The sequence below is a fragment of the Streptomyces sp. NPDC048419 genome (genome assembly GCF_043200415.1).
Lineage (GTDB): Bacteria > Actinomycetota > Actinomycetes > Streptomycetales > Streptomycetaceae > Streptomyces.
This window is the reverse complement of record NZ_JBICXT010000008.1, coordinates 108,001-314,905: the sequence shown is the minus strand read 5'-3', so window position 1 is coordinate 314,905 and position 206,905 is coordinate 108,001. Positions and strand designations below refer to the sequence as shown.

The window sequence follows — 206,905 nt, the reverse complement described above, 5'->3', positions numbered from 1 at the left end:
GCGGTGGTTCTCTCGGTGGACGAGAAGTCGCAGATCCAGGCGCTGGACCGGTCCCAGCCGGTGCTGCCGATAATGCCGGGCATGCCCGAGCGGCGCACCCACGACTACGTCCGCAACGGGCTGACCACCTTGTTCGCCGCGTTCGACGTCGCCACCGGTGAGGTCATCACGGCCCTGCACCGCCGGCACCGGGCCGCGGAGTTCAAGAAGTTCCTGGTCCGGATCGACAAGGAGGTGCCCGCCCACCTGCAGGTCCATCTGATCGTGGACAACTACGGCACCCACAAGACCCCGGCGATCAAGGCCTGGCTGGCCAAACACCCCCGGTTCGAGCTCCACTTCACCCCGACCGGCTCCTCCTGGATCAACCAGGTCGAGCGGTGGTTCGGCTACCTCGCCCACCAGATGATCCGCCGCGGCGCACACAAGAACATCCAGGCACTCGAAGCCGACATCCGGGCCTGGGTCAACGACTGGAACGACGACCCCAAGCCGTTCATCTGGACCAAGACAGCCGAAGAGATCCTCGACTCCCTCGCCCGCCTCTGCCGACGGATCTCTGGCGCAGGACACTAGCTCTGTGCGGTGAGTTGGAAGCTCTGTGCGGCCGAGCCGTCGCAGGTGCGCTGGGTGAGTTGGACGCCGTCGCTCGCCGACGCGGCGGCGTTCAGGCACCTGCCGCTGTGCCGGGCGACGAAGTGATAGCGGCCTGCCGACTCCCGCACGGGCTGCCACTGCTGGTTCTGGCCGCCCGAGTACGACCACAGCTGCACCGGCGCGTTGTCCGCCGTGGAGCGGTCGGTGACGTCGAGGACCTGCTGCGGATTGCCGCGGGCGGAGATGCGGACGTAGCCGCTGTCCGTGGTGCGGAACTGGTACTGCTGCGCGGTGGTGCCGTTGCAGCCGTACTGCTGGATCGCCGTGCCGTTGGCGGTGGCCGCCGCCTTGGCGTCGACGCAGGTGCCGTTCCCGGTGTTGCGCACCGTGTACCAGGCGGTCTCGGAGATCGAGTCGGCCGGCGGCTGGGTGGAGTCCGCTCCGCCCAGCCACTTCAGTCCGTCCAGCAGGAAGCGGTTCTGGGTCGCGCTGGCGAACGTCGACGACAGCGTGGTGTTGGTGGCGTAGTCCATCGCGTTGTGGCCGAAGTTGGCATACAGCATGCGGTACTTCGTGTTGGTCCACAGGATCGGGTAGTAGCCGCTGTACCAGGTCTGGTTCGGGTCGGTGCCGAGCGGGAAGCTGCTCGGGTCGACGGAGGCGAGGATCTTGATGTCAGGGTTCTTGCGCAGGTCGTTCGACCAGCTGTACCACTCGCTGACGGACGAGGTGAACGTGTCCGGCAGGTTCTTGGTCGCGGGGTTGGTGTGGTCCTCGACCTTCAGGACCGCGGTGGTCGGACCCCAGGTGTTGGACACGAAGTTGCCGCTGCCGAGGAACTGGTTGTGGTACCAGTTCCAGCTCTGCGCGTCCGTCGTGAAGGCGGAGACATGGAAGCCCATCCAGGCGCCGCCGCCGCGCATGTAGTTCTCGAATCCGGTGCGTTGGGCGGCGGTCTGCGGCAAGTCGTCGAGGAACAGGACGACTTGGTAGCCGTTGACCCCGCCGTTGGCGAGCAGGTCCCAGTTGTTGCTGGCCGTGTAGGTGAAGCCGTTCTGCGCGGCCTGCTTGGGGAACCAGTCGTTGGCCTCGTGGACGAAGCTGATGTGCGCCGCGTCGTAGGTTCCGTTGTAGAGGGCGAGCACCTTGAACGGCTGGGCCGCCGCATGGGCGCGGGGCACCGACAGCGCCGTCAGCAGGATCGCCAGCAGTGCGAGGATGCGGAGAGTGCCGGATCTTATGGCGTGCATCGCGGGATGCCTCCTCTTGGGCCAGGTCCGGGTCGGGTCCGGTCAGGGGTAACGGACGAGGTTCGCCACGTTGGTGGACGAATTGGACGGTCCACCGCGGTCGTTGACGACGTGGCGGATGGTGCCCGTGCCGCCGAGGGAGACGGTCACCATGTCGGTGAAGCGGACGCCCGAGGTGTCGGGCGCCTCGATGGCGTGCTCGGCCGTCACGCCCGGGTTCGCGCTGAAGTAGCAGTAGCTGCCGAAGCCGTAGACCTGGTGGCTGGTCACGGAGCCGGCGACCTTGTAGGCGGCGTAGCCCTGCGTGGGGCCGTTCATCCAGGCCGCCTGGTTCGGCGGGTCGTAGGGCATCTCGTTCTGGTAGAAGTACGTGCGCCCGCCGTTGCCGTTCCAGATGGTCTGGTGCTTCTGGAAGTGCTCGACGAACAGGCCGTACATCGTCACGTCGTCGCCGTTGACGACGAGCCCGGTGTCCGCCGTGTTGCTGGTCCAGCCGACGCCGCTGCCGTGGTCGGCGCGCCAGATCCACAGGTGGTCGCCGATGACGGCGTCGCTGTTGACGGTCAGGCTTGTGGTGGCCTTGCCGACGCCCGCGCCGCCGACGCGGAAGAACACGTCGTGCAGCGAGCTGGGGTCGGCGGTGTGGTCCGCCGACGAACCGCTCGGGCCCATCTCCAGCAGCTGCTTGGAGTTGGTGGTGCCGGCATCGATGAGCAGGCCGGCGAGTTGGACGCCGCTCACGTCGGCGACCGACATGGCGGTGACGCCGTTGTCGGGGACGAGCGTGGCGAGGCCCAGGCCGAGGACGACGGTGTCGGGCTCGGTGACCTTCAGGGTCTGGTCGAGGTGGTACACGCCCGGGGTGATCAGCAGGTGCTTGCCCGCCGCGAGCGCGTCGTTCATCTCGGGGGCCGTCGCGCCCGGCTTCACGACGTAGAAGTCCGACAGCGGCAGCGAGGTACCCGCAGGCGTGCCCGAACTCCAGCTGACGCCGGAGGAGTTGGTCCGGGCCGAGGGCACGAACACCTTCCAGGCGCCGTCGGCGTCCACATACAGGAACGGCTTCTCTCGGGTGACGGGGCTCTTGTCGACCGTCGTGTACGGCGGCTTGGGGAAGCTGGTGGCGGGCACGCCCTTGCTGCCGACGAAGACCATGTTCCAGTTGGAGCCGGTCCAGCTGCCGAGTTGCGAGTTGCGGGTCAGCCACTGCTGCTGCGAGCCCGAGCGGACCTGGCCGTCGACCTTGGTGTCGGCCATGTACCCGCCGCTGGACCAACCGCCGTCGTCAAGTGCGAGGTTGCCGCGCAGATGCATCCGCCGGTACGGCGCCGCCTGCGAGACCGCCCAGCGGTCCGTGCCGGCGGACGGGGTGACCGAGAGGTTCTCCGCCGAACGCCAGAAGTTCTGCGTGGCGTTGCCCTGGAACCAGTCCGCCTCCGCGTGTACCGCGCCCTTGATGTTCACGTCGTCGGGGGACAGGCCGAGTCCCGCGACCTGCGTGTAGAAGCCCACGTTGGCGTCGGCGGCGTAGGTGCCCGGCTTGAAGAGGAACGCCTTGCGGGCGCTGCCGAACTGGTTCTTCTCCTGCTGCTTGAACGTGCTGTTGAGACTGTTCTGGATGGTGCCGGCGGGGGTCGACGGGTCGAAGACGGTGACGTTCGGGCCCAGGTCGGGGTCGGTTGCCGCCGCTTGGGCGCCCTGCGTGAGGTGCGGCAGGGCGACGGCGGCACCGGTTCCGGTGGCGGCGAGGACGAAGGCGGCCAGCAGAATCCGCAGACGGCGGCCGCCGGTGGGTTTTCCGGTACTGAACACGGCTGACTCTCTTGGGTGTGGGGGGTGGCGTCCGGGGGGCGTCCCTCATGGCAACTCGGGACGCCCGTGGGCGAATTCAGCCCGTGTACTGCGAGAAGACGCGGGTGTAGTCCCAGTTGGACTGGCCGACGCCGGAGCAGCTGTCGGCGGGGCCACCGCTGCAGGGACGGTCGCGGTTGGCGGACCAGAACGTCAGTCGGGCCAGGTGGTGCTGCTGGGCGTAGGCGAGGATGGTCTTGAAGTCGTTGACGGTGACGGTCTCGTTGTTGTCGGTGATGCCGTTCATCGACGAGATGCCCATGTCCCGGTAGGCCTGGTCGTCGCTGTACCCGTAGGCGCTCTTCAGGGCGTTCTTGAGGCCTTCCGCCGCCTGCTTGGTGAGGTTGCCCATGTTCTGGCCGCCGCCGCCGAAGTCGAACGGCATGATCGCCCACGCGTCGACGGTCAGCCCGGAGGAGGCGGCCCGCTTGATCAGGCTGGTGTCCGGGCCGGTCTTGTCGGTGCCGATGGTGATGTAGGTCTTGAGGCCCGGGTTCTTCGACTTGACGGTCTTCAGCGCGTCGACGGTGCGCTGCTGGACGGTGGGGTTGCTGTAGGCGTCGGCCTCGATGTCGATGTCGATGGCCTTCAGCTTGTACGCGTCGATGACCTTCTGGTAGGCGCCGGCGAGTGCGCTCGCGCTGGAGCAGGAGCTCTCCAGCTTGTTGCCGCTGTAGCCGCCGAAGGACGGGATGACGTCACCGCCGTTGCCGCGCACGGTGTTGACCGTCTTCTGGTCGACGCCGCCGGTCAGGGGGCGGCTGCCGTCCCACTGCGGGTTGCAGTTCCCCTTGCTCAGGACGAAGGCCAGGGTGAACCACTTGACGCCGGTGGCGTTGGTGATCGTCGTGGGGTCCGGCGGGTTGCCCCAGCCGTTGTAGAGATACGGCGCCACGGCCATCGGCGCGGACGCGGCGGCTCCGGCGGGGGAGGCGGTCATGGTCGCGGCGGACACGGCGATCAGGGCTATGGCGAGGCCACCGCCCAACGCGGCGGCACGGGTGCGGGGTCGAGTGCTCATGAGTGGGGGCACAGCCTTTCGGCAGCAGCGGATGGTGGGGGGTGCAGCCCAAAGTCGTTCATATTCGTGAACCTTGGGCGTGCCTGTGAAGCTGCGTGTCCGGGAACCTAAAGGTCTGAACCAGACACGTCAAGAGATGAAGCAGGCATCCGATGTGCGGAGTTGAGGCATGCATGTCTTGAAGCCGCCGGTGCGCCGTGCGTTACACGTGTCGTGTCGGGCGGGCGGAAGGCGCCGGGGGAGTTCAAGAAGTGGCGGAGACGTGCGGGCGGCCTCGATATCCGAAGGCTCACCGCACGCCCGACTGACAGGATGAGCAAGTGACTTCACTGACCTTCGACGACTACTGTCACGCGATCGTCGACCAGACCGACCTGCTCAGGCAGCAGATCCGAGGGGCGGACACGGCTGCTGCGGTGCCCACCTGCCCGGGCTGGAACGTCGCCCGGCTGCTGCGGCACGTGGGAGGGGATCACCGGTGGGCGGAGGAGATCGTACGGAAGCGGGCCGCTGAACCCGTCCCCGGCGATCCCGTCGACGACCCGTCCGTCTACGCCCACTTGGACGGGGACGCGCTGGTCGACTGGCTCGGTGAGGGTGCCGGGGAGCTCGGCGCCACCCTGCGCGCCGCCGGACCCGGCACGCGGGTCTGGACGCCGGCCCACGAGCGCTCCACGGCGCTGTTCTGGGCCCGCAGGATGACCCACGAGACCGCGGTCCACCGCGCCGACGCGGCCCTCGCGACCGGTGCACCCTTCACCCTCGACACCGGTCTCGCGCTCGACGCGATGGAGGAGTGGCTGGACTTCTCCACCGTCCCCGAGGCGTACGAGCCGGACCCGGAATCCCCCGCCCTCCTCGGCCCGGGCCGCACCCTGCGCCTCGAAGCCCCCGGCACCGGCCGGTGGTTCGTCGACCTCACCGCCGCCCGACCGGTCTGGCGCACAGGACCGGGCGAGGCTGCGGTGACGGTGCGGGGGCCGGTGACGGACCTGCTGCTGTTCCTCTACCGGCGACCCGCGCCGGGCGTCGAGACGCACGGTGACGAGGACCTGCTCGAACTGTGGCTCAACCGGACCGGGTTCTGGCTGGAGGCGTGACGCCCCGGCAGCCGGCGCGACGGCGAGGCGCGAGGGCACGCGCTTACTGAGACGTTCCTATGAATTCGTGAGAGGTCTCTATGAATTCGTGGGGCGGTTGAACACGCGCGGGCCGCCGTCCGTATGGAGCGAGGGATTTTCATGCCTGACCACCGTGATCCGTAGGAGAGTTCTCGTGGGACGCAATACGCGCAGACGCCCGACAGGCCCACGCCGCGCGACATTCGCCGCATTCGCGCTGATGCTGGGTGGAGGCGGCCTCGTCGCGGCGAACGTCTACGCCTCCGCGACGGAGGACGGCACGGAGACGGCACAGACGCGCAGCGCCGCGGCCGCCACGATCAACTGCCCCGACGTCGGCAGCAAGTTGACGCAGGTCCCCGACCAGGCCCGGGGAGACGTCGACAAGGATCTGGCCGCGATGGACCAGCAGATAGCCGAGGCGTACCAGAAACTCCAGTCGGCGACGCCGGAGCAGCGCCAGGACAGCGGCTACACCGATGACCAGGTGATGAACCCGCTGAAGCAGAAGCGGACGGAGACGCTCGACCGCATCGGCGACACCATGGAACAGGCCGGTCAGCGTTCCGACGGGCTCGACGACATGGCCGGCTGTTCGATGGGCACATGGAACGACCAGAACGGCGGCCAGGACGCGGGCGCCTCCCAGAGCGGCCAGCCGCAGGACCAGGGCGGGCAGCAGAACGGCGGGCAGCAGAACGGCGGCCAGCAGCAGGGCAACGGCGGTCAGGCCGGCAATGGTCCGGTCGCGGCCGACTTCGTGGACATCACGAAGGTGGCCCCGAACGTCCAGGCCAAGCCGCAGCAGTCCGGCAGCGCCTCGACCGGATCGTTCAGTACGCAGTGCGGGGTCAACGCCAACAAGAACTTCAACAGCGACAACGTCATCGCGGCGCCCGGTGTGACCAACGGCGCGCACCACACGCACGACTACGTCGGCAACCAGAAGATCAACGCGTTCTCCTCCAACGACAACTTCCTGCAGGGCGGGACCAGTTGTCAGAACAAGAACGACCTGTCGGCCTACTACTGGCCCGTGGTCCGTCTGCAGGACGGCACACAGGAGTTCGACCAGAACAATGACGGCGGCGGCAAGGAGGGCAACGCCGGCAAGATCCTTACCCCCGTGCAGGCCGAGATCAAGTACGTCGGCAACCCGCAGAGCAAGGTCGTCGCGATGCCGCAGTTCCTGCGCATCATCACCGGTGACGCCAAGACCACCACCAACGGTCTGGCGAACGCCAACGCGCACTGGAGCTGCACCGGCTTCGAGGACAAGGTCCAGCTCACGGAGCAGTACCCGCTCTGCCCGCAGGGCAGCAAGGTGGTCCGCACGTTCGCCTTCCAGAGCTGCTGGGACGGCAGGAACATCGACAGCGCCAACCACCGTACGCACGACGCGTTCGCCGACCCCAAGAGCGGTGCCTGCCCGAACGGCTTCGAGGCGATCCCGCAGCTGACGATGCGCCTGGTGTACGACATTCCCACGCCGACCATCGAGAACGGCCAGGTCAAGAATCCGTACGCGGTCGACAGCTTCCCCGAGCAGCTGCACAAGGCGGCCACCGACCACAACGACTTCATCAGCATCACGACCGGCGGCCTGGCCGACGAGATCGCGAACTGCATCAACAGCGGCCGTGAGTGCGGCGCGGGTGGCGGCGGGGACCAGGGCTCGGACGGCGGCGCGACCCAGCAGCCCACCGAGAAGCCGACCGACCAGCCCACCGAGCAGCCCACGGACCAGCCCACCCAGGAGCCGACGGCCCAGCCGACCGAGAACCCCACCACGCCGCCGGCCGGCGACGACAAGGGCAACTCGGGCGACGACGGCTCCGGCAAGGGCAACGGAGGCAGCGGTTCCGGCCAGCACAACTCCGGCGGCGGCTCCGACGACCAGACGGCGCAGCCCGCGACCTCCGCGCCCGAGACGCAGCAGCCGGGCAACGACGACTCGCCCACCGCGGCGAGCACGACGAACCCCCGGGTCTACGCCTCGGCCAAGGCCTCCAAGAGTGCCGCGGCGGCCGCCGGCCAGGGTGGTTCGGGCAGCGACGACAACTCGGGCGACACCTCCGTCCAGGCCCAGGGCACGGGCGGCAACGGCTCCGTGGTCGGCAACCAGACCGAACCGCAGGCCTCCCAGGGAGGCGGTCTCGCGGAGACCGGCGCCAACCTGTGGCCCGCCGCGGCCGGCACGCTGCTGCTGATCGCGGGCCTGTTCCTGCTGACCCGCACGCGACGGCGTTACGTGCGCTGACGCCCTGGGGCGCCCGGACCGACCTCGGTCCGGGCGCCCTTCGCCGTCCGGGCACCTCCGCTGCTCACCGGGGACCCGCTGCTCACCGGCGAGCAGCTACCGCCCGGACCCGCTGACCGTCTGCTGGACGTCCGCCTCGATCTCGTTGCGTGACTTGCCGGACTCCTTCGCGTACTCGGTGACCGAGGACTGCGCCTCGCGGGCCAGATCCCGCCAGGCGCGCCACGCGGTCTCGTACGTACTCGTCTGCTGTCCGGTCCAGCCGCCCTGCTGGGTCGGCGGGCCGTACGAGTGGCGCAGCTCCTCGACCCGGCTGTGCGCCTGGTCGGCCGCGCGCTGCTTCTCCACCAGCTCGTCGAATATATGGGTCACGCAAATGGAGCATAGGTGCCCATATCGAAAAATGCGCGCCGAGCCGATGCCGCCCCGGTCCCGGCGGCTCAACCCCGCCGGACCAGGCCCTCCCCGATCAGTTCCCGCACGGCCTCCAGAGCCCCTGCGCGATCCGCCGGGACCACTCCGATCCGGGTACGGCGATCGAGTACGTCGGCCTCGTCGAGCGCGCCCTCGTGGCGCACCGCCCACAGCAGTTCGGCCCCGGTGACGGGGTGCCCGGGCAGCACCCGCTCGCCGAGCCGGGCGTCGCGTTCGGCGAGCGCGAGGACGGCCGGCGCCTCGGTGCCGTAGCGCCGCACCAGATGACGCGGCGCCTCCAGCGCGTCGAGGACCTTGGGGGACGCGGCGCCGACCAGCGGGAGGGACGCCGTCGGGGAAGGGCCGGCGCCGAGGCCCCGGCGGGCGACGGCGGCGTCCACCGCGTCCTCGGCCATCCGCCGGTACGTGGTGAGCTTGCCGCCGACCACCGTGATCACGCCCTCGGACGAGGTGAGCACGGCGTGCCGCCGGGAGATGTCGGAGGTCCTGGCCGCGGCGCCCTGGTGGCCCTCGGGCGAGGTGTCCAGCAGTGGTCGCAGCCCCGCGAAGGCCCCGACGACGTCCTCCCGCCGCACCGGGAGGTTCAGCACCGAGCCGAGGACGTCGAGCAGGAAGCCGATGTCCGTCTCGGGCACCTCGGGGACATCGGGGATGTCGCCCTCGACGGGTTCGTCGGTGAGGCCGACGTAGACGCGGCCGTCCCCCTGGGGCAGGACGAGCACGAAGCGGTTGGTCTCGCCGGGGATGGGGATGTGCATGCCGGCCGGCAGCGGGCCGAGGTCTTCCTCACGCAGGATCAGGTGGGTGCCGCGGGAGGGGCGGATACGGATGCCGTCCACCAGGCCGCCCGCCCAGACGCCGGAGGCGTTGATCACGGCGCGGGCCCTGATCTCGCCTTCCTCGCCGGTGAGTTCGTCACGGACGCGGGCGCCGGAGCCGGTGAGTTCCAGCGCCCGTACCCGGGTCAGGACGCGCGCGCCGTGCGCGGCCGCGGTGCGGGCCACGGCGGTCACCAGACGCGCGTCGTCGACCAGCCGGCCGTCCCAGGACAGCAGGCCGCCGCGGAGGCCGTCGGCGCGCAGGGCCGGGGCGAGCCGGCGGGTCTCCACCGCGGACAGCCGGCGCGGCGGGGGCAGCGTGGCCCGGGCGGTGCGGGCCGTCACGCGCAGGGCGTCACCGGCGTGGAATCCGGCCCAGGCCAGTGCCGCCTGGCCCCGGGAGACGAGCGGGGCGAGCGGCAGGACGAACGGCTGCGCCCGGACCAGGTGAGGCGCCGTGCGCTCCATCAGCACGCCCCGCTCGACCGCGCTCTCGTGCGCGACGTCGAACTGGCCGGACGCGAGATATCGCAGCCCGCCGTGGATCAGCTTGCTGCTCCAGCGGGAGGTGCCGAAGGCCAGGTCGTGGGCGTCGACGGCGGCGACGCTCAGGCCGCGGGCGGCCGCGTCCAGGGCGGCTCCGGCGCCGGTGGCGCCCAGCCCGACGACGAGGACGTCCACCGCGGGGCCGCCGACGGTCCCGGTCAGTTCGCGCGAGCGCCTGGCGGCGGACAGGGACGAGTCGGGGGCGGGGCGCAGGCTCATGGCGTGAGGGTCCTCTCGAGGATGGAGCGCAGCTCCGTGAGGAAGGCCGCGGAGGACAGGTCCGCGTCCTCCTCGTCGGTCATGGTCCGCAGGGACAGGGTGAAGGACTGGACGACCAGGAGCAGCGAGCGCGCCTGGCGCTCGAGGTGGTCGGCGCGGATCGACCCGTCGGCGTGTCCTTCCTTGAGGCCGTCGGACAGCAGGTCCAGAAGGGCGTTCTGGCTGGCGCCGCGCCGGTCCAGCACATAGGGCAGCAGCAGTTCGGGGTCGACGTCGACGATCTTGCGGAAGAGGGGATGGGCGCGGAAGGACTCCACACCGGCCACGAGCCCGTCCACGAGCAGTCTGCGCGCGTGCGCGTCCGGCCTGCGCTCGGGGATCGCCCGGGTGGCCACGTCGACCCACTCGCGGGTCATCAGGTCGCCGACCAGCGTGCGCACATCGGGCCAGCGCCGGTACAGCGTCATCCGGGAGACGCCCGCACGGCGGGCCACGTCGGTGAGCGTCGTGCGACGGACCCCGACGGCCAGGACGCAGTCCCGCACCGCGTCGAGCACCGCGTCGTTGTCCGAACTGTTGTGACGAATAGGCGTCATGTGTCACAGTGTAACGCCTCGGCGCCCCCGGGCGTCGAGAGGAGTACGGAAGCGCTCGTATCGACCGGTGAGGACGACAGTCATGGACATGCTGTGGAGCGGCTGGGGCGACCCGGCCAAGGCGGCACCGCTGCCGGACACGGTGATCGGGCTGTTGCGCGATCTGCTCGGTGTCAAGCCGCGCAGCGCCGAGCCGGTCGGCCTCGCGGACATCGCCGTACCGCAGGGGCAGTTGGAGCCCGCCGCGCACCAGGCCCTCGTGGCCGCCCTCGGCGGCGAGGAGTACGTGCGCACCGACGCGGAGACGCGGGTCCGGCACACGCGCGGCAAGTCCACGCCCGACCTGCTGCGCATCCGGGAGGGCGACACCGACGACACCCCGGCCGCCGTACTGCTGCCGGCCGGCCACGACGAGGTCCTCGCCGTGCTGCGCGTCTGCGCCCGGCACCGGCTCACCCTGGTCCCGTTCGGCGGTGGCACCTCCGTGGTCGGCGGACTCGCCCCGGGGCGGCGCGGCCCGTTCGTCGCCCTGGACCTGCGGCGCCTGGACGCCCTGCTCGCCCTCGACCCGGTCTCCCGCACCGCCACCCTCCAGCCGGGCCTACGCGCCCCGCAGGCCGAGGCGCTGCTCGCCGAACAGGGCTTCACGCTCGGCCACTTCCCGCAGTCGTACGAGTGGGCCACCATCGGCGGATTCGCCGCCACCCGCTCCAGCGGTCAGGCATCCGCCGGCTACGGCCGCTTCGACGAGATGGTGCTCGGCCTCACCCTCGCCACCCCCGAGGGCACCCTCGACACGGGCCGCGCCCCGCGCTCGGCCGCCGGCCCCGACCTGCGGCAGCTCGTTCTCGGCTCGGAGGGCGCGTTCGGCGTCATCACCTCCGTCACCGTCCGCATCCGCCCCATCCCCAGGACGCGGATCTACGAGGGCTGGAAGTTCGCCTCCTTCGAGGAGGGTTCCGCCGCGCTGCGCCGGCTCACGCAGGACGGGCCGCGCCCGACGGTGCTGCGTCTGTCCGACGAGACCGAGACGCTGATCGGCCTCGCCCAGCCCGACGCCATCGGGGCCTCCGACGCCCCGACTGCCGCCGCCTGCACGGCCATCGCGGGCTACGAGGGCACGGAGGAGGACACCGCCCACCGCCGGGAGCACGCGGCGGCCGTGCTGCGCGAGTGCGGCGGCACGCCGCTCGGCGTGGAGCCCGGCGAGCGCTGGGCGCACGGCCGCTACTCGGCCCCCTACCTGCGCGACGCCCTGCTCGACGCGGGCGCCTTCGCCGAGACCCTGGAGACAGCGGCCTTCTGGTCCCGCGTCCCCGGGCTCTACGCGGCCGTACGCGACGCGCTCACCACCACCCTCACCGAGGCCGGCACCCCGCCCCTGGTCATGTGCCACATCTCGCACGTCTACGAGAACGGCGCCTCGCTCTACTTCACCGTGGTCTCGGCACAGGGCGAGGACCCCGTCGCACACTGGACCCGGGCCAAGCACGCCGCCAACGAGGCGATCCTCGCCGCGGGCGGCACCATCACCCACCACCACGCCGTGGGCACCGACCACCGGGACTGGTACGTCCGCGAGGTCGGCCCGCTGGCCGTCGACGCGCTGCGCGCCGTGAAGCGCACCCTGGACCCGGACCAGCTGCTCAACCCCGGCGTCCTGCTGCCCCTCGACGACTGACGGGCACCCCGTCCGGCCAACCGATCGACCCCGCACCCCCGTCCCGCAGAACCGGCACGTCCGCCCCGGAGGCACACCGATGCGACAGTTCACCGCCGTCGTCAACCCCACCGCGGGCGGGTCGAGTTCGGCCGCCGCGCTGCTCGCCGTGGCCCGGCTGCTGCGCGAGGCGGGCGCCGAGCTCCAGACCGAGTACAGCCGCAGCCTGGCCCACGCCCAGGAACTGGCCCGGCACGCCGGAGAGCAGGGCCGGGTGGTGCTCGCCGTCGGCGGGGACGGCATCGCGGGCGGGATCGGCGGCGCCCTCAGCGGCACCGGCACCGTACTCGGCCTGGTCCCCGCCGGGCGGGGCAACGACTTCGCCCGCGCCCTCGAACTCCCCACCGAGCCCGAGGCGTTGGCCGAGGTGTTGCTCCACCACGAACCCCGCGCGGTCGACACCATCGAGGTCGAGTCGGCCACCCACGACCGCACCGTCGTCCTCGGCAGCGTCTACGCCGGCGTCGACGCCCTCGCCAACCGCCACGCCAACCACGCGAAACTGCTGCGCGGCGCGGCCTCCTACTACGCCGGCGGGCTGCGCGCCGTCACCACCTGGCGGCCGGCCCGCTACCGGGTGACGATCGACGGCGAGGAGCACCAGCACACCGGCTACACGGTGGTGGCCGCCAACTCCGGCTACTACGGCTCCGGCCGGCTCATCGCCCCCGGCGCCCGCGTGGACGACGGCCTGCTGGACGTCGTGCTGATCAGCGAGGCGCCCCGGCGGCTCTTCTTCGCCATGATGAACGAACTGAGGACCGGCACCCACCTCGACCGGCCGCAGGTGCGCGTCCTGCACGGCAGGGAGATCCACATCTCCGCCGACCGTGACGTGCCCTACGGCGCCGACGGAGAGGTCGACGCCGTCCTGCCCGTCACGGCCAGAGTCCTGCCGGGAGCGCTGCGCGTGCTGTGCTGAGCGCTCGGCGTCAGGGTCGGCTTCAGCCGAGGTTGCCCAGCCGGGCGTCCCGCCACAGGTCGACACCGCCGTCGGCCGCGTACTTGTCGATCTCGGCCAGCTCCTCGGCGCTGAAGTCGAGGTTCTCCAGCGCGGCGACGTTCTGCTCGAGCTGCTCCGTGCGCGAGGCGCCGATGACCAGCGACGTGACCCGCTCGTCCCGCAGCGCCCAGGCCAGCGCCATCTGGGCGAGGCTCTGTCCGCGCCGGGCGGCGAGGTCGTTCAGCGCGCGCAGCCTGACCAGCATGTCCTGCGACAGCCAGGACGTGTCGAACGAGGTGCCCGCCGCGGCCCGCGAGCCCTCGGGCACGCCGTTCAGGTAGCGCCCGGTCAGCAGTCCCTGCGCGAGCGCCGTGAAGCCGATGACCCCGAAGCCCTCCTCCCGCGCCGCGTCCAGCAGCCCCTCCGTCTCGATCCAGCGGTTGAGCATGCTGTACGACGGCTGGTGGATCAGGAGCGGGGTGCCGAGGTCGCGCAGGATCGCCACCGCCTCACGGGTGCGCTCGGCGTCGTAGGAGGAGATGCCGACGTAGAGGGCCTTGCCCTGGCGTACCGCCGTGTCGAGCGCGCCCATCGTCTCCTCCAGCGGAGTCGTCGCGTCGAGACGGTGGGAGTAGAAGATGTCGACGTAGTCCAGGCCCATGCGCTCGAGCGACTGGTCCAGGGAGGCGAGCACGTACTTGCGCGAACCGCCGCCCTGGCCGTACGGGCCGGGCCACATGTCCCAGCCGGCCTTCGTGGAGATCACCAGCTCGTCGCGGTACGGCCCGAGGTCCTGCTTCATCAGCCGGCCGAAGTTGATCTCGGCGGAGCCGTACGGCGGGCCGTAGTTGTTCGCCAGGTCGTGATGGGTGATCCCGAGGTCGAAGGCGCGCAGAGCGATCTCGCGCTGCGTCTCGAACGGCTTGTCGTCCCCGAAGTTGTGCCAGTAGCCGAGGGAGAGAAGGGGAAGGTCCAGGCCGGAGCGCCCGGTCCGCCGGTAGCGCATGGTGCCGTTGTAGCGCTCGGGATCTGCGAGGTGGGTCATGCGCCTTACTGTGCGCGCGCATGATTCTGAAGTCCAACAAGTCCTTTTCATCGGATTCAGCGGTGTCGCTTCTGAATCGGCCTGCGATCGGCGGGCTGGTGACATCCGGCGGCTGAACTAGGGTGCCAGGTGTGCCCACCCTGCTGATCGTGCATCACACGCCCTCGCCGAACTGCCAGGCCATGCTGGAGGCCGTCGTCGCCGGCGCGACCGCTCCCGAGATCGAGGGCGTCGAGGTCGTGCGCCGGCCGGCCCTCGCGGCCACGGCGTCGGACGTGCTCGCCGCCGACGCATTTCTGCTCGGCACCCCGGCCAACATCGGCTACATGTCCGGGGCACTGAAGCACTTCTTCGACCAGATCTACTACCCGTGCCTGGACGCGACCGCGGCCAGGCCCTTCGGCTACTACGTGCACGGCGGGAGCGACGTCACGGGCGCGGTGCGGGGGATCGGGACGATCACGACCGGCCTCGGCTGGAAGGCCGCGGCCCAGCCCGTCACGGTGACGGGGGAGCCGGCCAAGGCCGACCTGGAGGCCTGCTGGGAACTGGGCGCGACGCTCGCCGCCGGCCTGATGGAGTGAGCCTGAACCCTCCTGCGCCAGGCGCCACTTGAGCCCCACGACCCATCCACGACAGTGGCTCTCGGGGAACTGGTGCGCTCATTTGAGGTGCAGGTCACAGGTGATGTGCACCCGTGGAGAGCGGGGAGGTTCTCGTTGACCCCGGCACAGCTACGGGCCTACTCAGCCACCGTGCGCCTCGGTTCGGTGAAAGCGGCCGCGGCCGACCTCGCCGTGACGGAAGCCGCCGTCTCGATGCACATCGCGCACCTGCGCCGGGAACTCGGCGACAAGCTGTTCACCCGGACCGCGCACGGTCTGGCGTTCACGCCCGGAGGGCTCCGGCTCGCCAGCCGCGCGACCGAGATGCTGGGCCTGCAGGACCGCACCATCCTCGAGGTGCGGCGGGCCGGTTCCCGCCGGCGGCTGTTGCGCCTGGCCGCCTCCAGCCTGTTCGCCGAGCACGCGGCGTCCGGCCTCATCGAGCTGTTCGCCCAGCGCGCTCCCGACCTGGACGTGGAACTGAGCGTGCACGATCCGGAGCAGTTCGGCGCCCTGCTCGTCAACCGCGCCGTCGACGTGGCCGTCGGACCACGCCCGGGCCACCCTCGACGACACCATGATCTGCACCCACTTCCTCAACTACCAGGTGATCGCGGTAGTCGGGCCCGACCATCCGCTCGCCGCCGGCGGCGCCGGTGTCGCGGAACTGCGTGAGCAGACGTGGCTGCTCGGACCGTCTGCCGTGGGCCGCGCCGGCATGGTCCCCTCGGTGCTGCGCCGCCTGAGCGTCCCCGAGCACAACCAGCGCATCTTCCAGAGCCACGCCGCCGCCGTGGACGAGGCCAAACGCGGCAAGGGGATCGCCCTCGCGGTGTCCTTCGCCGTGGCGCGGGATCTGTCCGACGGGCATCTGCGGCGGCTCGAAGGCCCCCACCTACCGGCCCGCGGCTCCTGGAACCTGTTCTGCCTTCCCGACCGCGAGGCGCCCCCGGTCGCCGCGGAACTGCGCCGCTTCGTCACCACGCCCCGGGCCACCCAGGCCATGCTGCGGGGCACGGGAGTGACCGCGGGCCGCTTCAGGCCGGCCGTCCACGTCACCTTGTGGAGCTGGACACCCCTAGGAGACGCAGGTCACACCGGTGCGTGTCACATCCCGCCGGGCCGTGCCGTCAACGAGGTGTACCCACCGGACAACGGCACACAGGAGCGCACCATGGAAGCTCGCATGAGCCTCTTCGACAACGCGATCGCAGGGAAGCTGCTCAAGCACATCAACGCGGCGGGCAAGGTCGTCTCGGACTCGACGCTGCCGGCCGCGACCGGGGAGCTGGTGAAGCTGCGCGCCAGTCAGATCAACGGCTGCGGGTTCTGCACCGACATGCACACCAAGGACGCCCTGGCCGCGGGCGAGGACCCGCAGCGTCTGCACATGGTCGCCGCCTGGCGCGAGGCCAAGGTGTTCACCGACGCCGAGCGCGCCGCGCTGGAGCTGGCGGAGCAGGGCACCCGCATCGCGGACGCGGCCGGCGGCGTACCGGACGAGGTCTGGGCGAACGCCGCCAAGCACTTCGACGAGGAGCAGCTCGCCGCCCTCGTGGCCACCATCGCCCTGATCAACCTCTACAACCGCTTCAACGTCATCGTCCAGCAGCCTGCCGGCGACTACCAGCCCGGCATGTTCGGCTGACGCCCGCCACCTCACGCCGGCCATGACAGACGGCCCGGGCAGCCTCCCCGCCCGGGCCGTTCAGCCGCGCCGAGCGTGCCGCGCCACCTCGCCCGGCACCCGCAGCAGATCCGCGAAGCTGTCCGCCGGCAGCAGCAGGTCCACGTACGTAAGTGCCGCGGTCATCGTCGCCGTACGCGGGACGAAGCCCGGGGTCGCGGCCCGCGGGTTCAGCCAGATCACAGGTACGCACGGCGGCGCAGCCGGGCCATGGCCGCGGCCAGCCGCTCCGGCGGATCACCGTCCCAGCCGTCCGACCCGATCAGGACCACCGCGCCCCGCACCGTGCCGCCGTGGTGCGAGGCGAGCAGCGTCGACAGACATTGTGCGATCCGCGATCCGCGTTCCGCCGAACCGGTCCGCGACCCGCTCCGTCGCCTCCTCCAGCGCCGCCTCGGTGGACCGGTCGCCCAGCGTCGTGATCAGGCGGGTCAGCGAGGTCGCGAAGGCGAAGACCTCGGCGTGCGTGGTCAGCGCCAGCGCCCGCATCAGATGCAGATACGCCCTCGCCTGTGCCTGCATCGACCGGCTCACGTCGCACAGCCCCACCACCCGGCGGGGCCGCCGCACGGGTCCGGTGCGCACCAGGTGGACCGGGTCCCAGCCGGTGCGGCGCGCCCGGGCGGCCGTCTCGCGGATCGCCACCCGGGGGCCGCCCGGCCGCACCGCGTACCGGCGCGACTGGCGCACGGGCCACTCCCGAAGCGCCCGCTCCAGCCACCGGCCGAGCAACTGTGCCTGTATGGCGTCGAGTTGCTCGAACGGCGTGTCCAGGACCCCGGCGAGATCGCTGGGCAGACGCTGCGGCACGGACAGCTCCACGTCGTCACGGTGATCGGCGTCGCGACGACGGGCGGCAGCGTCAGCCACGGCAGACCGCGCCTTGCGCCGTCCCGTCCGAGACGTCGTACGGCTCGCCGGGCGCCGGTGAACGGACGTCGCTGCCTGGGGCAGAACGCGCGCAGCTGCGCCGGGCGTTCGGGTCGAGGGACAGCAGCGCCTCGCCGAAGACGGCCTCGAAGACCTCGTCGAACCGCGTCAGGTCCGGCCTGCGGCGGACGAGCGTGACACGGGCCGACCAGTACAGCGACGTCCGGGACACGGGCGGAACGGCGACGAGTGCCCGTACGAAGTCCTGCGTGGCCGTCAGTTCCACCGTCACCCCGTGCTGCCTGAGCCGGTCGGCGAGCGCGACGGCGAAGGCGGCCCGGTCGACGGCCGGCAGGAGGCTCATGATCTCCTCGCCTGTTCGGGAGGACCGAGGTGGTCGAGTGCCTCGGTGATGGCGATGCGGTCGTCGGGGCTCTTGGCGACCGTGCTGAGCGTGCAGCGCCATGCCGACGCCGTCGGTGAGACCGCCGTGCACCTGCCCCTCGATGATCATCGGGTTGATACGGGTGCCGCAGTCGTCGACCGCGACGAAGCGGCGGACGGTGACCTTCGCGGTGAGCCGGACGGCGGCGCCGGCCGATACGACGGCCCAGTCACCGGCCCGCCGCTCGACCTTCTCGTAGGTGCTCGACCCGCCCGGACGCACCGGGAAGCGCACCTCGGTGAGCATCTCCGCGTCGCCGACCGCCGTCTCGTAGGGGCCCTGGTGGAAGTCCTCCATCGGCACGACCCGCTCGCCGCCGAGCCCCTGGATGACACAGGACGCGTCCAGTGTCGTGCACACGGCGGACAGGTCCTCGGACGGGTCGGCCCGGCACAGCGAGCCGCCGAGGGTGCCGCGGTTGCGGACCACGGGGTCGGCGATGACGCGCTCGGCGTCGCGGAAGATCGGGAAGGCCGCGGCCAGTTCGGCGGACTCCAGCAGTTCCCGGTGCCGGGTCATCGCCCCGATCCGGATCAGGCCGGTTCGACCCGGATGTAGCCGAGCTCGTCGTGCAGCTCGTTGATGTCGATCAGGTACTCGAAGTTGGCCAGCCTGAGCTTCATCATCGAGATCAGGCTGTGGCCGCCTGCCACCAGCCGTGCCGTGTCGCCGAGCCGGTCCAGGAGCCCGATCGCCTCGCCGACGCTGCGCACGCGCTGGTATTCGAACGGAGCGGGAACCTGCATGTCACACCCCCCGTGTCAGGGCCCATTGCGCCCTCGGTTCCCAGGGGTGTCAACGGTTGGTTAACCGTTCACTTAAGTTGCCGCCCCGCCCGGTGGGCGGAGCCGGGCCGGCGTCCGGAAGCGTTGTATTCGAGACAGCCCGCCGAGGATAAACCGTTCGGAATTTCACTCATCCGTGCGCTTGATAGTTCAAAGGGCGCGCTGCAATACTCCGGCTCCCGGATTCACCCCCCGCCTCATCAGACCCCGAAGGAATCCGGAAACCGGCAATTCCAGATTCACCAACCCCCCACAATTCCGCACGGTAGAGGGTGTGCCCGCGTGAATGCCGAGCAGGCGAAGAACGAGATATCAGGCAGCTCCGAATTCCAGGCGCTGCGCCGTGCCCACCGCCGATCCGGGGTCCGGATGACGGCGGCCGCCGTCGGCGGGTTCCTGCTGTACGTCCTTCTGTCGAGTTTCACCCCCGGCCTCATGAACACCTCGCTGAGCGGTCACTTCACGCTCGGCCTGGCCCTCGGTCTCGGCCAGTTCGTGGTGATGGCCCTGATCGCGCGGCGCCGGCTCGTGCAGATGCGCACAAATGCCGACCCGGTGTCCCGCGGCCTGCGCACCCGTCCGCTGCGCCGGGAGCCCGGCCGGCCGGACGGTCCCGCCCGGCACCCCGCCCCGCACCGCGCCGGGGGGTCCCGCACATCCGGGGGGTCCCGCACATGGTGACGACTGCGGCCGTCTTCGCGGACCGCTTCAGCCTCCGGCTGACGTTCCTGCTGTTCCTCGCCGTGGTCGTCGTCACCCTCTTCAGCGTGCTGCTGACCGCACCCCACCGCGACGAGATCGGCGAGTTCTACCTCGGCGACCGCACCATGACACCCCTGCGCAACGGGCTGGCGATGTGCGGCGACTACCTCTCCGCCGCCACCCTCCTGGGCAGCACCGGCCTGGTCGCCCTCACCGGCTACGACGGGCTCCTCTACCTCGGCGGCACCGCCGTGGCCTGGATGATGGTCCTGCTGCTCATCGCCGAACCCCTGCGCAACGCGGGCCGGTTCACCCTCGGCGACACCGTCGCCCTGCGCATGCCGGCCCGGCAGCGCTCCGTGCGGCTCGCCGTGTGCCTGTGCACCCTGGTCGTCACCACCCTCTACCTCGTGGCCCAACTGGTCGGCAGCGTCGCGCTGTTTACCCAGTTCACCGGCGAACCCAGCGCGGCCACCCGCGCCTTGTGCGTCGTCGTCATCGGCACGGTCGTCATCGTGTACGCCGCGCTCGGTGGCATGCCCGGCGCCACCTTCATCCAGTCGTCAAGGCCGTCATGCTCATCTCCGGCGTCACGGTGACCGCCGTGATGGTGCTGCACCACTACCACTGGAACGTCGACGCCCTGCTCGCCGCGGCCGCCGGCCACAGCGGCCTGGGCGCGCGCTTCCTCGAACCCGGCCTGCGCTACGGCGCCGGCACCACCAGCAAACTGGACTTCTTCAGCCTGGAACTGGCGATCGTGCTGGGCCTCGCCGCGCTTCCGCACGTCATGATGCGGCTGCTCGCGCCGCGCTCCAGCAGCGTCCTGCGTGCCTCGGTGGTCTGGGCGTCGGGTCTGGTGGGCCTCGTCTGCCTGGCGGCAGGCGTGCTCGGCCTCGGCGCCACCGCCATCGTGGGCCGCGACACGATCGCCCGTACGGACCGCAAGGGGGACGCGGCCGTCCTGCTCCTCGCGCACGCACTCGGCGGCGGCGTCCTGACGGCCCTGCTGTCCTGCCTGGCCTTCGTCACGCTGCTCGCCGTCGCCGCAGGACTCACCCTCGCCGCGGCCTCCTCGCTCGCCCACGACCTCTATGGCGAGGTCGTCCGCAAAGGACGGGCCGAGCAGACCGAGGAACTCCTCGTCGCCCGGCTCGCCGCCGCCGTCATCGGCGTCCTCGCCATGCTGCTCGCACTGGTGGCATGGGGCGCCAACAGCGCCACGCTGGCCTTCCTCGCCTTCGCCATCGCCGCCTCCGCCCTTCTGCCCACCCTCGTCTTCACCCTGTTCTGGCGCCGCTTCACCGCGACGGGCGCCCTGCTCAGCCTCTACGGCGGCCTGCTGTGCTCCGTCCTCCTCGTCGTGTTCTCACCCGTCGTCTCCTCCACCCCCGACTCGCTCCACCCGTCCGCCGACTTCGCCTGGTTCCCGCTCCAGAACCCAGGCATCGTCTCGATTCCGGCCGGCTTCCTCCTCGGCTGGCTCGGCACGGTCCTGGGCCGGCCCGAAGTGCCGGACGCCTACGACGAGTTCGAGGTACGCGCATTGGTCGGGGCGGAGTGACGAGCCGTTCGGCGCGTTCCCGGAGGCCGCCCGGAGATGCGATCCGGATGGAGCAAGGGACCTGACGGAGGCGGCCGAAACGCCGCGGTGATCCTTTTCGCGGACACGTGAAGCGGCGAGTATGCCGGGTCATGGACATCTTGCTCGTCGTCAGTGCGTTCAACAGCCTGTCCCAGCGTGTGTACGCGGAACTGTCGGATCTGGAACACCGGGTGGACGTCGTTCTCGCCTCCCACGGCGCCGACTCCGTGCGCGCAGCCGTGACCGAGGTGCAGCCGGAACTGATCGTCGCGCCGATGCTGAAGACGGCACTGCCCGAGGACGTGTGGCAGGAGCACACCTGCCTCATCGTGCATCCGGGGCCACCCGGCGACCGCGGCCCCGCCTCCCTGGACTGGGCGATCGACGAGGAGGCGCCGCGCTGGGGAGTGACGGTCCTCCAGGCCGAGGCCGCGATGGACGCGGGGGACGTCTGGGCGGCGGAGTCCTTCACCGTCTCGCCTGTGGGCAAGAGCGACCTGTACCGCAACGAGGTGTCCGACGCCGCGTCGGCCGCCGTCCTGCAGGCCGTGCAGCGGTACGCCGAGGGCTCGTACAAGCCGCGTTCGCAGAGCGATCCCGGGACCGCCGTGGTGTGGCGCGACTTCTTCCGCCAGGAGCGGCGCTGGATCGACTGGGAGAAGGACAGCACCCGCACGGTGCTGCGCAAACTCCGCGGCGCCGACTCGCAGCCCGGAGTCCTGGACGAACTCCTCGGCCACGAGGTGTTCCTGCACGGCGGGCACCCCGAGGACAGGCTCCGCGGCCGCCCCGGCGAACTGCTGGCCACACGCGCGGGAGCGATCTGCCGGGCCACCGTGGACGGTGCGGTGTGGATCCCGGAGCTGCGCCCCCGCAAGTCGTCCGGCGACCCGGCGCCCTTCCGCCGCCCCGCGGCCTCCGTGCTCGACGGCCTCCCGTCCCCGTCCGGCGCCGCACCGGCGCGCGCGGGCTCGGGCGACCCCGCGCTCCGGCTGCCGGAGATGCCCGTGGCCCTGGAACTGCCCGCCGCACGACAGACCTGGACCGACATCCGCTACCGGCAGCACGGCGACGTCGGCTTCCTGTCCTTCTCCTTCCCCGGCGGCGCGATGAGCACGGACCACTGCCGCCGGCTGCTCGCCACCTACCGGTACGCCCTCACCCGCTCCACCTCGGTGCTGGTCCTCGACGGCGGACGGGACTTCTTCTCCAACGGCATTCATCTGAACGTCATCGAGGCCGCCGCCGACCCGGCCGGCGAGTCCTGGGCGAACCTCAACGCCATGGACGACCTGGTCGAGGCGGTCCTGCGCACGACCGACCGGCTGGTGGTCGCGGCGGTCGGGGGCAACGCGGCGGCCGGCGGCCTCATGCTCGCCCTCGCCGCCGACGAGGTGTGGTGCCGTACGGGTGCCGTCCTCAATCCGCACTACCGGCGGATGGGCCTGTACGGCTCCGAGTTCTGGACGTACACGCTGCCGCGCCGCGTCGGGGCCCGCACGGCCCAGAAGCTCACCGAGGAGGCGCTGCCGTTGAGCGCCGCGCACGCCGCCCGCATCGGGCTCGTGGACCGTCTTGTCCCGGTCGCCGCGCAGGAGTTCGGCGCCGAGACCCAGCGCCTCGCGACCGAACTGGGCGACGCCCCGGACCTCTTGCAGCGCATCACCGCGAAGGCCGCGGCACGGCGGACGGACGAGAACGAACGGCCTCTCGCGGAGTACCGGCGTGACGAACTCGCCCGTATGCGGGCCATCTTCTTCGACCCCCGGGCCGAGTACCACGCCCTCCGGTCCGCCTTCGTCCGCAAGCTGCCCGGGTCCTCGGCCCGACCGCTCTCCCTGCCCGCCGGGGACGCCCGGTGAACGCGCGGGTGCTCGTGGCGGGCGTAGGCAACATCTTCCTCGCGGACGACTCCTTCGGGCCCGAGGTGATCCGTGCCCTGGAGCACCGCCCGCTGCCGTCCGGGGTGCGGGTGCGGGACTTCGGCATCCGCGGCCTGGACCTCGCCTACGAGCTGCTCGACGGCTACGACCTCGCCGTCCTGGTCGACGCGGCCGAACGGGGCCACCCGCCCGGCACGCTGTCCCTGATCGAGGCGGAGGTCCCCGACGGCACCCGCGCCGCCGCCCCGCCCGAGGCGCACGGCATGGACCCGGCCAAGGTGCTGGCCCTGGCGGCGCACCTGGGTGAAGGGCCGCTGCCGCGCGTCCTCGTGCTCGCCTGCGAGCCCCAGGACCGTCCGGACCCGGACGAGGACATCGTCCCCGGCCTGAGCGCTCCGGTGCGCGACGCGGTCGGCCGGGCCGCCGAGGCCCTGCACCGGCTGGTACCCGTGCTGCTCGCCGACCCCGCGGCAACTCCGTCGTTGAGCCGCCCGGAGGAATCTGCGGACCCGTCCGCGGCCGGGCTCGCCTCCCCGGTGGCAGGCGGCGCTGAGGATCGGTGACGGACCGGATCACTCCGGTCCCTCCGACACCGGCCCGAGGAGCAGCGCATGTGCGATTCCGTGGACGTCACCCAGGCCGTCCTCGCGAAGAACGACGGCCTGGCGGCGAGCCTGCGCAGCGACCTGGCCAGGCGCGGAGTGACCGTCGTCAACCTGCTGTCCAGCCCAGGCAGCGGCAAGACGGAACTGCTCGGGCGGATCCTCGCCCGTGCCGTGCAGCGGGGCATCCCGGTGGCCGCGCTCACCGCCGACCTGGCGACCGAGAACGACGCCCGCCGGCTGGCCCGTTCGGGAGCACCGGTGAAACAGCTGCTGACCGACGGGCTCTGCCACCTGGAGGCCCGGCAGATGCGCGGCCATGTGGAGAACTGGCTGCCGGAGGACACCGCGCTGCTCTTCGTGGAGAACGTCGGCAACCTCGTCTGCCCCGCCTCCTACGACCTCGGCGAGAGCCTGCGGATCGTGCTGATGTCCGTGACGGAGGGCGAGGACAAACCGCTGAAGTACCCCACCGCCTTCGCCTCCGCCCATCTGGTGGTGCTCACCAAGACCGATCTCGCGGAGCCGGCCGGTTTCGACGGGGCGGCCTTCGACGCCCATGTGGGGCAGGTCAACCCGGGAGTGGAGATCGTCCGGTCGTGCGCCCGCAGCGGCGACGGTGTCGACACCGTCCTTGAGCGGGTGCTCGCCGTACGCGACGGGGCCCCGGTCCACCGGCCACCTCTCGCGCCGCACACGGACGTCCACGAGCACGCGCACGGGGACGCGGGCCTCCCGGCCGGCCGCCTCTCGTGACAGCGCCCGCCGTCCAGGCCGTCCGCCGCCGCGTCACGGTGCGCGGCACGGTGCAGGGCGTGGGCTTCCGCCCGTACGTGCACCGCCTGGCCGCCGGCCTGAGGCTCACCGGGTTCGTGAGCAACACCGCGTACGGCGTGCTCATCGAGGTCGAGGGCGCTCCGGACGGCGTCACCCGCTTCTGCGACCACCTGACCGCCGAATCTCCGCCGCTGGCCGTCGTCGCCGGCATCGACGTCGAGGACCTGACCGTCACCGGCGCCGACGACGCCTTCGCCATCCGCTCCACCGAGCAGACCCCGGGCCGCACCCACCTCCCGCCCGACACGGCGACCTGTGCCGACTGCCTGCGCGACCTGACCGACCCGGCGGACCGCAGGCACCGCCACCCCTTCGTCACCTGCACCCACTGCGGACCCCGTTTCACCATCGCCACCGGGATGCCGTACGACCGTGCGGTCACGACCATGACCGGCTTCCCGATGTGCCCCGCCTGCGCCCGGGAGTACGGCGACCCCGCCGACCGCCGCTTCCACGCCCAGCCCGTGGCCTGCCCCGACTGCGGTCCCCGGCTGCGTCTGGTGCCCGCGTTCGGCAGCGGCATCCACCCCGCGCGGGACGCCGACGCCCTGACGGCGGCGCGGGCGCTGCTGGCCGGCGGCCGGATCGTCGCCGTGAAGGGCCTCGGCGGCTACCACCTGGCCTGCGACGCCACCGACGCCCGCGCCGTCGACACATTGCGCGGCCGCAAGGAACGGGGCGGCAAGCCCTTCGCCGTGATGTGCGCGGACCTCGCCGACGTGGAGCGCATCGCCGAGGTCTCCGCAGCCGAGCGAGAGGCCATCACCGGCCCCCGTCGCCCCATCGTCCTGCTGCGCCGGCGTACGTCGGGCGCGACCCTTCACCTCGCGTCCGGTGTGTGCCCGGGCAGCCCGCACGTCGGCGTGATGCTGCCCTACACCCCCGTGCACACCCTGCTGTTCGGGCTGCCGGGTGACCCGCCGGGTCCACGCGCGCTGGTCATGACGAGCGGCAACCGCTCGGGGGAGCCGATCGTCACGGACGACGACGAGGCACTGACCCGGCTGGCCGGACTGGCCGACGCCTGGCTCGCCCATGACCGGGTCGTCGCCTCCCCGTGCGACGACTCGCTGCTGCGGGTGCGCGAGGACGGCACCGAGCAGGTGCTGCGCCGCTCCCGCGGATACGTGCCCCGCCCCCTGCGCCTCCCGCTGGAGCTGCGCCCGGCCCTCGCGGTGGGCGGCGACCTGAAGAACGCGCTGTGCGTCGGAGAGGGCGACCATGCCTGGTTCGGACCGCACATCGGCGACATGGGTGACCTGACCACCCTGGAGGCGGCACGCGGGGCGGAGCTGCACATGCGGCGCCTGACCGGCGTCAAGCCCGTGCTCTTCGCCGCGGACCGGCACCCGGCGTACCACTCGACCCGCTGGGCCCGGCAGCGGGCGCTCCAACTGCCCAAGCCCACACCGGTGTTCGTGCAGCACCACCACGCGCACACCGCCTCGGCGATGGCGGAGCACGGCGTCACGACCCCCGTGATCGGCGTCGCCTTCGACGGCACCGGCTACGGCGACGACGGCACCGTCTGGGGCGGCGAGTTCCTGCTCGCCGACTACACCGACTACCGGCGCTTCGCCCACCTCACGACCGCCCCCCTCCCCGGCGGAGACGCGGGCGTGGTCAACCCGTGCCGTCTGGCGCTGGCCCGGCTGTGGGCCGCCGGCCTGCCATGGGACCCGGACCTGCCCTGCGTCACCGCCTGCGCCCCAGACGAACTGGCCGTGCTTCAGCGGCAGTTGACGCGCAACGTGGCCTGCGTTCCGACCTCCAGCATGGGACGCCTCTTCGACGCCGTGTCCTCGCTCGTGGGCGTGTGCCACCGTGCGGGCTACGAGGCCCAGGCCGCACTGGAGCTGGAGGCGGCGGCCGCGTCGGCCTGGGGCGCCGGCACCGAGGCGTACGCCTTCGGCATCACCACGGACCCCGTACGGGCGGACCCGGCGCCCGTGCTGAGCGCGGTCGTCGCCGACCTGAGGCGCGGCACCCCGCCAGGGGTGATCGCCGCGCGCTTCCACCGCGGTGTCGCACGGGCCGTCCTGGAGATCTGCCGGCACGCACGCCGCGCCACCGATCTGGCCGTCGTCGTCCTCACCGGCGGCGTCTTCGCCAACGCGCTGCTGGAGCAGGAGTGCACGGTCCTGCTGTCCGGCGACGGCTTCACCGTGCTCCGCCACGGCGAAGTCCCGCCGGGCGACGGCGGGTTGGCACTGGGCCAGCTGGTGATCGCGGCACACGGACGACAGAAGGAGTGACCCATGTGTTTGGCAGTGCCCGGCAAGGTCGTGTCCATCGACGACAGCGCCGATCCCCGCACCGGTCTCATCGACTTCGGCGGAGTGCAGAAACAGGCGTGCCTGGAGTACGTCCCCGACGTGCGGGTCGGTGAGTACGTCATCGTGCACGTCGGCTTCGCGCTGCAGCGTCTGGACGAGGAGTCGGCGCAGGCCTCGCTGAAGCTCTTCGAGGAACTGGGCCTGCTGGAGGAGGAGTTCGGCGACGCCTGGGAGCAAGCGGCCAGGGACGCGGGGGTCGCCGCCGTGACCGAGGAAACCCGAGAGAGCGAGGCCCGGTGAAGTACATCGACGAGTTCAACGACCCCGAGCTGGCACGGCGGCTGCTGGACGACATCCGCGCCACCGCCACCCGGCCGTGGGCGCTGATGGAGGTGTGCGGCGGGCAGACCCACTCCATCATCCGGCACGGCATCGACCAACTGCTTCCCGAGCACGTCGAGTTGATCCACGGCCCCGGCTGCCCCGTCTGCGTCACCCCGCTGGAGGTCATCGACAAGGCACTGGAGATCGCCTCGCGCCCCGGCGTGATCTTCTGCTCCTTCGGCGACATGCTCCGCGTGCCCGGCACCGACCGCGACCTGTTCCGGGTCAAGGGCGAGGGCGGCGACGTACGCGTGGTGTACTCGCCGCTCGACGCCCTGGAGCTGGCCCGCCGGAACCCGGACCGGGAGGTGGTCTTCTTCGCCATCGGGTTCGAGACCACGGCCCCCGCCAACGCGATGGCCGTGCACCAGGCCCGCCGCCTGGGCCTGGACAACTTCAGCCTGCTCGTCTCCCATGTGCGGGTCCCTCCCGCGATCGAGGCCATCATGACGGCCCCGGCCTGCCGGGTGCAGGGCTTCCTGGCCGCCGGGCACGTGTGCAGCGTGATGGGCACGGCCGAGTACCCGCGGCTCGCCGAACGGTTCGGGGTGCCGATGGTGGTCACCGGCTTCGAACCGCTGGACATCCTCGAAGGCATCCGCCGCGCCGTCCTCCAACTGGAGCGCGGCGAGCACCGGGTGGAGAACGCCTACGCGCGTGCCGTGCGCGAGGACGGCAACCCGGCCGCCGTCCGCATGATCGAGGAGGTATTCGAGGTCACCGACCGCAACTGGCGCGGTATCGGGCCCATCCCGTCGAGCGGCTGGCGGCTGACCGAGGCGTTTCGCGCGTACGACGCCGAGCACCGCTTCGACGTCGGCGGCATCCGCACCGAGGAGCCCGCGGAGTGCCGGGCCGGCGAAGTGCTCCAGGGGCTGATCAAGCCGACCGAGTGCGCGGCGTTCGGCACCACCTGCACCCCGCGCACCCCGCTCGGCGCGACGATGGTCTCCAGCGAGGGCGCCTGCGCGGCCTACTACCTGTACCGCCGGATGAACGGCCAGGCGCCGCAGGCCGAACGCGCCGCCGCGCGCGAGGAGATGAACCCCGTTGCCTGAGCTCTCCGAGACCACCGTCGACCCGGCCAACTGGTCGTGTCCCGCCCCGCTGCGTGACCAGCCCGTGGTGGTCATGGGGCACGGCGGAGGCGGCGCCCTGTCCGCCGAGCTGATGGAGCAGGTGTTCGCGCCCGCCTACGGCAACCCCACCCTCGCCGGGCTCGCCGACTCCGCCGTTCTTCAACTGGGCGGCGCCAGGCTCGCGTTCTCCACCGACTCCTACGTGGTCAGGCCACTGTTCTTCCCCGGGGGCAGCCTGGGCGACCTCGCGGTCAACGGCACCGTCAACGACCTCGCGATGAGCGGCGCAAGGCCCGCCTACCTGTCCGCGGCCTTCGTCCTCGAAGAGGGCGTGGAGCTGGCCGTGGTCGAGCGCATCGCACGCGCCATGGGCACGGCGGCCGAGGCGGCCGGCGTCGTCGTGGCCACCGGCGACACCAAGGTGGTGGAGTCCGGGCACGGCGACGGCGTCTACGTCACCACCGCCGGGGTCGGCCTCGTTCCCGACGGAGTGGACATCCGGCCCCAGCGGGCGCGGCCCGGCGACGCCGTCATCGTCAGCGGCCCGATCGGACTGCACGGCGTGGCGATCATGAGCGTGCGGGAGGGCCTGGAGTTCGGTGTGGAGATCGCCAGCGACACCGCACCGCTCGCCGACCTGGTGGCGGGGATGCTGGCGGTCACCCCGGACCTGCACGTCCTGCGCGACCCGACGCGCGGCGGCCTGGCCGCGTCGCTCAACGAGATCGCGCGTGCCTCGGGCACCGGCGTCCGCCTCCGGGAGCGGGCCGTACCCGTGCCGGACGCGGTCGCCAACGCCTGCGGTTTCCTGGGCCTCGACCCCTTGTACGTCGCCAACGAGGGCCGGCTGGTCGCCTTCGTACCCCCCGAGAAGGCGGAGGAGGTCCTCGCGGCGATGCGCGCGCACCCACAGGGCACCGGCGCCACCGTGATCGGTGAGTGCGTCGCCGAACACCCCGGCATGGTCGTGGTCGCGACCGGCCTCGGCGGCACCCGGGTGGTGGACCTGCCGCTCGGCGAGCAGCTGCCGCGCATCTGCTGAAGCGCATGCGACGAGGCCCCGCCGGAGCACGGACTCCGACGGGGCCTCGTCGCATGTCATTCGATCCCGGTGATCTGCAGCTCCCGGCCGCAGCGCAGCTCGGTGGAGGGCCGGTCGCAGCGCGGGCACCAGAAGAACGGCGGCATGCCCACCGCGAACTCCTCGGCGCACGGGCCGCAGTAGGCCTGTGCGGGGACGTGCTCGACCACGAGCCGCGCCGCCGCGAGGGCGGTGCCGTCCCGGGCCACCTCGAAGGCGAAACTCAGGGCGTCGGGAACGACGCCGGCCAGCTCGCCGACCCGGACGGTCACCGCAGAGACGGCGTCCGTCCCGTCCGCCCGGGCGAGTTCGTCGGCCCGCTCGATGATCGCGGTCGCGATCGACAGCTCGTGCACGGCGGGCTCACGGGTAGCGGTGGCCGGCGCGCAGACCGCCGGCCATCCGCCAGATCCGCAGCTCGCGCCGCAGGCTGGGCAACTCCCGGACGAACAGCGCCAGGATCAGAGCGCCGACCACCGTGGCCTCGGCCACCAGCAGCCGCTGACTCGTGCTCGCGGCCGGCTTGCTTCCCGCTCGTTGGACCGTCATTTCCGGCGACTCCCTACTGTCTGTTCCTCATCCCGGAGGGATGTTCGGCATGACGTCCAGGAGAGCGTCGTGCCGCTTCCAATGGATCCCGGTGGAGCGGCGCGCGTCGGCGGTGCCGTCCTTGTGATGGCCGACCTGCTGGTCGTACGGCCCCTTGTTGCCCTGATGCATACCGGGCACATGCCCGGTCAGGTCGGGCTTGGCCTCGGCGCGGCCGACCCTGATGCTGCCCATGAGTGCGCTCCTTCCTCGCCTCCGCCTCGCGGAGTGCGTCCTCACGACCGCTCGGTGAGGTCCTCGAAGAACCTCTCGACGGCCGTCCAGACCTCGCCGCCCCCGGACAGGCCCTGCCATGCGTGGCGTACGACGGCGACCATGCGGAAGCAGTCGTCGACCGGCACGAGCCAGTGGTGGTCGAGGCCGTGGACCGTGTTGACGAGCAGGGCCTCGACGTCGGGCTCCATGGAGGCGAGCTGCGGATGCGCCGCGGCGAGGCGCTGCCAGTCCGCCGCGTCCACCTCCCACCGCATGGCCCCGGCCGGGCTCGGACCCTCGGCGGTGACCGTGCCGTCGGCCCGGGGCACGAAGAAGACCAGTCCGACGGGCACGCCCAGGACCTCAGTGTCCACCCGGGGCAGTCTGATCCGCCTGCGGGGAACGAGCCGGTAGCGCCCCTCGCCCGCCCCGTCCCCCGCGAACAGCACCGAGCAGGGGCCGCAGGCGCAGCAGATCCGGTGCTCGCCGGTGTCGTAGAGATGAGCGTGCTCGTCGGCCACCGGCGCGGCGCACAGGTCGCACCGCTCGCCGGCTTCCACCGGTGTGCGGATGAGCCGGGCCAGGGCTCCGTCCGTGGTCACCGTGCACCCCGGTGCGTGAGGGAGGTCAGCGGTACGAAGGCGGCGGGAGCGGCCGCCTGCACCGGTTCCACGGCCGTCAGCTCGGGCGCGGCGGCGAGCACGGCTTCACGGACCACGGCCGAGACGTCGGCCGACCCGCCGCCGCACCCGGAACCGCAGCCGCCGCCCGACGTCAGCCGGACCCGGCCCACTCCCTCCTCCACGCCTGCCCACTCCACGTCCCCGCCGCGTTCGCGCACCGCGGGCCGCAGGCGTTCGACCGCGCGGGCGGCCCGCCGCTCCACGGGTTCCGGGTGGACGTCGTGCAGGACCAGCAGGTGCCCGACCAGCTCGTCCTCGGCGAGACGCTCGGCCAGCCGCCCGTCCGCATGGTCCATGACGCGGGCCAGCGCCTCACCGTAGACCTCGGTCAGCAGCCGTACCGCCTCGATCGCGGAGCGGGTGGTGGCGCCGGGCGCGGACTCGAGTCCGGCCAGGAGTTCGTCGAGCCGGGCGAGCCGCGCCTCGACCGCCGGGTCCGCGAGCCGCTCGGCCGGGGCCTCGGCCTCAGCCATGGTCGGCTCCGTACGTCGGCGAGTGCAGGGTCGTGAGCGTCTTGCCGTTGCCGACGTACATGTGCACACCGCACGGCAGACACGGGTCGAAACTGCGCACGGTGCGCATGATGTCGACGCCCTTGAAGTCGTCCGGCCCGTTCTCCTCGAAGATGGGCTGTCCCTGGACGGCGTCCTCGTACGGCCCGGGGGTGCCGAACTTGTCGCGCGGACTGGCGTTCCACGGAGTGGGCGGATAGGGATGGTAGTTGGCGATCTTCTTGTCCTTGATCACCAGATGGTGGGAGAGGACGCCGCGCACCGCCTCGTGGAAGCCGCAGCCGATCGCCTCGTCGGGCACCTCGAAGTTCTCGAACACCTTGGTGTCGCCGGCCCGCACCAGGCCCATGGCCTCTTCCACGAACTGCAGGGCCATCGCGGCGGCGTAGGCGACGAAGTACGGCCTGGCGCGATCCCGTTCGAGGGTGTTGCTCCACTTCGGGACCCGCCACTCCAGGGTCGTCTCCGGCAGCTTCTCGCCCTTGGGCAGCGAGATGCGCACGCTGTTGCCGGTGGCCTTGACGTACGGGGTGTCGACCAGGCCGCTGAGCGCGGTCGACCAGAGCCGGGCCAGTGCGCCGCCGCCCGTGTCCAGGGCGAGGTGGTCGCCGGTGCGCCCGTCGAGCCAGCGCGGGCTCATCACCCAGCTGTACTTGTCGTCGAAGTCCCGTTTCTGCGGCACCGGGACGGTGGTCTGGTTCCAGGGGTGGCGCATGTCGACGGGGTTGCCGAGCGGGTCGTGGGTGACGAACGGCTGCTCGTTGACCCAGTCCTCGTAGTAGGAGCTGCCGAGCATGATGCGCAGGCCGAGGTTGATGTCGACGAGGTTGTTGGTGACCAGTTCGCCGTCGACGATGATGCCCGGGGTCACGTACATCGCCTTGCCCCAGGCGTTCATGTTCTCGTAGCGGTAGTCGACGACGTCGGGGTTCTGCCAGGCGCCCCAGCAGCCGAGCAGGGTGCGGCGGCGGCCGACCTCCTCGTAGCCGGGAAGTGCCTCGTAGAAGAAGTCGAAGACGTCGTCGTTCATCGCGACGGCCTTCTTGACGAAGTCGATGACGCGCATGAGCCGGCTGAGGTAGTCGGTGAAGACGGTCGGCTGCGGCAGCGTGCCGACGCCGCCCGGATACAGCGTGGAGGGGTGCACGTGCCGCCCCTCCATCAGGCAGAACATCTCCCGCGTGATCCGGCTGACCTTCAGGGCCTCCTTGTAGACCTCGCCCTCGAAGGGGTTGAACGCCTTCATGATGTCGGCGATGGTCCGGTAGCCGTGGATGTCCCCGTGGGGGGCGTCGGTGCGCTCGGCGCGGGCCAGCACTCCGGGGTTGGTGGCCTTGACCATCGCCTCGCAGAAGTCCACGAAGACCAGGTTGTCCTGGAAGATCGTGTGGTCGAAGATGTACTCGGCCGCCTCGCCCAGGTTGACGATGTGCTCGGCCAGCCGGGGCGGCTTCACGCCGTACGCCATCTGCTGGGCGTAGCCGGAGCAGGTGGTGTGGTTGTCGCCGCAGATGCCGCAGATGCGCGAGGTGATGAAGCCCGCGTCGCGCGGGTCCTTGCCCTTCATGAACACCGAGTAGCCGCGGAACAGGGACGAAGTGCTGTGGCACTCCACGACTTCCTGGTTGGCGAAGTCGATCTTCGTGTAGATGCCCAGGTTGCCGATGATGCGCGTGATCGGGTCCCAGGACATGTCCACGATCTGTGGCGGCTTGCGTCCGGTGGGCCGTGCCTCGGTGGTGGTCATGGCTGTTACTGCCCCTAGCTGTCGTTGTTCCTCGGGTCCGTGGGTGGGGTGCGGGCGCCGCGCGTGTCAGGGCCGCCAGTGCGGGTCGTAACCGCTGGTCAGCTTCTCCTTGTTGTGGCGCCATCTGGGCTCGTGGTTGACGAGTTCGTTGGTGAAGCCGCGCAGGCGGCGGATGACGGCGCCGTACGGCTTGATGACGAGCGACGACAGGGTTCCGCCGGGCGGCTCGTCCATGAACGGCATGAAGGCGTCCGGGAAGCCGGGCATGGTGCAGCCGATGCAGATGCCGCCCACGTTCGGGCAGCCGCCGATGCCGGCCATCCAGCCGCGCTTGGGCACGTTGCAGTTGACGACCGGGCCCCAGCAGCCGGTCTTCACCAGGCACTTGGGGGAGTTGTAGTCACTCGCGAAGGTGGCCTGCTCGTAGTACGAGCCGCGGTCGCAGCCCTCGTGGACCGTCTTCCCGAACAGCCACTGCGGGCGCAGCATGTGATCCAGCGGGGGCGGGGGAGCGTCACCGGCCGCGTGCTGGAGGACCCAGATCAGGGTCTCCATGAAGTTCTCGGGCTGGATCGGGCAGCCGGGCACGTTCACCACGGGCAGCCCGGCCTGCGACTTGAAGTCCCAGCCGAGGTAGTCCGCGAGACCCATGCATCCGGTGGGGTTGCCGGCCATCGCGTGGATGCCGCCGAAGGTCGCGCAGGTACCGGCGGCGACCACCGCCCAGGCTTTCGGGGCGAGTTGGTCGATCCACCAGTTGAGGGTCTGGGGCTCGCCGGTCTCCGGGTCGTTGCCGAAGGACGTCCAGTAGCCGTCGCCCTCGATGATGTTCTGGTTGGGGATCGAGCCCTCGATGACGAGGATGAAGGGCGTCAGGTCGCCGCGCGCCGCGGCCCGGTAGGGAACGAGGAAGTCCTCGCCGCCCAGGCTCGGGGAGAGCACCTTGTTGACCAGGTTCACCTTCGGCAGGCCCGGGATCAGGCCGAGCACGACGTCCTCGATGGAGGGCTGGTCGGCGGCAGTGAGGGAGACGGTGTCGCCGTCGCAGCTCATGCCCTCGGAGATCCAGAGGATGTGGATCTCGTCGATGCCCTTCCGGTCCTCGGCGCGGTCGCCTTCGGTGGTGTGCGCTGTCATGTCATCGGCCTCCGCTGCAGGGGGTGTCGGAGTCGGTCGGGAGCTCGGCCGGTGCCGCGGCGGGAGCCGGTGCCGGCGCCTTGTCCGGTGCGCCGGCGGCCTCGAGCGGTTCGAGTTCGTCGGGCCGGAAGTAGTGGAAGCGGCCGTACCAGCTGTTCAGTTCGGCCGCGGGGTCGTCGTCGAGGGTGACGGTCAGGTGCGTGCTGCCGTCCACGTCGCGGAGCACGGCGGCCACCCGCGCGCTCCGCCCGGCCAGGAACATGTCCTGGGCGTCGGCACCACGGCCCCGCGGACGCAGCCGCACCCGGCTGCCTCCCCGCAGGGCGACGCCGTCGACGAGCACGGTGTCGGTGGCCGGGGACAGCCCGGCTTCGGCGTCCGCACGCCACCAGGCGGGCCGCTCGGGGGCGGGCGCGGCCGGTGTCAGCGAGCGGACGGCGCCGTGCAGACGCGCGAAGACCTCCGGCGGCATGGTGTCCACCCGGTCGAGGATCGCGGCGGCCCGCGGATCGGTGGCGCGCGCCTCCAGCTTCTCCTCGTCCGTCAGCAGCATGGTGCGCAGGGTGAGGATCTCGTCGATCTCCGCGGCGTCGTGCAGATCGCCGGGGCTCTCCGGCGCCACCTGGGGATGGTCGGGCAGGATGATCGGCGAGGAGAGCACGAGATGTCCGGTGCCGGTCTCCTGGGCGGGTGGATCGCCGCCAAGTACCGGAAAAGTGAAGTGATTTCGGCAGGCGCGGGCGTGCTCGCGCAGCTCCGCGGGCGGATCGATGAGCGAGGCGAACTCCACGCCGTCGCCGGTGATGAGCGTGTGCGTGGCGATGAGGGCATGGCACAACGCCTTGTCGCGCGGGGCCCGCGGATCGGGCGTCGGCCCGCCGTTCACCGTACGCACCCGGAGCCGGAAGACGTCCCCGCCGAGCTGCTCGGCCACGAGTGAGGCGTCGGCCCGGACCTCCTCGCGCCGCCGGACCACCCTCCCGGCGAGCCCGGGCAGCGGCTCGACGTCCGTGGCACCGGGGGCTCCGACGGCGAGGGTGCGTTCGCCCCGCAGCAACTCGCCGAGGGGGACGGAGAGTTCGGCCTCCTGCGGCACGGCCTCGTCGAAGGTCAGATGAGTCGTGCCGTCGGCGGTGCGCAGCGACGCGACCGCACGATGGCCGCCGTTCGGGTCGGCCTCCTCGACCTGCTTGTGCTGGGTCTGCAGGTACCGCACCCGCACCCGTACGACGGCGTCGGTCCGCCGGGCGCGCAGCAGGCACTCGGTCTGCTGGTACCACGAGTCCGCCGCGCCGGACAGCCCCGGGACGACCGGCCCGGACGCCTGTGCCCAGTCGCGGGGGAAGAGCACGCCGAACTGCCATCTGACGCGGTTCTTGGCCGACGAACGACGGTACGGGTAGAGCAGATAGCCTTCGTACAGGACGGCGTCGGCGACGGCACTCAGCTCCTCGAAGCCGCGTCGGACCCGGTCGGGTGCCCGGTGCTCGCCGCCGTGGGGACGCACCGCCTCGGCCTCGGTCAGGCCCTCTGTCATCCCGCCTCCTCGGATCCGGATGCGCGCCCATGCCTTCCACCACGGTCACCCCGCAAACCGGGCCCCGCCTCTTCCGACGGAGCTGTCTGAGCCGTTCAGGTGACGAGGAGTGGGCGAGGCGGGGCGGATCCTTCACGGCAGCGGAGGGCGTCCAGCCGTCCTGCGGCCGGCAGCCGGTGATGACTAGGCGCTGAGCGATATGCCGTGCTCGTCGGCGAAGATGCGTCGGCACTGGCCGTTGCAGAACCCGTGGACGGTGCCGTCGACCTCGAGGGTGAGGTCGGTCGTGCCGAGGTCGACGGTCATGCCGCACACCGGGTCGATGACGGTGCCGGGCGGCAAATCGTCCGTGGCCAGGTGCGCCAAGGCGTCACGGTGCGGGGCGGTCATGTGCCGGATGAGGTCGAGGCTGCCCATGGGACGGCCGTACATGCCGAGGCTGCCCTCGGCGACGCCGACGACGTGGATGAGGGCGTGCGGCTGGTCGCGGAGCCGGTCGGGGTCACGTCCGGCCACCGCCTCGGTCTCGGCCAGAGCCTGGGTGAGGCGGTCGACGGCGTGGCCGCTCATCTCCTTGCGCCACGCGGCCGGTGCGCCGACGCGGACGAGGTAACGGGGCGGGTCGGCGGGGTCGGCCGGATGGCGGTCACCCGTGATTCAGGCGGCGGGCTCGTGGACGACGACCTGGGTGAGGGCGCGCGCGGAGTCCATCACCGCCTCGGCATGGGTCCCCCCGGTGCCCATCAGCGCGTCGATGAGGCGCCGGCCGGCCTCTTCCCGCTGTGCCTGGTCCAGGACGCCGGCGGGTGCGAAGAGTTCGATGAGAATCATGCCCTCATGCTCGGCCGACGGGCCGGGGCGGTCGTCCTACGGGGGAAGCGGGTTGTGGCTACTCCGAGCGCAGCGGCGGACTACCGCGGCGGGAGTAAGGCAGGCTCCGGTTGTCGTGTGGGTGCGGGGGGCGTCGGGTACCCGGACCCGACAGCTCCTGTCGACGGAAGGGACGCGGACCCATGCGGCAGCAAGAGTCCCGGCGGGCACAGCGGGAACGGCCGCTGCTTGGGACATGGTGACCGGCGCCGGCCGGCTCGGCTGCGTTCTCGTCGGGGTCGACGACACGCCGGACGCCCGGCTCGCGGCCGACTGGGCGGCCACCGAGGCGGAGCGGCGCGGCGGCACGCTCCAGATCACGCACGCCGTCGGTCGCGGCACGGGCAGGGCGTACGGCGAGACGGGGGTGGGCCTCACCGACCAGGCCCTCGTTGCGGCCCTCACCGTGCTGGACGACACCCGGGCGCGGGTCGGGGCCGCCACGACCGGAGTGCCGGTCGACACGCACCTGGCCCGCGACGATCCCTCCTCCGCGCTGCTGGCCGCGGCTGCGGACGCCGATCTGGTCGTGGTGGGGACCCGGGGGCGGGGCGGGTTCGCCGGGCTGCTGCTGGGCTCGGTGAGTCTGAAGGTGGCCGCGCACGCGGACCGGCCGGTGGTGGTCGTCCGCGGCGGCACAGAGAAGCCCGCCGGGCAGGACATCGTGGTGGGCGTACGCGACGAGCGGGACGAGGAGGCCGTACGGTTCGCCCTCCTCGAGGCGGAGCTGCACCAGGTGGACGTGCGTGTGGTCCACGCCTGGACGCCGCTCGGGGGCACCGGCCTGATGGTGCCCCGGATCAGTCACGTGGAGGAGGAGCGGGACGCGCACGCCCAGCTGCTCAACCACGTCGCGCGCCCGGTCGCCGAGCATCCGACGGTCGGGCTGGAGACCGAGCTGACCGTCGACTCGCCCGCCGCCGCCCTGGTGGAGGCGTCCGCCCGGGCCTGTCTGCTGGTCCTCCCGCGCCATCCGGTCGAGGGCCGGCTGGGGCTGCCGCTCGGGACGGTGGTGCACGCCGTCCTGCACCACGCGAAGTGTCCCGTCGCTGTGGTTCCGGTGAGCTGAGAGGTTCGCATGCGGACGGAAGACGGAGGGGTCCGGTACGTCTCGTTCAGGTACGGCGGATGCCGAGGTGGCGCGGGGCGGTGCGATGTGGCGGTGGAGGGCGGCCGGGCCGTTGGTCCGGATGCAGCAGCGGGAGCGCCCGGCGCCGGGAGCGGGGAAAGGCTGGGCCGCAACATCGGTCCGCCCAGGGAGCCTTGATGCCCCTCCGCCCGTCCCGACCGTCCTTCCACGCGGCGTTCCCGCCTGCGGGCGGGCTGCGTCGTCGGCGTGTGCCTGGCCACCCTCGGCCGGACGGCTGTCGCGGACCCCGCCACGGCCGGGGGCCCGACCGTCGCCGACCACATGCCCATCGCCGGCACCGCGAAGGCCTTCAGCGGGGCGGTGGCACTGAGCCTGGTCGACCGGGACGCGCTGCGTCTGGACGAGACGCTCGGCGAACGGCTGCCGCAGCTGCCCGCGGCCTGGCACCGCGTGACGCTGAGGCAACTGCTCAACCACACCGGCGGTCTGCCGGACTACTCGCAGGCCCCCGCGTTCCGGGCCATCGTCTCCGCCGACCCGCGCCACCACTTCGACAACCGCCGCCTTCTGGACTTCGTCGCCGACCAGCCGCTCAACTTCCCACCGGGCAGCCAGTACCGCCGCTCCAACTCCGACAACACCGCCGTCGCGCTGATGGCGGAGGCCGCGACCGGCACCCCGTACGAACAACTCCTGCGCACGCTCGTGTACCGGCCGCTCGACCCTGCGGGCCACAAGCCTTCCCCAGGGTTATCGGATGCCCGCGCCCCGTCTGCACGGCTACGACACGACCCCGCCGCCGGAGGACGTCAGCGAGGTCCTCGGCGCCTCCGGCCCCTGGGGCGTCGGGAGGGATCATCTCCACGCCGGCCGACATGACGCGCTTCGTCAGCGGGTACGTCGGCGGCGCGCTCCACGGTCGAAACCTCGTGCGCGAGCAGCGGCGCTGGATCCCCGGCGCGTCCGAACCCGGGGGCCCCGGCGAGAACATGGCCGGTCTCGCCCTCTTCCGGTACGCCACCCGGTGCGGCGTGGTGCTGGGGCACACCGGCAACACCCTGGGCTACACCCAGCTGATCGCCGGCACCGCCGACGGCCGTCGTTCGCTCACCTTCTCCGTCACCACGCAGATCAACGCGTCGCAGAACCCGGACCTGTTGAGCCGCCTGCGTGCCGTTCAGGAGAACTTCGTCTGCGCGCTGCTCAACGCGTTCCGGGCGCTGACCCGCTCTCGCTGTCCGCCCCATGACGAGCGAAGATGGGGCGGCAAGCGTTTTGGTCAACCCATGTGGAGGAGCGGGCACATGCAGCACGAGCGAGCGGGCAAGCCGGCCGCCCCCGAGGACCTCGTCGACGTCGCCCGGCTGGTCACGGCGTACTACGCGCTGCACCCGGACCCGGCCGACCCGGGGCAGCGGGTGGCGTTCGGCACGTCGGGGCACCGCGGATCGTCCCTGGCGACCGCGTTCAACGAGGACCACATCGCCGCCACCAGCCAGGCGATCTGCGAGTACCGGGACCAGCAGGGCACCGACGGCCCGCTCTTCCTCGGTGCCGACACCCACGCCCTGTCCGAGCCCGCGCGGGTCACGGCGTTGGAGGTGTTCGCGGCCAATGGCGTGACCGTGCTCATCGACAGCGCGGACGGCTACACGCCCACGCCCGCGGTCTCGCACGCCATCCTCACCCACAACCGAGGCCGCACGTCCGGCCTCGCCGACGGCGTGGTGGTCACCCCCTCGCACAACCCGCCCGCCGACGGGGGCTTCAAGTACAACCCGCCGAGCGGCGGACCGGCCGCCTCGGACGCCACCTCCTGGATCCAGGACCGCGCCAACGAGATCATCACCAGCGGCATGAAGGACGTCCGGCGCGTCCCGTACACCCGCGCCCTCGCCGCCGAGACCACCCGCCGCCACGACTACCTCGGGGCCTACGTCGCCGACCTGCCGAACGTGCTGGACCTGGACGCCGTCCGCGCCGCAGGCGTCCGCATCGGCGCCGACCCGCTGGGCGGGGCCTCGGTCGCCTACTGGGGCCGTATCGCCGAACAGCACCGGCTCGACCTGACCGTGGTCAACCCGCTCGCCGACCCCACCTGGCGCTTCATGACCCTCGACTGGGACGGCAAGATCCGGATGGACTGCTCCTCGCCCTACGCGATGGCCTCCCTCATCGAGCAGCGCGACCGCTTCCAGGTCGCCACCGGCAACGACGCCGACGCCGACCGGCACGGCATCGTCACACCGGACGCGGGGCTGATGAACCCCAACCACTACCTGGCCACGGCCATCTCCTACCTGTACGCGCACCGCAAGGAGTGGCCCGCCGACGCCAGCATCGGCAAGACCCTGGTGTCCTCCGGCATGATCGACCGCGTCGCCGCCGACCTCGGGCGCCGGCTGGTCGAGGTGCCCGTGGGGTTCAAGTGGTTCGTGGACGGACTGGTCGGCGGCTCCATCGGCTTCGGCGGCGAGGAGTCCGCCGGGGCGTCCTTCCTGCGCCGGGACGGCTCGGTGTGGACCACGGACAAGGACGGCATCATCCTGGCGCTGCTCGCCTCCGAGATCATCGCGGTCACCGGGAAGACGCCGTCGGAGCACTACGCCGCCATGACCGCCCGCTTCGGCGAGCCCGCCTACGCCCGTATCGATGCCCCCGCGACGCGTGAGGAGAAGGCACTGCTCGCCAAGCTCTCACCCGCACAGGTCACCGCGGACACGCTGGCCGGCGAGGCCGTCACCGGGGTGCTCACCGAGGCGCCGGGCAACGGCGCGCCCATCGGGGGCATCAAGGTGAGCACCGAGAACGCCTGGTTCGCCGCCCGGCCCTCGGGCACCGAGGACGTGTACAAGATCTACGCCGAGTCCTTCCGCGGCGCCGACCATCTGCGGCAGGTGCAGGAGGAGGCAAGGGGTGTGGTGACGGCGGCGCTCGGCGGCTGAGCCGCCGGCCGGTAGGAGACGGGCCGCGGCGAGGTGACCGGCGGAGCCTCGCCGCGGCCTGTTCCAGCCGTCATGTCGCTATCATCCCTTTAAACGCCCAATTACGCCGTTTTACCCTGAAGGGGCCTTGGCCCACGGCCCCGCCGGAGTGATCGATGTCCCTCGAGCGCGCAGAGCACGGCGACGAACTGCTCGCCAGACTCGGGTCGCTGACCGCCCAGGCACGCGAGCTCGCCGAGCTGCAGCGCTCCCAGGTGGAGCTGGCCCTCGCCCTCCAGCGCGGCATGCTGCCCCGGGACCTGCCGCTGGCCAACGGCTTCCGCCTCGCCGTCCGCTACGTGCCGGCCTGCCACGGCCTCAACGTGGGCGGCGACTGGTACGACGCCTTCGCCATGCCGGACGGCCGTATCGGACTGTCCATCGGCGACGTCCAGGGCCACAACATCGAGGCTGCCGCCTTCATGGGCCAGGTCCGGGTCGGCCTGCGCGCGCTCGCCTCCGTCACCAGCGAGCCCGGCGAACTCCTCTCCCAGACCAACGACCTGCTCCTGACCCTCGGCAGCGACCTCTTCGCCACCTGCACCTTCATAAGGCTCGACCCGTCCACCGGGGTGCTGGAGAGTGCGCGGGCCGGGCACATCCCGCACATCTGGGCCACGGCCGACGGTAAGTCCGGCATCGCCGAGGACGAGGGCGGCCCGCCGCTCGGCATCGAGCACGGAACGCAGTACCCGGTGACCCGCTACCAGCTCACCACGGGCGGTGTGTTCGTCATGCTCACCGACGGCGTCGTCGAAGGGCCTTCGCTGTCCGTCGAGGACGGTCTCCGGCAGGTCGTACGGCTCGCCGGCATCGCCGCGGTGGCCGGCATGGAGGCCGACGCGCTCGCCGAGGGCGTGATGAAGATGGCCGAAAGCGTCGGTCACGAGGACGACGCGGCCGTGCTGGTCGTCGGCCACGACGGGCCGGTCGTTCAGCGGTAGGGCCGCGTCCGGCGACGGGCCGGTCGTTCAGCCGTAGGGCCGGGCCCGGCCGGGTTCGCCTCGCCGTCGGGGCGGCCTCGGTGTCTGATGGCAGCTGTGGTGGCTTTCCAGGACATGCGACGGCCGGCCGTCTTCGCCCTCCAGACGCTTGCCGTCGCCGCCTGCTACTACGCCGCCGGCCGGCTCGGGCTGCTGCGGCAACTCGTCGTCGAGCACGCCGTCGTCACCCCCATCTGGCCGCCCACGGGCGTCGCGGTCGCCTGTCTGCTCCTGTTCGGGCTGCGCACCTGGCCCGGGATCGCGCTCGGCGCCCTCTTCGTCGTCATGTCCATCACCTCCATCCAGCCCGCCGTGGTCGGCACCCTGGTGGGCAACACCGCGGCCCCCGTCTGCGCCTACTACCTGCTGCGCAGGGTGGGTTTCCGCACCGACCTCGCCCGGCTGCGCGACGGCTTCGCCCTCGTGTTCCTGGGGGCCTTCACGGCCACGCTGATCAGCGCGACCGCCGGTGCCGGCCTGCTGGTCCTGACCGGCAAGCTCGCCTCGGACGGCTTCTGGGTCGTCTGGTCGGCCTGGTGGGCCGGCGACGCGATGGGCGTCCTGATCATCACGCCGGTCCTCCTGGTGCTGTACGAGGCGCGCGGGCGTCTGCGCGCACCCCGCTGGAAGGAGGCGGTGGGCCTGGCCGTTGCCGCCCTCGTCGTCGTGCCCTTCGCCAGCCACAGCGACGTGAGCATGCTGTTCCTCGTCTACCCGCTGCTGATCTGGGCGGCCCTGCGCTTCCAGCTCGCGGGCAGCATGCTGTGCGCGCTCTTCGCCTCGGTCATGGCCACCATCGCGGCGACGGACCAGGTCGGGCCGTTCGCGCGGATGACCCGCATCGAAGTGATGATCAAGCTCCAGGCCTTCAACGGCGCGATGGCCCTGACCGCCCTGCTGCTCTCCGCCGTGATCATCGAGCAGCTCAACACCCGACGCTCGGTGGAACAGGCCTGCCAGGAACTGGTCGAGGTCCTGGAACACCTCACCGCGGGGGAGAAGCCGCAGGTCCGACCGCCCGACGATGCGGACGAACGCCTGTGACGGCACCCGTCGGCGGGCTCAGTCCCACAAGGGATACGTGACCGTCTTCGGGAAGTGCGCGGGCGTACGGCCCTCGTACGTCAGGGTCATCCGGCCGTAGTGCGGCAGCCGAGGGTGTTTCTTCCAGGGCTTGACGTGATCGAGCCGGACGGCCACCCGGTAGGAGTGGAAGCGGCCCGCCGCGCAGTAGGGCTTGCAGTCGTTGACGAGGTTGACGCCCTGGGCCCGCGCCGCGTGCGGACCCCACTGGGACCAGTGCAGCGAGACCAGACGGCTGTTGCCGTCACCGCAGGCGAGGATGAAGGAGGCGGGGCGCACCTTCGCGTGCCACAGACAATCGACGAGCACGGGCGAACGGGGCTGCTGCCGGGCCTCGTGCGCGGCAGGCGCCGCCGTCGGCCGGGCGGACGAGGGCGCTCCCGCCGCCGCCGTGAGCGAGGCGGCGAACAGGACGGTCACCGCGGTCCTCAGTGCATAGCTGCGCATGGTGCTTCCCCCAGTCGTCACGTACCGACGCTACGACGCTACGGCCGCCCGCGCGGATCCACCACTCGGACGGAGCAACTGATTCAAGACCGGCAAAAAGGGCACGCGTCGCCGTGTAGGCTGCACGTCGAGGGACGAAGAGCGATGACCGAATACGAACGTTCCCGCGCCATGCCCGCGCTGCCCGAGCACGTCTTCGACCAGGCCGCGAACCTCGGCCAACTGGAGGGCTGGCTGCCGGACGAACTGCATGTGCACTCCGAGAACGCGCCCGCCGTCACCGTCCACGAGGACCGGACCGACCAGGACACGCCCGCCCTGCTGCGCCCCCGCCCGGACCAGATGCGGCTGGAATGGGGCACCCGCCACGACGGCGGCTACACCGGCTACCTCCAGGTCGCCGGCCTCGACAGCGGCGCCAGCGAGGTCACCGTGCACCTGTCCTTCCTGGACGACGAGCACGACCCCGGAGAGAAGGCGGCGCTCCAGGCCCTGGACAGGAGCCTGGAGCGCCTGGAGGAACAGGTGCGGCTACGGGTGGAGAACGCGGGCGGCTGACGCGGCGCCGAACCGCGGCAGCGTCGTCAGGGCCTGACGGCGAAGGTCGTCAGGACCGCCGCGTGGTCCGACGGCCAGTCGTTGCCCGCCACGTCCGGCCAGTCGTGCGGGGTGCCGGTGACGACGGTCCGGGAGTCGACGACCTCCAGGCCGTGGCCGTTGTGCAGGACGTAGTCGATACGGTCCTGCGGCTCCCGGCGGGAGCGGTCGTCCTCGTTCCATGTGTGCACCGGCGACCAGGTGTGGCCCGGCGCGCGGTCCGGATCGGGGTGGGCCTGCCGGTAGGAGTCGCGCAGCCCGGCCTCCTCGGCCGCCCGCGTCACGGACCATGCCACGTCGGGCCGGTCCAGGTGGGACGGGCAGTTGAAGTCACCGGTCAGGATCACCGGTGTGGCCCCGTCCGCGGACTCCGCGATCCGCCGCAAGGCCTCCCGCATCTGCTCCAGCCGTACGTCTTCATGGGCGATCAGCTCGTCCGGCCCGAGCCCGTCGAAGGCCGCCTCGTAGGGTCCGTACGGCGTGTAGTGGAGATGGGCCGTCCATACGTCCACCTCCCGCGTGGCGTCGATGCGGATACGGGCGCCTGCCGCTCCGTAGAAGCCGACGTCCGGGTCGCCGAGCCGGGCCGTGATGGGGTGGCGGCTGATGATGCCGAGGTTCTCGCCGGCCTGGTGGTGGTACCAGCCGAGCGCCTCGGCGAGTTCCGCGGCGGAGGTGGCGGCGGTCTCCTGGAGGCCCACGACGTCGGCCTCCGTGTCCAGGATGACCTTGACCTGTTTGGCGCGGTGGTCGTCGACCTTCGTGCCGCCGTACCAGAGGTTCCAGCTCATGACGCGCAGCCGGGGCCGCCCGACCAGGGAGCGCAACCGCTCAGGGGTCACCTCCTCGAGGCTCTCCACGACCGTCCGGCCCGGTGCCGGGTCGATCGGGGCCAGCGACGGCACGGCGAGCACCGTGCAGCCGGCGGCCTCGGCGGAGCTGACGCCGGTGGGGGTGTCCTCGACGGCCACGCAGTGCGCCGGGTCGACGTCGAGGGCCCGGCAGGCGGCGAGATAGGGGTCGGGCGCCGGTTTGGTGTGCGCCGTGTCGTCCGCGGTGACACAGACCCGGAAGCGGTCGGTGCCCAGCACGGCCAGGACGTCGTCGGTGACCGTGCGCGGCGAGGCGGTGACCAGCGCGGTGGGGACGCCTTCGCGGGCGAGCGCGTCGAGCAGGGCGATCGCGCCGGGGCGCGGCTCGATGCCGGTGCGGACGCGGTCGGTGAACTCCTGGTGCAGCCGGTCCGTCAGCCGCGCGGCCGGCTCGGCCGTGAGCCGGCTCAGCCAGGCCGCGGTGTGCTCGACCGGACGGCCGAGCACCTCCGGCCGGTCGGCGTCGGTCAGCGGCCGCCCGAGATGCGCCGCGACGTGGTCCACCGCCTCCCACCACAGGCGCTCGGTGTCGACGAGCGTGCCGTCCATGTCGAACAGGACGGCCTGGAGCGGGGGTCGGGTCACGGTCTCTTCTTTCGCGTGGGGCGTGTGGGGGGAGTGTCCGGCGTGGATTCTCGGGCGCGTCATGCCACGCGTGCGGCGACCAGCACCGGCCGTTCCGGCAGCGACACCCGTACGGCCGCACCGGCGCTCAGCGGGGCGGCCTCGTGCGTGGGCAGGTCGGCCTTCACCTCCGTGCCGTCGGTCAGGCGCACGGTGAGCCGGGTGGCCGCGCCGAGGAACGCGGTGGCGATCACCCGGGCGTCGCCGGTGTCGTCCGCGGTGACCTGCACGGCCTCGGGCCGCACCAGCACGTCCACCTCGGCAGCCGAGGGGAGGGTGCCCTCGGCGGGCAGCCGCAGGCCCAGGACCTCCACGGTGGAACCGGACAGCAGACCCGGAATCCGGCTCATCGTGCCGACGAACTCCGCGACGAAGGCGGTGGCGGGACGACCGTACAACTCGGCCGGTTGGGCGCACTGTTCGAGCCGGCCGTCCCGCATCACTGCGACGCGGTCGGCGACCGACAGCGCCTCCTCCTGATCGTGCGTCACGAACAGCGTGGTGATACCGAGTTCCTGCTGGAGGCGGCGGATCTCCTCGCGCAGGGTGAGCCGTACCTTGGCGTCCAGCGCGGACAGCGGCTCGTCCAGCAGCAGGACGCGGGGGCGCAGCGCGAGGGCACGGGCGAGCGCGATGCGCTGCTGCTGGCCGCCGGAGAGCTGGTGCGGGAAGCGATCGCCCTTGTCGGCGAGACCGACGAGCTCGAGCAACCCGGCCGCCCGGGACCGGCGTTCGGCCGTGCCCACCTTCCGCATCCGCAGCCCGAAGGCGACGTTGTCGAGCGCGTTCAGATGCGGGAAGAGGCTGTACGACTGGAACACCATCCCGGCGTCACGGCGGTGGGCCGGCACCCGGGTGACGTCCTCGCCGTCGACCAGCACCTCGCCGGAGTCGGGGTGTTCGAAGCCGGCGAGCATGCGCAGTGCGGTGGTCTTCCCGCAGCCGGACGGGCCGAGCAGTGCCAGGAACTCACCGGGCTGCACCGTCAGGTCCAGCCCGTCGAGGGCGACGGTCGCCCCGAACTCCCGGCGCAGTCCGCGGAATTCGACCCTGGCGGCCTTGTCGACGGACGTCTTCTCAAGCGTGGTGGCGGTCATGGTTCATCCCCGGGACGAAGCGGTACGGTTGCGCCCGCCGACACCGGCGAGCGCGAGGAGCAGGGCCCATGTGACGAGCAGGCTCAGCACGGACACGGCGACGGACAGCTGGGCCTGTGAGCCGCCGACGCTGTAGATCCACACCGCGAACGGCTGGAAGCCGAGCAGCTGGGCCACGGTGAACTCGCCGAGGACCAGCGCGAGCGTGAGGAAGGCGGCGTTGAGCAGCGCCCCGCGCAGATTGGGCAGCACGGCCCGCAGCAGCGCCTGCGGCCAGGGGGCACCGCAGCTGCGGGCGGCCTCGACCAGGGTGCGCACGTCGATGGCGCGCAGCCCCGAGTCCAGCGCCCGGTAGACGAACGGCAGCGCCATCACGACGTACGCGAGGACGAGCACGAACGGGAATCCCGGGTTCTGCACGGCCACGAAGGTCTCGAACAGCGGGGTGCGCGAGAGGTATTCGGGCCCCCACTTCAGGACGGTGGAGATACCGGCGACGAAGGCGATCGGCGGCACGACCAGGGGCAGCGAGCACACCACCTCCACCACGGGCCGCAGCCGGGGCGCGCCGAGCCGGAGCGCGACCATGGCGGGCACCATCAGCAGCAGGACCAACGCGATGGTGGCGAGGGCGAGTTCGATCGACAGCAGCAGGCTGGAGCCGAAGCCGGCGGTGGAGACGATCTCGCGGTAGGCGTCGAAGGTGACACCCTGCCCCGGCACGTCGACGGTGAAGACCACGGACGCGGCGAGCGGGACGAGGAAGTACAGGGCGGCGAGTCCGAGGACGACCCACCGCCACGGGTTCATGCGTCGAGCCATCGCGCGCTCCGTCGTTGCAGGGGCAGGTACATGGCCATGACCAGGCCCGCGACCAGGACCATGTCGAGGCTGAGGGCGAGCGCCACGTTCTCCTGGCCGACCAGCACGTTGCCGGAGATGGCATCGGCGATCTGCAGCGTGACCAGCGGGACCGAACTGCCCACCATGGCCGCGGCGGTGGCGTACGCGGCGAACGCGCTGCCGAAGAGCAGCACCAGCCCGCCGAGCAGGGACGGCAGCAGGACGGGCAGGGCGACGTGCCGCCAGTACTGCACGGCGGTGGCCCCGTTGTTCTGCGCCGCCTCACGCCATTGGGTGCGCAGGCCCTCCAGGGCCGGCGTGATGGTGAGCACCATCAGCGGGATGAGAAAGTACAGGTAGACGATGACCAGGCCCCAGAAGCTGTAGAGGCTCCAGCCCTTGTCGGTGAGGCCCAGGTGGCGGGTCAGGACACCGGCGTTGCCGAGCGTCGCCACGAACGCGAAGGCCAGCGGGACACCGCCGAAGTTGGCGAGCACCCCGGACGCGGTGAGCACGGCCTCTCGCAGGGCACGGAACCGCGAGGTGACCACGACCTGCGCGAGCGGCAGCCCGAGCACGGCGGCGATGCCTGCGGAGACCGCGGACAGCTTGACGCTGCCGAGCAGCGCGGTCAGATACGCGCCGCGCAGCGAGGTGGTCAGGTTCGCCGCGCTGTACGAACCGGCGCCCGTGGTCTGGTCCTTGACCGTGAAGGCGCCGTTGAGCATGGCGATCGCCGGGACCCCGAAGGCGATCGCGGTGAACAGCAGCAGCGGGACGACGGCGAGCCAGCCGCCGGCGTGGCGCCGCCGCTTCGGGGAAGCGGCGGTCACCACGTCGGCCCGCGTGAGCGTGGCCGTCATCCGGAGACGGCCTTCGCCCAGCCCTGCGCGATGACCGTCTTCGCCTTGCTCTGCTGGGCCTCGGTCGGGAAGGAGGGCGTGCCGGAGACCTTCGGGAGCTTGGCGGCCGCGGTCTTGTCGAGCGTGCCGGCCTTGTCCATGGCCGTCATCAGGGCCGGACGGGCGTAGCCCTTGAGCCAGAGGTTCTGGCCCTCGGTGCTGTACAGGTACTCCTGCCACAGGCGGGCGGCCGCCGGGTGCGGGGCGTCCTTGGCGACCGCCTGCGAGTAGTACTGCGAGAACTTGCCGTCGGAGGGCACCGACACCTTCCAGTCGACACCCTTGGACTTGAACTCGTCGGCGTAACCGGCGTTCAGGTAGTCCCAGTCGATGCTGATCGGCGTCTCGCCCTTCTCGACCGTCGCCGGAGTCGACTCGACGGGCGTGTAGTTGCCGTTCTTCTTCAGCTTGGCGAAGAAGTCGAGGCCGGGCTGGATGTCGTCGAAGGAGCCGCCGTTCGCGAGCGCCGCCGCGTACACGCCGCCGAAGGCCGAACCCGACTTGGTGGGGTTGCCGTTGAGCGCGACCTGGCCCTTGTACTGCGGCTTGAGCAGATCGGCGAAGGTGGTCGGGCAGGTCTTGACGCGCTTGGCGTCGCAGCCGATGGAGATGTAGCCGCCGTAGTCGTTGTACCAGCGTGCCTGCGGGTCCTTCTGCGCGGCGGGGATGTCGGCGAAGGAGGCCACCTTGTACGGCGCGAGCAGGTCCTGCTGGGCGGCGCTGAGCGCGAAGGAGCTGCCGAGGTCCAGGACGTCGGGGGCGCGGTCCTGGCCCTTGCGCGAGGTCACGGCGTTGATCTCGTCCTGGCTGGAGCCGTCGGGGTTCTCCACCTGGATCTTGATGCCGTACTTCTTGGTGAAGCCGTCGATGAGGGCGCCGTAGTCGGCCCAGTCGCGGGGCAGCGCGATGGCGTGCAGCGTGCCTTCCTTCTTGGCGGCCTTCACCAGGGCGTCGAGCCCGCCGAAGTCGGCCGCGGAGGTGGCCGTTGCGGCGCTCTGGCCGTCGGCGGTGGTCGAGGCGTTGTCGGGAGCGGCGCCGCAGGCGCTCAGGGCGAGCGCGGCGACGACGGCGAGCGCGCCGCTCAGTGCGACGGTTCTCGGCTGGGACACGGTGACTCCAGAAAGGGGGCGCAGGTGACGCACGAGGGTGAGAACTTGTCTGAACAAGTTGGCCTCAGTAAGGCGGTCCGCGGTATCGCTTCCGTAAACTGTGGCGAAATCTTTACCCCCGATTCCCTGCACAATCAGAGGAAAGCGCGATCACTGCGGACTCTCGTCTACGCTGATCACGCTGTGCACAGATGCCGACTCGGAGGGGAACGGTGGGGACGCGACACGAGGAGATCGCCGACGAACTGCGGCGGGCGATCGACCGCGAGGAGTACGTGGTCGGCAGCAGGCTGCCCTCCGAGACCGAGCTCGCCGGCCACTACGGCGTCTCGCGCGGCACCGTCCGCCAGGCCGTCGCCGCGCTCACGGCCGAGGGCCTGATCGGCTCCCGGCAGGGCGCCCGCCGGGTCGTCCTGGCCAGCCGCCGCAGCCAGAGCTTCGCCGAGCTGCGAAGCTTCGCCCAGTGGGCGCGGGCGATGGGCCGGGAGGCGACCGGGCACGTGGTGGCGCAGGAGTACCTGCCGGCCACCGCGCAGGACGCCACGCGGCTCCAACTGCGCGAGGGAGCGCCGGTGTTGCACGTCCTGCGGGTCCGCGGCCTGGACGGCGAACCGGTCCTGCTCGAGCGCACCGTCTACGCCGACTGGATCTCACCCGCCGTCGAGAAGCTGGACCCGGACGCCGCGTCCGTCACCCAACTGCTGTACGACAGCACGGGTTTGGTCTTCGCGTACGGCGAGCACGTCATCGACGCGGTCGCGGCCGGCGCGCAGGACGCCGAGCTGCTCGGCATCCGCCGCACCAGCCCCCTGCTCCGCGTCCGCCGCGTCACCACTACCCGCGAAGGACGCCCGGTGGAGTGGTCGGACGACCGCTACCGCTCGGACGCGGTGAGCTTCAGCGTCCACAACTCGATGGACAACAACGCCCTGGCGCGCAAGACGGCGGAGTGAGCGGCGGACGCCGACCCCATTGGCCGGGAAGCCTGTTCATCGCTCCGGGGGCCGGCCGACCGGGCGGCTCAGCAGCTCGATGACGTGATCGCGCACGACCTGCCATGCCGCGGAGTGGAGCGTGCCGACGGAGGTGGCGCCCAGGGCGCCGATCGCCTCGTCGCTCCCCGTGCCGCAGGGCACGTCGTCCCAGAGCACGTCGTAACCGTCGCGGACGGCGACGTGCAGGCGGCCGAGCCCCTCCTCGTCCGTGTGCACCGCGGCCGCGGCGACGAACGGCGGCGGACCGCCCGCCTCGGCGGGCAGCTTGCGGTAGCCGCTGACGACCGGCTCACGCCAGTGAAGGCTGAGCAGAAGGTGGTGCTTGGCGAGCAGCTCGGCGAGGTCGGTCTCGAAGACCCGGTCGCGGTCGAGGACCGTCGCCCGGGCGTCCAGTACCAGCGCGGCCGGCAGCAGACAGCGCAGCGTACTGCCCACGATGTTGCCGCCGACGGTGGCCGTCCGGCGCACGGCGCCCGTGCCCACCGTGGCCGCCGCCCGGTGCAGGACCTCGGGCACACGCTCGTCGATACGGCCCAGCACCACGGCGGCGCCCAGCGTCCCGGGGGTGATCACATTGGCCTCGGGCAGGTTGCGCAGCGACATGGCCCGCTCGGGGAACCCGTCGCGTTGCCAGCCGGCCCAGATCAGCGTCGCCCCGCCGATGGGGACGGCTCCCTCGGCGATGCACTCCTGCGCTTCGGACACGGACTCGGGCAGATGTAGCAGCACGGGAGCGGACCTGCTTTCTCGACGAGGTGGAGCTGAGGTGCGCGTGTCCGGGGCGCGAGCCCGCGGACACGGCGCATCTTCCTCATCAGCGTGGAGGCGCGTACAGGGCTCACTGATCTGTACTGTGCGCCCCCTCGGTGCTCGCCGCGCGGGATCTTCGGGGGAGGATGGAGAGTCCGGATGAGAGGGGTGCCGTACCGGTGGGACGCGCTGGAGCAGTGCAGGGAACCGAGTCCGCGCTGATTGTGCGGCACGCGCCGCCTGGAGCGGCGTCCGCGGCGATCATCACCCTGCACGGTGGTTCGGAACTGAGCCGCCGGGTGGCGCGCCCCTGGCAACTGGCCGCGCTCCGCATGCACCCGGTCCTGCGGGCCGCGGCGGTGGCCGCACCCCGGGACGTCCTGCTCGGCCGGGTCCGCTACCGGCACCGCGGATGGAACGACGGCGATCCCGCCGACGACGCGCTGCGGGCGCTCGACGAACTCCAGCGGCGGGTGGGAGACGCGCCCGCGATCCTCGTAGGGCACTCGATGGGAGGCAGGGCGGCGCTGCGCTGTGCGTCGCACCCGCTCGTGCGGGGCGTGCTGGCGCTGGCGCCGTGGTGTCCGCCCCAGGACTCGGCCCGCCACCTCGACGGCGTGCGCCTGGTGGTTCTGCACGGTGACCAGGACCGTGTCACCCCTCCGGCCGAATCGGCGGACTACGTGCGCAGGGCCCGGGAGGCCGGGGTCGAGGCCGGCATGGTGGTGGTCGGGGGCGGCGACCACGCGATGCTCCACCGCATCGAGGACTGGCATCGCGCCACCACCGAGATCGTCGGCCAGATGCTCCAAGTGGACGCGGACGCCGAGGGGTTGATGGCGGAGGCCTGTGCTGCCGAAGGTGCCGTCCACCTATGAGGGCGAACGGCACCGCAGGCCCGTCGGTCAGGCGTCAGCACGCCCCCTCGTCCTGCCAGGGGCCCAGTCGGAGGCGGCCGGCGCCTCGTTCTGGGTCCACCACTTGGCCTTCCAGTTGTGCTTGTTGTACGAGACCTCGTCACCGGCGGTGTAGACGGAGCCCGAACTCCACGCGGTCTTGCACGAGGTGGGCGTCGGCGTGGGGGTCGGAGTGGGGGTCGGGGTCGACTCCGGCGGCGTGGCGCCCGCGAACTTCACCGAGTACTTCGCGAAGTCCCAGGAGTTCTGCGCCACGCTGGAGCAAGTGCCGGACGTGCGGCCGCCGTTGTCCGGCGGGCTGCACTGGCGGTCCCGGTTCAGCGACCAGAAGGTGAAGCGGTCCATGTTGTGGCTGGTGGCGTAGTCGAGCACGGTCTGGAAGTCCGCCTGGGAGAACATCTCGCCCGTGTCGCTGCGCCCGTTCATGCCGGAGAAGCCCTCGTGGGCGTAGGCCGTGGCCTGGTCCCAGCCGAACGTCGACTGCAGGATCGAGTTGAAGTTGGTGAGCGCACTCGTCTGCGAGGCCGCGCCGTTGAAGCCTCCGTCGAACGGCATGATGGAGAAGTTGTTGGGCGTGAAGCCCTGCGACTTGGCCTCCAGCAGCATCTGCTTGCCGAACCAGCCGGTGCCGTCGGCGGTGCCGGCCGTGGTGACGGAGACGTACAGGCCGGGGTTGTTCTGCTGGAGGATCTTCGCGGCGCCGATCTCGTTCTTGATGGCCGCGGTGTTCTCGTACTCCGGCTCCTCCAGGTCGAAGTCGATGGCGTGCAGGCCGTACTTGGTGATGACCTGCTGGTACGCCGCCGCCGTGGCCGTCGCGTCCGAGCAGGCCTGACCGAGCTTCGTGCCTCCGTAGCCGCCGATGGACACGGACACGTCGCCGCCCTTGCCGCGGATGGTGTTGATGACGGACTGCACGGCGGTGTCCGACGAGACGGGTGCGGTGCCGCCCCAAGTGGGCGAGCAGCCACCGCCGTTGGGGGCGAGGACGAAGGCGAGCTGGAAGGCCTTGAGACCGGTGGCGTCCATGATCGCGCCCGGGTCCGGCGGGTCGTTGTCCAGCGGCATCAGGTACGGAGCCGCCGCGTACCAGCGGTTGTCGAGCGCGCTGGTCGCGCCCGACGCATGTCCTGCGATCAGTGCTGTGGTGCCCGCTGCGGTGAGTCCAACTGCCGCTGCCGCGCCCAGACATGCGCGAAGACGTCTCACGGTGTGCCTCCGGTGGGGTGGGGGAGTGCCTCAGCTTCCTGCCGCCCCGCGACCACGTCCATGGGTTGGACTAGACCAAATACCGTTTTGGTCTGGACCATAGAATTCTTTTACCTTCGCACCCGTGCGTCTTGTGCCTTACGGCCGATGTGCGGTATTTCGTGACGGGTGACCTCTTACGACCTCGGCAGCCACGGCCGGCGTGTGACGACCTCCTCCGCCGAGGCGCAGACGTGCTTCGACAGCGGACTCAACTGGACCTACGCCTTCAACCACGAAGAATCCGTCCGCTGCTTCGAGGCCGCCGCAGCGGCGGACCCCGGCTGCGCCATGGCCGAGTGGGGCATCGCCTACGCGCTTGGGCCCAACTACAACAAGCCGTGGGAGTTCTTCGACGAGAAGGATCTGGCCCTGACGGTGGAGCGCACCCCTGCCGCGGTCCAGCGCGCGCACGCCAAGTCCGCCGCGGCCACCCCCGTGGAACAGGCCCTGATCGGAGCCCTGCGGACCCGCTATCCGCAGCCGCGGGCACCCGCGGTCGAGGTCTGTTCCGTATGGAACGCCGCCTACGCCGAGAGCATGCGTGAGGTCCACCTGCTGGCCCCCGACGACCTCGACGTGGCCACCCTGTACGCCGACGCCCTGATGAACCTCACCCCCTGGCAGCTGTGGGACCTCCGCACGGGCACACCGGCGCCCGGCGCGCGGACCGCGGAGGCCAGGGCGGTGCTGGAGCCGGCGCTCGCCACCGAGGCGGGCGCCCGGCACCCCGGCCTGCTGCACATGTACATCCACCTGATGGAGATGTCCCCGACGCCCGAGGCCGCCCTGTTCGCCGGTGACCGGCTGCGCGGTCTGGTGCCGGACGCGGGACACCTCCAGCACATGCCGTCCCATCTGGAAGTGCTCTGCGGCGACTACCGCAGGGTCGTCTCCGACAACACCACGGCGACCGAGGCCGACGAGAAGTTCCTGGCCGAGGCCGGGGCGATGAACTTCTACACCCTCTACCGGTGCCACAACCTCCACTTCAAGATCTACGGCGCGATGTTCCTCGGCCGCCACCAGGACGCGATCGAGACGGTGCGCCGGCTCGAAGCGTCCGTACCCGAGGACCTGTTGCGCGTGGACAGCCCGCCCATGGCCGACTGGCTGGAGGGCTTCCTCGCGATGCGGGTGCACGTGCTCATCCGCTTCGGCCGCTGGGACGACATCCTCGGCCTCCCGCTGCCCGCCGACGCGCAGCTGTACAGCACGACCACGGCGATGCGGCACTACGCGCGCGGCGTCGCCCTCTCGGCCACGGGCCGTATCGACGAGGCGGACGCCGAGCGCGACCTGTTCCGCGCCGCCGCCGCCCGAGTCCCGGAGAGCCGGATGCTGTTCAACAACACCTGCGCGGACCTCCTGGAGATCGCCGCGGCGATGCTGGAGGGCGAGCTGGAGTACCGCAAGGGGAACCACGACGCGGCCTTCGCCGCGCTGCGCCGCTCGATCGAGCTCGACGACGGACTGCCCTACGACGAACCGTGGGGCTGGATGCAGCCCACCCGGCACGCCTATGGGGCACTGCTCCTCGAACAGGGCCTGGTCGCCGAGGCCGAGGCCGTCTACCGGGCCGACCTGGGCCTGGACGAGACCGTGCCGCGGGCGCGGCAGCACCCGGCCAACGTCTGGTCCCTGCACGGCTTCCACGAGTGCCTCGTGCGACTCGGCAAGCACGGCGAGGCCGGCATCGTGGCCCAGCAGCTGAAGGTCGCGGCCGCGACCGCGGACGTACCGATCGAAGCGTCCTGCTTCTGCCGTCTGGAGAGCGCGCCAGGGCCCGGCGCCTGCTGCGACGAGGAGAACTGAGCCTTCGGCACGTGCCCGACCCGGCCGCCCGACCCGCGTGGTGCACACAACCCTGGTCTTTGTCAGGATTTGTACGTGCTGGGTGTCGTACGAGTGATCCGCTCGATCCGCGGTCCCGCGGCGGGCGGCGTGGCCGGGCAGGTGGGCGACGCGTCGGTCCCGGCCGGCGTGCTGCGAAGGCTGCTGGCCGGAATCGGGACGACCCTCGACGAGCCCACCACCTGCGCCGAACTGGCCCGGGCCGTCACCGGCCACTTCCACTGCTCGGCGGCGGTGATGCGGGTCGAGGGAGCGGCCGTCACGGGCTACGAGGCGGTCACCGGGGACCCGGGCGGACTGCCGGACGCCCGCTGGGCCACGGCCGTCGCCCACGACATGACGCGGCCCACGCTCGACGGATGGACGCAACTGCGCATCGCCTACCCGTCCGTCGGCCGCGCCCGGCCCGCGCTCTGCGTACTGCTGGCCACCGTCGAGCACCGTTCCTGTGGGACGTGGCGATCTGACGAACAGCCAGTGGGCCCGGCTGGAGCCGTTGTTGCCGCAGGCATCAAGCCAGGCCGTCCGCAGGTGTGGACGCGGCGGCAGCTCATAGACGGCATACGGTGGCGGACCCTAGCCGATCTGAAGGTCGGGGTGCCCCTCATCAGGCCGAGGCGAGGTGAGGAGCGCCCTCACGACGTGCGCCGCCCGGCTCCCTCAGGTTGAGTTCATCACCGGGCCCGCGCCAGACATCCCCGTCACCGTCCCGTCAGCTACGGCCGCGCGGCAGCATGAGGGCCGCGGCCGTGGTGGCTATCAGCATCACAACCGCGACGCACAAGGCGACCCGCAGACCCACAATGAACTCACCCCGGTCCGCGACCAAGGCTCCGCAGACGGCCACGGCCAGCGCGCCGCCCGTCTGCCGGAAGGAGTTCAGGATCCCGGCGGCCATTCCGGCCCGATCTGCGGCGATGTCGTTCAGCAGGATGGCGGTCAGGGAAGGTACGAAGAAACCTAGGCCGAGGCCGACCGGGATGAGCATCGCCGCGATCACTGGCCTGCTGGTGCCCTCGTCGATCCAGAGCAGGCCGAACATCGCCAGCGCGAAGATCGCTTGTCCCGTGGTGATCGGCATCCGCGGCCCAAAGCGTGCCGCAGCCCTGGCCGAGGCCAGGTTGGCTCCGGCGATCACGGCCATCATCGGTAGGAACATCAGCCCCGCGGCCATGCCGGACAGGTTCAGAACGTCCTGAAAGAACAGGCTCAGCACGAACACCAGCCCGTAGAACGCGGCATTGACGACGAAGCCGATCACGACCGAAACCGTCACCGTGCGCGAACGGAAGAGGCCGAGCGGGACCAACGGCGCGGCGGTACGTGCCTCGATCATGATGAACGCGGCCGTCGCCACTGCGGAGAGCCCCAGGCAGCCCAGCACCACGGGCTCGCCGAAGCTGTTCTCCCCTCCGTCGATCACCGCGAAGGTGAGCGCCGCGAGCGCGACGATCGCCGTGAGCTGGCCGTACGGATCGAGCGGCGCGGCACGGCGCGGCGAGCGCTCCGCGCGGGTCAGCACCGCGAGGGTGGCGATGCCGACGGGCAGGTTGACGACGAAGATCGCCCGCCAGCTCAGAGTGCTGGACAGCACCCCGCCGGCCACCGGGCCGGCCGCAACCGCGACGGCTCCGCCAACGGTCCACAGCGCGATGGCCCGTGCCCGTTCGGCCGCGTCCGGGAATGTCTGCCGGACGAGGGCCAGCGAGGAGGGCAGCATGATCGCCGCCGCGCTCCCCTGGATCAGGCGGGCGGCGATCAGCTCGCCCAGCCCCGGCGCCAGTCCGCAGGCCGCCGAGGCGAGCGTGAAGACCACGACGCCGGCGCCGAACGCGCGGCTCGCCCCGATACGGTCGGAGAGCGTGCCCGCGGAAAGCAGGAGTGCGGCGAACATCAGCGTGTAGGCGTCCACGATCCATTGCAGTCCCGCCGTGCTGCCGCCGAAGGTCCGCCCGATCGCGGGCAGCGCCACGTTCATCGCCATGGTGTTGAGGTTGAGCAGAAAGATGCCCATGAACGTGGTCGCCAGGATCAGCTTCGGTGCGGCCGTGCGTTGCCGGGCATCCTGTGACGCGCGGGCTGGTTCAAGCGTGGTCATCCGTCCAGACTGGTGAGGCGCGCGAGGGCGAGGCAGACCGTGATCTTCAGGGGTGCGCCATAGGGGGGTGTAACAGGGCCAGGCTTCGGGCTGGACCGCTGATCACACGCTGGCAGAATGACGGCATGACCGAGTTCGGGAAGTTTCTGCGGGCTCGCCGTGGCGACGTACGCCCGGCAGACGTCGGGCTGCCCGCCGGAACCGGAACGCGCCGTACGCCGGGGCTGCGCCGGGAGGAGGTGGCGGCGCTGGCCGGTGTGAGCATCGACTACTACATACGTCTGGAACGCGGCAAGGAGACCCATCCGAGCCCCTCCGTGGTCGAGGCGCTGGCCGACGCCCTCCGCCTCAACCAGGAGGAGAGCGGCTTCCTGCACGAGCTGGCGGCGCGGGCGGCGCGGCGTGCACCCGAGCCCCGTCCCCTGCCGTCACGGCGGGTGCGTCCGACCGTCACGCAGCTTCTGGAGACGCTCCGGCCCAACCCGGCGTACGTCGTGAGCCGCACCAACGACCTGCTGGCGGCCAATCCCAGCGGGCTGCGGCTGCTCCACGGCATCGCCGACTGGCCGCAGCGGCAGCGGAACACCGTCCGGTACATCTTCCTGCACCCAGCTGCCCGCGAGCTGTGGGCGGACTGGGAACAGAAGGCCAAGGGGTGCGTCGCCCAGTTGCGGGCGATCGCCGGCACCGATCCGGATGCCCCGGATCTCGCCGCACTCGTAGGTGAGCTGATCGTCAAGAGCCCCGACTTCAACCGGCTCTGGGAGCGGTACGAGGTGCACACGATCGGCGACGGCGAGAAGACGCTCCGACACCCGGAGGTCGGCACGATGACGCTCTCGCACGAAGGGCTGTCCCTCAACCGCGCACAAGGCCAGCGCCTCGTCATCTACATGGCGCCGCCCGGCAGCCCGGACCACGACAAGATGACGCTCCTCGACCTCGCCGCCTCCGGCCCGTCCGTCGGTTCCGGCGACACGGCGCCCGTCTCACCCTCTCGGAGACAGGGCTAGGGTCTATTGCGAAAGTGGATCTTGTTCGTTGATGATCACTTCCTGTGGAGCGTGGAGATCTGACGAACGGCCAGTGGGCGGCCCGGCTGGCGCCGTTGTTGCCGCAGGCATCAAGCCAGGCCGTCCGCAGGTGTGGACGCGGCAGCGGCTCATAGACGGCATACGGTGGCGGACCCGGACCGGCGCCCGCCGGCGCGACGTGCCGGAACGCTATGGGCCGTGGGACCGGGTCTGCGACCTGTTCCGGCGCTGGCAGCGGGACGGGACCTGGGCGAGGATCCTCACCCAGCTGCAGGCCGAGGCGGACGCCAAGGGCCTGATCACCTGGAGCGTGAACGTTGACTCCACCGTCTGCCGGGCCCACCGGCATGCCGCCGGAGCAGCGAAAACGGGGACCTTCAGAAGGAACCGCCCGGCGGCGTCTTCGTCGAGCCGGCCGACCACGCACTCGGACGATCCCGAGGCGGACTGACCAGCAAGATCCACCTCGCGGTCGAGGAGGGGCAAAAGCCCTTGTCCGTCGTGATCACGGCTGGGCAGCGGGGCGATTCCCCGCAGTTCGAAGCGGTCCTGGAAGCCATCCGGGTCCCGAGGCCAGGGCTCGGCAGGCCGCGCAAGCGTCCGGACCGGGTCCGGGCCGACAAGGCGCACGACTCCCGCAGCAACCGCTCCTACCCACGCAGACGCGGGATCAAGGCCACCATCCCGGTCCCGGCGGACCGTGTCCGCAACCGCCTCAAGCGCGGATCGCACGGTGGGCGGCCGCCGACGTTCGACAAGGACGACTACAAGCAGCGGCACGCTGTCGAGTGCGGGATCAACCGCCTCGAGCGCCACCGGGCCGTCGCCGCTCGTTACGACAGACTCGCCGTCCGTTTCGACGCGACCGTGCTGGTCGCAGCCATTAACGAGTGGCTGTGACCAGCATTTTCACAACAGGCCCTAGCCGCCGGAGACGGCCCGTCGGGCGCCTCAGCCCGCCTGCCGCACCGTCACCGGACGGGGCACCGGCCGCTTCGCCGTGAAGCCGTCGCCGGGGACATGGCCGCGCAGCCGCCGCCACGCCCAGGGTCCGACATGGTCGACGGCCCAACGGGCGTCGGCGCCAAGGGCTTTGAGGAAGGGGACGGGGACACGTGCGGCCAGGGGCTCGGGCCAGTCCTCGTGCCCCGGGACGCCGAAGGTGTGCGCCATGCCGGCGGAGATACGGGCATGGCCGATCGGGCTCGCGTGCAGCCGGTCGTCGCTCCACAGACGGGGGTCGGCGGTGAACGGATGCGGGAAGAGGTCCAGTACGTCGACGCCGTGGCGGGCCGCCACGACGCGCAGCCGGGCGTTGAGATCGAGGATGCGGGGCCGCACCCGGCGGGCGACCGGTGAGATCTTGCCCAGGTCCGGGAAGGTCATCGTGGCGACGTGCGCGCCCGCCGCGGTGAGGCGGGTGAACATCTCCTCGATGTTCGCGGCGACGGCCTCCGGGTCGTAGCGCCGCCGTACCACGTCGTTCATGCCCGCCGTCACCGTCACCAGGTCGGGCCGCAGTTCGAGGGCGGGCCCGAGTTGGTCCGCCTCGATCTGCCCGCTGGTCTTGCCGCGCACGGCGAGGTTGGCGTACGTGAGACCCGGTTGCGACCGCGCCAGGATCTCGGCGAACCGGTCGGCCCAGCCGCGGTGCCCGCCCGCCGGACCGGGATCGCCGATGCCCTCGGTCAGACTGTCGCCGATCGCGACGTAGCGCATGAACGGGTGTGAGACGGTCATGCCGCAAAAGTCTATCTTCGGTTCATTCGGAGTTCAGGCGCGGACGGTGGAGCCGCGCTCGCGCATCCGCGGTGCGCACAGCACCCGTTTCTTGCGCACCCGCTTGCCCTCGATGGCCGCGACGGTCAGCCGCGCGGCCTCCGCCGCGATCTCGCTCAGTCCCCAGTCCACCGTGGTGAGCGGCGGTGTCAGCACCCGCGACACGGGGTGGTCGTCGAAGCCCACCACGGACACGTCCCGGCCCACCTCCAGCGAGTCCTCCGCGGCGGCCGCGTACACGCCGTACGCGAGGGAGTCGGAGAAGCAGAACACGGCGGTCGGTGAGTGCGAGCTCTGCAGCACACCGCGCGCCACCGCTGTGGCCTCGCTCAACTCCTGCGGGCAGGGGACCAGTTCGGCCCGCAGCCCGAGCCGGTCGGCCGCCTCGCCCACGTACACGTCGGCAGGCCGGTCCGGTGTGCTCGGGCGGGTCGGGGTCAGCACGGTCACCCGGCGGTGCCCGAGGGCGTGCAGATACTCCAGTACGGCGTCGATGCCGGCGCGGTTGTCGAAGATGACCTGGCCCGCCGTGCGGGCCCGGCTCAGCGAGTCGCCGACGGCGACCACGGGCAGTGCGTCGGCGATTGCGGACCAGCCCTCCGCCGAGGGGTTGACCGGGGAGACCAGGAGCGCGTCGACGCGCTGGTCGCGCAGCTGCTTGGCGAGGGCGAGTTCACGGTCGGGGTCGCCGCCCGCGTCCAGGATCAGCGCGTACCGGTCGCCCGCCAGCAGTTCGCGGCCGATGGCCGCCATCAGCTGCTGGAGCCACAGGTCCTGAAGGTCGCCCGCGAGGACGCCGACCATGCTGGTGCGGCCGCTGGCGAGGGCGCGGGCGATGGGGTCGACCTCGTAGCCGAGTTCGGCCGCGGCCTTGCGCACCCGCTCCTCGGTCTCCTTGGAGACGTGCTTGCCGCGCAGCGCGTAGGAGACGGCTGCGGTGGAGAGGCCCGTGGCCTCGGCCACCTCCCGGAGGGTGGTGCGCTTGTTGGGCCTGGCCATGCCGGGAAGCCTACCTGGATGAATGCCCGCCGGGGGCGCAAGGCCCGCCGAACGACCCTCGGCAGTGGGGCTCGTGTGGCGCCCGTATCACTGCCGGATGCCGGCCCGATCCCCGCAGCCCCCTTGACACTCTCGCTTGTTAAGCGGTTAAGTTAACCGCATAAGTGAATCGGTTAACAAAACCCTCCCGACCATCCCGTACCTGCCCGCCCCGAGGAACGTCCCGCGTGTTCACCGACGTCCACCAGCACATCTGGCCGCCCGCCCTCGTCGAGCTGCTGCGCTCGCGCACGGCGCCCCCGCACCTCGACGGCTGGACCCTGCACCTGGCCGGCGAACCGCCCTACCGCGTCGATGCGGCCGACCACGACATCGCCGCCCGCACCCGCCTCGCCGCCGACGACGGACTCGACCTGGCCCTGGTGTCCCTCTCCAGCCCGCTCGGCATCGAACACCTGCCGCCCGCCGAGGCCGCCCCGCTCCTGGCCGCGTTCCACGACGGCGCCCTCGCCCTCCCGGCACCCTTCGCCGTGTGGGCCTCCTGCTGTCTGCCGGCACCGGACCCCGACGCCGTGGAACGCGAGCTCCGCCGCGGCTGCGTCGGCCTCCAACTCCCGGCCACAGCACTCCTCGACGCGGCCGGCTGGGCCCGCTGCGCACCCCTCCTCGACGTCCTCACGCGCCACGACAAGCCGCTCCTCGTCCATCCCGGCGCGGCCCCACCCGCCGCCGGCACCCCGCCGTGGTGGCCGGCCCTGGTCCCCTACGTGCAGCAGATGCACACGTCCTGGTTCGCCTTCCGCACCTTCGGTCGCACCCGCCACCCGCGCCTGCGCGTCTGCTTCGCCGCGCTCGCGGGCCTCGCGCCACTGCACGGCGAACGGCTCGCCGCCCGCGGCGGCGGCCGCGGCAAGATCGACTTCGACGTCTTCTACGACACCTCGTCCTACGGGACCCGGGCCGTCGACGCCCTCGTCCGGGACGTGGGCATCGACGTGGTCGTCAGCGGCAGCGACCGCCCCTACGCACCCCTCGTGATCCCCGACCTCGGCGCGGACGCCGCCGTCCACGCCCTGCGCACCGCCAACCCCGCCCGCCTGCTGCACGGCCGCACCCCCACCGTGCCGCACACGGGACGCAGCCGAGAAAGGAGCCACTCATGACGTACGAGTCCCTGCCCGAGCGGACCCTCGAGAAGCGCGAACTCCAGGCATTCGTGACCGACCTGGCCGCCCGCCCGGACCTCTGGCGGGCCCACGTGGCCTTCTCCGACAGCAAGCGGCACTACGCGTCCCTGCACCGGGACGCCTACGTCGACATCTGGCTGCTGTGCTGGACCCGGCAGAACGACACCGGCTGGCACGACCACGACACCTCCGCAGGTGCCGTCACCGTCGTCCAGGGTGAACTCAACGAGTCCACGCCGCGCATCGGCGGCAGCCACTGCTCCGTCACCTTCGAGGCGGGGGAGTCCTTCTGCTTCGGCCCGGAGCACATCCACCGGCTCACCGGCGCGACCGACGACGCCGTGTCGATCCACGCCTACTCGCCGCCGCTGTGGCGCCTGGGCCAGTACGACATCGCCGAGGACGGGCTGATGCGCCGCCTCTCCGTGTCGTACGCGGACGAGCTGAGGCCGCTGGACACACCGGCGGCCTGACGCTGCGCCGTTGGTCCTACGACGGCAGGGCCAGTACCGCGCGCACCCGCTTGCCGCCCCCGGTCACCGTCGAGACGTCCAGACGCTGCGCGAGGCACCGCACCATGGCCAGCCCGCGGCCGTGCTCACCGTCGGCGGTGAACGGCCGTACCCGAGGCGGGAGCGGGCTGTCGTCGTAGACCTCGACCGTCACCCGCTCCTCGGACACGTGGAGCCTGAGCCGGCAGGCGCTGCGGCCGTGCTGGGTGGCGTTGGTGACCAGTTCGGACACGACGAGCTTCACGTCGTCGATCTGGGCGGGCGCCGTCCCCGTCCGAATGCGGGAGCGGGCAAGGAACTTCGAGGTGAGCCCCCGTGCCCGGCCTGCCGATGCGGCCTCGTCGAGCAGCAGGTACTCCACTCGTACGGAACGTCCATGGGTACGCCTCTGCGTACGCATGGTGGATCACATCCCCTCCTAGGACAACCCGGTTTCCCCGCGGCCAGTCCGCCCACCCGGGGGCCGCGTCATCTCGCGCGGCCGGTCCTGCCCACTGCTGATGCCCTGTGCCCTTGATCGGCAACCCTTGGCGCCCGAATTGGCTCGTGCACGGGTCGGGAAATATCAGCCCTGGGACTCAATTGGGTAAAACTCCGGGCCGCCGACGCGGGCCACCTGGCAGTTTGTGGTGTGTCCGAGGGTGAAAGAGGGGCCCCCGCGGAAGGCGGCTCCCGGGTGCCTGGTCACCGAGGAGCACGTCATGGCCGCACAGAAGGCGCAGCGCAGTCACACGCTGCTGCTCTGGCTGCCCGCAGCGGTGATGGCGGTGGTCGCGGTCGCGGACATCCTCACCGTTCCCGGGCTGGGATTCCTGCCGCTCGCCTCGCTCGGCCCGGCCTTCGCCGGACTGGTCGGCGGATGGCGGCGTACGGCGTGGTTCGGCCTGGCCGCCCTCCTGTTGTGCGTCGCGCTGGGGCTGTACGACGGGCTGTTCCAGGAGCGCCGCGGCTTCATGGCCATGGTGTCGGTGGTGGGGGTGACCTGCGCGGGCATCGCGGCCGCCGTGATGCGCGGACGCCAGGAGGCCGAACTCGCCAGCGTGCGCTCGATCGCGGAGGTCGCCCAGCGCGTGCTGCTGCGGCCGGTGCCGCTGACGGCCGGGCCGCTGCAGGCCGCGGTGTCGTACACCTCGGCGGTCGCCGAGGCGCGTATCGGCGGCGACCTGTACGAGGTGGTCTCCTCACCGCACGGCGTGCGGATGATCGTGGGCGATGTGCAGGGCAAGGGACTGGCCGCGGTCGAGACGGCCGCCGTGGTGCTCGGCGCGTTCCGCGAGGCGGCGCACGACGAGCCCGACCTGGTCGGCCTGGGCGAGCGCCTGGAGCGCAGCGTGGCCCGCGTGCTGGAGGGGGAGAAGTTCGTCACCGCGGTCCTCGCCGAGGTCGGCACGCGGCACGAGGCCGTCTTCCTCAACTACGGCCACCCGGCGCCGATGGTCGTCCGCGAGGACGGCACCGCCCACTTCCCGCAGCCGCCGGCCTACGCGCCGCCCCTCGGCCTCGGTCTGCACTCCGAAGGCAGCCCCAAGCCGTTCTCCGTCGGCTTCGCGCCCGGCGAGCAACTGCTGCTCTACACGGACGGCGTGAGCGAGGCCCGCGACCGGCACGGCGACTTCTATCCGCTCGGCGAGCGGGCCTCGCTCCTGAAGAACACCGACGCCCAGGGCGCGCTGGACACCCTGCGCGAGGACCTGGTCCGGCACACCGCAGGGCCGCCCCACGACGACGCGGCGATGCTCCTGCTGCGCTACCACCGTCATACGGCCGGCGAATCCGGCGAGGACCTGTGACGCGGCGTTAGTGTCGTCACCATGACCGAAGACTCCCTGCGCTCCGTCACCGTCGAGCGATCCAGCACCGGACACTTCGTCGCCATGAACACGCGCGGCGGCACCATCCGCTTCGGCAGCGGCTCCGGATCGGACACCGAGTTCACCCCGGTCGAGCTGCTGCTCGCCGCGATCGGCGGCTGCACGGCGGTGGACGTCGACGTCGCCACCAGCCGCCACGCCGAGCCCGCCGGCTTCTCCGTCAAGGTGACCGGCAACAAGGTCGACGACGACCTCGGCAACCGGATGACCGACCTCGCGGTCACCTTCACCGTCCTCTTCCCCGGCGGCGAGGGGGCGGACCGCGCCCGCGCCATCCTCCCTCGGGCGGTCAAGACCTCCCACGACCGCCTCTGCACGGTCAGCCGCACGATCGAGATCGGCACGCCCGTGACGGCGACGGTCGAGGACGTCTGACACGGCGATGGCTCCGGGGCACGCACGGTCGTGCGAGACCCGGAGCGAGGATCACGGCGATCAGCCGGCCAGTTCCTTCGTGATGCGGTCGAGCATGAACGCCGAGGATTCCTTGGCGCGTTCCTCCCAGGCGAAGACGCACGCCGTGGCCACACCGTCGAAGTCAAGCTCGCGGAGCGTGCCGAAGAACGCGTCCCAGTCGACCTCGCCCTGACCGATGTCGAGGTGCTGGTGGATCCGGGCGGCGGTGCCGGGCGGGTTGAGGATGTAGCGCAGACCGCTGGAACCCTTGTGGTTGAAGGAGTCCGCGATGTGCACGTGCTGGAGCTTGTCCCCGGCGTGGCGCATCATCGCCGCGACGTCCGCCGTCGGGTCCGCACCCGACAGGTGGAAGGAGTGCGGCGCGCAGTAGAGGTAGTTCACCCACGGCTTGTTGATGGCGCGGACCAGTTCGACCGCGGGGGCGTTCTCCTCGCAGAAGTCGTCCGGGTGGGCCTCCAGGTTGAGGGCGATGCCCTCCCGCTCGAAGACCGGCAGCAGCTCCTCCATCGAGCGCCAGAAGGCGGCCTCGCTCTCGGCGCCACGCTCCGGCCTGCCGTTGAACTCCGAGTTCATCAGCGGGCATTCGAGGTCGGTGGTGATCTCGATCATCCGCTTCCAGTACCGGACGGCGGACTGCCGCTCGGTCTCGTCGGGCGAGGACCACTTGTACAGCGGCAGCACCGAGGAGAGCCTGACGCCGTGCGTGCGCAGGGCGTTCTTCAGTTCGGCGACGCGTCCGTCGTCCGCCCGCGGGTGCAGGAAGAACGGCATGAAGTCCTCACGCGGCGACAACTCGATGTACTCATAGCCGAGTTCGGCGACCGTGCGCACCATCTCGTCGATCGGCAGGGCACGGAACATGTACGGGTCGATGGCGATCTTCACGCGGCACCTCCGTAGAAGGCGGGACGGGGCTTGAGGCCGGTGCTGACGGCATGGCCCGACTCCAGGGCCTCGACCGTCGCGGCGGTGATGACGGTGGCGGCGTAACCGTCCCACGCCGAGGGGCCCGTGGGCTCCTCGCCGGCGGCGATGCCGGCGATCCACTCGCGGAACTCGGTGTCGAACGCGTCCCGGAAGCGGCCCACCCAGTCCGTGAGCACCTCGGTGCTGTGCTGCGCGGCGGTGCGCACGCCGACGGCGGCCGGGTCGGGCAGCCGCACGAGACCCTCCTCGCCGACCGTCTCGCACTGGATGTCGTAGCCGTACTGGCAGTTGACGAAGACCTCCAGGTCGATGCGGACGCCCTTGGCGGTCTCGAAGAGCATGATCTGCGGGTCCTTCAGGTGCGGGAACCGCTTGGTCGTGGCGCGCGGCGTGACGACCTGGGTGGAGACGATCTCGTCGTCCAGCAGCCAGCGCAGCACGTCCACCTCGTGCACGGCCGTGTCCAGCGCCGCCATCGCGGAGGTGTACGACTCCGGCACCGTCGGGTTGCGGTGGGCGCAGTGCACGATCAGCGGGGCACCGATCCGGCCGGAGTCGATGACCTGCTTCATCTGCCGGTAGCCGGCGTCGTGGCGGCGCATGAAGCCGACCTGCACCAGGCGGCGGCCGTGGGTGGTCTCGGCGTCGATGATCTTCAGGCAGTCCGCGGCGGTGGTGGCCAGGGGCTTCTCGCAGAACACCGGTTTGCCCGCCGCGATCGCGTTGAGCACGTGCTCGGCGTGGGTCGGACCCCACGACGTCACGAGGATCGCGTCGACGTCGTCCGCGGCGACCACGGCGGCGCGGTCGGGCAGCACCCGGGCGCCGACCGGCGCCGCGGCCTCCTGGGCGCGGGTGGCGTCGATGTCGGTGACCGCGGTGACGCGGGCGCCGGTGATGGTCTCGGTGAGGCGCCGGATGTGCTCATGGCCGATCCAGCCGGCTCCGACGACACCTACACGTACGGTCATGGTCGTTCCTTCACAAAGTCAGGAGAAGCGAGCCCGGAGTTCGGCTTCGAGGGATTCGAGGGTGCGGCCCTTCGTCTCGGGGACGTAGAGCTTGACGAAGGTGAGCGAGAAGATCCCCGCCACCACGAACAGGAAGAAGGTGCTGGAGATCCCGATCCCGGACACCAGGGACGGGAAGACCAGGCCGATCACGAAGTTGGTCAGCCACAGCACGACGGCCGCGACGCCCATCCCGAAGCCGCGCATCCGCATCGGGAAGATCTCCGACAGCAACAGCCAGGTCACCGGCGAGATCGCGCCCTGCTGGAAGGCGAGGAAGGTGACCGTCATGGCGAGCACCGCGAGCGCCCGCGCGTCGCCCGAGGGCAGCACCAGGGAGAAGACCCCGATCAGCAACAGGGCCGCGGTGGTGCCTACCTGACCGGCCATCAGCATCGGCCGGCGGTTGACCCGGCTCAGCAGCCAGATGCCGACGAAGGTGGCGAGCACGGAGATCACGCCGTTGGCGATGTTCGCCGTCAGGGCGCTGTCGGCGGCGAACCCCGCGTCGGTGAGGATCTGGGTGCCGTAGTACATGATCGTGTCGACGCCGGTGATCTGCTGCACGATCGCGATGCCGCCGGCCCGCGACGATGGCCCCGGCGGCGTTGGCGAAGGACACCGCGCGCCGGGTGCCCCAATCGGACAGCAGCCCGTGGCACAGCGCCCCGCCGAACGCGTCCCCGGCGCCGAGCCCGTTGACCACGTCCACCGGCACCGGCGCGATCTCCGTCGCCGTACCGTCACGATCCATGGCCAGCACACCCCTCGGGCCCTGCTTGACCACCGCCAGCTCCACGCCCGCGGCCAGCAGCGCCTTCGCCGCGGTATAGGGCTCCCGCTCACCGGTGGCGACCTCGACCTCGTCGAGATTGCCCACGGCGACCGTGGTGTGCCGCAGCGCCCGCGCGTAGTACGACCGTGCCTCGGCCGGATCCGCCCAGAACATCGGCCGCCAGTCCAGATCGAACACGGTCGTGCCCGCCCGGGCCCGGTGCTCCAGCGCCGCCAGCGTCGCCGACCGGCTCGGCTCCTCGCTCAGCCCGGTCCCCGTGATCCAGAAGACGCCGGCGTCCCGCACCGCGCCCAGGTCCAGCTCGTCCGGCGCGAGGTCCAGGTCGGGCGCCTTGGGCAGCCGGTAGAAGTACAGCGGGAAGTCGTCGGGCAGGAAGATCTCGCAGAACGTCACCGGAGTGGGCGCGATGTCCGAGGTGCCCACGAAGCGGGCGTCGACCCCGTACCCGGCCAGCGCGGTGCGCACGAAGTCACCGAACGGATCCCGGCCCGTCTTCGTGATCACGGCCGCGGAGTGCCCGTACCGGGCGGCGGCCACCGCGACGTTCGTCGGGCTGCCGCCCAGGTACTTGCCGAACGACGTGACCTCGGCCAGCCCCACGCCGGTCTGAAGCGGATACACATCCACCCCGCAACGGCCCATCGTCAGCACATCCAACGGCATAACGCAGATTTCCCTTCGCTCCGGAGACTCGTGGCACTCTCGCGGAAGAGTTTCTGGTGCGCTCTACTAGCGCGCTCTAGTCCGAGTACGATGGCCCCTGTCCAAATGTCATGTCAATAGCTTGTTGCAGGGAGATTTCCGGACCGCCGCTAAGGTGGCCAGGTCGGAGGGTGGATCACAGGTGGATGCTTCGGGCAAGCAGCGGCCCACGATGGCGGACGTGGCCGAGAAGGCGGGCGTCTCCCGGGCGCTCGTCTCGATCGTGTTCCGCAACCAGCCGGGGGCGAGCGAGGAGACCCGGCAGCGGGTGCTGCGGGTCGCCGACGAGATCGGCTACCGCCCCGACAGTGCGGCCCGGCTGCTGGCCCGCGGCCGTAGCCGCACGATCGGTGTGATGTTCACCGTGCAGCAGACCTTCCACACGGACCTCATCGAGGGCATCTATCCCGAGGCCGAACGGCTCGGCTACGACGTGCTGTTGTCCGCGTCGGCCCAGGGACGAAGCGAGGAGAAGGCGGTCGAGGCGCTGCTCGGCCACCGCTGCGAGGCGCTGATCCTGCTCGGTCCCGACGCCGATCCGGGCTACCTCGACCAGCTCGGGCAGCGCGCCGTCACCGTATCCGTGAGCCGCCGACTGCCGCGCGCCCGCGTCGACTTCGTGCACAGCGCCGAGGGCAAGGGCGTGCGCCAGGCGATGGACCACCTGGTCGAGTTGGGGCACCGGCGGATCGTGCACATCGACGGCGGCCGCGGTCCCGGCTCGGCCGAGCGCCGGCGCGCCTATCGCGCCGCGATGCGCCGCCACGGGCTGCAGGCGCAGGAGCGGGTGATCCCGGGCGAGCACACGGAGAAGTCCGGCATCGAGACCGGACGCATGCTCGTCGCCGAGCGCGACCGGGGCCTGCCCCTGCCGACCGCGGTGCTCGCGGGCAACGACCGTTGTGCGTGGGGCCTGTTGATGACCCTGACCCGGGCCGGTGCCGAGGTTCCGCGCGACGTGTCCGTCGTCGGCTACGACGACACCCACCTCTCCCATCTCATGCCGATCGGGCTGACCACCGTGCGCCAGGACGCGCGGCTCATGGCGGAGCACGCGGTGCAGTTCGCCGTGGAGCGCCTGGAGAAGCCGGAGTTGGAGCCGCGGGAGGCGGTACTGGACCCCAAGCTGGTGATCCGCGGGACGACCGGACCCGTACCGGAACCGGCTGCCTGACCGGGCTGCGGCGCGCACCGGGCGCGCGTCGCCGTCAGGTGCCGGCCGCGACCGCCACACCGAGCAGGAGCAGCACGACACCGGTGACCATGCCCAGCTTGCGCTGGACGGCCGGCCGGGAGCCCAGGGAGCTGCCGCGGTTCACGAACCAGGTGAACAGCAGGTACCAGCAGAAGGTCACCAGGGCCCACAGCCCGACACGACCCTGACTCCGCTGGTGGAGGTGTTCCCGGGGCTGCTGCGCGATGTGGCGCGGGAGCGGGTTGTCGCGTGGCAGGAGGCCGATCAGGAGCCCCCTGCGTGAGGCCCCCTGTGCGATGGCTGTGAAGTCGTGGGAGGGGCAGGCCGGTCATGGCCGATCCCTGCTGCGACGGCGACCGGTCGTCAGGGGGATCGGGTCCGCTCCGGTGACGACGGTGTTGGAGACCGTGCCGATGCCCTCGACGGTGAGCGTGACCGTGTCGGAGCCGAGCACATCGCCGGGGCGCACCCATGTGCCGCGCGAGGCGTAGGAGACCATCTCATCGAAGGTCCAACTCATGTTGGGACTGTCAACCACATGCTCAACTGCCGCGTCAGCGAAGCGTGGTGACCGCGGTGTCATGGAGGACTTCCTCCGCGCGGTCCCATGACCAGCCGCGCTCGACCACGAGCGTCCGCCAGCCGGAGGGCCCGAACCAGAACCACAGAAGGTCGGCCGTCTCCTGCACCGAGTGGGAGGGCGACGCGCTCAGTGCGTGCAGATGGCGCGCGGCGGTGTCGAGCGCCTCGCGGTACGCCGCGGTCGCCCGTTCCCACAACGCCTCGCCGTTCTCGTGGACGGGCAGCGCCTTGCGGATGGCCTCGTGCACGGCGAACTGATCCTCGTTGCCCACGCGCGTGCCGTGAGCCAGAGCCTTCAGGACCGACTCCAGTGTGCGCAGTTCGAGCAGGTCCTTCATGGCCTGCTCGTGTCCGGAGGCGGACACGCCGCGGTCCACGATCCGGTTCAGGATGTCGCTCTTGCTTCCGACGCTCGCGAAGACGGTCTTCGAGGCGACGCCGGCCGCCGCGGCGATGTCGGCGACGGTCACCCGGCCGTAGCCGCGCTCGGCGAAGAGTTCCGTGGCGCGATCGAGGATCAGCGTGTGTGTCCGCGCGGCGGACTGCTCGCGCAGAGGGGAGACGTAGCGGCGCTTGGACGGCATGGCGTCATCGTAAGGTGATGAATTCATTAGGCGTGCTATAACCTCAATACGTCGATCGCAAACCTCACCTCGTGTACCCACCGCTCGCACCGCACACCCGTTGCTCGCACCGCACACGCACCATGCGCTTCGCCGAGCCGTCGAAAGGGATCAACGCAATGGGCATGGACGCCACCGACCTGGCCCACGGCCTCTTCCGGATTCTCGAGACCGGTGATCCGGCGCTCGCGGCGGAGGTCGTGCACGAGGAGTTCCGCAACCGTGAGTCGGCCGTGTCGCCGGCGGCCTGCGCGCTCGCCGGTCCGGCGGGAGTGCTCGCCTCGAGCGCGTGGATGCGCTTCGCCTTCAGTGACCTGCGCTTCCCCGTCCTCGGTGTCGCCCACAACGACCGGCAGGTCTGGATACGGCTGCGCATGCAGGGCCGTCACACGGGGCCCTTCGTCCGCTTCCGGGACGGCGCGCTCGATCAGGCCGTACCGCCGACCGGCCGCGCCGTCGACTGCGAGCAGATCCATGTCCTCGACCTCCGCGACGGCAAGGTGGCCGGCCACGAGGCCGTGCGCGACGACATCGGCATGCTGGGCCAACTGGGCGTCTTCCCGCCGGCCCCGGCCACCGCGCTGCGCATGCTCGCCTGGAAGGTGACCGGGAGGGCGGGCCGCGCCGCCACTCAGGTGGCGGAAGAGTCCGCGACGGCGTCCGCACTGGCGCAGGGCGGTCAGGGTCGGCGCCACTGAGAGGGGTGGGAGGGGTGCGGTGTTGCCGCGTCTGTGTCAGGGCCGGGGTGCGGTGTCACGGCCCCTGTGTCCCGACCGGGGGTGTCACCGCTTCCGCATTCCGGCTGGGGTGCGGCGTCAGCGCTTCCGCATTCCGGCTGGGGTGCGGTGTCACGCGTCTGTGTCCCGGCTGGGGTGCGGTGTCGGGCGTCTGTGTCCCGGCTGGGGTGCGGTGTCACCTCTCCCTCGGTCAGGCCGCGGTGAAGTGCCGCCGTGTCACCCCTCCCGCATCCAGGCCCGGGTGCCGAACGAGGCGCATGAACGCGCTGCCACCGCGGCCGCGCCACGGAGCGCTTCGGCGAACCCTTCCGATGTGAGCGGGCCCTGGGCGGCGGCGAGGTGGTGGGCGAGGGCGCCGTGCAGGAAGTCGCCCGCTCCGAGCGTGTCCGCCACCCGCACCGTGGGCACCTCCACCGCGTCTCCGTCGCCGTCGGGGCCCGCCCACACGATGGGCCGCCCTCCGCGGCTGACGGCCGACCACGCGACCCCGTGTCTCCGCAGAAACCGCAAGGTGTCCGCCACGGTGCCCGCGCCCGGTGGATGGAAGTCGGCCGAGCAGACGGCCACGTCGATGAACGGCAGCAGGTCCTTGGTGCCGTCCTTCCAGCTGCCCGCGTCCAGGACGGTCGTCCGGCCCGCGGCCCGCGCGGCCCGAGCCGTGGTCAGCGCAAGTTCCATGTGATGGCCGTCGAACTCGACGATGTCGCAGGCCGCCACCAAGGTGTCGAGGGCGCCGGGCGGGGTGAGCCGAACGCCGGTGGCGTTCGTGGAGGCGACGGCGCGTTCCCCGCTGGACGCGGTCACCAGGATGGAGGACACGGCGGGCGGCTCGGGTGAGTCGGCCGCCAGATCCGTCACGGTCACGCCCAGTCGTTCGAGGTCGGCCGTGGCCGCCCGTCCGAGCGGATGGGAACCGACCGCGGTGAGCAGCCTGGCCGCACCCCCCAAGTGGCCGAACGCCGCGGCGGCGTTGGCCGCAGGACCGCCCGCTGCGACGGCCTGCGCGCGGGCCGTCAGCTTCTCGTCGGCGCTCGGTACACGGTCCACGAGCTGGATGACGTCCAGCGTGCACAGGCCGACGAACAGCCCTTCAGAGCGACCTTTCCTCGTCGGCTCCACCCGCCGGCACCTCCTCCCGCCCCGACCCCGGTCAGTGTACGAACCGCCGGAAAAGACAACACGTCAGAGCCGGAATGCCTTCTTTGGGCGGTACTTGACGTGCGCTACGGAACACACCGGGTTCAGATGGATTGCGTGCGAAGCCCCATATCTACCCAGCATGGCCGCCCACGACTGCGTCTCGTCGCCGCCCTGGCCGGCCTCCTCCTGTCCCTGTCCGGACTGCCGGCCACGCTCGCGGCAGCCGACGACGTGACCCCCGAACCCCAACCCGTCCCTGTCCCCACACTCATGCGCGGCAGCGCCTACATGGGCATCGGGGTCCGGGCCCACGAGGACACCGGCATGGTGCCCGAGGCCACCCCGGCCCCGCGGGTGACCCAGGCCGAAGGCGTCGACGTCGCCAGCTACCAGGGTGATGTCGCCTGGCCCACCCTGTGGAGCAGCGGCGTCCGATGGGCCTACACGAAGGCCACCGAGGGGACCTACTACACCAACCCCTACTTCACCCAGCAGTACGACGGCCCCTACGGCGTCGGCATGGTCCGTGGCGCCTACCACTTCGCCACGCCGGACACCACCAGCGGTACCACGCAGGCCGACTACTTCCTCGCCCACGGCGGCGGCTGGACCGCAGACGGCAAGACACTTCCCGGCGCGCTCGACATCGAGTGGAACCCCTACGGTGACGCCTGCTACGGCATGTCCAAGAGTGCCATGGTCACCTGGATCAGCGACTTCCTGAAGCGCTACAAGGCGCGCACCCATCGCGACGCCGTCATCTACACCGCCACGGCCTGGTGGTCCGACTGCACGGGCAACTACAACGGGTTCGGTGCCACCAACCCCCTCTGGATCGCCCGCTACGCCTCCTCGGCGGGGACACTCCCCGCGGGCTGGAAGTCGTACACGATGTGGCAGTACACCTCGTCCGGTCCGCACGTGGGCGACCACGATCGTTTCTACGACACCGTGGACAAGCTCCGGAAGTTCGCGACCGGTTGACGGAGCGGAAGCCGACCGAACGCGAACACAGGCAACCCCGATACATCGGATGAGCCAAGCAACACCCATCGGTACTGTTGGTCTGTGTATGAAGCCCTGAACCTGCTTCGTACTCAGCCTGGTTCGGTCATTTGCCCGACAGCACCACTTCTGCCGCCGTCGTTGACAGGGGCACGAAGTCTGCTTACGTTCCCCCAGACACCCGATGTATCGATGATCCGTCAGGTCTGGAGGACGACGATGACCTCGTCGCCGGGGAAACGCTCGCCGATACCGTTCAGAGCCGTGGTCGCCGCACTCTGTGCCGGCCTGGCGTCGACGCTCATGACGACCGGGCCCGCACGGGCCGACCAGGACGCCGCACCCAAGGAGCATGTCTGGGCCGTGTCCGGTCCAGAGCGCGCAGCCCAGGCGCGCGAACCACAGGCGCGGATATCCCTGGACGACACCACCGGGGCACTGAGCCTCGCGGTGTCCCGTGGCGGCCGGGCCGTGATCGAGCCGTCGCCTGTCGGCATCGTCACCGAACAGGCCGACTTCTCCCGGCAGTTGCACTTCCTGCACCGCAAGGACCGGGTGGTCGCCGAGCGGTACCGGGCGAAGTCCGGCAAGCGTTCGGACCGCCGGGTCCTGATGAACGAGACCCGTCTGTCGTTCGCCACGACCGCGGGCGCCCGGATGGACCTCGTCGTCCGTACGTCGGCGGACGGCGTCGCCTACCGATATGTCCTGCCCACCGCCTACGGCGACGTGCTCGGCGAGTCGTCGGCCTTCAACCTGCCGCCGGACGCGAGCGCCTGGCTCAGCACCTACCGGGTCGACAACGAGGGCCCGTTCAACCGGTCGACCGCCGCGACCGCGCCCACCGGCGAGTACTCCGACCAGGCCCTGTTCTCCACCGCCGGCGGCTACACGCTGCTCGCCGAGTCCGACCTCACCGGCCGGTACTCCGGGGCCCGCCTCGCCCACGACCAGGGCACCGGCACCTACCACATCAAGCTCGCCGACGACCGCGTCCACACCGGCGGCCCGCTCGCCACGCCCTGGCGGGCGATGGTGACCGGTGACCTCGCCACCGTCACCCGCTCCACCTTCACCGACGACCTGGCCCCCGCCGCCAAGGTCGACGACACCTCATGGATCCGCCCCGGTACCGTTCTGTGGACCTGGCTGGCCGGTGGCAAGGAAGCCGGGCAGAGCCTCGCGGCGCAGAAGGCCTACGTCGACTACGCCGCCGCACGGCACTGGCCGTACGAGGCCGTCGACGCCGGCTGGTACTTCAGGACCGACGCCTGGGACACCACCGACCCCGACTGGCAGACCGACAGCTGGCTGCCGGAACTCGTCGACTACGCACGGGCCAAGGGCGTCGGCATCGTCGTCTGGATCCACCAGCGCGACCTCGACACCCCCGAGGAACGCGCGCAGTGGCTGCCCACCCTGGAACGGTGGGGAGTCAAGGGCGTCAAGATCGACTTCATGAACTCCGAGGCGCAGTCCATGCTCCAGTGGTACGACGCCATCCTTCCGGAGACCGCCGCCCATCACCTCATGGTCGACTTCCACGGATCGACGATCCCCAAGGGCATCCAGCGCACCTGGCCCCAGGTCATGACCCTGGAGGGCGTCGGCGGCGAGGAGAAGCGGACCAACACCTCCGCCCACCTCACCACCCTGCCCTTCACCCGCAACGTCATCGGCTCCATGGACTTCACCCCCGGCGCCTTCCAGCGCGTCGGCCTGCGACCCAACTCCGACGCGGCCGAGGTCGGTTTGACGGTCGCGTACGAGTCGGGCCTGCAGATGCTCGCGGGCACCCCCGAGTCGTACGACGCCCGGCCGCGCGCCCGCGCCTTCTTCGAGCAGATCCCCGCCGCCTGGGACGACACCCGGCTGCTCGCGGGAGAGCCGGGCCAGGAGGCCGTACTCGCACGCCGCAGCGGCGACCGCTGGTTCCTCGGCGGGGTGTACGCCGGCGCCGCCCGTACCGCGCAGGTCCCTCTGGCCATCGGCACGGGACGGTGGCTGGTGGAGACGATCCAGGACGGCACCGACGGACTCGTCCCGCATCGCCGGGTGCTGCGCGGCGGCGACACCTTCGACGTCGATGTCGTCGCCGGCGGCGGCTTCGGCGGAATCGCCTGCCCATGGCACCCGGGCGTCACCAGCTGCTACCGGTGACACGGCAGTTGGGCCTCCTGCGCCGCCGCCGTCATTGACGGCGGCGGCGACACAGCCTCGTCCGGCGGACCGGGCGTAAACCGGGTCAGGCCGTACGGCTCCGGGAGCGAAGCATCCTGCGGACGACGTCCGAACGCTCGAGAAGCGTCTTGCGGACCACCGGAGCCGCGTCGTCGGCGGCGTGCCGGGCGGTGTCGACGTAGGCGTCGTCGACGGCGTGCGGCGGGAAGAGGCGGTTGGTGAAGACCATCGCCAGGATCATGCCGCCCTGGTCCAGACGAGGAATCGCCTCCAGGTAGTGCTCGGCGTACGGGGCCAGAACTGTCTCCTGGGCAGGGCGCCAGAAGGCGGTCGCCACCTGGCCGACCGCGTGCACGGGAACGGCGCGCTCCACGGCGACCTTCCGCCAGACCTCCGCCTTGGCGTCGGCGTCGGGCCGGGCGGCCCTTACCGTGAGGGCGCGGATCCAGGCGTCGGGGTCAGGGTCGCGTTCGAGCAGCCGGGCCGCGTCGGAGGCCACGTCACCGCCCAGCTCCGCCTCGCGGACCAGCGCGCGCCAGTGCAGGTCGACGTCGTCGCCCGCCTGTTCGCGCAACCAGGCCAGGTCGTCCGCGGTCGTCGCGGTGCGGGCCAGCCCGCGCAGTGCGACCTGCCGGCGGCCCGGGTCGGAGGCGAGACGGCGGCAGACGGCCGCCACCGCCGCGGTCAGAGCGGGGCGTTCGCCGGGCGGTGCCCACAGTTCGGCGATGTCGGAGGCGAGTGCCAGATACGGCTCGATCACCGCGTCGGACGTCTCGACCTCCAGGATCGAGGTGATGCACCGGCCGGCCTCCGCCGCCGAGACCTCACCGGTCGTCAGCATGTCCCAGACGGTGGCGGCGGCCACGCCCCGCGAGATGGCCGTGGGCAGTTGCGCGGCCGCGGCGAAGAGGGCGTCTCTCGTGGCGGCGTCGGGGCGGGCGGTGGCGAAGGTGAGGTCGTCGTCGTTGATCAGGAGGACGTCCGCGCCGGCCGGGAGACCGGTGAGCTCGGTCCGGGTCCGCGTCACCTCCACGCGCTCCAGCGCCGTACGCTCCAGCGCCCGGCCGTTGCGGCGGTACGCGCCCACCGCGAGCACCTGCGGACGCGGGGTGCCGGCGGCGACCAGCGTGACCCGCTCGCCGTCGCGCTCGACGGTGAAGCGGTCGGTGCCGGCCGTCGCGAGCCATGCCGTGCGCCAGGTGTCCAGGTCGCGTCCGCCGGCCTTCGCGAGGGCGTCGATCAGGTCCTGGAGTGTGGTGTTGCCCCAGGCGTGCCGGGCGAAGTAGGCGGCCATACCGGCCCGGAAGTGCTCCTCACCCACGTACGTCATCAGCTGCTGGAGGACGGACGCGCCCTTGGGATACGTGATGTTGTCGAAGATCGACGCGGCCTGGGCGACGTCGTGGATGGGCTGGTGGATCGGGTGCGACGCGGGCCCCTGGTCGGCCAGGTACGCCTTCAGTTTGTCGCCGACCAGATGGCCCGCCCAGGCGTCGGTGTACCGGGTGGCGCCCTCGGCCGCCCAGTGGCAGGCGAACTCCGCGAACGCCTCGTTCAGCCAGAGGTCGTCCCACCAGCGCATCGTGACGATGTTGCCGAACCACATGTGCGCCATCTCGTGCAGCAGCACCACGGCCAGCAGCTCCCGCTCCGCGGGCGTCGGCGTCGCGCGCTGCAGGAAGCCGTCCGACCAGGTCACACAGCCGTAGTTCTCCATCGCGCCGCCGAACTCCGGCGCGAACACCTGGTCGTACTTGCGCTGCGGGAACGGCATCGCGAAGGCCTCGCCGTAGAAGGCCAGACCCTGGCGGGTGAGGGTGAAGATCTCGTCGGCGTCGCGATCGAGGACGTCGGCGAGGGAACGGCGGGCGAAGAGGCCGAGGTCGTGGCCGTCGGCCTCGCGGCGCAGCTCGTGGAAGGGCCCCGCGTTGACGACGGTGTTGTACACGGCCAGCGGCGGAGTGTCGGGGAAGACCCAGCGACGGGCCGCGCCCAGGTCCTCGACGCGCGGGTCACCGGAATTGCTCGTGACGATCCACGCCGAGGGGGCCGTCACCGTGAAGGCGTGCGGCGCCTTGAGGTCGGGCTGGTCGAAACAGGCCCAGACGAACCGGGCCTCGTCCGGCTCGAAGCTCGTCCACACATAGACCTCGCCGTCCGCCGGGTCGACGGCCCTGTGCACGCCCTCGCCCGTCGCGGTCTCGGCCTGGACACTCTCCACGCGTAGAACATTGCGCTCGCTGAGACCCGGCAGCGGGATACGGCCGTCCGCCGTGGGGGACACCGGCCTGCCGTTCAGCGTCGCGCCGACCACCTGCGCCGCGCAGTCCACGAAGGTCTCCGCGCCCGGCTCACGACATGTGAAGGCCACGGTGGAGACACAGCGGACCTCCGGGCCGTCGGGCAGGGCGGTGAAATCGATGTCCACGTCGTACCGCTCGACGGTCAACAGCGCGGCCCGGCGCTCCGCTTCGGTGCGGGTCAGGCTTCGGATCCCCATGCGTTCTCCCTCTTCGGACATCGGGCGCAAGCGTATGCCGGAGGACGGCGGAGTCCGCAGCGGTTTTTCGGGGGTGTGTCCCTGAGCCGGCATGCGCGGGCGGGCCGCGCATTAGACTCGCATCATGATCTGTCGCGTATGGCGAGGATGGACCACCACGGAGGACGCCGACGCCTACGAGCGCATCGTCCGGGGGCAGGTGATCCCCGGCATCGAGGAGCGGCACATCCCGGGATTCCTCTCGATCGACCTGGCGCGGCGCGAGCGGGACGACGACGTGGAGTTCATGACCATCATGTGGTTCACATCCCTCGCGGCCGTCCAGTCCTTCATGGGTGAGGACTACGAGACGGCACACGTGCCCGCGGCGGCACAGGCGGTGCTCTCGGACTACGACAGGCGATCGGCGCACTACGAGGTCCTGGACCGCCGCGAACAGCAGAGCTGAGCGAGCGGTCAGATCCCCACCGGCAGAGGCGCCCCCGTGTCGCACAGATGCTTGAGGGCCGCGGCGAAGGAATAGCAGTCGAAAAGAGCCGAATGCTCTTGCCCGGCCGCGGGCTTGGGGAGCCCGAGCAACTGCCAGAGGCGCCCTACGTTGGCGGACGAGGTCACCGGTGCGACGGTGTTGACCCAGGGCCGCACATTGACGAAGTGGGCACCGAGAAAACCGTTCTTGACCTCCTCGCCCCGGGCTCGCGCCCAGCCCACATTCTCCCCGAGCACGACCATGTCGTTGCCGTAGGAGAGCACCGACTGATCCCGGCAGAAGCCCAGGAACTCACCGAGTGCCTCGGCCGGGGACAGCCCGTCCCGGTCCACGGCCTCCTGGCCGATTCCGGTGAGCTCGGTGAAGTACGCCGACAACCGCGGATTGACCACGGGCCGGACCAGCGCCTCGTACTCCTCGGCGACGGAGAAGTCCTCGCGCAGGCGCAGCGCCCCGACCTGCACGATCTCCCGAAGCTGCCCCGTCGCCGACCAGTCCTGCTCAAGCGACCCCGGCCAAGTCGTGAATTCGAGATCGAACAGAACGAACGTACGCACAACGGCTCACCTCTGGCTGGGTCGTCAACTGTGCCTGCGACGGCTGAGGTTCATCCTCGCCCGGTCAGAGCGGGAAGTGCGGGAACCGTCCCCGCGAGCCACCCATCGGGTTCGGTGTTGAAGCGCGGGGCCGCCGTGGTCTCCCACCAGGAACGGACCGCCGTGGTGCGTACGGTCTCGCCGGTCCGTTTGTCGACGTACTCGACCGGGCGCTCGCCGGTACGGCGTACGGTGACGCGTCCGCGCTTGCAGCCGTCGGGGTAGTCGTTCCAGTTCACGCCTGCCTCGGACCACAGCAGTTCCTGCATGCCGTTCGTGGATACGCCGTTGAGCCGCCGGTGGGAGAAGTGGGTCTGCGCGGCCATGCCGATGGAATTGCGCACGGCGTCGCGCTGCCGCCACAGGAAGTAGTTCGCCACCTCGACGGGATCGGAAAGGGTGAACACGCGAGCGTCGAAAAGCGCACGCCGCCCGGGCCGGCGCTCATTGAGCACCGCCGTCGCCAACGAGGCCGTGACGCTGAGCCACTTCGCCGCGACGCCACCGAACCAGGGCTCGGCGTGCTCACTGGCGAAGTCCGTGACCAGCACGCTGACCTCGTCGGACTGCGTGTAGGCGAACACGGCACCCGAGATCTCGGCACACAGGGCCTCGGCGGTGGCGTCCATGTCGCCCATGAACACCTCGTCGAACGGCGTGGCCGCAGCCCGCAGATACGAGTGCGCCGAGCGGATGTCGACCCTGATCATCGTGTACGTGCGACGAGGCAGAAGGCTGCGATACGACGCCTCGTGCCTCTTCATCCTGTCGTCGAGCGCGGTCGCGGCACTCACGGTCTTGGCTCCCCCTTCAGACTGGGATCTCTACCGGCCCGCTCGCATCTTTCACGAAACCTTCGGTTGCAGGCGAGGCATTTGAACTGCTGCGCCCCTTCGCGGCTCCCTGTTGAACCGGATCGGTTCGATAAGCAGTGGAGGCGCTCGACCCGGCATGTCAGCCTGATGCGCATGTCCTCGACCTCCGAGCAGCTGCTGCGGGAGCTGCATGCCTCCCTCGGGCAGCGCAAGCGCCCCGAGGACGTGGCCCAGTTGATCCATGACCTCCTCGACGCGACACCGGGCGGGCTGGACCGAACCACCCGCAAGGCCCTCGACAAGGCCACCCGGAACTCACTGCGCCGGCTGTGGCACGGCTACACCTCGATGCTGGAGGAGTTCGCGCGGCCCGTCGGCGCCCAGCGCCAACTGGCGCGTGCGGCCCAGCTGTTCGGCACGGTGAGCGAGCTCCCCGCCGAGGTCGGCGACGACCCGGAGCGGGTCGAGGCGGTCATCCGGTCCGCGGGCGAGGAGATCAGCAAGGAGTACGGGCGGAGTGACTTCCTCGCCGACCGGCTCAACCGTGACGAGCGCGCCGGGGCAGGGCTGGGTGAGATGTCCAAGCGGCAGTACAACAAGCGGTTCCGGCTGCTGCGGCGCTTGGAGGCCAAGCTCGCGCGCATCATGGTCGAGCAGCACAAGCGCGAGATCACGATGATCGGCAAGAGCGGACTCGCCTCGCGGCTGCCGTACGAGGAGTTCGCGGCCGATCCCGGGACGGCGGCGTTCATCGCGTACCTGACCGCGCGGGCCAATCTGCGCAGCGAGTTCACCGTCCAGGGACAGCAGCGCCCGTATGACGAGGTGGCTCATGCGCTGTTCCGGCGGCTCGACGCGCGGACGGCGAACTGGTTCGCCGTCGCTCAGGTGCACCCCACCGCCGAGGTGCTCAAGCAGGTGGGCGACGAGCAGCGGGGGCTGCTGCTGGGCCGCTGGTACCGCATTCTGCTCGACGTGGCGGAGCAGTTGGAGACGTTGTGGCACAGACGGGGGGTGGACCGTACGACGATGATCGTCGAGCGCGGGCAGGACTCCACCAGCTGGAACCAGGCGGCTCGGGCCTGGACCACGGCGCGTGCGAACTGGTTCGCGCTACTGGAGGCGATGGGCGCGCAGAGCATCCTCGAGCGGCTCTGCCCCGGCAAGGTGCCGCTGCTCGTCGCGGCAGACGTGGCCGCCTGGCACCGGGAGTCGGGCGGGGGGCTGCACCCGGACACCGATGTGTGGGCCGAACTGCCCCTGCCCTGGCACGTGTTGCGCGGTGAGGCTGAGTGCCCGCAGTGGCTCGTCGAGCAGGTGTGCCGACGCCATGGGGTCGATGCGGAGCGCGGTGGCTGGACGCGCGCTCGGCGGGTGGTGCACGCGGTGCCGTTCCGGGCGACGCCCGAGCTGGTGCACGGCGTGAGCGTCGCCGATCCTGTGCTGGCGTCGCTGCTGCGGTCGGCGGGGTTCTTCTCCGGTAAGCCGCTGCGGCCCGCGGCGGCGGAAATCCGTTGACCTCCCCGCCGGGCGGTGGGGAGGATCAGGACCCGACGAGGTAGCTCAGTGGTGGAGCGGCCGGCTCCAAACCGGCTGGACGCAGGTTCGAGCCCTGCCCGCGTCGGTCGGCTCATGGGCACCGGGAAGCTCTGCGGTGGAGCGCCTGGCTCGGGACCGGGTGGACGTAGGTTCGAATCCTGCCCCGGTGTCCATGTGCCGTCCCGACGGGTTCGAAAAAAAACTTGGGCGGCGATGTCGAGAACCGTGGGCCTGCTCCGTCCCCGCAGTGAACGTGACCACAATGGGTCGCACCAGCGAGGAGGATCACGATGGCCAAGTACCTGCTGCTCAAGCACTACCGCGGCGCTCCGGAGGCGGTGAACGACGTCCCCATGGAGCAGTGGACGCCGGAGGAGATCTCCGCGCACGTGCAGTACATGAACGACTTCGCGGCCCGGCTCGAGAAGTCCGGCGAGTTCGTGGACAGCACGGCGCTCGCGCCCGAGGGGACCTTCGTCCGCTACGACGGCGAGGGGCGGCCGCCGGTCACCGACGGGCCGTTCGCGGAGACCAAGGACCTCATCGCCGGGTGGATGATCATCGACGTCGACAGCGAGGAGCGCGCGGTGGAGCTGGCCGGGGAACTGTCGGCGGCCCCCGGGGCGGGCGGCAAGCCGATCCACGAGTGGCTCGAGCTGCGCCCGCTGCTGACCGCGTCGCACACCGACCTGGAGTGTCCCTGCACGTGACGCAGATGAACGAGGTCCTGCTCAGAGGCCTCACGCCGAGCGTGCTCGCCGTCCTCGTCCGCCGCGGAGCCGACTTCGCGGCGGCCGAGGACGCGGTGCAGGACGCCCTGGTCGAGGCGGTCCGCGTCTGGCCGGCCGACCCGCCGCGGGACCCCAAGGGCTGGCTGATCACCGTGGCCTGGCGCAAGTTCCTCGACGCGGCCCGTGCGGACTCCGCCCGCCGCAAGCGCGAGGACCGCGTCGAGGAGGAACCCGCGCCCGGCCCCGCGCCCGGGGCGGACGACACGCTGCAGCTCTACTTCCTCTGCGCCCACCCTTCGCTGACCCCGTCGTCCGCGGTGGCGCTCACGCTGCGCGCGGTCGGCGGGCTGACCACCCGGCAGATCGCCCAGGCCTACCTGGTGCCCGAGGCGACCATGGCGCAGCGCATCAGCCGGGCCAAACGCACCGTGTCCGGCGTGCGGTTCGACCAGGCGGGCGACGTCGCCACCGTGCTGCGCGTCCTCTACCTCGTCTTCAACGAGGGCTACTCCGGCGACGTCGACCTGGCCGCCGAGGCCATCCGGTTGACCCGGCAGCTCGCCGCCGGGATCGACCACCCCGAGGTGGCGGGGCTGCTCGCCCTCATGCTGCTCCACCACGCCCGGCGCGCCGCCCGGACCGCGCCGGACGGCAGCCTGGTGCCGCTCGCCGAGCAGGACCGCGGCCGCTGGGACACGAAGGCGATCGCCGAGGGCGTCGACATCCTCCAGGCCGCCCTGGCCCGGGACCGGCTGGGTGAGTTCCAGGCCCAGGCCGCCATCGCCGCCCTGCACGCCGACGCCCTCACCGCCGAGGAGACCGACTGGGTCCAGATCGTCGAGTGGTACGACGAGCTCGCCCGCATCACCGACAGCCCCGTCGTCCGCCTCAACCGCGCGGTCGCCGTCGGCGAGGCCGACGGAGCACGCGCCGGTCTCGCCGCGCTCGCCGAGCTGGACACCTCACTGCCCCGCCATACGGCGGTGGCAGCGCACCTCCACGAGCGTGACGGTGACCTGGACACGGCGGCACGGCTGTACGCCGAGGCGGCGCAGAAGGCCCTCGATCTCGCCGAACGCGACCATCTGACGCGGCAGGCGGCCCGGCTCAACTCACGGCGGAGCCGCTGACTGAGCTGCTGACGGAACCGCCCTCGGAGGCACCCGTGCCGCGCACGCACCGTCCTTCCTGGAACGCCGCGCGGACGCGCCCCTTCAGCCCGGTGAAGTCGTACGGGTCGCCGTCCACGACGACCAGGTCGGCCCGTCTGCCAGGGGCGATGGTCCCCGTCGTGTCGTCGAGGCCGAGGAGTTCGGCCGCGGAGGAGGTGGTGGCCGCGAGCACGGCGGCGGGCTTCATGCCGCCTGCCGCCATCAGGGCGAGCTCCTCCAGGTTGCGGCCGTGCGGGGCGACGCCCGAGTCGGCAAGTCACCGGGCAACCGCCAGGCCGTCTACGAGTGGCGCGCCGACGCCTGGGTCGGCTGCCTCCAGCACCAGCTCGAACGGACCAGGCAACTGCAGGAGCCGGCCGAGATCGTGCAGGACCACGGCGGTCGGCTGCCGTCCGCCCAGCGGGCGCGTCTGCGCGACATGCGGGACTACTACGGCTTCATGGTGCGGGAGTTGGAGCGGCCGCCGGCGGAGTACACGGGGCGGTTCGGGGAGCGTTGACGCGGGCTCGGCCTGCCGGCCGGGCGGGGCAGGGTGGGCCGGTGCGGATGAAATCGGTTGCGGCGAGGTCGGCGAGCCCGGTGAGCTGGGTACATGGGCGGTGTCACGGAGCAGGCGCAGCGGCCGGGACCGGCCGTGCGCCCGGGCGGCAACCCGCTCCGCGGCGGAGGGCGGCGGTGCTGGGGGCCTTGATGCTGGCCGCCTTCACCTTCAACACCGCGGAGAACCTGCCGGTCGGCCTGCTCCAGCTCATCTCGGACAGCCTTCGGGTCCCGCTGTCGGCGGTCGGCCTTCTGGTCACCGGATACGGCGTGACGGTGGCCCTCACGTCCGTGCCGATCGCCCATGTCGTGCGGGCCGTGCCCCGTCGCAGCCGCGTCCCGACAAGTGGGGCACCATGCGCCTGACCACCACCGGGCGCCGCACCGGCCGGCAGCGCAGCGTCATCGTCGCGTACGTCGAAGACGGCCCGAGACTGGTCACGTTGGCGATGAACGGATGGGGTGAGGCCGAGCCCGCGTGGTGGCTCAACCTGCAGGCCCATCCGGACGCGACGGTCGACCTGGTCGGCGGCCGGCGCCAGGTGCGAGCCTGCGCGGCAACGGGCGACGAGCGGTCGCGCCTCTGGACCCGCTGGCGCGAGATCGACGCCGACCTGGACGCCCTCGCGGCGCTAAGGTCGTCCGAGACGGCGGTGGTGATCCTGGAACCCGAGAACCAGGGAGCCGAGCATCGCACCGGGTGAGTGTCTGGAGGCGGCGGCGTGAAAGAGACTGATCTGGAGCTGGGCGACGGGCGAGGACTGCATGTCTACGACACCGCCGCGGAGGACTCCGACGGCCGCCCCGTCGTCTTCTGGCACCACGGCACGCCGAACATCGGTGCCCCGCCCGAGCCGCTCTTCCCGTTGTCCGACCGGCTCGGCATCCGCTGGGTGTCGTACGACCGGCCCGGCTACGGCGGGTCCACGCCCCGGCCCGGTCGCGACATCGCCTCGGCCGCGGCCGATGTGGCCGCTGTCGCCGACGAGTTGGGCATCGAGCAGTTCGGGGTCATGGGCCATTCCGGTGGCTCCCCGCACGCCTTGGCATGCGGCGCCCTGCTGCCGGACCGTGTCCTCGCGGTCGTCGCGATGGCGGGACTGGCTCCGTTCGGGGCCGAGGGGCTCGACTGGTTCGCGGGCATGTCGGACTCCAGCCTGGCCTCCCTGGGGGCCGCCGCCGAAGGACGCGCGGCGAAGGAGGCCCGCGAGGCGTCCGCCGAGTACGACCCGGAGATGTTCACCCCGGCCGATCACGCCGCACTGGCCGGAGAGTGGTCCTGGGTCATCGATGTGGTCGGTCCTGCCCTGGAGGTGGGCCACCCGGCGGCGCTGATCGACGACGACCTGGCGTACGTCGCCCCCTGGGGGTTCGACCCCGGGCAGATCAAGGCACCGGTCCTCTTCGTGCACGGCGAGAGCGACCGCGTCGTGCCCAGCTCCCACAGCCGGTGGCTCGCGGCCCGATGCCCCACGGCGGAGCTGCGGTCGGTCCCGGGCGCCGGACACGTCTCCGTGCTCGGCGAGGCCGCGAACGCCCTCGAATGGCTCGCGGAACGCGTCATGTCCTGACGCTGACGGCCTCGACGCGCGCCGCCGTCAGGACCCGGCGGTGGACGCGTGGCGGGCCAACTCCGCGGCCAGGCGCCGCATGACCGTGCGGTTCGCGCGCCGCATCACCGTCCGTACCACGGGAGCCAGCAGCCGGTCGGCCAGCGGGTCGCGCTCCCAGGCGTAGGTGAACGAGACGCGGCTGCCGCCCGCCGGCAACGGCTCGACGGTGTAAGTGCCGTGGGCCACGCGTCCGCCGGCCGCGCTGACGTTGCGCTCGACGATGCGGCGCGGTGCGTCGGCCTCGACGACCTCGATGGTGACGTCCGTCTTCGCGCCGCCCAGCGCCGCGGCGACCGTGGCGTGCGAGCCGATGCCGCGATCGGGGCCGCTGCGGCGCCAGTTGGTCAGGTAGTGGTCGGTGAACCGCTCGTGGTGCGCCATGACATCGAGGAAGCCGTAGACCTGCTCGGGCGTCTGCGGCACTTCGGTCGACACGGTGACGGGCTTCATGTACCACACGGTACATCTGGCATGTACCGATTGGTACACTCGCGACGTGACGAGCACGGAGGAAGCGCATCCCGAGGACCGGGCCGGGCGTCGCGCGGAAGGGGACCGGCGCGCACAACTGGTGGACGCGGCGGTCGAGCACGTGGCGGCCCACGGCATCGCGGACCTCAGCCTGCGCCGCCTGGGCGCCGCGATCGGCGTCAGTCACCGCATGCTGATCCACTACTTCGGCTCCAAGGAGCAGCTGCTCGTCGAGATCGTCCGGACGTCGGAGCGGCGCCAACGGGAGCTGCTGTCGCGCCTGCGTCTGGAGCCCGGCCTCTCGCCCGCCGACGCCGCCCGGTTGCTGTGGCGGCAGCTCACGGACCCTCGACTGGCCGGTCAGGAACGGCTGTTCTTCGAAATCTACGGCCACGCGCTGCGAGGCCGCCCGGAGGCCGTGCCCATCCTCGGCGGACTCGTGACGGACTGGCTGGAGCCCCTCGTGGCCGCCGAGGTCGCCGCCGGAGCGGACCCGGTGGCAGCCCGGAATCGTGCCAGGCTGGGCCTCGCCACGGTCCGCGGCCTCCTGCTCGACCTGCTCGCCACCGGTGACCGCGCCGGCGTCGACGCGGCCATGGAGGAGTTCCTTCGGCTGTACTACGGCTCGGACTGACGGTGCGGCCGGCCCGCTACACCTTGCCGACGACCTCGGCGCGCAGCACGGAGTACATCACCATGTCGCGCCATCTGCCGTCCCGGAAACAGGCGCCCCGGAGGACGCCCTCGCGGGTGAAGCCCGCCCACTCCAGGGCCCGTTGCTCGGCGATGTTCACGATCTCGGTGCCGGCCTCGATGCGGTTGACCTGTGTGTGGGCGAAGAGGTACTCGACGAGCCGGCGCTGCGCCTGCTTGCCGTAGCCCTTGCCGCGTTCGGCGGTCAGCAAGGAGATGCCGATGTTCCAGCAGGGCGACTTCGGGCCCTGGAAAACCTGATGCCATTGCACTTCGCCGACGAACCGGTTGTCGTCCCCCGCGACGGTCAGGCGTCCGCCCTCGGCGGAGATGAATCCTTGGTCGGCCCATTGCCGGCGGAGCAGGCCGGGATTGCGGTATCCGAAGAAGCCCAGCTCGCCGGCCTCGGCGCGGTCCTCATGGAGGCGCTCGAGCAGGTCGAGGTCCTTCTCGGCGATGGGGCGCAGGTGAACGTGATCAGGCACGTGCCCCAGGCTATGTGCTGCGATGCAAATGATCTAGGTGGGCGCAGTACCGGGTGGGGCGACGCAGGGACACCGGGGCCGGGGCCCGCGGCGTCCCGCACGGCGGACCGTCAGCCGGCCGCGTCGACGCTGCCCCGAGCGGCGCGCACCTCCTCCGCGAGCGCCGCGTACCGGCGTTCCAGCGCCTTTCCCGCACCGCCGCGCCAACTCTGCGCCATCGACGCCGACATGGGATCCGGGAAGATGTCCTCCTCGCCCTTCTCCACGCCGTCGAAGATGCCGCGAGCGACGGACTCGGCGGACGCCTTCGGGGCGTCGAGATCGCGGGTCATGTCGGTGTCGACGATGCCGGTCAGGACCGCGTGCACGCTGACACCCCGCTCGGCCAGCAGCGCACGCAGCGACTGCGTCAGCGAGAACGCCGCCGCCTTCGAGACCGAGTACGCCGGGATGAGCGGCAGGGGAGCGAACGCGTTCACGGACAGGTTGTTGACGACGGCTCCCCGCGATCGCGTCAGCAGGGGCAGGAACGCCCGGGTCACCTCGTGAAGCCCGAACAGGTTGACGGCGAGGTGCTGTTGGAGCGTGGCCGCCTCGCTCAAGTCGTCGTAGAGCGCCAGGCCGGCGTTGTTGACCAGGAGGTCGAGCGAGGGGACCTGCTCGACGGCGCGTCGGATCTGTGCCGCGTCGGTCACATCAAGAGTCAGGGGCGTGACGCGCGCGTCCGAAAGGGGCAACGGCACGCGGGTGCCGGCGTAGACCTGCCTCGCGCCCCTGCTCAGGGCCTCCTCGACGAGCGCTCGTCCGATGCCGCGGTTGGCGCCGGTGACCAGTACGGTCCTGTCTGCGATCTGCATCATGATGTGGTCTTCGCTTTCGTCATGGACTCGAACGTCGGTACCAGGAGGGGGTCGTTGAACGCCGTGATGCGGGAGATCCGGGAACCGATCAGCGTCAGGACCTGGACGCCGTACGGCTGGAAGTGGCCGTCCCCCGTGTGCTGGTGGACGACGAAGGCGGGCCGGCCGTTGGCGTGGGTGGGCGAGAGTCGCCACAGGCCCGCCCGCATCACGCGATGAGCCAGGAAGCCGGCCACCGCGTGCCGTCCCGTGAACCAGGTCGGGATCGGCGGCATCTCCATCTCGACGTCTGCTCTGAGCAGTTGGACGAGTGCGTCGGGGTCGGCCCGGGTGAAGGCGTCGACGTAGCCGTCGAGAAGCGCGCGGCGGGCCTGCTCGTCCGGTTCGGCGAGGTCGTCCTCGACCGGGCCCGCCTCGGCCAGACGGGTCCGCGCGCGGCGCAGGGCGCTGTCCACGGCCGCGGGGGTCGTGTCCAGCATCTCGGCGACCTCGGACGTCCTGAACGCCAGCACGTCGCGCATGGTCAGCACGGCCCGCTGCCGGGCGGGCAGGAACTGGAGCGCGGCGATGAAGGCGAGGCGCACTCCGCTGCGTGCGGCCACGGTCGTGGCCGGGTCGTCGGCGCCGAAGAGCGCGTCCGGCGCCGGCTGGAGCCACGCCACCGACGGCTCGCGATCGGCCATGGCCACCCGGTGGTCCTCGGACGGAGCGCCCAGCCCCGAGGGAAGCGGCCGCCGCCCGCGAGTCTCCAGCGCCGTCAGACAGGCCATGGTGGCGATCTTGTACAGCCAGCGGCGCAGCGTGGAGCGGCCCTCGAAGCGGTCGTACGCACGCCACGCGCGCAGGTAGGTCTCCTGCACCAGGTCCTCGGCGTCATGGATCGAGCCGAGCAGGCGGTAGCAGTGAGCGAGCAGTTCCGGCCTCAACGGCTCGGTGAGAGTGGCGAATTCGTCCGATGCCGGCATGGTGCCTTCCTTGGGTGTGCTCAGCCGAGCGGGCGCAGACCGGCGCCGCTGATCCGGTACTCGGGCGCGCTGTCCGGGTCGGCGGCGAGGTCGGTGACGGCCTTGGCGACCTGCTCCGGGGTGAGCACCGGCTGCAGGCCCGCGACGAAGGTGTCCCGGTCGACGCCCTGCCGTGCGGCGTAACCCGCGACGCCGGCCGAGCCGAGCGCGGTCGCCGGAGTCAGCTGCGGAAGGAGCGTGACGAAGCGGATGTCCAGCTTGGCCCGGCGCGACTCCTCCGCCGCGTAGCCGGTCAGGTACCGGACGGCCGCCTTGGCACTGGCGTAGCCGCCGCTGAGCGGGGATCCGGCCAGGACGGCGCCGCTGGAGAGGGCGACGACCACGCTGCCCGGCGCCAGCGGCTCCCGTAGCGCCGCCTGGGTCCAGGCGAAGGCGTGCCGGGTGTCGGTGTGCCAGTTGCCGCTGAATGTCTCCCAGGTCTGTTCCTGCAGGGGCGCCATGTGCGGGGTGGCCCCGGCGTTGAGGACGAGCAGGCCGGGGCGGTGGTCGCGGATGACCCGCTGCGCGACGGACTCGTCGGTGGCGTCGGCGGTCACGGGTGTGAAGCCGTCGCCGAGTTCGTCGCGTACGGCGCGCAGGTCCCGCTCGGTGCGGGCGATGCCGACGACGCGGGTGCCCGCGGCGACGAGCGCGGCGCTGATGGCGCGCCCGAAGCCGCGGCCGGCGCCGGTGACGACGGCTGTGTGGAGGGGATCGGACATGAGGTACTCCCGGGGCGGTGGTCTCGGTCGTTCGGGTTCGGTCGGGTATCAAGACCAGCCGCCGCCGGGAAAACCGTCGCCGCGGCCGACGGCGGGGGAGTGACATGGGTCACACCTCCGCCGTCGGCGCTCCGGCCGCCCCGGCCGGTCCTCAGACCCGCGACGGCAGCCCGAACCGTCGTACGAGATCGGCGTCATGGAACGCCGTGACCTCGGCGATCGCCGGGCCGCGCAGGGTGAGGACGTCGACGCTGAAGGCTTCGCCGTCCACGTACTTCGCGAAGCCGGGCTGTCCGTTGGCCCGCAGCGGGAGCAGGTGGAAGCGCCGGCCCGGCATGCGGGCCCAGAGCAGCCGGACGACGTGGTCACGACCGGCGAACCAGGCCGGATTGGGCGGCATCTGCCAGACCGCGTCCTCGGTGAGCAGCCGGGTGAGGGCGGGGATGTCGGCCCGTGTGAAGGCGTCGGCGTAGCGGTCCAGCAGGTCGCGCTGCTCCTGCTCGTCCGGCTCGGTGATCTCGTCGATGGCCGGTGCCAGCCGCTCCAGCCGGGCCCGGGCGCGCTGGAGCGTGCTGTGCACCGCGGCCGGGGAGACGCCGAGCACGTCGGCGGCCTCCTCCGCCGACCAGGCCAGCACGTCACGCAGGATGAGCACCGTCCGCTGCTGCGGCGGCAGGTGCTGCAGAGCGGCGATGAGAGCCAGCCGCAGACCGGTCCGCCCGGCCACGATGGCCGCGGGATCAGCCCGGTCGTCCGGCATCGGCTCCAGCCAGGAGATCTCCGTGTCCCTCCCGCCCGTGGCGATCGGGTCGGAGGCGGGGGCGCCCAGTCCGGCGGGCAGCACCCGGCGGCTGCCGTGCCGCAGGGCGTTGAGACAGGCGTTGGTGGCGATCCGGTACAGCCAGGTGCGCAGCGAGGCACGGCCCTCGAAGTCGCCGTAGGACCGCCAGGCCCGTAGATAGGTCTCCTGCACCAGGTCCTCGGCGTCCTGCACCGACCCCAGCATCCGGTAGCAGTGGGTCAGCAGTTCACGCCGCAGCGGCCCGGTCAGGCGGACGAACTCGTCATGCTGCTGTTCGATCACGGTCACGCGAATTTCCTCCCTTTCTTGTGCAGACCCTTCGGGCCGCCGGAATTCGTCGGGCCGGGCCCGGCCAATCGCGACGGGCGACCGGTCGGTACGGGCATGGACAGAAAATGGGTTCTGGGGCTCGCCTCCGCGGGCTCGGTGATGGTGGCGCTCGACGCCACGGTGGTGACCACGGCGCTGAGCCGGATCCGGCTGGATCTGGGCACGTCGATCGAACAACTCGAGTGGACGGTGAACGCCTACAGTTTGAGCTTCGCCGTCCTGCTGATGACCGGGGCCGTGCTGGGCGACCGGTTCGGGCGCCGGAGGATCTTCACCGTCGGGCTGGCGCTGTTCACGGCGGCCTCCGCCGCGTGCGCGCTCGCGCCGGGCGTGGGCTGGCTGATCGCCGCACGGGCCGCGCAGGGTGCCGGTGCCGCGCTGGTGATGCCGCTGGCGATGGCGTTGCTCGGCGCCGCCTATCCGCCGCCCGAGCGGCCCCGGGCGCTGGGCCTGTTCGCCGGCCTGACCGGGCTCGCGGTGGTCGGCGGCCCGGTGGTGGGCGGCGCCGTGACGCAGGGGCTCGCCTGGCAGTGGATCTTCTGGCTGAACCTGCCGATCGGCCTGACCGTCATCCCGCTGGTGCTGCGCCGGGTCCCGGAGAGCCGGGGCGCCGCGGGCCGGGTGGACGGCGGCGGGCTGGTGCTGGTCACGGGGGCCGCGCTCGGCCTGGTGTGGGGACTGATCCGCTCGAACGCGGCCGGATGGGGCAGTGCGGAGGTGGTCGGAACATTGGCCGGGGGCGTGGTCTGCGCCGTCGCCTTCGTCGCCTGGCAGCGCGTCGCCGAACGGCCGATGGTGCCACTGGGCCTCTTCCGGCTCCCCGGCTTCGCCGCGGGCAACGCCGCCGGCGTGTTCCTCTACGCCTCGCTCTACGGATCGTTGTTCTTCGCGGCGCAGTTCTTCCAGACGGGGCGCGGTGACCGGCCGCTGGCGTCCGGGCTGCACCTGCTGGCCTGGACCGCGGCGGTGACGGTCGTGGCGCCCTGGGCGGGACGGCTGACGCCCCGCGTCGGCGCGCGGCCGCTCGCGGCGCTCGGACTGGCCCTGCAGGCGGCCGGGATGGGCTGGCTCGCGCTCGTCGCCACTCCGTCCGCGCCGTACTGGGAACTGATCGGCCCGATGCTCATCGCCGGAACCGGCGTGAGCATGGCGATGCCGGCCACCCAGACGGCCGTGCTCAACGCGGTCGCCCCCGAGCAGATCGGCAAGGCGTCCGGCGTCTTCAACACCGGCCGACAGCTCGGCGGGGTCTTCGGGGTCGCTGTCCTGGCCCTGGTGTTCGGCAAGTCCGGCGGCTACACGGGGCCGGCGGCCTTCACCGACGGATTCACCGCGGCGATCGCCGTCAGCGGCACGCTGTCGCTGGCCGGAGCGGCCGTCGCCCTGGCCATCCCGGGCCGACCGAAGGTCACCCCGTCCCCCGCGCCCGCCGAGCCGCCCGTACTGACGACGAACCGCTGACCGGCACGGCCCGGAGGGCGTCCAGGGCGACGCACGCCTCGAGGGCGCCCCCGAATGCGCGCAGCACGCCTGGGCCGCACGCTTGGATCATGGCCACTGACCAGCCCGTCGTCATCTACCCGCCCACCGATGACGGCGGCCGCCGCGTCCGCATCGGCGACCACTTCGTCGGTCTGGCCTACGGACTCCTCGACGTCGCCGCCTTCATCCAGGAGGCCGGACTGCAGGACTGGGACGAGATGGACGTCGCCCGCTCCGCGCTCATCGAGTGGCGGGGCGGCGGCGCGGACGTGTGGAGCCACTGAGCACCGCGGCACGCACGGCGTTCAGCCCCCCGTGCTCTCCCGGACGATGACCCGGTAGCCGACCACCTCGTCACGCAGGGTCACGGAATCCGGTGCGTCGATCCGCTCCAGGAGCAGGGATACGGCGGCCCGTGCGATCTCGCGCTTGTCGGGGGCGACGGTGGTCAGGCTGGGCACGCTGAACCGGGACGCCTCGATGTCGTCGAAGCCGATCACGTCGAGCTCGCCCGGTACGGAGTGGCCGCGCTCGTGCAGGGCGCGCAGCGCGCCGAGCGCCAGGTGGTCGTTCAGGCACAGCAGCGCGTCCGGACGGGGGCGGCGCTCCACCAGCGCGGCCGCCGCCCGGGCACCGTCCTGCCAGTGGTAGGCATCCACCGGAAGCACCAGGTCCGGCTCGAAGGGCAGGCCGGCCGCCTCCATGGCCTCGCGGTAGCCGTCGGTGCGCAGCCGGTCGGTGCCCTGGCGGCCGCGGACGGCGCCGCCGATGACGGCGATGCGGCGGCGGCCCCGGGAGAGCAGATGCTCGGTGGCCTCGCGGGCGGCCCGTACGTTGTCGATGCCGACGTGGTCGGTGCCGCCCTCGGCCGGGCGTTCACCGAGCAGTACCACCGGAAGGCGCCGGTCCCGGGTGGCGAGGTCGCGCGGGTTGAGGGCGAGCGGGCTGAGGATCACGCCGTCGGAGAACTGGGCGTCGAAGCCGTGCAGCGCGGCCAGTTCGCGCTCGCGCACGGCGCCGGTCTGATGGATCAGCACCGTCTGGCCGCGGGTGTCGGCCTCGGCCATCACATGCTTGGCCAGTTCGGAGAAGTAGGCCACGTCGAGCTCGGGAACGGCGAGGGTGATCATGCCGGTTCGGCCCTGGCGCAACTGGCGTCCGGCGATGTTCACGCGGTAGCCGAGGGCGTCGATCGCCTCCTGGACGGCGGCGCGGGTCCGCTCCGAGACGTGCTCGAAGTTGTTGATCACGTTGGAGACGGTCTTGGGCGAGACGCCCGCATACTCCGCCACGTCCTTGATCCTGGGTCTGGCCGCCACGCTGTTCATCCTTCCGCCTGCCCGTGATCGTACCGACCGTAAAGAAATCGGTTGCGGGCCGGATCGGTTTCCGCCGAACCATTTGCATCGATGTAATCGCCATGGTGACATAGCGCCGCACCACCCCCGCAGCACCCCCGGCACCGCTTCACGGCGCGCGCCCCGGCATCGCTTCAGGCGCATGCCTCGGCACCGCCCCGAGGCGCGCCCCAGCACCACCTCAAGGCCCAAGGAGACCCATGTCCTTCCCCCGTCCCTCGGATCAGCCCCGCCCGGAGTACCCCCGGCCCCAGTTCGTGCGCGAGGCCTGGCTCAACCTCAACGGCGAGTGGCAGTTCGAGATCGACCGGTCCGACACCGGGCTCGAGCGCGGCCTGCGCGAACGCGAGCTCGCGGGCCGCATCGTGGTCCCGTTCTGCCCGGAGTCGGCGCTCTCCGGGATCGGCGAGACCGACTTCCTGGAGGTCGTGTGGTACCGGCGCACGGTGACCGTCCCGGACGCCTGGACGGACTCCCGCGTCCTGCTGCACTTCGGAGCCGTGGACCACGACACGACCGTGTGGGCCGACGGCGTCGAAGTGGCCCGGCACCGGGGCGGCTTCACCCCGTTCACCGCCGACCTCGGCGAAGTCGCCGTGGCCGGGCAGGAGATGACGATCGTTGTGCGGGCCCGTGACAGCCGGCACGGCGTCCAGGCCCGCGGAAAGCAGTCCACCTGGTACGCCAACTCCCACTGCCACTACACCCGTACGACCGGCATCTGGCAGACCGTGTGGCTGGAGCCGGTCCCGCGGGCCGCCGCTCTCAAGCGCCCGCGCATCACCCCCGACCTGGCCTCCGGCTCCTTCCACCTGGAACTGCCGCTGACGGCCAACCTCCCGGGCCACCGGGTGCGTGCCACGCTCGCCGACGAGCAGGGCGACATCCTCACCGCCGAGACCCGCGCTGACCTCGACCTCGCACCCCGCCTGGTCCTCACCGTGCCCGCAGACCGCCTGCGCCCGTGGTCGCCCACGGACCCGCACCTGTACGACCTCACCCTTCAACTCCTCGACGCCGATGGGCGGATCGTGGACACGGCCACCTCCTACGCCGGTCTGCGCTCGGTCTCCGTCCAGGGCAAGCGGCTGCTGCTCAACGGCGAACCCGTCTTCCAGCGTCTCGTGCTCGACCAGGGCTATCACCCCGACGGCCTGATGACGGCGCCCACCGACGCCGATCTGGTCCGCGACATCGAGCTGGGCCTGCGCGCCGGCTTCAACGGCGCCCGCCTGCACCAGAAGGTCTTCGAGGAGCGCTACCTCCACCACGCCGACCGGCTCGGCTACCTGGTCTGGGGCGAGTTCGGCGACTGGGGCTGCGAGACCGGCGCCCGCGACGACAACCAGCGGCCCGACGCCTCGTACGTCAGCCAGTGGCTGGAGGCCCTGGAGCGGGACTACTCGCACCCCTCGATCGTCGGCTGGTGCCCGCTGAACGAGACGTACCAGCCGCTGCACGACCGCATCACCCAGCTCGACGACGTCACCCGTGCCATGTTCCTGGCCACCAAGCAGGCCGACGCCACCCGCCCGGTCGTCGACGCCTCCGGCTACGCCCACCGCGTCGCCGAGACCGACGTCTACGACTCGCACTGCTACGAGCAGGACCCGGCCGCCTTCGCCAAGGCGATGTCGGGGCTCGCGGAGGACCGGCCGTACGTCAACACCGCCCCGGACGGCCGTCCGTGGTCGGTGCCGTATCGCGGGCAGCCGTACTTCTGCAGCGAGTTCGGCGGCATCTGGTGGGACCCCGAGGCCGCCGCCGCGGCGGGCGACCAGCGCGACGCGTCCTGGGGCTACGGCGAACGGCCGTACACGGAGGAGGAGTTCGCGGACCGTTTCGCCGGTCTGACGGGCGTGCTGCTCGACGACCCCGACATGTTCGGCTACTGCTACACCCAGCTCACCGACGTATTCCAGGAGCGCAACGGCATCTACCGCTTCGACCGCTCCGAGAAGCTCGACATCGAACACCTGCGGCGGGCCCAGACGCGTCCGGCGGCCTACGAGGGCACGCCGTAGCGCCGGCTCAGGTGCAGCAGACACTCCTGCCTGAAATTTACATCGATGTAAAACCGTGCGGCGTCGGTGCGTGAGTCACGATCTTCGTGCACCGCCGCCCGTGGAAAGGAGCACCATGACCGGCACACCCGGACCAGTCGGTCCGCCCGGCCCGAGCCGGCGCCGCCTGCTGAGGACCGCGCTCGCCTCCGGGGCGGCGGTCCTGGGCGCCGGCGCGCTCGGCGGCTGCGGGTCCGCGCAGGCCGCCGACGCCTCGACCGTCCGTCTGTGGGACCTGTTCAGCGGGGCCGACGGCGGCCTGCTCAACGACATGGTGCGCGCCGCGGGCCCCGACATGCCGGGCACGCACATCGAGCGCACCGTCCTGGAGTGGGGGACGCCCTACTACACCAAGCTCGCCATGGCCTCCGTCGGCGGACGCGGCCCCGACGTCGCCGTCTCGCACATGTCCCGGCTCGCCGGCTACGCGCCCAGCGGGCTGCTCGACCCCTGGGACCTCGACCAGCTCGCCGAATACGGCGTGCACCGCGACGACTTCACCGACGCCGTGTGGTCGCGCACCCAGTACCGCGGACACACCTACGCCGTCCCGCTGGACACCCACCCCTTCATCGTCTTCTTCCACCCCGAACCGGCCGCCAAGGCAGGCCTGCTCACCAAAGACGGGACGCTCGACGCGGAGGCGTTCTCCTCACCCGACCGCTTCCTGGCGGCCGGCAGGGAGCTCGCCAGGGCCTCCGGCAAGCAGGGCATCGCCTTCGGCTACGTCACCGACACCGCCCAGGGCTGGCGGTTGTTCTACGGCCTCTACAAGCAGACCGGCGGGGCCTTCGAGCTGCCCGAGGGCGGTCCGGCCAAGGTCGACGTCGACCGTATGGCCGAGGTCATCGCCTTCATGGCCAAGCTGGTCGACGGCAAGGTCAACCCGGGTCACCTCGACTACCCCGCGGCCATCGCCGCCTTCTCCAACCGGCAGACCGCGATGATCCTTTCCGGCGAGTGGGAGCTCGGCACGTTCCGCGCCGCCGACGCGAAGGTGAACGCGGCCCCGTTCCCGACCGTGTTCGGCACCCCCGCGATCTACGCCGACTCGCACTCCTTCGTACTGCCCCACCACCCGAACCCCGACCCCGAGCGCCGCCATCGCACCCACCGTGCCGTCGCCGCCCTGCTCAAGGCCGGCCAGATCTGGGCCACCGCGGGCCACATCCCCGCCTACGGACCCGTCACCCGCACCGCCGCCTACCACCGGCTCAAGCCCCAGTCCCACTACGCCCAGGCCCAGGACCACGTCGTCCTCGACCCGGCGGTGTGGTTCGCCGGCGCCGGCTCCGACTTCCAGAACGCCATGTCCCAGGTCCTGCAGCAGGCCCTCCTCGACGGCCTCGCCCCCGACCGCGCGGCACGCGCGATGGTGCGGCGCCTGAACTCCTTCCTCTCCAAGCCCAGCCCGGCCTGACCGACCGCGCACACCTCGCCCAGGAGCACAACGATGTCCTCTCCGCATGCCGCGCCCCGCCCCGGGGCCACGTCCGTGCGCCGAGCGGTCCCGCCCGGCCTGCTGTTCGCGCTGCCCTTCCTCGTCCTGTTCGCCCTCTTCATGCTCTGGCCGCTGGCCCAGGGGCTGTGGATGAGCCTGACGGACACCTCGCTGTCCGCCCACGCCCCGGGCTTCATCGGCGTCGGCAACTTCACCGAGGCGTTCAAGGACGCCGAGATGTGGCGCTCGCTCGGCCACACCGTCGTCTTCACCCTCATCTCGACCGTGCCGCTGGTCCTGGTCGCGCTGGTGCTGGCCCTCCTGGTGCACACCGGCCTGCCCGGCCAATGGGTGTGGCGGTTGGCCTACTTCGCCCCGTACCTGCTGCCCGTAGGCGTCGTCAGCCTGCTGTGGATGTGGCTGTACCAGCCCGACCTCGGCCTCTACAACCACCTCCTCGACGTGCTGGGACTTGACCAAGTGGCCTGGCTCAGCGACGAGTCGGTGGCCATTTGGGCCATCGCCCTGACCACGCTGTGGTGGACGGTCGGCTTCAACTTCCTGCTCTACCTGGCCGCGTTGCAGGCCGTCCCGGACCACCTCTACGAGGCCGCCGCCATCGACGGCGCCGGTGCCTGGCGGCGGCTGTGGTCGATCACCCTGCCGCAGCTCTCCCGCATCACCGTCGTGATCACCGTGCTGCAGATCCTGGCCTCCTTGAAGGTCTTCGACCAGATCTACCTGCTCACCAAGGGCGGCCCGAACGGCTCCACCCGCCCGGTCGTCGAGTACATCTACGACGTCGGCTTCACCGGCTACCGGCTCGGTTACGCCTCCGCGATCAGCTACATCTTCTTCGCCCTCGTGCTGATCGCCTCCGCCCTCCAGTACGCCGCCCTCCGCCGCCGGGAGAAGTGACATGACCTCCACCGAGCTGCCCGTCCGCACCGGCCCGACCAAGCAAGCAGCGGGTCCCGTACGGGAGTTGAGAGTCACCCGCCGAGCCAGGTCCGGGCGTACGAACCTGACCCTGGGCGAGAGCCGGCTCAGCCGCGTGCTCGCACTCGCCGCCCTGGCCGTGCTGGCGGCGGTGTGGCTGCTGCCGATGTCGTGGGCCCTGCTGACCGCGTTCAAGTCGGAGGCCGACGCCAGCGATCCGGCGCACTGGTTCTGGCCCCGGCACGGCTTCACCCTGCACGGCTTCAGCACCGTGTGGGAGCGCGGCGACCTGCCGCTGTGGATGCTCAACAGCCTGCTCATCTCGGCCGCCGTCACGGTGATCACCGTGCTGGTCTCCGCGATGGCGGGGTACGCCTTCTCCCGCACCCGATTCCCCGGACGCCGCTCGCTGTTCGTGCTCACCGTGGCGGCCGTGCTGGTGCCGCCGCAGGTGCTGATCGTGCCCTGGTTCCAGCAGATGCTCACCCTGCACCTGCTCGACACCTACGCGGCGGTGATCCTGCCGCAGACCGTGGCGCCCGTGATGGTGTTCATCCTGAAGAAGCACTTCGACTCGCTGCCCCACGAGTTGGAGGAGGCGGCCCGCATCGACGGTGCGGGGCACTGGCGGATCTTCTGGTCCGTGCTGCTCCCGCTGTCCCGTCCGATGCTCGCGGCCGTGGCGATCTTCGTGTTCATCGGCGCCTGGAACAACTTCCTCTGGCCGTTCGTGTCGACGTCCGACCCCGACCTGATGACCCTGCCGGTCGGCATCACCTCGGTGAAGGACGCCTACGGCATCCAGTACGCCCAGACGATGGCCTCCGCCGTCCTGGCGGCGCTGCCGCTCGTCGTGGTCTTCGTGTTCTTCCAGCGACACATCGTCAAGTCCGTGGCCACAACGGGTCTGGGCGGTCAGTGAGGACGCTGGGACATGGTCGAACCGTGCTCGCGACTACATCGATGTAAAGGAGCCGTCCATGCGCGTACGACCGCGCATCACCCCCCTCACGGCAGTCCTCGCCCTACTGGCCGTGCTGCTCGGACTCGTCGGCGTCTCACCGGCCGCGGCCGGACCGGCGGTGCCCACGGCCGCGGCGAGACCCGCGAAGTCCGCGGAGGCGACGGGCACGTTCCGCAACCCGCTCAACACCGGTCCGGATCCGTTCATGACGTACTGGAACGGGAACTACTACCTCACCACCACTCAGGGCGACAGCATCCGCATGTGGCGCTCGCCCTCGCTCGGCACCCTGCTGACCGCCGACCCCGTCACCGTGTGGACGGACACCGACGCCTCCCGCAACCAGCACATCTGGGCCCCGGAGTTCTACCGCTTCGGCAACCGGTGGTACCTCTACTACACGGCCGACGACGGCACCGACGACCACCACCGCGTCTACGTCCTGGAGTCCGACCGCGACGACCCGGCCGGCCCCTACCACTTCAAGGCGAAGCCGGCCCCGCCCAACCACGCCTCCGACTTCGCGATCGACCCGGGCATCCTGCAACACGACGGCCGCCTGTACCTCGCCTACGCCGGCATCAACCAGTACCAGCACAACGGCATCAACATCGCCCCGATGTCCAACCCCTACACGGTCTCCGGCGACGCCGTCGCCATCAACGCCGCGGGCGGCTGCGACGAGGTGCGCGAGGGCCCGGAATTCCTGAGCCGCAACGGCCGTACCTGGATGACGTATTCGACCTGCGACACCGGCAAGCCCGACTACCAGGTCTGGATGATGTCCCTGGCGAACGGCGCCGACCCGCTGGTGCCCGCCAACTGGCAGCAGCACTCCGGCCCGGTCTTCTCCCGAGCGGACGACCACGGCGTCTACGGCCCCGGCCACCACGCCTTCTTCCGCTCGCCGGACGGCACCGAGGACTGGATCGTCTACCACGCCAAGTCGACCTCGGCGTACACCTACACCGACCGCACCACCCGCGCCCAGAAGATCACCTGGAACGCGGACGGCAGCCCCGACCTCGGTCGGCCGTCGGCCATGGGCGCGACCCAGGACCTGCCCTCGGGCGACCCCGGCTCGGGCACCTACTGGATCAACGACGACGGACGCTCCAGCGGTGACGGCACCCTGAGCTACACCGGCACCTGGAACTCCGGCACCGGCTGCGGCACCCAGTGCTTCTGGGGCGACGACCACTGGATCGACCAGGCGGACTCCACCGCGACCTTCACCTTCACCGGAACCCGCATCGCCCTGCTCTCCGTCCGCGACACCGGCAACGGCATCGCCGCCCTCAGCGTCGACGGCGGCACCGAACAGCGCGCCGACTTCTACGGCGCGATCCGCACGGGGGAGACCGTGCAGTACATCAGCCCGAAGCTGCCGTACGGCCGCCACACCCTGCGGGTGCGGGTGACCGGCGAGCACAACACCTCGTCGCAGGCGGCGTTCGTGAGCGTGGACCGGGCGGAGGTCTACACGAAGTGACCCGATGAGCGCGAGGGGGAGGCCGCCCGGCGGCCCTCCCCCTCGCGCGTGCCATCCACGTCAGTGCAGGCGCAGGGCCTCGCGGATCGTCGTGAACAGGTCGGTCTGGTTGGTGATGCCGAGGACGCGGTACGCCAGCGGGCCCTGGGCCGCGATGCGGACCTCGGTGCCCGTGTGCTCCTGGGACTGGCCGGGGGTGTTGGTCGAGTAGTTGACCTTCAGCTGCTGGCCCTCGTCGGTGACGAGCGTCGAGGAGAGGCCGGGCGGGGTCGCCTCCAGCGGGACGATCTGGCTGGTGTGACCGTGGTCGGCGGTGGTGACCACGAGGGTGTCCGGGTGCTTGGCCGCGTAGTCGCGGGCGACCTTCACCGCGCGGTCGAAGGCGGCGGTCTCGCCGATCTGGCCGCAGGGGTCGGCAGCGTGGTCCTGCTTGTCGATGGAGGCGCCCTCGATCTGCAGGAAGAAGCCCTGCTTGAAGTGCTTGGCCTGCTGCTTGGCCTCCAGCAGCTGGATCGCCTTCGTGGCGGAGTCCGCGAGGCTCGGCGTCGTCGACGGCCGGTTCGGGTTGGAGGTGACGCATCGCTGCGCGTCGGTGCCGCCGACCGCGGCCGCCTTGCCGGTCCACTCGACGGGCACGTTGCCGGAGGCGAACAGGCCCAGCACCGGCTTGCCGGACTTCACGCTCTTCAGGCCCGCGCTGTCGGTGACTACCTGGTAGCCGAGCTTCTGCGCCTGCTGGGAGACGGTCAGGCCCTTGTACGCGCCGTCCGTGACCTTCTGGTCGAAGCGCTGCTTGCCGCCGCCGAGGAGGACGTCGACCTTGTGGTTCACGGACTGCTCGGCGATCGAGCCGGGCCCGCCGGCCGCGATGGTGTCGGTGGGGCAGTTCGCCATGTCGGCCGGGCCCTGGCAGCCACGGTCCGTGACGTGCGAGGCGAGCACGGCCGGGGTGGCGTCGGTGAGCTCGGAGGTCGTCACGCTGCCGGTGGCGTAGCCGTTCTTCTGCGCCATCTCCAGGATGGTGCGTACGGACTTGTCGCTGCCCGGGGTCTTGGAGATACGGCCGTTGACCGTCTTCACGCCGGTGGCCCAGCCGGTGCCGCTGGCGGCGGAGTCGGTGACGTAGTCCGGCGTGCCGTCCTTGTGTACCGCGTACGTCGTGTACGCGCCGGTGAGCGGGAATCTGTCCATGTTCAGGCGGCCGTTCGCGCCGACCGTGTAGTCACGGGCGAGGGTGATCTCCGAGTCGCCCATGCCGTCACCGATGAGCAGGATGACGTTCTTCGCCTTCCCGCTCTGGATCGCGTTCTTGGCCTGCTGCGCGCCGTCGAAGGCACCGGCGACGGTCGTGACGGCCACGGCCGCGGAGGTCGCCGCGACGACGGCGGTGGCGATCGTGAGGTGACGGCGGGTGAGTCTGGACATGGATGAGGCTCCTTGAAGCGTCCGGTGTCCCGCATACGCATGCGGTGACCAACGACCGCCACATCACCAGGCACCGGCAAAGGGAAGGTAAACGAATGGTCTGGCGCATGTATCCAGGACATGACACGCATGGGGTTCCCGTGGGGCTCTGGTGGGGTGACCGGCCCCCGGGCCGCCCGGTGTGAGGTTTCCGCAGTTCAGGGCCGTGCTAACGGTGATGACAACGGTCACCGATGCAGCCTTTGGTGATTGCCCTCACCGTGCGTTTGACTTCAGGTCCGGGCAGCGGATGCGAGGGGGAAGGCGTACGTCATGGACGATCACGATCACGGGCATGCCCACGGTGGCGGTGGGCACGCCGGGCACTCCCACGGCGTCTCGGCGGATGCCGACCGCCGCTGGCTGGCGATCGCCCTCACCCTGATCACGGTGTTCATGGCGGCCGAGGTGGTCGTCGGCATCATCGCGAGTTCCCTGGCCCTGATCTCGGACGCGGCGCACATGCTCACCGACGCCGCCTCGATCGTGCTCGCGCTGATCGCGATGCGGCTCGCGGCCCGCCCGGCCCGCGGCGGCTTCACCTACGGCCTCAAACGGGCGGAGATCCTCTCCGCCCAGGCCAACGGCCTGACCCTGCTGCTCCTCGGCGCCTGGCTGGCGTACGAGGCGGTGCGCCGCCTGGTCAGCCCGCCGGAGGTCGAGGGCGGTCTGATGCTGGCCACCGCGCTCGTCGGCATCGTCGTCAATGTCGTGGCCGCCTGGTGCATCTCCAAGGCCAACCGGACCTCGCTGAACGTCGAGGGTGCCTATCAGCACATCCTGAACGACCTGTTCGCCTTCATCGGCACCGCGATCGCGGCGCTGATCGTGGTGCTGACCGGGTTCGCCCGCGCCGACGCCATCGCCACCCTCGTGGTGGTCGCCCTGATGTTCAAGGCCGGCTACGGGCTGGTGCGCGACTCCGGACGGATCTTCCTGGAAGCCGCGCCGGTCGGCTTCGACCCGGACGCGATCGGCGACGAACTGGCGTCCCAGCCGCAGGTGGTGGAGATCCACGACCTGCACGTGTGGACCATCACCTCCGGCGAGCCCGCCCTGTCCGCCCACGTCCTGGTCGAACCGGGCGGCGACTGCCACGCCGTGCGCCGCCACCTCCAGCAGCTCCTGCGCGCCAAGCACGACATCGGCCACGCCACCCTCCAGGTCGACCACCTGGGCGAAGACAGCGGTGTCGACGAACTGCTCCAGATCACCACCCCGTCCGCCGAACCGGCGGAACACTGCGACGACGCCCACGGCCCGATCCACCGACCAGGCCCGCACGAGCACTAGCCGTTCGCCGTCCGGTGAGCGGGGCCCCAGGGTCTCGGCGCCTTCCAGCGGCGGCGACCGCATCACCCTCGTCGTCACCTCGGTGCCCGGCGCGCACGAGCGTAAGAGTCCCGCACTGTCGCTGGGAGCGCGCCGGGGAGGCGGTGACGCCCGCCATGTCCGCACCGCGCGGCAGTGGGTGCGAGGCTCTCCAGGGATCGGAACCTCCTAGCAGCGGCGACCGCATGACTACGGTGGTCATCTCGCCTTCCGCGGTGCCCGGCGTGCATGCACGTCGCGTCCCGCACTGCCGCTGGGAGCGTGGGGGCGTGCCGTGCGGAGAGCGGTGGTGCCGGCTATTTCCGCACGGCGCGGTAGCGGGTGCGAGGCTCTCCGGGGCAAGGAGCCTTCCGGCGGCCGCGACCGCATCACCCTCGTCGTCTCCTCGGCCGCCGCGATGCCTGGCGTACACGAGTGTCCGGTTCCGTACTCCCGCCAGGGGTGCGGCCGCGCGGGCGATCACGCAGACCCCCGCGAGGGCCTCGGCCCGCCTCCGGCGGAGCCCTCCGGCAGCAGCGCTCCCAGCGCCATCCTCGTCAACTCGGCCTCCACAGCGTCCCGTTCCGGCACGACGGCCGCTCGGAAGGAGCGACCGGCCAGCAGCGAGACCAGCCACCACGCGGCCGTCTCCGGATCGACGTCGTCCCGGATCTCTCCGGCCGACTGTCCGCGCCGCAGCAGCTCGGCGAGTGCCGTGCCGAAGTGCTGGTGGACCTGGCGCAGGGCGCCGCCGAGGTCCGGGTCGTGGGCCAGAGCGGCGGCGTCGGCGAACAGGAAGCCGTGCGAGCCGGGTTGATGGAAGTGGTCCATGTGCGCCGGGTCGAGGAAGGTCGCCAGTACCTCGGGGACCGGCCGGCCCGCATCCGCGGCCTGGTGCAACAGGGCGGACACGCTGTCCGTGACGTGGTCCAGGGCCGCCCGGTAGAGCGCCGCCTTGGAACCGAAGTTCTGGAAGACCACCGGTTCGCTGACGCCGATCCGCTTCGCGATGTCGGAGACCTTGCCGCGCTGGTAGCCGGTCTCGGAGAAGACCTCCGTCGCGGCGGCGAGGATCGACGCACGCCGTTCGGCGGCGGGCAGGCGGGTCCGCGTACGCGCGCGGGGGCGGGACTCGGTCACGACGCCGATCCTATGCCGCCCTTGCCGTATTTCTTAGTCGCGACTAAGTTGGAGTCAGTACTTAGTCGTGACTAAGTTATGGAGGAGGGCCATGTCTCTCGGACGCCTCATGCAGGGCAAGCCACGCTCGGACACCCCCGGCGTGACCATCGCAACCCCCCGTGCCTACGAGCTCTGCGGCGACGTCTGCTTCGTCGGCCGTCGCAACCGTGCCTTCACCCGCCTCGCCGTACTCAGCGGCGCCGAGCCGGGCGACCGCGTCCTGGACGTGGGCTGTGGCACCGGCTATCTGACCCGGCGCATGGCCGAGCGGGTCGGCCCGGACGGCGAGGTGACGGGAGTGGACCCCTCGCCTCCCGTCCTGGAATACGGCCGCCGCAAGACCCCGCGCCCCGGCAGCGCCCCGGTCGTCTACCGCGAGGGGATCGCCGAGGCCCTCGATCTTCCGGACGCCTCCTGCGACACGGTGGTCACCAGCCTGATGCTGCACCACCTCCCGGAAGACCTCCGCCCCGCGGCGCTGCACGAGATGTACCGCGTCGTGCGCCCCGGTGGGCGCCTGCTCGTCGTTGAATTCCGGCCACCCAGGAGCCGGCTCGGCCGTCACCTCGTGCACGGCGGAACGGCCCACGCCATGGCGCACAACCGCGTGGACCTCCTTGAGGGGTTCATCGCGGACGCCGGTTTCGAAGTGCGCGGACGCGGGGATGTGCGGCCCTGGCTGTACTACGTGCAGGCCACGCGGACGCGTTGGCCGGCGCCGTCGGAAAGCGACACTCACCGCGTGATCAATGACAGGTTCCGGACAAAGAGTTGACCAAGTTTCAGATGTTTCCCGTCTACTCGTGATCGGGTCTCCCGCAACGGTTGTATCCACACCCGTTCGGGAGGATCTGGTGCCAGAACAAACCCGCAGAAGACGGTGGCTCACAATCTGTGCCATCACCGCCACCGCCGGGCTCGTCGCGATACCCACGAGCGCGGCGTCCGGTGGCCGGCACACGAGCCCCTTCGGGGCACGCGCGCAGGCTCAACTCGCCGCCGAACGCGAGCACTCGGCAGGCGACGTCACTTCCGACGCAAAGGCGAAGGCAGACGAAGGAGGCGACGACGGAGGCGAGGCCGACGAGATAGCCGAGGGTGCGGACCAGTACGCGGAGGCCCGCACCGCGCCGGGCGTCGTCGCACCGGGCGCGTACGGCGCCGCCTGGCAGAGCCTGAGCAAGCTGCCGAGCACCGGCGGCCATTGGCAGAACATCACCGACCTGCCCTACAACTCCGACGATCCGCGCTACCGCGACATCGACTCCAACTCGAGCGGCGGCGCGGGCAATGTCACCGGCCGTATGGCCGCGATGGCCGCGGACGACGACGGCTACGTGTACGCGGGCAGCGCCGGCGGTGGTGTGTGGCGCTCGCGTTCCGGCGGCGGTCACTGGCAGCCCATCAGCGACAGCCTGTCCTCGCAGGCGACCGGCGCACTCGCGGTCGACGGTGGCGGACGCCTGTGGCTGGGCACCGGTGAGGCGAACACCAACGCGGACGCCTACCTCGGCAGCGGCGTGTACGTGCTGGCCGGCCCCCATCACGGCGCGTTCTCCTCGCGCAGCCGGGTCGGCGGCGACCAGCTGGAGAGCACCACCATCCGCCAGCTGCGGTTCGGCGGCGGCAAGGTGTGGGCGGCGACCAGCGAAGGCGTGTGGAGCCACTCCACGAAGAAGCTCAGCGGTGCCTGGAAGCTGGAGTTCGCACCCAACCCCGACTATCTGCCGGGTGGTTCGAAGGCGAAGGACGCTTCCGCGGCGTACAAGAACATCACCAACGACATCGCCTTCGACCCCAAGGACCCCTCGAAGGTGGTTCTCGCGGTCGGCTGGCGCAGCGGAGACGACTACAACGGCTTCTACACGAAGACCGGCGGCAGCTGGCAGCGGATCAGCAGCGGCTTCGGCGACATGCCGACCGACCCGGACAACGTCGGCACGGTCACCTTCGCCCACTCCGCCGGCGGTTCGCGCTTCTACGCCATCGACCAGTCGCCGGAGCAGCTGGCGACCAACCCGGACAGCAACCTGGAAGGCGTCTACAGCGCCGCGTCGCCGTTCGGGCCGTGGAAGAAGGTCGCCGACTACAAGCAGTTGGCGGCCGACGGATCCGCGCTGACGGACGCCGGCTACATGCCGGGCGTGCAGGCCTGGTACAACCAGTTCCTGACCGTCGACCCGGCCAACCCCAAGCATGTGTACCTGGGGCTGGAGGAGGTCTTCGAGTCCAAGGACGGCGGCGCCGACTGGTCAGCCGTGGGCCCGTACTGGAACTTCCCGTTCCCCTGCTGGAGCATCGACCCGAGCAAGCAGACCGGTGACTGCAGCCAGACCACGCACCCCGATCAGCACGGCGTGGCGATCGGCCGCTACCACGGCAGGAGCTTCGTCTACGTCGGCAACGACGGCGGCGCCTACAGACGCCCGGTCAACGGCTCCCAGGACTCCTCCGGCCACGCCACCGACTGGGCCTCGCTCAACGACGGCTCCATCGACACCCTCCAGTACTACTCGGTGGGCATCGGCAAGGACCTCGACCACCATGGCGTCTCCGTCACCGGCGGTCTGCAGGACAACGGCCAGTCGATGCTGCGCAGCAACGACAAGGTGATGGGCTCCAACTTCGGTGGTGACGGCGGCGACACCCTCGCCGACCCGGCCAACGGCTGCAACATTGCCCAGGAGTACGTCTACCTCTCGGTCCAGGTGACCCAGAACTGCGCCGTCAACGACGGCAGTTGGGTCAACGACCCGAGCAAGGCGACCTCGTACAACGTCGCCCCGGCCGACAACGCCACCGGTGAGGCCCGCTTCATCGCCCCGCTCGCGGCCGACCTGAAGAACAGCTCGGCCTGGGTCGCGGGCGGCCGCCATGTGTGGGTCCAGTCCCACGGCTACGCCATCCGCAGCGGCAGCGAGTGGAAGAGCGTGTACGACCTCGGCGCCGGGCGTACCGCGACCGCCGTCGCGGCCTCGGGCGGCAAGGTCTACGCGGCCTGGTGCGGGCCCTGCAACGAGGAGGGCTTCGCGCGCGGCATCTCCGTCGGCAACGCGGACGGGACCGGCTGGCACGACATCAGCCTGCCCGTGGACGGGAACGTGCCGAACCGCTACCTCAGCGGCTTCGCCATCGACCCGAAGAACGCCGACCACGTCTTCCTCGCGGTCAACGGCTTCTCGCGGCACTGGACCGAGGGCCCCGGGGCCGGCCTCGGCCACGTCTTCGAGTCCACCGACGGCGGCACCACCTGGAAGGACATCTCGGCGAACCTGCCCGACGTGCCGACCAACTCCGCGGTCGTCACGGCGAACGGCGGCCTCGCCGTCGGCACCGACCTCGGCGTCGTCTACCGCGCGCCGGGTCAGGCCAAGTGGCAGCGCCTCGGCTCCCTCCCGGCCGTCGCCGTGCTCCAGCTGAAGCTGGGCCCGGACGGAAGCACCCTGTACGCGGCCTCGCACGGCCGTGGCATCTACACGCTCAGGGTGCGTGACCACGGCTGACGCACCACCGATGGACGAGGGGTGATCCCGGCTTCCGGGGTCACCCCTCCTTCGGATACGGCACCACGCTCACGTCCAGCGTGAACGCTGCCCGCGCGGCGCCCGCCACGTCCGGAGCCTTCGCGAGCACCGTGATCCTGGCACTGCCGCCCCGGGTGCCCGCGCACCGCAGCGAGGCGTGGGCGGCGCCGTCCGGACCCACCCGCCAGCCGGACGCCACGACGAACACCGGCGCGGAACTGCGTACCGCCGTCCACCGCCGGTCGTCGGCCCGCGGCGCTAGAACCATCGACACCACGGTCCCGGGCCGCACGCACAACCGGCGCGCTGGTGCGTCACCGGGGGAGACGGTGACCTGGGCGTGCCCGGCGGCGCAGCTGCCCGCCGACGGGGAGGGCTCGCCGCTCGGCGTGCCGGTACCGGTCGGCGCGGTCGGGGACGGAGCCGGGACCGGCGTCGTAGAACTGTGCGTCGGCGCACCGCTCGACGGCTCGGCGGACCGAGCCGGGGACGACCGCGCGCTCGACGCACCTCCTGGAGACCCGCCGCAGGCCGCAAGGACGACCAGCCCGGCAATCACCAAACCCGCACTCCACCAGCGCATGGCGACACCTCCAAGTCGCTCGAGCGTCTGAAACGATGGTCCCACGCCGTCGTGTGCAGGGGACGGGCCGGCGGCCTCCCGCCTCGAACGGGGTCATGCCCCAGGGCCCCGCACCGTGCGCCTGACGCCAATTGACCAGGAGATACGGGAAGTTGTCGGTACCGCTCCCGAGGGCTGTGGCCCTTGTCACGCGCGATTGCTGAACCGCTGGTCAGTAGCAGGCATCTTTCACGGCGACCCCTACCGCTCGGTAATCAGGAGACTCCATGCGCGTCCGCACCTCCATCGCCGCTGCCGCCGTACTGGCCGCAGGGCTGACGATGACGGCCTGCCAGAACGACGACAAGGCCGCAGGCGGCGAGACCACCGGCAGCACCGCGTCGGCGCAGGACGGCAGCGCCACCCCCACGGCCTCCGCGCCCGTCAAGGGCACCGGCTCCGGCACCCCCTCCGCGGGCGGGACCGGTGGTTCCGCGCAGGGCGGGGACGGCACGATCGCCGCATGCACGACGCGGACCACGAAGGCGGCCTTCGTCGCGGCCGCCCGGCACGCCACGCAGTCCAAGCCCGCCACCGGCACCGTGAAGATCACCAACACGTCGTCGAAGCCTTGCACGATCGTGGGCGCCAGCAGCCTCGTCGCCAAGGACGACCAGGGCAAGAGCGAGCCGATCGAGGTCGACAACCACGCCGCGGGAACCGATGCCGTCGACGTCGCGCCCGGCGCCACCGCCGCGGCGAGCGTGAACTACACGGACCTCAACTTCGAGGGCACGGAGTCGGCCCGCGAGACCTGCGGGGTCCAGGCGTCGAAGGTGGAGATCGCCCTGCCCAAGGACGCGGGCCGCACGGTGCAGGTCACCAGCGCCAAGGGCTCCGCGGCGGTCTTCAACGTCTGTGGGACCGACGTGAAGTTCGGAGCGTTCCGCGCCTGACGGTCCCGCGCGCGGGGGATGGCGTCGGTTCGCGCGAGCGCCCGGCCATCCCCCGTAAGCCGGCCATCCCCCGTAAGGGCGTCCGTGTCACGTCGGCGGCGGGTCCACGCGGCCGAGCCAGGCCGTGAGAAGCGCCTGGAGTTGCGCCGCCTCCTTCGGCGCGAGTGCCTCCAGCAGGCGCCGTTCGTTGCGCATGTGCTCGGTGAAGGCAGCGTCGATCAGATCGCGGCCGGCGTCGGTCAGGGCGACGACGCGGGCGCGGCCGTCGGCCTCCGAGCGGCGCCGGCTCACCAGGCCCGCGCGCTCGAGCCGGTCGAGCCGCTTGGTCATGGCGCCGGTCGTCACCATGGTGTGCTCCGAGAGCTCGCTGGGGGCCCGTTCGAACGGTTTCCCGGCCCGGCGCAGCGTGGCCAGGACGTCGAACTCGCCCTCGCTGAGGCCGAATCGGCGGTAGACGACGCAGAGTTGCTCGGTGAGCAGTCCGGCGAGGCGGTGGAGGCGGCCGATCACCCCCTGCGGGCTCACGTCGAGATCCGGGCGCTCGCGAGCCCATTCCGCCTGGATCCGGGCCACGTGGTCGAGGTCGTCAGCCATGGCTTCACTATAGCTTCCGGGGAAGCTATATTAACTTCCATGGAAGCTACCTTGCGGTGGACGGCGGTCGCGGCGATCGCCCCCGTGGCCTGGGGCACCAACTACTACGTCACCCACGAATACCTCCCCGCGGGAGATCCGCTGTACGGAGGGGTGATCCGGGCGCTGCCCGCGGGAGTGCTGCTGCTGGCGGTCGCGCGCAGACGCCCGTACGGATCCTGGTGGTGGAAGTCGCTGGTCCTGGGCACGCTGAACGCCGGCGCGTTCTTCGTCCTCATCTACGTCGCCGCCCAGTTGCTGCCCACGAGCCTCGCCTCGACGATCATGGCGACGTCACCGCTCGTGATGATGCTGACGGCCTGGCCGCTCCTCTCCGAACGCCCGTCCCCACGGCATCTCGCGGGCTCCGCCGCGGGGATCGTCGGCGTGTGTCTCATGCTGCTCACCGGCGGGACACGGGCGAGCGTGCCCGGCGTGCTCGCCTCGGTCACGGCCCTGCTGCTGTCGTCGCTCGGGTACATCCTCGTCAAGCGCTGGAGCCACCAGGTCGACGTCCTCGCCTCGACGTCCTGGCAGCTCATCGCCGGGGGCCTGCTCCTGCTGCCGTTCGCCGTCGTCGTCGAAGGCGCGCCTCCGGCCCTGGACACGTCGTCCGCCCTCGCCTTCGGGTACGTCACGACGGTGGCCACGGCGCTGGCCTTCGCGGCCTGGTTCGCCGGACTGCGCCGCCTTCCCGCGGCGACCGTGGGTCTGGTGGGGCTGCTCAACCCAGTGACCGGTGTGCTGCTGGGGACGGTCGTGGCCGGCGAGTTGCTGACCGTGCAGCAAGTGGGCGGACTGGCCCTGGTGTTGACCGGGATCCTGCTCGGCCGTCCTGCCGGCGGGCGCGTCGGTCGGCGGCGTACGGCACGAGACGCGGCCGAGGACGGGACCATGCACGGCACGGAGCCGGCCGGGAAGGGCGGCGCCGTGTCACGGCGGTGAGCGGTGAGCGGGCCCCGGCGCGGACGGGAGCGGCCCGCTCAGCTGGATGCGCGCCGCTGCCGGCGGGCGCTGCGGTATGCGCGCATCAGCAGCCGCAGGGTCGCGAGGGTCTCCGGCCGGGCGCCGTGCGCCAGGAGGCCGGCCCCCTTCCGTTCCACGGCTCGCAGGCGCAGGCGCTGCACGGCGATCAGAGTGTCGAGGAACGGCCGGTGCCCGGATTCGGCGAGATCCGGCAGGTCCCCGCAGCCGTCCAGCCCGGCACCGGCGAGCCGGGCCTGTTCCGTGACCAGGCGCTCGACGGCGGGCAGATGGCCGCCCTCGCGGCGCGCCAAGTCCCCGGTCTTCAGGCCGTGTCGGGCCAGGGCGTCACGCGGCACGCCGACCCGCCCCTGAGCGACGTCCTCGGACAGGTCCGCCAGGAAGTCGATGCGCTGCATGGCCTCGATCAACGTCCGGCAGCCGGCCTCGAACTTCAACGCGTCACCCGGCGACGGTGGTTCGAAGAGGGAAGCGGTGAGCATCAGGGCGGGCAAGGAGTAACTGTCCACATAGGCCTGGAAGTCGCTCTCCGTGTCGAAGCCGGTCCAGGCGGCCTCCGCCGGCGCACCGTCGAGAAAGGCCCGTACGCGCGCTGCCAGGACGGGATGCCGCCGAGCGGTGTCGGCCAGGGCCCTCAACATGGGCTGTTCCACGGCGCCTTCGTGCCCGAGTGCGGCTGTGACTTCCTGGTCCCAGGCGCGGAGCGCCGCCCGCCGGTCGCTCGGATCCCCGCTGTCGATGCGCTCGTCCGTCTCGTGCATGAAGGCGACCGCGGTGAAGACGGAGGGACGCAGCGGCGCGGGGAGCAGCAGCCGGACCGTCATGTACTCGGCCGGTGCGAAGCGCCGGGCGAGCGCGCGTTGCATGCCGTAGTCCCTGCGCAGAGAGGGATCACTGATGCCGCACCGGTCCAGGGCGGCCGACCAGCTGCTCACGTCTCTCCTCGCTTCGGGGCCCGTCCGATGATCACGCAGGGCTCAGCGTATCGGCACCCGGTTCTCGTTCACCCTGCGCCGCCACCCCGTCCGCGCGGCTCCGGGCGCGGCCACGCGCGCGGGTAGGGCATCTGGAGGGAGTCGGCCGATACGGGGGTGTGGTCGGCGGCGGCGTGCAGGCGGCCCTCGCGCAGGACGACGGAGCCGCCGGCGAGCATCGTCTTGATCAGTTCGGCGGCGAGCGCCTCGGGGGTGCGGTCCAGGAGCCGTGCCGCGTCGGTCAGCCAGGCGCGTGCATGGAGGTAGGGCTCGACCTCCGCGGACGGGATGCCGCCGCGGATCATCAGGGCGTAGGCGAACACGCGGCGGATGCCGTACCAGACCGCTCCGTCCGGGTCGTCGAGGAGGCGCCGGGCGCGCCGCAGGGCGGCGTCGAAGGCCGCGGACGGGTCGGCGGGGATGGGCCCGTGGGACGGGATGATCACCCGCGGGGCGAGGTCGGCGATCCGCTGGAGGGAGTCGAGGGCGGTGGCGGCCGCTTCGGGGCCGTCGAGGGCGAGGTTGACCCAGCCGACGTCGTAGTCCGACAGGGCGTCACCGGCCACGAGAATTGCCAACTCCGGCTGCCACAGGGCCAGATGGCCGGGTGTGTGCCCGGGGGTGCGGACGACCTGCCAGTCGGCGTCGCCGAGCCGGAGGACCTGTCCATCGTCGAGGGGCAGGTCGACCGTGTACGGGGCGACGGGCTGGTCGAGGTACTCGGCCGCGCAGCACCCCGGGTCCCTGCGGGCCACGGCCTCCGCCTCCGGCGCTCCGGCCGCGATGCCGGTCCCGCCGGACTGGAGGAGAGCGTTGGCGCCCACGTGGTCGGAGTGCCAGTGGGTGTTCACGACCAGGGCTACGTCTCCCGCCCGTGCGCGGGCCCAGGCGGCGGTCTCCTCGGCGTGGCCGACGAAACCGCTGTCGACCAGGGCTGGTTGACGCCCGTCGAGCAGCAGCAGGTTCGCGTCGGGAAAGGGCCGTCGCCACCATGTCGCCCAGGACGGCAGCGAGGGCTGCGAGAGCTGCGGGTTCACTGCTCGGGCCCGTTGACGCGGATCAGCGTCTGCTGCCCGTTGGCGACGAGCTTGCGCCGGCTGTCCTGCACGCCGAACACCTCCAACTGGCAGACGGTCAGGGTGCGTCCGGACTTCAGGACGGTCCCGACCGCCTCAAGGAGGTCACCGACGGCCGGTGCGAGGAGGTTGATCTTGTACTCGACGGTGAGCACGTCGGCGTCCTTGGGGAACAGGGTGTAAGCCGCGTAGCCGCCGGCGCTGTCCGCGATGGCGCTGGTGGCGCCGGCGTGGAAGTAGCCGTGCTGCTGGGTCACTTCGGGGCGGGCCGGCAGCACGATGTGCACACGGCCCGGCTCGATGTGCGCGATCCGGGCACCCAGGTGCCTCATCAGCCCCTGCCGGGCGAAGCTGTCCTGGACGCGCTTGCACACCTCGGGGCTCGCCTGCTCCCGCTCTCCGTGCTCTGGCTGCTGTGCCCGGTCCGCCACGTGCTCTCCCTCGATATGAGCCGATCCGCAGCGCCGTACGACGAGCCCTCGGCGGGCCCGCCCGGAGGCGCTTCTCGTCCCCCCGATAGCCTGCGTCACCATGATGCGCGCATGGATCCTGCCGGTGGTGCTCGTGCTCTGCGGCTCGGTGTCCGCGGCGGGGATGATCCTCGCGGGCAACCCCGGTGCAGCCGCGCTGATCATGTTGCTGTTCGTGGCGTTCGCCGGCGTCAACTCTCCGCTGATCTTCCCGACGTCGGTCGGAGCGGTGGAGGCACAGCGCCGCAGCGAGGCCGACGGCCGACCGGTGATCTTCTGGCGTCCGGGCTGCGCGTACTGCCTGCGCCTGCGCATGCGGCTGGGCCGCAGCGCCCGCCGGGTGCACTGGGTCGACATCTGGCGTGACCCGGCCGGCGCGGCGGTGGTGCGGGCGGCCAACGACGGCGACGAGACCGTGCCCACCGTCCTCGTGGCGGGCCGGCCGTACGTCAATCCCGACCCCGGCTGGGTGCGCGAACAGCTCTCCCGCTCCGCCTGACCGGGACGCCGGCCGAACTCGTACCCCTGCCCGCGTGTCGGCGACGCCGGCCGGGGCACTCGTGGCCCGCCCACGGAAGGGTCCCGGCGTTCCGGGGAGGTCCGGTGATCGCGCAGTACGACGACGGGCGAGTCCCAGGCGGTGTGAGGCTGCTCGATCAGGTACCTACCCGGGACGCTGTCGGCCCGAGGGCGGCCCCGGTGATCCAGGAGGCGGCTGCGCCGCGTGGTACGGAGCCGATCGCATCGCGGTCGCCGCGGGCCGATGCGCGGACTGTCCCCGGACGGCCGGACCGTTCTAGGGTGTCCGAAGGGAAGAGTCCATTCCCCCCTTGTCCCCAGTCCTGGGGCAGCGAATCGCACGCCTCGGACGGCCGGAGCCCACCTCGTCCCGCACTTGAGCCTTCAGCAGGCCCCGGCCTTCGTCCTCGCGGCTGTTTCAAACAGGGGCCGACCACCCGCCCGGCCCCGGAGCCGCAAGGACGTACCCGCGCGGGGTCCTCGCGCCAGGGGACGGCGCGAGCCCTCGCGCACAGCGGCCGCCGTCGCCGCCGACATCAGGCGGCGGCCGCTGTTAAGCCTTCCCGGGGATCGCACCGCAAGCACGCGTAAGTCGTCGGAAGCTGTGAAGAGTGCTTGTGGAGACGGACAGATGAGGGACACAACAGCGGACACGACGGCTGCCCGGCCCCGTGGCAGCCCTCCGCGAAAGCTGTGACGATGGCGTACAGGCAGCGGACCCGACGGCAGTGTGGGAGATGACATGCCGATCAGCCGGTTGGGACTCGTCGTGCACGGTGGCCGTCCCGAGGCGGTGGCGGGAGGGCGGACCGTGCGGCAGTGGTGCGTGCGCAACGCCATCGGCTGCGTCGACATCGACGTCTGGCAGGGCCAGGGAAGCCGCCGCAGCGGTCGCGACGAAATGCGCGCCGCGGGCAGCCCGGACCTCATCGTGACCCTCGGCGGGGACGGCACCTTCCTGCGTGGCGCCCGCATCGCCGCGAAGAAGAACATCAAGGTGCTCGGCGTCGACCTGGGCAAGGTCGGCTTCCTGACCGAGACCGCCGTCGCCGAGGTCGAGCGGGCGCTGGACGCCGTGCACGCCGGACAGTCCGAGTGCGAGGAGCGGATGACGCTCACCATGCGGGCGTCGAAGCTGCTGGAGATCCCCACCGACGTGGAGCAGTTCCTCTGCTACGGCCACGGGCCCACGCTCCCGCCACCCCCGCCGCAGTCCGATCCCGCGGCGGAGGGCGACGAGGGCATCGCGCTGGATGTCACCGCCCTCAACGACGTCGTGGTGGAGAAGCTGGCACGGGACCACCAGGTCAGCCTGGGCGTCTACATCGCCGGCCGGCTCCTGGCCTCGTACTCGGCGGACGGCGTCGTCGTCGCCACCCCGACGGGTTCGACCGCATACAGCTTCGCCGCCGGCGGACCGGTGCTGTCGCCCCGTATGCGAGCGGTGATCTTCACGCCCGTCGCCCCGCACATGGCGTTCAACCGCACGGTGATCGCGAACGCGGACGAGCCGATCACCCTGCGCGTGCTGCGCCACTCCGGGCGCGCCGCGGTGAGCGTCGACGGGCAGCCGCGCGGTGTCCTCGACCCCGGCGACTGGATCGGCGTGACCGCGGCACCCGAGCCGCTGCGCCTGGTCAGGCTGAACCCCGCCAACTTCTACGGGCGCCTGCGGGAGCGCATGCGGCTGACCGACGCGCCCGCCACGGCCGCGGACGGTGAGGCGCCGCCCCTGTTCATGCCCACCAGGCCCGTTCCTAACGGCGTCCGCCCGCTGGACGCGCCGCCCCTGCCCTGACGAGCATCTGCAACCAATGGTTGCGCATTGTGGGCGAGTGGCCTACCGTGATGTGCAATCAAAGGTTGCGAAAGGAGGCGGGCGGTATGGAGTACGGCAGCATCGAGCGGGAGATCCGCATCGAGGCCACGCCCGACGTGGTCTACGAGGTCGTCAGCAAGCCGGAGCATCTGCGGGAGTGGTGGCCGGACGAGGCGGACTTCGACCCGGTGCCCGGTGGCACAGGGAGGATCACGTTCGGCGACCCGAGCACGCCGGACGCCCAGGTCGAGTCCCTCACGGTGGTGGAGGCCGACCCGCCGCGGCGGTTCAGCTTCCGGTGGGTGCACGACTACGGAGAGATCGCCACGCCCGACAACTCGTTCCTGGTCACCTTCGACCTGATCCCCGCGGGGACGGGCACACTGCTGCGCTTCACCGAGTCGGGATTTCGGGAGAGGGGCTGGGAGGCGGCCGTACTGGAGGAGGCGTACGGCGACCATGTGAAGGGCTGGGACCACTTCCTGCCCCGCCTCGTCGCCTATGCCGCCCGGGTGGTGTCGGCGCAGTGACCGGCGCCATCGACGACGACCTCTGGTCGGCGGTGGGGGACCCCATCCGGCGGCGCATGCTCGACCTGCTGCTCACCGACGGAGGCGGGACCGCCACCACGCTGAGCGAGCGGCTGCCGGTCACCCGCCAGGCGGTCACCAAGCACCTCGGCGTACTCGGCCGCGTCGGACTCGTCCATGTGACCCCGTCCGGACGCGAGCGACTCTACGAGGTCGACGAGGCCCAACTCGCCCGCGCCGTAGCCCAGTTGGCGTCGGTCGGGGCCGCCTGGGACGCCCGGCTGCAGCGCATCAGGCGGATCGCCGAGACGATCCAGCGCAGCCGGAAGAGCTGAGCCCGCACCGACGAACACCCGTGCAACTACCTGTAAGAGAGGGAGATATCGAGATGGTGGACATCCTGCACAGGATCGGCGTCACGTCGTCACCCGACGACGTCTACGCGGCCTTGACCACGATCGAGGGCCTGTCCGACTGGTGGACGCAGGACACGGAGGGCGACACCGAGGTCGGTGGAGTGATCCGGTTCCGCTTCGAGCCCGGCGGCTTCGACATGAAGGTGCTGCAGGCCCGGCCTGCCGAGCACGTGCGCTGGGAGGTCGTGGACGGCCCCGAGGAGTGGATCGGCACACAGGTCCACTTCGACCTCAAACAGGAGGACGGCTTCACGATCGTGCTGTTCCGGCACGAGGGCTGGAAGGAGCCCGTGGAGTTCATGTACCACTGCAGCACGAAGTGGGCGACGTACCTGATGAGCCTGAAGAAGCTGACCGAGACCGGCAAGGGCGAGCCCGCACCGCGCGACGTGCAGATCAGCAACTGGCACTAGACGAGGGCCGGTCCACGCCGCCGGCCGGTCCTGCCTCCGTCAATACGGTCGTCCGTGCGGTGTCTGTGCGCATGATGGGCCCTGAGCGATTTTGCCTACGACCGGAGGAACGGATGGACATCGGAATCGGCCTTCCCAACACGGTTCCCGCTACCGAACCGGCCAGGCTGCTGGACTGGGCCCGCCAGGCGGAGGGCGCGGGGTTCAGCACCCTCGGCACGATCGGCCGGCTGGTGTACCAGGGCTACGAGGAGCTGATCGCCCTCAGTGCGGCCGCCGCGGTCACCAGCAGGATCCGGCTGACGACGAGCGTGCTCCTCGCACCGCTCCACACCAACGCCGCCCTGCTGGCCAAGCAGGCGGCCTCCCTGGAACGGATCTCCGGCGGACGCTTCGTGCTGGGAGTGGGCCTCGGCGGGCGTGACGACGACTTCGCCGCCAGCGGGCTGTCCACCAAAGGCCGAGGACGCCGTTTCGAGGAACAGCTCCAGGAGATGAAGCAGGTCTGGGCCGGGGAGGAGCGCGGATTCGCCGGCGGGATCGGCCCCAGGCCCGTGCGCGACGGCGGCCCCGAACTGATCCTGGGCGGCGGCACCGAGGCCAGTTTCCGGCGAGTGGCCGAGCTGGGCGACGGCTGGATCATGGGCGGCGGCTCGCCGGACATGTTCGCCCAGGCCGCGGCCGGAGTGGACGCCGCATGGCGGGACGCCGGCCGCTCGGGCACACCCCGCAAGCTGTCCCTGGCCTACTTCGGTCTCGGGCCCAACGCCCGCGCGCAGGCCGACGGTTATCTTCTGGACTACTACGGCTTCCTCGGTGACGTCGCCGGCCAGATCGCCGGGAGCGCCGCGGTGACCCCGGACATGGTCAAGTCCTACGTCGCCGCCTTCGAGGCGGGCGGCTGCGACGAGCTCATCTTCGTCCCGACCGGTTCGGGACCGGAGCAGGTCGAGCTGCTCGCCGAGGCGATCGCCTGACCGACGGCCGCAGCCGGGCGTTCCCGCCCGGCTGCGCCTCTTCGGGGTCCACGGCGGTGTCGCCGGGGCTCGCCTCAGCAGTTGATCGTGCCCGCGCGCAGGGCGTGTCCGCTGGTGTCGCTGTCGTCGGACCAGTAGACGGGCTTGGTGCCGCCGCTGCAGGCGTCGGAACCGGACAGCGTGAAGCCCTCGTTGTTGAGGTTGGACATGCCGGAGGGGCGGTTGTAGATCGCCGTGGTGGCGAAGGCGCCGGACGAGTCGACCTTGAAGGTCCGATGCAGGCCGTCGCAGGTGTCGTCGCAGACGACCCACAGCCGGGAGGCCTGCGGCTCCCACTGGAGCTCCATGACTCCGGCCATGCCGCTGCTGACGGACGCGACACGGACGAAGGTGCCGTCATCCTGGAGAACATAGCCGTAGACCATGCCGGTGCCCTCGACCCCGACGAAGAACACCCCACCGGTGTGCGCGCCGTAGCGGCCGGGGTCGTAGGCCGCGCCGGTCGACGCGTCCTTGAAGCCGGCCGTGGTGAGGGCGGAGTCCGGCACCCAAGTGATGCCTTCGAGGCCGGAGTTGGAGTCCACGGACGGCAGGTCCGAGGTCAGGTTCCACTCCTTGGCGGCGGTGAGCCCGGTGCTCGTGGAGCCGACGTCGTACTTCAGGACGGACAGCCGGCTGGTGCCGGACGACGCGGCGTTGAGCTCGCTGGAGACGTAGACGCCCCCGGCGGAACCGGCGCCGGTCAGGGTGACGCCCTCGTCGTCAGGCGTGCCGGAGCCGCTGGGGTAGGTGAGCGTCTTGCCGGAGCTCCAGCCGCCGGTGGTGTCCGCCTTCCAGCCGCCGGAGCCGTTCGGCACCAGACGCCACAGCTTGCCGCTGTTCTGCGCCGCCCAGATCACGCTCCCCTCCTGGAAGAGGCCGCTCATGTCGGAGCCGAAGGCGTTGCCGGCGTCGGCCGTGGCGACGGAGCTGCCACCGGGCCACGCCGTCGGGGACATCCCGGAGCCGTCGCAGGCGTTGGGGGCGCCCAGGGTGAGAGCGGCCGAGCCGAAGGCACCGGTGCCGTCCGGGCAGCGCGACCACGACGGGGCGGAGTGCCGGGTCCAGCTGAAGCTGTCGACCAGGGTGCTGCCGTCGGGGAGGTAGAGGCGCGCCTTGTCGGACGAACCGAGTCCGAAGGCGTCGTGGACGTCGAAGGCGGCGAACCCGCCGGGAGCGAGTGAAGTCCCGGACGCTATCGCGTACTTCGAGCTGCTGTTGTCGTCCTTGAGGATCCATCCGGAGATGTCGACCGTGGCGGTGCCCTTGTTGTAGAGCTCCACCGAGTCGTTGACGCTCCCAGTGGTGACCACCTCGTTGATCCTGATGTCGTCGGCCGCCGCGGCATGGGCCGCGGGCGCGCCGAGTGCGCCGGCGGCCAGCGCCGGGGCGGCGACCGCGACGAGGGTGAGGCGGAGGCTGCGGCGCCACCGGCGAACGCGTGATGCGATCACGGAATCCGTCCAAAGATCGTTCTGACAGGCCGCCCGGACACTTCCTGGCAGGCCCGAACGGGCGCCCTCCACAAGGTGATTGACACATGAACGGTGAACGAACCGGAGCGGACGGGGGAGTTGGCGCCGTTATGTCCCGCCGACGGGGACGCGCAGCGCCAGCAGGGCCACGTCGTCGTCGTTGCGTTCGGGGCGGACGCGGCGCAGCAGCTGGTCCGTGAAGGCGGCGAGGGGACGGTGGACCAGGGCGGCGGCGTGCCGGCGCAGCCGGTCGAGGCCCACGTCGAGGGTGTGGCCGGGGTCCTCGATGAGGCCGTCGGTGTACAGGACCAGGGTGGAGCCGGGCGGGAGGGAGGCCGTGGCGTCGGGACGTTCCCGGCCGGCTCCGGTGCCCAGGAGGAGACCGTGGCCGGTGGTGAGGTAGTGGGCCATGCCCTCCTGGCTGATCAGCAAGGGCGGCGGGTGGCCCGCGTTGGTCCAGGACAGGTGCCACGTGCCGTCCCCGGCAGCTTCGATCCGCGCGAAGATCATCGTGGCCATGGAGACGTCCGTGATGTGCTGGATCGCCCCGTCGAGCCGTTCGACGATGCGGCTCGGTACCTCGTCCTGTGACCAGGCGTAGGCGCGCAGCATGTTGCGGACCTGTGCCATGCCCGCCGCGGCCTCCAGGTCGTGGCCGACCACGTCGCCGATGGCCAGGGCGGTCGATCCGTCGGGCAGGGGGAAGGCGTCGTACCAGTCGCCGCCGACCTGTGAGGCGTGCGGTGCGGGCAGATAGCGGGCGGTCAGCTGGAGGTTCGGCACGCCCGGCATCTGCGGCAGCAGGTGGTTCTGCATGGTCTCGGCGACCTTGCGCTGACGCTGGTAGAGGCGGGCATTGTCCAGGGCGAGGCCGGCCCGGCGCGCGATGTCCTCGATCAGCGGAAGGTCGGCGGGGGCGAAGGGCACGGGGGTCTCGGAGCGGCCCGCGGTCAGGGCGCCCAGGACCTCACGGGTGCTGCGGATGGGCGCGATGGCCACGGAGTGCATCCCGGTGGCGTCGAAGAGATGGCGCTGCTCGACCGCGATGCCGGAGTCAGGCGTCCGGTCGTAGGTCTGCGGTCCCGCCAGTGTGGAGGCGACGCCGCGCAGGGCCCTGGACAGCGGCATCTGCGACTGCTGCGGGACCGGCGGCATCGGGCCCTGCAGGTCCTCGCGGTGCACCAGGGTCTCGCCCTCGACATGCACCACGACGGCGCGCCACACCTCGTCGCGGTCGGTGATCAGGTCGACGATCGCCCAGTCCGCGAGCCTGGGCACCACCAGGCCCACCAGCCGGCGCAGGGCCTCGTCGACGTCGAGGGTCGAGGTCAGCTGCGTGGTGGTCTCAGCCAGCAGCGCCAGCCGTTCGAGCTCGGTGAGAGAGGCGGCCACCGGCTCCTCCACCGGGCTTCTCTCCGGCGCGGGCCCGGCGGGGTGGAGGACGACGAGCGTGCAGCTGTCGTCGTCTCCGCCGGCATACGGGGTGATCAGCCAGGAGAGGCGGAGCAGGGAACCGTCCGCGTGGGCGAAGTAGTCCTCCTCGGCCTGGGCGGTGCGCCCGGCGTGGAACGCCTGCCGCATGCTGCACTGAGTCCTCGGCAGCGGGCGGCCGTGGGGCCCGCGGTGCAGCAGGTCGTGCGCGTCATGACCGACGAGGTGGTCGGCGGAAAAGCCCAGCAGCGCCTCGGCGTGGCCGTTGACGGCGATGATGCAGCCTTCCTCGTCCACGACGTAGGCCGCGGTCCCGATGGCCTGCAGCACGCGGACGAGGCCGGCAGAAGCCGGCCGCACAGGTCGCTTCCGAACGGTCTGTGCTTCCTCCCGCCCTGTCATGTTCTCGCCTCCTCGCGGATCGGGCCGCCGCCCGTTCCCGCCGTACGCAGTACCGTGCGTTTCACGTGTGCCCCCTCAAGCGTGAACCGCACGTCCTCCCGGGCCCACCGCAGGTGGCGCAGGTGGCGCAGGTGGCGTACTGGGCACGTGGGCTTCATGGCGTCACCCGGATACCCACGATGCAGGTGTCGTCGTCGGTGTCGGACCTGCTGTGCACCAGCAGCCGGTCCAGCTGCTGGTCAAGCGTCGGCTGGACCGCGCGGGCGGCCGTCAGCAGCTGGGCCAGGGACTCCTGCACGGACCGGTCACGGCGCTCGATCAGGCCGTCCGTGTACATCAGCAGGGTGTCGCCGACGGCGAGTTGGACCTCGTGCTCCACATACCTGGCCTCCGGGACCGCGCCCAGCAGCATCCCGTCGACCAGGGGCAGCGGAGCCGACTCGGTGCCGCGCACCAGGACCGGCGGGAGATGGCCGGCCCGCGCCCACCTCAGGGTGTTGCGCTCGGGGTCGTACAGGCCGCAGACGGCCGTGGCGGTGACTGCGCCGGTCAGATGGTGGGCCACCATGTTGAGCCAGGACAGCAGCTGGGCCGGTCCTGCTCCGGTCACGGCGAGCCCGCGCAGAGCGTTGCGCAGGACGACCATGGTGGTGGCCGCCTCGATGCCGTGCCCGGCCACGTCGCCCACGCACAGCAGGACCAGCCGCGACGGCAGCACGACCGCGTCGTACCAGTCACCGCCGACCAGGTGCTGGGTCTCCGCGGGCCGGTAGCGCACGGCCACCTGCAGCCCGGGCACCGCCAGCGGGGCCTGTGCCGGCGGCATGATGGCGTGCTGCAGCTGGAGCGCGAGACGGTTGCGCTCGCTGGACTGCTGCTCGCTCTGGGCGAGCTGGTCGCGGGTGGCGGCGAGGGCCACCTCGGTCCAGTGATGCGCGGAGATGTCCTGGTAGGCGCCGCGCACGGCATACAACTGGCCGTCGGAGTCGAGGACCGGTTCGCACACGACACGGATGTGCCGCGTGACGCCGTCGGGGCGTTGCAGGCGGAAGGCGGCCGACGCGGGCCGCCGGTGGTGCAGCAGGGCGCGCAGGAATCGGCCGATGGCGACCGCGTCGTCCGGATGCGCGTGCGCGGGCAGCTCCTCCAGCCGTACGGGGCCGCTGGAGGCGGGCTTGCCGTAGAGGTGGTAGAGCTGGCCGTTCCAGGTGATCTCGCCGGTGAGAAGGTTCTCCTCGAAGCCGCCGATCCGGCCCAGCCGCTGGGCGTGCTGGAGGAGGCTCGCCAGCCGGGCCGTCTCGTCCTCGATGCGCCATATGAGCAGGACGCTGCCCCCGTGCCGGCTGATGTTGATGTCGGCCACCGCGGCGAGGGGGACGTCGTCCACCAGGGCGGTCAGGCGCATCCGGCGGGCACGGTAGGGCTCGCCGGTGGCGTAGACGCGCTCCGTCCGCTCGAACAGCTCGCTGTGGCCCGCGGCCAGCGGGTACGCCTCCAGCAGCAGGGCGCCGCTGATGACGCCGCGTGGCCGGCCGGCGGGGTCGAGGAAGCGGCCGTTGGCGTGGAGGATGCGGAAGTCGACGAGCTCCCCGGTGGAGTCCAGGTGCGGCACGAGCACGAGGGCCGGGTCGTGCAGGCCGTCGGCCAGGTCCATCAGCTCGGCGACGTCCGGCAGGACCCGCGGAGCGGCTTCCTCGCCAGGAGGCTGCAGGGCGTACGTCTCCAAGGTGTGCGCGCACAGCTCCGCCAGGGCCTCGATCTGGCGGACGATCTGCGGGGGAGGGGTGTCCAGCGGCGTGGGCCAGGCGATCTCCAGCACGCCGTGGATCCGCCCGCCCACCCCGGCCGGTACGGCGACCCGGCCGCCGTCGGGGTGGTGGTGCTGGCCGATGGAGGGCAGTGCGGTCCCGGACAGGCTCCTGATCCACTGGCCCGCGCGCTCGGTGAGCCCGCGCCGCGCCACGGTGGTCACACCCGGCGGCACATGCCGCCAGCGTCCGGCCTCGGCGGGGGAGAACCCGGCGCTGCCCGCCAGGGTGAGCGAGCCGTCGGCCCCGAGCGCCCAGACGGCCACCGCCTCCGCGCCCAGCGGCGTCAGGGCGTGTTCCAGCAGGGAGTCTGCCACGGCCTGGGCGTCGTGGGCCGCCAGCGCACCGCTCTCGGCGGCCCGCAGCCGTACGGCGCAGGCGCGGCCGTCCGGCGGGTCGGCGGGCGCCGCGGTGGCCGCGAGGAAGGCGGCGGTCACCTCCGAAAGCCGGTCGCTCGCCGCCTGGTTGATGACCTCGACCGCGAACTCGAGCGGTGTGACCCCCGCCTGCTCGGTGAGTTCGGCGAGCTGCCGCGCGGCCTGGGCGGGACCGCACCCCAGCCGCTCGACGAGGATGCCCTTGGCGAGTTCGATCAGGGCGCGCCCGTCCGCCTCGGCCTGCGCCGCCCGCACTTCGCGGCGCAGCCGCTCCACGGTCGCCGCGAGCCGGCCGACGGGCGACGGCGACTCGGCGTCCTGAGGCGCGGGCCGTGCTCCCGCGGCGGCCTGAACTGCCTGCGTGTCGGGCGGTTGACGGAGATCACTCACGGTCTGCCAGTTCCTGGGCTGGTACGTCTGAGGACGTCACGGGGTCGGCGGGTGGACGCGGTGCGGAGCCCGGTCACGCGGGCAGCCACCGTCCGACGCGGGCGATGAGATCGCTCGTGTCGACGGGCTTGGTGATGTAGTCGTTCGCCCCGGAGGCGAGGCTCTTCTCCTGGTCGCCCGGCATGGCCTTCGCGGTGACCGCGATGATGGGCAGCTTCGCGTACTGGGGCATGGAGCGGATCTCCTCCGTCGCCGCGTAGCCGTCCATCTCCGGCATCATCACGTCCATCAGGACCAGGCAGATGTCGGGGTGAGCGAGCAGCATCTCGATGCCCTTGCGGCCGTTGTCCGCGTGCAGGACCTGGAAGCCGTGCAGTTCCAGAACCCCGCTGAGGGCGAAGAGGTTGCGGGCGTCGTCGTCGACCACGAGGACCGTACGGCCGAGGAAGGAGTCGTCCACCACCTGCGCGGGCGGCTGCGGCTCCTCGGCGCGCACCAGCGTCAGCACGTCGCCCGGCTGCTCGGCGGACAGATGCAGGGTGATGCGCTCGCGCAGCTCGTCCAGGCTGGCGAGGAAGTCGAGCGGCCGGTCGCCCGCGCGCAAGCGCAGCGCCTGCTCCTGGGCCAGGTCCACGCGGTGACCGGTGTGCACGAGGACGGGCACGCTGGCCAGTGCGGAGTCGCCGCGCATGGCCGCGAGGAAGTCCGCGCCCTTGTCGTCGGGCGTGCCGAGCTCGAGGACGACGCAGTGGCAGGGTTCGGCCGCCAGCGTGCTCGCCGCCTCCTGGGCTCCGACGGCGGTGATGATGTCGATCGCCCCGTGCGGATCGTCGTGGCCCTGCGCTATGTCCGCGACGGCCCGCTCGGCGACGAGGCTGAGCAGACCGCGCGGGCGCTCCTCGATCACCAGCAGACGGCGCCTGCGGTGCTCGGGTACCGGTACGGGACCGGCGAGCGCCCGGGGCGCCTGCGCCACCTCGGAGGCGAGCACGGCATGCGGCTGCTCCGGCGTACGGCCGCCCGGGTCCAGCAGCTCCTCGAAGTCGTCCCGCGCCACCGGCAGATGGAGCGTGAAGGTGCTGCCCCGGCCGGGGATGCTGTCGACGGTGACGGCGCCGCCCAGCAGATGGGCGATCTCGCGGGTGATGGACAGACCGAGGCCGGTGCCGCCGTACTTGCGGCTGGTGGTGCCGTCCGCCTGCTGGAACGCCCCGAAGATCGTCTCCAGTTGCTGCTGCGGGATGCCGATGCCGGTGTCCTTGACCCGGAACGCCACGACCGGTCCACCACGGTGCACGCCCGGCGGCACCTCACGGTCCGCGGCGGGCTCGATCCGCAGCTCCACACCGCCCTGCTCGGTGAACTTCACCGCGTTCGACAGCAGGTTGCGCAGAATCTGACGCAGCCGGGAGTCGTCCGTGAGCAGGTCGGCGGGGGTACCGGGCGCGGTGGCCACGGTGAAGTCCAGGCTCTTCTGCGTCGTCATCGGCCGGAACGTCGCCTCGACGTACTCCAGGAGCTGGCGCAGCGGGACCCGCTCGGGAGCGACGTCCATCTTGCCTGCCTCGACCTTCGACAGGTCCAGGATGTCGTTGATCAGCTGCAGCAGGTCCGAGCCCGCCGAGTGGATGATGCCCGCGTACTCGACCTGCTTCGGGGTGAGGTTGCGGGAGGGGTTCTGGGCCAGCAACTGGGCCAGGATCAGCAGGCTGTTGAGCGGGGTGCGCAGTTCGTGGCTCATGTTGGCCAGGAACTCCGACTTGTACTTGGAGGCCAGCGCCAGCTGCTGCGCCCGGGTCTCCAGCTCCTGCCTCGCCTGCTCGATCTGGAGGTTCTTCGCCTCGATGTCGCGGTTCTGCGAGGCCAACAGGGAGGCCTTCTCCTCCAGTTCGGCGTTGGAGCGCTGGAGTTCGTCCTGCTGGACCTGCAACTCCTCGGACCTGGCCTGGAGTTCGGCGGTCAGGCGCTGGGACTCGTCCAGCAGCTCGTCGGTGCGGACGTTGGCGACGATGGTGTTGAGGTTGACGCCGATGGTCGGCATCAGTTGCGCGAGGAAGTCCTGGTGGATCTGGGTGAAGCGGGTCAGCGAGGCCAGCTCGATGACGCCCAGGACCTGTTCCTCGACCACGATGGGCAGGACCGTCAGAGAGCTGGGCACGGCCTGTCCGAGGCCGGAGGAGATGGTGACGTAGCCCGCGGGCAGCTCTTCGACGGTGACGGAACGGCGGTTGCGCGCCGCCTGGCCGACGAGGGAGTGGCCGATGCGGATACGGGTCGGCCGTTCGGCGTCGTCGGGGCTGCCGTACGAGCCCACAAGGCGCAGCTCCGGCCCGCGTTCGGTGTCCTCGGCGAGGTAGAAGGCGCCGTACTGGGCCGAGACCAGGGGCGTGAGCTCGTCCATGACCAGCTCGGCGACGACGGGCAGGTCGCGGTGCCCCTGCATCAGGCTGGAGATGCGGGCGAGGTTGGTCTTGAGCCAGTCCTGCTCCTGGTTGGCCCGCGTGCTCTCGCGCAGGGACCCCACCATGGAGTTGATGTTGTCCTTGAGCTCGGCGACCTCGCCGGAGGCCTCCACGTTGATCGAGCGCGTCAGATCGCCCTCGGCGACGGCGCTCGCGACTTCGGCGATCGCGCGGACCTGCCGGGTGAGGTTGCCGGCCAGTTCGTTGACGTTCTCCGTCAGCCGCTTCCAGGTGCCCTCGACGCCCTCGACCTCTGCCTGTCCGCCGAGCCGCCCCTCGCTGCCGACCTCGCGGGCGACGCGGGTGACCTCGGCCGCGAACGACGACAGCTGGTCGACCATCGTGTTGATGGTGGTCTTGAGCTCCAGGATCTCGCCGCGCGCGTCGACGTCGATCTTCTTCGACAGATCGCCGCCCGCCACCGCGGTCGTCACCAGGGCGATGTTGCGGACCTGCCCGGTGAGGTTGTTGGCCATCGAGTTGACGTTGTCCGTCAGGTCCTTCCAGGTGCCGGCCACGTTCGGCACGTGCGCCTGGCCGCCGAGGCGTCCTTCGGTGCCGACCTCGCGGGCGACGCGGGTGACCTCGTCGGCGAACGCGGACAGTGTGTCGACCATGGTGTTGATGACGTCCGCCAGGGCGGCGACCTCGCCCTTGGCCTCGACGGTGATCTTCTGGGAGAGGTCGCCGCGCGCGACGGCCGTGGCGACCTGGGCGATCGAGCGGACCTGCCCGGTCAGGTTGGACGCCATCACGTTGACGTTGTCGGTGAGATCCTTCCAGGTTCCCGACACGCCCCGCACGATCGCCTGTCCGCCGAGGTTGCCCTCGGTGCCGACCTCGCGGGCGACGCGGGTGACCTCGTCGGCGAAGGCGGAGAGCTGGTCGACCATGGTGTTGATGGTGTTCTTGAGTTCGAGGATCTCGCCGCGGGCGTCGACGGTGATCTTCTGGGAGAGGTCGCCCTGCGCGACCGCGGTGGCCACCTGGGCGACGTTGCGGACCTGCGCGGTGAGGTTGCCGCCCATGAAGTTCACGGAGTCCGTGAGGTCGCGCCAGGTGCCCTTCACGCCCTTGACGTCGGCCTGTCCGCCGAGGCGTCCCTCGGTGCCGACCTCGCGGGCGACGCGGGTGACCTCGTCGGCGAAGGCGGAGAGCTGGTCGACCATGGTGTTGATGGTGTTCTTGAGTTCGAGGATCTCGCCGCGGGCGTCGACGGTGATCTTCTGGGAGAGGTCGCCCTGCGCGACCGCCGTGGTCACCTGGGCGACGTTGCGGACCTGCGCGGTGAGGTTTCCGGCCATGAAGTTGACCGAATCGGTGAGGTCGCGCCAGACGCCGCCCACACCGGGCACCTGTGCCTGACCGCCCAGGCGCCCCTCGCTGCCGACTTCCCGGGCGACGCGGGTGACCTCGTCGGCGAAGGCGGAGAGCTGGTCGACCATCGTGTTGACGGTCTCCTTGAGCTGCAGGATCTCGCCGCGCGCGGGCACGTCGATCTTCTGCGACAGGTCACCCTTGGCCACCGCCGTCGCCACCTGCGCGATGTCACGGACCTGTGTGGTCAGGTTGCCCGCCATGGCGTTGACCGAGTCCGTCAGGTCCGCCCAGGTGCCCGAGACCCCGGGCACCTCCGCCTGGCCGCCCAGCGTGCCCTCGGTGCCCACCTCGCGCGCCACCCGCGTCACTTCGGAGGTGAACACGGACAACTGGTCGACCATGCCGTTGAAGACCGTAGCTATGTCACCGAGCAGCCCCGGTCCGTCGGACGGCAGCCGGGTCCCGAAGTCACCGTCCCGTACCGCCGTCAGCCCGGCCAGCAGCTGCAGCAGCTCCTGCTCGCCGGGGGCCTGCACCCGGACGTCCGTCGATCTGCCCGTCATGCGCGCACCCTCGTTCCGCTCCCCAAGAGTCCCCACCCCAGGGACTCGGAACCGAGACGGAGCCGTGAAAGCCCCGCTCACCAGCGGCAACCCCACGATCGGCGGGGTTGCCTGATGAGTAAATCGATCGCAGATTAGCCCAGGTGCGTCCGGCAGCCAAAGCCCGGCGGGAGGGGTGCCATCCGGCGAGAAAAAGGCGTCAAAAGGCTGGCATGAGGGAGCGGAACAGGGGTACTCGACACGGTTTGGCGGTGTGGGGTCACGGTCCGGTGGTGCGGTGTGCCGCCGACGCGGGCGTCACTCATCGACGGCGTCCTCGACGGCATCCTCCACGGTCGCGTGACAGCTGACGAGGGTGTCGAGCCCCACCAGCTGCACGGTACGCAGCACTGCCCCCCGCACTCCCGCGAGGCGCAGCCAGCCGTGCGCGGCCCGCATGGCCTGATGGGCGGCGATCAGGGCGTTGACGCCGCTGCTGTCCATGAACGTCACCCGGCTCATGTCCACCACGACCCGGTGACTGTCGGCGGAGTCCACCTCAGGCATGGCCCGGGTCAGGGCGCCCACGCTCTGGTAGTCCACCTCTCCGTGGAGGCCGAGCACGGTGATGCCGTCGATCTCGGAGCCGACCACGGACAGCTGGCCGCGCCCCACTGTTTCCCGGTTGTCTGCCACTCGTGTCCTCTGCGCACTCGGTCCGGCTGTGTCAGCTCGCTGGCGCCGACGATCGGCCCTCTGTTGCCACGCTTGCCCCGAGAACGCGAGTGCGATGCACGACAAGGACGATCCCGTGCGGCGCGGCACAGGAGTAACGCGCGTATTGCGGGGTAATCGCGCGGCCATGAACGGGGTATTGCAGATCACCGGCAGAGCGCCAGTCTCGTCCGAGGAGAGTTCACGCATGCCGGATACCGCACCAGCCGACGTGTCCATCGCCCTGGACGGGGCCGACGGCTGCATCTCGGGCGCGCGGAACCGGACGCTGGACTTCCTGACCCGGGCCAGGTCCGAGAGCGGGCTGCCGGTGTCGGCCCGCGCGATGGACCTGGCGCAGCTGGTCGTCAGCGAGCTGGTCACCAACGCGCTCAAGTACGCGCCGGGACCGGTGCTGCTGCACCTGCACATCGCCGACGAGGCGGTGGACATCGAGGTGTGGGACTCCGATCCGACGCTGCCGTTCGCCCGCGCCGCCGACAGCGGCCGGGTGGGGCAGCACGGTCTGGAGATCGTGATGGCGGTGGTGCAGAGCTTCGAGGCGCGGCGCGAGCCCGTGGGAAAGCGCCTCACCGTCCGGCTCGCGCTGGTCGACGATCCCGGCGATCCGCTACGGCGCCTCAGGAACTGAGCGCCCCCTCACCGGAGGAACGGCGCAGTGCCGCTACCGTGCCGGACATGCGCGATCCCGATCCACCAGCGCCCACGGCCGGCGGCAGAGCCCGCGCCATCGGGCTCGCCGTCGGCGAGCTGCCGGCGGGCCCGTACAACGCCCTCACGGACGTGCCCGGAGTGCGGGTCGGGCACACCACGCTGATCCACCCTCCCGGGGTGCACAGCGGGGTCACCGCGATCGTGCCGGACGGGGTGGGTCCGGGCAGCCCCCTGCCCGCCGGGGTGTTCGCGGGCAACGGCTACGGCAAGCTGATCGGTGCCACCCAGATCGCCGAACTCGGCGCGCTCGAGACCCCTGTCCTGCTCACCTCGACGCTGTCCGCGTTCCGGGTGGCGGACGCGCTTGTGGGCTGGACGCTGGAACGGCCCGGGAACGCGGACGTCCGGACCGTGAACCCGGTGGTGGGGGAGTGCAACGACGGTCTCCTGTCGGACATCCGGTCACGTCCGGTACGGGAGGAACACGTGCGCGCCGCGCTCGACGAGGCGTCGTACGGCCCGGTCGCCGAAGGCTGCGTCGGCGGCGGCACCGGCCTGACCGCGCTCGGGTTCAAGGCCGGTATCGGCACATCGTCGCGGCGCGTGCCGCTCGCCGGTCGGGAGAACACCCTCGGGGTGCTGGTGCAGGCCAACTTCGGCGGCACGCTGCGGGTAAGAGGCCGCACGGTCACTCCGGCCGACGTAGGTCTGCCGCTCGCCGGATCTGCCCCTGAGATCGGTTCCTGCATGGTCGTGGCCGCGACCGACGCCCCACTGGACGCGCGCCAGTTGACCCGCCTGGCCCGCCGTGCCGTCTACGCCCTGGCCCGGGTGGGTGCCGGTTACGGCCACGGCAGCGGCGACTACGGCCTCGCCTTCGGCACCCGCCCCCTGCGCACGCCCGCGGGCCCCGCCGTGGTTCGCGACGACGACCTCGACCCCCTGTTCACCGCCGTGCTCGACGCCGTCGAGGAGTCCGTCCTCAACGCACTTCTGACGGCTACGACGACCACGGGCCCGCGCGGGCACACCCGCCACCCGCTGCCGGCAGCACCCCTGCTCGCTCTGTTGGAGAGCGAGTAGGGCGAGCGGCCGGGGCGTGGACGCCGGCCCTACTCAGACCCGGTGAAGAAGGCCGAGAGGGACGACGCGAGGGCGTCCGGGGCCTCTTCGGCCACGTGGTGTCCGGCGTCGATGCCATGGCCGCGTACGTCCACCGTCCATCGGCGCCAGATGCTCACCGGGTCGCCGTACAGGTCCTCCAGGTCGTCCTTGAGGGACCAGAGGATCAGTGCCGGGCACCGGATCCGCTTGCCGGCGGCGTGGTCCTCCTCCTCGTGCCGCCGGTCGATCGTGAGGCCCGCCCGGTAGTCCTCCAGCATGGCCCGCACCACGTCGGGGTTTCTCGTGGCCGCCCGCCATTCGCCGTAGTTCTCCTCACCCATGGTCTTCGGGTCGCCGCGGTACCAGCCGTCCGGATCGGCGTTGATGATCCGTTCGGGAATCTCCGGCTGGGCGAAGAAGAACCAGTGCCACCACTTTGTGGCGAACTCGGCCGTGATGCGGGACAGATGCTCGGAGACGGGCAGACAGTCGATCAGCGCCACCCGCGAGACGACCTCGGGGTGGTCGAGCGCCAGGCGCAGTGCGACAGGTCCGCCGCGGTCGTGCCCGGCGAGCGCGAACCGGTTGTGGCCGAGCGACCGCATCACGGCGACCACGTCGTCGGCGACGGATCGCTTGGAGTGCGCCGAGTGATCGGCGGTGGGCGCCGGGCCGATGGACCGGCCGTATCCGCGCAGGTCGGGACAGACCACGGTGAAGCCCCGTCCGGTGAGGAGCGGGGCGACACGGTGCCACGTCGCGGACGTGCGGGGGTGACCGTGGAGCAGCACCACCGGCGGGCCCACTCCGCCGAAGCGGACGAAGATCGATGCTTCGCCGACGTCGATCCGTTCGGTCTCGAAGTCCTCGAACAAGGGGTGGGCCTCCTGCCCTCCGTGTACTCAGCCGGTCGTCGAGGTCGTCGAGGTCGTCGAGGTCGTCGAGGTCGTCGTGGGGCGCGACGGTGCCATCACCCAGCGGACCGCGGACGTGACGGCGCTTCCCATGGGCCTGACGCACCACTCGTCGACGACCGGGAGCCTCGGCAGACGCAGTGCCCGGGCGGCCCAGGAGGGGAGCAGGGAGACGGCGTTGGCGGCCAGGACGCCGTAGGGAAGGCGCACGGCGAGGGGGACGGGCGGGTTGAGGAGCAGGAAGCGGGCGGCCTCGCGTGCCTGGGCGGTGGCACGCAGTTCCGGTTGGTAGGAGGCGAACAGCTCGGCGAGTTCCGCGCGATTGCGGGGCGGGTCGGGCACGCCCAATTCGGTCGCTATACGGGCGGTGTCGGCGATGTAGCCGTCGCAGCCGTCGTCGGAGAGGGGATTCGTCCCGTAGCGCTGATGCGCGCGGAGGAAACTGTCGATCTCGGCCGCGTGCACCCAGCCGAGCAGATGAGGGTCGGCGGCGTGGTATTCGTCACCGTCGACGGTGAATCCCTGAATGCGCTCGTGGACCGACCGGACCTGTTCGCAGGCCTGCCGCGCGTGCTCCGCGGTTCCGTAGGTCGTCGTCGCGAGGAAGGTGCTCGTGCGCTGGAGCCGGCCCCAGGGGTCGCCGCGGTAGCCGGAGTGGGCCGCCACGGCGGCCATGGCCAGCGGGTGGAGGGACTGCAGCAGCAGCGCGGAGAGTCCGCCGATGAACATCGAGGCGTCTCCGTGCACCCGGCGGATCGGGCGCTCCGGTTCGAACCAGCGCGGACCAGGGGTTTCGTGGATGCGGGCGCGGTTGCGCGGGCCGTCCGGGCCTGCGACGCGGGTGAACAGGCCCCTGCCCAGCTGCCCTCTTAGAGCGGACAGGCCGGAGATACCGGACACGGCGGATGTTCCCAACTGGACGATTCTCATCAGCGCGGGGCCCTTCCTGCTCCGTCGGTCGCGGCGTTGTGCGCCACGGGCCGTCGGTGTCCAGTGTCGCGCGGGGCCCGCAGGCTCTGTGCCTGCGGGCCCCGCGCGGTGACCGTCATGTCCTGCCGGAACTACCAGCGGTACCAGCGGCCCCTGCGGCCGCCGTTCCCCGCGGGCCGGACCACGAAGCCGATCAGCCACAGCACCACCACGATGACCGCGACCCACCACAGTGCCTTGAGTGCGAAACCGGCACCGAAAAGAATCAGGGCAAGCAGCAGAACAAGAAGCAAGGGAATCATTATTCGTGCACCTCCGTCGTTTCTTCCGACGCTTCTGGTGCCCCGGGAAATGCGCCTCACGCACGGAGATTCCATTGTTTGTTCCGGGCGCGACCGGGAATTCGGATCTCTTTGTGCAGGTCGGGCCCCGGCCAGGGTGTCGCCGGCGTCCCGGTGCAAGATGTCAGCGGCCGAGCCCGAGAACCTGCACCGCCCGGCTCAGTACGACCACGCCCGCGAGGATCAGCAGGGCGCCAAGGAGCACGGGCACCAGCCACCAGCCCGTGCGGATCTGCTCGTCGAACAGGATGATGCCGAGCGCCAGGCTGACCGTCGCGTCGCCGATGGTCAGCGCGGGCTGGGACGCGACCAGCGGGCCCGCCTGGAGGGCGTTCTCCAGCAGGAGCAACGCGGCCACGCCGGCCAGTGCGAAGCCGTACGTCTGCCAGGCGGTGAGGAAGGCGGTGAGGCCGTGGTCGGCGAACGTGCCCGTCGCGGACTTGAGCAGGGCCGCCGTCAGAGCGTTGCCGATCGCGGCCGCGGCGGCGAGGAGCGCGGCCCGCAGGGTCGCCGGGCGTCCCGGGCGGGCCAGGACGACGGCCACGGCCATCGCGCCCAGGCAGACGCCGAGCACCGGAATCCAGCGCGTCATGGGGGCCGCGTCGTCTGCTCCGTGCGGGGCGGCGGAGGCGAGGCTCAGAGCCAGGCCGGCCACCACGCCGGCCACGCCCCACCAGCCCAGAGCCGGCAGTCGGCGGTGCATCAGCGGTGAGGCGACGAGCAGGGCGAAGGGCAGCTCGAGGATGAACAGCGGCTGCACGAGGGCGAGGGGGCCGTTGACCAGGGCCAGGCTCTGGAAGAGCGCGGCACCGATCACCCCGGCCATGCCGATCACCCAGGCGGGCCGGTGCACCAGTTCCGCGAGCAGGCGCAGTCCGCCCTTGCTGGTGGTGGAGGCCGCCTTGCGCTGGAAGGCGGTCCCCACGGCGTTGCTCGCGGCGCCCGCCACGGCGAAGACCGCGGCCAACTCGATCATGCGGTGCCTCGCAGGGGAGGGGACAGTGCGGCAGCCGTTCGCCAGGTCAGGCCTTCTGCAGACCTCAGCCTACGGAGTGCCCGCCCGGGACGCTCCCGGACGGGCACCACGACTCGGTCACGACGAGGCGTCAGCAGTTGCGGACGGACCAGACCGGATTCCAGTCCTGCGTCCCCACCTGCGGCGGGGAGAAGGTCCGCAGGACCTGGCCCTGGGCGCCGTAGAAGTACGAAGTGACCGAGCCGGTCTGCTTGTTGAGGTAGTAGCCGGAGTTGAGCCAGTTGGACAGGGAGTAGCGGTTGCAGGTGTAGAGGAAGAAGACCTTCCACTTCGAGACCGTGGGATCCCACACCTCGAGGCAGAGGTTTCCGGCCTTGCAGTCGAACGTCTCGTTCTCCGCCCGGTGGATCCAGTTGGTGGCCGGAGAGATCGTGGGCGAGACGGCGGCGGCCCGGTCCGGCAGTGCCCCGGCGTCGCGCGGTGCCGGCGGCGCGACCTGCACACGGTCGCCGGCGTGGGTGTCGGGGACGGCTGCCGCGTGAGCCGATCCGGTGGTGAAGGCGGCCAGCAGTGCCCAGGCCAGTACGGCGATGATGCCGAGGAAGGAGCGCTTCGCGCGCATGGATGAGACCTCCGTCAGGACGACATCCGGTGTCGGTGACTCAGCTGCTGTGTCGGTGGTTCAGCACTCGCCGCGCCAGACGACACGGGTGATGGTCAGGCCCCCCTCGGCGTTGGCCTTGTAGCGGCCAGGACCGGGGTTGTAGTGGAAGCAGTCGGTCGACGGCTGTCCGCCCACGTACGACGTGACGTCGACGTGGTCGGCACCCGGGTACCGGACGCCGTTGTTGAAGATCGAGCCGACGCCGAGGTTGCCGGACCAGTTGCCCGCCACCTTCAGCACGAGCCTTCCCGTCTGGTCGGGCCCGCTGTAGGCGCAGAAGTAGCCCTTCCCGCAGCCGGGCGGGTTGGCCTCCGCGGCGGCCGTCGGAGCGGTGGCAAGGACGCCGGTGAAGGCCACCGCCACGGCCCCGGCGCCCAGTGCGCCGAGCCGCCTGCCGGTCAGCATCGTGCGCGGACCGCCCGTCAGCATTCGCCGCGCCAGACGACCTTGACGATGCGGGTGCCCGGAGCGGCGTTCCCCTTGTAGGCGCCGGGGCCCGGGTTGTAGTGGAGGCAGACGGTTTCCGTCCCGCCGTCGACGGCGTACGTCATGTCGACGTGGTCGGCGCCCGGGAACCGGATGCCGTTGTTGAACGCGGAGCGGAAGGCTACGTTCCCGGACCAGTTCCCCGCGGTTTTCACCACGAGTTGACCGGTCTGGTTCTCTCCGCTGTAGGCGCAGAAGTATTCCTTCGGACAGCCGGGCGGATTGGCCTCGGCCGAGGCACCCGGCGCGGTCGCCAGCACGGTGGCGAAGGCGGCGGCCGCCACCGCCCCGAAAGCAGCGCGTTTGCGCATGACGATGTTCCCCCTGTTGGTCGGTCCTGCGAAGATCACGGTCGCGTGCGTCTTCAGGTTGCCTGCCGCCCGTGCCAGGTGCCAGGTCATTCGATCCTCGTCGAATACGCCTGATGATGCGGCCGAACAGCCGTGCGCCGAGGCCGAATTGGCGAGGGCGGTTGGCGCGAAACGAGATGTCGGGGAATTCGCTTCCACGGGACCATGAGGACAATCGCGTGCCCATCGCGTGCCCCCACTTCAGCTCATCACGTGACCGACTGCGAGAGTTCCGTGCTCCGAGTGCATTTCACGCGCGAAGACTTGCTCAGGACGCGCGTCGCCGCCGTCCCCGATCCTTTGTGGGAGATCGTCCTCAGTCTGAATCTGCTGGGGACGCGTCAGGGACGTGCCGTCTTCGACACCTGGAGCGGCCAGGCGCGTGCCCGGCTGCGGCGTTTGCCCCTGCGGCAGTTGCATCTGGTCAGGGCGCTGGCCCCGCCGCGCGGCAGTTTCCCCGACTTCCTCAATCCGGCCGAGGCGTCCCGAGGACTGCAGGAGGGAGTCCAGGCGATTCTCTCCACCTCCCGCAGGCGTCTGCGGGAGGAGATGAACGTGCTGGCCGCGGCGCCTTCCTGGCTGCGCCCTCTCGCGGACGGGGAACCCCAGGCACTGGAGACCCTGGGACAGGCGCTGCACCGCTACTTCGACGCGGCCCTGCCCCCGTACTGGTCCGCGGTGCGCGCACAGATCGAGGCGGACCGCGCCGTGCGCGCCAGGGAACTGCTGCGGGGCGGAGTGGACGCGCTGCTGTCGACCCTGGGTCCGTCACTGCGCTGGCGTTCGCCCGTACTCGAAACGGCCTATCCCCTCGACCGCGACCTCCAACTGCACGGCAGAGGACTCCTGTTGGTGCCCTCGGTCTTCTGCTGGCAGACCCCCATCACCCTGTCGGACCCGCGACTGCCGCCGGTGCTGGTCTACCCCGTCGCGCGCACCCACCACTGGTGGGCGCCGCCCCAGCGGCCGGGCGACGGGGCCCGTACGACGCTGGACCGGCTCCTCGGCCATGGACGGACCGCTGTGCTCCGCGCCCTGGAGGACGGGTGCACGACCGGTGAGGCGGCCCGCCGGGCGGGCGTGACCGCCGCGACGGCCGGCGAACACGTCAGGATTCTGCGGGAGGCCGAGCTGGCCGTTTCGGTCCGCGACCGGAACACCGTGCTGCACGTGCTCACTCCGCTGGGCGTCGGCCTGCTGAAGGCCAACCGGGCGAGAGCAGAGTGAACGCGACGACGACCGCAAGGGCGGCGACCATGGCCAGCGTCCACCGGGGACCGGTCAGCCGGACGGCCGCCGCACCGAGCGCGGCGCCGCCGACCAGGGTCAGAACGCTCAGTGCCTGCCGCGAATTCGACGACGACGTGCGTTCCTCCGCACGGCCCGCGAACAGCCCGGTCAGCGTGCTGGTCATGACCGTGGTGGTGAGCCCCGCGACGCCGAGCCGCCTGACCGCGGCGTTCTGCATGCCCAGCGCCACTGCGCACAGAGCGATCGGCAGCAGCACGGGCTCCTGATCGCCGCTGTACGACCACGTAAGTACGGCCACGACGAACAGGGCGGCCTCCAGCAGTGCGCAGATCCCCACCAGCGCCTGGTGGTTCACATGGTGCGGAGCCACGGCGCGCACCAGCAAGGCTCCCACGACGAAGCCGCCAAGTGCCGTCAGCGGTCCGGCGGGTGAGGATCCCGGTGTGCCGGCGAGGGTCAGGCCGACGAGTACGAGATTGCCGGTCATGTTCGCCACGAACGTCTGGCCGAGGCCCAGGAGGCTGACCGCGTCGATGACACCGCTGAGCAGCGTCAGCAGCAGCAACGGCGGGACGACGAGGCCGTGTTGGCGTACAGCGGCAACTGCTGTGCGGGCGGGCGTAGTCGAATCCACCGCCTCAGACACCGACGACGGGCCGGTACACCGGCTCCCACATCGCCCGGCGTACGAGCTCCTCGATCGTGTCGTCCACGGGCTCCCGGGCGACGCCGTCCTCGGCCGCGGCCCGGGCCACGGCGACGGCCACCGCGGCGGACGTCCGGCGCAGTTCAGTGGTGAGGGGCAGGAGGGGAGCGCCGGGCCGGGAGGAGTCGACCTGGTCGGCGACCGCGTGGGCCGCGGCGGACAGCATGGCGTCGGTGACCCGGATGGCGCGGGCGACGACGGCGCCCAGGCCGAGGCCGGGGAAGACCAGCGCGTTGTTGGCCTGGCCGATCTCGTAGGTGACCCCGCCGCTGGTGACCGGCGCGAACGGGCTTCCGGTCGCGACGAGCGCGCGGCCGTCGGACCAGTCCAGCAGCTCGGAGGGGACGGCCTCGGCCAGCCTGGTCGGGTTCGACATCGGCAGGATGATGGGGCGTTCGGTGTGCGCGGACATCTCCCGTACGACGGTCTCGGTGAACGCCCCGCCCTGGCCGGAGGTCCCGATCAGGACGGTGGGCCGGACCCGGCGGATCACCTCCTCCAGGGAGATGCCTGCGACCTTCTCGTCCCGCTGCCATCCCGCGACCTCCTCGGCGGCGCGGGCGTAGGGGAGTTGGAAGTCCCGCAGGCCCTCCTGGCCACGGGTGATCAGCCCGTGGCGGTCCACGGCCCAGATCCGGGCGGTGGCCTCCTCGCGGGTCAGGCCCTCCGCGGCCATGGCGTCCCGCAGCTGGTCGGCGATGCCCATGCCCGCCGTGCCGGCGCCGAAGACCACGACGCGGTGCTCGGGCAGCGGCATTCCGCTGGCCCGTACGCCGGACAGGACCGCGGCGAGGTTGACCGCGCCGGTGCCCTGGATGTCGTCGTTGAAGACGAAGTGCTCGCCGCGGTAACGGTCGAGGACGCGGCGGGCGTTGGCGGGCCCGAAGTCCTCGAAGTGCAGCATGGCGTCGGGGAAGAGGCGTTCCGCGGTGGTGACGTACCGGTCGATGAAGGCGTCGTACGTCCGCGTGTCCACGCGGGGGTGGCGGTTGCCCAAGTAGAGCGGGTCGTCCAGGAGTTGCTGACGGTTGGTGCCGACATCGAGGACGACGGCCAGGGTGCGGGCCGGGTCGATGCCCGCCGCCGCGGTGTAGACGGCGAGTTTGCCCACCGAGATGTCGATGCCGCCCACCCCCCAGTCGCCGATGCCCAGGATGGCCTCGCCGTCCGTCGCCACGATCAGATCGACGTCACCGGCCGCCAACCCCGAGGAGCGCAGGGCGCGTTCCATGTCCTCGGGCGCGTCCACCGACAGGTAGATGCCGCGCGGGCGCCGGTACTCGTTGCTGTACCGCTCGATGGCCGTGCCGACCGTCGGCGTGTAGACGATGGGCAGCATCTCGGAGAGGTGGTCGCTCAACAGGCGGTAGAACAGCACCTCGTTGCGGTCGTGCAGGGCGGACAGGTTGACGTGCTTGGCCAGATCGGTGGGCTGCTCCGTGTACTGGCCGTAGGCGCGCCGTGCCTGCTGGTCAAGCGTCAGGATGTGGGGTGGGATCAGGCCGTCCAGGCCCAGGTCGCGGCGTTCTCGTTCGGTGAAGGCCGTGCCGCGGTTCAGCCGGGGATCGGCCAGTACGGCCCGGCCGCGCGCCGAGGTCTCGAACCTGCTCTTGCCTGCGTTCCAGTACGTGTTCATCGTCGCTCCGTGAGGTGTCGGGGCCGGGACCGTCGGTCGCCCTGTCATCCCTTCCAGGGTCGTCGTGGGAGTTCCATGCGTCCAATGCCTTGATGCGTGTCGTTCCATGCCTCAGTAGCATCGATCGCATGGAGGTGCAGGTACTGCGGTGCTTCGTCGCCGTGGCGGACGGTGCGACGGTGACGCGGGCCGCGGCGGACGCGCACATGACGCAGCCGGCCCTGTCCCGTGCGCTGAGGCGTCTGGAGCACGAGGCGGGCGCCGAGCTCTTCCAGCAGGTGGGCCGGGTGCTGCGGCTGACCCCGGCCGGCCGGGCCTTCAAGCAGCACGCGGATGCCGCACTCGACCACCTGGACCGCGGCCTGCGGGCGGTCCACGAGACCGTGTCCCCGGAGTCGGGCCTGATCCCGCTCGCCTTCCTGCACTCGCTGGGCACCTGGCTGCTGCCACCGCTGATCACCGGATTCCGGGCACGCTTCCCGCTCTCCCGGTTCGGACTGCGTCAGGGCAGCGAGGCCGTACTGGTGGAGACCCTCCTGGACGGCACGGCCGATCTGCTGCTCACGGCGGGGGACCCCGGCCATCCCCTGATCACCTGGCGGCGCCTGCTGGTCGAGCCGCTGTGGCTGGCCGTGCCGCCCGGACACCGCCTGGCCCAGCGGCGGCGGGCCAGGCTGGCCGAGGTCGCCGAGGAGCCGTTCATCCTGCTGCGGCACGAACAGGGCCTGCGCTCCGTCACCGAGACACTGTGCCGCGCCGCCGGGTTCACGCCCCGGGCCGGTTTCGAGGGCGACGAAGTGGCCACCTTGCGGGGCCTGGTCAGCGCCGGCCTCGGCGTCGCGCTGGTGCCGCGCCCGCATGCCTCCGCGCCGGCCAGCGCGCCGTCGTATCTGCAGGTCACCGATGTGGAGGCGACCCGGGACATAGGCATCGCCTGGCTGACCTCGGGCACGCTCCCGCCGAACCCGGCGCGGTTCCTCCAGCACGTGCGGGAGCAGGCGGCGGCGGTGGCCGACCTGGAGCACGCGCCGGGGGAGGAGGCCTGACCCAGGCGCTCAGTCCGGACGTGAACCGGCCCGGAAGAGCGTGATGTTGAACAGGCCGCGCAGCAGCCGGTCGGCGAGGGGCAGGAAGGCCCGGAAACGCAGGGGCAGTTGAGCTCGCACGGCACGAGGGGGCCGGGTGACGGCCGCCGCCTCCACGACCCGCAGGCCGAGCCTCTCCAGCGATCGCGGGTCCTCGCAGGACCAGGCCCAGCGGGCCTCCATCCCCCTCTGGACCGCCTGTTGATGCTGCTTCTCCAGCAGCCGCCGAGGATAGGTGTCGAGAGCCACCAGGGCGTCGGGGAACCGCTGTGAGATGCGCGTGAGCGCCTCGGCCGCCCGGTCCTCCGGCAGGTAGACGAGCACGCCCTCGGCCACGAAGAAGTAGGGCCCGGGGTACGCCTCGACCGTGCGCAGCCACCCCTCGTCGAGCACCGACGCGGCGACCATACGGCGGCGTGCGGTGTCCGTGAAGAACTTCCGGCGCAGTTCGACGGTGTCCGGGAGGTCGAGGTCGATCCAGTGCACCGAGCCGTTGTCGACCCGCTCGAAGCGGGTGTTGAGCCCCGTGCCGATCTCGACGACCGTCCCCGCCGGATGTTCCGCGAGAAACGCCCGCACCCAGGAATCCACGATCGCGGTACGCAGCACCGTGATCGACGAACCGGGGCCGGGACCGTACTTCTCGGCCGGGTAGTCGATCTCGCGGATCATCTCGACCGACTTCGGATCCCGCAGCAGAGGCCGTTTCTTCACGGTCTCCCGGGCCCGCGCGGCCAGCGGAATGAACAGCGTCTCCTGGACGGAGCCGAGTTCCACCGGATGCTTTCCGTTGCTCGTGTCGCTGGTGCCGGGCATGGTCCTCATTCTTACCCGGTGCACGAATGTGCGGCACGGACGCGCCCCGCGTCCGTGCCGCCCCTGCGCCGGGTTCAGACGGCGGGCTCGGTGACCTCCGCGGATGTGGCGGCGGGTCGTGCGGGCAGCGTGAGCACGGCGAGGAAGCCCGCGACCGCCACGGCGGCGAAGAAGTAGAAGCCCCAGGGGTGGCCGATGCCGGCGGCGACGAGGGCACCGGTGATGGTCGGGCCGACGATGGAGCCGATACGGCCGATGCCGGAGGCGGAGCCGAGGGCCGTGCCGCGGACGGCGGCCGGGTAGTAGTTCGTGACGTAGGCGTAGACCAGCACCTGGGCCGAGAAGACGAACACGCCGGTGAGGAAGACGACGACGTTCAGCAGCAGGTCGCTGTGCATCTTGATGCTGAGGCAGGCCAGCATGGCCACCGACACCGCGAACCAGCCGAGCGTGGTGAGCTTGATGCCGCGCCGGTCGGCGACGTAGCCGCCGAGTATCAGGCCGGCCACACCGCCGACGTTGAGGACGAGCAGCTGGGTGACGGCCGTGGGGACGGGGTAGCCGGCGTCGTTCATGAGCTTGGGCAGCCATGTGTTGAGGCCGTAGACCAGCAGCAGGCCCATGAACGAGGCGACCCAGATGCCGATGCCCGCGCGGAGGTAGGCCGGCTTGAGCAGTTCGGAGAACGGCACGCGCCGGGACGCGGGCGCCTCCTTGGCGCGGACGAACGCCGCCGACTCCGGCAGCCGGAACCACTGGATGACCGCGATGACGAGACCGGCGATGCCGAGGACGTAGAAGAGGACCTTCCAGTTGTCGGTGACCTGAAGGGCCAGGAGCGACGTGATCACCGCGCCGGTGTGGTAGCCGGTCATGGTCAGCGTGCTGGCGCGTGCCCGGCGAGCGGCGGGCATGTGCTCGGCCATCATCGTCAGCGACGCCGGCATGCAGGCGCCCAGGCCGATGCCGGCGATGAGCCGCAGTGCGGCGAACATCGTGACGGACGTGGCGAGCGGCACCAGCAGGGTGAAGATCGAGAACTCCACCACCGAGCCGATGAGCAGCAGCCGCCGCCCGAACCGGTCGGCGAGCGGGCCGACCAGGACGGCGCCGATGGCCACGCCGACGAGGGACAGCGTGGCGACGGTGGTGGCGTCCGCGGCCGTCATGCCGAGGTGATGGGTCTTCAGCAGGGTCGGGATGATGGCGCCGAGGACGACGAGGTCGTAGCCCTCGAGCAGGACGGTGATCCAGCACAGGACCACGGTCCAGACGTTGCGGCCGGGGCCGCCGGCTCTTGTGTCGGTTCTGGTGGCGCTGGTCGAGGCGGTGGGTGCCATGTGATGTTCCCTCTGGAGCGGCTAGGGGGGACCGAGTGGGGACGGGGGAGTCTCAGAACGGGTAGTCGGCGATGTCCGGGCGGACGGTGACCCACTGCGTCTCGGTGAAGGCCTCGACGTTGGCGGCGGCTCCGCCGAACCGGGACCCGGTGCCGGAGGCCTTCACCCCGCCGAAGGGGGCGTTGGGCTCGTCGCTGACGGTCTGCTCGTTGATGTGGACCTTGCCGGAGTCGATCCGGTCGGCGAGCTTCATCGCCGTGCCGACGTCGCCGAGGATTCCGACGGACAGGCCGTACTCGCAGTCGTTGACGATCCGCGCGGCGTCCTCGAGCGTCGAGAACCCGATGACGGGAGCCACGGGTCCGAAGATCTCCTCGCGCCACGCCGGCATGTCGGTCGTGAGGCCGGTGAGCACGGTCGCCGGGTAGCAGGCGCCCGCGATCTCGCCGCCCGCGACCGGCGTCGCGCCCGCCGCGACGCTTTCGGTGACGATCCCGTGGATCCGCTCCAGCTGCCGCCGGTCGATGATCGGGCCGAGCGCCACGTCCTCCCGCGCGGGATCGCCGACGGGCAGCGCCCGAGCTTTCTCGGCGAGCGCGGCGCTGTACTCCTCCAGCAGCGACTCGTGCACGATGTGGCGGCCGGTCGTCATACAGATCTGCCCCTGGTGCAGATAGGAGCCGAACGCGCCGGCGGAGGCGGCCTTCCGCACGTCCGCTCCGGGCAGCACCACCAGCGCGTTGTTGCCGCCGAGTTCGAGGTGGGCCCGCTTCAGCAGGCGGCCGGCCCGTTCACCGATCGCCCGCCCGACCGGCGTGGACCCGGTGAAGGAGATGACCCGCACCTCGGGCGCCTCGACGACGGCCTGGCCGACCGAGCCGTCGCCGGGGAGCAGGTGCAGCAGGCCGGAGGGCAGTCCGGCCTCCTCGAAGACGCGGGCGATGACGACTCCGCCGACGACCGCGGTGCGCGGGTCCGGCTTGAGGAGCACGGCGTTGCCCAGGGCCAGCGCGGGCGCCACCGAGCGCAGACCGAGGATGAGCGGGAAGTTGAACGGTGCGATGACGCTCACCACGCCTGCGGGACGGCGCCGTGCGAACGACCAGCGTGCCTCCTCGGACGTCAGCACCTCACCCTGCGGATGCGTCGGCAGTCCCGCGCACTCGAAGCACTCGCCGATGGCGAGCCGCACCTCGAACGCCGCCTTGGAGCGCACCGATCCGGCCTCGCGGATCAGCCAGTCCTCGATCTCGGCTGCGTGCTCGGTGAACAGCTCGCCCGCACGGCGCAGCACGGCCGCCCGCCGCTGCGGCGGGGTGGCGGCCCAGGCCCGCTGAGCTTCCGCGGCCCGGGCGGCGGCGCGTTCCACGTCCTCGGCCGTGGCCAGGCCCACGGTGCCGAGTTGCGAGCCCGTCGCCGGCTCGGTGACGGGGTGCTCGCGGGTGGCGTCCTTCCAGCCGTCGCTGAAGAACTTCTTGCTCCAGACGGCGCTGTCCAGGAGTGTCATCGTTTTCCCTTCCGTCACCCAAGGGGTGGTGAGTTCTCCGAGGAGGGGCGTGCGGTCGTGCGGTTACGGTGCTGCCGTCAGGACGGCGTGGTGAGTGCCGTGTCGACCTGGACCAGCCGGGGGCCGTCCGGGCGCTCCGCGAGCACGTCCCTCAACTCCTCCACTCCGTCCACGTGTTGGGCGGGCACCCCGTAGCCCTCGGCGATGCGGGTGAAGTCCAGACCCGGGATGTCCATCCCCGGCGCGTCCGGTACACCGAGGAGGTCGCCGAACCAGCGCAGCGCCCCGTACGTGCCGTTGCGCAGCAGCACCACGGTCACGGGCAGGCGCTGCTGCGCGGCCGTCCACAGGGCGGTGATGCCGTAGTTGGCCGAGCCGTCCCCGATCACTCCGACGACCGGCCGGTCGGGCCGGGCCATGGCGACCCCGACCGCGCCGGGCAGGCCGAAGCCGAGCCCGCCGGCGGCCGGGAAGTAGTAGGAGCCGGGCCGGCGCAGGTCCATCTGGCGCCACCACGAGGAGTTCGTCGAGGTCGACTCGACCACGTACGCGGTGTCGTCGGGCAGTTCGTCGCGCAGGATCGCGAAGACCTCCTCCGGGTGCAGACGCGGGCCCTCCGCCGTGAGCGGCGCGGGCACGGGCCGGTAGTCGCCGACCGGCCGCTCGGGCGCGTCGAGCGCCGTCATCAGCAGCTCGATCACGGCCGCGGGGTCGGCGACCAGCGCCTCGCCCATCGGCGCACGCGCGGCGGCCGAGGCGTCCTCCGTGACCTGGATCAGCCGTGTGCCCTCGGGCAGGTACCGGCCGGGAAGGTACTCGTGGTAGCGGAATACCGGGGCCCCGAGCACCAGCACGAGGTCATGGCCCTCGAAGGCGCGGGAGACGGGTTCGATGCCGGCGGGCAGAATGCCGCGGAACTGCGGATGACGGTTCGGGAAGGGCAGCCGGAACTGCGACGGCGCCGCCCACACCGGACCACCCAGGCGCTCGGCCAGCCGCACGGCGTCGTCGAACAGCCCGGCCGCGTCGATGTCACCGCCGAGCACGAGCGCGGGCCGTCGCGCCCCGATGACCGCCTCGGCCAGGAGACGGCCCTGCTCCCCGCCGGGCGCACTCGCGCGCCGCACCTGCCGGTCCAGCACGGCCGGCGCGTTCTCGCCCGCGTCCACCGCCCAGTCGTCGTAGGGGACGGAGAGGTAGGTCGGCCGGCTCTGAAGCCGCGCCTCGAAGACGGCCTGCGCGAGCGCGCGGGGCACGTCCTGGGCGCACGCGGGTTCGGCGGCCCAGCCGACCAGCGGCTTCATCAGGGACGGGGCGTCGACGTTGGCGAGGTTGGCCTCCGGTCCGATGGCCGGGCGCACCTGCTGGCCCGCCACGATCACCAGGGGCGTGCGCGCGGCCACGGCGTTGGTGAGCGCTCCCATCGCGTTGCCGGAGCCGGAGGCGGCGTGCAGGTTGACCAGCGCCGGGCGGCCCGTGGCCTGCGCGTAGCCGTCGGCCATGCCCACCACGGCGCCCTCGTGCAGTCCCAGGACGTACCGGAACCCGTCCGGCAGGTCGGCGAGGAAGGGCAGCTCGTTGGAGCCGGGATTGCCGAAGACGGTGGTGAGCCCCTGCCGTTGGAGGAACTCATGGCAGATACGACGCACGGATGTCACAGGCGGTCCTCTCAAGTGGTGCGGGACACGCTAGGCACCGTGCGACATGCCGACCAATAGATGTTGTCGCGCTGCGATATAGACTCCATCGATGTGAGCAGCTTCGATCTCAACCTCGCCCGGGTCTTCGTGCTGCTCTACGAGACCGGCAGCGTCACGGCCACCGCGGAGACGCTGCACGTCACCCAGCCCACCGTGAGCTACAGCCTGGGCAAGCTGCGCCGCCACTTCGACGACGAGCTCTTCCGCCGCACCGGCCGCGGTCTCACCCCGACCGCGGGCGCCCAGCGCCTCTACGAGCCGCTGCAGCGGGCCCTCGCCGACATCGACGCGGCGACCCGGCAGGGCGACCGCTTCGACCCGGAGAGCATGTCCGGCCGCTTCACCGTCGCCCTCTCCGACCTGGGCGAGGCGACGCTCCTGCCCCGCCTCGTGGCCGCGGCCAGGGAACGCGCGCCGCGCGTCTCCTTCACCGTCCGTCCGCTGGACGTCGACGCCGCCGAGAGCCAGCTCCGCCGCGGCGAACTCGACGCCTTCGTCGCGACCCCGGTCCTGACCTCCCACCGCACCGTCCGCATCCCGCTCTTCCACGAGCGCTACGTCGGCATGGTCGCCGCGGACCACCCCCGTATCAGCGGGGCGTCGGTCGCCCTGCCGGCACTCGCGGCCGAACATCACGTGACGGTGTACGGGCCCAGCGGCCACGTCGTGCCCCGGTCCCTGCTCGCCACATACGGCCTCCTGGACCGGGTGGCCGTCGAGGCCACGCGCTTCTCGATGCTCCCCTACCTGCTGGAGCGGACCGACCTCATCGCGATCGTCCCCGAGTACGTCGGCGAGGTGTTCAACGGTTCCCATCGCCTGCGTCTGGTACAACTCCCCTTCGAGACCGAGCCGATCGAAGTCGCGCTGTACGCCCGGCACGAGGCGTCACGCAGCCCCTCGCAACGCTGGCTGGTCCATTTCATGGCCGAGGTACTGGGCGAACTCGTCAGCCCGGCGCAGCTCCCGCCGAGCAGCAGCACGTAATTCACACACATAGAAAGCTTCTATTGCGTTCATTCAAAACCGGTTCGGGTGGAGCCAAGAGGTCTCGTTGACCGGCGTCGGCACGGCTGACATTTTTACTGCACCGCGTACAGAGGTGCTCCCAGAATAACGCGTGACATTTTCCTGCCGGGCACCGCTTCGGAGAAATTCCCCCGTACAAGGAGCAGGAACATGGCAACGCGAGCAAGGCACTGGCGTCCCGGCGTGGCGGGAACGGCCGTACTCGGTCTCGCCCTGACCGCCTGCGGCGGGGCGAAGGTCGGCGACGACTCCGCCGCGGCAGGCGGGAGTTCGGGCAAATGCGGCACGTTCAACCTCGCCGTCAACCCGTGGGTGGGATACGAGGCGGACGCGGCGGTCGTCGCGTACGTCGCCCGGCGCGACATCGGCTGCAAGGTCGTCAAGAAGGACCTCAAGGCCGAGATCGGCTGGCAGGGATTCGAGACCGGCGAGGTCGACGCGATTCTGGAGAACTGGGGTCACGACGACCTGAAGAAGAAGTACATCGACCAGCAGAAATCCGCCGTCGACCTCGGTGCGACCGGTAACAAGGGAATCATCGGCTGGTACATCCCGCCGTGGATCGCGAAGAAGTACCCGGACATCGTGGACTGGAAAAACCTCGACAAGTACGCGTCGCACTTCAAGACCTCCGAGTCGGGCAGCGCGGGCCAGCTGCTCGACGGCGACCCGTCGTACCAGACCAACGACGCGGCTCTGGCGAAGAACCTGAAGCTGAACTTCAAGGTGGTGTACGCGGGCAGCGAGACCGCCCTCATCCAGGGCTTCCGGGACGCCGAGAAGAACAAGAAGTGGATGATCGGCTACTTCTACGAGCCGCAGTGGTTCTTCTCGGAGGTGCCGCTGGTCCACGTCAACCTGCCGAGGCACACGGCGGGTTGCGACTCCGATCCGGCGAAGGTCGCCTGCGACTACCCGGTGTTCGACCTCGACAAGATCGTCAGCACTCGCTTCGCCAAGTCCGGCAGCCCGGCCTACGACCTAGTCAGGAAGTTCAGGTGGACCAACACCGACCAGAACACCGTCGCCAAGTACATCGCCGTGGACAAGATGTCACCGGAGGCGGCGGCGAAGAAGTGGGTCGAGGCGAACCCCGGCAAGGTGAAGTCCTGGCTGGGCAAGTGATGCCAAGTACGTGACCTGGTGCGGCCGATGCGCCTGGACTCCGGATTCAAGCCGGGTCCAGGGCGCAGCGGAATCCGACGTTGCCGGTTGTCGAGTCGGGGAGGAGACCCTGGCGCGCGGCGACCCGGTAGCGGCGGCAGTACGAGGTGTGGCACAGGTAGGACCCGCCCTTGGCGACGCGCCGGCCGACGCCGGGAACGAACGGGTCGGCACACCATTCCCAGACGTTGCCGGTGGTGTTGTACAGACCGAGCCCGTTGGGCTCGTAGGCGTCGACCGGGCAGGTGCCGTACCAGGCGTCGGCCGTAGGGTGCCGGCGGGGGAAGTCGCCCTGCCACACGTTCATTCGGGGGTGGCCGCCCGGCTCGAACTCGTCGCCCCAGGGGAACACCTTGGCGTGCAGTCCCCCTCGGGCGGCGCGCTCCCATTCAGCCTCGGTGGGCAGTCGCTTGCCGGCCCAGGCGCAGTAGGCGCGGGCGTCGTCCCAGTCGACGTGGACGACCGGATGGTCCGGCCGGTCCTCCCAGGTGGAGTACGGGCCGTCCGGACGGCGCCAGTCGGCCCCCTCCACCTGCCGCCACCAGGGCGCGGCCGCCACAGCCCGGGTCGGCGGGAAATCGTCCGGGAGCCGCCCCGCGAAGACGAACGACCAGCCGATCCGCTCGGCGGAGGTGCGGTACCCGGTGTCGGCGGCGAAGCGCGCGAACTGCGCGTTGGACACCGTGCGGGCGTCGATCCAGAAGGAGTCGACGAACACCGTGCGCAGCGGGCCCTCCCCGTCCGCCGGATAGGCGAGCGCGTCCTGGCTGCCCACGAGGAACTCGCCGGCGGCGACGGCCACCATGCCGTCCCGTATGCCGTCCCGTGTCGCCCGGTGGGCAGCCGGCGGTACGGGCGGGACTCGCTCCGCGCCCGTACCACCGGACGGTGCACAGCAGTTCACTGGGCCCCCATGACGCGACGGTGCAGTCCGCCGTCGAACTCCTCGGAGTCCGTGGCACCCGCGGCCAGGTCGATGCGCACCGTGTGAATGGTCCCGGTGAACTCGTTGTCGAGGACGGGATAGTCGTCGGTCACCGGAGTGCTCAGGTCCACTCCGACGTCGAGCGTCTCGTCGAAGGAGAAGTAGTACGGGATGGTCCGGTCGATCCGTCCGGTGCCGTGCTTCTCGCCGTCCACCAGGAGGGTGGCGGTCCCGCCCTTGCCGAGTCCTCCGCCGTCGTAGTCGAACTCGAGCCGGATCTCGTGCCGTCCGGGTGCCAGGTGCCGGCTGCCGCGCACGGTGTAAAGGTTCATGCCGAAGTAGTTGTAGGCGTAGGCGGGCCTGCCGTCGGTGAAGTACAGGGTCCAGCCGCCGAACCGTCCGCCCTGCGCGATGAGCACGCCCTCGGCCGGCGTCCCGGGCAGGTCGACATGGGCGGTGATGCTGTGGGAGCGGTTCTTGACGTTGGGCGTGGTCTCCTCGGTGAACCGCCGCATCCCGGCGCGGTAGGTGACCGAGGTGCGGTCGCCCAGCAGGTCGATGCGGCCGGCCATGGCCGGGTTCTCCCGCTCGGTGACCCGGTCGTCCAGCGGGAAGACCTGGTACTTCGCCGCCTCGATCAGGAACAGGTCCTGCAACTTCCGCAGTTTGTACGGGTGTTCGGCGGCGAGGTCGTCGGCCTGGCTCCAGTCCCGGCTCAGGTCGTACAGCTCCCAGACGTCGTCGGCGAACCTGCGGTCCTTGTCCGGGACCATCTCCCAGGGGATGCCGTGCCGGGTGACCGCCATCCAGCCGTCGTGGTAGATGCCCCGGTTGCCGCACATCTCGAAGTACTGGGTACGGCGGTGCTCCGGAGCCTGTGCGTCGGCGAGCGTCGGCTGCATGCTCGCGCCCTCGATGGGCTGCTGCGGCACCCCGTCCACACTGAACGGCGCCGGGATTCCCGCGCAGTCCAGGATCGTCGGCAGGACGTCGATCACGTGCGAGAACTGGTGGCGCAGCCCGCCCCGTTCGGCGACGCCCCGCGGCCAGTGCAGGATCATGCCGTCGCGGGTGCCGCCGAAGTGCGAGGCGACCTGCTTGGTCCACTGGTAGGGGGTGTTGAGCGCAAGTGCCCATCCCGCGGGGGCGATCGGATAGCTGAGCGGTCCGCCGATCTCGTCGATGTGGTCGATCATCTCGTCCGGGTCGTCCACGACGCCGTGACCGAGGCGGTGCTCGACGATCGTGCCCTCGATGCCGCCTTCGCCCGAGGCGCCGTTGTCGCCCAGGATGTACAGGATGAGGGTGTTGTCCAGCTCATTGAGCTCCTGCAGGGCGTCGAGGAACCGGTCCACCTGGACGTCGGCGTGCTCGGTGAATCCGGCGAACGTCTCCATGAACCGGGCCGACAACCGCCGCTGGTTGTCGCTGAGTTGGTCCCAGTGCGGGACGCCCTCCGCCCAGGGTGCGAGTTCCGTCTCCGGGGGTACGACGCCGAGTTCCTTCTGCCGCTCCAGGGTCACCTCCCGCTGGCGGTCCCAGCCGTCGTCGAAGCGTCCGCGGTACTTCTCCTGCCAGGCGCGGTCCACGTGCAGCGGCGCGTGCGCGGCACCCAGCGCGAGGTAGGTGAAGAACGGCCGATCAGGCGTCAGCGTCCGCTGGGTACGCACCCAGTCGATGGCGTGGTCCACCAGGTCCTCGGACAGGTGGTAGCCGTCCTCGGGCCGGCGGTCCGGCTCGACGGGAGAGGTGCCCTGATACAGCAGCGGGTACCAGTGGTTCATCTCGGCGCCCATGAAACCGTAGAAGGTGTCGAACCCCTCCCCGGTGGGCCAGCGGTCGAACGGCCCGACCGCGCTGATCTCCCGCGGCGGTGTCTGGTGCCACTTGCCGAAGGCGGCCGTGCTGTAGCCGTTGCCCTGGAGGATCTGGGCCATGGTGGCCGCGCTGCGCGGCCGGAAGCCGTTGTAGCCGGGGGCCGCCGTGGTCATCTCCGTGGTGCCGCCCATGCCGACCGAGTGGTGGTTGCGCCCGGTCAGCAGGGCCTGCCGGGTGGGTGAGCACAGGGCTGTCACGTGGAAGCGGGTGTAGCGCAGCCCGTTGCCGGCCAGCCGCTCCGCGGCCGGCATCTCGCAGGGCCCGCCGAACGCGCTGGAGGTGCCGAAGCCGAGGTCGTCGACGAGCACGATCACCACGTTCGGAGCGTTCTCGGGCGGTGGGACCGGACCGATCGGAGTGAAGGGGACCTCCTGGTCGTGGACGTCCATCGCGGTGGTCGGCTGCCGGTGGGAATCGGGCCTCGGCAGTATGTGCCGACCGGCGTCGAATTCGGTCATGTGCTCCTCCTCTACGGTGCGAGAAACGTGGCATTTCACACCGTGCACGGTCAACGAGGAGGCCGGGAGCAGGCTGAACGCATTATGAATACGGGCGGTAGGAGACGTCTATGTGTCCAGAGGCACGCAATCCATAAAGCGGCGAGGAAAAAGCCTTTCCTGGGACAGGCGCAATAGAGATGCAGAGATCGAGAAGAAGAACTTTTCACCGTGAGCAATAGAAGACGTCTATGGCTGGCTCTTCGACGGCACGGCCGGCGCCTGCTGTGCGGACATCTCCCGGGCCACGTCGATGAACGCCTGGGCGGCGGGTGAGAGGGGCCCGCCCCGCCACAGGAGCCAGACCGGCCGGATCAGGCGCGGCCGGGTCGTGAGCGCCACCGCTCCGCGCCGGGCCGCCTCCTCGGCGAGCGAACGCGGCAGGAGCGTCGCGCCCGCGCCGGCCAGCACCAGCGGCACGACGGCCGCCTGATGCACCGTGTCCACCGCGATCCGCGGGCTCCTGCCCTCCCCGCCGAGCGCCTCGTCCATCAACGTCCGGGTCGCGGTAGCGGGTGCGGTCGCCACCAGGTCCAGTCGGGCGACCTCGCTCAGTGCCACCGGTCCCGACTGCGGGAAGCGCTCGGAGCGTGGCACCACCACCAGGACCTCCTGGCGGCACAGTTCCAGGGACTCGACCGCCTTGCCGCGCGTCCTGACGTCGGTCAGCCCCAGCTCGCACTCGCCGGTGCGGACCACGTCCGCGACGGCCGCCGCGTCGGACGGCTCCACGATCACTATGTCGATCGCGGGATTGCGTCTGCGGAAGTCCCCGGTGAGCTCCGCCAGCGGGTCGGCCGCGAGCGTCGTCGGCGCGACGATGTCGAGCCTGCCGCCCTCCAGTCCCGCGATGGTGCGCACCACCGAGCGGGCCGTCTCCAGGTCCCGCATGACCTGCCGGGCCGGCTCCACGAACGCCTCGCCGGCCGACGTCAGCGCCACGCCACGGCCGAGCCGGTGGAAGAGGGCGGTGCCCAGCTCCCGCTCGAGCAGGCGGATCGCGTGCGACAGGGACGGCTGCGCCACATGCAGGCTGTGGGCGGCGCTCGTGAAGCTGCGGTGCGCGGCTACGGCGAGGAAGTATTCGACCTGGCGGCGTTCCATAGAAAGGTTCTATCGCTACGGGCAGGTGTCCCGCCATCCTCGGCCGCACCGGGACGGGCGCGTGGGCGTCCGTCAGGGCGCCACGTCCTCCAGACTCCGCCCGCTCGTCTCCTCCGCCCCGGCCGCCGCGGTCAGCGAGCCGACCAGGGCCACGGCTGCCAGCGTCACGAAGACCGTGCCGATCGCGCCGCCGGCGTAGACCGCGCCCACGACGATCGGTCCGAGGATGATGCCGAGGCGGTTCATGGCGCCGCCCATGCTGGCGCCCAGTGCCCGGATCCGGGTGGGGAAGAGCTCGGGGGTGTAGAGGTAGAGACAGATGTTGCAGCCGAAGAGGAAGACCGCCGACAGGGACGTCCAGACCAGGACGCCGGACGCGGTCCCCGCTGCCGACAGGCCCAGGACGAGCAGGCAGAGGGCCGCGGCTCCCAAGCACCAGATCACCGTGTTGCGGCGGCCGACCCGGTCGACGGTGAGGGCGACGATCAGGCAGCCGAGCAGACCCGCACAGCTGGTCACGGTCGAGTAGAGCAGGGCCGTAGACAGGTCGAGGTGGAAACGGGATCCGTAGATCGTCGGCAGCCAGGACGTGATGCCGTAGTTCACGAAGTAGCCGGTGAACCAGAGGAGTCCGACGACGATCATGCGCTTGCGGTAACGGCCGCCGAGCAGCTCGCGCAGTCCGCCTCTGCCCTGGAGCGGCAGGACGGACGGCACCGGCTCCGGTTCCGGCAGGGGGGCACCCGTGATCTTCTCGACCTCGGCCTCGATCGACGCCATCGTGGCGAGCGCCTGCTCGTGCCTCCCGTGGTCCGCGAGCCAGCGTGGCGATTCGGGCACGTAGCGCAGGACGGCCAGGCACAGGACGGCGGGCAGTGCCGCGAGGCCGAACATCCAGCGCCAGCCGAGCAGCGGCACCAGCCAGTAGGCGACGAGTGCGCCCGCGGTGAGGCCGGCCGGGAAGACCAGCTCGAAGAGGAGCACGAAGCGGCCGCGCTGGTGGGCGCGGGTGATCTCGGCGATGAAGGTGGCGGCGATGGGCACCTCGCCGCCGATGGCCATCCCCTGCACGAAGCGGATCGCCATGAACGGCTCGGGCGAGGTGCAGAGCGTCAGCACCAGATTGCAGAGGCTGGCCAGCGCGATGCAGCCCGCGATCACTTTGACGCGGCCGACCCGGTCGGCGAGCCGGCCCGAGACCAGCGCGCCGACGAGCATGCCGACCGAACCGACGGTCATCAGGGCGGTGGTGTGAGCGGTGTCCAGGTTCCACTCGGTGCGCAGCTGGGGGAGTGCGTACGCGATCAGGAGCTGGTCGAAGGCCTCGAAGAAGGTGGCGGTGCCGACGATGAGCCGGACCATCACCTGCCAGCGGCACAGGGGCAGGCGTTCGAAGCGGGCGCCGATGGCGGCCGCGAGCGCCGGTGCGTCGCCTGGTCGCTCCGCGGCGGCGCGATGTGCGTCGATCGTCATGGATGGCCTCCGGATCCGTACGGCGGTTGGGGACGGGACCGCACGGGAGGGTTCGGGCCGCGACGGTACGACGGTAGCCGGGTACCGGGCGGCTGTGCGGGCGGGGACGGGGACGGCAGGCCCCACTTCCATAGGTGCTGAACATCTCAGCGCTTAAAGTTCTACCGGTAGTCCTCCGAGGTTAGGCAAGCCTTAGCCCTGACCTCGTGAAAATTTCCTCGGCGGTACCCCCTTGCGGCCGAAATAGTTAAGCCCTTAGATTTCTAGTACTTCGACACCGCAGCCGAGGCCGAGCGTCCGGTGCGTGCGGAGGTTCCCGTACCGCCCTCATCCGGAGGTCCCCATGCCGCGCATCCCCGCCGACGAGATCCTCATCGCGGGCCACTGGCGTCGCGGTCGCGGCCTGCCCATCCACACCGTGAACCCGGCCGACGGGGCGGTCCTCACCACCGTCCACGCCGCCTCGGTGCAGGACGTGGAGGAGGCCGCGCACGCCGCGGCCGAAGCCGCCGCCGCACCCGAGTGGCGCGACCTCCTGCCCCACGAGCGGGCGCGCGTCCTGCACCGGATCGGCGACGCGATCGAGGATCACGCCGAGGAGCTGTCCGCGCTCCAGACCGCCGACACCGGCAAGACCCTGGGCGAGACCCGCGCCCTCGCGCTGAGCGCCGCCGGCACCTTCCGGTACACGGCCTCGGCACTGGAGACCGCCGAGGAGGCGCTGACACCGTCCCGCGGCCCGTACGTGACGATGAGCGTCCACGAGCCGATCGGCGTCGTCGGCGCCATCAACCCGTGGAACTCGCCGATCGCCTCCGACGCGCAGAAGGCCGCACCCGCCCTGGCCGGGGGGAACGCCGTCCTGCTCAAGCCCGCCGAGTGGACGCCGCTGGTCTCCCTCGCCTTCGGCCGCCTCGTCCACCGGGTACTCGCCGAGGCCGGACTGCCGACCGCGCTGCTGGCCGTGCTGCCCGGCAAGGGCAGCATCGTGGGTGACGCGATCGTCAGGCACCCGCTCGTCGGCCGGATCGGCTTCACCGGCGGCACCGGCACCGGGCGCGGCATCGCGCACGCCGCCGCCGACAAACTCATCCCCGCCTCGCTCGAACTCGGCGGCAAGTCGCCGACGATCGTCCGCGAGGACGCGGACGTCGAACAGGCCCTCGCGGGCGTCATGTACGGGATCTTCTCCTCCAGCGGCCAGTCCTGCATAGCGGGATCCCGGCTCTTCGTGCACACCTCTCTCTACGACTCCTTCATCGGCGAACTCGTCGAACGTGTGCGGAAGTTGAGGGTGGGAGCCGGTACGTCCCCCGACACCCAGGTGGCTCCGCTCGTGCACCACAGGCACCGCGACGCGGTCGCCGCCTACGTGGAGCTGGCGCGCGAGGAGGGCGGCCGGGTGCTGTGCGGCGGCGCCGCGCCCGAGGGCGAGGCGTACGCGGAAGGGGCCTACTACCTGCCGACCGTGATCGACGGACTGCCGAACTCCGCGCGCACCTGCCAGGAGGAGATCTTCGGCCCCGTGCTCGTCGCGCTTGCCTACGACGACGAGGACGAACTCGTCGCCCAGGCCAACGCCTCCGACTTCGGGCTGGCCTGCGGCATCTGGACCCGGGACGCGCGCGCCGCCTGGCGGCTCGGGCGGCGGATCGAGGCCGGGACCGTCTGGATCAACACGTACAAGCAGTTCTCCATCTCCACCCCCTTCGCCGGGATGAAGGACTCCGGACTCGGCACCGAGAAGGGCCGCGACCTCATCCGCGCCTACCAGCGGCAGAAGTCCCTGTACTGGGGCACCGACACCGCACCGCTGCCCTGGGCCAACTGACCCCACCTGTCTGGGAGATCCCACATGAACCACCCCCCGATCGCCCGGCTGCGCGCACTGCGCTCGGTCGAGCTGTTCACCCCGAACTTCGCCGAGGCCGTCGGCTTCTACGAGGAGGTGTGGGGCCTGGAGGTCGTCGAGGCCGGGCACAGCGAGAGCTGGCTGCGCGGCACCGGCGCGGAGCACCACGCCCTCCAGCTCACCCGTTCCGAGAACATCGGCCTGGGCCGGCTCGCCTTCGCCGTCGGCACACCCGCCGAGGTGGACGAGGCCGCACGCCGGCTGGAGGCGCGCGGGATCGCCCTCGTCACCGGTCCCGGCCCCCTCGACCAGGTCGGCGGCGGTTACGGGCTGCGGTTCGACGACCTCGACGGACGGCTGATCGAACTCTCCGCCGACACCTGGGCGGTCGCGGCGCGCGGCCGCGACGAGGCGCTGCCGGTCGGCGTCACGCACGCGGTCCTCAACACCACGGACCTCGACGGCTCCGTCGCCTTCTACCGCGAGGTGCTCGGCATGCGCGTCTCGGACTGGTCCGAGCACCAGATGGCGTTCCTGCGCTGCAACACCGACCACCACTGCATCGCCTTCAACCAGGCGCCGTGGGTCTCCCTCAACCACGTGGCGTACGAGATGAGTTCGCTCGACCACTTCATGCGCGGGCTCGGCCGGCTCAGGCACCACGGGATCACCCCCGAGTGGGGCCCCGGCCGGCACGGCCCCGGCGACAACACCTTCTCCTACTTCACCGACCCCACAGGTCTGGTGTGCGAGTACACGTCCGAGGTCGCGCAGGTCGTCGAGGACGCGTGGATCTGCCGGACCTGGCGGCGGACACCCGAGCTGTCCGACACCTGGGGCACCGCGGGCCCGCCGTCGAAGCTGATCCGCGCCCACATGGCGGGCACGCCCGACGGCAGCCCCGTCGTCCCGCCCGTCGACGCCGAAGGAGTCGCCGCATGAGCAGGGTTCGCAAGGTCGGTCTCATCGGCTGGGGAGCCATCGGCCGGGTCGTGGGCGGCGCGATCGCCGCCGGAGACGTAGCCGGGGCCGAGCTGGTCGCCGTCGTGGACAACCGGCCCCTCGGGGACACGGCGCCCGCACCGCAGATGACCGTGGAACAGGCCCTGGAGTGCTGCGACTTGATCGTCGAGGCCGCCGGCCAGGGTGTCGTACGAGGCTGGGGCGAGATGATTCTCGCCTCCGGCACGGACCTCCTCGTGGCGTCCACGGGAGCCCTCACCGACGAGGAGCTGTCGAAGAGGCTGCTGACCACCGGACCCGGGCGGGTGTACTTCACCGGGGGAGCGGTCGGCGGACTCGACCTGCTCCAGGCGGTGCGCGCCATGGGACCGCTGAGCGAGATCAGGCTGACCACCACCAAGCTGCCCTCGACTCTCGAACAGCCCTGGATGGACGAGGAGTTGCTGAGCGCGATGCGCTCGGCGACCGCGCCCGTCGAGGTGATGCGCGGCACCGCGCGCGAGGTGCCGGTCAGGTTCCCCAGGTCGACCAATGTCGCCGCCTCCGTGGCACTCGCGGTCGGGGACCTCGACGCGGTCCAGGTCAGCGTCGTCGCCGACCCGGCCGCCGTGCACACCTCGCACGTAATCGAGGCGAACGGCCCGCAGGGCTCCTACCGCTTCGAGGTGCGCCACCAGCCGGACGCCGCCAACCCGGCCACCAGCCAGGTCGTTCCGTACGCGGTGCTGCGCTCCCTCGCGGCCCTCGCAGGACGCTCGGGACAGATCCTGTGACCGCGTACGACATCGCCGGACTGCACCTGGAGCGGGCAGGCACCGACGGGCCGCTCGTGCTGTGCCTGCACGGCATCGGCTCGTCCTCCGCCGCCTTCGCACCCCAACTGCAGGCGCTCGAAGCCGACTTCCGGGTGCTCGCCTGGGACGCCCCGGGCTACGCCAAGTCGGCAGACCCCGAAGGTGAGTTGAGCCTCGACGACTACGCCGAAACCGCCGCCGCGGTCATTCGTGCACACGGCGGCCGGGCCCACGTCCTCGGCGTCTCCTGGGGCGGCGTGATCGCGCTGCGGCTCGCCACCCGCCACCCTGACCTCGTCCTCTCACTCACCGTCGCCGACTCCACGACCGGCTCCGGGACCAGCCCCGAGAAGGCCGCCGGGATGCGCGCCCGCGTCACCGAGCTCGCGCAGCTCGGGCCGCGCGCCTTCGCCGAGCAGCGCGGCCCCCGCCTGGTCTCCCCGCAGGCGCCGTACGAACTCGTCCAGCGCGTCGTCGACACCATGGCGGGCTCGATCCGGCTGCCCGGCTACGGGCACGCGGCCGAGGCCATGGCCACCACCGACCTGCGCGGCGAACTCGCCCGGGTCACCGCGCCCACCCTCGTCCTGTGCGGCGACCAGGACCGCGTCACCGGTCCCGAAGCCTCACAGGTCCTGGCCGGCGGTCTGCACAGGACCGCCTACGTGATCGTCAAGGACGCCGGTCACCTGGCCAACCAGGAACAGCCCGAGCACTTCAACGCCTGGCTGCTGTCCCATCTGCACATCGTCACCAACTCCAAGACCAGCAGGGGATGACCACCATGCCGATCACCACCACCGAGTACGACAACGGCGGGGACCTCGCCAAGTACACCGACGCCCTCATCGCCACCAAGGGCTCCCGCGAGCCCGACTGGGGCACCCTGTCCTTCCAGGAGAAGGCCGGCCCGCAGTACAAGCGCGCACAGATCCGCTACGTCGGCTCCGGCGCCACCGGCAACCACGAGAACGACAACCGCATCCTTCCCTCCGGCGGCTTCACCTTCTCCAACATGCTGCTGCCGCCGGGCGCCGAGGGCCCGGCCCACACCCACCACGACGTGGAGGAGGCCTTCTTCGTCCTGGAGGGCCAGGTCCGCGTCGGCGTCCACCGCGGCCCGGACGAGGTGGAGTACCGCACCCTCGGCTACCGCGACATGATCGTGGTGCCGGCCGGAGTGACCCGTTCGCTGAAGAACGAGGGCGACACGGACGCACTGTTCTGCGTGATCATCGGCACGCAGAAGCCGCAGGTGCCGACCTACCCCGAGTACTCGCCGCTGTACGGCATCACCCGTGACTGACCAGCCGCGGACGGTCGTCGTCACCGGTGGAGGCCGTGGCCTGGGGGAGGCCATGGCCCGCCGGGCCGGCGCGGACGGCTACCGGGTCGTCGTCGCCGAGCTGAACGAGGAGTGGGGCCGACGGACGGCGCAGGCCGTCCAAGGGGCGGGCGGCGAGGCGGAGTTCGTGCCGCTGGACGTCGCCGACCCGGCCTCGGTCGAGGCGCTGGCCGGCCACCTCGCTCCCCGCGGCCCCGTCCACGCACTGGTGAACAACGCGGCGCTCGCCAACGGCGTGGGCGGCAAGTACTTCCACGACATCGACGTCGAGGTGTGGGACCGGCTGATGACGGTCAACGCGCGCGGCCCCTGGCTCGTCGCCAAGCGCCTGCTCCCGCTGATGGCGCGTCCCGGCCGCATCGTCAACATCGCCTCGGACGCGGCCCTTTACGGCTCGCCCCGGCTCGCCCACTACATCGCCTCCAAGGGTGCCGTCATCGCGCTGACCCGGGCGATGGCCCGTGAGCTGGGGCCCGAGGACATCACGGTCAACGCCGTGGCGCCGGGCCTGACGGAGGTCGAGGCGACCGAGACCGTACCCGCCGAGCGGCACGCGCTGTACGCGCACAACCGGGCCATCGCCCGGCCCCAGCAGACCGAGGACCTGGTCGGGGTGGTGTCGTTCCTCCTCGGCGACGAGTCCCGGTACCTGACCGGCCAAGTGATCGCCGTCAACGGCGGCTTCACGATGCACTGATCCACTTCCGCGCACCGGCGCACCGCTGCGCGTCGATCCATCTCTGCAAGGAGTTCTCATGGACCTCGGCCTCGCCGACCGCACCGTACTGGTCACCGGCGGCAGTTCGGGTGTCGGCCTGGCCACGGTCCGGGCCCTGCTCGACGAAGGCGCCGGCGTCGCCACCTGCGGCCGCGACGCCGACCGGCTCGCCAAGGCTGCCGCTCACCTGGGCGCCGGTGCCGACCGGCTGTTCCGGGGCGTGTGCGACGTACGCGATGCCGACGCCGTGGGCGACTTCGTCGAGCGCGCCGCCGCGCACTTCGGCGGCCACCTCGACGGGCTCGTCAACAACGCGGGCCAGTCCCGGATGAAGACGCTCGACGAGACGACCGCCGAGGACTGGCGCGACGAACTCGAGCTGAAGTTCGCGGGTGTGCTCAACCCCCTTGCTGCCTCCCGCAGTTACCTGCGCGCCTCGGACGCAGCCGCGATCGTCAATGTCAACGCCGTCCTCGCCAAGCAGCCCGAGACCCGGCTGATCACGACGAGCGCGGCGCGCGCCGGCATCCTCAACCTCTCCAAGTCCCTCGCCACCGAGCTGGCGGGCGACGGCATCCGCGTCAACTCCGTCTGCCTCGGCCTCATCGACACCGGCCAGTGGACCCGCCGCCACGCGGCCGCCGGCAGCGACCTCACCTACGAGCAGTGGCAGGCCAGGATCGCCGCAGACCGGGGCATCGCGCTCGGACGGCTCGGCCGCGCCGAGGAGGTCGCCTACGCGATCGTCTCCCTGCTGTCGCCGCGCGCCTCGTACATCACCGGAACCAGCATCGACGTCTGCGGCGGAGTCGGCCGCGGCATCCTCTGAGGAGCCCTCCATGACCCCTGTCACCCACCGCAATGGAGGCGAACTCCTCGCCGCCCACCTCACCTCGCTGGGCGTCGACGCCGTCTTCGGCATCGTCTCCGTGCACAACCTCCCGCTGGTGGAGGCGATCGAGGCCGACCCCGGGCTCCGTTTCGTCCCCGTACGCCACGAGGCCACCGCCGTGAACGCGGCCGACGCCTACGGCCGTGCACGAGGCGGCATCGGCTGCGCGCTCACCTCCACCGGTACTGGCGCGGGCAACGCGGCAGGCTCTCTCGTCGAGGCCCTGTCCTCGGGCACCGCCGTCCTGCACATCACCGGACAGGTCGAGTCCGCCCATCTCGGCAGCGGGCGGGGCTTCATCCACGAGACCAAGGACCAGCTCGGGATGCTGGCCGCGGTGTCGAAGTACGCCGCGACCGTCACCTCCACCCGGGACGCGGGACGCATTCTGCGCGAGGCGTCCCTCGCCGCCCTCACCGCACCCGGTGGTCCCGCGAGCGTCGAGTGGCCGATCGACCTGCAGTACGCGGCCCAGGAGGACGACGGTGCCGCGGCCACGGCTGCCGAGCCTCCGGTGCCCCACGCCGCCGAACTCGCCGCCCCTCGCGCGCTGTTGGGGTCCGCCCGCCGTCCGCTGATCTGGGCGGGCGGCGGCGCGACGACCGCCCGCCCCGAAGTCCTGGCACTCGTCGAGGCGACCGGCGCCGGGCTGCTCACCTCCAACTCCGGGCGCGGCTCCGTAGCCGAGGATCACGCACAGGTCATCGGCAACTTCGCCACCACCCCCGCCGGCCGCGCACTGCTGAAGGACGCCGACGTCCTCGTCACCGTCGGCACCCACTTCCGCTCCAACGAGACCGCCGACTACGGGCTCGAACTGCCCGCCGCGCACATCCAGATCGACATCGACTCCGCCGCCCTCGGCCGTGTCTACCCTGCGCGGCACGTCCTGCACGGTGCCGCGTCCGCCGTACTGCCCCAGCTCACCGAGGCGGCGAGGCGCGCGGACGCCGACTGGACGGTCCGCGTCCGGGGCGTCCGCGACGAGGTGCGCGCCACCCTGCACGACAACATCGGCCCCCAGGCGGCCATCTGCGACGCGCTCGCCGAGGCCCTGCCCCCCGGCACGGTCGTCGCCCGCGACGTCACCATCCCGTCCTCGTCCTGGGGCAACCGCCTGCTGCCGATCCACGATCCGCGCGCCAACGTCTTCCCGCGCGGCGGTGGCATCGGCCAGGGCCTGGGCATGGGCATCGGCGCGGCCGTCGCCCACCCGGACCGTCCGACCGTGGTCATCGCCGGCGACGGCGGACTCGCGGTCCACCTCGGCGAGCTCCTCACGCTGGCCCAGGAACGACCGCGTCTGACGCTCGTCGTCTTCAACGACGGCGGATACGGCGTGCTGCGCAACATGCAGGACAAGTACAGCGAACGCCGCTCCGGTGTCGACCTGTTCACTCCCGACTTCGCCCAACTGGCCGCCGCCTGCGGGCTGTCGTACGCACGTATCGCTGACGCCGCGGACGCCGCAGCCGTCATCGCGACCGCCGTCGCATCCGAGGGACCCACGCTCGTCGAGGTGGACCTCGCCGCGCTCGGCCCGATGAAGAACCCGTTCACCCCGCCCGTGAAGATCCCCACCGCGTAAGGAGGCCCACGATCATGAGCACCACCGAAGAGCAGGAGCTCGACCTCCTGGTCCACCGCATGACCTGGGAGGCGGAGGGCGTCCTCTCCGTCGAGCTGACCCACCCCGACGGCAAGCCGCTCCCGGCGTGGACGCCCGGCGCGCACCTGGACCTTCATGTCGGCGGCCACGTACGGCAGTACAGCCTGTGCGGCGAACCGGCGGACACCTGCGTGTACCGGCTCGGCATCCTCGACGAGCCGTCCTCGCGCGGCGGTTCGCGCCATGTGCACAGCAGCCTGCGGCCCGGCCACACTGTGCGGGTGGCCGGGCCGCGCAACCACTTCGCGCTGGAGCCCGCCGCCTCGTACGTCTTCATCGCCGGCGGCATCGGCATCACCCCGATCCTGGCGATGACCCGGCAGGCCCAACGCAACGGCATTCCCTACCGGTTGGTCCACGGCGGGCGCTCGCGCGCGTCGATGGCGTTCGGCGCCGAGCTCGTCGCGCTGACCGGCGGCGACGTGACCCTCGTACCGCAGGACGAACAGGGCCACATCGACCTGGCGGGCACCCTCGCCGGCCTCCCCGCCGACGCGCTGGTCTACTGCTGCGGTCCGGAGCCGCTGCTGGCCGCCGTCGAAGAGGCCGTACCCGAGGGCCGGTTGAGAATCGAGCGGTTCGCAGCCCCGGTCGTCGAGCGCAACGACGACGACAGCGCCTTCGAAGTCGAGTGCCGTACGTCAGGTGTGACCCTGGACGTCGGCGTCGGCACCTCCATCCTGGAGGCCGCCGAGAACGCCGGGCTGAACGTCAACTCCTCCTGCCGCGACGGGATCTGCGGCTCCTGCGAGACCCGTGTCCTCGCCGGCGCCCCCGACCACCGCGACTTTTTGCTCACCGAGTCCGAGCACGCGGCCGGCAAGACGATGATGATCTGCGTCTCGCGCTGCGCCTCCGGCCGTCTCGTCCTGGACCTCTGACACCCGTCCGTCTCGTCCTGGACCGCTGCACCCCCGAACGCCCTGCCCTCGACCGCAGACACCCGCCCGGAGACCTGATGCCCGAGACCTGGCCCCACCTGGACCCCCACCAGACCCGCGACCACGAGCCCACACCGTACGAGCTGAAGCTCGCGCGCACCCTTGAGGACATCTTCACCAACGACGGCCACGCGCCGGCCGACGTGATCGACGGCCTCAACTCCCGTCAGCTGCACACGCCCACGGGCGAACCCTGGACCGAGGAGTCCTTCCGCGCCGAGATGCACCGCCTGGGAGCCTGACATGACGCTTTCCACCCACGACACCGCCGAGCACATCTACGCCAACGGCCTGCGCAACCAGTGGCACCCCGTCGTGCCGTCCCACTTCGTCGAACCGGGCGGCATGCGCAAGGTGACCGCCCTCGGCGAGAACTGGCTGCTCTTCCGCAGGTCCGACGGCGGGCTCTCGATGCTGGCCGACCGCTGCCCGCACCGCGGCGCCCCGCTCTCGCTCGGCAAACACCTCGGCGACCGGGTCGCCTGCTGGTACCACGGCGTCGAGGTCGACGGCACCGGCAAGGTCACCTCCGTGCCCGGCCTGCCCGGCTGCAACCTCGAGGGCAAGACCCTCGTCACCTCGCTGCCCGTGCGCGAGGTCGGCGGCGCGATCCTCGCCTACTTCGGCGACGAGGAGCACCCCGAGCCGGTCGAACTCACCGTCCCCGACCCGCTGGCCGACGACGACGTCGACGCCTTCCTCTGCTACGCCGAGTGGAACGTGCCCTGGCGGTTCGCCATGGAGAACCTGCTCGACCCGATGCACGGCGCGTTCCTGCACAGCGAGTCCCACACGATGTTCGCCGGCGACACGACGGCGAAGTTCCGTATCCGGGAGACCGACCGCGGTTTCTTCTTCGAGAAGACCGACCAGCGCGGCGTCAACTTCGACTGGGTCGAGCTGTGCCGCACGGGCGTCGACTGGGTCGACCTGTCGATCCCGTACCCGCCGTCCGCCGGACCCGGCGGCCCCTTCGGCATCGTCGGCATGGCCTGCCCGGTGGACGCCGGGCGCACCGGCGTCTTCTTCTGGCGCTACCGCAAGGTGCAGGACTGGCAGCGCGACACCTGGCGCTTCCTCTACAAGACCCTCATCGAGGCCCGCCACTGGGAGGTCCTGGAGCAGGACCGGATCATGCTCGAAGCCATGCCGCAGGACGCCGACCAGCGCGAGAACCTCTACCAGCACGACCTGGGCATCGTCCGGCTGCGCCGTCTCCACCAGGCGCAGGCCAAGCAGCAGTCGAAGGCGCAGCCGGCCGTCGGCGCCACCGGATGAGGCCGCTGCCGCGTCCGGGTCAGTTGGGCCCCGGACCGGCCTCCACGGCCTCGTCGGACTCCACGATCGAACGCTCCAACTTGGAGAGCAGACCTGCCAGTTGACGCCGCTCGGCGGGCGAGAGCCCGCCGAGCATCCGGCGTTCGTTCTCCAGGTGGGCGGCGAACACCTCGTCCACCTTCTCCAGACCGGCGTCGGTCAGCCGTGAGTACACGACCCGCCGGTCCTCGGCGTCCCGCTCCCGCACGAGCAGGCCGTCCTTCTCCAGCCGGTCCAGGCGCAGGGTCACTCCCGCCGACGAGATCAGCCCGGACGCGGCGAGCTGCCCGGCGGTCAGCCGGTACGGCGCGCCGGCCCGGCGCAGCGCCGTGAGCACGTCGAACCCGGCGACGGACAGCCCCTGCGCGTCGAGCTGCGACGTCATCCGCGACTGGTAGTGCAGATACGAGCGGTGCAGCCGGGCCAGTACCTCGAGCGGTGAGGTGTCGAGCTCGGGCCTCTCGCGCGCCCAGTCGTCGACGATCCCCGAAACGGCGTCCGGCCGCTTCGCCGCCTTGCGCTGCGCCATGTCATCCCCTCGCGGCATGTATCTGGTGTTGAAATCTTAGCCCTAAAGGAAAGCGCGCCTTGGTCCGCCGCGAGCCGCCGCCGACCCTGCATCTGCAAATCAGATCACCTGCAGCGAAAACATCTGTTGGACAGAATTAACGGCCCGCCCCAGGATTTCTCACGCGGCAGCCCGGTCGATGCGACACCGGGATCGACTGCCGCCTGAGTGGAGGGCGAAATGCCGAGTGAAGAGACTGAAGTAGTCGTCGTCGGGGCGGGCCAGGCCGGCGTGGCGATGAGCGAGCACCTGGGCGCCCAGGGCATACCGCACATCGTCCTGGAACGGCACCGCATCGCCGAGCGATGGCGCTCGGAGCGGTGGGACTCCCTGGTCGCGAACGGCCCCGCGTGGCACGACCGCTTCCCCGGGCTGGAGTTCCCCGACACCGCCCCCGACGCCTTCGCCTCGAAGGAGGAGATCGCCGACTACTTCGTCGCGTACGCCGAGAAGATCGGCGCCCCGGTCCGGTGCGGTGTCGAGGTGACCTCGGTGCGCAGGCACACCCACCGGCCCGGCTTCCGGGTCGAGACGACGGAGGGCGCCATCGACGCACGGTTCGTCGTGGCGGCGACCGGCCCGTTCCAGCGGCCCGTGATCCCGCCCGTCGTCCCGGACGGCGCCGTCCCCGTGCAGATCCACTCCAGCGGGTACCGCAACCCGGACCAACTGCCCGAGGGCGCGGTCCTCGTGGTCGGCGCCGGCTCCTCGGGGGTGCAGATCGCCGACGAGTTGCGCAGGTCCGGCCGTCGGGTCCTCCTCTCCGTCGGACCCCACGACCGTCCGCCTCGCGAGTACCGCGGACGTGACTTCTGCTGGTGGCTCGGGGTGCTCGGACTCTGGGACCTTCAGACGCCTCCCCAGGGCGCCGAACACGTCACCATCGCGGTCAGCGGCGCCCGCGGCGGCCACACCGTGGACTTTCGCGCCCTGGCCGCCGACGGCATCGAACTCGCCGGCATGACGGCGTCGTACGAGGACGGCGTCCTGCGCTTCGCACCGGATCTCGCCTCGAACATCGCGCTCGGCGACGCCAAGTACCTCGCGCTGCTGCAGGCGGCGGACGCGTACGTCGAGCGCAATGGGCTCGACTTCCCCGAGGAGCCGGAGGCCCACGTCCTCGGGCCGGACCCGGAATGCGTGACCGACCCCCTCCTTGAGCTCGACCTGGCCGCGGCCGGGGTCACCTCGATCGTCTGGGCGACCGGCTTCGCGACCGACTACTCGTGGCTGGACGTCGACGCGTTCGGTGAGCAGGGCCGGCCGGACCAGCGACGCGGCGTCTCCTCGGAGCCCGGCCTCTACTTCCTGGGCCTGCCCTGGCTGTCCCGGCGCGGTTCGAGCTTCATCTGGGGTGTCTGGCACGACGCCCGCTACGTCGCCGACCACATCACGATCCAGCGGGGCTACTTCGCCCACGGCAGCACCGACCGGCCCGGCGTGACGCCGGCGGCCGGCAACAAATGAGGAGCAGACGATGACCTCCCCGAGCGAGGGCCGCCAGGCGACGGCCCCGATCGTCGCCGGCGGGCACACCCGGATCCGGCCGTTCAACACCCGTGACACCTATCCCGAGCAGAGCCTCGACAACGACCTGTGCCAGGCCGTCCTGGCCGGCGACACCGTCTACGTCCGCGGCCAGATCGGCCAGGACCTCGACACCAGCGAGTCGGTGGGCATCGGAGACGCCGGGGCCCAGGCCGAGCAGGCGATGGCCAACATCAAGATGCTGCTCGAAGAGGCCGGCAGCCGCATGGAGCACCTGGTCAAACTGACGATCTATCTGGTCGACCCGCGCTACCGCGAGGCGGTGTACCGCACGGTGGGCCGCTGGACCAAGGGCGTGCACCCCATCTCCACCGGCCTGGTCGTGTCCGCCCTCGCCCGCCCGGAGTGGCTGTGCGAGATCGACGCGGTCGCGGTGATCCCCCGGGAGGCGCGGTCGTGACGTTCTCCCTCGTGGTCCGTGACGGCGGGCGGTTCGGTCTCGTGGTCAGCTCGTCGAGCCCCGCGGTCGCCGCACGGTGCGCACACCTGCGCCCCGGCGTCGGCGCCGCCGCCTCGCAGAACATCACCGACCCCAGCCTCGGCACGAAGTTGCTCGACCGGCTCGCCGAACACGGCGACGCCCAGCGTGCGTTGGCCGACACCGTCGGTGCGCCCGACACCAAGGAGACCGTCGGGTACCGGCAGTTGACCGTCCTCGGCCCCACCGGTCCCGGCTTCGCCTTCAGCGGTGCGCAGACGCTCGGCACGCACGCCTCGGCCACCGCGGACGGCGCGGTCGCGGCGGGCAACATGCTGGCCGGCACGCACATCCCCGACGTACTCCTCGACACATACCTGAAGACCGCCGGGGAGCTGGAGGAGCGCCTGCTCGCCGCCCTGCGCGCCGCGATCGCGGCCGGTGGCGAGGAAGGGCCCGTGCGCTCCGCAGGACTCGCGGTCGTCGCTGACGTCGGCTGGCGGGTGACCGACCTGCGCGTGGACTGGGCCGACGATCCCGTCGAGTGCCTGGCCGGCCTCCTCGCCGTATGGCTGCCGCAGCGGGACGACTACGTGCGGCGCGGTCTCGATCCGGCGTCCGCGCCCTCCTACGGCGTTCCGGGCGATCAGCGATGACGGCACTGAAGGCGGCGGCCCGGCGCGTGGTCGACCGGCACGCAGACGGTCTGGTCGCCCTCTCCGAACGGCTGCACGCCGACCCGGAGACGGCCTGGGAGGAACACCGTGCCGCCGCTGCCGTACCGGAGTTGCTCGACCGCGCCGGATTCGACGTCACCTCGTCCTACCTTGGTCTGGAGACGGCGTTCCGCGCCCGGTTCGGCAGCGGGCCCACGCGGATCGCGCTGTGCGCCGAGTACGACGCGCTGCCGGGGCTCGGCCATGCCTGCGGGCACAACCTCATCGCGGCGAGCTCGGTCGGCGCCGCCCTCGGGCTGGCAGCCGTCGCCGACGACGCGGGTGTCACCGTCGAGGTCTACGGCACCCCCGCCGAGGAGGGCGGCGGCGGCAAGATCGAGATGCTGGACCGGGGCGCCTTCGCCGGAGTGGACCTGGCCATGATGGTCCACCCCGCGCCGGTCGACGTGGCCGAGGCCCGGCCCTTCGCGGTCAGCCACTCCAAAGTCTCCTACGCCGGGAAGTCCGCGCACGCCGCCGCCTACCCCGAGGCGGGGATCAACGCGGCCGACGCCTTCACGGTGGCCCAGGTCGCCGTCGGGCTGCTCCGCCAGCAACTGCCGGACTCGGCGCGGGTGCACGGCGTCGTGACCCACGCGGGAGACGCACCCAACGCGATCCCCGAGCGCGCGACCGGACGCTGGTACGTGCGGGCGGAGACGCGCGCCGAACTGGCGGAGCTGGAACCCCGTGTGATGCGGGCCTTCGAGGCGGGTGCCCTCGCCACCGGATGCGACTTGGAGATCGTGGCGGAGAGCAAGCCGTACGCGGAATTCCGCGCGGACGAGACCGCCTTGGGCCACTACCGTGCCAACGCCCTGGCTCTGGGACGTGAGTTCGCGCCGCCCGGCCAGGCCGCGCGGATGAACCGGGCGTCCACCGACATGGGCAACGTCTCGCAGGTCGTTCCGGCCATCCACCCGTACATCGGCATCGGTTCGCTGCCCGCCACGAACCACCAGCACGAGTTCGCGGCGTTCTGCGTGGGCGGACAGGCCCAACGGGCCCTGCTCGACGCAGCGATCGCGCTGGCATGGACCGGTGTGGACCGCGGTACGGCGACGTGCGGGGGAGGCGCGGCGTGAGCACGAGCACGAGTACACCGCCTGCCTCCGGTGCCTGCCGCACGGAGCACGACATGCTCGGCGACGTCGCCGTACCGGCGGCGGCCTACTACGGGGCGCACACCGCCCGGGCGGTGGTGAACTTCCCCCTCACCGGCGAGACCGTCGCGGCCCGGCCCCATCTGATCGGCGCGCTGGCGGCGGTGAAACACGCCGCGGCACTGGCGAACGCCGAACTCGGCGCCCTGGACGAGCCCCTCGCGCGGGCGATCACCGACGCGTGCACGGAGATCCGCGACGGGGCACTGCGCGAGCAGTTCGTCGTCGACCTCATCCAGGGCGGCGCCGGCACGTCGACCAACATGAACGCCAACGAGGTGATCGCCAACCGCGCCCTGGAGCTGATCGGGCGCGGCCGGGGAGAGTACTCCGTCCTGCATCCCCTCGACCACGTCAACCTCGGCCAGAGCACCAACGACGTCTACCCGTCCGCGGTGAAGCTGGCGCTGGACGCGCACATCGCCCAACTGCTGGGCGCCATGACGGCCTTGCGACAGGCCTTCACGGACAAGGCGGCCGAGTTCGCCGACGTACTGAAGATGGGCCGCACGCAGTTGCAGGACGCGGTGCCCATGGCGCTGGGCCAGGAGTTCGGGGCGTTCGCCGCCACGCTCGCCGAGGACGAGCAACGCCTCGCGGAAGCACGGCTGTTGCTGCACGAGCTGAACCTCGGCGGCACGGCGATCGGCACCGGACTGAACGCCCGCCCGGGCTACCGGCAGCGCGCGATGGAGCACCTGCGCCGGTTGACGGGTATCCCGACCCTTGTCTCCTCACCGGACCTCATCGAGGCCACCCAGGACGTCGGGGTGTTCGTGCAGCTGTCCGGTGTCCTCAAGCGCGTCGCGGTCAAGCTCTCGAAGATCTGCAACGATCTGCGTCTGCTGTCGTCGGGACCGCAGGCGGGATTCGGGGAGATCAACCTGCCCGCGCGTCAGGCGGGTTCGTCCATCATGCCGGGCAAGGTCAATCCGGTGATCCCCGAGGCGGTCAACCAGATCGCGTTCGAGGTCATCGGCCACGACGTGACCGTCACCCTCGCCGCCGAGGGCGGACAGCTCCAGCTCAACGCCTTCGAACCGATCATCTACCGGAGTCTGAGCACCGGCCTTGACCACCTCGCCGCAGGGATCGCGGTTCTCACCGAGCACTGTGTGCGCGGCATCACCGCCAATCGGCACCGCCTCGCGGAGACGGTCGCCGCCTCCACAGGTCTGGTGACCGCGCTCAGCCCCGCGCTCGGCCACGAGACGGCGTGCGCCATCGCGCTCGAGGCCCACCACACCGGCAGACCGGCCCTCGACCTGGTCCGCGAGCGCGAGCTGCTGACCGAGGCGCAACTGCGCGTGCTCACCAGTCCCGCATCCCTGACCGGCCGCGCCGCGCCCTGAGGGGAAAGCCACCGGCACCTTCCACCCGCCCGTCCAAGGAGGCACGTATGCCCACCTCTCCCATCGACGTCACCACCGAGGACAGGGTGACCACCGACGTCGTAGCCCTGCGCAGAAGCGTTGCCGCAGGCGCCGTCGGCGTGTTCGTGCACTGGTTCGACTGGGCCGCTTACGCCTACCTCGCCGGCACGGTCGCGACCGTGTTCTTCCCCTCCGAGGACAGCACCACCGGACTGCTCGCGGTCTTCGGCGTGTTCGCCGTGTCGTTCGGGATCAGGCCCGTCGGCGCCATGGTGTTCGGCCCGCTCGGCGACCGGATCGGCCGCAAGCGGACCCTGTCGCTGGTCATCTTCATGATGTCCGGCGCGACCCTGACCATCGGCCTGCTGCCCGGCTACGCCTAGATCGGAGTGGCCGCCCCGGTGCTCCTGGTGGTCCTGCGCCTCGTCCAGGGGTTCGCCGCCGGCGGCGAGTTCGGCAGCGCGGCCAGCTTCCTCGCCGAGAGCGCGCCGCGCCGCCGACGCGGGTTCGGTGTCAGCTGGCTGGAGGTCGGCTCCCTGCTGGGCTTCCTCGCCGGCTCGTTCGTCTTCCTGCTGCTGTCGACCGGGCTCGACGACGGGCAGCTGACGTCCTGGGGCTGGCGCGTCCCCTTCCTCGTCGCGGCACCCCTGGGCGTCATCGGCTTCATCATCCGCAACAAGATCGAGGACACTCCCGAGTACCGGGCCCTCGAAGCGAGCGACGCCCTCCCGCGCAGACCCGTACGGGAGCTGTTCCGGACCAACAAGAAGCAGATGTTCCAGGCGGCGGGCCTGATGACCGCCATGCACGTGCCCTTCTACACGGTGCTCACCTACCTGGTCACCTACGAGACCGACGACCTGGGGCACTCCGCCGACACGGCCGCCCTGCTGTCCACGGTGATCTCCCTGCTGGGACTGGTGCTGGTCCCGGTGTTCGGCGCGCTGTCCGATCGCGTGGGCCGCAAGCCCGTCTTCGTCGGCGCCACGGCCGCGCTGTTCGTCCTGTCCACTCCCGCCTTCCTCCTCATGCGGACCGGCCTCGCCGGCACCTGGATCGCCGGGCTGCTGCTCGGCGTGATCCTGGCGGCGATCCTCGGCACGTACGCGGTCTGGTCGGCGGAGATCTTCCCCACCCGCACCCGGCAGAGCGGCCTGTCCATCGCCTACAACCTCACCGCGGCCCTGTTCGCCGGCACGGTGCCGTATCTGATGACCGTGCTCATCTCCGCGACCGGCAGCACCCCGGTCCCCGGCCCGTATCTGATGCTGGTCGCCGCCGGCGGACTCGTCGCCGCCCTGTCCCTGCGGGAGACGGCCGGCTCCACCCTGCTGCGCCCCGAGGACGTGTCCGAGGCGACGCCCGAGCAGTGACACCGGCCGCCGCATAAGGTCGGGCACGGACAGGATCATCAGCGGCAAGGGCCAGATATGACGTCACCGGTGGGCTTCACCTTCGTACAGCTCCGCTACTTCCTCGTGGCCGCCGAGTGCGGGTCGATGACGGCGGCGTCGGCCCGGCTGCACATCGCGCAGTCCGCGGTGTCCTCGGCGGTTCACAACCTGGAGCGGGATCTGCGGGTGCAGCTGTTCATCCGCCGGCGGGGCCGCGGGCTGGTCCTCACCCCGGCGGGGGAGCGGCTCCAGTACCAGGCGCGTGAACTGCTCGCCCGTGCACGCGAGGTGGAGGGCGAGGCACGCGGTAGCGGGGAGACCCTCTCCGGCCCGGTGACCGTCGGATGCTTCATCACCCTGGCCCCGTACTACCTCCCGGCCCTGTTCAGCGAGTGCACGGAGCGCTACCCGGGCATCGAGATCGACGTCGTCGAGGCCGAGACCGAGCAGCTGCTCCAGACGCTGCGCGCGGGCCGCATCGACTTCGCCCTCACCTACGACTTCGGTCTCTCCGCCGACCAGGAACTGGGCGGGGAGACGATCGCGCGCTTCCCGGCGTACGTCATCGTCCCGGCCGGACACCCGCTGGCGGGCCGGGACGGCGTGGAGTTGGCCGAACTGGCCGCCGAACCCCTGGTGCTGCTCGACCTGCCCTACAGCCGTGACTACTTCCGCGCCCTGGTTGCGGACACCGGCACCGCACCCGACGTGCGCTACCGCACGCAGAGCTACGAGACCGTCCGGTCCATGGTGGCCAGAGGACTCGGCTACTCGGTTCTGAACCAGCGGCCGGCCACCAGCCAGACCTACGGCGGCGGCGACGTGGTCGAGCTGCAACTCAGGGACGCCCGGCCGCCGTTGGAACTCACCCTTGCCACCGTGGAGGGCGTCACGCAGACCGCCCGTGCCCGGGCGGTCATGGACGTTCTGCGGGAGATCGCGGCCAGGCGCAGCGCGACGGACTGAACGGGCCGGTGCCAACTGCCCGGCGCTCTCCTACAGTTCGGCGCACCCCGTCACCGCGCGCGCATGTGCCGTGATCAGCTGACGGATCCGCTCGGGCCGCAGGGCCGCGTTGTGGCTGATGATGTGCAGCCCGTAACCGTCCTCCAGCGCGACCAGTCCGTGCGCCAGATCCTGCGCAGTGCCGGCGAGCGTGAACACACCGGTGGCCGCGCCGACTTCGAGTGCTGTCGCGTACAGGGCGACCTCCCTGGCGAACAGTGAGGTCATCAGCTCGGCGTGGCCCGGGCTGCGGCCCGCGCGCCGGTGCAGTTCGTACAGCAGGCCATGGACGGCGTCGTCCGGGTCGCCCGGCAGGCCGCTGTCCAGCAGGGCCCGTAGCCGCGCGGCGGCATCCTGCGAAGGTGCCTCGTCGTAGGCCTGCTGCCGTGCGGAGAGGTAGCCCTCGACCGCGCCCCGGTGCACCTCCAGCACCAGGCCGTCGAGGTCCGGGTAGTAGTACAGCACCGAGCCCTGCGAGACGCCCGCCGCGTCCGCGATGTCCTTGATGCGCAGGCCCTCAAGGCCCCGTTCCGCGATGGCCCGGCCCGCGGCGGAGACGAGGGCCTCCCTGCGTGCCGTCTGGTTGCGTGGTCTGCCGACGTTGCCCATGGCGGTTAATTCTCTGTCACCGACACCAGATTCTGCAAGAAGTTTCCGCCAGGAGCATTGACGGGTGGTTCACCAATTGTTTGAATCTGAGTTCAAAGAAGTCGATGGGCGGCGCCGGTCGCAGGACCGCTCCACCCGTACGGCGCCCGCCGCGTCGAGGCGGCGCCCCCGCAACGGCCCAGGCCCCCGAGATCCGAGCGGGCACCGGCCCGCCACGTCCCACGACGCGATCGAAGGCCACAGCATGAAGACCTACGCCCACTGGCGGCAGCGCGCCGCCGACCTCGTGCCCCGCACCCGCCTGTTCATCGGCGGAAGGTGGCACGACCCCGCCGACGACCAGTGGTTTCCGACCGTCAACCCCGCGACGGGCAAGACGACCGCCCATGTCGCGGCGGGCTCGCCCGCCGACGTCGACCGGGCCGTGGCGGCGGCCCGCGCCTCCTTCGAGGACGGCCGCTGGTCGCGTACCGCACCCGCCGAGCGCAAGCGGGTCCTGCTGGCGCTCGCCCGCCTCATCGAGGAGCACGGCGAGGAGCTCGCCCTGTGCGACACCCTCGACATGGGCAAGCCCATCGCGGAAGCCCACGGCACGGACGTGCCCGGCGCGGCCGGCGTGTTCGCCTGGTACGCGGAGGCCGTCGACAAGCTCTACGACGAGATCGCACCGGCACCACCCGGCAACCTGGCCCTGGTGCGCCGCGTCCCGCTGGGTGTGGTCGGCGCGGTGGTTCCATGGAACTTCCCGCTCGACATCGCCAGTTGGAAGCTGGCGCCCGCGCTGACCGCCGGCAACAGCGTGGTCCTCAAGCCGGCCGAGCAGTCACCGCTGTCCGCGCTGCTGCTGGCCGAACTCGCCGCCGAGGCCGGTCTCCCGGACGGCGTGCTGAACGTCGTTCCCGGCCCGGGGGAGACGACCGGGCGCGCTCTTGGGCTGCACCCGGACGTGGACACCCTGGTCTTCACCGGGTCCACCGCGGTCGCCCGGCGCTTCCTCGCCTACTCGGCGGAGTCGAACATGAAGCAGGTCTGGCCCGAGGCCGGCGGCAAGAGCCCCAACGTGGTCTTCGCCGACGCCGACCTGGAGGCCGCCGCGGAGCGCGCCGCCTGGGGCTTCGCCTACAACTCCGGGCAGGTGTGCTCGTCCAACACCCGGCTCCTCGTGGAGGCCTCCGTCGCCGAGGAGTTCACCGCCAACGTCGCCGAGCACGCCCGCGCCTGGCTGCCCGGCGACCCGCTCGACCCCGCGACCCGTCTCGGACCGCTGGTCGACGAAGTGCAGGCCGAGCGCATCCTCGAGGCACTGCGAACGTCGGGCGGCACCCTCGTGTGCGGCGGCACGCGCCCCGACCGGGACGGCGCCTACGTCGACCCGGCGGTCGTCACCGGCCTGGCGCCGGACTCCCCGCTCGTTCGGGAGGAACTGTTCGGCCCCGTGCTGACGGTGCTGCCCTTCCGCGACGAGGCCGAGGCCGTCCGCCTGGCCAACGACTCCGCCTACGGCCTGGCCGCCTCCGTGTGGACCCGGGACGTGAGCCGGGCACATCGCGTCGCCGACGCGCTGCACGCCGGCACGGTGTCGGTCAACACGGTCGACGCGCTCAGCCCGTTCACGCCCTTCGGCGGCTTCAAGCAGTCCGGCCACGGCCGCGACCTCTCCCTGCACTCCTTCGACAAGTACACCGGTCTGAAGACGACCTGGCTCGCCTACGGCTGAACAGCCGCGTGATCAGGCCCATTTCATACCTCGCACCCGCATCCGGCACCGACCCAAAGGACGCAGCACCCATGACCCTCGACGCCGCGGACCTCGCCCGCCTGGACCGAGCCCACATCATCCACCCCTATCTGCCGGGCAGCGCCACCGAGCGCGTCGTGATGACGGAGGGCTCCGGCTGCCGCCTCACCGACTCCGAGGGGCGCGGCTACCTCGACGCCACCGGCGGCCTCTGGCTCGCCCAGGTCGGCCACGGCCGCACCGACCTGGCCGGCATCGCCCACGAGCAGATGAAGAAGCTGGAGTACTTCACCAGCTTCTGGGAGTTCTCCAACGACCGCGCCATCGAACTCGCCGCCCGCCTGGCCGAGTTGGCCCCCGCCCCGCTGAACCACGTGTACTTCACTTCCGGGGGCTCCGAGGGCAACGAGGCGGCCATCAAGATGGCCCGCTACTACCACCACCGCCGCGGCGAGAGCGGCCGGACCTGGATCCTGGCCCGCAGCAAGGCCTACCACGGCATCGGCTACGGCGGCGGCTCGGCCACCGGCTTCCCCCTCTACCACGAGGGCTTCGCCCCGATGATGCCGCACGTCTCCCACCTCACCCCGCCGTGGCCGTACCGGACCGAGCTCTACGGCGGTCAGGACCCGACCGACTTCCTCATCAGCGAACTGGAGGGGCGCATCGCGGAGATCGGCCCGGAGAACATCGCCGCGATGATCGGCGAGCCCATCATGGGCGTCGGCGGCATGCTCGTCCCGCCGGTCGACTACTGGCCGCGAGTGCGCGAAGTCCTCGACCGCCACGGCATCCTGCTGATCTTCGACGAGGTGGTCACCGCCTACGGCCGCGTCGGCGAGTGGTTCGCCGCCCAGTACTTCGGCGTCACGCCGGACATCATCGTCACCGCCAAGGGCATCACCTCCGGGTACGTGCCGCTCGGCGCCCTCCTGGTGGGCGACCACGTGGCGGAGGTCCTCCTGCGCGACCACGGCTTCCCCATGGGCTACACCTACAACGGCCACCCCGTGGCCACCGCGGTCGCCCTCGCCAACCTCGACATCATCGAAAAGGAGGGCCTGCTCGCCCGCGCGACCGGCCTGGGCGCCTTCCTCCACGCCGAACTGGACGCCCAGCTGGGCGACTTGGCGATCGTGGGCGAGATCCGCTCCGTCGGCATGATGCTCGCCGTCGAACTGGTCCAGGACCGCGCCACCCGTACGCCCCTGCCCCTGAACCCCGACCGGATGCCGCACGACGTCATCCGCCGCGAGACGGGCGTGATCGTGCGCGACTCCGCGCACAGCCTGGTGCTTTCCCCGCCGCTGATCATGACCGAGACCGAGGCCAAGGAAGCGGCCTTGGCCCTGCGCGGCGTCCTGGAGCGCACCGAACCCACCGGTGAGATCCGCACCGCCTGACACCTCCCGCGGGGAGGCCCGGCCCCCGGCCCATCGGGCCTCCCCGCCCAGCACCACCCGACACGGCCCCACACCGTCACCGCGCCCACACGCGCCTTCCGCAGTCCCCTCTCCCTGCCCTAGGAACTGCCCGTGTCCTTCGACCTCTCCTCCACAGAGTCGCGCGCACCGCACGCCACGACCTCCCTGCAGCGCAGCCTGAAGCGCTTCGACATCACCGCCATGGCCATCGCCGCGGTCATCTCCTTCGACACCATCGGCCAGATCGCCACCGGCGGCGGCGAGGCCGCCACCTGGACCGCGGTCATCGCCGTGTTCTTCCTGATCCCCTACGCCCTGCTGTTCGCCGAGACCGGCGCCGCGTTCCCGCAGGAGGGCGGCCCGTACGTCTGGGTCAAACTCGCCTTCGGCCGCCCGGCCGCCGCGCTGACGACCCTGCTGTACTGGGTCACCAACCCCATCTGGCTCGGCGGTTCACTGGTCTTCCTCGCCGCCGAGACCTGGGACGGCTTCGTCTTCCACCTCGGTTCGGGCACCGTCGCCGACTACACGTTCAAGCTCCTGTTCGTCTGGGTCGCCATCCTCACCGCCGTCGTCAGCCTGCGCCGCGGCAAGTGGATCACCACGGCGGGCGCGGCGACGAAGGTCTTCGCCCTCGCGCTGTTCACGCTGACCGCGGTGGTCTACGGCATCGAGCACGGCTTCCAGGGGCTGACCGACACCCGCTTCACCCCGACGACGGCCGGTTTCCTCGCGCTCGTCCCGATCCTGCTGTTCGCCTACGTCGGCTTCGAGGCCCCGAACGCGGCGGGGGAGGAGATGCACAACCCCCAACGCGACGTCCCCGCCGCCCTCGGACGCTCCGCCTCCGTCGCCGCCTGCTGCTACCTGCTTCCCGTCCTCGCGCTCCTGGCCGTCGTACCCGCCCACCAAGTCACCGGAATCGGCGGCTTCATGGAAGGTGCCCGCCTCGTCTTCGGGGTCTACGGCGGCGCCTCGGGCGCGGTGCTGACCCTCACCGCCGTCCTGTTCGTCTTCGCCCTTCTCACCCAGGGCAGCGCCTGGATGATCGTCAGCGACCGTATGCAGGCCATGGCCGCGGCCGACGGAGGCTTCTTCACCCGCGCCCTCGGCGCGTTCCACCCGCGACTCGGCACCCCGGTGCGCACGAACCTGCTCTCGGGCGCGGTGGCCACGGTGTTCATGCTCGCGGCCATGCAACTGGCCCACGGTGACGCCGGTGCCGTGTTCGCGGTGGTCCTCACCGTGGCGGTCACCACCCTGCTGCTGTCCTACCTGGTGGTCATCCCCGCGCTGGTCGTGCTCCGGCTGCGCAGGCCCGAGGTGCCGCGCCCCTACAGCGTCCCCTTCGGCCTTCGCGGCTTCATGACCTGCGCGGTCCTCGCCTACGCCTGGATCCTCATCGGCTCCTGGTGCGCGCTCTTCCCCGGAGTGCTCGAAGGGCTCTTCGGCATCGACTACGACTTCCGCGACGTCTGGGGCGTCTCCCGCACCTCGTTCGAGGCGTTCACGCTCGGCACCGTCGCCGCACTGCTGCTCGTCGGGCTCATCGGCATCAAGGTGGCCCGACGTCGTGAAATGAGCTGACACCGCTGTGGGGCTTGACGGCCGGCCCCGAAGCTCAGTATGTACATGCCAGAGGATTGGTATGGACCAACTCTGCCGCTTCACGCGCCGACCGGCGCCCCACCCCCCAGTGGAGGCAGTACATGCGAAGACCGTCCGCACTTCTCGCCCTGTTCGCCGGGCTGCTTCTGCTGGTCATGGCCCCACCCGCCTCGGCCGCGGGCGCACCGACCGCCGCATTCGCCAAGACGTCGACGTGGGACGGTGGTTACCAGGGCGCCTACACCATCACGAATGCCGGCAGCACCTCGCTGTCGAGCTGGAGTGTCGAGTTCGACCTGCCCTCGGGCACCACGGTCGGCTCGTACTGGGACGCGCTGCTCACCCGGAACGGCAGCCACTACACCTTCAAGAACCGTGAGTACAACGGCACGTTGGCGCCGGGCGCGTCCGCCTCCTTCGGCTGGGTCTCCAGCGGCACCGGCACGCCCACCGGCTGCAAGCTCGACGGCGGTTCCTGCGCGGGTGGTTCGAGCACCGACACCACACCGCCCAGCACTCCGGCGGGAGTGGCCGTAGGCTCCGCGAGCAGCTCCTCCCTGACCGTGCGCTGGAACGCCTCGACCGACGACTCGGGCTCCGTCGCCGGGTACGAGATCTCGCGTGACGGCGCTGCGCCCGTCACCGTGACCGGCACCTCGTACACGGCCAACGGGCTGGCGGCCAGTACGAGTTACTCGTTCCGTGTGCGGGCCCGCGACGCCGCGGGCAACGTGTCCGCGTACTCCGCCGCCGTCGGTGGCACGACCTCCGCCGGCGGCCAGCAGCAGAGCGGGGGCCTGGCCACCGCGCCGTACATCGACATGGGGGCGTGGCCCACGCCGAGCATGCCGGACATGTCCTCGGCGAGCGGGGTGAAGAACTACACGATGGCCTTCATCACCGCCTCCGGCTGCAAGGCGATGTGGTTCAACGCCTATGACCCGCGCGACGGTTGGGCCAAGGACCAGATCGACGCCATCCGGGCGGCCGGTGGAGACGTCAAGGTCTCCTTCGGCGGGGCCAGCGGCATCGAACTGGCCCAGGCGTGCAGTTCGGTGGACGCGCTCTACGCCGAGTACAACGCGGTCGTGAACGCCTACGGCCTGAAGTACGTCGACTTCGACATCGAGGGCGCGGCCTCCGCCGACCCGACCTCGGTCGCCCGCCGCTCCCAGGCGCTGGCGCGTCTGCAGCAGGCCCACCCCGGGCTGCGGATCTCCCTGACGCTGCCGGTGCTCCCGGAGGGGCTGACCTCGGACGGCCTGAACGTGGTGCAGTCGGCGCGCGACGCCGGGGTCGACCTCGACGTGGTGAACGTGATGGCCATGGACTACTACCGCAGTGTCGACTACGGCGACGCGGCCGTCCAGGCGGCGCAGAGCACCTTCACCCAGCTGAAGTCGCTGTACCCCGGCAGGACCGACACCCAGGTCTGGGCGATGGTCGGCGTCACGCCGATGCTCGGCCAGAACGACGACGGCCACGTCTACGACCAGTCCGACGCCCGCCAGTTGGTCTCCTTCGCCCAGGGTAAGCATCTGGGCGAACTCGCCTTCTGGGAGGCGACCCGGGACCGCAACGCCTGCAACGGCGCGCTGTACCAGTGCACCAACGTCCCGCAGTCTCCCTACGAGTTCGCGAAGATCTTCGCGGCCTACACCGGCTGATCGACGCGAGGATTCCGGTCGGCCGGACGCGACTCGACACGTCGCCGTCCGGCCGGCCGGACGGCGAAACCGTGGGTGAGGGGCGCGCCGCAAGGCGTGCGCGGGACCTGTACGGGGTCCGGCTCTTGGGATAACGTCGCCCTGCCCCAGCGTATTGAAACGTTTCAACTCGCCATCGAGGGACGGGATGCCATGACATCGAACAGCACATCGCAAAGCGCCGCACAGCCTGGTCCCCGCCGCCGCACGGTCATCGCGGCCGGCGCCGGAGCAGTGGCCCTGACCGTCGGACCGGCGGGCATGGCCCCGGTGGCCGCCGCCTCGACCTCCGGCGCCGCGACGGCCGCGACACCCGAGCCGCCGCGCATCGGCACCGGCTGGCAGCGCTACGTCCAGGGCCCCGCATCCCGCACCGTGCGCCCCGAGCGCGTGCTCGGCTCGACCGGCGACGTACGCGACCCGGAGGCTCTGCTGAAGCCCGGCGGCGCGAGAACGGTGCTGCGCCGCCCGCAGCCGACTCCCGCACCGCGCTGGCCGCAAGGCACCACGGCCGAAGCGTCCACGTCGCACGCGGGCAACAACGGCAACGACGGGCGTCCGCGCACCTACGACGCCGTCAACGCCATCGACAGCGACCCCGACACCTTCTGGAACGACGACACGATCGCCGCCTTCCCGGACGTCCTGACCGTCACCATGGCCGAGGCCCGGCAGATGTCCGGGATCACGGTGGTCTCCAACAGCGACGGAGTGCCGACCGCCTTCACCGTCGACGTATGGACCGACAACGCCTGGAAGACCGCCGCCACGATCTCCGATAACGATGTCATCCAGCGAGCGGTGCCCTTCCCGACGCCGGTGTCGACGAACAAGGTGCGCGTCACGGTGACCGCCGTCCAGGACACCCCGCACGGGGCGTTCACCCGCATCAACGAGGTATGGCCCGAGCCGGTGGAAGCGGTGTCGCCGCCCAGCGTCACGGTCGACTTCGGCAAGGTCGTCGTAGGGTATCCGCGCATCCGCTTCACCTCGGCCTCCGGCAACTCGCCGGGCGTGCGCCTGGCGTTCTCCGAGACACGCCAATTCCTCAGCGAACGCTCCGACTTCACGCGCTCCGACCAGTCCGGGGGCGCGGGCCAGGGAACCGACCAGTTCGCCGTCCCGGCCCAGGGCGCGGACTGGACCGACCACAAAGGCTTCCAGACGGACGGCAAGGTCTACGCCGACGGCCTGCACGGCTTCCGATACCTGCGCGTCACCCTCGACGCCCTGGCCTCCGACGCCCCGGCGGCCCAGCCCTGGGGCACGGTCGAAATCGACTCCGTCAGCCTGGACTTCACCGCCTACGTGGGAACGCCCGGCACCTACCGTGGCTGGTTCCTCTGCTCGGACGACGACCTCAACCGGTACTGGTACGGCGCCGCCTACACCAACGAACTCGTCACCGACACCTTCCGCCAGGACGACGTGGACCCGCGCAACGCCTGGACCGCCTCGCTGGAGGGCAAGCTCGTCCTGCACGACGGCGCCAAGCGCGACCGCGACCCCTACGTCGGTGATCTGGCCGTATCCGCAAGGACGTTGTACCTCACCCACGACGACACGGCGGCCGCCGCCCGCAACGTGCTCGCCGACCTCGCCGACCACCAGCGCGCCGACGGCTGGATACCTCCGGCCTCCATCTCCTCCTACACGCTCCCGTTGTTCGACTATCCGCTGTGGTGGGTCACCTGCAGCTGGGACTACGTGCTCTACACCGGCGACCGGACCTACGCGACGCGCTACTACCCGAATCTGCTGAAGGTGCTGGACACCTGGTACCCGAGCGTCACCGACGAGGCCGGTCTGCTCAGCAAGGGCCTCAACAACACCGGCGGATACGGCGATTACGCCTTCCTGGGCCGGACCGGAAGGATCACCTACTACAACGCCCTGTACGTCCAGGCGCTCAAGGACGCCGCTCGGCTCGCCCGCCTGCTGGGGCACGGCGGGGATGCGGCGCGCTGGTCGCAGCGGGCCGAGACGGTCACGGCGGCGATCAACACGCACCTGTGGGACGTCGCGGCGGGTGCCTACCTCGACTCGGCCTCCGGTGCGGTGCGGCATGCGCAGGACGGGAACGCCCTGGCCATCACCGCGGGCATCGCGGACGCCGGCCGGTCGGGATCGGCCCTCGCCCATCTCGACGCCACGACCCGACGCCCGTACGGCAACGCGTTCATGGACAACGACACCATCTTCGGCGGCGCCTCCCAGCGCGTGTACGCCTTCACGTCGTACCCCGAGATCGTGGCCCGCTTCACTGCCGGGCGCACGGATTCCGCGCTCGACCAGATCCGGCGCACCTACGGCTGGATGGACAGCCACGACCCCGGCATCACCAACTGGGAAGGCATCGGCCCCGATGGATCTCTCTACGAGGACGCCTACACCAGCATGGCGCACGGCTGGTCCACGGGAGTCCTGCCGGCGCTGACTCACGAACTCCTGGGCGCCAGGCCCACGTCACCGGGTTACGCCACGTGGGAGGTGCGGCCGAACCCCGGAGACATCGCCTGGGCTCAGGGCCAACTGCCCACCCCGCATGGCGCGTTGCGCGTGTTCTGGCAGAACTCGGGGAGCACCTTCCACCTCGACGTCGACGTTCCGAGGGGGACGCGGGCGACGGTCGCCCTGCCGGGGGACGGGCGTCGCCTGACGGTGCGGTCGCGCGGGCGCGTGCTGTGGGACGGGCGGCATGCGACCGCCGGCAAGGCCGGCATCGTCGACGGACGCGTGACGATCCCGGACCTGGCACCGGGCACGTACACCTTCACCGCCCGACGGGAAGGCTGACCGCCGACAGGACATCGACCCCTACGCGACGCCGGTGGCATTTTTCGAGACGAAACGGGCACTCGGTGGTCAGTGGCGTCGCGAAGGGGATGATTCGTAGTGATCGTCATAGCGGTCTTGATACTGCCCGTGCTGGGTGCGGTCCTGCTTCTGATGGACCGGGTCGAGGACTGGATGAGCGGAGCCCCCACCGTCCCCCCGCACGCGGGCGAGCGCCGCCATCTGAGCCTGATCCCCGGCGAGGCGTCCGAGGTGCGCGGGGGGCGGACGACGGCGTCGACCGAGAGCCGGAAGCACGCGGCCTGACCGCGCACTCAGACCTTCTGCCGAGTCGAGCGGTACAACTCCTCGGAAGTCGAGAGCAGGTCCCGCTGTTCCTCCGCGGAGCCCACCATCGGCTGGGAACCGTGGAGAGGCACCTGGGCGCTCTCCGGCAGGAACTTCACCGTGATCAGCCCGATGACACCGGCCAGCATCAGGTAGTACGCAGGCATCAGATCGTCGCCCGTGACGCTGACCAGCGCCGCTGTGACCAGCGGCGTGGTGCCGCCGAAAGCGGCCACGGCGATGTTGAAGCCGATGCCCATCGCGGCGTAGCGCACGGCCGTGGGAAAGAGCGCGGGCAGCGTGGCGGCGCTCGGCGCGGCGAAGAAGGCCAGCAGCGTCGACAGGATCAGTACGCCGAAGACCGGCGGCCAGGTCCCGTGCATCTTGATGAGCTGGAAGGACGGGATGGCCAGGACGATCATCGCCGCCGCCGAGACCGCGTAGACGGGACGCCGGCCGATGTGGTCGCTGAGGCGGCCGATGAAGGTGATCAGCAGCACGATCCACACCATGCCGATGAGCACCAGCACGTCGGCGGAGGAGCTGGACCGGTTCAGCGTCTCGGTCTGATACGTGGGCAGATAGCCGGTGACCATGTAGTTGGTGACGTTGTACAGGAGCACCAGCCCCATGCAGATGAGCAGGCCGGGCCAGTGGTTCTTCACGATGGTCTTGAGCTCGCTGCCGGCCGACGACTGCGCGAGGCTCTTCTCGTGCTCGTCGAGCTGCTGCTGGAAGGCGGGCGACTCCTCCAGCTTCAGCCGCATGTACAGACCGATGGCGCCCAGCGGCCCGGCGATCAGGAAGGGGATCCGCCAGCCCCAGGCGAGCATCTGGTCGTCGCTCAGCGCCAGGTTCAGGACGGTGACCAGGGCGGAGCCGAGCGCGTAGCCGACGAACGTACCGAAGTCCAGCCAGCTGGAGAGGAAGCCGCGGCGGCGGTCGGGGGAGTACTCGGCCACGAAGGTGGTGGCGCCGCCGTACTCCCCACCGGTGGAGAAGCCCTGGACCATACGGGCGAGCAGCAGCAGGATCGGCGCGGCGATGCCGATGGCCGAGTAGCTGGGGATCAGGCCGATCTCGAAGGTGCCGATCGCCATCATGATCATGGTGGTGGCGAGCACCTTCTGCCGGCCGAGCCGGTCACCGAGCGGCCCGAACACCAATCCGCCCAGCGGGCGTACGACGAAGGCGGCGGCGAACGTGGCGAAGGAGGAGATGACCTGCGCGGCGGGGGAGGCTCCGGGGAAGAAGACCTTGCCGATCGTGGCGGCGAGGTAGCTGTAGACGCCGAAGTCGAACCATTCCATGCAGTTGCCGAGCGCGGAGGCGCCGACGGCGCGCCGCAGCAGCGGCGGCTCGACGATCTGGACGTCCTCCTTGCGCAGCGCGCGCTTGCTGCGCCGGAGTCTGCGGGTCAGCTCTTCGCGGACCTGCCGTGGCATGTGCGCCACGCCTTTTTGCAGCTGCTCCCCGCCACGAGAGCCGTCCCGAGGATTTTTGGGGCTCGCACTCACCAGGCACGCCACCTTGCTCGATCGTTCGTGTTGCAGCGGTTTCCGTCGTCCGCATCGCACGGAAGGCGGGCTTCCGATGCGTGACGACACGGCTGCCCGGATGAGCGCCGTTCACGCCTGCAACAGCCCGAACGGGCTGTTGCACCTCGTCTGCATCATGATCACGACCGGGCGGGCGCGCCAATGATCCTCAGGAAGCCTCCACCGCCGCCTTGATCCGCTGCCCGAACGCGGGCGCGTCCTTGCGTGCCGCACTCAGCGCGAAGCCGACCAGCAGTTTTCCGATGCCGTGGCCTTCGAGGACATTGAAAATCCGCACCTTGGTCGTGCCCGGGCCGGTGGATTCGAGGTCGTAGCCGCCCTCGTTCGCCGTCACGACGTTCTTGGAGACCTCCGCCCAGCGGATTTTGCCAGGGGCCTCCAATTCGGTGATCCGGAACTGCCGGCCGGTCTTCATGCCGGCGTCCTTGACCGTGCTGGTGAAGACCGTGCCGACCGCCGTCGGCCCCTCCGGGGTCTTCGCGATGGCCTGGACCCGCGGGCTGAACTTGGGGTCGTTCGTCCCCTCGGAGAGGAACGCGAAGACGTCCTCGATGGGGCGGTTGATCTCGGCAGTCGCCTCGAATTGACCGGCCACGATTCCTCCTGTGCCGTGAGCGCTGGAAATCCGGCTGAGTGCAAGCTGATGGGCCGAGCACCGACAGCGTATCCGCGCATCCTCACTTGCGCTGCGCCGAACGGCGAGCCCGGCGCATGATGAAGGCATGACCGACCGCGACGGTTTCCTGGAGTGGGTCAGGACCGCCCTGTACGAGGCGGAGGTCGCGCTGCACAACGGCGACGCGGCCCCGCGCCGGGCGCTCTGGTCGCGCGACGAGCCGGTGAGCGTCCTGGGGGCGTGGCGCACTGCCCACGGTCAGCAGCAACTCGACCAGCTCTTCACCCATCTCGCCAAGGGCTTCTCCGACTGCACCTCGTACGTGTTCGAACTCCAGGCGTGTGACGTCTCGGGAGACATGGCCTACACGGCGGGCCTCGAGCACACCTCCGTCTCGGTCGACGGAGAGCCGCGTACGTACACGTTGCGGGCCACCCAGGTGTACCGCCATGAGGACGGCGAGTGGAGGGTGGCCCACCGCCATGGCGACACAGTCACCGAATAGTGCCGGGTGGCCGGCCCCGCGAGCTTCAGCCATGCTGGCGCGGGGCGGCACTCTTTCATGCGACAAGGAGCACCGTATGCCGACGGACGCGGTCGAACGATTCCTGGCGGCCCTGGACCCGGAGCACCGGGAGACCGTCGGTGCCAGATCGCACGAGGAGCAGGAACGCCTCGCGGCGGCCTGGGAGGAGGAGCTGGCGTCGGACGACGAGCTCGACACCCTCGACGAGCTGTCGCCGCCGGCGGCGGAGGCCGAGGCGGCCCGCCGCGTCCTGGGGCACGGAGGCCACTGAAACAGCTCGTGTCGGCGGCAGCCCCCGGCACCGACCTGGGCCCACCGCCGGTGGGGATCAGGCCTTGCCCTTGCTGACCACCCACTTGCCCTGGACCCAGTTGCCGACAACCACGCTGCGACTGGGGGCCGTCGACCCGGAGCGCCCCCCCGCGTCATGGTCTACAGCGGCACACCCCTGCGCGAACCCGTCGCCCTGGGCGGCCCGTTCGTGATGAACAGCGGGGAGGAGATCGCCACGGCCTTCACCGAGTTCCACGCCGGCGCCTTCGGCCAGGTGCCTCGGACGGCCCGGCTCGCGTACGACCGCTGACTCATCTCATACGTCGGCGACGGAGGATTCCACGTCGCCGATCGGCACGGCCCGTCCCGTGACCCGCGTGCGGTCGTCCTGCGGGTCGACGTCGATCAGCAGGACGCTCGGGCGGCCCATGTCCTCCCCTTGGCGGATCGTGATCCTGGCCGGGGAGGTGACGAGGTCCAGCGTGCGGAGGTATCCGCCGAAGGCCGCGGCCGCCGCCCCGGTCGCCGGATCCTCCACGACGCCGCCGACGGGGAACGGGTCCCGGGCGTGGAAACGCTCCGGCGACTCCCGCCACACCAGGTGGACGGTGGTCCAGCCGTGCCGCCGCATCACCTCGGCAAGGCCGTCGAAGTCGTAGTCCAGCTTCGCCAGTCGGGCTCGGGAGGCGGCGGCCAGCACCAGGTGGTCGTTGCCGCCGAACGCCACGTGCGACGGGAGTTCGGGGTCCAGGTCGCCGGGGGCCCAGCCCAAAGCCGTGAGCGCCGCGTCCAGTTCGGTGTCCGAGGCAGGGCGTGAACGGGTGGGCACGCTCGTGAGCGTGGCCAGCACCGTGCCTTCGTCGTCCATCCTGGTGGCCACGGGGATCTCGCCGGCGGGCGTGTCGAGGACGAGCTCGCCGGGGCCGAACCGTTCGGCGAGGGCGACAGCGAGGGCTACGGTCGCGTGCCCGCAGAAGGCCACCTCGGCGAGCGGGCTGAAGTAGCGCACCTGGAACCGGCGCGCCTCCTCGTCCCCGCCGGTGACGAAGGCCGTCTCCGAGTAACCGACCTCGCCGGCGACGGCGAGCATCGCGGCATCGTCGAGCCGGGAGGCGTCGAGCACGACTCCGGCCGGGTTGCCGCCCGCCGGGTCGCGGGTGAAGGCCGAGTAGCGCAGGGTCTGCGGGACCGGCTCGGGGTGGTTCACGGGGCTTGTTCCGCTCGCGTCGGTGGTCATGGCTCCACGCTGCCACCCTCCTGCGATTCAGTCCAACGATGGATACTGATCCGATCCATCGATGAATCGCATAGGCTGGACTCGTGGACACCCGCCTGCTGCACACCTTCGCGACCCTCGCGCGTACCGGCAGCTTCACGGCCGCTGCCGCCGAGCTGCACCTGGCCCAGTCCACGGTCACCGTCCATATCCGTTCCCTGGAGCGGGAGTTGGGCACCCGGCTCTTCGACCGCCTGCCGACGGGGGCGCTGCTCACCGAGTCCGGCAGACGGCTGCTGGAGAGGGCCGAGGACGTCCTCGACGCAGTGGCACGACTGAAGGCCGACGGCGACGGGGCTCCTGGGGGACGGGTGGTCGTAGGCGCTCCCGAGTCGCTGTGCTCCGGCCGGCTGCCGGCCGTGATCGCAGCGCTGCGCACCAGTCACCCCGAGGTGGACGTCGGTCTCTACGCGACCGGAACGGCGGGATGTGTCGAGGGCCTGCGGTCCGGACGACTCGACCTGGCACTGCTCCTGGAGGAGGAAGCCGACTTCCCCGATGTGACGACCGAGCCGATCGCCCGCGAGCCCCTCGCACTCGTCTGCGCTCCCCGCCACCCGCTGGCCGAGCGAACTCACGCGGCGCACTGGGCGGAACTCGTCGCGGAGGACTTCTTCCTGCTGGAACAGGGCTGTTCCTACAGCGATGAGCTGGAGCGGCGATTGCTCGCCGTGCCCGGCGCCCGGCCCCGGCTGACCCGGTTCGGGAGCGTGGACGCGGCGCGTTCCTGCGTCTCCGCCGGACTGGGACTGGCCTTGCTGCCCCTCACGTCCGTGCAGGAGCACCTGCGCCAGGGGCAGTTGGTCCGGGTGAACGGCCCCGGATTCGCCGACGTCCCGGTGCGCCTGGCCCGGCACCGCAGACGATGGACGGCACCGGCCGCCCAGGCGTTCGCCCAGGCGCTGGTGGAGCACTCCTCGCGCTAGGGACTGTCTCAACAGGCCCTGGTATCCAGTCGCTCAATCGTCCGCGATCCACCGCTGGTTGGCGGTCGCCTCGCGTGCGACGCGGCGCCACTGGGGTTCACCTCCGAGCAACGGCCAGGCCCAGGTGGGCCGTTGCTCCGTGTGCAGTGCCTGGAGGCGGCGGGCGAGGTCCGGTCCCGCGAACGCGGCGCCGTCGGGGACGTGGCCGCCGTGTACGGTGCGGAGCTCGGCGAAGCGTGCCAGTTCGGCCTCGTAGAGCCGTACCGCCTGCTCCGTGCCCGCGGTCACCTCGTCGCTCGGCGCTGTGCGGTGCAGATGCAGCAGCGGGGGTGCGGTCGACTCGGCGATCGCGGCGGCGAGCCGCGCGTGACCGTCGAGGATCAGATGGCAGTCCAGGCCGCTGACCCACCACAGCAGGACGGGCGGGAGCGTTCCGTCACGGGCCTGCTTGCGGTACGCCTTGACCCGGCCGTCCTCCGCGTCGGGCATCGCGCGCAGCGGGAGGATCTCCCAGGAGCCGGAGTGGACGAACCAGTCGATGTATCCGTCCGGGTGGCCTTCCACGAGCATGGAGCCCCAGTACTCGGCCTGTGGCCTGCGGCCGTGGTTCCAGTGCAGGAGTGGGCTGTCCGGTGAGAGCAGCCAACGGCCGTCGTGCAGAGGGCTGTCAGGTGCGTCGAGCAGACGCCGCGCGAAGCGGTGTGCCCAGCGATCCGGACTGCCGGCCAGAGCCCGAGCCGTGTCGGTCCGCAACGGCGGGACGACCGAGCGGTAGGCGTCCGTGCGCCAGAACTCCACACCGCAGTAGTCCTGTTCGACGGCGGCCAGGAGGACGGGCAGCGACTGCTGTGCGAGCAGCAGCCGCCGCCCCGTACTGAACAGGCACAGCCCCGGCCGGCGGCGCGACTCGACCTCTAGGGACAACGCCGTCCATGTGCCGTCGTCCTGGGTGATGTCCGTGCGTCTCATGCCGAGACCTTAGAACTCGGTCAGGAGGTGTGGAGTCCCAGGTCCGCTGCGACCGAGTCGGCCCGGACGAAGACCGAGACCGGGAACTGCTCGTCGCAGTACTTGTTGCCGGACGACACGATGCCGACGACCTTGCCGCCGCTGACCAGCGGACCGCCGGAGTCGCCGGGGCAGATGCTGTCGGTGGTGCGCGGCCGCGGCATGCCGCACAGCATCGCCGCGGGGTCGGTGTCCGGGTCGGTGTAGGGCCGGCAGTCGGCCACGGGGGACAGGACCAGCTTGGCCTGCTTGAGCCGGGTGGCGGAGACGCCGGGTCCGGTACGGCCCCAGCCGAGCACGGTGGCCGTGCGGCCGTCGGCGACCAGCGCCGCGTCCTTCGGGCCGGCCACCGGAATGGTGCGGTAGGGCATCGGCCGGTCGAGGGTGAGCACGGCGGCGTCGTAGGCGTAACCGGGCATGCCGTAGCGGGAGTCCAGCCGGTAGGAGGCGACCTTCCGCACGGTGCCGCCGGTGCTGTCCACCTTCGTGCGACCGCCGATGACCCGCAGCGCGGAGACGTCGCCGGCGTTCTCCACGCAGTGGCCGGCGGTGAGCACCTTGGTGGGCGCGACGAGGGTGCCGCCGCAGAACTGGTTGCCGTCGAGCTCGATCAGCATCGCGTACGGCCGGGCGGCGGTCGTGGCCGGACCGCCCCCCTTCACCGCCGACGCGGGAGAGGCGGCGGCCCAGAGCGCGGCCACGGTGAGAGCGGCGGTGACGGCGGCGGCGGAGCGCTTGGCGGCACGTGCGGGTCTGACGGAACGGAACGGCATTTCGGCTTCCCCCTGAGTGTGTGGTGCGCTGCCCGGACGGGCGCCGCATCCTGTGGTCGCTGGTGAGGACGTGCCACGGGTGCGGTTCGGTTTCAGGGGCCAAGTAACCGGTCGCGGAAACCGAGTTCGCCACATTCCGGGCCGCCGGCGACTCCGATTCCGGCTCGACCCGCGATTTTTTCGCCGTGGTAGCAATCCGCGGGCGCCGCAGCTTCGGGCTACGGCCGGACATGTCCCGACCACGGAGGACCCCCCGTGAAAGGAGCCGTGCACACCGGCAGAAATCCCTCGACGGAACCGGGCCTGCAGCAGCTGGTGGACCGGGTGGCTCTGGGCGACGAGGACGTGTTCGCCTCGGTCTAGGACGCCGTGGTGAATCCGGCACCACGTCGGGCTCGGGCGAGTCCTGCACCGTCAACAGGTCCGCCAAGGTCGTCTGCGGCAACGTGAAGACCGCCAACGCCAACGTCTACGTCATCGACAGCGTGCTGATGCCCACCAGCTGACCTCCCGTCAGCCGCAAGTCACGCACGAAGCCCCGGCTGGACGACGGTGGAAGCCGGCCGGGGCGTCTGTGCGGTGATCTACGGAGGGCGGTCGCCTTCTACCAAGCGTGCCTGCGATTCACTTCCTGCTGCCGAACGCCTCCTTCCGGATGACGTCGAGGATGCTCGGCACGCCCTCCGAGGTGCGGACGTCGAGCACGGCGCGCACGTGCGGGGCGTCGGTCGCCTGGCGCAGCAGCGCGTCTGCCAGGTCGGCGCGGGAGGTGAACCGGCCGGGCAGGCGCGAGGTGGCGACCTGGTATCCGCTGACGGCCTCCGCGTCGAAGAGGCCGGCGGGCCGGATGATCGTCCACGCGAGATCGCTGTCCCTGACGATCTGCTCCATCCGCCGCATGTCTTCGTACACGGTGCGTCCCACCGTGCGCGCGATGAAGGGTTCGAGCACCTTCCGGAAGAAGAGGGTCTCGCCTGGTGCCGGTACGCCGAAGAGCACGGTCGAGGTCACGCAGACCAGCCGCCGGACGCCGTGTTTCGTCATGGCCTGCGTGATGTGGGTGATGCCTTCCGAGTACACGGTCACCGGGTTCCGCCCGAACGGGACCCCGAGCGTCGAGATCACCGCTTCCTGCCCGGTGACACAGCGTTCGACGGCGGCGGGGTCGAGCACGTCCGTGCCGGTCACCCGCAGTCGACGGTCGCTCAGCGGGAAGTCCTCCGGCCGGCGTGTGACGGCGGTGACGGTGTGCCCTTCGGCGATCGCCTGCGCGGTGACCAGCCGTCCGGTCTCTCCGTTCGCCCCGAATACGACGAGCTTCACGTGCGTTCCCCTCTCCTGCGGATGTCGTCTGTGAGAGAGGTTCCGAGGCGACGAATGTGACACCCGCGTCCGAGAGAGAGGCAACTGACACCCACCGCCACCGCCTGGCTTCGAACGAGCGGACTCGTGGGAGCGCGTATCGGTCAGCGGTCAACGGTTCGCCGACTTCATCGACACGCGGGTGCTACGGCCGTCCCGGCTGAGGCACACGCTGCTCCCGCACGGTGCGGAGTTCCCGGAGCCGCCTCCGCACGGCTACACGGACCAGACGCTGAGCGCGCGGTCGCCGACGCCACGGACTGGCACCCGAGTTGGGCCTGGGCGGCCGGAGCGATGATCTCGAACCTGAACGACTTGCGCCGCTGGGCGAAGATCGTCGCCACCGGCGAACTGTTCAGCCTGCGGACCCCGGCCCAGCGCCTGAAGACGCGGCCGACCGGCTTCGCTGGCACCAGCTACGGCCTCGGCAACTTCGAGACCCGACGGCTGGATCGGGCACACCGGTTCCATCCCCGGCTACGAGACCGTTACCGTCTACCTCCCCTCGAAGAAGGCCACCCTGGTCATCGTGATCAACACGGACTCCGGCTACCGGGGCCAGGAGCCGTCCACCCTTCTCGCCGTACGATCACGGCGGTCGTGACGCCGGGAAACGTGTATGACGGGGCAGTTGTCGCGCGCTGGTCGTACGCCTGCGGACTCGGTGCTCAGTCCTTGCCCGGGCACGGGTTCCGGTAGGGAGCGCTCGGTGCGTACTTCTTCCATTGGGAGGCCGTGATCGGGTGGCCGGCGTAGGAGCACAAGGTGTCGGCGAGCCTGAGCGGGTTGCTGTCGTAGAGCGTCAGGGAGTTGGAGGCGGCGACGGCGAGGACGGCGCTGGAGGGCGTGAACGCGGCGGTGAGCTGGATCGTCGAGTCGCCGGGCGGTGCGAAGGCCGCCAGGAGCGTGGGGGAGGACGACGGGTCGGTCCTCCACAGCTGGACCTTTGCGTCGTCGTTGTCGCTCCAGTCCGCCATCAACTTGTCGTTCGGGGCGAAGGCGATGCCGGTCGTGCCGGTCAACGTGCTGTTCGTGCCGAGGGCGTGAGGGTGGGCCGGATCGCGGGTGTCCCACAGTGTGACGGTGTTGTCGCCGGCACCTGCGGCCGCGACGAGATGGCCGTCGTCGCTGATTCCCAGAGAGGAACCGAGGACTCCGGGCAGGGAGACCGTGCTGCGTGGGCGCCCGTCGGCGAGGGCGAAGAGCGAGAGGGTCGCTCCGCTGTCGCTCACCCCGGTGGTGCCGGCGGCAACGCCCGAGGCGGCGGTGAGGCTGCCCTGGTTGGCGCCGTGCACGGCCGAGGTCGCGCGGTGGACGGGGTGGTCGGGGTCGTTGATGTTCCACCAGCTGATCCCGTTCTTGGTGAGGACGCAGGCGGTGTGCCGGTCCACGAAGCCGGCGATGTCCGACTTCGGGTCGGCCAGCGGCAGCGATCCCGCTTTGCCGGCGTCGCGGGCGCTCCTGACGCGCCAGAGCACGAGCCGGCCGCCGCTCTGCACCGAGACCAGGTCTCCGGCCTGGTCGGAGGTGACGCCGGTGTTGATGATGAAGTCGCCCAGACCGCTTGGTGTGGTGGGGAAATCGACGGTGCCGAGGGAGGCTGCCTTGGCCGGATGCCGGATGTCGTGCACGTCCCAGAGCTGAACCGCACCGTTGTGCGTGACGGTCAGCAGCACCTTCGAATTGAGGAACAGAACCATCTGCGCCATGGCCGGAAGCGGGACGGTGCCCCGGAGGACGGGTTCGGCGGAGGCGGACGGCGCTCTCCAGATACCGATGGCTGACGGGGACGTGGACGTTACGGACGTGGCGGACGTCGCGAGGCGCGGCGCCGCGAAGGTCCTGCCGTCGGGGCCCATGCTCCATACGTCGCGGCCGGTGATCGACATACCGCTCGCCTGCGCCAGGGGCCGGCGCCACAGCCGGACCGCGCCGTCCCGCCCACCGGTGAGGATGTCGGCGTGCGCGGTGTAGGCGACGGTGAAGGTGTCGAAGCCGGTGGAGGTGCAGTCCGGCTGCGCGCTGTCCTTGAGGTTCGACGGGGCCAGGCTCACCTGGCACAGGGCGCTCTTGGGGTCGTCGGTGTCGATGCCGCCGTAGGCGAGCCGGCTGCCGTCCGGGCTGAAGGCCACGCTCTCCAGGTCTGCCGGGGTGACGCCGGTGAAGACGCTGATGGACTTCGGGTGGGCCGGGTCGCCGATTCTCCACAGCCCGAGGCTCGTGTCCCCGGCGGCCGCCATCATTTTGCCGTCCGGGCTGAAGGCGACACTCTGATATCCGGTGGAGATGGTGGTGACCTTCTTCGGCGTGGCCGGTTCGGCCACGTTCCAGATCTGGGTCTTGCCGCGCTGGTTGGTCTGTGCGAGCAGATGACCCCTTGGGGCGAAGGCGACACCCGCGATGAGGTCTTCCGAGGCGGGGTCGGGCAGCTCTGCCAGCAGACGCGGGTGGGCCGGATCGGCGATCGACCACAGCAGGGTGAATCCCTGTTCGGCCGCGGCCGCCAGGGTCTTCCCGTCAGGGCTGATGGCCATCGCGGAGATCTGGGTCGTCCGTCCGGCCAGACGCCGGGGTGCCGGCAGCCTCGCCCCGGCGCGCGGATGGCGAGGATCCGCCAGGTTCCACAGGCACAGCCCCTTGCCGGTGGGACAGTATCCGGAGAGCAGCCTGCCGCCGGGCGCGATGGCGACGGCCGCGCCGCCGGCGGGGATCTTGGACTCGAGGACGGGCGCCGAGGGGTCGGCGAGATTCCAGATCCGCAGCGACTTGTCCCGGTCACTGTCCGCGGCGAGGGGGCCGTCGGGCTGGGTGGCCACGCGCACCACCGGACTCCCCTTCGCGAGCACGCCGTCCAGCGGGGTGTTGAGCGAGGCGTAGAGCTGGGTGGCGGCGTCCTGGGTGGGGGAGGAGTGATAGGCGGCGACGGCGAGTTGGGCGGCCAGTCCAGGATCAGTGGTGCGGATCGCCTCCGCGTCGGCGGCGAGACCGGTGGAGCGCACGACCGCGGCCTTCTGCGCGGCCCGCTGTCCCTCCCACGCGGACTTCCGTTCGGCGATCAGGCCCAGGACGGAGGCCACCAGGGCGCGGGTGACAAGGACCGCGGTGAACATCCGCACCCGCCGGCTTCTGCGGCGGGCCGCGTGCTGTTCCCGCAGGCCGTCGTCCAGGAAGGCGCGGGCGGCCGGTCCGAGAGCGCGTGCCCCGCGTTCATGTTCGCCCACGGCGTGGGCGGCTGCTTCCAGCCGGTGACCGCGGTAGAGGTCGCTGGCCTGGCGTCCCGCCTGCTCCCACACACGAGCCGCGTCGGACAACTGCTGAAGTGCCAGCAGAGCTGCGCGGTCCTCGTCGATCCACGCGCGCAGACGCGCCCACGCGTAGAGCAGCGCCTCATGCGCCATCTCCACGCCCTCCTCGTCCACCGTGACCAGCCGGGCCGCGGCCAGCGCGTCCAACACCCGTGCGGGAGCGTCCAGTTCTTCGGGACCGGCCAGGTCGACGAGGGAGAGCCTGCGCCGGGTGTCCTCCACGCCCTCACCGATGTGCACCAGGCGCAGCAGCAGGTTGCGCAGCAGTGCCCGGTCCTCGGGCGACATGTCTGCGTAGACCTGCTCCGCGGTGGTGGAGATGGCGTCGTCCACACCGCCGGTGGCGCGGTAACCGGCGAGCGTGAGCAGGCTGCCGCTGCGCTGCTGCCACGTGGCCAGCAGGGCGTGGGACAGCAGTGGCAGCACGGCGGACTGCACACCCAGCCGCCGCACCCTGGCCTCGCGCAGCAGGGTGTCGGCCAGGCCCTCCTCCAGGCGCAGTCCTGCGACGCGCGCGGGCTGTTCGATCACCGCCCGCAGATTCTCCGGTTCCAGGGGGCCGACGACGACCTGCTGCGTCTCCAGAGCCCTCACCAGGGACGGGTAGCGGGTGCACGCCTCGTAGAAGTCGGCGCGGATCGCGATCACCACGGTGGTCCCGCCGCCGGCCAGGGCGGTCAACTCGCCGACGAAGCGCTCCCGTTCCCTCTCCGGTGCACCCGCGGTGAACAGCTCCTCGAACTGGTCCACCAGCAGGACGGCACGATCACTGCCCGACAGCGCGTCCGCGCACCGGGCAAGAGCGCGCCCCGGGTCGGCGCCGGGCTTCATGGAGGCCACGCTCCAGCCTTCGCCGAGGTCCTCGAGCGCCGGGACGACTCCGGCACGCAGGAGGGAGGTCTTGCCGCAGCCGGAGGCGCCGACCACGGCGATCAGCCCGCGACCGCGGATACGGGCGACCAGGTCCTCGATCACCCCGTCGCGGCCGAAGAAGTAGCGGGCGTCGTCAGGGCCGAACGATTCCAATCCCCGGAAGGGGCACGGCACTTCTTCCCCGTCCGTCGCCGTCTCGGCAGCAGTGGGGGACAGTTCCTCCGGGGCCGGCACGGGACGGAGACGATATGCGGGGTTGTGGGCGATCACCATGTCGCCGGCCCGGTCACTGCTGTGCCGCCGTGGCCGCGGGGCGCCTTCTTCGGGCAGAACTCGGGACAGATGGCGATAGGCGTGGTCCAGCGTCAGCTCCTGGGGCCCCGTGGGATCGCCGTCCCGCAGCAATCGGATCAGCGCGCCGGTGAAGGCGGTGTGCACCGACCCGGGCCGCGCGAGCCCCAGTTCCTCGCGCGCGGTCGACGTGAGCAGGAAACCTCCCCGCACCAGGCTCTGCTCGAAGACGGCATCCAGTGCGGGCGGCCCGAGCGGGGGCTCGGCCCGGCCGGAGAAGCAGCAGTCCAGCATCACGGCGACCGCGCGTGCCCGGCTGTCCCGAATCGTCTCCCGGAACGCCTGGTAGCGCAGGGCCTTCCACGACAGGCCGTCCAGCAGATCGTCGGTGGCGCCCGTCGCCAGACACAGCCCGTCGTCGCTCCCCACAAGGCCATGCCCGATGAAGTGCACCAACAGGGCGTCGTCGGCCTCCTGGGCCGCCTGCCTGACGGCGTTTCCGAACTCCAGCGGGCTCGGCGGGTCCAGGAGGACGCGCACATGGGCCTCGGGCACCCCCACCTGCTGGTGCAGGACGGCGGCGAGCCCTTTCAACGACGCTTCGACCGCGTCGATGTCAGGCAGCGGCGAACCCTCGGGATGCCGAGACGTCCCGACCAGCAGGACACGTGAACCGGGCCGCGCGAGCGCGACCGGACGTAAAGCACCGACAGCGGTCTCAGCGCTCGGCACTGTCATGCGACGCCCCCGTCGTCGTTCCCGCCCCGACCGTCCTGGTCGGGCCAGGCCGCTTTGGCCAACTGCTCGACCTGCGCGCGCAGTTGCTCGGCGTCCCAGGCGCGGACATGGTCCGCACGCAGCTCGACGCTGCCCCCGTCGGGCCGTGACAGGCGCACCGTCACGCTTCCGGTACGCCGCCGCAGCCACGCAATGACCACACTGGCCAAGGCAGTTGCCACTCCGCCGGAGCCGAGACTCACCAGCAGTTGCTGCAGCTCCCCGCCCAACGCCCCTTCCGGGACGGGTCCGGCCTCTTTGCGGACCTGCCCGCGCAGTGCGTCCTCTTCGTCGAGCCAGGCAGCCAGATCGGCTGCTCCGGCCCGGTCCCCGTCCCCGCCGACGCTCAAGGCGACGATCTCCGGCATCGAGCCCCCATCCCCGTACGGGCCGCATCAGGCTCCGGCCCAACTCCCAGTGCCCTGCACGGGCCTAGGTGCCGAGCGGCCCTCGCCGCCACATGCACCCACCATGCCCCGATGCCACCGGACGTACGCCAGGACACCAGCACCCTCACCAACCCGGCCACAGGCCCTGACAACCTCGACACCGACCGGGCCGCCGGTCCGGCTAGCCGTGTGCCCGCTGAGCATGCCTGGGCAGCAGTCCCACCAGCAGGAAGGTCAGGAGGTTCAGGGCGGCGGCGATGCCGAAGACCAGTTCCGCGGCGGTGAACCAGGAGTGGGCCGTCGGGTGTCCGACCCGGGCGAAGAAGACGGTGCCGAGGGCGGCGACGCCGATCGCGCCCGCGAACTGCTGGACCGCGTTGAGCAGACCCGCGCCGGTGCCGACCTCCTCGGTGGTCGCGTCGCCGATGATGAAGTCGACGAGCGGGACGAACACGAGGCCGGAACCGAATCCGGTGAGCAGCAGCGAGGGCGCCAGCTTCCAGACCGTGATGCCGGCCTCCCAGTGGGCGACGGACCACCACAGGGCCAACAGGCCGACGACGGCGATGGACAGGCCCAGGTGCAGGCTCGCGCGTCCCAGCTTCTCGGCGAGCACGGCGCCCGCGAGGAGGACGGCGGCGGCGGTGCCGAGGGCCCAGGGGATGAGCGTGAGGCCGGTGTGCAGCGGAGTCCAGTGCATGCCCTGCTGCAGCAGCAGGTTGATGACGAGGACGAACGCGCTCAGTGACGCGTAGAACCCGGCCACGATCACCAGGCCGACGACGAAGCTGCGCTTGCGGAACAGCGTCGGAGTGATCACCGGGTGCCCGCTGCGTCGTTGGGACACGACGAACAGGGCGAGCAGGACGACCGCGGCGGCCATCATGGCGTAGGTCCAGGCGGGCCAGCCCAGTTCGCGTCCCTGGATGAGCGGGATGATCAGCAGTGCCGAGGCCGCGGTGAGCAGGCCGACGCCGGTGAGGTCGAGGCGGGCGGTGCGGTCCTCGCCGCCGTGGCGGGGCAGGACGCGCCGGCCGAGCAGGAGGGCGATCACACCGAACGGGACGTTGATCAGGAAGATGGAGCGCCACTGGCTGCCGAACAGGTTCAGGTGCAGCAGCCAGCCGGCCAGGATGGGCCCGGCGACCATGGTCAGGCCCATCAGCGGACCGACCGGGGTCAGCGCCCTGCGCAGGTGCTGGGGCGGGAACACGACCTTCACCAGGGCCAGACCCTGCGGGATCATGACCGACCCGCACAGGCCCTGGAGGGTGCGGGCGACGATCAGGGAGACCACGTCGGGGGCGAGACCGCAGGCCAGTGAGGCCGCGGTGAAGCCGGTCATGCCGAGCAGGAAGAGCCGCCGGCGGCCGAGCAGGTCGCCGAGCCTCCCCGAGGTGACCAGGCCGAGCGCGAAGGCCGCGGTGTAGGCGCTCAGCACCCACTGCACCGTGACCTGCCCTCCGTCGAGGTCGGCGCGGATGGACGGGCCGGCGAGGTTGGCGATGCTGGAGTCGATCAGATCCATGATGTCGGCCAGAACCACGACGGCCAGGACGAGCCATGCGGTGCGCAACGGCAGCGGGCTGATGGTGGGCGCTTGAGATATGCGCTGGTCAGTAGACACGAACACTGTTCTACAGCAGAGCGGCGTTCCGAACAAGACGAACAGCGTTCTGAGTGGCGCGGAACACTGTTCGTAGATTCGCTAGACTGCGTGTATGTCACCCACTCCGCAGGAACGGCGCGCAGCCCGTCATCAGCTCGGCACGGACGCGGGCGCCGGCGCGGCCCGGCGTGGTCCGTCCGGCGGGCGCAAGAAGCCGATCACCGTCGAGGCCATCATCGGCACCGCGTTCGGCATCGTGGAGACAGAGGGGCACGAAGCCCTGACGATGCGGCGTCTGGCCACCGCGCTTGAGACGGGACCGTCGTCGCTCTACGCCCACGTCGTCAACAAGGAGGATCTCGACGAGTTGCTCATCGGCCGTCTGTGCGCCGAGATCGAGCTGCCCGATCCGGACCCCGCCGACTGGCGGGAGCAGATCATCGACGTCTGCACACAGCTCCGCGACCAGTACCTGCGCTACCCGGGTATCTCCCGGGCAGCCTTCGCCGCCGCCCCGTCCAACCTGGACACGCTGCGCGTCAGCGAGGGGATGCTCGCCATCCTGCTCGCCGGAGGCATCGCCCCGCAGGTCGCCGCCTGGGCGATCGACTCACTGATGCTCTACGTCAACGCCTACAGTCTCGAGGTCTCCCTGGTGAACCGGCGGCTCAGCCGCGGCGACGACAACTGGGTCGTCAGCCGCGACGAGCTCCTGCGCCGGTTCGCCGCGCTGCCCGACACCTTCCCGCACACCAAGCGCTACGCCGCCGAGCTCACCGCCGGCACCACCCACGACCGCTTCGACTTCACCCTCGGCCTGATGATCGACGGGCTTCCGGGCGGACGCCGAGATCAGTGAACGGCGGCCCGGGTGCCGCGCGTGCCGGCGAACGCGGTCGTCACCGGGGTGTCGCCTCCCACTGGGTGACCGTCCCCGGCGCCATCCCAGGGACGACGCCCGCGGCACCGGATGCCCCGTCGGCGGACGCCGAGGTCAGGGTGAGGCGGGAGACGATGCGGTAGCGGTCGCCTCGGTAGACGGAGTGGACGTACTCCACGGGCCGGCCGTCCGCGTCGTTGGTGAGGCGCTCGAAGAGCAGGGCGGGGGAGAGGTGGGGCACCTCGAGGAGCCTGGCCTCGGCCTGGCTGACGACGGTCGGTTCGATCGTCTGCACCGCGTCGCTGACCTGGACCCGATGCCGCTCGCGCAGGTGCTCGTACAGGTCGCCCGCCTCCAGCTCCTGCGCGGTGAGCGCGGGCACCAAGTCCGCCCGGATGTGCAGGTGTTCGATGGCCATCGGGACGCCGTCGACGAGGCGCAGGCGAGCCGCGTAGACGATGTCGGCGGCCGGGGAGAGGCTCAGCTTGCGGCCCACCCGGGCGCCGGCCGCGATGGTGGTGAACTCCAGCAGACGGCTCGACCAGGTGCCGGACGCCTGCGGCAGGGCCATGCCGTGGGAGTCGGAGACGAGTTCCTGCGTGATCTTCTCGGGCGCGACGAACATGCCGCGGCCGTGTTCGCGCACGAGGAGCCCCGCCGCGACGAGTTCGTCGACCGCCGCCCGCAGGGTCGGCCGGGAGACGTGCAGATCGGCGCAGAGGGTCCGCTCGGAGGGGATGGCGTCGCCGGGGTGCCGCGACTCGATGAGCTGAAGGATGTGGTCCCGTACGCGCTCCCGCTTGAGGACCGCTCCCGAATCGCCGGCTTTCATGGTGCCCGCTCCCGCCCCGCCGTACATGAACTTTACCTGACCAGTCCTCACAGCCTTTACCACTGACCGCTACTGGTCAAGTGCAGGGTGGCTGGCGTTCCGTCCCCCGTGCGGCGGTCCGGTGGTGATCAGTCGCCAAAAGTGGTGCAGGCGCCGGGGGTTGACGCCTCTATTGGTCTATGCCACCTTCATCGACCATCGACAGGTCACCTGTCCAGTTGTCTCACTGGTCAGTTCATTTGGTGCTCTCCTCTCAGGGGTGAACTGTGAAGCTCCGCATGCTTGCAGGTGTGTCCGCGCTGGTGATCGCTGGAGGCCTCAGCGGCTGCAGCGGCAGTGACGGATCGTCCGGCGACTCCGCCGGCGGCACGACGACGATCGACGTATGGCTCATGCGTGACAGCGTCTCCGCGCAGTTCCAGAAGGAGTTCGTCACGGGTTTCGAGGCGGCCCATCCGCAGATCAAGGTGAAGGTGCAGATCCAGGAGTGGGACGGCATCGGGGAGAAGGTGACCGCCGCGCTCGCCAGCAACGACGCCCCGGACGTCATCGAGACGGGCAACACCCAGGTCGCCCAGTTCGCCCAGGGCGGCGGTCTGCTCGACCTCAGCGGCAAGGTCGGTGAACTCGGCGGCAGCAACTGGCTGAAGGGCCTGGCCGAGCCGGGCGCCTACGACGGCAAGCAGTACGGCATCCCCTACTACGCGGCCAACCGCGTCGTGATCTACCCACCGACCTGTTCAAGAAGGCCGGCGTCGACGCGGCCGCCATCAAGACCCGTGACCAGTGGATCGCGGCCACGAAGAAGCTCAACTCCTCCGGCACGCAGGGCATCTACCTGCCGGGCCAGATGTGGTACGCGCTGGCGGGGTTCATCTGGGACGAGGGCGGCGACCTCGCCACCAAGTCCGGCGGCACCTGGAAGGGAGCGCTCGACACCCCGCAGGCGCTGCGCGGCATGGACTTCTACAAGAAGCTCCAGGCCCTCGGCAAGGGCCCCAAGGACTCCGACGAGGCGCAGCCGCCGCAGGCCGAGGTCATGGCCAAGGGGCAGGTGGCACAGATCATCTCCTCACCCGGCGGAGCGAGCGTCGTCACCCAGAACAACCCCGAACTCAAGGACAAGCTGGGCTTCTTCCCCATCCCGGGCAAGACCGCCGCGCGTCCCGGCTCGGTGTTCATCGGCGGCTCCGACCTCGTCATCCCGGCCGCGTCCGGCAAGCAGGACGCCGCGTTCACGTTCGTCAAGGACCTCACCGGCGACCCCTGGCAGCGCAGGCTCGCCGCCGCCATGAGCTACGTACCGAACAAGACGACGCTGGCCGGCGCGGTCGCCGACGACCCGGGAGCCTCCGCCATGGCCGCGGGCGCAGCCGTCGGCCGGGCGACCCCCAACACCCCCGGCTGGGCCGCCGTCGAGGCGAAGAACCCCATCAAGGACTACATGACCGCGGTGCTCACGGGCGCCGACCCGCAGACGGAGGCGGCCAAGGCGTCGTCGGCGATCACCGCCGCCATGAAGGGCAGCTCCTGAGCCGTGACGGCCGGCGCCACACCTCCGTGGCGCCGGCATCCCTTCGCACACCGAGAGGAGACGACGGCGTGTCGGTCACCCGGGAACACACCGCGGAGCCCGCCCGAACCCGGCTTCGCCGGCCTTCGCCGCACCCCGCCCGGCCCGAGCACACGAGCGTGCGACAGCGGCACGGCGCGGGAGCATGGCCCTATCTGCTGGCGGCCCCCACGGTCCTGGGCATGCTCTACCTGCTCGCATATCCCCTGGCCCGCGCCGTCCTGATCTCGCTGCAGGACTTCCAGCTGCGTCAACTCATCCTCGGCCACGCCCGGTTCGTGGGACTGCGCAACTACGAGACGCTGCTGACCGACGAGCGCTTCTGGCAGGTCGTGCGCCGCACCTTCCTGTTCATGGCGGTCAACGTCGTCCTCATCATGCTGCTCGCCACCCTGGTCGCCCTGCTCATCGAACGGCTCGGCCGCATCTGGCGAACGACCCTGCTCAGCGCACTCGTCCTGGCCTGGGCCATGCCGGTCATCGCCGCCACCACGGTCTTCCAGTGGCTGTTCCACTCTGAGTTCGGCATCGTCAACTGGTCGCTGAAGCAGCTGGGTTTCACCTCGTTCGACCGCTACCCTTGGTTCGCGCACGGCCCGGCCGCCTTCACGATCCTGGTCCTGCTGATCGTCTGGCAGTCGGTGCCCTTCGCGGCCATCACCCTGTACTCGGCCCTGACCACCGTCCCCGCCGAGCTGTACGAGTCGGCGCGCATCGACGGCGCCTCGGGCGGCCGTATCTTCCGCGCCATCACCTTTCCCATGATCCGGCCGATCTTCATGCTCGTCTTCTCGCTCGAAGTCATCTGGACCTTCAAGGCGTTCGTGCAGATCTGGGTGATGACCAACGGCGGTCCCGGGGACGCCACCACCATCCTGCCCGTCTACGCCGTCCAGACCGCCTTGTCCAGCCAGCGCTACGACCTCGGCTCCGCGGCCTCCATGGTCACCGTCCTGATGATGGCCGGCGTCCTCGTCCTCTACTTCCGCCAGATGTTCCGCCAGGAGGGCGAGGCCCTGTGAGCACGCTACGACTCCGCCTGCGCCGCGTCCCCCTGCACGCGGCCGCCACCGTGACGATCGCGCTCTGCCTCTTTCCCGTCTACTGGATGGTCACCACCGCGTTCAAACCCAACCGGGACATCCAGTCCGACACTCCCCGATTCCTGCCGCACACCTGGACGTTGGAGCACTTCCGGACCGCTGTCGACGCCGACGGATTCGCCCTGTTCTGGCGCAACAGCATCCTCGTGACCGCAAGTGCCGTCCTGCTCGCCCTGATCGTGGCGCTCGGCGCGTCCTTCGCCGTGGCCAGGATGCGCTGGCGCGGCAGGCGCCAGTTCATGCTGCTGGTCTTCGTCGCCCAGATGGCGCCGTGGGAGGCGCTGATCATCCCCGTGTACATCATCTCCCGCGACACCGGCATGCTCGACCGGCTGCCCACCCTGACGCTGGTCTACTTCATGATGACCCTGCCGTTCACCATCGTGGTGCTGCGCGGCTTCATCGCCGCCATACCACCGGAGTTGGAGGAAGCGGCACAGGTCGACGGCTGCACCCGTATGCGCGCCTTCCGCCACATCACCTTCCCGCTGCTCGCCCCGGGCCTCATGGCCACCTCCCTGTTCGGCTACGTCACCGCCTGGAACGAGTTCGCCTACGCCAACTTCCTGATCATCAAGCACCAGGACAGCCGCACGCTGCCGGTCTGGCTGTCCTCCTTCCAGAACGTCTTCGGCACGGACTGGGGCGCGACCATGGCCGCCTCCACCCTCTTCGCGCTCCCCGCGCTCGTCGTGTTCCTGCTCCTCCAGCGCCATGTGACCTCCGGCTTCGCCGCCGGCGCCGTCAAGGGCTGACCCTCCCGCGCCCGCTCACGCACGCGACCCTCGGAGACAGCTGTGTTCACACCCCCGCAGCACCACACCCTTGTGCCCAGGCCCACCAAGTCCCGCTTCAAATCAGGCCACTTCACCTTCACCGCGGACACCTGCCTACGCGTCGGCAAGGGCGCCGAACCGGCGGCCGATCTGCTGCGCACCACCCTGGCGCCCGCCACCGGACTGCCGCTGAAGTCCGCCGCCGACGGCGCCTTCGTCCTCGCCGTCGACTGCGACCTGACCGGACTGGGCAGCGAGGGATACGGGCTGACGATCGGCCGCGACTCCGTCCTGCTGCGCGCCCGGGAGGTCACCGGGTTGCTGCGCGGCGTGCAGACAATTCGCCAACTCCTGCCCGCAGAAGCCTTGTCGACGACACCACGGCGGGGCGTGGGCTGGTCGCTGCCCTGCGCGGAGATCACCGACGTTCCGCACCGGCCCTGGCGTGGAGCCATGCTCGACGTGGCCCGCCACTTCCAGCCCCTGCGGTACCTGCTGCGCTACGTCGACCTCCTTGCGCTGCACAAGATCAATGTCTTCCATCTGCACCTGACGGACGACCAGGGGTGGCGCATGCCCGTCGCCGCCCTGCCCAAGCTCACCGAGATCGGCGGCCACCGCCGCCAGTCGATGATCGGCCCGAGCGGGGATCGCTACGACGGAGTACCGCACGGTGGCTCCTACACTCGAACAGACCTTGCCCGACTGGTGAGTTACGCCGCCGCGCGGGGCATCACGGTCCTGCCCGAGATCGAGATGCCCGGCCACACGCGGGCCGCCCTGGCCGCCTACCCGCACCTGGGCAACCACCCCGAGCGGGCCCTCGACGTCTGGACCAGATGGGGCGTGTGCGACACCATCCTCGGGCTCCACGACGAGGTGTTCGACTTCTGCCGCACCGTGCTGGAAGACGTCATGGACGTCTTCCCCTCGCCCTACATCCACCTCGGCGGGGACGAGTGCCCCCTGACCGAATGGACCCGGAGCCCGGCCGCCGTGGCCCGTCTGAAGGAGACCGGGCTGAGCAGCACCGCACAGCTGCACCGATGGTTCCTCGGCCAGGTCGGCGCCTTCCTGATCCGCAACGGCCGGCAGCCCGTCGGCTGGGCCGAGACCGGCACCGAACTGCCGGACGGATTCACGGTGATGGCTTGGCGCGAGCCCGCTCATGCCCTCGCCGCGGCCGACCGTGGCCACGCGGTGATCAACTCGTATCACCGCGCGACCTACTTCGACTACGCGCAGAGTGACGCCGGCGACGAACCGGCGGGTCAACCGGGAGGCGTCGTAGGCCTGCGGGACGTCCATGGCTACGAACTGGTGCCCGCAGGCGCCTCCCCGGAGGCCGCCGCCCATGTCCTGGGCACCCAGGCCCAGTTGTGGACCGAGTACGCGGCCACGCCCGACCGCATCGAGTACCTCACCTATCCCCGTCTGTGCGCGCTGGCCGACGGCAGCTGGAGCGGTCCGAGCATGTGGACCGACTTCGCCGCCCGCCTGCGAGGGCACACCGTGCGCCTCGACGCCCTCAAGGTCGGCCGCCACCCCTGAGCGGCACCGCACCCCGACAGTCCGACCCCTCCGGAAGGAACAGGATGAACCCCCACACCACGCCCAGCAGATGGCGCGTCGCCGCAGCAGCCGCCGTAGCGATGACCACCGCCACGGGCGGTCTCGCCGCCCTGACCGGCACGGCCGGGGCGGCCGGTGAACCCGTGACCGTCCAGTACCGCACCAGTGCCACCGGTGCCACGGCGGACCAGGCCGAGCCCTGGATCAAGGTCAGGAACACCGGCGCCGCAAGTGTGCAGCTGTCCAGCGTGAAGGTGCGCTACTACTTCAAGTCCGACTCGGGCAGCGCCGGTTACCGCTTCGCCTGCTCGTGGGCGGTCAAGGGCTGCGCCAACATCACCGGTACCTTCGGCACGCTGGCCAACCCCACCGCCACCGCCGACCGCTACCTGGACATCGGCTTCACCTCGGGGGCGGGCACGCTCGCCCCTGGCGCCGACACCGGAGACATGCAACTGCGGTTCTACCGCTCCGACTGGCAGCCGCTCAAGCAGAGCGACGACTTCTCCTTCGGGGCCTCCCAGACGTCGTACGCGGACTGGTCGAAGGTCACCGCCCAGGTGGCGGGCAGCACCGTGTGGGGCGTGGCGCCCGAGGGCAACGACCCGACGGACCCGCCGACCGACCCGCCGACCCACCCCCCGGCCGGCGGACAGAGTCTGTTCGACGACTTCAACTACACGAGCTCCGGCGACCCCAGGATCTCGGCGAACGGCTGGAACGTCCGCTCCAACTCGGGCGGCCCGGGCGTACCCGGCGCCACCTGGTCGCCGGAGAACGTCACGTTCGCGGGTACAGGCGGCAACTCCGTGATGAACCTGCGCACTTCGACCGCCGGCACTGCGGAGAGCACCAAGCAGACCGAAGTGGTGTCCAAGGCGATGAAGTTCAAGAACGGCACCTACGCCGCCCGGGTCAACTTCTCCGACGCGCCGGTCTCCGGGCCCGACGGCGACCACCTCGTCCAGACGTTCTTCACCATCAACGACCTCACGGCCCCGATGGCCGACGACTACTCGGAGTACGACTTCGAGTACCTGCCCAACGGCGGCTGGGGCGAGCCGTCGAACATCCTCTACACGACGTCCTGGGAGACCTACAACCCGGACCCGTGGCAGGCGGTCAACCAGCACACCGAGTCCCGGCAGAGTTACGCCGGCTGGCACGACCTGCTGCTGACCATCGACAACAGCACCATCAAGTACTACATCGACGGCCGGCTCTTCGGCACCCACGACGCCGCCTACCTGCCCGAGCGGCCCATGTCGATCAACTTCAACCAGTGGCTGATCGACCTCGCGGGCCAGACCAGCACCACGGCCCGTTCCTACGACGAACAGATCGACTACGTCCTGCACGTCAAGGACCAGGTCCTGACCCCGGACCAGGTGACGGCCAAGATCAACGCGTACCGCTCCGCGGGCACCACCTTCGAGGACACGGTTCCTGGGAGCTAGCGGCAGCGCTCTTCGGCTCCTTGGCGGACAGGGGCAATCGCCCGGCGCTCGCCCCGGGGTGCGGCCGCGAGCCGCAGGGGGGGGGGCAGACCGCCGGCCCCGCCCCGGAAGAGTGGCGC

General features: G+C 71.1%; 188 protein-coding genes, 2 tRNA genes and 13 pseudogenes. 110 read left to right on the top strand and 93 right to left on the bottom strand.

Going from position 1 to position 206,905, the window contains the following annotated elements:
* The coding region (locus tag ACGFYN_RS19895) for an IS630 family transposase (RefSeq protein WP_393867120.1) at window positions 1-576 on the top strand (576 nt) is incomplete at its 5' end.
* Here the strand turns inward: ACGFYN_RS19895 and ACGFYN_RS19890 are convergent.
* From ACGFYN_RS19890 to ACGFYN_RS19880, 3 genes and pseudogenes are all read right to left on the bottom strand, one after another.
* A complete protein-coding gene (locus ACGFYN_RS19890) occupies window positions 573-1,847 on the bottom strand; it encodes a ThuA domain-containing protein (RefSeq protein ID WP_393867119.1) in 1,275 nt (424 codons plus the stop codon). The two genes, ACGFYN_RS19895 and ACGFYN_RS19890, sit on opposite strands and share 4 nt — an antisense overlap.
* A gap of 42 nt (window positions 1,848-1,889) precedes the next feature.
* Window positions 1,890-3,659, bottom strand: coding sequence for a coagulation factor 5/8 type domain-containing protein (locus ACGFYN_RS19885; RefSeq protein WP_393867118.1), 1,770 nt, complete (start codon window positions 3,657-3,659; stop codon window positions 1,890-1,892).
* Window positions 3,660-3,735: 76 nt separating this feature from the next.
* A pseudogene (locus ACGFYN_RS19880) lies at window positions 3,736-4,611 on the bottom strand (chitinase); the annotation flags it as partial.
* A 428-nt stretch (window positions 4,612-5,039) separates the two neighbouring features.
* Here ACGFYN_RS19880 and ACGFYN_RS19875 point away from each other — a divergent pair.
* Window positions 5,040-5,819: a maleylpyruvate isomerase family mycothiol-dependent enzyme gene (locus tag ACGFYN_RS19875; protein ID WP_393867117.1), complete on the top strand. Its 780-nt coding sequence runs from the start codon at window positions 5,040-5,042 to the stop codon at window positions 5,817-5,819.
* A gap of 175 nt (window positions 5,820-5,994) precedes the next feature.
* Complete coding sequence (locus ACGFYN_RS19870) at window positions 5,995-8,100, top strand: DUF1996 domain-containing protein (protein WP_393867116.1); 2,106 nt, start codon at window positions 5,995-5,997, stop codon at window positions 8,098-8,100.
* A 96-nt stretch (window positions 8,101-8,196) separates the two neighbouring features.
* On the opposite strand, the gene ACGFYN_RS19865 is transcribed toward ACGFYN_RS19870, so the two are convergent.
* The 3 genes from ACGFYN_RS19865 to ACGFYN_RS19855 form a co-directional block, all read right to left on the bottom strand.
* Entirely contained in the window at window positions 8,197-8,472 is a 276-nt protein-coding gene (locus tag ACGFYN_RS19865; protein ID WP_393867115.1) for a hypothetical protein, read from the bottom strand.
* 68 nt (window positions 8,473-8,540) lie between these two features.
* Entirely contained in the window at window positions 8,541-10,118 is a 1,578-nt protein-coding gene (locus ACGFYN_RS19860) for a glycerol-3-phosphate dehydrogenase/oxidase (protein WP_393867114.1), read from the bottom strand.
* The gene (locus tag ACGFYN_RS19855; protein WP_393867113.1) at window positions 10,115-10,714 is read right to left on the bottom strand and encodes a TetR/AcrR family transcriptional regulator; all 600 of its coding nucleotides are present in this window, start codon (window positions 10,712-10,714) and stop codon (window positions 10,115-10,117) included. The genes ACGFYN_RS19860 and ACGFYN_RS19855 overlap by 4 nt, the downstream gene beginning before the upstream one ends.
* Window positions 10,715-10,796: 82 nt before the next feature.
* Between ACGFYN_RS19855 and ACGFYN_RS19850 the strand changes: the two genes are divergently transcribed.
* Both ACGFYN_RS19850 and ACGFYN_RS19845 read left to right on the top strand, forming a co-directional pair.
* Window positions 10,797-12,395: an FAD-binding oxidoreductase gene (locus tag ACGFYN_RS19850; protein ID WP_393867112.1), complete on the top strand. Its 1,599-nt coding sequence runs from the start codon at window positions 10,797-10,799 to the stop codon at window positions 12,393-12,395.
* A 79-nt stretch (window positions 12,396-12,474) separates the two neighbouring features.
* Window positions 12,475-13,356 (top strand): YegS/Rv2252/BmrU family lipid kinase, encoded by an 882-nt coding sequence (locus ACGFYN_RS19845; RefSeq protein WP_393867111.1) that lies wholly within the window; start codon window positions 12,475-12,477, stop codon window positions 13,354-13,356.
* Between the two features lie 22 nt (window positions 13,357-13,378).
* On the opposite strand, the gene mgrA is transcribed toward ACGFYN_RS19845, so the two are convergent.
* Window positions 13,379-14,422, bottom strand: coding sequence for an L-glyceraldehyde 3-phosphate reductase (gene mgrA, locus ACGFYN_RS19840; RefSeq protein ID WP_393867110.1), 1,044 nt, complete (start codon window positions 14,420-14,422; stop codon window positions 13,379-13,381).
* A gap of 131 nt (window positions 14,423-14,553) precedes the next feature.
* On the opposite strand from mgrA, the gene ACGFYN_RS19835 reads away from it, so the two are divergent.
* The 3 genes and pseudogenes from ACGFYN_RS19835 (at window position 14,554) to ACGFYN_RS19825 (ending at window position 16,675) form a co-directional block, all read left to right on the top strand.
* Entirely contained in the window at window positions 14,554-15,006 is a 453-nt protein-coding gene (locus ACGFYN_RS19835) for a flavodoxin family protein (protein WP_393867109.1), read from the top strand.
* A gap of 54 nt (window positions 15,007-15,060) precedes the next feature.
* Window positions 15,061-15,946 (top strand): annotated as a pseudogene (locus ACGFYN_RS19830) (LysR family transcriptional regulator); the annotation flags it as partial.
* 255 nt (window positions 15,947-16,201) lie between these two features.
* Window positions 16,202-16,675 carry a carboxymuconolactone decarboxylase family protein gene (locus ACGFYN_RS19825; RefSeq protein WP_393867136.1) on the top strand — a complete coding sequence of 158 codons (474 nt, stop codon included), beginning with the start codon at window positions 16,202-16,204 and terminating at the stop codon, window positions 16,673-16,675.
* Between the two features lie 60 nt (window positions 16,676-16,735).
* On the opposite strand, the gene ACGFYN_RS19820 is transcribed toward ACGFYN_RS19825, so the two are convergent.
* The 5 genes and pseudogenes from ACGFYN_RS19820 to ACGFYN_RS19800 all read right to left on the bottom strand — a co-directional run bounded on the left by ACGFYN_RS19820 (window position 16,736) and on the right by ACGFYN_RS19800 (window position 18,775).
* The gene (locus ACGFYN_RS19820; protein ID WP_393867108.1) at window positions 16,736-16,897 is read right to left on the bottom strand and encodes a hypothetical protein; all 162 of its coding nucleotides are present in this window, start codon (window positions 16,895-16,897) and stop codon (window positions 16,736-16,738) included.
* A complete protein-coding gene (locus tag ACGFYN_RS19815; RefSeq protein ID WP_393867135.1) occupies window positions 16,894-17,025 on the bottom strand; it encodes a VWA domain-containing protein in 132 nt (43 codons plus the stop codon). The genes ACGFYN_RS19820 and ACGFYN_RS19815 overlap by 4 nt, the downstream gene beginning before the upstream one ends.
* A 106-nt stretch (window positions 17,026-17,131) precedes the next feature.
* Window positions 17,132-17,404 (bottom strand): annotated as a pseudogene (locus ACGFYN_RS19810) (VWA domain-containing protein); the annotation flags it as partial.
* Window positions 17,405-17,576: 172 nt separating this feature from the next.
* Complete coding sequence (locus ACGFYN_RS19805) at window positions 17,577-18,548, bottom strand: FAD binding domain-containing protein (protein ID WP_393867107.1); 972 nt, start codon at window positions 18,546-18,548, stop codon at window positions 17,577-17,579.
* A gap of 14 nt (window positions 18,549-18,562) precedes the next feature.
* Entirely contained in the window at window positions 18,563-18,775 is a 213-nt protein-coding gene (locus ACGFYN_RS19800) for an FAD binding domain-containing protein (protein ID WP_393867106.1), read from the bottom strand.
* A gap of 321 nt (window positions 18,776-19,096) precedes the next feature.
* On the opposite strand from ACGFYN_RS19800, the gene ACGFYN_RS19795 reads away from it, so the two are divergent.
* The 9 genes and pseudogenes from ACGFYN_RS19795 (at window position 19,097) to hypE (ending at window position 29,204) form a co-directional block, all read left to right on the top strand.
* Window positions 19,097-19,495: a DUF485 domain-containing protein gene (locus tag ACGFYN_RS19795; RefSeq protein WP_393867105.1), complete on the top strand. Its 399-nt coding sequence runs from the start codon at window positions 19,097-19,099 to the stop codon at window positions 19,493-19,495.
* Window positions 19,489-21,080: pseudogene (locus ACGFYN_RS19790) on the top strand (cation acetate symporter). The gene ACGFYN_RS19795 and the pseudogene ACGFYN_RS19790 overlap by 7 nt, the downstream one beginning before the upstream one ends.
* A 131-nt stretch (window positions 21,081-21,211) precedes the next feature.
* Complete coding sequence (locus ACGFYN_RS19785) at window positions 21,212-22,963, top strand: hydrogenase maturation protein (protein WP_393867104.1); 1,752 nt, start codon at window positions 21,212-21,214, stop codon at window positions 22,961-22,963.
* On the top strand, window positions 22,960-23,547 hold the full coding sequence (locus tag ACGFYN_RS19780; protein WP_393867103.1) for a hydrogenase maturation protease: 588 nt from the start codon (window positions 22,960-22,962) through the stop codon (window positions 23,545-23,547). Before ACGFYN_RS19785 ends, ACGFYN_RS19780 begins: the two co-directional genes overlap by 4 nt.
* Window positions 23,548-23,595: 48 nt before the next feature.
* Entirely contained in the window at window positions 23,596-24,342 is a 747-nt protein-coding gene (hypB, locus tag ACGFYN_RS19775) for a hydrogenase nickel incorporation protein HypB (protein ID WP_393867102.1), read from the top strand.
* Window positions 24,339-26,678 (top strand): carbamoyltransferase HypF, encoded by a 2,340-nt coding sequence (hypF, locus tag ACGFYN_RS19770; protein ID WP_393867101.1) that lies wholly within the window; start codon window positions 24,339-24,341, stop codon window positions 26,676-26,678. Before hypB ends, hypF begins: the two co-directional genes overlap by 4 nt.
* A 3-nt stretch (window positions 26,679-26,681) precedes the next feature.
* On the top strand, window positions 26,682-26,999 hold the full coding sequence (locus ACGFYN_RS19765) for a HypC/HybG/HupF family hydrogenase formation chaperone (RefSeq protein ID WP_393867100.1): 318 nt from the start codon (window positions 26,682-26,684) through the stop codon (window positions 26,997-26,999).
* Entirely contained in the window at window positions 26,996-28,141 is a 1,146-nt protein-coding gene (gene hypD / locus ACGFYN_RS19760; RefSeq protein ID WP_393867099.1) for a hydrogenase formation protein HypD, read from the top strand. Before ACGFYN_RS19765 ends, hypD begins: the two co-directional genes overlap by 4 nt.
* Window positions 28,142-28,214: 73 nt before the next feature.
* Window positions 28,215-29,204 carry a hydrogenase expression/formation protein HypE gene (gene hypE / locus ACGFYN_RS19755; protein WP_393867134.1) on the top strand — a complete coding sequence of 330 codons (990 nt, stop codon included), beginning with the start codon at window positions 28,215-28,217 and terminating at the stop codon, window positions 29,202-29,204.
* A gap of 56 nt (window positions 29,205-29,260) precedes the next feature.
* Here the strand turns inward: hypE and hypA are convergent, their stop codons facing one another.
* From hypA to ACGFYN_RS19705, 10 genes are all read right to left on the bottom strand, one after another.
* The gene (hypA, locus tag ACGFYN_RS19750) at window positions 29,261-29,599 is read right to left on the bottom strand and encodes a hydrogenase maturation nickel metallochaperone HypA (RefSeq protein ID WP_393867098.1); all 339 of its coding nucleotides are present in this window, start codon (window positions 29,597-29,599) and stop codon (window positions 29,261-29,263) included.
* 7 nt (window positions 29,600-29,606) lie between these two features.
* The gene (locus ACGFYN_RS19745; protein WP_393867097.1) at window positions 29,607-29,792 is read right to left on the bottom strand and encodes a hypothetical protein; all 186 of its coding nucleotides are present in this window, start codon (window positions 29,790-29,792) and stop codon (window positions 29,607-29,609) included.
* Between the two features lie 27 nt (window positions 29,793-29,819).
* The gene (locus tag ACGFYN_RS19740; RefSeq protein ID WP_393867096.1) at window positions 29,820-30,026 is read right to left on the bottom strand and encodes a hypothetical protein; all 207 of its coding nucleotides are present in this window, start codon (window positions 30,024-30,026) and stop codon (window positions 29,820-29,822) included.
* A 41-nt stretch (window positions 30,027-30,067) separates the two neighbouring features.
* Window positions 30,068-30,649, bottom strand: coding sequence for a DUF5947 family protein (locus tag ACGFYN_RS19735; protein WP_393867095.1), 582 nt, complete (start codon window positions 30,647-30,649; stop codon window positions 30,068-30,070).
* Window positions 30,646-31,203: a NifU family protein gene (locus ACGFYN_RS19730; protein ID WP_393867094.1), complete on the bottom strand. Its 558-nt coding sequence runs from the start codon at window positions 31,201-31,203 to the stop codon at window positions 30,646-30,648. Before ACGFYN_RS19730 ends, ACGFYN_RS19735 begins: the two co-directional genes overlap by 4 nt.
* A complete protein-coding gene (locus ACGFYN_RS19725; RefSeq protein WP_393867093.1) occupies window positions 31,196-32,989 on the bottom strand; it encodes a nickel-dependent hydrogenase large subunit in 1,794 nt (597 codons plus the stop codon). Before ACGFYN_RS19725 ends, ACGFYN_RS19730 begins: the two co-directional genes overlap by 8 nt.
* Before the next feature lie 66 nt (window positions 32,990-33,055).
* Window positions 33,056-34,126, bottom strand: coding sequence for a hydrogenase expression protein HypE (locus ACGFYN_RS19720; protein ID WP_393867092.1), 1,071 nt, complete (start codon window positions 34,124-34,126; stop codon window positions 33,056-33,058).
* A gap of 1 nt (window position 34,127) precedes the next feature.
* Window positions 34,128-35,663: a hypothetical protein gene (locus ACGFYN_RS19715; RefSeq protein WP_393867091.1), complete on the bottom strand. Its 1,536-nt coding sequence runs from the start codon at window positions 35,661-35,663 to the stop codon at window positions 34,128-34,130.
* A 183-nt stretch (window positions 35,664-35,846) separates the two neighbouring features.
* Complete coding sequence (locus ACGFYN_RS19710; protein ID WP_393867090.1) at window positions 35,847-36,233, bottom strand: hypothetical protein; 387 nt, start codon at window positions 36,231-36,233, stop codon at window positions 35,847-35,849.
* A gap of 87 nt (window positions 36,234-36,320) precedes the next feature.
* Window positions 36,321-36,494, bottom strand: a complete 174-nt coding sequence (locus ACGFYN_RS19705; RefSeq protein WP_393867089.1) for a hypothetical protein — start codon at window positions 36,492-36,494, stop codon at window positions 36,321-36,323.
* Window positions 36,495-36,729: 235 nt separating this feature from the next.
* Between ACGFYN_RS19705 and ACGFYN_RS19700 the strand changes: the two genes are divergently transcribed.
* The 5 genes from ACGFYN_RS19700 to ACGFYN_RS19680 all read left to right on the top strand — a co-directional run bounded on the left by ACGFYN_RS19700 (window position 36,730) and on the right by ACGFYN_RS19680 (window position 42,634).
* On the top strand, window positions 36,730-37,602 hold the full coding sequence (locus ACGFYN_RS19700; protein WP_393867088.1) for a universal stress protein: 873 nt from the start codon (window positions 36,730-36,732) through the stop codon (window positions 37,600-37,602).
* Window positions 37,603-37,869: 267 nt separating this feature from the next.
* Window positions 37,870-38,502, top strand: a complete 633-nt coding sequence (locus tag ACGFYN_RS19695; protein ID WP_393867087.1) for a serine hydrolase domain-containing protein — start codon at window positions 37,870-37,872, stop codon at window positions 38,500-38,502.
* 425 nt (window positions 38,503-38,927) lie between these two features.
* Window positions 38,928-40,568: a phosphoglucomutase (alpha-D-glucose-1,6-bisphosphate-dependent) gene (gene pgm, locus ACGFYN_RS19690; protein WP_393867133.1), complete on the top strand. Its 1,641-nt coding sequence runs from the start codon at window positions 38,928-38,930 to the stop codon at window positions 40,566-40,568.
* Window positions 40,569-40,723: 155 nt separating this feature from the next.
* On the top strand, window positions 40,724-41,551 hold the full coding sequence (locus ACGFYN_RS19685; RefSeq protein WP_393867086.1) for a PP2C family protein-serine/threonine phosphatase: 828 nt from the start codon (window positions 40,724-40,726) through the stop codon (window positions 41,549-41,551).
* Window positions 41,552-41,665: 114 nt separating this feature from the next.
* Complete coding sequence (locus ACGFYN_RS19680; RefSeq protein ID WP_393867085.1) at window positions 41,666-42,634, top strand: MASE1 domain-containing protein; 969 nt, start codon at window positions 41,666-41,668, stop codon at window positions 42,632-42,634.
* Window positions 42,635-42,652: 18 nt separating this feature from the next.
* On the opposite strand, the gene ACGFYN_RS19675 is transcribed toward ACGFYN_RS19680, so the two are convergent.
* The gene (locus ACGFYN_RS19675) at window positions 42,653-43,120 is read right to left on the bottom strand and encodes a hypothetical protein (RefSeq protein ID WP_393867084.1); all 468 of its coding nucleotides are present in this window, start codon (window positions 43,118-43,120) and stop codon (window positions 42,653-42,655) included.
* Between the two features lie 144 nt (window positions 43,121-43,264).
* Here ACGFYN_RS19675 and ACGFYN_RS19670 point away from each other — a divergent pair, with 144 nt between their 5' ends.
* Window positions 43,265-43,678, top strand: coding sequence for an SRPBCC family protein (locus tag ACGFYN_RS19670; RefSeq protein WP_393867083.1), 414 nt, complete (start codon window positions 43,265-43,267; stop codon window positions 43,676-43,678).
* A gap of 26 nt (window positions 43,679-43,704) precedes the next feature.
* On the opposite strand, the gene ACGFYN_RS19665 is transcribed toward ACGFYN_RS19670, so the two are convergent.
* The 5 genes from ACGFYN_RS19665 to ACGFYN_RS19645 are packed head-to-tail and all read right to left on the bottom strand — an operon-like array spanning window position 43,705 to window position 49,164.
* Window positions 43,705-45,174, bottom strand: coding sequence for an HAD-IA family hydrolase (locus ACGFYN_RS19665; RefSeq protein WP_393867082.1), 1,470 nt, complete (start codon window positions 45,172-45,174; stop codon window positions 43,705-43,707).
* Window positions 45,175-45,233: 59 nt separating this feature from the next.
* Window positions 45,234-46,310, bottom strand: coding sequence for an ABC transporter ATP-binding protein (locus ACGFYN_RS19660; protein WP_393867081.1), 1,077 nt, complete (start codon window positions 46,308-46,310; stop codon window positions 45,234-45,236).
* Between the two features lie 3 nt (window positions 46,311-46,313).
* Window positions 46,314-47,132: an ABC transporter permease gene (locus tag ACGFYN_RS19655; protein ID WP_393867080.1), complete on the bottom strand. Its 819-nt coding sequence runs from the start codon at window positions 47,130-47,132 to the stop codon at window positions 46,314-46,316.
* Complete coding sequence (locus tag ACGFYN_RS19650) at window positions 47,117-48,016, bottom strand: ABC transporter permease (RefSeq protein WP_393867079.1); 900 nt, start codon at window positions 48,014-48,016, stop codon at window positions 47,117-47,119. Before ACGFYN_RS19650 ends, ACGFYN_RS19655 begins: the two co-directional genes overlap by 16 nt.
* A complete protein-coding gene (locus ACGFYN_RS19645; RefSeq protein WP_393867078.1) occupies window positions 48,013-49,164 on the bottom strand; it encodes an ABC transporter substrate-binding protein in 1,152 nt (383 codons plus the stop codon). The genes ACGFYN_RS19650 and ACGFYN_RS19645 overlap by 4 nt, the downstream gene beginning before the upstream one ends.
* A gap of 212 nt (window positions 49,165-49,376) precedes the next feature.
* Here ACGFYN_RS19645 and ACGFYN_RS19640 point away from each other — a divergent pair, with 212 nt between their 5' ends.
* On the top strand, window positions 49,377-50,117 hold the full coding sequence (locus ACGFYN_RS19640; protein WP_393867077.1) for a GntR family transcriptional regulator: 741 nt from the start codon (window positions 49,377-49,379) through the stop codon (window positions 50,115-50,117).
* 36 nt (window positions 50,118-50,153) lie between these two features.
* Here the strand turns inward: ACGFYN_RS19640 and ACGFYN_RS19635 are convergent, their stop codons facing one another.
* Window positions 50,154-50,888, bottom strand: a complete 735-nt coding sequence (locus ACGFYN_RS19635) for an FAD binding domain-containing protein (protein ID WP_393867076.1) — start codon at window positions 50,886-50,888, stop codon at window positions 50,154-50,156.
* Window positions 50,889-51,106: 218 nt separating this feature from the next.
* On the opposite strand from ACGFYN_RS19635, the gene ACGFYN_RS19630 reads away from it, so the two are divergent.
* Window positions 51,107-51,787, top strand: a complete 681-nt coding sequence (locus ACGFYN_RS19630; protein ID WP_393867075.1) for an alpha/beta fold hydrolase — start codon at window positions 51,107-51,109, stop codon at window positions 51,785-51,787.
* Window positions 51,788-51,821: 34 nt separating this feature from the next.
* On the opposite strand, the pseudogene ACGFYN_RS19625 reads toward ACGFYN_RS19630, so the two are convergent.
* A pseudogene (locus tag ACGFYN_RS19625) lies at window positions 51,822-53,035 on the bottom strand (carbohydrate-binding protein).
* Window positions 53,036-53,203: 168 nt separating this feature from the next.
* Here ACGFYN_RS19625 and ACGFYN_RS19620 point away from each other — a divergent pair.
* Both ACGFYN_RS19620 and ACGFYN_RS19615 read left to right on the top strand, forming a co-directional pair.
* Entirely contained in the window at window positions 53,204-54,889 is a 1,686-nt protein-coding gene (locus ACGFYN_RS19620; protein WP_393867074.1) for a hypothetical protein, read from the top strand.
* 75 nt (window positions 54,890-54,964) lie between these two features.
* Window positions 54,965-55,597, top strand: a complete 633-nt coding sequence (locus ACGFYN_RS19615) for a hypothetical protein (protein ID WP_393867073.1) — start codon at window positions 54,965-54,967, stop codon at window positions 55,595-55,597.
* Between the two features lie 43 nt (window positions 55,598-55,640).
* Here ACGFYN_RS19615 and ACGFYN_RS19610 read toward each other — a convergent pair whose 3' ends face one another.
* On the bottom strand, window positions 55,641-57,026 hold the full coding sequence (locus ACGFYN_RS19610; RefSeq protein WP_393867072.1) for an MFS transporter: 1,386 nt from the start codon (window positions 57,024-57,026) through the stop codon (window positions 55,641-55,643).
* A 125-nt stretch (window positions 57,027-57,151) separates the two neighbouring features.
* On the opposite strand from ACGFYN_RS19610, the gene ACGFYN_RS19605 reads away from it, so the two are divergent.
* A complete protein-coding gene (locus ACGFYN_RS19605) occupies window positions 57,152-58,039 on the top strand; it encodes a helix-turn-helix transcriptional regulator (RefSeq protein ID WP_393867071.1) in 888 nt (295 codons plus the stop codon).
* 44 nt (window positions 58,040-58,083) lie between these two features.
* Window positions 58,084-58,960 (top strand): annotated as a pseudogene (locus tag ACGFYN_RS19600) (IS5 family transposase).
* 51 nt (window positions 58,961-59,011) lie between these two features.
* On the opposite strand, the gene ACGFYN_RS19595 reads toward ACGFYN_RS19600, so the two are convergent.
* Both ACGFYN_RS19595 and ACGFYN_RS19590 read right to left on the bottom strand, forming a co-directional pair.
* Window positions 59,012-59,800 (bottom strand): SGNH/GDSL hydrolase family protein, encoded by a 789-nt coding sequence (locus ACGFYN_RS19595; RefSeq protein ID WP_393867070.1) that lies wholly within the window; start codon window positions 59,798-59,800, stop codon window positions 59,012-59,014.
* Between the two features lie 33 nt (window positions 59,801-59,833).
* Entirely contained in the window at window positions 59,834-60,838 is a 1,005-nt protein-coding gene (locus tag ACGFYN_RS19590; protein ID WP_393867069.1) for a LacI family DNA-binding transcriptional regulator, read from the bottom strand.
* Window positions 60,839-61,065: 227 nt separating this feature from the next.
* Between ACGFYN_RS19590 and ACGFYN_RS19585 the strand changes: the two genes are divergently transcribed.
* Complete coding sequence (locus ACGFYN_RS19585) at window positions 61,066-62,001, top strand: amidohydrolase (RefSeq protein WP_393867068.1); 936 nt, start codon at window positions 61,066-61,068, stop codon at window positions 61,999-62,001.
* Window positions 61,998-62,498 (top strand): cysteine dioxygenase, encoded by a 501-nt coding sequence (locus ACGFYN_RS19580; protein WP_393867067.1) that lies wholly within the window; start codon window positions 61,998-62,000, stop codon window positions 62,496-62,498. Before ACGFYN_RS19585 ends, ACGFYN_RS19580 begins: the two co-directional genes overlap by 4 nt.
* A gap of 16 nt (window positions 62,499-62,514) precedes the next feature.
* Here ACGFYN_RS19580 and ACGFYN_RS19575 read toward each other — a convergent pair whose 3' ends face one another.
* Entirely contained in the window at window positions 62,515-62,937 is a 423-nt protein-coding gene (locus ACGFYN_RS19575) for an ATP-binding protein (protein WP_393867066.1), read from the bottom strand.
* Between the two features lie 301 nt (window positions 62,938-63,238).
* Between ACGFYN_RS19575 and ACGFYN_RS19570 the strand changes: the two genes are divergently transcribed.
* Window positions 63,239-64,327: a PP2C family protein-serine/threonine phosphatase gene (locus ACGFYN_RS19570; protein ID WP_393867065.1), complete on the top strand. Its 1,089-nt coding sequence runs from the start codon at window positions 63,239-63,241 to the stop codon at window positions 64,325-64,327.
* 21 nt (window positions 64,328-64,348) lie between these two features.
* Window positions 64,349-64,783 carry an OsmC family protein gene (locus tag ACGFYN_RS19565; protein ID WP_393867064.1) on the top strand — a complete coding sequence of 145 codons (435 nt, stop codon included), beginning with the start codon at window positions 64,349-64,351 and terminating at the stop codon, window positions 64,781-64,783.
* A gap of 60 nt (window positions 64,784-64,843) precedes the next feature.
* Here ACGFYN_RS19565 and ACGFYN_RS19560 read toward each other — a convergent pair whose 3' ends face one another.
* The 4 genes and pseudogenes from ACGFYN_RS19560 to iolC form a co-directional block, all read right to left on the bottom strand.
* Entirely contained in the window at window positions 64,844-65,710 is an 867-nt protein-coding gene (locus ACGFYN_RS19560; RefSeq protein WP_393867063.1) for a sugar phosphate isomerase/epimerase family protein, read from the bottom strand.
* Window positions 65,707-66,723, bottom strand: a complete 1,017-nt coding sequence (locus ACGFYN_RS19555; RefSeq protein ID WP_393867062.1) for a Gfo/Idh/MocA family oxidoreductase — start codon at window positions 66,721-66,723, stop codon at window positions 65,707-65,709. Before ACGFYN_RS19555 ends, ACGFYN_RS19560 begins: the two co-directional genes overlap by 4 nt.
* A gap of 18 nt (window positions 66,724-66,741) precedes the next feature.
* Window positions 66,742-67,341 (bottom strand): annotated as a pseudogene (locus ACGFYN_RS19550) (MFS transporter); the annotation flags it as partial.
* 1 nt (window position 67,342) lies between these two features.
* Window positions 67,343-68,221 (bottom strand): annotated as a pseudogene (gene iolC, locus ACGFYN_RS19545) (5-dehydro-2-deoxygluconokinase); the annotation flags it as partial.
* A gap of 211 nt (window positions 68,222-68,432) precedes the next feature.
* Between iolC and ACGFYN_RS19540 the strand changes: the two are divergent.
* A complete protein-coding gene (locus ACGFYN_RS19540; protein ID WP_393867132.1) occupies window positions 68,433-69,434 on the top strand; it encodes a LacI family DNA-binding transcriptional regulator in 1,002 nt (333 codons plus the stop codon).
* Between the two features lie 34 nt (window positions 69,435-69,468).
* Here the strand turns inward: ACGFYN_RS19540 and ACGFYN_RS19535 are convergent, their stop codons facing one another.
* The 3 genes and pseudogenes from ACGFYN_RS19535 to ACGFYN_RS19525 all read right to left on the bottom strand — a co-directional run bounded on the left by ACGFYN_RS19535 (window position 69,469) and on the right by ACGFYN_RS19525 (window position 70,621).
* Window positions 69,469-69,615 (bottom strand): hypothetical protein, encoded by a 147-nt coding sequence (locus tag ACGFYN_RS19535; protein WP_393867061.1) that lies wholly within the window; start codon window positions 69,613-69,615, stop codon window positions 69,469-69,471.
* Between the two features lie 168 nt (window positions 69,616-69,783).
* Window positions 69,784-69,978 (bottom strand): annotated as a pseudogene (locus ACGFYN_RS19530) (hydroxylase); the annotation flags it as partial.
* A 31-nt stretch (window positions 69,979-70,009) separates the two neighbouring features.
* Window positions 70,010-70,621 carry a TetR/AcrR family transcriptional regulator gene (locus ACGFYN_RS19525; RefSeq protein ID WP_393867060.1) on the bottom strand — a complete coding sequence of 204 codons (612 nt, stop codon included), beginning with the start codon at window positions 70,619-70,621 and terminating at the stop codon, window positions 70,010-70,012.
* Between the two features lie 164 nt (window positions 70,622-70,785).
* On the opposite strand from ACGFYN_RS19525, the gene ACGFYN_RS19520 reads away from it, so the two are divergent.
* Window positions 70,786-71,358, top strand: a complete 573-nt coding sequence (locus ACGFYN_RS19520; protein ID WP_393867059.1) for an ester cyclase — start codon at window positions 70,786-70,788, stop codon at window positions 71,356-71,358.
* Between the two features lie 255 nt (window positions 71,359-71,613).
* On the opposite strand, the gene ACGFYN_RS19515 is transcribed toward ACGFYN_RS19520, so the two are convergent.
* On the bottom strand, window positions 71,614-72,516 hold the full coding sequence (locus tag ACGFYN_RS19515) for a PfkB family carbohydrate kinase (RefSeq protein WP_393867058.1): 903 nt from the start codon (window positions 72,514-72,516) through the stop codon (window positions 71,614-71,616).
* Window positions 72,517-72,642: 126 nt separating this feature from the next.
* Between ACGFYN_RS19515 and ACGFYN_RS19510 the strand changes: the two genes are divergently transcribed.
* Window positions 72,643-73,521: a lysozyme gene (locus ACGFYN_RS19510; RefSeq protein WP_393867057.1), complete on the top strand. Its 879-nt coding sequence runs from the start codon at window positions 72,643-72,645 to the stop codon at window positions 73,519-73,521.
* Window positions 73,522-73,761: 240 nt separating this feature from the next.
* Window positions 73,762-75,702, top strand: coding sequence for a glycoside hydrolase family 97 catalytic domain-containing protein (locus ACGFYN_RS19505; RefSeq protein WP_393867056.1), 1,941 nt, complete (start codon window positions 73,762-73,764; stop codon window positions 75,700-75,702).
* An 85-nt stretch (window positions 75,703-75,787) separates the two neighbouring features.
* Here the strand turns inward: ACGFYN_RS19505 and pepN are convergent, their stop codons facing one another.
* A complete protein-coding gene (gene pepN / locus ACGFYN_RS19500) occupies window positions 75,788-78,223 on the bottom strand; it encodes an aminopeptidase N (RefSeq protein WP_393867055.1) in 2,436 nt (811 codons plus the stop codon).
* A gap of 124 nt (window positions 78,224-78,347) precedes the next feature.
* On the opposite strand from pepN, the gene ACGFYN_RS19495 reads away from it, so the two are divergent.
* Window positions 78,348-78,671 carry an antibiotic biosynthesis monooxygenase gene (locus tag ACGFYN_RS19495; protein WP_393867054.1) on the top strand — a complete coding sequence of 108 codons (324 nt, stop codon included), beginning with the start codon at window positions 78,348-78,350 and terminating at the stop codon, window positions 78,669-78,671.
* An 8-nt stretch (window positions 78,672-78,679) separates the two neighbouring features.
* Here the strand turns inward: ACGFYN_RS19495 and ACGFYN_RS19490 are convergent, their stop codons facing one another.
* Window positions 78,680-79,270 carry an exonuclease domain-containing protein gene (locus ACGFYN_RS19490; RefSeq protein ID WP_393867053.1) on the bottom strand — a complete coding sequence of 197 codons (591 nt, stop codon included), beginning with the start codon at window positions 79,268-79,270 and terminating at the stop codon, window positions 78,680-78,682.
* 50 nt (window positions 79,271-79,320) lie between these two features.
* The gene (locus ACGFYN_RS19485) at window positions 79,321-80,103 is read right to left on the bottom strand and encodes a tRNA(His) guanylyltransferase Thg1 family protein (protein WP_393867052.1); all 783 of its coding nucleotides are present in this window, start codon (window positions 80,101-80,103) and stop codon (window positions 79,321-79,323) included.
* Between the two features lie 174 nt (window positions 80,104-80,277).
* On the opposite strand from ACGFYN_RS19485, the gene ACGFYN_RS19480 reads away from it, so the two are divergent.
* The 5 genes from ACGFYN_RS19480 to ACGFYN_RS19460 all read left to right on the top strand — a co-directional run bounded on the left by ACGFYN_RS19480 (window position 80,278) and on the right by ACGFYN_RS19460 (window position 83,524).
* Window positions 80,278-81,642 carry a hypothetical protein gene (locus ACGFYN_RS19480; protein WP_393867051.1) on the top strand — a complete coding sequence of 455 codons (1,365 nt, stop codon included), beginning with the start codon at window positions 80,278-80,280 and terminating at the stop codon, window positions 81,640-81,642.
* A 34-nt stretch (window positions 81,643-81,676) separates the two neighbouring features.
* A tRNA-Trp gene (locus tag ACGFYN_RS19475) sits at window positions 81,677-81,748 on the top strand.
* Window positions 81,749-81,761: 13 nt separating this feature from the next.
* Window positions 81,762-81,836: transfer RNA gene (locus ACGFYN_RS19470), tRNA-Pro, on the top strand.
* A gap of 117 nt (window positions 81,837-81,953) precedes the next feature.
* The gene (locus ACGFYN_RS19465) at window positions 81,954-82,373 is read left to right on the top strand and encodes a YciI family protein (RefSeq protein ID WP_393867050.1); all 420 of its coding nucleotides are present in this window, start codon (window positions 81,954-81,956) and stop codon (window positions 82,371-82,373) included.
* A gap of 5 nt (window positions 82,374-82,378) precedes the next feature.
* The gene (locus ACGFYN_RS19460; RefSeq protein ID WP_393867131.1) at window positions 82,379-83,524 is read left to right on the top strand and encodes an RNA polymerase sigma factor; all 1,146 of its coding nucleotides are present in this window, start codon (window positions 82,379-82,381) and stop codon (window positions 83,522-83,524) included.
* Here the strand turns inward: ACGFYN_RS19460 and ACGFYN_RS19455 are convergent.
* Entirely contained in the window at window positions 83,502-83,768 is a 267-nt protein-coding gene (locus ACGFYN_RS19455; protein WP_393867049.1) for an amidohydrolase family protein, read from the bottom strand. The genes ACGFYN_RS19460 and ACGFYN_RS19455 overlap by 23 nt on opposite strands.
* Before the next feature lie 27 nt (window positions 83,769-83,795).
* On the opposite strand from ACGFYN_RS19455, the gene ACGFYN_RS19450 reads away from it, so the two are divergent.
* The 4 genes and pseudogenes from ACGFYN_RS19450 to ACGFYN_RS19435 all read left to right on the top strand — a co-directional run bounded on the left by ACGFYN_RS19450 (window position 83,796) and on the right by ACGFYN_RS19435 (window position 85,677).
* Window positions 83,796-84,065 carry a hypothetical protein gene (locus tag ACGFYN_RS19450; RefSeq protein ID WP_393867048.1) on the top strand — a complete coding sequence of 90 codons (270 nt, stop codon included), beginning with the start codon at window positions 83,796-83,798 and terminating at the stop codon, window positions 84,063-84,065.
* Between the two features lie 191 nt (window positions 84,066-84,256).
* A pseudogene (locus tag ACGFYN_RS19445) lies at window positions 84,257-84,436 on the top strand (MFS transporter); the annotation flags it as partial.
* 26 nt (window positions 84,437-84,462) lie between these two features.
* Window positions 84,463-84,810, top strand: coding sequence for a nitroreductase/quinone reductase family protein (locus ACGFYN_RS19440; protein WP_393867047.1), 348 nt, complete (start codon window positions 84,463-84,465; stop codon window positions 84,808-84,810).
* Between the two features lie 18 nt (window positions 84,811-84,828).
* Window positions 84,829-85,677, top strand: a complete 849-nt coding sequence (locus tag ACGFYN_RS19435; RefSeq protein WP_393867046.1) for an alpha/beta fold hydrolase — start codon at window positions 84,829-84,831, stop codon at window positions 85,675-85,677.
* Between the two features lie 27 nt (window positions 85,678-85,704).
* Here the strand turns inward: ACGFYN_RS19435 and ACGFYN_RS19430 are convergent, their stop codons facing one another.
* On the bottom strand, window positions 85,705-86,169 hold the full coding sequence (locus ACGFYN_RS19430) for an SRPBCC family protein (protein WP_393867045.1): 465 nt from the start codon (window positions 86,167-86,169) through the stop codon (window positions 85,705-85,707).
* A 46-nt stretch (window positions 86,170-86,215) separates the two neighbouring features.
* On the opposite strand from ACGFYN_RS19430, the gene ACGFYN_RS19425 reads away from it, so the two are divergent.
* Window positions 86,216-86,824, top strand: coding sequence for a TetR/AcrR family transcriptional regulator (locus tag ACGFYN_RS19425; protein ID WP_393867044.1), 609 nt, complete (start codon window positions 86,216-86,218; stop codon window positions 86,822-86,824).
* Between the two features lie 16 nt (window positions 86,825-86,840).
* Here the strand turns inward: ACGFYN_RS19425 and ACGFYN_RS19420 are convergent, their stop codons facing one another.
* The 5 genes from ACGFYN_RS19420 to ACGFYN_RS19400 all read right to left on the bottom strand — a co-directional run bounded on the left by ACGFYN_RS19420 (window position 86,841) and on the right by ACGFYN_RS19400 (window position 91,044).
* Window positions 86,841-87,368, bottom strand: a complete 528-nt coding sequence (locus ACGFYN_RS19420) for a GNAT family N-acetyltransferase (RefSeq protein ID WP_393867043.1) — start codon at window positions 87,366-87,368, stop codon at window positions 86,841-86,843.
* Window positions 87,369-87,478: 110 nt separating this feature from the next.
* Window positions 87,479-88,228: an SDR family NAD(P)-dependent oxidoreductase gene (locus ACGFYN_RS19415; RefSeq protein ID WP_393867042.1), complete on the bottom strand. Its 750-nt coding sequence runs from the start codon at window positions 88,226-88,228 to the stop codon at window positions 87,479-87,481.
* Complete coding sequence (locus ACGFYN_RS19410; RefSeq protein WP_393867130.1) at window positions 88,225-89,217, bottom strand: sigma-70 family RNA polymerase sigma factor; 993 nt, start codon at window positions 89,215-89,217, stop codon at window positions 88,225-88,227. Before ACGFYN_RS19410 ends, ACGFYN_RS19415 begins: the two co-directional genes overlap by 4 nt.
* On the bottom strand, window positions 89,214-89,954 hold the full coding sequence (locus ACGFYN_RS19405) for an SDR family oxidoreductase (RefSeq protein ID WP_393867041.1): 741 nt from the start codon (window positions 89,952-89,954) through the stop codon (window positions 89,214-89,216). The genes ACGFYN_RS19410 and ACGFYN_RS19405 overlap by 4 nt, the downstream gene beginning before the upstream one ends.
* 151 nt (window positions 89,955-90,105) lie before the next feature.
* Complete coding sequence (locus tag ACGFYN_RS19400) at window positions 90,106-91,044, bottom strand: sigma-70 family RNA polymerase sigma factor (RefSeq protein WP_393867040.1); 939 nt, start codon at window positions 91,042-91,044, stop codon at window positions 90,106-90,108.
* Window positions 91,045-91,140: 96 nt separating this feature from the next.
* Here ACGFYN_RS19400 and ACGFYN_RS19395 point away from each other — a divergent pair, with 96 nt between their 5' ends.
* Together ACGFYN_RS19395 and ACGFYN_RS19390 are read left to right on the top strand one after the other, a co-directional pair.
* Complete coding sequence (locus ACGFYN_RS19395) at window positions 91,141-92,547, top strand: DHA2 family efflux MFS transporter permease subunit (RefSeq protein WP_393867039.1); 1,407 nt, start codon at window positions 91,141-91,143, stop codon at window positions 92,545-92,547.
* An 89-nt stretch (window positions 92,548-92,636) separates the two neighbouring features.
* The gene (locus ACGFYN_RS19390) at window positions 92,637-92,852 is read left to right on the top strand and encodes a hypothetical protein (protein WP_393867038.1); all 216 of its coding nucleotides are present in this window, start codon (window positions 92,637-92,639) and stop codon (window positions 92,850-92,852) included.
* Window positions 92,853-92,873: 21 nt separating this feature from the next.
* On the opposite strand, the gene ACGFYN_RS19385 is transcribed toward ACGFYN_RS19390, so the two are convergent.
* Window positions 92,874-93,896 carry a LacI family DNA-binding transcriptional regulator gene (locus tag ACGFYN_RS19385; RefSeq protein ID WP_393867037.1) on the bottom strand — a complete coding sequence of 341 codons (1,023 nt, stop codon included), beginning with the start codon at window positions 93,894-93,896 and terminating at the stop codon, window positions 92,874-92,876.
* A gap of 230 nt (window positions 93,897-94,126) precedes the next feature.
* Between ACGFYN_RS19385 and ACGFYN_RS19380 the strand changes: the two genes are divergently transcribed.
* From ACGFYN_RS19380 to ACGFYN_RS19360, 5 genes are all read left to right on the top strand, one after another.
* Window positions 94,127-95,950, top strand: coding sequence for a glycoside hydrolase family 2 protein (locus tag ACGFYN_RS19380; RefSeq protein WP_393867036.1), 1,824 nt, complete (start codon window positions 94,127-94,129; stop codon window positions 95,948-95,950).
* A gap of 115 nt (window positions 95,951-96,065) precedes the next feature.
* Window positions 96,066-97,409 carry an ABC transporter substrate-binding protein gene (locus ACGFYN_RS19375; protein WP_393867035.1) on the top strand — a complete coding sequence of 448 codons (1,344 nt, stop codon included), beginning with the start codon at window positions 96,066-96,068 and terminating at the stop codon, window positions 97,407-97,409.
* Window positions 97,410-97,442: 33 nt separating this feature from the next.
* The gene (locus ACGFYN_RS19370) at window positions 97,443-98,348 is read left to right on the top strand and encodes a carbohydrate ABC transporter permease (protein WP_393867034.1); all 906 of its coding nucleotides are present in this window, start codon (window positions 97,443-97,445) and stop codon (window positions 98,346-98,348) included.
* A 1-nt stretch (window position 98,349) separates the two neighbouring features.
* The gene (locus ACGFYN_RS19365) at window positions 98,350-99,291 is read left to right on the top strand and encodes a carbohydrate ABC transporter permease (protein ID WP_393867033.1); all 942 of its coding nucleotides are present in this window, start codon (window positions 98,350-98,352) and stop codon (window positions 99,289-99,291) included.
* A 58-nt stretch (window positions 99,292-99,349) separates the two neighbouring features.
* On the top strand, window positions 99,350-100,825 hold the full coding sequence (locus tag ACGFYN_RS19360) for a glycoside hydrolase family 43 protein (RefSeq protein WP_393867032.1): 1,476 nt from the start codon (window positions 99,350-99,352) through the stop codon (window positions 100,823-100,825).
* 60 nt (window positions 100,826-100,885) lie between these two features.
* On the opposite strand, the gene ACGFYN_RS19355 is transcribed toward ACGFYN_RS19360, so the two are convergent.
* Complete coding sequence (locus tag ACGFYN_RS19355) at window positions 100,886-102,250, bottom strand: alkaline phosphatase (RefSeq protein WP_393867031.1); 1,365 nt, start codon at window positions 102,248-102,250, stop codon at window positions 100,886-100,888.
* A 312-nt stretch (window positions 102,251-102,562) separates the two neighbouring features.
* On the opposite strand from ACGFYN_RS19355, the gene ACGFYN_RS19350 reads away from it, so the two are divergent.
* A complete protein-coding gene (locus ACGFYN_RS19350) occupies window positions 102,563-103,582 on the top strand; it encodes a cation diffusion facilitator family transporter (protein ID WP_393867030.1) in 1,020 nt (339 codons plus the stop codon).
* A 498-nt stretch (window positions 103,583-104,080) separates the two neighbouring features.
* On the opposite strand, the gene ACGFYN_RS19345 is transcribed toward ACGFYN_RS19350, so the two are convergent.
* A complete protein-coding gene (locus ACGFYN_RS19345; protein ID WP_393867029.1) occupies window positions 104,081-104,740 on the bottom strand; it encodes a TetR/AcrR family transcriptional regulator in 660 nt (219 codons plus the stop codon).
* A 91-nt stretch (window positions 104,741-104,831) separates the two neighbouring features.
* Between ACGFYN_RS19345 and ACGFYN_RS19340 the strand changes: the two genes are divergently transcribed.
* The 4 genes from ACGFYN_RS19340 to ACGFYN_RS19325 all read left to right on the top strand — a co-directional run bounded on the left by ACGFYN_RS19340 (window position 104,832) and on the right by ACGFYN_RS19325 (window position 109,824).
* Window positions 104,832-105,557 (top strand): class I SAM-dependent methyltransferase, encoded by a 726-nt coding sequence (locus ACGFYN_RS19340; protein ID WP_393867028.1) that lies wholly within the window; start codon window positions 104,832-104,834, stop codon window positions 105,555-105,557.
* Window positions 105,558-105,636: 79 nt separating this feature from the next.
* Window positions 105,637-108,285: a glycosyl hydrolase gene (locus tag ACGFYN_RS19335; protein WP_393867027.1), complete on the top strand. Its 2,649-nt coding sequence runs from the start codon at window positions 105,637-105,639 to the stop codon at window positions 108,283-108,285.
* An 80-nt stretch (window positions 108,286-108,365) separates the two neighbouring features.
* Window positions 108,366-108,920: a hypothetical protein gene (locus ACGFYN_RS19330; protein ID WP_393867026.1), complete on the top strand. Its 555-nt coding sequence runs from the start codon at window positions 108,366-108,368 to the stop codon at window positions 108,918-108,920.
* Window positions 108,921-109,155: 235 nt separating this feature from the next.
* Window positions 109,156-109,824 carry a DUF4232 domain-containing protein gene (locus ACGFYN_RS19325; protein WP_393867025.1) on the top strand — a complete coding sequence of 223 codons (669 nt, stop codon included), beginning with the start codon at window positions 109,156-109,158 and terminating at the stop codon, window positions 109,822-109,824.
* Between the two features lie 87 nt (window positions 109,825-109,911).
* Here the strand turns inward: ACGFYN_RS19325 and ACGFYN_RS19320 are convergent, their stop codons facing one another.
* Complete coding sequence (locus ACGFYN_RS19320; RefSeq protein ID WP_393867024.1) at window positions 109,912-110,418, bottom strand: MarR family winged helix-turn-helix transcriptional regulator; 507 nt, start codon at window positions 110,416-110,418, stop codon at window positions 109,912-109,914.
* A 39-nt stretch (window positions 110,419-110,457) separates the two neighbouring features.
* On the opposite strand from ACGFYN_RS19320, the gene ACGFYN_RS19315 reads away from it, so the two are divergent.
* Window positions 110,458-111,402, top strand: a complete 945-nt coding sequence (locus ACGFYN_RS19315) for a DMT family transporter (protein WP_393867023.1) — start codon at window positions 110,458-110,460, stop codon at window positions 111,400-111,402.
* Window positions 111,403-111,440: 38 nt separating this feature from the next.
* On the opposite strand, the gene ACGFYN_RS19310 is transcribed toward ACGFYN_RS19315, so the two are convergent.
* The 3 genes from ACGFYN_RS19310 to ACGFYN_RS19300 form a co-directional block, all read right to left on the bottom strand.
* The gene (locus ACGFYN_RS19310) at window positions 111,441-112,376 is read right to left on the bottom strand and encodes a squalene/phytoene synthase family protein (RefSeq protein ID WP_393867022.1); all 936 of its coding nucleotides are present in this window, start codon (window positions 112,374-112,376) and stop codon (window positions 111,441-111,443) included.
* Window positions 112,377-112,444: 68 nt separating this feature from the next.
* A complete protein-coding gene (locus ACGFYN_RS19305) occupies window positions 112,445-113,452 on the bottom strand; it encodes an MBL fold metallo-hydrolase (protein WP_393867021.1) in 1,008 nt (335 codons plus the stop codon).
* A complete protein-coding gene (locus ACGFYN_RS19300) occupies window positions 113,449-113,823 on the bottom strand; it encodes a PaaI family thioesterase (RefSeq protein ID WP_393867129.1) in 375 nt (124 codons plus the stop codon). The genes ACGFYN_RS19305 and ACGFYN_RS19300 overlap by 4 nt, the downstream gene beginning before the upstream one ends.
* Before the next feature lie 199 nt (window positions 113,824-114,022).
* Here ACGFYN_RS19300 and ACGFYN_RS19295 point away from each other — a divergent pair, with 199 nt between their 5' ends.
* From ACGFYN_RS19295 to ACGFYN_RS19270, 6 genes are all read left to right on the top strand, one after another.
* On the top strand, window positions 114,023-114,460 hold the full coding sequence (locus tag ACGFYN_RS19295) for a glutaredoxin domain-containing protein (protein WP_393867020.1): 438 nt from the start codon (window positions 114,023-114,025) through the stop codon (window positions 114,458-114,460).
* Between the two features lie 762 nt (window positions 114,461-115,222).
* Window positions 115,223-116,278: an NAD(+)/NADH kinase gene (locus ACGFYN_RS19290; RefSeq protein ID WP_393867019.1), complete on the top strand. Its 1,056-nt coding sequence runs from the start codon at window positions 115,223-115,225 to the stop codon at window positions 116,276-116,278.
* 86 nt (window positions 116,279-116,364) lie between these two features.
* The gene (locus ACGFYN_RS19285) at window positions 116,365-116,829 is read left to right on the top strand and encodes an SRPBCC family protein (RefSeq protein WP_393867018.1); all 465 of its coding nucleotides are present in this window, start codon (window positions 116,365-116,367) and stop codon (window positions 116,827-116,829) included.
* Window positions 116,826-117,164, top strand: coding sequence for an ArsR/SmtB family transcription factor (locus ACGFYN_RS19280; RefSeq protein WP_393867017.1), 339 nt, complete (start codon window positions 116,826-116,828; stop codon window positions 117,162-117,164). The genes ACGFYN_RS19285 and ACGFYN_RS19280 overlap by 4 nt, the downstream gene beginning before the upstream one ends.
* Window positions 117,165-117,217: 53 nt before the next feature.
* The gene (locus tag ACGFYN_RS19275) at window positions 117,218-117,658 is read left to right on the top strand and encodes an SRPBCC domain-containing protein (protein WP_393867016.1); all 441 of its coding nucleotides are present in this window, start codon (window positions 117,218-117,220) and stop codon (window positions 117,656-117,658) included.
* Window positions 117,659-117,771: 113 nt separating this feature from the next.
* A complete protein-coding gene (locus tag ACGFYN_RS19270) occupies window positions 117,772-118,635 on the top strand; it encodes an LLM class flavin-dependent oxidoreductase (protein WP_393867015.1) in 864 nt (287 codons plus the stop codon).
* Between the two features lie 74 nt (window positions 118,636-118,709).
* On the opposite strand, the gene ACGFYN_RS19265 is transcribed toward ACGFYN_RS19270, so the two are convergent.
* The 5 genes from ACGFYN_RS19265 to ACGFYN_RS19245 all read right to left on the bottom strand — a co-directional run bounded on the left by ACGFYN_RS19265 (window position 118,710) and on the right by ACGFYN_RS19245 (window position 129,577).
* Window positions 118,710-120,128, bottom strand: coding sequence for a lamin tail domain-containing protein (locus tag ACGFYN_RS19265; RefSeq protein ID WP_393867014.1), 1,419 nt, complete (start codon window positions 120,126-120,128; stop codon window positions 118,710-118,712).
* A gap of 129 nt (window positions 120,129-120,257) precedes the next feature.
* Window positions 120,258-121,982, bottom strand: a complete 1,725-nt coding sequence (locus ACGFYN_RS19260; RefSeq protein WP_393867013.1) for a SpoIIE family protein phosphatase — start codon at window positions 121,980-121,982, stop codon at window positions 120,258-120,260.
* A 154-nt stretch (window positions 121,983-122,136) separates the two neighbouring features.
* Window positions 122,137-124,557: a SpoIIE family protein phosphatase gene (locus tag ACGFYN_RS19255; protein ID WP_393867012.1), complete on the bottom strand. Its 2,421-nt coding sequence runs from the start codon at window positions 124,555-124,557 to the stop codon at window positions 122,137-122,139.
* 73 nt (window positions 124,558-124,630) lie between these two features.
* Window positions 124,631-128,902: a HAMP domain-containing protein gene (locus ACGFYN_RS19250; RefSeq protein WP_393867011.1), complete on the bottom strand. Its 4,272-nt coding sequence runs from the start codon at window positions 128,900-128,902 to the stop codon at window positions 124,631-124,633.
* Window positions 128,903-129,199: 297 nt separating this feature from the next.
* Window positions 129,200-129,577 (bottom strand): STAS domain-containing protein, encoded by a 378-nt coding sequence (locus ACGFYN_RS19245; RefSeq protein WP_393867010.1) that lies wholly within the window; start codon window positions 129,575-129,577, stop codon window positions 129,200-129,202.
* Between the two features lie 226 nt (window positions 129,578-129,803).
* Here ACGFYN_RS19245 and ACGFYN_RS19240 point away from each other — a divergent pair, with 226 nt between their 5' ends.
* Together ACGFYN_RS19240 and ACGFYN_RS19235 are read left to right on the top strand one after the other, a co-directional pair.
* Complete coding sequence (locus ACGFYN_RS19240; protein ID WP_393867009.1) at window positions 129,804-130,247, top strand: ATP-binding protein; 444 nt, start codon at window positions 129,804-129,806, stop codon at window positions 130,245-130,247.
* Window positions 130,248-130,294: 47 nt separating this feature from the next.
* Window positions 130,295-131,353 (top strand): P1 family peptidase, encoded by a 1,059-nt coding sequence (locus ACGFYN_RS19235; RefSeq protein ID WP_393867008.1) that lies wholly within the window; start codon window positions 130,295-130,297, stop codon window positions 131,351-131,353.
* A 29-nt stretch (window positions 131,354-131,382) separates the two neighbouring features.
* On the opposite strand, the gene ACGFYN_RS19230 is transcribed toward ACGFYN_RS19235, so the two are convergent.
* The 7 genes from ACGFYN_RS19230 to ACGFYN_RS19200 all read right to left on the bottom strand — a co-directional run bounded on the left by ACGFYN_RS19230 (window position 131,383) and on the right by ACGFYN_RS19200 (window position 136,194).
* On the bottom strand, window positions 131,383-132,249 hold the full coding sequence (locus ACGFYN_RS19230; RefSeq protein WP_393867007.1) for an alpha/beta fold hydrolase: 867 nt from the start codon (window positions 132,247-132,249) through the stop codon (window positions 131,383-131,385).
* Between the two features lie 27 nt (window positions 132,250-132,276).
* A complete protein-coding gene (locus ACGFYN_RS19225) occupies window positions 132,277-133,203 on the bottom strand; it encodes an oxygenase MpaB family protein (protein WP_393867006.1) in 927 nt (308 codons plus the stop codon).
* 146 nt (window positions 133,204-133,349) lie between these two features.
* The gene (locus ACGFYN_RS19220) at window positions 133,350-133,520 is read right to left on the bottom strand and encodes a hydrophobic protein (RefSeq protein ID WP_393867005.1); all 171 of its coding nucleotides are present in this window, start codon (window positions 133,518-133,520) and stop codon (window positions 133,350-133,352) included.
* A 163-nt stretch (window positions 133,521-133,683) separates the two neighbouring features.
* Window positions 133,684-134,535, bottom strand: coding sequence for a DMT family transporter (locus tag ACGFYN_RS19215; RefSeq protein WP_393867004.1), 852 nt, complete (start codon window positions 134,533-134,535; stop codon window positions 133,684-133,686).
* Window positions 134,536-134,665: 130 nt separating this feature from the next.
* Entirely contained in the window at window positions 134,666-135,157 is a 492-nt protein-coding gene (locus ACGFYN_RS19210) for a hypothetical protein (protein WP_393867003.1), read from the bottom strand.
* 60 nt (window positions 135,158-135,217) lie between these two features.
* Window positions 135,218-135,628 (bottom strand): peptidase inhibitor family I36 protein, encoded by a 411-nt coding sequence (locus tag ACGFYN_RS19205; protein WP_393867002.1) that lies wholly within the window; start codon window positions 135,626-135,628, stop codon window positions 135,218-135,220.
* On the bottom strand, window positions 135,622-136,194 hold the full coding sequence (locus tag ACGFYN_RS19200; RefSeq protein ID WP_393867001.1) for a peptidase inhibitor family I36 protein: 573 nt from the start codon (window positions 136,192-136,194) through the stop codon (window positions 135,622-135,624). Before ACGFYN_RS19200 ends, ACGFYN_RS19205 begins: the two co-directional genes overlap by 7 nt.
* Window positions 136,195-136,299: 105 nt before the next feature.
* On the opposite strand from ACGFYN_RS19200, the gene ACGFYN_RS19195 reads away from it, so the two are divergent.
* The gene (locus ACGFYN_RS19195) at window positions 136,300-137,262 is read left to right on the top strand and encodes a helix-turn-helix domain-containing protein (protein WP_393867000.1); all 963 of its coding nucleotides are present in this window, start codon (window positions 136,300-136,302) and stop codon (window positions 137,260-137,262) included.
* On the opposite strand, the gene ACGFYN_RS19190 is transcribed toward ACGFYN_RS19195, so the two are convergent.
* Window positions 137,210-137,920 (bottom strand): YoaK family protein, encoded by a 711-nt coding sequence (locus tag ACGFYN_RS19190; protein WP_393866999.1) that lies wholly within the window; start codon window positions 137,918-137,920, stop codon window positions 137,210-137,212. The genes ACGFYN_RS19195 and ACGFYN_RS19190 overlap by 53 nt on opposite strands.
* Window positions 137,921-137,924: 4 nt before the next feature.
* Window positions 137,925-139,628: an NAD-dependent malic enzyme gene (locus ACGFYN_RS19185; protein WP_393866998.1), complete on the bottom strand. Its 1,704-nt coding sequence runs from the start codon at window positions 139,626-139,628 to the stop codon at window positions 137,925-137,927.
* Window positions 139,629-139,756: 128 nt separating this feature from the next.
* On the opposite strand from ACGFYN_RS19185, the gene ACGFYN_RS19180 reads away from it, so the two are divergent.
* Entirely contained in the window at window positions 139,757-140,674 is a 918-nt protein-coding gene (locus tag ACGFYN_RS19180; RefSeq protein WP_393866997.1) for a LysR family transcriptional regulator, read from the top strand.
* Window positions 140,675-140,683: 9 nt separating this feature from the next.
* On the opposite strand, the gene ACGFYN_RS19175 is transcribed toward ACGFYN_RS19180, so the two are convergent.
* The 4 genes from ACGFYN_RS19175 to mdlC all read right to left on the bottom strand — a co-directional run bounded on the left by ACGFYN_RS19175 (window position 140,684) and on the right by mdlC (window position 146,034).
* Entirely contained in the window at window positions 140,684-141,529 is an 846-nt protein-coding gene (locus ACGFYN_RS19175; protein WP_393866996.1) for a class I SAM-dependent methyltransferase, read from the bottom strand.
* 74 nt (window positions 141,530-141,603) lie between these two features.
* On the bottom strand, window positions 141,604-142,869 hold the full coding sequence (locus ACGFYN_RS19170; RefSeq protein WP_393866995.1) for an MFS transporter: 1,266 nt from the start codon (window positions 142,867-142,869) through the stop codon (window positions 141,604-141,606).
* Window positions 142,870-142,921: 52 nt separating this feature from the next.
* A complete protein-coding gene (locus ACGFYN_RS19165; protein ID WP_393866994.1) occupies window positions 142,922-144,376 on the bottom strand; it encodes a benzaldehyde dehydrogenase in 1,455 nt (484 codons plus the stop codon).
* A gap of 77 nt (window positions 144,377-144,453) precedes the next feature.
* A complete protein-coding gene (mdlC, locus tag ACGFYN_RS19160; protein WP_393866993.1) occupies window positions 144,454-146,034 on the bottom strand; it encodes a benzoylformate decarboxylase in 1,581 nt (526 codons plus the stop codon).
* 93 nt (window positions 146,035-146,127) lie between these two features.
* On the opposite strand from mdlC, the gene ACGFYN_RS19155 reads away from it, so the two are divergent.
* Window positions 146,128-147,063: a LysR substrate-binding domain-containing protein gene (locus ACGFYN_RS19155; protein WP_393866992.1), complete on the top strand. Its 936-nt coding sequence runs from the start codon at window positions 146,128-146,130 to the stop codon at window positions 147,061-147,063.
* Between the two features lie 192 nt (window positions 147,064-147,255).
* Entirely contained in the window at window positions 147,256-148,230 is a 975-nt protein-coding gene (locus ACGFYN_RS19150; RefSeq protein WP_393866991.1) for an ABC transporter substrate-binding protein, read from the top strand.
* A gap of 46 nt (window positions 148,231-148,276) precedes the next feature.
* Here the strand turns inward: ACGFYN_RS19150 and ACGFYN_RS19145 are convergent, their stop codons facing one another.
* From ACGFYN_RS19145 to ACGFYN_RS19130, 4 genes are all read right to left on the bottom strand, one after another.
* The gene (locus tag ACGFYN_RS19145; protein WP_393866990.1) at window positions 148,277-149,074 is read right to left on the bottom strand and encodes a formylglycine-generating enzyme family protein; all 798 of its coding nucleotides are present in this window, start codon (window positions 149,072-149,074) and stop codon (window positions 148,277-148,279) included.
* A gap of 95 nt (window positions 149,075-149,169) precedes the next feature.
* Window positions 149,170-151,530, bottom strand: coding sequence for an arylsulfatase (locus ACGFYN_RS19140; protein WP_393866989.1), 2,361 nt, complete (start codon window positions 151,528-151,530; stop codon window positions 149,170-149,172).
* A gap of 228 nt (window positions 151,531-151,758) precedes the next feature.
* Window positions 151,759-152,673, bottom strand: coding sequence for a LysR family transcriptional regulator (locus ACGFYN_RS19135; RefSeq protein WP_393866988.1), 915 nt, complete (start codon window positions 152,671-152,673; stop codon window positions 151,759-151,761).
* 72 nt (window positions 152,674-152,745) lie between these two features.
* Window positions 152,746-154,146: an MFS transporter gene (locus ACGFYN_RS19130; protein WP_393866987.1), complete on the bottom strand. Its 1,401-nt coding sequence runs from the start codon at window positions 154,144-154,146 to the stop codon at window positions 152,746-152,748.
* A 343-nt stretch (window positions 154,147-154,489) separates the two neighbouring features.
* Here ACGFYN_RS19130 and ACGFYN_RS19125 point away from each other — a divergent pair, with 343 nt between their 5' ends.
* The 11 genes from ACGFYN_RS19125 to ACGFYN_RS19075 all read left to right on the top strand — a co-directional run bounded on the left by ACGFYN_RS19125 (window position 154,490) and on the right by ACGFYN_RS19075 (window position 164,598).
* On the top strand, window positions 154,490-155,977 hold the full coding sequence (locus ACGFYN_RS19125; RefSeq protein WP_393866986.1) for an aldehyde dehydrogenase family protein: 1,488 nt from the start codon (window positions 154,490-154,492) through the stop codon (window positions 155,975-155,977).
* Between the two features lie 24 nt (window positions 155,978-156,001).
* Complete coding sequence (locus tag ACGFYN_RS19120; protein ID WP_393866985.1) at window positions 156,002-156,940, top strand: VOC family protein; 939 nt, start codon at window positions 156,002-156,004, stop codon at window positions 156,938-156,940.
* On the top strand, window positions 156,937-157,734 hold the full coding sequence (locus tag ACGFYN_RS19115) for an aspartate dehydrogenase domain-containing protein (protein WP_393866984.1): 798 nt from the start codon (window positions 156,937-156,939) through the stop codon (window positions 157,732-157,734). Before ACGFYN_RS19120 ends, ACGFYN_RS19115 begins: the two co-directional genes overlap by 4 nt.
* A complete protein-coding gene (locus ACGFYN_RS19110) occupies window positions 157,731-158,534 on the top strand; it encodes an alpha/beta fold hydrolase (protein WP_393866983.1) in 804 nt (267 codons plus the stop codon). Before ACGFYN_RS19115 ends, ACGFYN_RS19110 begins: the two co-directional genes overlap by 4 nt.
* A gap of 5 nt (window positions 158,535-158,539) precedes the next feature.
* Window positions 158,540-159,061 carry a cupin domain-containing protein gene (locus ACGFYN_RS19105; protein WP_393866982.1) on the top strand — a complete coding sequence of 174 codons (522 nt, stop codon included), beginning with the start codon at window positions 158,540-158,542 and terminating at the stop codon, window positions 159,059-159,061.
* Window positions 159,054-159,797, top strand: coding sequence for an SDR family oxidoreductase (locus tag ACGFYN_RS19100; protein WP_393866981.1), 744 nt, complete (start codon window positions 159,054-159,056; stop codon window positions 159,795-159,797). Before ACGFYN_RS19105 ends, ACGFYN_RS19100 begins: the two co-directional genes overlap by 8 nt.
* A 58-nt stretch (window positions 159,798-159,855) precedes the next feature.
* Window positions 159,856-160,647, top strand: a complete 792-nt coding sequence (locus tag ACGFYN_RS19095; RefSeq protein ID WP_393866980.1) for an SDR family oxidoreductase — start codon at window positions 159,856-159,858, stop codon at window positions 160,645-160,647.
* A 10-nt stretch (window positions 160,648-160,657) separates the two neighbouring features.
* Complete coding sequence (locus ACGFYN_RS19090) at window positions 160,658-162,298, top strand: thiamine pyrophosphate-binding protein (protein ID WP_393866979.1); 1,641 nt, start codon at window positions 160,658-160,660, stop codon at window positions 162,296-162,298.
* 14 nt (window positions 162,299-162,312) lie between these two features.
* The gene (locus tag ACGFYN_RS19085; protein ID WP_393866978.1) at window positions 162,313-163,260 is read left to right on the top strand and encodes a PDR/VanB family oxidoreductase; all 948 of its coding nucleotides are present in this window, start codon (window positions 162,313-162,315) and stop codon (window positions 163,258-163,260) included.
* Window positions 163,261-163,337: 77 nt separating this feature from the next.
* Window positions 163,338-163,562, top strand: coding sequence for a recombinase-like helix-turn-helix domain-containing protein (locus ACGFYN_RS19080; protein ID WP_393866977.1), 225 nt, complete (start codon window positions 163,338-163,340; stop codon window positions 163,560-163,562).
* A gap of 1 nt (window position 163,563) precedes the next feature.
* Window positions 163,564-164,598 (top strand): Rieske 2Fe-2S domain-containing protein, encoded by a 1,035-nt coding sequence (locus ACGFYN_RS19075; protein WP_393866976.1) that lies wholly within the window; start codon window positions 163,564-163,566, stop codon window positions 164,596-164,598.
* Between the two features lie 19 nt (window positions 164,599-164,617).
* On the opposite strand, the gene ACGFYN_RS19070 is transcribed toward ACGFYN_RS19075, so the two are convergent.
* Entirely contained in the window at window positions 164,618-165,166 is a 549-nt protein-coding gene (locus ACGFYN_RS19070) for a MarR family winged helix-turn-helix transcriptional regulator (protein WP_393866975.1), read from the bottom strand.
* 219 nt (window positions 165,167-165,385) lie between these two features.
* Here ACGFYN_RS19070 and ACGFYN_RS19065 point away from each other — a divergent pair, with 219 nt between their 5' ends.
* The 8 genes from ACGFYN_RS19065 to ACGFYN_RS19030 are packed head-to-tail and all read left to right on the top strand — an operon-like array spanning window position 165,386 to window position 172,783.
* Complete coding sequence (locus tag ACGFYN_RS19065) at window positions 165,386-166,672, top strand: flavin-containing monooxygenase (protein WP_393866974.1); 1,287 nt, start codon at window positions 165,386-165,388, stop codon at window positions 166,670-166,672.
* Window positions 166,673-166,682: 10 nt separating this feature from the next.
* Entirely contained in the window at window positions 166,683-167,153 is a 471-nt protein-coding gene (locus ACGFYN_RS19060; protein ID WP_393866973.1) for a RidA family protein, read from the top strand.
* Window positions 167,150-167,827, top strand: coding sequence for a DUF1028 domain-containing protein (locus ACGFYN_RS19055; protein ID WP_393866972.1), 678 nt, complete (start codon window positions 167,150-167,152; stop codon window positions 167,825-167,827). Before ACGFYN_RS19060 ends, ACGFYN_RS19055 begins: the two co-directional genes overlap by 4 nt.
* Window positions 167,824-168,972: a M20 family metallopeptidase gene (locus tag ACGFYN_RS19050; RefSeq protein WP_393866971.1), complete on the top strand. Its 1,149-nt coding sequence runs from the start codon at window positions 167,824-167,826 to the stop codon at window positions 168,970-168,972. The genes ACGFYN_RS19055 and ACGFYN_RS19050 overlap by 4 nt, the downstream gene beginning before the upstream one ends.
* A complete protein-coding gene (locus ACGFYN_RS19045; protein WP_393866970.1) occupies window positions 168,969-170,402 on the top strand; it encodes an aspartate ammonia-lyase in 1,434 nt (477 codons plus the stop codon). The genes ACGFYN_RS19050 and ACGFYN_RS19045 overlap by 4 nt, the downstream gene beginning before the upstream one ends.
* Before the next feature lie 47 nt (window positions 170,403-170,449).
* Window positions 170,450-170,806 (top strand): MFS transporter, encoded by a 357-nt coding sequence (locus ACGFYN_RS19040; protein WP_393866969.1) that lies wholly within the window; start codon window positions 170,450-170,452, stop codon window positions 170,804-170,806.
* A 6-nt stretch (window positions 170,807-170,812) separates the two neighbouring features.
* Window positions 170,813-171,796, top strand: coding sequence for an MFS transporter (locus ACGFYN_RS19035; RefSeq protein ID WP_393866968.1), 984 nt, complete (start codon window positions 170,813-170,815; stop codon window positions 171,794-171,796).
* A gap of 57 nt (window positions 171,797-171,853) precedes the next feature.
* The gene (locus ACGFYN_RS19030) at window positions 171,854-172,783 is read left to right on the top strand and encodes a LysR family transcriptional regulator (RefSeq protein ID WP_393866967.1); all 930 of its coding nucleotides are present in this window, start codon (window positions 171,854-171,856) and stop codon (window positions 172,781-172,783) included.
* Window positions 172,784-172,813: 30 nt separating this feature from the next.
* On the opposite strand, the gene ACGFYN_RS19025 is transcribed toward ACGFYN_RS19030, so the two are convergent.
* Window positions 172,814-173,431 carry a TetR/AcrR family transcriptional regulator gene (locus ACGFYN_RS19025; RefSeq protein WP_393866966.1) on the bottom strand — a complete coding sequence of 206 codons (618 nt, stop codon included), beginning with the start codon at window positions 173,429-173,431 and terminating at the stop codon, window positions 172,814-172,816.
* A 244-nt stretch (window positions 173,432-173,675) separates the two neighbouring features.
* Between ACGFYN_RS19025 and ACGFYN_RS19020 the strand changes: the two genes are divergently transcribed.
* The 6 genes from ACGFYN_RS19020 (at window position 173,676) to ACGFYN_RS18995 (ending at window position 183,009) form a co-directional block, all read left to right on the top strand.
* Complete coding sequence (locus tag ACGFYN_RS19020; protein WP_393866965.1) at window positions 173,676-175,148, top strand: aldehyde dehydrogenase family protein; 1,473 nt, start codon at window positions 173,676-173,678, stop codon at window positions 175,146-175,148.
* Window positions 175,149-175,219: 71 nt separating this feature from the next.
* On the top strand, window positions 175,220-176,572 hold the full coding sequence (locus ACGFYN_RS19015; RefSeq protein WP_393866964.1) for an aspartate aminotransferase family protein: 1,353 nt from the start codon (window positions 175,220-175,222) through the stop codon (window positions 176,570-176,572).
* Window positions 176,573-176,704: 132 nt separating this feature from the next.
* Window positions 176,705-178,180, top strand: a complete 1,476-nt coding sequence (locus ACGFYN_RS19010; RefSeq protein ID WP_393866963.1) for an APC family permease — start codon at window positions 176,705-176,707, stop codon at window positions 178,178-178,180.
* A 122-nt stretch (window positions 178,181-178,302) separates the two neighbouring features.
* The gene (locus tag ACGFYN_RS19005; protein ID WP_393866962.1) at window positions 178,303-179,868 is read left to right on the top strand and encodes a cellulose binding domain-containing protein; all 1,566 of its coding nucleotides are present in this window, start codon (window positions 178,303-178,305) and stop codon (window positions 179,866-179,868) included.
* Window positions 179,869-180,060: 192 nt separating this feature from the next.
* Entirely contained in the window at window positions 180,061-182,703 is a 2,643-nt protein-coding gene (locus tag ACGFYN_RS19000; protein WP_393866961.1) for an alpha-L-rhamnosidase C-terminal domain-containing protein, read from the top strand.
* Between the two features lie 99 nt (window positions 182,704-182,802).
* The gene (locus ACGFYN_RS18995) at window positions 182,803-183,009 is read left to right on the top strand and encodes a hypothetical protein (RefSeq protein ID WP_393866960.1); all 207 of its coding nucleotides are present in this window, start codon (window positions 182,803-182,805) and stop codon (window positions 183,007-183,009) included.
* Window positions 183,010-183,017: 8 nt separating this feature from the next.
* Here the strand turns inward: ACGFYN_RS18995 and ACGFYN_RS18990 are convergent, their stop codons facing one another.
* Together ACGFYN_RS18990 and ACGFYN_RS18985 are read right to left on the bottom strand one after the other, a co-directional pair.
* Window positions 183,018-184,475, bottom strand: coding sequence for an MFS transporter (locus ACGFYN_RS18990; protein ID WP_393866959.1), 1,458 nt, complete (start codon window positions 184,473-184,475; stop codon window positions 183,018-183,020).
* A 262-nt stretch (window positions 184,476-184,737) separates the two neighbouring features.
* Window positions 184,738-185,184 carry an SRPBCC family protein gene (locus tag ACGFYN_RS18985; protein WP_393866958.1) on the bottom strand — a complete coding sequence of 149 codons (447 nt, stop codon included), beginning with the start codon at window positions 185,182-185,184 and terminating at the stop codon, window positions 184,738-184,740.
* Window positions 185,185-185,311: 127 nt separating this feature from the next.
* Between ACGFYN_RS18985 and ACGFYN_RS18980 the strand changes: the two genes are divergently transcribed.
* The 3 genes from ACGFYN_RS18980 (at window position 185,312) to ACGFYN_RS18970 (ending at window position 186,314) form a co-directional block, all read left to right on the top strand.
* The gene (locus tag ACGFYN_RS18980; RefSeq protein ID WP_393866957.1) at window positions 185,312-185,710 is read left to right on the top strand and encodes a YybH family protein; all 399 of its coding nucleotides are present in this window, start codon (window positions 185,312-185,314) and stop codon (window positions 185,708-185,710) included.
* A 76-nt stretch (window positions 185,711-185,786) separates the two neighbouring features.
* Window positions 185,787-186,002 carry a hypothetical protein gene (locus ACGFYN_RS18975; protein ID WP_393866956.1) on the top strand — a complete coding sequence of 72 codons (216 nt, stop codon included), beginning with the start codon at window positions 185,787-185,789 and terminating at the stop codon, window positions 186,000-186,002.
* A gap of 156 nt (window positions 186,003-186,158) precedes the next feature.
* On the top strand, window positions 186,159-186,314 hold the full coding sequence (locus ACGFYN_RS18970; protein WP_393866955.1) for a pirin-like C-terminal cupin domain-containing protein: 156 nt from the start codon (window positions 186,159-186,161) through the stop codon (window positions 186,312-186,314).
* 6 nt (window positions 186,315-186,320) lie between these two features.
* On the opposite strand, the gene ACGFYN_RS18965 is transcribed toward ACGFYN_RS18970, so the two are convergent.
* Complete coding sequence (locus ACGFYN_RS18965) at window positions 186,321-187,241, bottom strand: PhzF family phenazine biosynthesis isomerase (RefSeq protein WP_393866954.1); 921 nt, start codon at window positions 187,239-187,241, stop codon at window positions 186,321-186,323.
* A gap of 83 nt (window positions 187,242-187,324) precedes the next feature.
* Between ACGFYN_RS18965 and ACGFYN_RS18960 the strand changes: the two genes are divergently transcribed.
* On the top strand, window positions 187,325-188,206 hold the full coding sequence (locus tag ACGFYN_RS18960; RefSeq protein WP_393866953.1) for a LysR family transcriptional regulator: 882 nt from the start codon (window positions 187,325-187,327) through the stop codon (window positions 188,204-188,206).
* Between the two features lie 33 nt (window positions 188,207-188,239).
* Here ACGFYN_RS18960 and ACGFYN_RS18955 read toward each other — a convergent pair whose 3' ends face one another.
* Both ACGFYN_RS18955 and ACGFYN_RS18950 read right to left on the bottom strand, forming a co-directional pair.
* A complete protein-coding gene (locus ACGFYN_RS18955) occupies window positions 188,240-189,175 on the bottom strand; it encodes a hypothetical protein (protein WP_393866952.1) in 936 nt (311 codons plus the stop codon).
* Window positions 189,176-189,195: 20 nt separating this feature from the next.
* Window positions 189,196-189,987 carry a S1 family peptidase gene (locus ACGFYN_RS18950; RefSeq protein ID WP_393866951.1) on the bottom strand — a complete coding sequence of 264 codons (792 nt, stop codon included), beginning with the start codon at window positions 189,985-189,987 and terminating at the stop codon, window positions 189,196-189,198.
* Window positions 189,988-190,370: 383 nt separating this feature from the next.
* Between ACGFYN_RS18950 and ACGFYN_RS18945 the strand changes: the two are divergent.
* A pseudogene (locus ACGFYN_RS18945) lies at window positions 190,371-190,493 on the top strand (fasciclin domain-containing protein); the annotation flags it as partial.
* 118 nt (window positions 190,494-190,611) lie between these two features.
* Here the strand turns inward: ACGFYN_RS18945 and ACGFYN_RS18940 are convergent.
* Window positions 190,612-191,310, bottom strand: a complete 699-nt coding sequence (locus ACGFYN_RS18940; RefSeq protein ID WP_393866950.1) for an NAD(P)-dependent oxidoreductase — start codon at window positions 191,308-191,310, stop codon at window positions 190,612-190,614.
* A gap of 142 nt (window positions 191,311-191,452) precedes the next feature.
* On the opposite strand from ACGFYN_RS18940, the pseudogene ACGFYN_RS18935 reads away from it, so the two are divergent.
* Window positions 191,453-192,048 (top strand): annotated as a pseudogene (locus ACGFYN_RS18935) (serine hydrolase domain-containing protein); the annotation flags it as partial.
* Here ACGFYN_RS18935 and ACGFYN_RS18930 read toward each other — a convergent pair.
* The 3 genes from ACGFYN_RS18930 to ACGFYN_RS18920 all read right to left on the bottom strand — a co-directional run bounded on the left by ACGFYN_RS18930 (window position 192,018) and on the right by ACGFYN_RS18920 (window position 198,611).
* Window positions 192,018-196,556, bottom strand: a complete 4,539-nt coding sequence (locus tag ACGFYN_RS18930; protein WP_393866949.1) for a hypothetical protein — start codon at window positions 196,554-196,556, stop codon at window positions 192,018-192,020. The pseudogene ACGFYN_RS18935 and the gene ACGFYN_RS18930 overlap by 31 nt on opposite strands.
* Complete coding sequence (locus ACGFYN_RS18925) at window positions 196,553-196,963, bottom strand: hypothetical protein (protein WP_393866948.1); 411 nt, start codon at window positions 196,961-196,963, stop codon at window positions 196,553-196,555. The genes ACGFYN_RS18930 and ACGFYN_RS18925 overlap by 4 nt, the downstream gene beginning before the upstream one ends.
* Window positions 196,964-197,165: 202 nt before the next feature.
* Complete coding sequence (locus ACGFYN_RS18920) at window positions 197,166-198,611, bottom strand: DHA2 family efflux MFS transporter permease subunit (protein ID WP_393866947.1); 1,446 nt, start codon at window positions 198,609-198,611, stop codon at window positions 197,166-197,168.
* Between the two features lie 94 nt (window positions 198,612-198,705).
* Between ACGFYN_RS18920 and ACGFYN_RS18915 the strand changes: the two genes are divergently transcribed.
* Complete coding sequence (locus ACGFYN_RS18915; RefSeq protein ID WP_393866946.1) at window positions 198,706-199,452, top strand: TetR/AcrR family transcriptional regulator; 747 nt, start codon at window positions 198,706-198,708, stop codon at window positions 199,450-199,452.
* Window positions 199,453-199,492: 40 nt separating this feature from the next.
* Here ACGFYN_RS18915 and ACGFYN_RS18910 read toward each other — a convergent pair whose 3' ends face one another.
* A complete protein-coding gene (locus tag ACGFYN_RS18910; protein ID WP_393866945.1) occupies window positions 199,493-200,305 on the bottom strand; it encodes a GntR family transcriptional regulator in 813 nt (270 codons plus the stop codon).
* Window positions 200,306-200,571: 266 nt separating this feature from the next.
* Between ACGFYN_RS18910 and ACGFYN_RS18905 the strand changes: the two are divergent.
* The 5 genes and pseudogenes from ACGFYN_RS18905 (at window position 200,572) to ACGFYN_RS18885 (ending at window position 206,786) form a co-directional block, all read left to right on the top strand.
* Window positions 200,572-201,839: pseudogene (locus tag ACGFYN_RS18905) on the top strand (extracellular solute-binding protein).
* Between the two features lie 68 nt (window positions 201,840-201,907).
* Window positions 201,908-202,900 carry a carbohydrate ABC transporter permease gene (locus ACGFYN_RS18900; protein ID WP_393866944.1) on the top strand — a complete coding sequence of 331 codons (993 nt, stop codon included), beginning with the start codon at window positions 201,908-201,910 and terminating at the stop codon, window positions 202,898-202,900.
* Window positions 202,897-203,736, top strand: coding sequence for a carbohydrate ABC transporter permease (locus ACGFYN_RS18895; protein WP_393866943.1), 840 nt, complete (start codon window positions 202,897-202,899; stop codon window positions 203,734-203,736). The genes ACGFYN_RS18900 and ACGFYN_RS18895 overlap by 4 nt, the downstream gene beginning before the upstream one ends.
* 42 nt (window positions 203,737-203,778) lie before the next feature.
* Window positions 203,779-205,308, top strand: coding sequence for a beta-N-acetylhexosaminidase (locus tag ACGFYN_RS18890; protein ID WP_393866942.1), 1,530 nt, complete (start codon window positions 203,779-203,781; stop codon window positions 205,306-205,308).
* A 44-nt stretch (window positions 205,309-205,352) separates the two neighbouring features.
* The gene (locus ACGFYN_RS18885; RefSeq protein WP_393866941.1) at window positions 205,353-206,786 is read left to right on the top strand and encodes a cellulose binding domain-containing protein; all 1,434 of its coding nucleotides are present in this window, start codon (window positions 205,353-205,355) and stop codon (window positions 206,784-206,786) included.
* Window positions 206,787-206,905: the final 119 nt, after the last annotated feature.

Coding starts and splice junctions, on each gene's coding strand:
- ACGFYN_RS19890 (WP_393867119.1), bottom strand. CDS start 1,847: ATGCACGCCATAAGATCCGGCACTCTCCGCATCCTCGCACTGCTGGCG.
- ACGFYN_RS19860 (WP_393867114.1), bottom strand. CDS start 10,118: ATGAGCCTGCGCCCCGCCCCCGACTCGTCCCTGTCCGCCGCCAGGCGC.
- ACGFYN_RS19855 (WP_393867113.1), bottom strand. CDS start 10,714: ATGACGCCTATTCGTCACAACAGTTCGGACAACGACGCGGTGCTCGAC.
- ACGFYN_RS19850 (WP_393867112.1), top strand. CDS start 10,797: ATGGACATGCTGTGGAGCGGCTGGGGCGACCCGGCCAAGGCGGCACCG.
- ACGFYN_RS19845 (WP_393867111.1), top strand. CDS start 12,475: ATGCGACAGTTCACCGCCGTCGTCAACCCCACCGCGGGCGGGTCGAGT.
- mgrA (WP_393867110.1), bottom strand. CDS start 14,422: ATGACCCACCTCGCAGATCCCGAGCGCTACAACGGCACCATGCGCTAC.
- ACGFYN_RS19825 (WP_393867136.1), top strand. CDS start 16,202: ATGGAAGCTCGCATGAGCCTCTTCGACAACGCGATCGCAGGGAAGCTG.
- ACGFYN_RS19805 (WP_393867107.1), bottom strand. CDS start 18,548: ATGACCCGGCACCGGGAACTGCTGGAGTCCGCCGAACTGGCCGCGGCC.
- ACGFYN_RS19800 (WP_393867106.1), bottom strand. CDS start 18,775: ATGCAGGTTCCCGCTCCGTTCGAATACCAGCGCGTGCGCAGCGTCGGC.
- ACGFYN_RS19785 (WP_393867104.1), top strand. CDS start 21,212: ATGGACATCTTGCTCGTCGTCAGTGCGTTCAACAGCCTGTCCCAGCGT.
- hypB (WP_393867102.1), top strand. CDS start 23,596: ATGTGCGATTCCGTGGACGTCACCCAGGCCGTCCTCGCGAAGAACGAC.
- ACGFYN_RS19765 (WP_393867100.1), top strand. CDS start 26,682: ATGTGTTTGGCAGTGCCCGGCAAGGTCGTGTCCATCGACGACAGCGCC.
- hypE (WP_393867134.1), top strand. CDS start 28,215: ATGGGGCACGGCGGAGGCGGCGCCCTGTCCGCCGAGCTGATGGAGCAG.
- ACGFYN_RS19745 (WP_393867097.1), bottom strand. CDS start 29,792: ATGACGGTCCAACGAGCGGGAAGCAAGCCGGCCGCGAGCACGAGTCAG.
- ACGFYN_RS19740 (WP_393867096.1), bottom strand. CDS start 30,026: ATGGGCAGCATCAGGGTCGGCCGCGCCGAGGCCAAGCCCGACCTGACC.
- ACGFYN_RS19730 (WP_393867094.1), bottom strand. CDS start 31,203: ATGGCTGAGGCCGAGGCCCCGGCCGAGCGGCTCGCGGACCCGGCGGTC.
- ACGFYN_RS19725 (WP_393867093.1), bottom strand. CDS start 32,989: ATGACCACCACCGAGGCACGGCCCACCGGACGCAAGCCGCCACAGATC.
- ACGFYN_RS19720 (WP_393867092.1), bottom strand. CDS start 34,126: ATGACAGCGCACACCACCGAAGGCGACCGCGCCGAGGACCGGAAGGGC.
- ACGFYN_RS19715 (WP_393867091.1), bottom strand. CDS start 35,663: ATGACAGAGGGCCTGACCGAGGCCGAGGCGGTGCGTCCCCACGGCGGC.
- ACGFYN_RS19710 (WP_393867090.1), bottom strand. CDS start 36,233: ATGAGCGGCCACGCCGTCGACCGCCTCACCCAGGCTCTGGCCGAGACC.
- ACGFYN_RS19705 (WP_393867089.1), bottom strand. CDS start 36,494: ATGATTCTCATCGAACTCTTCGCACCCGCCGGCGTCCTGGACCAGGCA.
- ACGFYN_RS19700 (WP_393867088.1), top strand. CDS start 36,730: ATGGTGACCGGCGCCGGCCGGCTCGGCTGCGTTCTCGTCGGGGTCGAC.
- pgm (WP_393867133.1), top strand. CDS start 38,928: ATGCAGCACGAGCGAGCGGGCAAGCCGGCCGCCCCCGAGGACCTCGTC.
- ACGFYN_RS19685 (WP_393867086.1), top strand. CDS start 40,724: ATGTCCCTCGAGCGCGCAGAGCACGGCGACGAACTGCTCGCCAGACTC.
- ACGFYN_RS19680 (WP_393867085.1), top strand. CDS start 41,666: ATGCGACGGCCGGCCGTCTTCGCCCTCCAGACGCTTGCCGTCGCCGCC.
- ACGFYN_RS19675 (WP_393867084.1), bottom strand. CDS start 43,120: ATGCGCAGCTATGCACTGAGGACCGCGGTGACCGTCCTGTTCGCCGCC.
- ACGFYN_RS19670 (WP_393867083.1), top strand. CDS start 43,265: ATGACCGAATACGAACGTTCCCGCGCCATGCCCGCGCTGCCCGAGCAC.
- ACGFYN_RS19660 (WP_393867081.1), bottom strand. CDS start 46,310: ATGACCGCCACCACGCTTGAGAAGACGTCCGTCGACAAGGCCGCCAGG.
- ACGFYN_RS19655 (WP_393867080.1), bottom strand. CDS start 47,132: ATGGCTCGACGCATGAACCCGTGGCGGTGGGTCGTCCTCGGACTCGCC.
- ACGFYN_RS19650 (WP_393867079.1), bottom strand. CDS start 48,016: ATGACGGCCACGCTCACGCGGGCCGACGTGGTGACCGCCGCTTCCCCG.
- ACGFYN_RS19610 (WP_393867072.1), bottom strand. CDS start 57,026: ATGACCACGCTTGAACCAGCCCGCGCGTCACAGGATGCCCGGCAACGC.
- ACGFYN_RS19605 (WP_393867071.1), top strand. CDS start 57,152: ATGACCGAGTTCGGGAAGTTTCTGCGGGCTCGCCGTGGCGACGTACGC.
- ACGFYN_RS19595 (WP_393867070.1), bottom strand. CDS start 59,800: ATGACCGTCTCACACCCGTTCATGCGCTACGTCGCGATCGGCGACAGT.
- ACGFYN_RS19590 (WP_393867069.1), bottom strand. CDS start 60,838: ATGGCCAGGCCCAACAAGCGCACCACCCTCCGGGAGGTGGCCGAGGCC.
- ACGFYN_RS19580 (WP_393867067.1), top strand. CDS start 61,998: ATGACGTACGAGTCCCTGCCCGAGCGGACCCTCGAGAAGCGCGAACTC.
- ACGFYN_RS19575 (WP_393867066.1), bottom strand. CDS start 62,937: ATGCGTACGCAGAGGCGTACCCATGGACGTTCCGTACGAGTGGAGTAC.
- ACGFYN_RS19570 (WP_393867065.1), top strand. CDS start 63,239: ATGGCCGCACAGAAGGCGCAGCGCAGTCACACGCTGCTGCTCTGGCTG.
- ACGFYN_RS19565 (WP_393867064.1), top strand. CDS start 64,349: ATGACCGAAGACTCCCTGCGCTCCGTCACCGTCGAGCGATCCAGCACC.
- ACGFYN_RS19555 (WP_393867062.1), bottom strand. CDS start 66,723: ATGACCGTACGTGTAGGTGTCGTCGGAGCCGGCTGGATCGGCCATGAG.
- ACGFYN_RS19540 (WP_393867132.1), top strand. CDS start 68,433: ATGGCGGACGTGGCCGAGAAGGCGGGCGTCTCCCGGGCGCTCGTCTCG.
- ACGFYN_RS19525 (WP_393867060.1), bottom strand. CDS start 70,621: ATGCCGTCCAAGCGCCGCTACGTCTCCCCTCTGCGCGAGCAGTCCGCC.
- ACGFYN_RS19520 (WP_393867059.1), top strand. CDS start 70,786: ATGGACGCCACCGACCTGGCCCACGGCCTCTTCCGGATTCTCGAGACC.
- ACGFYN_RS19510 (WP_393867057.1), top strand. CDS start 72,643: ATGGATTGCGTGCGAAGCCCCATATCTACCCAGCATGGCCGCCCACGA.
- ACGFYN_RS19505 (WP_393867056.1), top strand. CDS start 73,762: ATGACCTCGTCGCCGGGGAAACGCTCGCCGATACCGTTCAGAGCCGTG.
- pepN (WP_393867055.1), bottom strand. CDS start 78,223: ATGGGGATCCGAAGCCTGACCCGCACCGAAGCGGAGCGCCGGGCCGCG.
- ACGFYN_RS19495 (WP_393867054.1), top strand. CDS start 78,348: ATGATCTGTCGCGTATGGCGAGGATGGACCACCACGGAGGACGCCGAC.
- ACGFYN_RS19480 (WP_393867051.1), top strand. CDS start 80,278: ATGTCCTCGACCTCCGAGCAGCTGCTGCGGGAGCTGCATGCCTCCCTC.
- ACGFYN_RS19465 (WP_393867050.1), top strand. CDS start 81,954: ATGGCCAAGTACCTGCTGCTCAAGCACTACCGCGGCGCTCCGGAGGCG.
- ACGFYN_RS19460 (WP_393867131.1), top strand. CDS start 82,379: ATGAACGAGGTCCTGCTCAGAGGCCTCACGCCGAGCGTGCTCGCCGTC.
- ACGFYN_RS19455 (WP_393867049.1), bottom strand. CDS start 83,768: ATGGCGGCAGGCGGCATGAAGCCCGCCGCCGTGCTCGCGGCCACCACC.
- ACGFYN_RS19440 (WP_393867047.1), top strand. CDS start 84,463: ATGCGCCTGACCACCACCGGGCGCCGCACCGGCCGGCAGCGCAGCGTC.
- ACGFYN_RS19430 (WP_393867045.1), bottom strand. CDS start 86,169: ATGAAGCCCGTCACCGTGTCGACCGAAGTGCCGCAGACGCCCGAGCAG.
- ACGFYN_RS19415 (WP_393867042.1), bottom strand. CDS start 88,228: ATGATGCAGATCGCAGACAGGACCGTACTGGTCACCGGCGCCAACCGC.
- ACGFYN_RS19405 (WP_393867041.1), bottom strand. CDS start 89,954: ATGTCCGATCCCCTCCACACAGCCGTCGTCACCGGCGCCGGCCGCGGC.
- ACGFYN_RS19395 (WP_393867039.1), top strand. CDS start 91,141: ATGGACAGAAAATGGGTTCTGGGGCTCGCCTCCGCGGGCTCGGTGATG.
- ACGFYN_RS19390 (WP_393867038.1), top strand. CDS start 92,637: ATGGCCACTGACCAGCCCGTCGTCATCTACCCGCCCACCGATGACGGC.
- ACGFYN_RS19385 (WP_393867037.1), bottom strand. CDS start 93,896: ATGAACAGCGTGGCGGCCAGACCCAGGATCAAGGACGTGGCGGAGTAT.
- ACGFYN_RS19380 (WP_393867036.1), top strand. CDS start 94,127: ATGTCCTTCCCCCGTCCCTCGGATCAGCCCCGCCCGGAGTACCCCCGG.
- ACGFYN_RS19375 (WP_393867035.1), top strand. CDS start 96,066: ATGACCGGCACACCCGGACCAGTCGGTCCGCCCGGCCCGAGCCGGCGC.
- ACGFYN_RS19370 (WP_393867034.1), top strand. CDS start 97,443: ATGTCCTCTCCGCATGCCGCGCCCCGCCCCGGGGCCACGTCCGTGCGC.
- ACGFYN_RS19365 (WP_393867033.1), top strand. CDS start 98,350: ATGACCTCCACCGAGCTGCCCGTCCGCACCGGCCCGACCAAGCAAGCA.
- ACGFYN_RS19360 (WP_393867032.1), top strand. CDS start 99,350: ATGCGCGTACGACCGCGCATCACCCCCCTCACGGCAGTCCTCGCCCTA.
- ACGFYN_RS19355 (WP_393867031.1), bottom strand. CDS start 102,250: ATGTCCAGACTCACCCGCCGTCACCTCACGATCGCCACCGCCGTCGTC.
- ACGFYN_RS19350 (WP_393867030.1), top strand. CDS start 102,563: ATGGACGATCACGATCACGGGCATGCCCACGGTGGCGGTGGGCACGCC.
- ACGFYN_RS19340 (WP_393867028.1), top strand. CDS start 104,832: ATGTCTCTCGGACGCCTCATGCAGGGCAAGCCACGCTCGGACACCCCC.
- ACGFYN_RS19325 (WP_393867025.1), top strand. CDS start 109,156: ATGCGCGTCCGCACCTCCATCGCCGCTGCCGCCGTACTGGCCGCAGGG.
- ACGFYN_RS19320 (WP_393867024.1), bottom strand. CDS start 110,418: ATGGCTGACGACCTCGACCACGTGGCCCGGATCCAGGCGGAATGGGCT.
- ACGFYN_RS19315 (WP_393867023.1), top strand. CDS start 110,458: ATGGAAGCTACCTTGCGGTGGACGGCGGTCGCGGCGATCGCCCCCGTG.
- ACGFYN_RS19300 (WP_393867129.1), bottom strand. CDS start 113,823: ATGAGGCACCTGGGTGCCCGGATCGCGCACATCGAGCCGGGCCGTGTG.
- ACGFYN_RS19295 (WP_393867020.1), top strand. CDS start 114,023: ATGATGCGCGCATGGATCCTGCCGGTGGTGCTCGTGCTCTGCGGCTCG.
- ACGFYN_RS19290 (WP_393867019.1), top strand. CDS start 115,223: ATGCCGATCAGCCGGTTGGGACTCGTCGTGCACGGTGGCCGTCCCGAG.
- ACGFYN_RS19285 (WP_393867018.1), top strand. CDS start 116,365: ATGGAGTACGGCAGCATCGAGCGGGAGATCCGCATCGAGGCCACGCCC.
- ACGFYN_RS19275 (WP_393867016.1), top strand. CDS start 117,218: ATGGTGGACATCCTGCACAGGATCGGCGTCACGTCGTCACCCGACGAC.
- ACGFYN_RS19270 (WP_393867015.1), top strand. CDS start 117,772: ATGGACATCGGAATCGGCCTTCCCAACACGGTTCCCGCTACCGAACCG.
- ACGFYN_RS19260 (WP_393867013.1), bottom strand. CDS start 121,982: ATGACAGGGCGGGAGGAAGCACAGACCGTTCGGAAGCGACCTGTGCGG.
- ACGFYN_RS19250 (WP_393867011.1), bottom strand. CDS start 128,902: ATGACGGGCAGATCGACGGACGTCCGGGTGCAGGCCCCCGGCGAGCAG.
- ACGFYN_RS19240 (WP_393867009.1), top strand. CDS start 129,804: ATGCCGGATACCGCACCAGCCGACGTGTCCATCGCCCTGGACGGGGCC.
- ACGFYN_RS19235 (WP_393867008.1), top strand. CDS start 130,295: ATGCGCGATCCCGATCCACCAGCGCCCACGGCCGGCGGCAGAGCCCGC.
- ACGFYN_RS19220 (WP_393867005.1), bottom strand. CDS start 133,520: ATGATTCCCTTGCTTCTTGTTCTGCTGCTTGCCCTGATTCTTTTCGGT.
- ACGFYN_RS19215 (WP_393867004.1), bottom strand. CDS start 134,535: ATGATCGAGTTGGCCGCGGTCTTCGCCGTGGCGGGCGCCGCGAGCAAC.
- ACGFYN_RS19210 (WP_393867003.1), bottom strand. CDS start 135,157: ATGCGCGCGAAGCGCTCCTTCCTCGGCATCATCGCCGTACTGGCCTGG.
- ACGFYN_RS19205 (WP_393867002.1), bottom strand. CDS start 135,628: ATGCTGACGGGCGGTCCGCGCACGATGCTGACCGGCAGGCGGCTCGGC.
- ACGFYN_RS19185 (WP_393866998.1), bottom strand. CDS start 139,628: ATGAACACGTACTGGAACGCAGGCAAGAGCAGGTTCGAGACCTCGGCG.
- ACGFYN_RS19180 (WP_393866997.1), top strand. CDS start 139,757: ATGGAGGTGCAGGTACTGCGGTGCTTCGTCGCCGTGGCGGACGGTGCG.
- ACGFYN_RS19175 (WP_393866996.1), bottom strand. CDS start 141,529: ATGCCCGGCACCAGCGACACGAGCAACGGAAAGCATCCGGTGGAACTC.
- ACGFYN_RS19170 (WP_393866995.1), bottom strand. CDS start 142,869: ATGGCACCCACCGCCTCGACCAGCGCCACCAGAACCGACACAAGAGCC.
- ACGFYN_RS19165 (WP_393866994.1), bottom strand. CDS start 144,376: ATGACACTCCTGGACAGCGCCGTCTGGAGCAAGAAGTTCTTCAGCGAC.
- ACGFYN_RS19150 (WP_393866991.1), top strand. CDS start 147,256: ATGGCAACGCGAGCAAGGCACTGGCGTCCCGGCGTGGCGGGAACGGCC.
- ACGFYN_RS19145 (WP_393866990.1), bottom strand. CDS start 149,074: ATGGTGGCCGTCGCCGCCGGCGAGTTCCTCGTGGGCAGCCAGGACGCG.
- ACGFYN_RS19140 (WP_393866989.1), bottom strand. CDS start 151,530: ATGACCGAATTCGACGCCGGTCGGCACATACTGCCGAGGCCCGATTCC.
- ACGFYN_RS19135 (WP_393866988.1), bottom strand. CDS start 152,673: ATGGAACGCCGCCAGGTCGAATACTTCCTCGCCGTAGCCGCGCACCGC.
- ACGFYN_RS19130 (WP_393866987.1), bottom strand. CDS start 154,146: ATGACGATCGACGCACATCGCGCCGCCGCGGAGCGACCAGGCGACGCA.
- ACGFYN_RS19125 (WP_393866986.1), top strand. CDS start 154,490: ATGCCGCGCATCCCCGCCGACGAGATCCTCATCGCGGGCCACTGGCGT.
- ACGFYN_RS19120 (WP_393866985.1), top strand. CDS start 156,002: ATGAACCACCCCCCGATCGCCCGGCTGCGCGCACTGCGCTCGGTCGAG.
- ACGFYN_RS19115 (WP_393866984.1), top strand. CDS start 156,937: ATGAGCAGGGTTCGCAAGGTCGGTCTCATCGGCTGGGGAGCCATCGGC.
- ACGFYN_RS19105 (WP_393866982.1), top strand. CDS start 158,540: ATGCCGATCACCACCACCGAGTACGACAACGGCGGGGACCTCGCCAAG.
- ACGFYN_RS19095 (WP_393866980.1), top strand. CDS start 159,856: ATGGACCTCGGCCTCGCCGACCGCACCGTACTGGTCACCGGCGGCAGT.
- ACGFYN_RS19090 (WP_393866979.1), top strand. CDS start 160,658: ATGACCCCTGTCACCCACCGCAATGGAGGCGAACTCCTCGCCGCCCAC.
- ACGFYN_RS19085 (WP_393866978.1), top strand. CDS start 162,313: ATGAGCACCACCGAAGAGCAGGAGCTCGACCTCCTGGTCCACCGCATG.
- ACGFYN_RS19080 (WP_393866977.1), top strand. CDS start 163,338: ATGCCCGAGACCTGGCCCCACCTGGACCCCCACCAGACCCGCGACCAC.
- ACGFYN_RS19075 (WP_393866976.1), top strand. CDS start 163,564: ATGACGCTTTCCACCCACGACACCGCCGAGCACATCTACGCCAACGGC.
- ACGFYN_RS19070 (WP_393866975.1), bottom strand. CDS start 165,166: ATGGCGCAGCGCAAGGCGGCGAAGCGGCCGGACGCCGTTTCGGGGATC.
- ACGFYN_RS19065 (WP_393866974.1), top strand. CDS start 165,386: ATGCCGAGTGAAGAGACTGAAGTAGTCGTCGTCGGGGCGGGCCAGGCC.
- ACGFYN_RS19060 (WP_393866973.1), top strand. CDS start 166,683: ATGACCTCCCCGAGCGAGGGCCGCCAGGCGACGGCCCCGATCGTCGCC.
- ACGFYN_RS19050 (WP_393866971.1), top strand. CDS start 167,824: ATGACGGCACTGAAGGCGGCGGCCCGGCGCGTGGTCGACCGGCACGCA.
- ACGFYN_RS19040 (WP_393866969.1), top strand. CDS start 170,450: ATGCCCACCTCTCCCATCGACGTCACCACCGAGGACAGGGTGACCACC.
- ACGFYN_RS19030 (WP_393866967.1), top strand. CDS start 171,854: ATGACGTCACCGGTGGGCTTCACCTTCGTACAGCTCCGCTACTTCCTC.
- ACGFYN_RS19025 (WP_393866966.1), bottom strand. CDS start 173,431: ATGGGCAACGTCGGCAGACCACGCAACCAGACGGCACGCAGGGAGGCC.
- ACGFYN_RS19020 (WP_393866965.1), top strand. CDS start 173,676: ATGAAGACCTACGCCCACTGGCGGCAGCGCGCCGCCGACCTCGTGCCC.
- ACGFYN_RS19015 (WP_393866964.1), top strand. CDS start 175,220: ATGACCCTCGACGCCGCGGACCTCGCCCGCCTGGACCGAGCCCACATC.
- ACGFYN_RS19005 (WP_393866962.1), top strand. CDS start 178,303: ATGCGAAGACCGTCCGCACTTCTCGCCCTGTTCGCCGGGCTGCTTCTG.
- ACGFYN_RS19000 (WP_393866961.1), top strand. CDS start 180,061: ATGACATCGAACAGCACATCGCAAAGCGCCGCACAGCCTGGTCCCCGC.
- ACGFYN_RS18990 (WP_393866959.1), bottom strand. CDS start 184,475: ATGCCACGGCAGGTCCGCGAAGAGCTGACCCGCAGACTCCGGCGCAGC.
- ACGFYN_RS18980 (WP_393866957.1), top strand. CDS start 185,312: ATGACCGACCGCGACGGTTTCCTGGAGTGGGTCAGGACCGCCCTGTAC.
- ACGFYN_RS18975 (WP_393866956.1), top strand. CDS start 185,787: ATGCCGACGGACGCGGTCGAACGATTCCTGGCGGCCCTGGACCCGGAG.
- ACGFYN_RS18970 (WP_393866955.1), top strand. CDS start 186,159: ATGGTCTACAGCGGCACACCCCTGCGCGAACCCGTCGCCCTGGGCGGC.
- ACGFYN_RS18965 (WP_393866954.1), bottom strand. CDS start 187,241: ATGACCACCGACGCGAGCGGAACAAGCCCCGTGAACCACCCCGAGCCG.
- ACGFYN_RS18955 (WP_393866952.1), bottom strand. CDS start 189,175: ATGAGACGCACGGACATCACCCAGGACGACGGCACATGGACGGCGTTG.
- ACGFYN_RS18950 (WP_393866951.1), bottom strand. CDS start 189,987: ATGCCGTTCCGTTCCGTCAGACCCGCACGTGCCGCCAAGCGCTCCGCC.
- ACGFYN_RS18930 (WP_393866949.1), bottom strand. CDS start 196,556: ATGACAGTGCCGAGCGCTGAGACCGCTGTCGGTGCTTTACGTCCGGTC.
- ACGFYN_RS18925 (WP_393866948.1), bottom strand. CDS start 196,963: ATGCCGGAGATCGTCGCCTTGAGCGTCGGCGGGGACGGGGACCGGGCC.
- ACGFYN_RS18915 (WP_393866946.1), top strand. CDS start 198,706: ATGTCACCCACTCCGCAGGAACGGCGCGCAGCCCGTCATCAGCTCGGC.
- ACGFYN_RS18910 (WP_393866945.1), bottom strand. CDS start 200,305: ATGAAAGCCGGCGATTCGGGAGCGGTCCTCAAGCGGGAGCGCGTACGG.
- ACGFYN_RS18885 (WP_393866941.1), top strand. CDS start 205,353: ATGAACCCCCACACCACGCCCAGCAGATGGCGCGTCGCCGCAGCAGCC.